This window comes from Kocuria sabuli, from assembly GCF_040981185.1.
Taxonomy (GTDB): domain Bacteria; phylum Actinomycetota; class Actinomycetes; order Actinomycetales; family Micrococcaceae; genus Kocuria; species Kocuria sabuli.
Genome location: NZ_JAVHZE010000001.1, coordinates 173,015 through 401,812, shown reverse-complemented (window position 1 = coordinate 401,812; position 228,798 = coordinate 173,015). Strand labels below are relative to the sequence as shown.

205 protein-coding genes, 6 tRNA genes, 1 other RNA gene and 2 pseudogenes (1 of these 214 running past the window's edge) are annotated in these 228,798 nt (G+C 72.6%); 147 read left to right on the top strand and 67 right to left on the bottom strand.

Annotated elements, in window-relative coordinates:
* The first annotated feature begins 119 nt into the window (after positions 1 to 119).
* Positions 120 to 1,562: a S1C family serine protease gene (locus RE027_RS01840; protein WP_368806524.1), complete on the top strand. Its 1,443-nt coding sequence runs from the start codon at positions 120 to 122 to the stop codon at positions 1,560 to 1,562.
* 51 nt (positions 1,563 to 1,613) lie between these two features.
* Here the strand turns inward: RE027_RS01840 and RE027_RS01835 are convergent, their stop codons facing one another.
* Positions 1,614 to 2,081 carry a tRNA (cytidine(34)-2'-O)-methyltransferase gene (locus RE027_RS01835; protein ID WP_368806523.1) on the bottom strand — a complete coding sequence of 156 codons (468 nt, stop codon included), beginning with the start codon at positions 2,079 to 2,081 and terminating at the stop codon, positions 1,614 to 1,616.
* A gap of 58 nt (positions 2,082 to 2,139) precedes the next feature.
* Between RE027_RS01835 and RE027_RS01830 the strand changes: the two genes are divergently transcribed.
* From RE027_RS01830 to secA, 10 genes and pseudogenes are all read left to right on the top strand, one after another.
* A complete protein-coding gene (locus RE027_RS01830; protein ID WP_368806522.1) occupies positions 2,140 to 3,345 on the top strand; it encodes a cysteine desulfurase family protein in 1,206 nt (401 codons plus the stop codon).
* A 100-nt stretch (positions 3,346 to 3,445) separates the two neighbouring features.
* Positions 3,446 to 4,651, top strand: a complete 1,206-nt coding sequence (gene mnmA / locus RE027_RS01825; protein WP_368806521.1) for a tRNA 2-thiouridine(34) synthase MnmA — start codon at positions 3,446 to 3,448, stop codon at positions 4,649 to 4,651.
* Between the two features lie 10 nt (positions 4,652 to 4,661).
* Positions 4,662 to 5,063 (top strand): chorismate mutase, encoded by a 402-nt coding sequence (locus RE027_RS01820; protein ID WP_368806520.1) that lies wholly within the window; start codon positions 4,662 to 4,664, stop codon positions 5,061 to 5,063.
* Positions 5,060 to 6,118, top strand: coding sequence for a uroporphyrinogen decarboxylase/cobalamine-independent methonine synthase family protein (locus RE027_RS01815; protein ID WP_368806519.1), 1,059 nt, complete (start codon positions 5,060 to 5,062; stop codon positions 6,116 to 6,118). Before RE027_RS01820 ends, RE027_RS01815 begins: the two co-directional genes overlap by 4 nt.
* Positions 6,119 to 6,278: 160 nt before the next feature.
* Positions 6,279 to 6,963: pseudogene (gene mtrA, locus RE027_RS01810) on the top strand (MtrAB system response regulator MtrA).
* Positions 6,960 to 8,729, top strand: a complete 1,770-nt coding sequence (gene mtrB / locus RE027_RS01805) for an MtrAB system histidine kinase MtrB (RefSeq protein WP_368806518.1) — start codon at positions 6,960 to 6,962, stop codon at positions 8,727 to 8,729. The pseudogene mtrA and the gene mtrB overlap by 4 nt, the downstream one beginning before the upstream one ends.
* A complete protein-coding gene (locus RE027_RS01800) occupies positions 8,726 to 10,423 on the top strand; it encodes an LpqB family beta-propeller domain-containing protein (RefSeq protein ID WP_368806517.1) in 1,698 nt (565 codons plus the stop codon). The genes mtrB and RE027_RS01800 overlap by 4 nt, the downstream gene beginning before the upstream one ends.
* 89 nt (positions 10,424 to 10,512) lie before the next feature.
* Positions 10,513 to 11,268, top strand: coding sequence for a ComF family protein (locus RE027_RS01795; RefSeq protein WP_368806516.1), 756 nt, complete (start codon positions 10,513 to 10,515; stop codon positions 11,266 to 11,268).
* Positions 11,269 to 11,400: 132 nt separating this feature from the next.
* On the top strand, positions 11,401 to 12,087 hold the full coding sequence (gene hpf / locus RE027_RS01790; protein ID WP_368806515.1) for a ribosome hibernation-promoting factor, HPF/YfiA family: 687 nt from the start codon (positions 11,401 to 11,403) through the stop codon (positions 12,085 to 12,087).
* A 190-nt stretch (positions 12,088 to 12,277) separates the two neighbouring features.
* The gene (secA, locus tag RE027_RS01785) at positions 12,278 to 14,998 is read left to right on the top strand and encodes a preprotein translocase subunit SecA (protein ID WP_368806514.1); all 2,721 of its coding nucleotides are present in this window, start codon (positions 12,278 to 12,280) and stop codon (positions 14,996 to 14,998) included.
* A 33-nt stretch (positions 14,999 to 15,031) separates the two neighbouring features.
* Here the strand turns inward: secA and RE027_RS01780 are convergent, their stop codons facing one another.
* Together RE027_RS01780 and RE027_RS01775 are read right to left on the bottom strand one after the other, a co-directional pair.
* Positions 15,032 to 15,553: an Rv3235 family protein gene (locus tag RE027_RS01780; protein WP_368806513.1), complete on the bottom strand. Its 522-nt coding sequence runs from the start codon at positions 15,551 to 15,553 to the stop codon at positions 15,032 to 15,034.
* Positions 15,554 to 15,602: 49 nt separating this feature from the next.
* Positions 15,603 to 16,430 carry a LysM peptidoglycan-binding domain-containing protein gene (locus RE027_RS01775; protein WP_368806512.1) on the bottom strand — a complete coding sequence of 276 codons (828 nt, stop codon included), beginning with the start codon at positions 16,428 to 16,430 and terminating at the stop codon, positions 15,603 to 15,605.
* 219 nt (positions 16,431 to 16,649) lie between these two features.
* On the opposite strand from RE027_RS01775, the gene RE027_RS01770 reads away from it, so the two are divergent.
* On the top strand, positions 16,650 to 17,213 hold the full coding sequence (locus RE027_RS01770) for a hypothetical protein (protein WP_368806511.1): 564 nt from the start codon (positions 16,650 to 16,652) through the stop codon (positions 17,211 to 17,213).
* Positions 17,214 to 17,241: 28 nt separating this feature from the next.
* Here the strand turns inward: RE027_RS01770 and RE027_RS01765 are convergent, their stop codons facing one another.
* The gene (locus RE027_RS01765; protein ID WP_368806510.1) at positions 17,242 to 17,457 is read right to left on the bottom strand and encodes a helix-turn-helix domain-containing protein; all 216 of its coding nucleotides are present in this window, start codon (positions 17,455 to 17,457) and stop codon (positions 17,242 to 17,244) included.
* A gap of 238 nt (positions 17,458 to 17,695) precedes the next feature.
* On the opposite strand from RE027_RS01765, the gene RE027_RS01760 reads away from it, so the two are divergent.
* Genes RE027_RS01760 through RE027_RS01750 form a run of 3 tightly spaced genes read left to right on the top strand, consistent with a single transcriptional unit; the run spans position 17,696 to position 21,311 of the window.
* Entirely contained in the window at positions 17,696 to 18,349 is a 654-nt protein-coding gene (locus tag RE027_RS01760) for an SAF domain-containing protein (RefSeq protein WP_368806509.1), read from the top strand.
* A 14-nt stretch (positions 18,350 to 18,363) separates the two neighbouring features.
* On the top strand, positions 18,364 to 19,695 hold the full coding sequence (locus tag RE027_RS01755; protein ID WP_368806508.1) for a CpaE/TadZ family protein: 1,332 nt from the start codon (positions 18,364 to 18,366) through the stop codon (positions 19,693 to 19,695).
* Between the two features lie 47 nt (positions 19,696 to 19,742).
* A complete protein-coding gene (locus RE027_RS01750; RefSeq protein WP_368806507.1) occupies positions 19,743 to 21,311 on the top strand; it encodes a sensor histidine kinase in 1,569 nt (522 codons plus the stop codon).
* A 73-nt stretch (positions 21,312 to 21,384) separates the two neighbouring features.
* Here RE027_RS01750 and RE027_RS01745 read toward each other — a convergent pair whose 3' ends face one another.
* Positions 21,385 to 21,633: a WhiB family transcriptional regulator gene (locus RE027_RS01745; protein ID WP_017833636.1), complete on the bottom strand. Its 249-nt coding sequence runs from the start codon at positions 21,631 to 21,633 to the stop codon at positions 21,385 to 21,387.
* 312 nt (positions 21,634 to 21,945) lie between these two features.
* Between RE027_RS01745 and RE027_RS01740 the strand changes: the two genes are divergently transcribed.
* The 6 genes from RE027_RS01740 to RE027_RS01715 all read left to right on the top strand — a co-directional run bounded on the left by RE027_RS01740 (position 21,946) and on the right by RE027_RS01715 (position 28,581).
* Positions 21,946 to 22,344 carry a hypothetical protein gene (locus tag RE027_RS01740; RefSeq protein WP_368806506.1) on the top strand — a complete coding sequence of 133 codons (399 nt, stop codon included), beginning with the start codon at positions 21,946 to 21,948 and terminating at the stop codon, positions 22,342 to 22,344.
* A 137-nt stretch (positions 22,345 to 22,481) separates the two neighbouring features.
* Positions 22,482 to 23,660, top strand: coding sequence for a glycosyltransferase family 4 protein (locus RE027_RS01735; protein ID WP_368806505.1), 1,179 nt, complete (start codon positions 22,482 to 22,484; stop codon positions 23,658 to 23,660).
* Positions 23,661 to 23,763: 103 nt separating this feature from the next.
* The gene (gene glf / locus RE027_RS01730; RefSeq protein WP_368806504.1) at positions 23,764 to 24,951 is read left to right on the top strand and encodes a UDP-galactopyranose mutase; all 1,188 of its coding nucleotides are present in this window, start codon (positions 23,764 to 23,766) and stop codon (positions 24,949 to 24,951) included.
* On the top strand, positions 24,948 to 26,951 hold the full coding sequence (locus RE027_RS01725) for a glycosyltransferase (protein ID WP_368806503.1): 2,004 nt from the start codon (positions 24,948 to 24,950) through the stop codon (positions 26,949 to 26,951). The genes glf and RE027_RS01725 overlap by 4 nt, the downstream gene beginning before the upstream one ends.
* Positions 26,951 to 27,811 carry an ABC transporter permease gene (locus RE027_RS01720; RefSeq protein ID WP_368806502.1) on the top strand — a complete coding sequence of 287 codons (861 nt, stop codon included), beginning with the start codon at positions 26,951 to 26,953 and terminating at the stop codon, positions 27,809 to 27,811. The genes RE027_RS01725 and RE027_RS01720 overlap by 1 nt, the downstream gene beginning before the upstream one ends.
* Before the next feature lie 2 nt (positions 27,812 to 27,813).
* The gene (locus RE027_RS01715) at positions 27,814 to 28,581 is read left to right on the top strand and encodes an ABC transporter ATP-binding protein (protein WP_368806501.1); all 768 of its coding nucleotides are present in this window, start codon (positions 27,814 to 27,816) and stop codon (positions 28,579 to 28,581) included.
* 76 nt (positions 28,582 to 28,657) lie between these two features.
* On the opposite strand, the gene RE027_RS01710 is transcribed toward RE027_RS01715, so the two are convergent.
* Positions 28,658 to 30,727, bottom strand: a complete 2,070-nt coding sequence (locus RE027_RS01710; protein ID WP_368806500.1) for a DUF6541 family protein — start codon at positions 30,725 to 30,727, stop codon at positions 28,658 to 28,660.
* A 141-nt stretch (positions 30,728 to 30,868) separates the two neighbouring features.
* On the opposite strand from RE027_RS01710, the gene RE027_RS01705 reads away from it, so the two are divergent.
* Both RE027_RS01705 and RE027_RS01700 read left to right on the top strand, forming a co-directional pair.
* Positions 30,869 to 31,534 (top strand): glycosyltransferase family 2 protein, encoded by a 666-nt coding sequence (locus tag RE027_RS01705; protein ID WP_368806499.1) that lies wholly within the window; start codon positions 30,869 to 30,871, stop codon positions 31,532 to 31,534.
* Positions 31,535 to 31,574: 40 nt separating this feature from the next.
* A complete protein-coding gene (locus RE027_RS01700; protein WP_368806498.1) occupies positions 31,575 to 31,991 on the top strand; it encodes a DUF2304 domain-containing protein in 417 nt (138 codons plus the stop codon).
* A 15-nt stretch (positions 31,992 to 32,006) separates the two neighbouring features.
* Here RE027_RS01700 and RE027_RS01695 read toward each other — a convergent pair whose 3' ends face one another.
* The 3 genes from RE027_RS01695 to RE027_RS01685 form a co-directional block, all read right to left on the bottom strand.
* A complete protein-coding gene (locus RE027_RS01695) occupies positions 32,007 to 32,954 on the bottom strand; it encodes a glycerophosphodiester phosphodiesterase family protein (protein WP_368806497.1) in 948 nt (315 codons plus the stop codon).
* A 453-nt stretch (positions 32,955 to 33,407) separates the two neighbouring features.
* Positions 33,408 to 35,684, bottom strand: coding sequence for a DUF3376 domain-containing protein (locus RE027_RS01690; protein ID WP_368806496.1), 2,277 nt, complete (start codon positions 35,682 to 35,684; stop codon positions 33,408 to 33,410).
* A 136-nt stretch (positions 35,685 to 35,820) separates the two neighbouring features.
* Positions 35,821 to 36,771, bottom strand: coding sequence for a glycerophosphodiester phosphodiesterase family protein (locus tag RE027_RS01685; RefSeq protein ID WP_368806495.1), 951 nt, complete (start codon positions 36,769 to 36,771; stop codon positions 35,821 to 35,823).
* Positions 36,772 to 37,135: 364 nt separating this feature from the next.
* On the opposite strand from RE027_RS01685, the gene RE027_RS01680 reads away from it, so the two are divergent.
* From RE027_RS01680 to RE027_RS01660, 5 genes are all read left to right on the top strand, one after another.
* Positions 37,136 to 38,398, top strand: a complete 1,263-nt coding sequence (locus RE027_RS01680) for a TadA family conjugal transfer-associated ATPase (protein WP_368806494.1) — start codon at positions 37,136 to 37,138, stop codon at positions 38,396 to 38,398.
* The gene (locus tag RE027_RS01675; protein ID WP_368806493.1) at positions 38,395 to 39,252 is read left to right on the top strand and encodes a type II secretion system F family protein; all 858 of its coding nucleotides are present in this window, start codon (positions 38,395 to 38,397) and stop codon (positions 39,250 to 39,252) included. The genes RE027_RS01680 and RE027_RS01675 overlap by 4 nt, the downstream gene beginning before the upstream one ends.
* Entirely contained in the window at positions 39,249 to 40,130 is an 882-nt protein-coding gene (locus tag RE027_RS01670; RefSeq protein ID WP_368806492.1) for a type II secretion system F family protein, read from the top strand. The genes RE027_RS01675 and RE027_RS01670 overlap by 4 nt, the downstream gene beginning before the upstream one ends.
* Positions 40,131 to 40,490: 360 nt before the next feature.
* Entirely contained in the window at positions 40,491 to 40,847 is a 357-nt protein-coding gene (locus RE027_RS01665; protein ID WP_368806491.1) for a trypco2 family protein, read from the top strand.
* Between the two features lie 51 nt (positions 40,848 to 40,898).
* A complete protein-coding gene (locus RE027_RS01660; RefSeq protein WP_368806490.1) occupies positions 40,899 to 45,170 on the top strand; it encodes a trypsin-like peptidase domain-containing protein in 4,272 nt (1,423 codons plus the stop codon).
* Positions 45,171 to 46,345: 1,175 nt separating this feature from the next.
* Here the strand turns inward: RE027_RS01660 and RE027_RS01655 are convergent.
* Positions 46,346 to 46,753, bottom strand: coding sequence for a hypothetical protein (locus RE027_RS01655; protein ID WP_368806489.1), 408 nt, complete (start codon positions 46,751 to 46,753; stop codon positions 46,346 to 46,348).
* A gap of 307 nt (positions 46,754 to 47,060) precedes the next feature.
* On the opposite strand from RE027_RS01655, the gene RE027_RS01650 reads away from it, so the two are divergent.
* Positions 47,061 to 47,501 (top strand): hypothetical protein, encoded by a 441-nt coding sequence (locus RE027_RS01650; protein ID WP_368806488.1) that lies wholly within the window; start codon positions 47,061 to 47,063, stop codon positions 47,499 to 47,501.
* Between the two features lie 229 nt (positions 47,502 to 47,730).
* Here the strand turns inward: RE027_RS01650 and RE027_RS01645 are convergent, their stop codons facing one another.
* Positions 47,731 to 48,270, bottom strand: coding sequence for a hypothetical protein (locus RE027_RS01645; RefSeq protein WP_368806487.1), 540 nt, complete (start codon positions 48,268 to 48,270; stop codon positions 47,731 to 47,733).
* Positions 48,271 to 48,480: 210 nt separating this feature from the next.
* Here RE027_RS01645 and RE027_RS01640 point away from each other — a divergent pair, with 210 nt between their 5' ends.
* Complete coding sequence (locus RE027_RS01640) at positions 48,481 to 48,777, top strand: hypothetical protein (protein ID WP_368806486.1); 297 nt, start codon at positions 48,481 to 48,483, stop codon at positions 48,775 to 48,777.
* A 368-nt stretch (positions 48,778 to 49,145) separates the two neighbouring features.
* Here RE027_RS01640 and RE027_RS01635 read toward each other — a convergent pair whose 3' ends face one another.
* The gene (locus RE027_RS01635) at positions 49,146 to 49,985 is read right to left on the bottom strand and encodes a GIY-YIG nuclease family protein (RefSeq protein ID WP_368806485.1); all 840 of its coding nucleotides are present in this window, start codon (positions 49,983 to 49,985) and stop codon (positions 49,146 to 49,148) included.
* A 212-nt stretch (positions 49,986 to 50,197) separates the two neighbouring features.
* Between RE027_RS01635 and RE027_RS01630 the strand changes: the two genes are divergently transcribed.
* Positions 50,198 to 50,809, top strand: a complete 612-nt coding sequence (locus tag RE027_RS01630; protein ID WP_368806484.1) for a hypothetical protein — start codon at positions 50,198 to 50,200, stop codon at positions 50,807 to 50,809.
* 261 nt (positions 50,810 to 51,070) lie between these two features.
* Here the strand turns inward: RE027_RS01630 and RE027_RS01625 are convergent, their stop codons facing one another.
* Together RE027_RS01625 and RE027_RS01620 are read right to left on the bottom strand one after the other, a co-directional pair.
* Positions 51,071 to 51,511, bottom strand: a complete 441-nt coding sequence (locus RE027_RS01625; RefSeq protein ID WP_368806483.1) for a hypothetical protein — start codon at positions 51,509 to 51,511, stop codon at positions 51,071 to 51,073.
* A gap of 116 nt (positions 51,512 to 51,627) precedes the next feature.
* The gene (locus tag RE027_RS01620) at positions 51,628 to 51,765 is read right to left on the bottom strand and encodes a hypothetical protein (protein WP_368806482.1); all 138 of its coding nucleotides are present in this window, start codon (positions 51,763 to 51,765) and stop codon (positions 51,628 to 51,630) included.
* A 249-nt stretch (positions 51,766 to 52,014) separates the two neighbouring features.
* Between RE027_RS01620 and RE027_RS01615 the strand changes: the two genes are divergently transcribed.
* From RE027_RS01615 to RE027_RS01605, 3 genes are read left to right on the top strand one after another with little or no spacing between them, the layout of a single operon-like run.
* A complete protein-coding gene (locus RE027_RS01615) occupies positions 52,015 to 54,021 on the top strand; it encodes a type I restriction-modification system subunit M (protein ID WP_368806481.1) in 2,007 nt (668 codons plus the stop codon).
* On the top strand, positions 54,018 to 55,208 hold the full coding sequence (locus tag RE027_RS01610) for a restriction endonuclease subunit S (RefSeq protein WP_368806480.1): 1,191 nt from the start codon (positions 54,018 to 54,020) through the stop codon (positions 55,206 to 55,208). The genes RE027_RS01615 and RE027_RS01610 overlap by 4 nt, the downstream gene beginning before the upstream one ends.
* A gap of 5 nt (positions 55,209 to 55,213) precedes the next feature.
* Complete coding sequence (locus tag RE027_RS01605; protein ID WP_368806479.1) at positions 55,214 to 58,444, top strand: type I restriction endonuclease subunit R; 3,231 nt, start codon at positions 55,214 to 55,216, stop codon at positions 58,442 to 58,444.
* Positions 58,445 to 58,688: 244 nt separating this feature from the next.
* Here the strand turns inward: RE027_RS01605 and RE027_RS01600 are convergent, their stop codons facing one another.
* The 5 genes from RE027_RS01600 to RE027_RS01580 form a co-directional block, all read right to left on the bottom strand.
* Positions 58,689 to 59,342: a recombinase family protein gene (locus RE027_RS01600; protein WP_368806478.1), complete on the bottom strand. Its 654-nt coding sequence runs from the start codon at positions 59,340 to 59,342 to the stop codon at positions 58,689 to 58,691.
* A 43-nt stretch (positions 59,343 to 59,385) separates the two neighbouring features.
* On the bottom strand, positions 59,386 to 59,529 hold the full coding sequence (locus RE027_RS01595) for a hypothetical protein (RefSeq protein ID WP_368806477.1): 144 nt from the start codon (positions 59,527 to 59,529) through the stop codon (positions 59,386 to 59,388).
* Positions 59,530 to 59,621: 92 nt separating this feature from the next.
* The gene (locus tag RE027_RS01590; protein ID WP_368806476.1) at positions 59,622 to 60,452 is read right to left on the bottom strand and encodes a helix-turn-helix domain-containing protein; all 831 of its coding nucleotides are present in this window, start codon (positions 60,450 to 60,452) and stop codon (positions 59,622 to 59,624) included.
* A 550-nt stretch (positions 60,453 to 61,002) separates the two neighbouring features.
* Positions 61,003 to 61,602 (bottom strand): hypothetical protein, encoded by a 600-nt coding sequence (locus RE027_RS01585; protein WP_368806475.1) that lies wholly within the window; start codon positions 61,600 to 61,602, stop codon positions 61,003 to 61,005.
* Positions 61,603 to 61,731: 129 nt separating this feature from the next.
* Positions 61,732 to 63,135 (bottom strand): recombinase family protein, encoded by a 1,404-nt coding sequence (locus RE027_RS01580; RefSeq protein ID WP_368806474.1) that lies wholly within the window; start codon positions 63,133 to 63,135, stop codon positions 61,732 to 61,734.
* A gap of 11 nt (positions 63,136 to 63,146) precedes the next feature.
* On the opposite strand from RE027_RS01580, the pseudogene RE027_RS18280 reads away from it, so the two are divergent.
* From RE027_RS18280 to RE027_RS01555, 6 genes and pseudogenes are all read left to right on the top strand, one after another.
* Positions 63,147 to 63,242, top strand: a pseudogene (locus RE027_RS18280) (type II secretion system F family protein); the annotation flags it as partial.
* Between the two features lie 53 nt (positions 63,243 to 63,295).
* Positions 63,296 to 63,532 carry a hypothetical protein gene (locus RE027_RS01575; RefSeq protein WP_387919163.1) on the top strand — a complete coding sequence of 79 codons (237 nt, stop codon included), beginning with the start codon at positions 63,296 to 63,298 and terminating at the stop codon, positions 63,530 to 63,532.
* A 2-nt stretch (positions 63,533 to 63,534) separates the two neighbouring features.
* Positions 63,535 to 63,972, top strand: a complete 438-nt coding sequence (locus tag RE027_RS01570) for a TadE family protein (protein ID WP_368806473.1) — start codon at positions 63,535 to 63,537, stop codon at positions 63,970 to 63,972.
* Positions 63,953 to 64,408, top strand: a complete 456-nt coding sequence (locus RE027_RS01565) for a hypothetical protein (RefSeq protein ID WP_368806472.1) — start codon at positions 63,953 to 63,955, stop codon at positions 64,406 to 64,408. Before RE027_RS01570 ends, RE027_RS01565 begins: the two co-directional genes overlap by 20 nt.
* Positions 64,405 to 64,890: a pilus assembly protein TadG-related protein gene (locus RE027_RS01560; RefSeq protein ID WP_368806471.1), complete on the top strand. Its 486-nt coding sequence runs from the start codon at positions 64,405 to 64,407 to the stop codon at positions 64,888 to 64,890. Before RE027_RS01565 ends, RE027_RS01560 begins: the two co-directional genes overlap by 4 nt.
* 223 nt (positions 64,891 to 65,113) lie before the next feature.
* Entirely contained in the window at positions 65,114 to 65,962 is an 849-nt protein-coding gene (locus tag RE027_RS01555) for a glycerol dehydrogenase (RefSeq protein WP_438612404.1), read from the top strand.
* A 28-nt stretch (positions 65,963 to 65,990) separates the two neighbouring features.
* Here RE027_RS01555 and RE027_RS01550 read toward each other — a convergent pair whose 3' ends face one another.
* A complete protein-coding gene (locus RE027_RS01550) occupies positions 65,991 to 67,151 on the bottom strand; it encodes a glucose-1-phosphate adenylyltransferase family protein (protein ID WP_368806470.1) in 1,161 nt (386 codons plus the stop codon).
* A gap of 88 nt (positions 67,152 to 67,239) precedes the next feature.
* On the opposite strand from RE027_RS01550, the gene prfB reads away from it, so the two are divergent.
* Entirely contained in the window at positions 67,240 to 68,361 is a 1,122-nt protein-coding gene (prfB, locus tag RE027_RS01545; RefSeq protein ID WP_368806469.1) for a peptide chain release factor 2, read from the top strand.
* Positions 68,362 to 68,381: 20 nt separating this feature from the next.
* Here the strand turns inward: prfB and RE027_RS01540 are convergent, their stop codons facing one another.
* Entirely contained in the window at positions 68,382 to 69,647 is a 1,266-nt protein-coding gene (locus RE027_RS01540; RefSeq protein WP_368806468.1) for a polysaccharide pyruvyl transferase family protein, read from the bottom strand.
* A 192-nt stretch (positions 69,648 to 69,839) separates the two neighbouring features.
* Here RE027_RS01540 and smpB point away from each other — a divergent pair, with 192 nt between their 5' ends.
* From smpB to RE027_RS01525, 3 genes are all read left to right on the top strand, one after another.
* Positions 69,840 to 70,316: an SsrA-binding protein SmpB gene (smpB, locus tag RE027_RS01535; protein WP_368806467.1), complete on the top strand. Its 477-nt coding sequence runs from the start codon at positions 69,840 to 69,842 to the stop codon at positions 70,314 to 70,316.
* Positions 70,317 to 70,396: 80 nt separating this feature from the next.
* Positions 70,397 to 70,791: a transfer-messenger RNA gene (ssrA, locus tag RE027_RS01530) on the top strand.
* Positions 70,792 to 70,962: 171 nt separating this feature from the next.
* Complete coding sequence (locus RE027_RS01525) at positions 70,963 to 71,727, top strand: DUF4190 domain-containing protein (RefSeq protein ID WP_368806466.1); 765 nt, start codon at positions 70,963 to 70,965, stop codon at positions 71,725 to 71,727.
* A gap of 102 nt (positions 71,728 to 71,829) precedes the next feature.
* Here RE027_RS01525 and hisN read toward each other — a convergent pair whose 3' ends face one another.
* From hisN to RE027_RS01505, 4 genes are all read right to left on the bottom strand, one after another.
* Positions 71,830 to 72,627 carry a histidinol-phosphatase gene (gene hisN, locus RE027_RS01520; RefSeq protein WP_368806465.1) on the bottom strand — a complete coding sequence of 266 codons (798 nt, stop codon included), beginning with the start codon at positions 72,625 to 72,627 and terminating at the stop codon, positions 71,830 to 71,832.
* Positions 72,628 to 72,698: 71 nt separating this feature from the next.
* Complete coding sequence (rsgA, locus tag RE027_RS01515; RefSeq protein WP_368806464.1) at positions 72,699 to 73,808, bottom strand: ribosome small subunit-dependent GTPase A; 1,110 nt, start codon at positions 73,806 to 73,808, stop codon at positions 72,699 to 72,701.
* The gene (aroA, locus tag RE027_RS01510) at positions 73,798 to 75,153 is read right to left on the bottom strand and encodes a 3-phosphoshikimate 1-carboxyvinyltransferase (RefSeq protein WP_368806463.1); all 1,356 of its coding nucleotides are present in this window, start codon (positions 75,151 to 75,153) and stop codon (positions 73,798 to 73,800) included. The genes rsgA and aroA overlap by 11 nt, the downstream gene beginning before the upstream one ends.
* A 38-nt stretch (positions 75,154 to 75,191) precedes the next feature.
* Positions 75,192 to 75,731: a DoxX family membrane protein gene (locus RE027_RS01505; protein WP_368806462.1), complete on the bottom strand. Its 540-nt coding sequence runs from the start codon at positions 75,729 to 75,731 to the stop codon at positions 75,192 to 75,194.
* 323 nt (positions 75,732 to 76,054) lie between these two features.
* On the opposite strand from RE027_RS01505, the gene RE027_RS01500 reads away from it, so the two are divergent.
* Together RE027_RS01500 and rsrA are read left to right on the top strand one after the other, a co-directional pair.
* Complete coding sequence (locus RE027_RS01500) at positions 76,055 to 76,723, top strand: sigma-70 family RNA polymerase sigma factor (protein ID WP_368806461.1); 669 nt, start codon at positions 76,055 to 76,057, stop codon at positions 76,721 to 76,723.
* A gap of 2 nt (positions 76,724 to 76,725) precedes the next feature.
* Positions 76,726 to 76,992 (top strand): mycothiol system anti-sigma-R factor, encoded by a 267-nt coding sequence (gene rsrA, locus RE027_RS01495; protein WP_368806460.1) that lies wholly within the window; start codon positions 76,726 to 76,728, stop codon positions 76,990 to 76,992.
* Between the two features lie 98 nt (positions 76,993 to 77,090).
* On the opposite strand, the gene RE027_RS18275 is transcribed toward rsrA, so the two are convergent.
* From RE027_RS18275 to RE027_RS01485, 3 genes are all read right to left on the bottom strand, one after another.
* Positions 77,091 to 77,165, bottom strand: a complete 75-nt coding sequence (locus RE027_RS18275) for a 50S ribosomal protein bL37 (RefSeq protein ID WP_095343185.1) — start codon at positions 77,163 to 77,165, stop codon at positions 77,091 to 77,093.
* 136 nt (positions 77,166 to 77,301) lie between these two features.
* Positions 77,302 to 77,901, bottom strand: coding sequence for a GDSL-type esterase/lipase family protein (locus RE027_RS01490; RefSeq protein WP_368806459.1), 600 nt, complete (start codon positions 77,899 to 77,901; stop codon positions 77,302 to 77,304).
* A 133-nt stretch (positions 77,902 to 78,034) separates the two neighbouring features.
* The gene (locus RE027_RS01485; protein WP_368806458.1) at positions 78,035 to 81,904 is read right to left on the bottom strand and encodes a multifunctional oxoglutarate decarboxylase/oxoglutarate dehydrogenase thiamine pyrophosphate-binding subunit/dihydrolipoyllysine-residue succinyltransferase subunit; all 3,870 of its coding nucleotides are present in this window, start codon (positions 81,902 to 81,904) and stop codon (positions 78,035 to 78,037) included.
* Positions 81,905 to 82,177: 273 nt separating this feature from the next.
* Between RE027_RS01485 and guaB1 the strand changes: the two genes are divergently transcribed.
* The 6 genes from guaB1 to RE027_RS01455 all read left to right on the top strand — a co-directional run bounded on the left by guaB1 (position 82,178) and on the right by RE027_RS01455 (position 89,098).
* Positions 82,178 to 83,635, top strand: a complete 1,458-nt coding sequence (gene guaB1 / locus RE027_RS01480) for a GMP reductase (protein WP_368806457.1) — start codon at positions 82,178 to 82,180, stop codon at positions 83,633 to 83,635.
* Between the two features lie 178 nt (positions 83,636 to 83,813).
* Positions 83,814 to 85,160, top strand: coding sequence for a hemolysin family protein (locus RE027_RS01475; RefSeq protein WP_368806456.1), 1,347 nt, complete (start codon positions 83,814 to 83,816; stop codon positions 85,158 to 85,160).
* Positions 85,157 to 86,239 (top strand): hemolysin family protein, encoded by a 1,083-nt coding sequence (locus RE027_RS01470; RefSeq protein WP_368806455.1) that lies wholly within the window; start codon positions 85,157 to 85,159, stop codon positions 86,237 to 86,239. Before RE027_RS01475 ends, RE027_RS01470 begins: the two co-directional genes overlap by 4 nt.
* Positions 86,240 to 86,412: 173 nt before the next feature.
* Complete coding sequence (locus RE027_RS01465) at positions 86,413 to 87,417, top strand: metal ABC transporter solute-binding protein, Zn/Mn family (protein ID WP_368806454.1); 1,005 nt, start codon at positions 86,413 to 86,415, stop codon at positions 87,415 to 87,417.
* Complete coding sequence (locus RE027_RS01460) at positions 87,414 to 88,229, top strand: metal ABC transporter ATP-binding protein (RefSeq protein WP_368806453.1); 816 nt, start codon at positions 87,414 to 87,416, stop codon at positions 88,227 to 88,229. Before RE027_RS01465 ends, RE027_RS01460 begins: the two co-directional genes overlap by 4 nt.
* Positions 88,226 to 89,098 carry a metal ABC transporter permease gene (locus RE027_RS01455; protein ID WP_368806452.1) on the top strand — a complete coding sequence of 291 codons (873 nt, stop codon included), beginning with the start codon at positions 88,226 to 88,228 and terminating at the stop codon, positions 89,096 to 89,098. The genes RE027_RS01460 and RE027_RS01455 overlap by 4 nt, the downstream gene beginning before the upstream one ends.
* A gap of 19 nt (positions 89,099 to 89,117) precedes the next feature.
* Here RE027_RS01455 and RE027_RS01450 read toward each other — a convergent pair whose 3' ends face one another.
* Positions 89,118 to 90,065: a diacylglycerol kinase family protein gene (locus tag RE027_RS01450; RefSeq protein WP_368806451.1), complete on the bottom strand. Its 948-nt coding sequence runs from the start codon at positions 90,063 to 90,065 to the stop codon at positions 89,118 to 89,120.
* Positions 90,058 to 90,489, bottom strand: coding sequence for a Fur family transcriptional regulator (locus tag RE027_RS01445; RefSeq protein WP_368806450.1), 432 nt, complete (start codon positions 90,487 to 90,489; stop codon positions 90,058 to 90,060). The genes RE027_RS01450 and RE027_RS01445 overlap by 8 nt, the downstream gene beginning before the upstream one ends.
* Positions 90,490 to 90,633: 144 nt before the next feature.
* On the opposite strand from RE027_RS01445, the gene RE027_RS01440 reads away from it, so the two are divergent.
* Both RE027_RS01440 and RE027_RS01435 read left to right on the top strand, forming a co-directional pair.
* Positions 90,634 to 91,296, top strand: coding sequence for an MBL fold metallo-hydrolase (locus RE027_RS01440; protein WP_368806449.1), 663 nt, complete (start codon positions 90,634 to 90,636; stop codon positions 91,294 to 91,296).
* A gap of 82 nt (positions 91,297 to 91,378) precedes the next feature.
* Complete coding sequence (locus RE027_RS01435; protein WP_368806448.1) at positions 91,379 to 91,807, top strand: HIT family protein; 429 nt, start codon at positions 91,379 to 91,381, stop codon at positions 91,805 to 91,807.
* 18 nt (positions 91,808 to 91,825) lie between these two features.
* On the opposite strand, the gene hrpA is transcribed toward RE027_RS01435, so the two are convergent.
* On the bottom strand, positions 91,826 to 95,905 hold the full coding sequence (gene hrpA, locus RE027_RS01430; protein WP_368806447.1) for an ATP-dependent RNA helicase HrpA: 4,080 nt from the start codon (positions 95,903 to 95,905) through the stop codon (positions 91,826 to 91,828).
* 174 nt (positions 95,906 to 96,079) lie between these two features.
* On the opposite strand from hrpA, the gene RE027_RS01425 reads away from it, so the two are divergent.
* From RE027_RS01425 to RE027_RS01410, 4 genes are all read left to right on the top strand, one after another.
* Positions 96,080 to 97,087 carry an ABC transporter substrate-binding protein gene (locus RE027_RS01425; protein WP_368806446.1) on the top strand — a complete coding sequence of 336 codons (1,008 nt, stop codon included), beginning with the start codon at positions 96,080 to 96,082 and terminating at the stop codon, positions 97,085 to 97,087.
* Between the two features lie 145 nt (positions 97,088 to 97,232).
* A complete protein-coding gene (locus RE027_RS01420) occupies positions 97,233 to 98,171 on the top strand; it encodes an ABC transporter permease (protein WP_368806445.1) in 939 nt (312 codons plus the stop codon).
* A gap of 3 nt (positions 98,172 to 98,174) precedes the next feature.
* Positions 98,175 to 99,002, top strand: a complete 828-nt coding sequence (locus tag RE027_RS01415; protein WP_368806444.1) for an ABC transporter ATP-binding protein — start codon at positions 98,175 to 98,177, stop codon at positions 99,000 to 99,002.
* Between the two features lie 86 nt (positions 99,003 to 99,088).
* The gene (locus RE027_RS01410; RefSeq protein ID WP_368806443.1) at positions 99,089 to 99,472 is read left to right on the top strand and encodes a hypothetical protein; all 384 of its coding nucleotides are present in this window, start codon (positions 99,089 to 99,091) and stop codon (positions 99,470 to 99,472) included.
* A gap of 77 nt (positions 99,473 to 99,549) precedes the next feature.
* On the opposite strand, the gene RE027_RS01405 is transcribed toward RE027_RS01410, so the two are convergent.
* Positions 99,550 to 99,622 (bottom strand) — tRNA-Arg (locus RE027_RS01405).
* Between the two features lie 105 nt (positions 99,623 to 99,727).
* Here RE027_RS01405 and argS point away from each other — a divergent pair.
* The 9 genes from argS to RE027_RS01360 all read left to right on the top strand — a co-directional run bounded on the left by argS (position 99,728) and on the right by RE027_RS01360 (position 112,078).
* Entirely contained in the window at positions 99,728 to 101,398 is a 1,671-nt protein-coding gene (gene argS / locus RE027_RS01400) for an arginine--tRNA ligase (RefSeq protein ID WP_368806442.1), read from the top strand.
* A 4-nt stretch (positions 101,399 to 101,402) separates the two neighbouring features.
* The gene (lysA, locus tag RE027_RS01395) at positions 101,403 to 102,851 is read left to right on the top strand and encodes a diaminopimelate decarboxylase (RefSeq protein ID WP_368806441.1); all 1,449 of its coding nucleotides are present in this window, start codon (positions 101,403 to 101,405) and stop codon (positions 102,849 to 102,851) included.
* A complete protein-coding gene (locus RE027_RS01390) occupies positions 102,852 to 104,174 on the top strand; it encodes a homoserine dehydrogenase (protein WP_368806440.1) in 1,323 nt (440 codons plus the stop codon).
* A 99-nt stretch (positions 104,175 to 104,273) separates the two neighbouring features.
* Positions 104,274 to 105,383 (top strand): threonine synthase, encoded by a 1,110-nt coding sequence (gene thrC, locus RE027_RS01385; protein ID WP_368806439.1) that lies wholly within the window; start codon positions 104,274 to 104,276, stop codon positions 105,381 to 105,383.
* Between the two features lie 6 nt (positions 105,384 to 105,389).
* Positions 105,390 to 106,346, top strand: a complete 957-nt coding sequence (gene thrB / locus RE027_RS01380) for a homoserine kinase (protein ID WP_368806438.1) — start codon at positions 105,390 to 105,392, stop codon at positions 106,344 to 106,346.
* 326 nt (positions 106,347 to 106,672) lie between these two features.
* Complete coding sequence (rho, locus tag RE027_RS01375; RefSeq protein ID WP_368806437.1) at positions 106,673 to 108,922, top strand: transcription termination factor Rho; 2,250 nt, start codon at positions 106,673 to 106,675, stop codon at positions 108,920 to 108,922.
* A 122-nt stretch (positions 108,923 to 109,044) separates the two neighbouring features.
* Positions 109,045 to 110,127 (top strand): peptide chain release factor 1, encoded by a 1,083-nt coding sequence (prfA, locus tag RE027_RS01370; RefSeq protein WP_368806436.1) that lies wholly within the window; start codon positions 109,045 to 109,047, stop codon positions 110,125 to 110,127.
* Between the two features lie 14 nt (positions 110,128 to 110,141).
* Positions 110,142 to 111,032, top strand: a complete 891-nt coding sequence (gene prmC, locus RE027_RS01365; RefSeq protein ID WP_368806435.1) for a peptide chain release factor N(5)-glutamine methyltransferase — start codon at positions 110,142 to 110,144, stop codon at positions 111,030 to 111,032.
* A gap of 5 nt (positions 111,033 to 111,037) precedes the next feature.
* A complete protein-coding gene (locus RE027_RS01360; protein WP_438612401.1) occupies positions 111,038 to 112,078 on the top strand; it encodes an L-threonylcarbamoyladenylate synthase in 1,041 nt (346 codons plus the stop codon).
* Between the two features lie 35 nt (positions 112,079 to 112,113).
* Here RE027_RS01360 and RE027_RS01355 read toward each other — a convergent pair whose 3' ends face one another.
* The gene (locus RE027_RS01355) at positions 112,114 to 113,085 is read right to left on the bottom strand and encodes an NAD-dependent epimerase/dehydratase family protein (protein ID WP_368806433.1); all 972 of its coding nucleotides are present in this window, start codon (positions 113,083 to 113,085) and stop codon (positions 112,114 to 112,116) included.
* A gap of 194 nt (positions 113,086 to 113,279) precedes the next feature.
* Between RE027_RS01355 and RE027_RS01350 the strand changes: the two genes are divergently transcribed.
* The 15 genes from RE027_RS01350 (at position 113,280) to murA (RE027_RS01280) (ending at position 127,403) form a co-directional block, all read left to right on the top strand.
* Entirely contained in the window at positions 113,280 to 114,191 is a 912-nt protein-coding gene (locus RE027_RS01350) for a glycosyltransferase (protein WP_368806432.1), read from the top strand.
* Positions 114,188 to 115,033 (top strand): glycosyltransferase, encoded by an 846-nt coding sequence (locus tag RE027_RS01345; RefSeq protein ID WP_368806431.1) that lies wholly within the window; start codon positions 114,188 to 114,190, stop codon positions 115,031 to 115,033. The genes RE027_RS01350 and RE027_RS01345 overlap by 4 nt, the downstream gene beginning before the upstream one ends.
* Positions 115,034 to 115,113: 80 nt before the next feature.
* Positions 115,114 to 117,018: a polysaccharide biosynthesis protein gene (locus RE027_RS01340; RefSeq protein ID WP_368806430.1), complete on the top strand. Its 1,905-nt coding sequence runs from the start codon at positions 115,114 to 115,116 to the stop codon at positions 117,016 to 117,018.
* Positions 117,015 to 118,136, top strand: coding sequence for an MraY family glycosyltransferase (locus tag RE027_RS01335; protein WP_368806429.1), 1,122 nt, complete (start codon positions 117,015 to 117,017; stop codon positions 118,134 to 118,136). Before RE027_RS01340 ends, RE027_RS01335 begins: the two co-directional genes overlap by 4 nt.
* Entirely contained in the window at positions 118,133 to 118,495 is a 363-nt protein-coding gene (locus RE027_RS01330; protein ID WP_368806428.1) for a hypothetical protein, read from the top strand. Before RE027_RS01335 ends, RE027_RS01330 begins: the two co-directional genes overlap by 4 nt.
* A complete protein-coding gene (locus RE027_RS01325; protein ID WP_368806427.1) occupies positions 118,482 to 118,895 on the top strand; it encodes a hypothetical protein in 414 nt (137 codons plus the stop codon). The genes RE027_RS01330 and RE027_RS01325 overlap by 14 nt, the downstream gene beginning before the upstream one ends.
* Positions 118,896 to 118,943: 48 nt before the next feature.
* On the top strand, positions 118,944 to 119,720 hold the full coding sequence (atpB, locus tag RE027_RS01320; RefSeq protein WP_497795569.1) for a F0F1 ATP synthase subunit A: 777 nt from the start codon (positions 118,944 to 118,946) through the stop codon (positions 119,718 to 119,720).
* Positions 119,721 to 119,837: 117 nt separating this feature from the next.
* On the top strand, positions 119,838 to 120,041 hold the full coding sequence (atpE, locus tag RE027_RS01315; RefSeq protein WP_062734762.1) for an ATP synthase F0 subunit C: 204 nt from the start codon (positions 119,838 to 119,840) through the stop codon (positions 120,039 to 120,041).
* Between the two features lie 47 nt (positions 120,042 to 120,088).
* Positions 120,089 to 120,640: a F0F1 ATP synthase subunit B gene (locus RE027_RS01310; protein WP_368806425.1), complete on the top strand. Its 552-nt coding sequence runs from the start codon at positions 120,089 to 120,091 to the stop codon at positions 120,638 to 120,640.
* Positions 120,640 to 121,452, top strand: coding sequence for a F0F1 ATP synthase subunit delta (locus RE027_RS01305; RefSeq protein WP_368806424.1), 813 nt, complete (start codon positions 120,640 to 120,642; stop codon positions 121,450 to 121,452). Before RE027_RS01310 ends, RE027_RS01305 begins: the two co-directional genes overlap by 1 nt.
* Before the next feature lie 148 nt (positions 121,453 to 121,600).
* Positions 121,601 to 123,226, top strand: a complete 1,626-nt coding sequence (gene atpA, locus RE027_RS01300) for a F0F1 ATP synthase subunit alpha (RefSeq protein WP_368806423.1) — start codon at positions 121,601 to 121,603, stop codon at positions 123,224 to 123,226.
* 60 nt (positions 123,227 to 123,286) lie between these two features.
* Positions 123,287 to 124,198, top strand: coding sequence for a F0F1 ATP synthase subunit gamma (locus tag RE027_RS01295; protein WP_368806422.1), 912 nt, complete (start codon positions 123,287 to 123,289; stop codon positions 124,196 to 124,198).
* Positions 124,199 to 124,253: 55 nt separating this feature from the next.
* Complete coding sequence (gene atpD, locus RE027_RS01290) at positions 124,254 to 125,720, top strand: F0F1 ATP synthase subunit beta (protein WP_368806421.1); 1,467 nt, start codon at positions 124,254 to 124,256, stop codon at positions 125,718 to 125,720.
* Between the two features lie 2 nt (positions 125,721 to 125,722).
* On the top strand, positions 125,723 to 125,995 hold the full coding sequence (locus tag RE027_RS01285) for a F0F1 ATP synthase subunit epsilon (RefSeq protein ID WP_368806420.1): 273 nt from the start codon (positions 125,723 to 125,725) through the stop codon (positions 125,993 to 125,995).
* Between the two features lie 130 nt (positions 125,996 to 126,125).
* Complete coding sequence (murA, locus tag RE027_RS01280) at positions 126,126 to 127,403, top strand: UDP-N-acetylglucosamine 1-carboxyvinyltransferase (protein ID WP_368806419.1); 1,278 nt, start codon at positions 126,126 to 126,128, stop codon at positions 127,401 to 127,403.
* Between the two features lie 80 nt (positions 127,404 to 127,483).
* Here murA (RE027_RS01280) and RE027_RS01275 read toward each other — a convergent pair whose 3' ends face one another.
* A complete protein-coding gene (locus RE027_RS01275) occupies positions 127,484 to 127,687 on the bottom strand; it encodes a cold-shock protein (protein ID WP_368806418.1) in 204 nt (67 codons plus the stop codon).
* 289 nt (positions 127,688 to 127,976) lie between these two features.
* Entirely contained in the window at positions 127,977 to 128,672 is a 696-nt protein-coding gene (nucS, locus tag RE027_RS01270) for an endonuclease NucS (RefSeq protein WP_368806417.1), read from the bottom strand.
* 63 nt (positions 128,673 to 128,735) lie between these two features.
* On the opposite strand from nucS, the gene RE027_RS01265 reads away from it, so the two are divergent.
* Positions 128,736 to 129,080 carry an Rv1322 family protein gene (locus tag RE027_RS01265; RefSeq protein WP_368806416.1) on the top strand — a complete coding sequence of 115 codons (345 nt, stop codon included), beginning with the start codon at positions 128,736 to 128,738 and terminating at the stop codon, positions 129,078 to 129,080.
* Positions 129,081 to 129,110: 30 nt separating this feature from the next.
* On the opposite strand, the gene RE027_RS01260 is transcribed toward RE027_RS01265, so the two are convergent.
* Positions 129,111 to 130,349, bottom strand: coding sequence for an AI-2E family transporter (locus tag RE027_RS01260; RefSeq protein ID WP_368806415.1), 1,239 nt, complete (start codon positions 130,347 to 130,349; stop codon positions 129,111 to 129,113).
* A gap of 229 nt (positions 130,350 to 130,578) precedes the next feature.
* Between RE027_RS01260 and RE027_RS01255 the strand changes: the two genes are divergently transcribed.
* The 5 genes from RE027_RS01255 (at position 130,579) to RE027_RS01235 (ending at position 136,448) form a co-directional block, all read left to right on the top strand.
* The gene (locus RE027_RS01255; RefSeq protein WP_368806414.1) at positions 130,579 to 131,526 is read left to right on the top strand and encodes a tetratricopeptide repeat protein; all 948 of its coding nucleotides are present in this window, start codon (positions 130,579 to 130,581) and stop codon (positions 131,524 to 131,526) included.
* A 133-nt stretch (positions 131,527 to 131,659) separates the two neighbouring features.
* Positions 131,660 to 132,508, top strand: coding sequence for an ABC transporter ATP-binding protein (locus RE027_RS01250; protein WP_368806413.1), 849 nt, complete (start codon positions 131,660 to 131,662; stop codon positions 132,506 to 132,508).
* Positions 132,490 to 134,142, top strand: coding sequence for a hypothetical protein (locus RE027_RS01245; protein ID WP_368806412.1), 1,653 nt, complete (start codon positions 132,490 to 132,492; stop codon positions 134,140 to 134,142). The genes RE027_RS01250 and RE027_RS01245 overlap by 19 nt, the downstream gene beginning before the upstream one ends.
* Positions 134,143 to 134,192: 50 nt before the next feature.
* Positions 134,193 to 134,531: a DUF3039 domain-containing protein gene (locus RE027_RS01240; protein ID WP_368806411.1), complete on the top strand. Its 339-nt coding sequence runs from the start codon at positions 134,193 to 134,195 to the stop codon at positions 134,529 to 134,531.
* 123 nt (positions 134,532 to 134,654) lie between these two features.
* Positions 134,655 to 136,448 carry a DEAD/DEAH box helicase gene (locus tag RE027_RS01235; RefSeq protein WP_368806410.1) on the top strand — a complete coding sequence of 598 codons (1,794 nt, stop codon included), beginning with the start codon at positions 134,655 to 134,657 and terminating at the stop codon, positions 136,446 to 136,448.
* Positions 136,449 to 136,510: 62 nt separating this feature from the next.
* Here the strand turns inward: RE027_RS01235 and RE027_RS01230 are convergent, their stop codons facing one another.
* Positions 136,511 to 137,122, bottom strand: coding sequence for an isochorismatase family protein (locus RE027_RS01230; RefSeq protein WP_368806409.1), 612 nt, complete (start codon positions 137,120 to 137,122; stop codon positions 136,511 to 136,513).
* A gap of 77 nt (positions 137,123 to 137,199) precedes the next feature.
* Positions 137,200 to 138,549, bottom strand: coding sequence for a nicotinate phosphoribosyltransferase (locus RE027_RS01225; protein ID WP_438612400.1), 1,350 nt, complete (start codon positions 138,547 to 138,549; stop codon positions 137,200 to 137,202).
* Positions 138,550 to 138,604: 55 nt separating this feature from the next.
* Between RE027_RS01225 and clpS the strand changes: the two genes are divergently transcribed.
* From clpS to RE027_RS01185, 8 genes are all read left to right on the top strand, one after another.
* Entirely contained in the window at positions 138,605 to 138,943 is a 339-nt protein-coding gene (gene clpS, locus RE027_RS01220) for an ATP-dependent Clp protease adapter ClpS (RefSeq protein ID WP_368806407.1), read from the top strand.
* Entirely contained in the window at positions 138,943 to 139,503 is a 561-nt protein-coding gene (locus RE027_RS01215) for a DUF2017 domain-containing protein (RefSeq protein WP_368806406.1), read from the top strand. Before clpS ends, RE027_RS01215 begins: the two co-directional genes overlap by 1 nt.
* Positions 139,504 to 139,618: 115 nt before the next feature.
* Complete coding sequence (gene murI, locus RE027_RS01210; RefSeq protein ID WP_368806405.1) at positions 139,619 to 140,554, top strand: glutamate racemase; 936 nt, start codon at positions 139,619 to 139,621, stop codon at positions 140,552 to 140,554.
* Between the two features lie 59 nt (positions 140,555 to 140,613).
* Positions 140,614 to 141,441, top strand: a complete 828-nt coding sequence (locus tag RE027_RS01205; RefSeq protein WP_368806404.1) for an MBL fold metallo-hydrolase — start codon at positions 140,614 to 140,616, stop codon at positions 141,439 to 141,441.
* 57 nt (positions 141,442 to 141,498) lie between these two features.
* Positions 141,499 to 142,284 carry a ribonuclease PH gene (rph, locus tag RE027_RS01200; protein WP_368806403.1) on the top strand — a complete coding sequence of 262 codons (786 nt, stop codon included), beginning with the start codon at positions 141,499 to 141,501 and terminating at the stop codon, positions 142,282 to 142,284.
* Positions 142,277 to 142,927 carry an RdgB/HAM1 family non-canonical purine NTP pyrophosphatase gene (gene rdgB / locus RE027_RS01195; protein ID WP_368806402.1) on the top strand — a complete coding sequence of 217 codons (651 nt, stop codon included), beginning with the start codon at positions 142,277 to 142,279 and terminating at the stop codon, positions 142,925 to 142,927. Before rph ends, rdgB begins: the two co-directional genes overlap by 8 nt.
* Before the next feature lie 25 nt (positions 142,928 to 142,952).
* Positions 142,953 to 143,819 carry a phosphotransferase family protein gene (locus RE027_RS01190; protein WP_368806401.1) on the top strand — a complete coding sequence of 289 codons (867 nt, stop codon included), beginning with the start codon at positions 142,953 to 142,955 and terminating at the stop codon, positions 143,817 to 143,819.
* Between the two features lie 22 nt (positions 143,820 to 143,841).
* Positions 143,842 to 144,498: an exonuclease domain-containing protein gene (locus RE027_RS01185; RefSeq protein WP_368806400.1), complete on the top strand. Its 657-nt coding sequence runs from the start codon at positions 143,842 to 143,844 to the stop codon at positions 144,496 to 144,498.
* Here the strand turns inward: RE027_RS01185 and RE027_RS01180 are convergent.
* Positions 144,470 to 145,606 carry an ADP-ribosylglycohydrolase family protein gene (locus tag RE027_RS01180; protein ID WP_368806399.1) on the bottom strand — a complete coding sequence of 379 codons (1,137 nt, stop codon included), beginning with the start codon at positions 145,604 to 145,606 and terminating at the stop codon, positions 144,470 to 144,472. The genes RE027_RS01185 and RE027_RS01180 overlap by 29 nt on opposite strands.
* Before the next feature lie 141 nt (positions 145,607 to 145,747).
* On the opposite strand from RE027_RS01180, the gene RE027_RS01175 reads away from it, so the two are divergent.
* From RE027_RS01175 to RE027_RS01160, 4 genes are read left to right on the top strand one after another with little or no spacing between them, the layout of a single operon-like run.
* Positions 145,748 to 146,716, top strand: coding sequence for an MIP/aquaporin family protein (locus tag RE027_RS01175; RefSeq protein ID WP_368806398.1), 969 nt, complete (start codon positions 145,748 to 145,750; stop codon positions 146,714 to 146,716).
* A gap of 43 nt (positions 146,717 to 146,759) precedes the next feature.
* On the top strand, positions 146,760 to 147,926 hold the full coding sequence (locus tag RE027_RS01170) for an exonuclease SbcCD subunit D (protein ID WP_368806397.1): 1,167 nt from the start codon (positions 146,760 to 146,762) through the stop codon (positions 147,924 to 147,926).
* Positions 147,923 to 151,066: an AAA family ATPase gene (locus tag RE027_RS01165; RefSeq protein ID WP_368806396.1), complete on the top strand. Its 3,144-nt coding sequence runs from the start codon at positions 147,923 to 147,925 to the stop codon at positions 151,064 to 151,066. The genes RE027_RS01170 and RE027_RS01165 overlap by 4 nt, the downstream gene beginning before the upstream one ends.
* 60 nt (positions 151,067 to 151,126) lie before the next feature.
* Positions 151,127 to 152,434 carry a hypothetical protein gene (locus RE027_RS01160; protein WP_368806395.1) on the top strand — a complete coding sequence of 436 codons (1,308 nt, stop codon included), beginning with the start codon at positions 151,127 to 151,129 and terminating at the stop codon, positions 152,432 to 152,434.
* A gap of 44 nt (positions 152,435 to 152,478) precedes the next feature.
* Here the strand turns inward: RE027_RS01160 and RE027_RS01155 are convergent, their stop codons facing one another.
* The 3 genes from RE027_RS01155 to RE027_RS01145 form a co-directional block, all read right to left on the bottom strand.
* Positions 152,479 to 153,264 carry an MBL fold metallo-hydrolase gene (locus tag RE027_RS01155; protein ID WP_368806394.1) on the bottom strand — a complete coding sequence of 262 codons (786 nt, stop codon included), beginning with the start codon at positions 153,262 to 153,264 and terminating at the stop codon, positions 152,479 to 152,481.
* Positions 153,261 to 154,376 carry an S-(hydroxymethyl)mycothiol dehydrogenase gene (locus tag RE027_RS01150; protein ID WP_368806393.1) on the bottom strand — a complete coding sequence of 372 codons (1,116 nt, stop codon included), beginning with the start codon at positions 154,374 to 154,376 and terminating at the stop codon, positions 153,261 to 153,263. The genes RE027_RS01155 and RE027_RS01150 overlap by 4 nt, the downstream gene beginning before the upstream one ends.
* A 311-nt stretch (positions 154,377 to 154,687) precedes the next feature.
* The gene (locus tag RE027_RS01145) at positions 154,688 to 155,827 is read right to left on the bottom strand and encodes a YihY/virulence factor BrkB family protein (RefSeq protein ID WP_368806392.1); all 1,140 of its coding nucleotides are present in this window, start codon (positions 155,825 to 155,827) and stop codon (positions 154,688 to 154,690) included.
* 172 nt (positions 155,828 to 155,999) lie between these two features.
* Between RE027_RS01145 and RE027_RS01140 the strand changes: the two genes are divergently transcribed.
* Positions 156,000 to 156,827: a transglutaminase-like domain-containing protein gene (locus tag RE027_RS01140; protein WP_368806391.1), complete on the top strand. Its 828-nt coding sequence runs from the start codon at positions 156,000 to 156,002 to the stop codon at positions 156,825 to 156,827.
* A 13-nt stretch (positions 156,828 to 156,840) separates the two neighbouring features.
* Here RE027_RS01140 and RE027_RS01135 read toward each other — a convergent pair whose 3' ends face one another.
* The 6 genes from RE027_RS01135 to bcp form a co-directional block, all read right to left on the bottom strand.
* Positions 156,841 to 157,299, bottom strand: a complete 459-nt coding sequence (locus tag RE027_RS01135; protein ID WP_368827984.1) for a MarR family winged helix-turn-helix transcriptional regulator — start codon at positions 157,297 to 157,299, stop codon at positions 156,841 to 156,843.
* A 356-nt stretch (positions 157,300 to 157,655) separates the two neighbouring features.
* Positions 157,656 to 160,814, bottom strand: a complete 3,159-nt coding sequence (locus RE027_RS01130) for an efflux RND transporter permease subunit (protein ID WP_368806390.1) — start codon at positions 160,812 to 160,814, stop codon at positions 157,656 to 157,658.
* A 193-nt stretch (positions 160,815 to 161,007) separates the two neighbouring features.
* Complete coding sequence (locus RE027_RS01125) at positions 161,008 to 162,492, bottom strand: malate:quinone oxidoreductase (protein WP_368806389.1); 1,485 nt, start codon at positions 162,490 to 162,492, stop codon at positions 161,008 to 161,010.
* A 118-nt stretch (positions 162,493 to 162,610) separates the two neighbouring features.
* Positions 162,611 to 164,209 carry an ABC transporter substrate-binding protein gene (locus tag RE027_RS01120; RefSeq protein WP_368806388.1) on the bottom strand — a complete coding sequence of 533 codons (1,599 nt, stop codon included), beginning with the start codon at positions 164,207 to 164,209 and terminating at the stop codon, positions 162,611 to 162,613.
* Between the two features lie 101 nt (positions 164,210 to 164,310).
* Positions 164,311 to 164,394 (bottom strand) — tRNA-Leu (locus RE027_RS01115).
* A 49-nt stretch (positions 164,395 to 164,443) separates the two neighbouring features.
* The gene (gene bcp / locus RE027_RS01110) at positions 164,444 to 164,917 is read right to left on the bottom strand and encodes a thioredoxin-dependent thiol peroxidase (protein ID WP_368806387.1); all 474 of its coding nucleotides are present in this window, start codon (positions 164,915 to 164,917) and stop codon (positions 164,444 to 164,446) included.
* 219 nt (positions 164,918 to 165,136) lie between these two features.
* Between bcp and RE027_RS01105 the strand changes: the two genes are divergently transcribed.
* Positions 165,137 to 165,685, top strand: a complete 549-nt coding sequence (locus RE027_RS01105) for a MarR family winged helix-turn-helix transcriptional regulator (protein ID WP_368806386.1) — start codon at positions 165,137 to 165,139, stop codon at positions 165,683 to 165,685.
* A gap of 308 nt (positions 165,686 to 165,993) precedes the next feature.
* Here RE027_RS01105 and RE027_RS01100 read toward each other — a convergent pair.
* Positions 165,994 to 166,069 (bottom strand) — tRNA-Lys (locus RE027_RS01100).
* Between the two features lie 538 nt (positions 166,070 to 166,607).
* Here RE027_RS01100 and RE027_RS01095 point away from each other — a divergent pair.
* The 3 genes from RE027_RS01095 (at position 166,608) to ilvC (ending at position 170,142) form a co-directional block, all read left to right on the top strand.
* Entirely contained in the window at positions 166,608 to 168,500 is a 1,893-nt protein-coding gene (locus RE027_RS01095) for an acetolactate synthase large subunit (protein WP_368806385.1), read from the top strand.
* Between the two features lie 3 nt (positions 168,501 to 168,503).
* Complete coding sequence (gene ilvN, locus RE027_RS01090; RefSeq protein ID WP_368806384.1) at positions 168,504 to 169,013, top strand: acetolactate synthase small subunit; 510 nt, start codon at positions 168,504 to 168,506, stop codon at positions 169,011 to 169,013.
* A 103-nt stretch (positions 169,014 to 169,116) separates the two neighbouring features.
* Positions 169,117 to 170,142 carry a ketol-acid reductoisomerase gene (gene ilvC, locus RE027_RS01085; protein WP_368806383.1) on the top strand — a complete coding sequence of 342 codons (1,026 nt, stop codon included), beginning with the start codon at positions 169,117 to 169,119 and terminating at the stop codon, positions 170,140 to 170,142.
* 80 nt (positions 170,143 to 170,222) lie between these two features.
* On the opposite strand, the gene RE027_RS01080 is transcribed toward ilvC, so the two are convergent.
* On the bottom strand, positions 170,223 to 170,891 hold the full coding sequence (locus tag RE027_RS01080) for an AIM24 family protein (protein WP_368806608.1): 669 nt from the start codon (positions 170,889 to 170,891) through the stop codon (positions 170,223 to 170,225).
* A 95-nt stretch (positions 170,892 to 170,986) separates the two neighbouring features.
* On the opposite strand from RE027_RS01080, the gene metG reads away from it, so the two are divergent.
* From metG to RE027_RS01025, 11 genes are all read left to right on the top strand, one after another.
* On the top strand, positions 170,987 to 172,549 hold the full coding sequence (gene metG / locus RE027_RS01075) for a methionine--tRNA ligase (RefSeq protein WP_368806382.1): 1,563 nt from the start codon (positions 170,987 to 170,989) through the stop codon (positions 172,547 to 172,549).
* Between the two features lie 76 nt (positions 172,550 to 172,625).
* The gene (locus RE027_RS01070; protein ID WP_368806381.1) at positions 172,626 to 173,702 is read left to right on the top strand and encodes a 3-isopropylmalate dehydrogenase; all 1,077 of its coding nucleotides are present in this window, start codon (positions 172,626 to 172,628) and stop codon (positions 173,700 to 173,702) included.
* Positions 173,703 to 173,798: 96 nt separating this feature from the next.
* Positions 173,799 to 174,908, top strand: coding sequence for a branched-chain amino acid aminotransferase (locus RE027_RS01065; protein WP_368806380.1), 1,110 nt, complete (start codon positions 173,799 to 173,801; stop codon positions 174,906 to 174,908).
* Between the two features lie 73 nt (positions 174,909 to 174,981).
* Positions 174,982 to 175,755, top strand: a complete 774-nt coding sequence (locus RE027_RS01060; protein ID WP_368806379.1) for a fumarylacetoacetate hydrolase family protein — start codon at positions 174,982 to 174,984, stop codon at positions 175,753 to 175,755.
* Positions 175,756 to 175,810: 55 nt separating this feature from the next.
* Positions 175,811 to 177,325, top strand: coding sequence for a glutamate--tRNA ligase (gene gltX / locus RE027_RS01055; RefSeq protein WP_368806378.1), 1,515 nt, complete (start codon positions 175,811 to 175,813; stop codon positions 177,323 to 177,325).
* 121 nt (positions 177,326 to 177,446) lie between these two features.
* The gene (locus RE027_RS01050) at positions 177,447 to 178,046 is read left to right on the top strand and encodes a cupin domain-containing protein (RefSeq protein WP_368806377.1); all 600 of its coding nucleotides are present in this window, start codon (positions 177,447 to 177,449) and stop codon (positions 178,044 to 178,046) included.
* A gap of 89 nt (positions 178,047 to 178,135) precedes the next feature.
* Positions 178,136 to 178,207 (top strand) — tRNA-Gln (locus RE027_RS01045).
* Between the two features lie 21 nt (positions 178,208 to 178,228).
* Positions 178,229 to 178,301: transfer RNA gene (locus RE027_RS01040), tRNA-Glu, on the top strand.
* 163 nt (positions 178,302 to 178,464) lie between these two features.
* Positions 178,465 to 178,540, top strand: a tRNA-Glu gene (locus RE027_RS01035).
* A 165-nt stretch (positions 178,541 to 178,705) separates the two neighbouring features.
* Positions 178,706 to 179,044 carry a DUF8129 domain-containing protein gene (locus RE027_RS01030; protein WP_368806376.1) on the top strand — a complete coding sequence of 113 codons (339 nt, stop codon included), beginning with the start codon at positions 178,706 to 178,708 and terminating at the stop codon, positions 179,042 to 179,044.
* A gap of 61 nt (positions 179,045 to 179,105) precedes the next feature.
* A complete protein-coding gene (locus RE027_RS01025) occupies positions 179,106 to 180,071 on the top strand; it encodes an NAD(P)/FAD-dependent oxidoreductase (RefSeq protein WP_368806375.1) in 966 nt (321 codons plus the stop codon).
* A gap of 46 nt (positions 180,072 to 180,117) precedes the next feature.
* Here the strand turns inward: RE027_RS01025 and RE027_RS01020 are convergent, their stop codons facing one another.
* The 3 genes from RE027_RS01020 to RE027_RS01010 all read right to left on the bottom strand — a co-directional run bounded on the left by RE027_RS01020 (position 180,118) and on the right by RE027_RS01010 (position 182,546).
* Positions 180,118 to 180,549 (bottom strand): OsmC family peroxiredoxin, encoded by a 432-nt coding sequence (locus RE027_RS01020; RefSeq protein WP_368806374.1) that lies wholly within the window; start codon positions 180,547 to 180,549, stop codon positions 180,118 to 180,120.
* Positions 180,550 to 180,739: 190 nt separating this feature from the next.
* Positions 180,740 to 181,996, bottom strand: a complete 1,257-nt coding sequence (locus RE027_RS01015) for a heparan-alpha-glucosaminide N-acetyltransferase domain-containing protein (protein ID WP_368806373.1) — start codon at positions 181,994 to 181,996, stop codon at positions 180,740 to 180,742.
* A 157-nt stretch (positions 181,997 to 182,153) separates the two neighbouring features.
* Positions 182,154 to 182,546, bottom strand: a complete 393-nt coding sequence (locus RE027_RS01010; protein WP_368806372.1) for a hypothetical protein — start codon at positions 182,544 to 182,546, stop codon at positions 182,154 to 182,156.
* A 243-nt stretch (positions 182,547 to 182,789) separates the two neighbouring features.
* Between RE027_RS01010 and RE027_RS01005 the strand changes: the two genes are divergently transcribed.
* From RE027_RS01005 to RE027_RS00960, 10 genes are all read left to right on the top strand, one after another.
* Entirely contained in the window at positions 182,790 to 183,512 is a 723-nt protein-coding gene (locus RE027_RS01005; RefSeq protein WP_368806371.1) for a response regulator, read from the top strand.
* Positions 183,509 to 184,663, top strand: coding sequence for a sensor histidine kinase (locus RE027_RS01000; protein ID WP_368806370.1), 1,155 nt, complete (start codon positions 183,509 to 183,511; stop codon positions 184,661 to 184,663). The genes RE027_RS01005 and RE027_RS01000 overlap by 4 nt, the downstream gene beginning before the upstream one ends.
* Before the next feature lie 276 nt (positions 184,664 to 184,939).
* Complete coding sequence (locus tag RE027_RS00995) at positions 184,940 to 186,958, top strand: copper-translocating P-type ATPase (RefSeq protein WP_368806607.1); 2,019 nt, start codon at positions 184,940 to 184,942, stop codon at positions 186,956 to 186,958.
* Between the two features lie 45 nt (positions 186,959 to 187,003).
* Positions 187,004 to 187,669: a DUF305 domain-containing protein gene (locus tag RE027_RS00990; RefSeq protein WP_368806369.1), complete on the top strand. Its 666-nt coding sequence runs from the start codon at positions 187,004 to 187,006 to the stop codon at positions 187,667 to 187,669.
* Between the two features lie 325 nt (positions 187,670 to 187,994).
* Complete coding sequence (locus RE027_RS00985) at positions 187,995 to 189,125, top strand: glutamate--cysteine ligase (protein WP_368806368.1); 1,131 nt, start codon at positions 187,995 to 187,997, stop codon at positions 189,123 to 189,125.
* Positions 189,122 to 189,997, top strand: a complete 876-nt coding sequence (locus tag RE027_RS00980; RefSeq protein WP_368806367.1) for an alpha/beta fold hydrolase — start codon at positions 189,122 to 189,124, stop codon at positions 189,995 to 189,997. Before RE027_RS00985 ends, RE027_RS00980 begins: the two co-directional genes overlap by 4 nt.
* Positions 189,994 to 190,719: an esterase/lipase family protein gene (locus RE027_RS00975; RefSeq protein WP_368806366.1), complete on the top strand. Its 726-nt coding sequence runs from the start codon at positions 189,994 to 189,996 to the stop codon at positions 190,717 to 190,719. Before RE027_RS00980 ends, RE027_RS00975 begins: the two co-directional genes overlap by 4 nt.
* A gap of 80 nt (positions 190,720 to 190,799) precedes the next feature.
* Positions 190,800 to 191,069 carry an SHOCT domain-containing protein gene (locus RE027_RS00970; RefSeq protein WP_368806365.1) on the top strand — a complete coding sequence of 90 codons (270 nt, stop codon included), beginning with the start codon at positions 190,800 to 190,802 and terminating at the stop codon, positions 191,067 to 191,069.
* A gap of 125 nt (positions 191,070 to 191,194) precedes the next feature.
* The gene (locus RE027_RS00965) at positions 191,195 to 191,389 is read left to right on the top strand and encodes a DUF2795 domain-containing protein (RefSeq protein WP_368806364.1); all 195 of its coding nucleotides are present in this window, start codon (positions 191,195 to 191,197) and stop codon (positions 191,387 to 191,389) included.
* 247 nt (positions 191,390 to 191,636) lie between these two features.
* Positions 191,637 to 192,044 carry a four-helix bundle copper-binding protein gene (locus RE027_RS00960; RefSeq protein WP_368806363.1) on the top strand — a complete coding sequence of 136 codons (408 nt, stop codon included), beginning with the start codon at positions 191,637 to 191,639 and terminating at the stop codon, positions 192,042 to 192,044.
* Between the two features lie 93 nt (positions 192,045 to 192,137).
* Here the strand turns inward: RE027_RS00960 and gnd are convergent, their stop codons facing one another.
* Positions 192,138 to 193,076 carry a phosphogluconate dehydrogenase (NAD(+)-dependent, decarboxylating) gene (gene gnd, locus RE027_RS00955; RefSeq protein WP_368806362.1) on the bottom strand — a complete coding sequence of 313 codons (939 nt, stop codon included), beginning with the start codon at positions 193,074 to 193,076 and terminating at the stop codon, positions 192,138 to 192,140.
* 242 nt (positions 193,077 to 193,318) lie between these two features.
* On the bottom strand, positions 193,319 to 194,719 hold the full coding sequence (locus tag RE027_RS00950; protein ID WP_368806361.1) for a glucose-6-phosphate dehydrogenase: 1,401 nt from the start codon (positions 194,717 to 194,719) through the stop codon (positions 193,319 to 193,321).
* 60 nt (positions 194,720 to 194,779) lie between these two features.
* Between RE027_RS00950 and RE027_RS00945 the strand changes: the two genes are divergently transcribed.
* Positions 194,780 to 196,681, top strand: a complete 1,902-nt coding sequence (locus RE027_RS00945; RefSeq protein WP_368806360.1) for a glycoside hydrolase family 15 protein — start codon at positions 194,780 to 194,782, stop codon at positions 196,679 to 196,681.
* A 51-nt stretch (positions 196,682 to 196,732) separates the two neighbouring features.
* Here the strand turns inward: RE027_RS00945 and RE027_RS00940 are convergent, their stop codons facing one another.
* Positions 196,733 to 197,278: a DUF421 domain-containing protein gene (locus RE027_RS00940; RefSeq protein ID WP_368806359.1), complete on the bottom strand. Its 546-nt coding sequence runs from the start codon at positions 197,276 to 197,278 to the stop codon at positions 196,733 to 196,735.
* Between the two features lie 45 nt (positions 197,279 to 197,323).
* Positions 197,324 to 198,571 carry a cation:proton antiporter domain-containing protein gene (locus RE027_RS00935; protein WP_368806358.1) on the bottom strand — a complete coding sequence of 416 codons (1,248 nt, stop codon included), beginning with the start codon at positions 198,569 to 198,571 and terminating at the stop codon, positions 197,324 to 197,326.
* Between the two features lie 162 nt (positions 198,572 to 198,733).
* Here RE027_RS00935 and RE027_RS00930 point away from each other — a divergent pair, with 162 nt between their 5' ends.
* The 3 genes from RE027_RS00930 to RE027_RS00920 all read left to right on the top strand — a co-directional run bounded on the left by RE027_RS00930 (position 198,734) and on the right by RE027_RS00920 (position 203,193).
* Positions 198,734 to 199,609, top strand: coding sequence for a potassium channel family protein (locus RE027_RS00930; protein ID WP_368806357.1), 876 nt, complete (start codon positions 198,734 to 198,736; stop codon positions 199,607 to 199,609).
* A gap of 135 nt (positions 199,610 to 199,744) precedes the next feature.
* On the top strand, positions 199,745 to 201,508 hold the full coding sequence (locus RE027_RS00925; RefSeq protein WP_368806356.1) for a dynamin family protein: 1,764 nt from the start codon (positions 199,745 to 199,747) through the stop codon (positions 201,506 to 201,508).
* Positions 201,505 to 203,193 (top strand): dynamin family protein, encoded by a 1,689-nt coding sequence (locus RE027_RS00920; protein ID WP_368806355.1) that lies wholly within the window; start codon positions 201,505 to 201,507, stop codon positions 203,191 to 203,193. Before RE027_RS00925 ends, RE027_RS00920 begins: the two co-directional genes overlap by 4 nt.
* A 23-nt stretch (positions 203,194 to 203,216) precedes the next feature.
* Here RE027_RS00920 and RE027_RS00915 read toward each other — a convergent pair whose 3' ends face one another.
* Positions 203,217 to 204,029: an IclR family transcriptional regulator gene (locus tag RE027_RS00915; protein ID WP_368806354.1), complete on the bottom strand. Its 813-nt coding sequence runs from the start codon at positions 204,027 to 204,029 to the stop codon at positions 203,217 to 203,219.
* A gap of 115 nt (positions 204,030 to 204,144) precedes the next feature.
* Between RE027_RS00915 and leuC the strand changes: the two genes are divergently transcribed.
* From leuC to RE027_RS00885, 6 genes are all read left to right on the top strand, one after another.
* Positions 204,145 to 205,647: a 3-isopropylmalate dehydratase large subunit gene (gene leuC, locus RE027_RS00910; protein ID WP_368806353.1), complete on the top strand. Its 1,503-nt coding sequence runs from the start codon at positions 204,145 to 204,147 to the stop codon at positions 205,645 to 205,647.
* 32 nt (positions 205,648 to 205,679) lie between these two features.
* Complete coding sequence (gene leuD / locus RE027_RS00905) at positions 205,680 to 206,279, top strand: 3-isopropylmalate dehydratase small subunit (RefSeq protein ID WP_368806352.1); 600 nt, start codon at positions 205,680 to 205,682, stop codon at positions 206,277 to 206,279.
* A gap of 169 nt (positions 206,280 to 206,448) precedes the next feature.
* On the top strand, positions 206,449 to 207,765 hold the full coding sequence (gene murA, locus RE027_RS00900; protein ID WP_368806351.1) for a UDP-N-acetylglucosamine 1-carboxyvinyltransferase: 1,317 nt from the start codon (positions 206,449 to 206,451) through the stop codon (positions 207,763 to 207,765).
* Positions 207,766 to 207,778: 13 nt separating this feature from the next.
* Positions 207,779 to 208,528 carry a lysophospholipid acyltransferase family protein gene (locus RE027_RS00895; RefSeq protein ID WP_368806350.1) on the top strand — a complete coding sequence of 250 codons (750 nt, stop codon included), beginning with the start codon at positions 207,779 to 207,781 and terminating at the stop codon, positions 208,526 to 208,528.
* Positions 208,525 to 209,643 (top strand): NAD(P)H-dependent glycerol-3-phosphate dehydrogenase, encoded by a 1,119-nt coding sequence (locus tag RE027_RS00890; protein ID WP_368806349.1) that lies wholly within the window; start codon positions 208,525 to 208,527, stop codon positions 209,641 to 209,643. Before RE027_RS00895 ends, RE027_RS00890 begins: the two co-directional genes overlap by 4 nt.
* A complete protein-coding gene (locus RE027_RS00885) occupies positions 209,640 to 210,758 on the top strand; it encodes a D-alanine--D-alanine ligase family protein (protein ID WP_368806348.1) in 1,119 nt (372 codons plus the stop codon). Before RE027_RS00890 ends, RE027_RS00885 begins: the two co-directional genes overlap by 4 nt.
* A gap of 31 nt (positions 210,759 to 210,789) precedes the next feature.
* Here the strand turns inward: RE027_RS00885 and RE027_RS00880 are convergent, their stop codons facing one another.
* The 4 genes from RE027_RS00880 to RE027_RS00865 all read right to left on the bottom strand — a co-directional run bounded on the left by RE027_RS00880 (position 210,790) and on the right by RE027_RS00865 (position 213,446).
* Entirely contained in the window at positions 210,790 to 211,398 is a 609-nt protein-coding gene (locus RE027_RS00880) for a class F sortase (RefSeq protein WP_368806347.1), read from the bottom strand.
* A gap of 136 nt (positions 211,399 to 211,534) precedes the next feature.
* Positions 211,535 to 212,230 (bottom strand): hypothetical protein, encoded by a 696-nt coding sequence (locus tag RE027_RS00875; protein WP_368806346.1) that lies wholly within the window; start codon positions 212,228 to 212,230, stop codon positions 211,535 to 211,537.
* Positions 212,231 to 212,530: 300 nt separating this feature from the next.
* The gene (locus tag RE027_RS00870) at positions 212,531 to 212,836 is read right to left on the bottom strand and encodes a DUF4193 domain-containing protein (protein WP_368806345.1); all 306 of its coding nucleotides are present in this window, start codon (positions 212,834 to 212,836) and stop codon (positions 212,531 to 212,533) included.
* Between the two features lie 193 nt (positions 212,837 to 213,029).
* Positions 213,030 to 213,446 carry a CBS domain-containing protein gene (locus RE027_RS00865; protein ID WP_368806344.1) on the bottom strand — a complete coding sequence of 139 codons (417 nt, stop codon included), beginning with the start codon at positions 213,444 to 213,446 and terminating at the stop codon, positions 213,030 to 213,032.
* Between the two features lie 207 nt (positions 213,447 to 213,653).
* On the opposite strand from RE027_RS00865, the gene RE027_RS00860 reads away from it, so the two are divergent.
* Positions 213,654 to 214,208 carry a dihydrofolate reductase family protein gene (locus RE027_RS00860; RefSeq protein ID WP_368806343.1) on the top strand — a complete coding sequence of 185 codons (555 nt, stop codon included), beginning with the start codon at positions 213,654 to 213,656 and terminating at the stop codon, positions 214,206 to 214,208.
* 21 nt (positions 214,209 to 214,229) lie between these two features.
* Here the strand turns inward: RE027_RS00860 and RE027_RS00855 are convergent, their stop codons facing one another.
* Positions 214,230 to 214,721 carry a DUF3515 family protein gene (locus tag RE027_RS00855; protein WP_368806342.1) on the bottom strand — a complete coding sequence of 164 codons (492 nt, stop codon included), beginning with the start codon at positions 214,719 to 214,721 and terminating at the stop codon, positions 214,230 to 214,232.
* A 64-nt stretch (positions 214,722 to 214,785) separates the two neighbouring features.
* On the opposite strand from RE027_RS00855, the gene thiL reads away from it, so the two are divergent.
* The 5 genes from thiL to RE027_RS00830 all read left to right on the top strand — a co-directional run bounded on the left by thiL (position 214,786) and on the right by RE027_RS00830 (position 221,173).
* Positions 214,786 to 215,871: a thiamine-phosphate kinase gene (gene thiL, locus RE027_RS00850; RefSeq protein WP_368806341.1), complete on the top strand. Its 1,086-nt coding sequence runs from the start codon at positions 214,786 to 214,788 to the stop codon at positions 215,869 to 215,871.
* Entirely contained in the window at positions 215,861 to 216,820 is a 960-nt protein-coding gene (locus RE027_RS00845) for a DAK2 domain-containing protein (protein ID WP_368806340.1), read from the top strand. The genes thiL and RE027_RS00845 overlap by 11 nt, the downstream gene beginning before the upstream one ends.
* 12 nt (positions 216,821 to 216,832) lie before the next feature.
* Positions 216,833 to 219,130, top strand: coding sequence for an ATP-dependent DNA helicase RecG (locus RE027_RS00840; protein WP_368806339.1), 2,298 nt, complete (start codon positions 216,833 to 216,835; stop codon positions 219,128 to 219,130).
* Between the two features lie 34 nt (positions 219,131 to 219,164).
* Positions 219,165 to 219,758: a 16S rRNA (guanine(966)-N(2))-methyltransferase RsmD gene (gene rsmD / locus RE027_RS00835; protein WP_368806338.1), complete on the top strand. Its 594-nt coding sequence runs from the start codon at positions 219,165 to 219,167 to the stop codon at positions 219,756 to 219,758.
* 92 nt (positions 219,759 to 219,850) lie between these two features.
* Positions 219,851 to 221,173: a UDP-glucose dehydrogenase family protein gene (locus RE027_RS00830; protein WP_368806337.1), complete on the top strand. Its 1,323-nt coding sequence runs from the start codon at positions 219,851 to 219,853 to the stop codon at positions 221,171 to 221,173.
* 79 nt (positions 221,174 to 221,252) lie between these two features.
* On the opposite strand, the gene RE027_RS00825 is transcribed toward RE027_RS00830, so the two are convergent.
* The gene (locus tag RE027_RS00825) at positions 221,253 to 221,498 is read right to left on the bottom strand and encodes a hypothetical protein (RefSeq protein ID WP_368806336.1); all 246 of its coding nucleotides are present in this window, start codon (positions 221,496 to 221,498) and stop codon (positions 221,253 to 221,255) included.
* Positions 221,499 to 221,708: 210 nt separating this feature from the next.
* Positions 221,709 to 222,932: an aminotransferase class I/II-fold pyridoxal phosphate-dependent enzyme gene (locus tag RE027_RS00820; protein WP_368806335.1), complete on the bottom strand. Its 1,224-nt coding sequence runs from the start codon at positions 222,930 to 222,932 to the stop codon at positions 221,709 to 221,711.
* Between the two features lie 46 nt (positions 222,933 to 222,978).
* On the opposite strand from RE027_RS00820, the gene coaD reads away from it, so the two are divergent.
* From coaD to mutM, 5 genes are all read left to right on the top strand, one after another.
* The gene (coaD, locus tag RE027_RS00815) at positions 222,979 to 223,446 is read left to right on the top strand and encodes a pantetheine-phosphate adenylyltransferase (RefSeq protein WP_368806334.1); all 468 of its coding nucleotides are present in this window, start codon (positions 222,979 to 222,981) and stop codon (positions 223,444 to 223,446) included.
* Positions 223,447 to 223,616: 170 nt separating this feature from the next.
* Positions 223,617 to 224,129, top strand: a complete 513-nt coding sequence (locus RE027_RS00810) for a YceD family protein (RefSeq protein WP_368806333.1) — start codon at positions 223,617 to 223,619, stop codon at positions 224,127 to 224,129.
* Between the two features lie 2 nt (positions 224,130 to 224,131).
* Positions 224,132 to 224,335 (top strand): 50S ribosomal protein L32, encoded by a 204-nt coding sequence (rpmF, locus tag RE027_RS00805; RefSeq protein WP_031282896.1) that lies wholly within the window; start codon positions 224,132 to 224,134, stop codon positions 224,333 to 224,335.
* 5 nt (positions 224,336 to 224,340) lie between these two features.
* Positions 224,341 to 225,039 (top strand): ribonuclease III, encoded by a 699-nt coding sequence (rnc, locus tag RE027_RS00800; protein WP_368806332.1) that lies wholly within the window; start codon positions 224,341 to 224,343, stop codon positions 225,037 to 225,039.
* Between the two features lie 56 nt (positions 225,040 to 225,095).
* A complete protein-coding gene (mutM, locus tag RE027_RS00795) occupies positions 225,096 to 226,037 on the top strand; it encodes a bifunctional DNA-formamidopyrimidine glycosylase/DNA-(apurinic or apyrimidinic site) lyase (RefSeq protein ID WP_368806331.1) in 942 nt (313 codons plus the stop codon).
* A gap of 25 nt (positions 226,038 to 226,062) precedes the next feature.
* On the opposite strand, the gene RE027_RS00790 is transcribed toward mutM, so the two are convergent.
* Together RE027_RS00790 and RE027_RS00785 are read right to left on the bottom strand one after the other, a co-directional pair.
* Positions 226,063 to 227,244, bottom strand: coding sequence for an NAD-dependent epimerase/dehydratase family protein (locus RE027_RS00790; RefSeq protein ID WP_368806330.1), 1,182 nt, complete (start codon positions 227,242 to 227,244; stop codon positions 226,063 to 226,065).
* Positions 227,241 to 228,798, bottom strand: the 3' portion of a protein-coding gene (locus tag RE027_RS00785) for an alpha/beta fold hydrolase (RefSeq protein ID WP_368806606.1). 1,136 nt of this gene lie beyond the right edge of the window; only the last 1,558 of its 2,694 coding nucleotides appear in the window; its start codon lies beyond the right edge, outside the window; it ends in the stop codon at positions 227,241 to 227,243. The genes RE027_RS00790 and RE027_RS00785 overlap by 4 nt, the downstream gene beginning before the upstream one ends.

The window sequence follows — 228,798 nt, the reverse complement described above, 5'->3', positions numbered from 1 at the left end:
GACGGTGAGGGCTCTCAGCGTAGATTCAGTGCGTCCCGGGATACTGGGAGCAGAACCGCCCGCACCGACCCGTCCGCACGGGCCGGCCCGGGCCCCTGCGTTCCCAGGAGGAGAGCCCCATGCCCGAGCCCCGCGACCCCCGCTTCGGCACCGACCCGCAGCACACCCAGCCGATCCCGTCGGTCGGGGACCGTCCGGTCCAGGACCCGTGGGCGGCCGCCGGCGGGCAGGACGGCGCGCCGGGTGCCCGCCCCGTCTACGGCTCGGGGCAGCCCCTCCGGCAGGGCGCCGGGGAGCCCGCCCCGCAGCCGGCGTGGGGCGGCGTCCCGGCCGGCGGGGACCGGACCGCGCGGCGGAAGGGCTTCTCGGGCGGCTCGCTCGTCACGGGCATGGTCCTCGCCGCGCTCGTCGGGGCGGGGGCCGCCGTGGGGACCGACGCCCTGCTGGACGGCGGGGGCACGAGCCCGGTCACGAGCGGGTCGACGTCGCGGTCGATCATCGTCAACGACCAGGACGAGGTGAACGCGGTCACCGCGGCGGCGGTCAAGGCCTCCCCGTCGGTCGTGACGATCTCCGCCGCCGGACGCGGCCAGTCCGGGTCCGGCTCCGGGGTGATCCTCGACGACGAGGGGCACATCCTGACCAACACGCACGTGGTGACCCTCGACGGCACGGCCAGCGACCCCGCCCTCGAGGTCCAGCTCGAGGACGGCAGCGTCCACCGGGCCACCGTGGTCGGCACGGACCCGCTCTCCGACCTCGCGGTGCTCAAGATCGACGTGCAGGGCCTGACCCCGGCGACCCTGGGCTCCCTGGACGACGTCAACGTCGGCGACACGGCGATCGCGATCGGCGCTCCGCTCGGCCTCGCCGGCACGGTCACCGACGGCATCGTCTCGACCCTGAACCGCACCATCGCCGTGGCGTCCTCCGCCGCCCCGTCCACGCCGTCCGAGGGCAGCCCCGAGCAGGGCGACGGCAACGACTTCTTCTTCAACCTCCCCGACGAGAACGGCCGGGGCGGGACCTCGCAGGGCGCCTCGCAGTCGGTCTTCCTCAACGTCATCCAGACCGACGCGGCGATCAACCCGGGCAACTCGGGCGGGCCGCTGATCGACACGGACGGCGAGGTGATCGGGATCAACGTGGCCATCGCCTCGGCCGGCTCCACGACCGAGGCCGGCAACATCGGGGTCGGCTTCGCGATCCCGGTCGACACCGCGCGGCGGGTGGCCGAGGAGATCATCGCCGACGGCAGCGCCAGCCACGGCTACCTCGGGACGAGTGTCAGCGCCGCGGCCGCCGCGGACGGGCAGAGCCAGGCGTTCTCCGACGGCGCCGTGGTCCGCGCGGTCGAGCCCGGCTCGCCCGCCGACGAGGCCGGCCTGGAGGTCGGCGACGTCGTCACGCAGTTCAACGGGCACCGGATCGAGGACGCGAACTCCCTCACCGCGGCCGTGCGCGAGCTGCCCGCGGGCGGCAGCGGGAGCATGACGGTGCTGCGGGACGGCGACGAGCGCACCGTCGAGGTGACGGTCGGGGACGCGGTCGAGCAGTCCTGAGCCGGCCGGCAGCCCCCGCGGCGGGCTAGCGGCCGGCGCCCCCGCGGCGGGCTAGCGGCCGGCGCCCGCGAAGCCCAGCTGGCGCCAGGCCTCGTAGACGGCGATCGACGCCGAGTTCGCGAGGTTCAGCGACCGGCGGGCCGGCAGCATCGGGATCCGGACCCGCGCGGTGACGTGCGGGTCCGCCTTGACCTCGGGCGGCAGCCCCACGGACTCTCGGCCGAAGAGCAGGACGTCCCCGGGGCGGTAGGCGACGTCCGTGTGCGCGAGCTCCCCGTCCGTGGTGAAGGCGAAGACGCGCTCCGGGGCGAGAGCGGCCCACGCCGTCTCCAGGTCCGGGTGGACGCTCAGCACGGCGAGGTCGTGGTAGTCGAGGCCGGCCCGGCGCAGGTGCGCGGAGCCGAAGTCGAAGCCCAGCGGCTCCACGAGGTGCAGCTCGGCCCCGGTGACCGCGGCGAGACGGATGGCGTTGCCGGTGTTGCCCGGGATCTCGGGGGTGTGGAAGAGGATGCGGAGCATGCCCGCCAGTCTACGGACGCCCGGCGGGCCCCCGGACCGGGGAACTAGACTGTCGGGCGTGCCGCACCGTCCCGTCTACCTCGACCACGCCGCCACCGCGCCCCTCCGGCCCTCCGCGCTCGCCGCGGTCACCGAGCAGCTGGCCCGCGGCGGCAACCCCTCCTCCCTGCACCGTCCCGGGCGGGCGGCGCGCACGGTCGTCGAGCAGGCCCGCGACGACGTCGCGGCGGCGCTCGGGGCGGACCCCGTCGAGGTCGTCTTCACCTCCGGGGGCACCGAGGCCGACAACCTGGCCGTGCAGGGGCTGTACCGGCACCGCCGCGCGGCCGACCCGCGGCGCCGGCGGATCCTCGCCTCCTCCGTCGAGCACGCCGCGGTCGCCGAGACCGTCGAGTGGCTGGCCGCCCACGAGGACGCCGAGCCCGTCTGGCTCCCCGTCGACGCCGCCGGCCGCGTGGACCCGGACGCGGTCCGGGCGGAGCTGGCCCGGGACCCCGGGGCCGTGGCGCTGCTCACCGTGCTGTGGGCCAACAACGAGGTCGGCACCGTCCAGCCCGTGGCGGAGCTGGCCGCGCTCGCCGAGGAGCACGGCGTCCCCTTCCACTGCGACGCGGTCCAGGCCTTCGGCTCCCTGCCCGTCGACGCGCACCTGCCCGGCCTGACCACCCTGGCCGTCTCGGCGCACAAGATCGGCGGCCCCGTGGGGGCGGGGGCCCTCGTGGCCGGGCGCACGGTCGGGCTCGCCCCCGTCCAGCACGGGGGCGGACAGGAGCGCCGGGTCCGCTCCGGCACCCTCGACGCCGCCGCGCTGGCCGGTTTCGGCACGGCCGCCCGGGAGGCCGCCGCCGAACGGGCGCTCGAGGCCGAGCGGCTCGCCGCCCTCCGGGACCGCCTCGTCGACGGCGTGCGCCGGATCGTGCCCGGCGCCGTCCTGCGCGGTCCGGAGGACCGGGAGCGCACGGGCGCCCGCCTGCCCGGCAACGCCCACTTCACGTTCCCGGGCTGCGAGGGGGACTCCCTGCTGTTCCTGCTCGACGGCGCCGGGATCGCCTCCTCGACCGGCTCGGCCTGCCACGCCGGCGTGCCCCGCGCCTCCTCCGTGCTGCTGGCCATGGGCCTGGACGAGGCCACGGCCCGCGGCGCCCAGCGCTTCAGCCTGGGCCGCACCAGCACGGAGGCCGACGTCGACGCCCTGCTCGCCGCGCTGCCCGAGGTCCACGAACGGGCCCTGCGCGCGGGGCTGTCCGGCGCCCCGGCGCACTGACGGGACGGGCCCGGCGCCGGGAATAGCTCCCCGGCGCGCCCTGTTGAGCACACGGGCGGACCGGCCCGACCCACCCGCGACCCCTGGAGGCGATCTCACCGTGCGAGTACTGGCAGCCATGAGCGGCGGCGTCGACTCGGCCGTGGCGGCGGCCCGCGCCGTCGACGCCGGCCACGACGTCACCGGCGTCCACCTCGCCCTCTCCCGGACCCCCGGCACCCTGCGCACCGGCTCCCGCGGCTGCTGCACGATCGAGGACTCCCGGGACGCGTGGCGCGCCGCGGACGTGCTCGGCATCCCCTACTACGTGTGGGACTTCTCCGAGCGCTTCCAGGCCGACGTCGTGGACGACTTCGTCGCCGAGTACGCCGCCGGGCGCACCCCCAACCCCTGCCTGCGCTGCAACGAGAAGATCAAGTTCGCCGCCCTGCTCGAGAAGGCCCTCGCCCTGGGCTTCGACGCCGTGTGCACCGGCCACTACGCGAAGGTGGCCGTCGACGCCGACGGGCGGCGGGAGCTGCACCGGGCCGCGGACTGGGCGAAGGACCAGTCCTACGTGCTGGGAGTGCTCACCGCCGAGCAGCTCCAGCACGTGCTGCTCCCGCTGGCGGAGACCCCCTCCAAGGCCGAGGTCCGGGCCGAGGCCGCCCGCCGGGGACTGTCCGTGGCGCAGAAGCCCGACTCCCACGACATCTGCTTCATCCCCGACGGCGACACCCGCGGCTGGCTCGCGGAGCGCATCGAGATGGCCGAGGGCGAGATCCGCGACGTCGAGGGCAACGTCGTGGGCACCCACCCCGGGGCCAACGCGTTCACCGTCGGCCAGCGCAAGGGCCTGCGGATCGGCACCCCCGCCCCCGACGGCAAGCCGCGCTTCGTGCTCGAGATCCGGCCGAAGACGAACGAGGTCGTCGTCGGCCCGGAGGCGATGCTCGCCGTCGACGAGCTGCGCGGGATCCGCCCCTCGTGGGCCGGGGCGCCGGTGCCCGAGGCGGCGCCGCTGCTGCGCCCCGGGGCCGCGGCCGGGGAGGCGTCGTCGCCGTTCCCGGTCCGGGCGCAGGTCCGCGCGCACGGGGACCCCGTCCCGGCCCGGGCGCACCTGGAGCTCGTCCGGGGGGCCGACGGCGCCCCGGAGCCCGAGCTCGTGGTCCGGCTCGAGGAGCCGATGCGCGGCGTCGCCCCCGGTCAGTCCGTCGTGCTCTACCAGGGCACCCGCGTCCTCGGGCAGGCCACCGTCGACCGCGCGCACTCGCTGGCCCGCCCCGACCTCGCGGGCGGCGCGGGCGGGCCCGGCACCGGCCGATAGACTGGCGGGCATGAGCGCACCGCACCCCCACGCCTCCGCCGACGTCCGGGCCCACCACGACTTCGACCCCGCGGCGTCCTCGCTGCGGAGCGACGCGGAGCCCGCGGTGCTCGCCGAGCTGCAGTCCATCCGCGGCACCATCGACAACATCGACGCGGCCCTGGTGCACCTGCTCGCGGAGCGGTTCAAGGCCACCCAGCGCGTCGGCGTCCTCAAGGCCACCCACGGCCTGCCCGCCGGGGACCCGGACCGCGAGTCGGCCCAGATCGGCCGGCTGCGCGCGCTCGCCACGTCCGCCCAGCTCGACCCCGAGTTCGCGGAGAAGTTCCTGAACTTCATCATCAGCGAGGTCATCCGCCACCACGTGGCCATCTCCGAGGACCGCCGGCGCCAGGACCCCGACGAGTCGTGACACCCTCCAGCCCCCCCGACCCCCGGCGCACCGACCCCGACGTCCCGCACGTCGTGGGCACGGCCCTCGGCGCGATGCCCGGCACGGACGTCGTCGAGACGGTCACCCTGCTGCGCGGCGAGCTCGGGGCCCCGCACATCTCCTTCCTGCCCTCCCTGCCCGCCCGCGGGGCGGCCGCCGACCCCGTGGCCCGCACCGCCGCGGTGCTCGACGAGCTCCACGCGGACCGCCAGCCCCACGGGCTGCGCGTCTCCGGGGTCCCCGGCAAGGACTCCCGGGCCGCCCGGGCGCTGCTGGCCGGTGACGTCAACGTGCTCGCCGACGTGATCGGCGCCGAGAGCGGGCCCGACGACGCCCCGGTCAAGACGCAGCTGCTCGGCCCGCTCACCCTCGCCGCCCGGCTGCACCTGCACGCCGGGGAGCGCGCCCTCAAGGACCACGGTGCCCGCCGCGACCTCCGGGACTCCCTGGCCTCCGGCATCACCGCGCACGTGCGGGCGGTGCGCGCCGCGGCTCCCGGCCGCGACGTCCTCGTCCAGCTCGACGAGACGGACCTGGAGCGCGTGCTCGCGGGCGCCCTGCCCACGATGAGCGGCTACCGGACCCTGCGGGCGGTGCCCGTGGCGGAGGCCCGGGCGTCCCTGCGCACCGTGGTCGAGGCCTGCCGGGAGGCCGGCGCCGCCGCCGTCGCCCTGCGGCTGCCGCCGGGGGTCGACCCCCGGCTGGCCGCGGAGGCCGGTGCCGACGCCGTGCAGCTGACGGCGCCCGAGGGCTCCGCCCGGGCCTGGGAGCCGCTCGCCGCGCTCGTGGAGGAGGGCGTCGAGCTCTGGCTCGGCCTCGTCCCCGTGCCCCCCGGCCGGACCGGTCCCCGTGCCCTCGCCGCGCAGACGTGGATGATCTGGCGGGACCTGGGGCTGCCCGCGGCGGCGCTCGACCGCGTGCGGATCACCCCCCGGGACGACCTCGACGCGCTGGGCCCCGACGGGGTGCGCGACGTCCTCGCCCGGGTCACGGGGACCGCCTCGGCGCTCGCCCGCACCGCGGCCGAGGCGTGAGGCCGCCCGTGGGAACCGACACACTCCGCGCCGAGGTGCGCGGTCCGGCCGACATCGGCCACAATGCAGGTGGACCCCGGTCCAGCACGGTGCCCCGGATCTGCCGGGGCCACGGCGGGACCCGCCCTCGGCGGGACCGTCCTACCCCAGCGGAGAGGCGATGAACGCGCGAATACTGGTCGTCGACGACGACGCTGCCCTGTCGGAGATGATCGGGATCGTCCTGACCGCGGAGGGCTTCGAGCCCGTGTTCTGCTACGACGGCGGCACGGCCGTGGACACGTTCCGCGCCGTGCGCCCGGACCTGCTGCTGCTCGACCTCATGCTCCCGGGCAAGGACGGCATCCAGGTCTGCCGCGAGATCCGCACGATCTCCGACGTCCCGGTCGTGATGCTCACCGCGAAGTCGGACACCGTCGACGTCGTGCGCGGGCTGGAGGCCGGCGCCGACGACTACGTCCCCAAGCCGTTCAAGCCGGCCGAGCTCGTGGCCCGCGTCAGGGCCCGCCTGCGCCCCGTCGAGCGCGCCCACTCGTCCGAGCTGCGGATCGGCGACCTCACCATCGACGTCAGCGGGCACAGCGTGCACCGCGACGACCACGAGATCAACCTCACCCCGCTCGAGTTCGACCTGCTCACGGCCCTCGCCCGCGCCCCCCCACCAGGTCTTCTCCCGCGAGATGCTGCTGCGCGACGTCTGGGGCTACCAGCACGCCGCCGACACCCGGCTGGTCAACGTCCACGTGCAGCGGCTGCGCTCCAAGATCGAGCGGGACCCCGAGAGCCCCGAGATCGTGGTCACCGTGCGCGGCGTCGGCTACAAGGCGGGCTCGTCCGCCCGATGACCCCGTCGGACGCCGTCGCCTCCCCCCGGCGCCGCGGGCCGGCCCGCACCTCGGGCCGCCGGCTGCGGCTGTTCCGGGTCCTGCTGGCCCGCCGCTGGCGGCAGTCCCTGCAGTTCCGCGCCATCGCCGTCTCCCTGTCCCTGACGGCACTGGCCTTCTTCGTCACCGGCAGCTTCCTCTCGCACCAGATCGCGGACCGGCTCTTCAAGGAGCGCCTCGACCAGGTCCTCGCCTCGGCCACCGCGGACTTCGAGCAGGTGCAGGCCAGCTTCGACGCCTCGGACGCCTCCGACCGCGACGAGCTGCAGGCCCTCGTCGCCTCGACCCTGGGGGCGCTGTCGGTCGACGGCGCCGAGACCGAGCGCTGGATCCTGCTGCCGATGGACTACACCAGCGGCCAGACCCTGATCCCGGCGCAGAGCCAGAGCCCCTGGATGACCTCGAGCACGGTCCCGCAGGAGCTGCAGGAGCGGCTCGCGGAGCAGGAGGGCGTGTTCTGGCAGCCCGCCTCGGTCCCGATGAGCGAGAACGGGGACGAGGCGCCGGTCATCGTCGTGGGCACGGTGGTGGACCTCTACCAGAACTCCCGCTACGGGCTCTACCTCGTCTACGACTTCTCCGAGCCCCAGCGCACCCTGGACGCGATGCACGCGGTGCTGCTGCTGTCGGTGCTCGTGCTGCTTCTGCTCGTGGGCGCGATCGTCTGGTACGTCACCCGCGAGGTCGTGCGCCCCGTCTCCGGCACCGCACGCGTGGCCGAGCAGCTCGCGGACGGGGACCTGGGCGTGCGCCTGCCCGTCAGCGGCTCGCACGAGGTCGCCCGGCTCGCCCGCTCGTTCAACCGGATGGCGGACAGCCTGCAGGACCAGATCACCCAGCTCGAGCAGCTGTCCTCGATGCAGCAGACCTTCGTCTCCGACGTCTCCCACGAGCTGCGCACCCCGCTGACCACGGTCCGGATGGCCGCGGAGGTGCTGTTCAACGCCCGCGAGGACTTCGACCCCGTGAACCGGCGTTCCGCCGAGCTGCTCTACCACCAGGTGGACCGCTTCGACTCCCTGCTGGCCGACCTGCTCGAGATCTCCCGCTTCGACGCGGGCGCCGCCCGGCTGGAGGTGGCCAGCGTCGAGCTGTTCTCGGTCGTGCACGACGTCGTGGAGGGCGCGGCCCCGCTGGCCGTCTCCTCGGGCTCGACCCTGCGCGTGCGCTCCGAGCTGTCCCGGTGCACCGTCCAGGGGGACCAGCGCCGGATCGAGCGGATCCTGCGCAACCTCGTGGTCAACGCCCTGGAGCACGGGGAGGGCCGGCCCATCGACATCGTCGTGGGAGCCTCGGAGGTCGCCGCGGCCGTGGCGGTGCGGGACCAGGGCATCGGGATGACCGAGGAGGAGGCGGACAAGGTGTTCAACCGCTTCTGGCGCGCGGATCCCGCCCGGGCCCGCACCACGGGCGGGACCGGGCTCGGGCTGGCCATCGCCACCGAGGACACCCGGCTGCACGGAGGCCGCCTCGACGTGTGGGGCGCCCCGGGGGAGGGGGCGTGCTTCCGGCTCACCCTGCCCCGGACCCGCGGCCGGCGCCTCGGCGCGGAGGACGCGAGCCCCCTCGGGCTGCCCCCGGACCCGCTCGCCCACCCGGAGACGGCGGAGGTGACGGCCACCGGGACCCTGGTCCTGACGCCGGCGCGGCAGCCCGAGCCGGCGCCCCCGGCGACGCCGGCCGCGGCGCCGGGGGCGCCGGCCGACGGGGAGGAGGACCGCGGATGAGCAGGACCCCTCGCCGGCGGACGGCGGCCGCCGCGCTGTGCCTGACCGCGGCCGTGGCGGTCGGCGGCTGCGGCGCGATCCCGCGCTCGGGCCCGGTGCACCGCCACGCGGAGCCCACGCGCACCGCGGCCGAGCCGACCTACGACGTCGACCCCGCGGGCCCCCAGGAGGGGGCGGAGCCCGAGCAGATCGTCCGCGGCTTCCTCGCGGCCGGGACGGGCGTGGGCGACGACTACTCGGTGGCCCGCGAGTACCTGACCCCGGAGCTCGCCGCGACCTGGCACCCGGACGCGCGCACCATCGTGCACCGCGGGGACCCCTCGCTCGTGCCCCGGCTCGAGGAGAACGAGTACCGGATGAGCCTCGAGGTGGAGTCCGTGGTGGACGGCACGGGCGTGATCGAGCGCAAGCCCGCGGGGGCCACCGAGGTCCTCGACTTCGACGTCGTCCAGGTGGACGGGCAGTGGCGGATCTCGGACGCCCCGGACGCCACCGTGCTCACCCGCACCGACTTCGAGGAGATCTTCGAGCCCCACCAGCTCTACTTCACCGACACCGACCTGACCAACGTCGTGACGGACCCCCGCTGGTTCCCGGACCGGGTGCCCGTGTCGACGTCGATCGTGCGCGCCCTGCTCGGCGGTCCCGCCCCCTACCTGCGGGGAGCCGTGAGCACCGCCTTCCCCGCCGGCACCACCCTGGCGGGCTCCGCGGTGCCCGTGCAGAACGGCACGGCCACCGTGGAGCTGAGCGTGCCCGACTTCGACCCGGCGAACATCGAGACCAACCGCCGGATGCACGACCAGCTCTCGCTGAGCCTGCGCTCGCTCACCGCCGTGAACGACGTGGAGCTGCTCGTCGGCGGCGCGCCCGTGGAGCTCGGGGCGGGGTGGACGGACACGGCGCCCGTGCAGGACGTCACGGTCCCGTCCCGGCAGATCGGGCTGCGCGACGGCGAGCTCGTGTTCTACCAGGGCGGCCAGACCGACGGCGTCGACGGGCTGCCCCCGCTGGACGACCACCGCCCCTCCAGCCCGGCGATGGACGCGGCCGCCGAGCACTTCGCGTTCGTGGACTCCGGCACCGGCGCCCTGGTGACCGTCTCCCGCGACGCGGAGCCCGTGGAGCGCTTCAGCGGGACCGGCCTGACGCGCCCCAGCTTCGACGAGCACGGGTGGGTGTGGACCGCGGACTCCGCCGGGGCGGTCCGCGCCGTGCGGCCGGAGACCCGGGACGGGGAGCCGGTGCGCGTCGAGGCCCCGTGGCTCGCGGCGCGGACCGCGACGTCCCTGCGGATCTCGCGCGGGGGCACGCGCGCGCTCGTGGTCACCCAGGACGACGGGGTCTCGCAGGTGTGGCTCTCCGGCGTGGTGCGCGGGCCCGACGGGACGCCGCGGCGGCTCAACGAGCCCTACCGGGTGGCCGCCGACGTCGAGGCCGACGTGGCGCTGTGGCTCAGCGACCGGGAGTTCGTGACCGCCCCCCTCGGCGGGCCCGAGTCGGTCCGGCCCCGGCTCTACGACGTGTCGGGGCGCCACCGGGAGCTGCCCGGCCTCGAGGGCCTCACCGCTCTCAGCGGCGGCAACGGCACGTCCTCCGTCTACGCCGTGGCCGGCGGGGCGCTGCACATGCTCACCGGCAACGCCTGGGCACCGCAGAGCGACGAGGTGCGGGACACCGCGTTCGCCGGCTGACGGGCGCGCCGCGCGCTCCACAGGCGCGGGAGTCCGGACCCGGAACATGGCCCGCCCCGGGCCGGGCCGCGCGGGCCGAGGATGGGCCCATGCCCACCACACCGCCCTGCGCCCGCCGCCTGGACCGCGCGGCCACCCGGGCCCTCGACCGTCTGGCCGAGGCCGCCGAGGTCCTCGTGCCCGTGGAGTGCGCCGTCTGCCGGGCGCCGGGGACCGCGCTGTGCCGGCCCTGCCGCCTCCTGCTGCGCCGCTCCTGCACACGGCCGTTCGAGGCGTCCTCGGCCGCGCCGCTGCTGGACCCGCCCCTGCCGGTCACCGCGGCGGGCCGCTACGCCCACGAGCTCGCGGGCTGCCTGCTCGCCTTCAAGAACGCCGGGCGCACCGACCTCACCCCCGTCCTCGCGGCCTGCCTGGCCACGGCCCTGCGCTCGGCCGCGCCGTCCTGGCCCCCGGGGCCCGTGCTGCTGGTCCCGGTCCCCACGGCACCGTCCGCCCTGCGCCGGCGCTGGTTCGACCCCGTGCGCGTCCTCCTGGAGGACTGCGCGCGCCGGGGGGTGCTGCCCGCGGGGACCACGGTGGCCAGGCACCTGCGGCACCGCGGGGCGACCGGCCTGCGCCCCGGGCCCGCGCAGAAGCGGCTCGGCCGGGCGGGCCGGCGCACCCGCCCGGCGGGGTCCCTGCGGGCCACGGCGCCGGCCGGGGCCCGCTGCGTCGTCGTCGACGACGTCCTGACCACGGGGGCGACGCTCGCGGAGGCTCCGGGCGCTGCGGGCCGGCGGCGCCGAGGTCGTGGGCGCCGTGGTGCTCGCGGCCGTGCGCCCGCCCGCGGTTCCGCTCACCGCTGATTCCCTCCCGGCACGTCCGGAGGCTGGTGAATATCCCCTGTGATTCCACTAACGTTGAGTCACGGGACGCAACAATCCTCCCGGGTGGGCGGCCCCATCCGCCCACGTCACCCCCGACAATTGGAGGGCATCATGGAACTGAACGTCATGGGGCGCAACGTCGCCGTACCGGAGCGGTTCAAGGAGTACGCCGCCGAGAAGGTCGTCAAGTTCGAGGAGCTGGGCGAGAAGGTCCAGCGCATTGATGTCAAGGTCACCAAGGACCACGCGCTGCCGGGCCACCAGGGCATGGGCGTGGAGATCACGGTGTCCGGACGCGGTCCCGTCCTGCGGGCCGAGGCGCGTGGCGACGACAAGTTCGCGGCCTTCGACGAGGCCTACAGCAAGCTGCTCGAGCGGCTGCGCCGGGCACGCGACCGCCGCAAGGTGCACCGCGGCGCCCACCGTCCCACCGCCGTTCACGAGGCCACCGGCGCGCTGCCCGTGGTCCCGAGTTCCGGGCCCATCTACACCACCGCTGAAGAGCTCGCGACCGCCGAGCAGGAGGCCTTCGACCAGAGCGTCAGCCTCACCGACGCGGTCACCCCCGTCGAGATCCGGCGCAAGCGGTTCCCCGCCGCCGAGCTGAGCGTCGACGAGGCCGTCGACCACATGGAACTGGTCGGCCACGACTTCTACCTCTTCCTCGACAAGGAGACGGGGGAGCCCTCCGCCGTCTACCGCCGCAAGGGCTGGAGCTACGGCGTGATCAGCCTCAGCGAGAACGGCGAGCAGCCCGAGGAGAGCGTCCGGGCGTACCAGGCCGAGGCCGTCCGCTGAGCCGGCACCCCTGAGGGGTGGGACCCGGACGGCTGGGAGCCGACCGGGTGCCGCCCCGGAGGAGCCCGGTGGTCGCGGCCACCGGGCTCCGTCGTGCCCGACGAGGCGGGCCCGCTCCCGTAGACTGGAACAGGTGCCGGATCCCCCCATCAGCCCAACACGGCAGTCGAACACCGAGGAGCGTGTGCACGTGGCGTCATTCCTGGAGAAAGTCCTCAGGACCGGAGACAAGAAGGTCCTGACGAGGCTGCGGTCGTACACGACCGCCATCAACAGCCTCGAGGACGGCTTCCGGGAGTTCAGCGACGCGGAGCTGCGCGCCGAGACGGACGCGTTCCGCGCCCGGGTCGCCGACGGCGAATCGCTCGACCGGCTGCTGCCCGAGGCGTTCGCGGTGGTCCGCGAGGCGGCCTCGCGCACCCTCGGCCAGCGCCACTACGACGTCCAGCTCATGGGCGGGGCCGCGCTGCACCTGGGCAACATCGCCGAGATGAAGACCGGTGAGGGCAAGACCCTGGTGGCCACCGCCCCGGCCTACCTCAACGCGCTCTCCGGCAAGGGCGTGCACGTCGTCACCGTGAACGACTACCTGGCCGAGTATCAGGCCAACCTCATGGGCCGGGTCTACCGCTTCCTCGGCATGGAGACCGGCGTGGTGCTGGCCAACCAGGACCCCGCCACCCGCCGGCAGCAGTACGTCGCCGACATCACGTACGGGACCAACAACGAGTTCGGCTTCGACTACCTGCGCGACAACATGGCGTGGAGCCCCGACGAGCTCGTCCAGCGCGGGCACAACTTCGCGGTCGTCGACGAGGTGGACTCCATCCTCATCGACGAGGCGCGCACCCCGCTCATCATCTCCGGGCCCGCCTCCGGGGAGGCCAACCGGTGGTACACCGAGTTCGGGCGCCTCGTGCAGCGGCTGCGCCCCGGCACGGACTACGAGGTCGACGAGAAGAAGCGCACCGTGGGCGTGCTCGAGTCCGGGATCGAGAAGGTCGAGGACTGGCTCGGCATCGACAACCTCTACGAGGCCCAGAACACCCCGCTCATCGGTTTCCTGAACAACGCCATCAAGGCCAAGGAGCTCTTCCGCGCCAACAAGGACTACGTGGTGCTCAAGGGCGAGGTCATGATCGTCGACGAGCACACCGGCCGCATCCTCGCCGGGCGCCGCTACAACGAGGGCATGCACCAGGCCATCGAGGCCAAGGAGGGCGTGGAGATCAAGGCGGAGAACCAGACCCTCGCCACGGTCACCCTGCAGAACTACTTCCGCCTCTACGAGAGGCTCTCCGGCATGACCGGCACGGCCGAGACCGAGGCCGCCGAGTTCATGAACACCTACGGGCTGGGGGTCGTGTCCATCGAGACCCACCGCCCGCTCGCCCGCATCGACCGCTCCGACCTCGTCTACAAGAACGAGGTCGCCAAGTTCGCCGCCGTGGTCAAGGACATCGAGGAGCGGCACGCGAAGGGCCAGCCCGTCCTCGTGGGCACCGTGTCGGTCGAGAAGAGCGAGTACCTCTCGAAGCTGCTCGCCCAGCGCGGGGTCCGCCACGAGGTGCTCAACGCGAAGAACCACGCCCGCGAGGCCTCGATCGTCGCCCAGGCCGGCCGCCGCGGCGCGGTCACCGTGGCCACGAACATGGCCGGCCGCGGCACCGACATCATGCTCGGCGGCAACGCCGAGTTCAACGCGGTGGACCGGATGCGCGAGCGGGGCCTGGACCCCCAGCGGGACGCCGAGGAGTACGAGCGCGTGTGGCCCGAGGTGCTGGCGGCGTGCGAGGCGGAGACCAGGGCGGAGCACCAGGAGGTCGTGGACGTCGGCGGTCTCTACGTCCTGGGCACCGAGCGCCACGAGTCACGGCGCATCGACAACCAGCTGCGCGGCCGCTCCGGGCGCCAGGGCGATCCGGGCGAGTCCCGCTTCTACCTGTCCCTGGCGGACGACCTCATGCGCCTGTTCAACGCCGGTGCCGCCCAGCGGCTCATGGCCGGGGCCCCGGACGACACCGCGCTGGAGCACAAGATCGTCTCCCGGGCCATCGCCTCCGCGCAGAGCCAGGTCGAGGGGCGCAACGCCGAGCAGCGCAAGAACGTGCTGAAGTACGACGACGTCCTCAACCGCCAGCGCGAGGCCGTCTACCGCGACCGCCGCCGCGTCCTGGAGGGCCACGACCTCAAGGGCCAGATCGCCCAGTTCGTCGACGAGGTCGTCACCTCGACCGCCGAGGACCGGACGGCGACCGGCCACCCCGAGGACTGGGACCTCGAGGGTCTGTGGGAGTCGCTGCGCACCATCTACCCCGTGACCCTCACGGTCGACGAGGTCGTCGAGGAGGCCGGCGGGCGCACCCGCCTGACCGCCGAGTTCCTGCGCGAGCAGGTCCTCTCCGACGCCCGCCTCCTCTACGCCCAGCGCGAGGAGGAGGTCGGCGCGGAGGCCATGCGCAACCTCGAGCGCCGCGTGCTGCTGTCGGTCATCGGGCGCAAGTGGCCCGAGCACCTGTACGAGATGGACTACCTCAAGGAGGGCATCGGCCTGCGCGCCATGGCTCAGCGCGACCCGCTCGTCGAGTACCAGCGCGAGGGCTACGCGATGTTCCAGGAGATGATGGGCGCGATCCGCGAGGAGACGGTCTCCACGCTGTTCCGGATGGAGATCCGCCGCCAGCGCGTGGGCGCCGACGGCGGTGCCGTGGACCTGCAGATCCCGCGCCAACCTAGCTTCCTGCAGTACACAGCCCCCGGGGAGACCGGTGGGACGCAGACGCGGGTCGAGCCGGCGCCCGCGGTGGCGCGCGCCGCGGACGGAGCGGCCCCCGCGGCGGAGGAGACCCCCAACCGGGCGGGGCGCCGGGCCCGGGCCCGGGCCGGCAGCGCCGAGGCCTCCGAGGGCTGACCCGGCGGGAGCCGAGCCGGCGGGGGCGCCGGCTCAGCCGACCTCGAGCTCGGTGACGCTCCAGCCCTGCCCCAGGCGCTCTACCCGCATGGCCACGGCCCGGCCGCGGCGGGGCTCGACCACCACGAGAGCGACCTCGTAGACACCGCGGTCCACCCGGCAGACCCGGCACCGGCGGACGTGCGGATTGCGGTGCAGCTCCTGCAGGGCGGGCTTGGCCTCGAACTGCTCCTGCAGCAGTCGCAGCATGTCCGCGCGCTGCTGGAAGCGCTGCACGATCTCCGGGGTGGTCCACCGGCCCAGCTGCGCCGCCGGCCGGCTGCCGCCGAGCACCTCCACGGCCGCCTGGCCGATGGACCGGGCGAGCGCGGTGACGCGGGCCAGTTCGTCCTCGGCGCTGTGGCCCAGCACGCGTGTGGCCCCCCAGGTGTATCCGCCCGGAGCCGTGGGCGGGCCCGGCCGTGCCCGGCGGACCGGCGGCGAGGCCGGCGGGCGCCCGGGAGCGTGAGCGAGCGGCCGGGCGACGGGATCGGAACCGGCGGCGGGTGCGTTCATGGCGGGCCTCCTGGGATCGGTGCGGCGGTGGGTCGGGACGAGGGCGGTGTCAGCGGTCGCCGGGGCCGGGGACCACGAGCCGTTGCCCGGGCCGCAGCAGGTGGGGACCGCAGGGGAGCACGTGCCGGTTCAGCTCGTACCAGGCCGGCCAGGCGCGGGCGATCTGCTCGTCCGAGGCCCCGGGGCCCAGCTGCGCCGCGGCCAGGGACCACAGGGTGTCGCCGCGCAGCACGGTGACGGCGCCGTCGACCGTGCGGCCCGCCGGTGCCGGGAGCGGAGCGGACGGGGCCTCCGGCGCCGGGGCCTCCGACACCGGAGGCTCCTTTCCCGGGGGGACGGTCTCCGGGGGAAGAGCCGCCGGGGAAGCCGTCGCGGAGGAACCGGTCGGTGCGGTCCCGGGGCCCGGAGCGGGCAGCGGTGCCGGTGCGCCGGGGAAGGACCCGGGGGCTCCGTGCACCGCCGCACTGCCGCTCCAGAAGGGGGAGGGGGCCTCGTCGGCGACCGCGCCCTGCGCAGCGACGAGCTGCAGGCCCAGAGCCGCGGCGGCGGCCCGGCGCAGCAGCGCCGGGGACCACCGCCCGCACAGCCTGCCCAGACGCTCCCAGCGGTGCCGCCGGGCGAGCACGGCCAGGACGGCGAGGGCAGCCGCCGCGCTCCAGACCACGACCACCGCACAGCCGAGGGCGGCGGCGGCCAGCCCGATCAGCAGCTCCGGATCCGGGTGGCCCCGCGACGGACCCGCAGGCGTCCGGCCGCTGAGCACAGGACGGCTGAGCGCCGCGCCGCTGGCGGCGAGCGCGAGCCCGAGGGCGGGGACCAGCAGAACCGGCCACCACGGAGGCGTGACCCTGTGGTCGGATCCAGCCGTGGCGTCCATGCTCGTCCCCCGTCGTCCACACCGCGCAATGCTGTTTGGAATCATTTGACGCTGTTTGATGCTGTTTGACATCCTGGGTGTTTTTTAGCACCGTAACGGGCCCCGTGTAAAGGGTGGTGTCCCCCGCGGTGGATGCGGTGTTCCTTGACCGCCGCACGGGGCGGCCCTACCTTGAGGGCCTGCGCGGCCGGACGTCCCGGGCGCCGGAGGGAGGCCCGGGTGCGCTGGGAGCAGCTGTTCGCGGACATGGAGGCCCAGCTGGCCGCCGCGGGCCAGCAGGCCCACGAGGCCGAGGCGGCGGAGCAGGCCCGGGCCGAGTACTCGCGCGTGCGTCTGGCCGATCGGCTGCGGCTGCGGCGCGGTGAGCCGGTGCGGGCGCTGCTGGTGGGGTCCGTTCCGGTCGAGGGCCGGGTGCGCACGCTGGGCGCCGGATGGGTCGCCTTGGAGGACCGGGGCACCGAGCACCTCGTGCCGCTGGGCGCCGTCCTGTGGTGGGAGTCCCTGGGGCGTGGCTGGGACCCGGACCAGGACACGGTGGCGCTGCGCCTCGGTCTTGCGCACGCGCTGCGGGCGCTCGCCCGGGGCAGGGCCCGGGTGCGGATCCGGCTCACCGGCGGCGGACCGCTCGGGGAGCTCGACGGGACCATCGACGGGGTGGGGGCGGACTTCGCCGACCTGGCCCTGCACCCGGACGACGACTACCGCCGGCGGGGCAGCGTGACCGCCTCGCGCGCCGTGCCCTTCTCCGCGCTGGTCTGCGTCTCCTCGCTCGCCGGCACGTGAGCGCCGCCCGCCGGAGACCGGGCGCCGATCAGTCCAGCGAGCCGGAGCGCACCGCCTCGGCAGTGCGCTCGTAGCCGCGGGCGATGTACTCCTCCAGCTTGGCCGTCTCGACCCGCCACTGCCCGCGCCCGCCCACCTGGATGGCCGGCAGGTCCCCGCTGCGCACCAGAGCTCTCGCCTGCGTCGCCGAGATGTTGAGGATCTCGGCCACGTCCGCCAAGGTCAGGAAGCGCTGCTGCGCCATGCTCCGCCTCCTCGTTCGTCGTTGCTCTCCGCTCCAGTCTGCCACCGAAGACCCCCGGGCGGTCTCCCGTCCACAAGGGCCGATGCCGTTCCGTGCACGGGGGCGGCCGCCGACGCGCCGGTGCGGGCCTGTCCCCAGTTGTGCACCGGCCTGTTCCCGCGGTCCTGCCGCGCAGGCAGAATGTGGGCGACGAGCGCGGCCCCCGGACCGTGCCCACGAACGAGGGAGGCGGTCGCCGATGAGCGGCACGGTCAGGGGCGCGGACGCCGCGTCGGCCCGGTTCAGGAAGCCGACCTGGAAGGACCCGCGGCTGCTCACCGGGCTGCTGCTCGTGCTGTTCTCCGTCGCCGGGGTGACCGCGGTGGTGGCCGCGGCCGACCGCACGGACCCCTACCTGGCCGCCGCCCGGGACATCGAGGTCGGGCAGGCCGTGACCGCGGAGGACGTCGTGGCCGTCGAGGTCCGCCTGCAGGACGCCGCCGCGCAGTACGTCCCGGCGGACGCCGCTCCCGGCCCCGACGCGGTGGCGACGCAGCGGATCCCGCAGGGCCAGCTCCTGCCCGGGGCGGCCCTCGGCACCGCCGACCGGCTGGACCGGAAGCCGGTCGCGGTGCCGATCGAGCACCCACTGCCCGAGGACGCCGCCGCCGGCTCGCGCGTCGACGTCTGGGTCGCCGCCCAGAAGCCCTCCGGCCGCGGCCACGAGTCCGCGCGCCTGCTGCTGCCCGCCGCGGAGATCGCCGCGGTCGCCGCGGAGGAGACCGCCCTCGGGGCGGGCCGCGGCACGGTGGTGCACGTGCTCGTCGAGGACGGCCCGATGGAGGACCTGGTGGACGCCCTCGGCAACAACGCCAGGGTCACCCTCGTGTGGAACCCGGCGGGCGCCCCGTGACGAGCCTTCCGCTCATGGCCCTCGGGACCTCCACGTGGCCCCTCGTCGACGGCATCGAACGGCTGCACGGGCCGGTCACGGTGGTCCGGCGCTGTCTGGACCTGACCGAGCTGCTGGCCGCGGCCCGGGCCGGGCTCGGCCGGGCCGCCCTGGTCGCGGAGGGCGCCGAGGACCTCACCGCGAGCCTGCTGGAGCAGATCCGGCTCGGCGGAGCGGTGCTGCTGGTGCTCGAGGGCCACGACCACCACCGGCTCGCCGGACTCGGTGCCGTGGTCGTCCCCGAGCGTGCGGACCCCGCCGACGCCGCGCGCCTCGTCGAGGAGGCGGTGGCCGCCGCGGCGGGGGCGCCGAGCGCCGTGGGCTACGCCGACGTCGTCGCGACGACCCCGGAGCAGCGGACCCCCCGCGGGGCGCTCCGCCCCGACGAGCAGACCCCGCCCGGCGCGGAGCCCGCGGGCCGGCCCGGGCGGATCGTGGCCGTGTGGGGCCCCACGGGGGCGCCGGGCCGGACCACGGTGGCGGTGAACCTCGCGGCGGAGCTCGCCCTGCTCGGCGAGGACACGGCACTGGTGGACGCCGACACCTACGGGCCCTCGGTGGCCGCCGCCCTCGGGATGCTGGACGAGGCTGCGGGGCTCGCCCAGGCGTGCCGTCTGGCCGACCAGGGGCGACTCGACGGCCCCGCCCTGCGCCGGACCGCCGCCGACGTGGCGGTGGCGGGGCGGACGGTGCGGGTGCTCACCGGCCTCACCCGCCAGGACCGGTGGCCGGAGCTGCGCTCGGGGGCCGTGGCCGCGGTGCTCGAGCGCTCCGCCCAGGAGTTCGGGACGACGGTCGTGGACTGCGGCTTCGCCCTCGAGGCCGACGAGGAGCTGACCCTCGACACGATGGCGCCCCGCCGGCACGCCGCGGCGCTGACGGTCCTGGAGCGCGCCGACGTGGTCGTGGCCGTGGGTGCCGCGGACACCGTCGGCGTCCCGAGACTGATCAAGGGGCTCCCCGACGTCGCGGCGGCCGCGCCCGGTGCCCGGCTCGTGGTCGCGGTCAACAAGCTGCGCCGCTCCGCGGCGGGACGCTCCCCGGAACTGGGGATCCGGGAGGCGTGGGCCCGCTTCGGCTCCGGGCCCGCGGTGGAGCACTTCGTGCCCTGGGACCCCGAGGCCTTCGACGAGGCGCTGCTGGCGGGCGCCGTGCTGGCGGAGACCGCCGCGGGCTCCTCCGCGCGGACCGCCCTCCGGCTCCTCGCGGGCCGGGTGCTCGCCGGCCCGGGAGACGCGGGAGCGGACGGTCCCCCGGTGCGCGGTACTAGGCTGGGCAGCAGGATCGGGGCCTGGCTGCGCCGCTGATCCCGGGGGGCCGCCCGGCTCCTCCGCCCGCGACGACCGGAGGCCACGTGGCGTTCACGGATGCCCTGAGGAACAGCCGGGACTTCGGTCCCGGCGACTACGAGTGGCTGCACCTGCTCGTGGGGGACTGGCAGCTCATCTCGGACCTCGCCTTCGGGGATCTCGTCCTGAGCTTCCCCGTGGACTACATCCCCTCCGCGGGCAGCGGCAACGGCCGCGGCATGCCCGCCCCCCACAGCGCCTTCCGGGTGCTCGCCCACGTCCGCCCGGCGACCGGGCCCACGGTCTTCCACCGGGACATGGTCGGGGAGCAGATGCCCGAGGAACTGGCCGGGCCCCTGCGCGCCGCCTGGGTCGGGCGGCGGGTGGAGCTCCTGCGCGCGGCCGGGGAGCAGCCCGCCACCGCCGCCCAGGTCAAGATCGTGCCGCTCGTGCGCAACGGCCGCACGATCGCCCTGCTGACCGTGCACACCGGGCGGAGGCCGGGGCAGGTCTCCTCGCTGCAGGAGGTCGTCTACCGCGAGACCGCCGACGTGCTGCTGCGGATGGCCAACGAGGGACTGTGGCCGGACTTCTCCGCGCCCACGGGCTCGCGCCGGGGCGCGCCGCGGGTCGGGGACGGGGCCATCCGGCTCGACACCGACGACCGTGTCTCCTACGTCTCGCCCAACGCCGAGTCCGCGCTGCGCCGGCTGGGGATCGACGGCGAGCTGGTGGGCAAGCGCCTCCTGGACGTGGTCCCGCCCGCGCTGGGTGCCGGGACCGACCCGGACGAGACGCTGGCCCCGGTGCTCAGCGGACGCACCGCCTGGCGCACCGAGGTCGAGGGGGCCCGCGTGAGCGTGAACTTCCGCTCGGTGCCCCTGCGCGACCGGTCCGGCCGCCGGGGCGCGGTGCTGCTGTGCCGCGACGTCACCGAGCTGCGCCGCCGGGACCTGGAGCTCGTCTCGAAGGACGCGACCGTCCGGGAGATCCACCACCGGGTCAAGAACAACCTGCAGACCGTCTCCGCCCTGCTGCGCCTGCAGGCCCGCCGGATGACCACCGACGAGGCCCGGCACGGGCTCGAGCAGGCGATGCGCCGCGTGGCCACGATCGCCATGGTGCATGAGACGCTCTCGCAGGGGTTCTCGCAGAACGTGGACTTCGACGAGCTCATCGAGCGGCAGTTCCGGCTCGCCGCGGAGGTGGCCACCCCGGAGCAGTCGGTGCGCACCCGCATGATCGGCGAGTTCGGGGAGCTGCCGACCCGCCTGGCCACCCCGCTGGCGCTCGTGATCAACGAGCTGGTCACCAACGCGGTCGAGCACGGTCTGGCCGAGGGGACCGGGACGGTGACCCTGGAGGCCTGCCGGGTGCCCGACGAGGAGGGGACCGGTGAGCTGCTCGAGGTCGTCGTGAGCGACGACGGCGCGGGGATGGGCCCCGTCGTGATCGAGGAGTCCGGCGTGGGCGCCTTCCGGCGGGCGGACACCGGTGAGGGTCTGGGGATGCAGATCGTCCGGACCCTGGTGGCCGGGGAGCTGGGCGGGTCGATCCGCTGGTCCCCGCGCCAGTGCGGCGGCACCGAGGTGACGGTGCGGGCCCGCCTCGACGACCGCTCCGCCGGCCCCTGACGGAGAAGGACCGGGACCCCACGGGGGTCCCGGTCCTCGAGCGCCGCGGACGTGGACGTCCTGGGCGGAAGCCTCAGGAGGCGCGGCGGGCGCGGGCGGCGCGGCGCTTGAGGGCGCGGCGCTCGTCCTCGCTCATCCCGCCCCAGACACCGGCGTCCTGACCCGACTCGAGGGCCCACTGCAGGCAGGTGTCCATCACGGGACAACTGCGGCACACGGCCTTGGCCTCCTCGATCTGGAGGAGAGCAGGTCCGGTGTTGCCCACGGGGAAGAACAGCTCGGGATCCTTCTCCAGGCATGCTGCGCGACTACGCCAATCCATGGTCAGCGATCGCTCCTTTCAAGGACGGGTCCCGGCGCACAGGGCAGAACGATCCTGCGGCAGGGGCGTCCGGGACAAGAGAAAAGGCCCATTCGCACGGGCCTTGTGAAGAACTGTCGTCAACCTTCCCATGCCGCAGGGGTGTGGACAAGGGGTTTGGGGCGCCGGTCACACCCGTGTCGGTGAGGTCTTGCTCACAGCGCGGCCGGCGCGGGAGCGCCCGACGGGCCCCCGGCGGCGGGCGGCGCACTAGGGTGACGGGAGGCGCTGCCGTCCGCGCCCCCGCCACCCGGTCGGAAGGAGACCGCCACCATGTCCACCGCCTCCCCGGGTGCCCGCCCGCGCGAGATCGCCGTCCTGGCCGGCGTGGTGCTCCTCGAGGCCCTCGCCCTCGCGGCGGCCGGGCTGCGCCTGGTCTGGACCCTGCTCTTCGAGCAGCCCCTGACGGTGGGCGGCACGGTCTTCCTCGTGCTGGTCCTCCTCGGCGGCGCCCTGTGGCTGCTGCACGTGGGCCGCGGCCTGTGGCGGGGGTTCCGGTGGCCGCGGGCCGCGGCGCTCGTGGTCCAGCTCTTCCTCCTCGTGCTCGCCCTCCCGCTGCTCCAGGCGGGGCAGTGGGGCCTCGGCCTGGTGCCGGCCGTGCCGGCCGTCGTCGTGCTCCTGCTGCTGTTCCGCCCGGCGGTGCTGGCCTGGACGAGCCGCACCGTCAAGTAGCCGCACCGTCAAGTAGCGGCGGGCCCGGGCCAGTACAGTGGGAGCGCCTGCGCCCGGCGTCGTCGTACCCCGGCCCCCAGGGTCTCCCGCCTCCCGTGTCCCTGCCCGTCGAGAAGCTTACGAACAGGTGGTCTCCCGTGACTCCCCGCCGCATCGTCATCGTCAGCCGCATCTTCGCCCCCGAACCGGCCGCCGCGTCCTTCCGGCTGCGCGCCCTGGCCCGGGGGCTCACCGGGTGCGGGGCGCAGGTGACCGTGCTCACCACGCGCCCGCCCGCGGGGGCCGAGATCGAGCCCGAGCCCTACCCGGTGCGGCGCTGGCCCGTCCTGCGCGACCGGTTCGACTACGTGCGCGGGATCGTGCAGTACCTCAGCTTCGACGTGCCCGTGTTCTTCCGCCTCCTGGCCACCCGCGCCGACCTCGTGGTCAGCGAGCCGCCCCCCACTACGGGGATGGCCGTGCTCGCCTCCTCGGCGCTGCGGGGCCGGCCCTACGTCTGGTACGCGCCGGACATCTGGACCACCGCCGCGGAGAAGATGGAGGTCTCGCCGCTGGTCAAGCGGGCCATGCGGGTGATGGAGAGCCTCGCGGCGCGCCGGGCCGCCGGGGTGCTGACCGTCTCCGAGGCCATGGGCCGGGAGCTGCAGTCCGTCACGGGCGTCGCCTGGGAGAAGGTGCTCGTGGCGGAGAACGGCATCGACACCGAGGTCTTCCGCCCCGACGGGCCCGTGGCCGACCCGGGCGCGCCCTACTTCGTCTACGCCGGGTCGATGTCCGAGTGGCAGGGGGCCGACGTCTTCGTCCGCGCCCTGCCCCGGGTCCTGCAGGCCCACCCCGACGCGCAGCTGCGCTTCTTCGGCCGCGGCTCCGACATCGACCGGGTCGAGGAGATCGCCGCCCGGGTGGCCCCGGGCCACGTCGTCTTCGAGGGGCTGCGCCCGGCCGCCGAGACCGCCGAGTGGACCCGCGGCGCCGTGGCCGCCCTCGGCGCCGTGCTCCCGGGCATCGGCTACGACTTCACCAAGCCCACCAAGATCTACGCGGCCGCCGCGTGCGGCACCCCGGTCGTCTACGCGGGGGCCGGGGTCGCCGCGGAGCTGGTGGAGGACAACGGCCTGGGGGCCGCCGTGGACCACGACGCCGACGCGGTGGCCGACGCCATGATCGCCGCCCTGGACCGGCGGCGGGACCCCGCGCTCGCCGAGGAGAACGACCGGCTGCGCCGCCGGCGCTCGGACTGGGCCGCAGAGAACGCCTCCCTGGCCGCCTCCGGCCGCCTCGCCGCCGAGTGGCTCCTTCAGGGCTTCCCGGACTGATCAGGTACTTTGGTACGCAGCGCACGCCCGGCGCGCCCGTGCCTCCCCCTACCGGTCGGACGTCGGCCGGGCCCACCAGGACACCAATGTCAGGAGTTTGCCCGTGAACGCAGATCTCGTCGTCGTCGGGTCGGGCCTCTTCGGCCTGACCGTGGCCGAGAGGGCCGCCAACGAGCTGGACCTCAACGTGGCCATCATCGACCGGCGGTCCCACATCGGCGGCAACGCCTACTCCGAGAAGGAGGAGCGGACCGGGATCGAGGTGCACCGCTACGGCGCCCACCTCTTCCACACCTCCAACGAGCGGGTGTGGGACTACGTCAACCGGTTCACCGGGTTCACGGACTACGTGCACCGGGTGTACACCCGGCACAACGGCGAGGTCTACCCGATGCCCATCAACCTGGGCACCGTCAACCAGTTCTTCCGCGCCGCGCTCTCCCCGGCCGAGGCCCGGGCGCTGATCCAGGAGCAGGCCGGGGAGCTCGCCGGGACGGACCCGCAGAACCTCAACGACAAGGGCATCCAGCTCATCGGCCGGCCCCTGTACGAGGCGTTCATCAAGCACTACACCGGCAAGCAGTGGCAGACGGACCCCAAGGACCTGCCGGCCTCGATCATCTCCCGGCTGCCCGTGCGGTACACCTACGACAACCGGTACTTCAACGACAAGTACGAGGGGCTGCCGGTCGACGGCTACACCGCGTGGCTGGAGCGCATGGCGGACCACCCGAAGATCGACGTCCGGCTGGACACCGACTTCTTCGACGACGGCCACGAGTACTCCCGCTCGGCCGTGCTCGGGCAGGTCCCGGTGGTCTACACCGGGCCCGTGGACCGGTACTTCGACTACGCCGAGGGCGACCTCTCCTGGCGGACCATCGACCTGGAGGAGGAGGTCCTGCCCATCGAGGACTTCCAGGGCACCCCGGTGATGAACTACCCGGACGCCGACGTCCCCTTCACCCGCATCCACGAGTTCCGCCACTTCCACCCGGAGCGCGACTACACCAAGGACGCCACGGTGATCATGCGCGAGTTCTCCCGCTTCGCGGAGAAGGGCGACGAGCCGTACTACCCCGTCAACACCTCCGTGGACCGGGAGAAGCTGCTGAAGTACCGCGACCTCGCCAACGGCGAGCAGGACGTCCTGTTCGGCGGCCGCCTCGGCACCTACAAGTACCTCGACATGCACATGGCCATCGGCGCCGCGCTGTCCATGGTCGACAACAAGATCAAGCCCCACTTCACCAGCGGGGCCACCATCGAGAGCGGGGGAGTGGACGCATGACCGCGACGACCCAGGACATCGACCGGACCGGCACCGAGGGCACCGCCCACCGGGTGCTGCAGGAGCTCGTCCTCCCGGCGAAGGACCGCTTCTCCACGCAGCCGCTCTACCTGGACACCCGGGCGGACACGGGCAGCGCCGTCCAGCAGGAGGACTCGGGGGAGCAGCGCCCCCAGATCGTGGTCAACGTGGCCTCCGAGCCCGCGGCCTCGAGCGGCGTGACGATCCTCGGCCGCACCTCCGCGCGCGTGCCGGCCCGCCGGACCGTCTCCTTCGCCACGTACTTCAACGCGTTCCCCGCCAGCTACTGGCGGCACAACACGCACCTGCGGGAGGTCGTGCTGCGCGTGCGCACCACCGGCCGCGGCACCGTGAACGTGCACAGCTCCAACGCCCGCGGCGAGTCCGTGCCGGTCTCCGTGCACGAGGTCTCGGGCCCGGAGCACGTGGTCGAGGCCGTGCTGCCTCTGAAGGCCTTCGCCGACGGCGGGTGGTACTGGTTCGACCTGGCCGCGGCCGACGAGGACCTCGAGCTGCTCGGCGCCCAGTGGCTGGGCGACGGCACGGGCACCCCGGAGGGCACCGTGACCCTCCAGATCACCACCATGAACAAGCCTTCCTACTGCCTCACCAACGCCCGGCTGCTGGTCGAGCAGCAGGAGAACCTGCCGCAGGTCGCGCAGGTCGTGATCGTGGACCAGGGCAACCAGAAGGTCGTCGACGAGCCCGGCTTCAGCGAGGTGCAGGAGCGCTTCGGGGACCGGCTGCGCGTCATCGACCAGGGTAACCTCGGCGGGGCCGGCGGCTTCGCGCGCGGGATGTACGAGGCCGTCCGCGGCGACAGCACGTACGTGCTGCTCATGGACGACGACGTCGAGATCGAGCCGGAGGCCGTGCGGCGGGTCAGCGTGTTCGCCGACTTCTGCAAGCGGCCCACGCTGGTCGGCGGGCACATGATCGACCTGCTCAACCCCACGAAGATCCACAACTTCGGCGAGGCCATGGACCCGTACAGCTTCCAGTACGGCCCCGCGGGGGAGGGCGTGGAGGTCGGCCACGACTTCCGGCACAGCAGCCTGCGCGGCACGTCCTGGATGCACCGCCGCGTCGAGGTGGACTACAACGCGTGGTGGATGTGCCTGATCCCCACGCAGGTGATCCGTGAGATCGGCCTGGCCCTGCCCGTGTTCATCAAGTGGGACGACGTGGAGTACGGCATCCGCGCCAAGGCGGCCGGCTACCGGACCGTGTCCATGCCCGGCGTGGCCGTGTGGCACCTGGCCTGGGCGGACAAGGACGACACGATCAGCTGGCAGGCGTACTTCCACAAGCGCAACCAGCTCGTGGCCGCGCTCCTGCACTCGCCCTTCGACCGCGGCGGGGAGGTGCTGGGCCGCAACGGGGCCAAGGACCTCCGGCACCTGCTGTCCATGCAGTACTTCGCGGAGGAGGCCCGGGTGCTCGCGCTGCGGGACGTCCTGGCCGGGCCCGAGACCCTGCACGAGCTGCTGCCCCAGCGCATCCGCGACGTGCGCCGGATGATGACCCAGCACTCCGACGCCGTCTACCAGCCCGATCTGGACGCGTACCCGGCGGTCGCGGCGGCCAGGCCGCTGCGCACCCGGCGGCTCTCGGCCCCCCACGGGCTGAAGATCCTCACCTCCACCGCGTCCGCCCTGGTGCGCCACCTCGCGGTGAGCCCCCGGGAGGAGGCCGACGAGCACCCGCAGGTGCACCTGCCGTACCAGGACGCCCGCTGGTGGCGGCTCACCCGCTACGACAGCGCCCTGGTCTCCGCCTCGGACGGCACCGGCTACACCTGGTACAAGCGCTCGCCCCGGGAGGCCCGCGCCCTGATGGCGGAGTCCCTGCGGCTGCACGCCCAGCTGGCCCTGCGCTGGCCGGAGCTGTCCCGGCGCTACCGGGAGGCCCTGCCGGACGTGACGTCCATGGAGGCGTGGGAGGCGACCTTCCGCCAGCACTCGGAGATCGGCGCCTGATGGCCGCACCCACGGTCGTCCGCAACCCGTCCCCCGGGACGGGGCTGCCGGCGGTGTTCCGCCAGCGCTACCTGCTGAAGCTGCTGGTCGACAAGGAGCTGCAGATCCGCTACCGGGGCACGGTCCTGGGACTGCTGTGGTCCTACGTCAAGCCCGGCATCCAGTTCGTGGTCTTCTACGTGGCGCTGGGGATCTTCCTCGGCCTGGAGCGCGGGATGGAGAACTACGCCGTCTACCTGTTCTCCGGGATCATCCTGATCAACTTCTTCTCGGAGTCCTTCGGCAACGCGGCCCGGTCGATCGTGGCCAACGCCAGCCTGATCAAGAAGATCTACCTGCCCCGCCAGATGTTCCCGGTGGCCTCCGTGTGGGTGGCCGGGGTGCACCTGCTCCCGCAGCTCGTGGTGATGCTCGTGGCGGCCCTGATCGTGGGCTGGTCGCCCACCTGGATCTCCCTGCTGGCCATTCCGACGGCCCTGCTGGTCGTCGGGCTGCTGGGCACGGGGCTGGGTCTGCTCTTCGGGGCCGCCAACGTGTTCTTCCGGGACGCCGAGAACTTCGTCGACCTGATCGTCATGGTCAGCACCTGGTCCGCGCCCGTGCTCTACGCCTGGACCATGGTCCGGGACGTGCTGGGACCGGTGTGGTTCGCGGGGTTCATGCTCAACCCCCTGACCGTGGCCGTGGAGCTATCCCACGCGGCGTTCTGGCTGCCCACCACCACCCCCGGTGCCCACGAGGTGCCGCCCCACCTGTTCTCCCTGTGGACGCCGGTGGCGCTGCTCGTGGTCACGCTGATCATGCTCCTGGGCGACCTGACGTTCCGTCGCCTCGAGGGCCGTTTCGCGCAGGAGCTGTGACGATGAGTGCTGACCGGACCGCTGCACCGGGGGAGCCCGCCGTGGTCGCCCACCACCTGGCCAAGGAGTTCTCCCTGCGCCACGCCCGCTCCCTCAAGGAGACGGCGATGTGGCTGGCCAAGGGCCGGCGCCAGGACATCTCCAACCGCTTCCGCGCCCTGGAGGACCTCAGCGTCACCATCCGTCCGGGGGAGAGCGTGGCGCTCGTGGGCCTCAACGGCTCCGGGAAGTCCACGTTCCTCAAGCTGGTCTCCGGCGTGATGAGCCCCGACGGCGGCTCGCTGCGGGTCAACGGGCGCGTGGCCGGGCTGATCGAGGTGGGCGCGGGCTTCCACCCGGACCTCACCGGCCGGGACAACGTGTACCTCAACGGCGCGATCCTCGGGATGACCAAGGAGGAGATCGACCGGAAGTTCGACCAGATCGTCGCCTTCTCCGAGATCGAGCAGTTCATCGACACCGAGGTGAAGTTCTACTCCTCGGGCATGTACCTGCGCCTGGCGTTCGCCGTCGCGGTCTTCACCGACCCGGACATCTTCATCATCGACGAGATCCTCTCGGTGGGCGACGAGCCCTTCCAGCGCAAGAGCCTGGGCCGGGTCAAGCAGCTCTCCGAGGAGGGCAAGACCCTCCTGGTGGTGAGCCACGACTTCGACGTGGTCCGCAAGGTCTGCGCGCGCGGGGTGTGGATCGAGCACGGCCGGGTCCGCGGCGACGGGCCCATCGACGAGGTGATCGAGCAGTTCCGCGCCGCGGAGAACGCCGGCTAGCGCTCCGCGACCCGCACGACGACGGGCCGCCCAGCTCCTCCGGGAGCCGGGCGGCCCGTCGTCGTGCGTCCGGAGGTCAGGGGGCGTCGCAGCCGACGACCTCGTAGAGCGCCGCCTCGCCCTCGCGCTCGACCAGCGCGAGACCGGGGGCGGCCTGCGGGTCGACGGCGTTGATGCCCGAGTAGTCCCGGGCCTGACGGGCGTCGGGGATGATGAACTGCGTGCCGAAGTCCAGGACCCACTGCACGTCCAGCTCCTCGGCGGCCGCGCAGGCCGGGCTGTCCGGGACGGCGCCGCCGATCCCCGTCGCGAGCGCGTGCAGCTCCGGGTCCAGCGCGCGCAGCTCGGTGGCGGGTGCCTCGACGTGGTACTGCGTCACCGCCCGGTCCGAGACCGCGTAGGCCAGGGAGCCGCCGTTCCACGGATTGACCGCGATGACGTCCCCCGGCTCGGTGAGCTCGTCGAGCTCCTGCAGCAGCTCGTACTCCTCCCGGCTGAGGATGCTCTCCGGGCCCTCCCACGCGTAGTACTGCTTGCCCCACCGGGTCGCCTGCGTCAGGGAGTCGACCTGGGAGTACGGCACCGCGAGGGCCAGCACCACCAGGGCCGCCACGGGATAGGCGGCGAGGCCGGCCCGGGGACGGCCGGCGAACGAGGCCAGGCGCGCGGCGCCGGCCGCGAGGCCGCCCGCCACGTGGGCGGCGCCGAGGGCGACGAGGGGCACCGCCGTCATGGGCAGGGTGGCCGCGAGCCGGTACGAGTCCGTGTACCAGCCGCCGACGAGCCACTGCCGGGCCGGGCTCTCCTCGCCCGCGGCGGCCACGGCGTAGAGGTAGGCGAGCACCAGGTGCGCGACCACGAGCCAGCGCAGGCTCCGCCGGGTCACGGCGGCGTAGATGCCCGCCCCGGTGAGCAGCACGAGGACCCAGGGGACGTCGTCCCGGCCGTTGGCGCCGTAGAGCAGGGCCTCGCCGACCGCCCGCGCGAGGGTGGTGGACGGCTCCCACACGAAGGACGTGGTCAGCACGTTCCACAGCAGCAGCCACACGGCGACCAGGACGGCCGCGAGCGCCACGAGCCCGAGCGACCGTCCCCGGCGCCGGGCACCGGCGGCGGCCCGCAGGCCGAGCCACCAGGCCGTGGCCGTCAGGGGCACGGCCACCACGAGCAGGGCCAGGAACGCGTTGGGCTGGGAGACGAAGAGCGCCCCGAGACTCACCAGGAGGCTCGCGGCCAGTCGGATCCGTCCGGCCGCGTCCGGGGTGCGGGCCGTCCGGTCCGCGCTCACCCCCGGGCCCAGCAGCCGCACGAGCAGGCCGAGGGACACCGGGGCGATCGCCAGGGCCAGGATGTTGGGGAACAGCGGACCCCACGCCATCAGGCCCAGCGGGAAGACGCTGAACCCGGCGGCGGCCGTGCCGGCGGCCACGGCGGCGACCGGGGAGGGACCGACGAGACAGCGCACGAGGAAGATGCACGACGCCGGCCACACGAGCCCCGCCACCGCGAGCAGGGTGAGGTTGTGGGCGACGAACACGCTGTCCCCGGTCAGGGGCACCACGAGGGACGCCAGCTGGTGCCACGCCGCCGGGTACAGGGCGACGGTGCTCTCCGGGTCCACCATCCGGTTGAGGGTCAGCGTCGAGCCGCTGCCCGTCTCCACGACGTAGCGGATCGCGTTGAGGTGGAAGATGTTGTCCCAGCGCTGGGCCATGGCCTCCGGTGCGCCGATCACGGACGCCATCCGGCGCACCAGGAGCACCGTCCCCACCGCGAGTCCGGCCGCGGCCCCTGCCGGGAACAGCCAGCGGCGGCCGTCGCCGAAGCGCGCCTCCGGATCCTCCGGGGAGGCCGCGGCGTGGGCGCCGGGCGCGTGCCCGCCGCGGGGGAGCGGCCGCCCCACCAACCACGCCAGCGCGGCCAGGGCCACGGCGGCGAGCACCTGGGAGAGCACGCCGTACGGGACGCCCACCAGGTCCAGCACCACGCCCGTGAGCCCGACGACGGCGACGCTGAACGCCGGCGCCGTCAGCAGCATCCGGCCCCCGCGCTGGCCGAAGGCCCACAGCAGGGCCAGGCCGGGCAACCACAGGAACGCCAGCAGGACCAGGAACGCCGGGAGGTACGGCCACCAGTCCGTCAGCACGTCGGTCCTGCGGATCTCGGCCTGGCAGCGGGCACGGTGTCGTCCTCACGGTGGGGGGAAGGGTCGGCACGATTATAGGGGCCGCCCCGCGCCGGACCGGGCCCGACCGGCGGGTCCGCCCCGCTGTGCGAGAATGGCCGGGTGAGTCGTTCGTGGATCGTCATGCCCGTGTACAACGAGGCGGCCGTCGTGGGAGAGGTGCTGAAGGAGCTCCGCAGGACCTTCCCGCACGTCGTCTGCGTCGACGACGGATCCTCCGACGACTCCGCCCGGATCTGTGCCGAGGCCGGCGCCGTGGTGGTCCAGCACCCCATCAACCTGGGCCAGGGCGCGGCTCTGCAGACCGGCTTCGAGTACGCCCTGCAGGACCCCGGGATGGACTGCGTGGTGACTTTCGACTCCGACGGCCAGCACCGCGTGGTCGACGCGTGGGACATGGTCCAGCGGATCCGCTCCGGCGAGGCCGAGGTCGTGCTGGGCTCCCGCTTCCTCGACCGGCGCACCCAGGTCTCCGCGCTCAAGCGCGTGGTGCTGCGCACCGCGGCGTTCTTCTCGAAGCTCTCCACGGGCATGGACCTCTCCGACGCCCACAACGGGCTGCGCGCCATCGACCGGGGGACACTGTCCCGGATCCGGCTGAGCCAGAACCGGATGGCCCACGCCTCCGAGATCGTCAACCAGCTCGCCGACATCCAGCCCCGCTGGGTCGAGCACCCGGTGCAGATCATCTACACGGACTACTCCAAGTCCAAGGGCCAGTCGCTGCTCAACGGCGTGAACATCCTCGCCGAGCTGTTCGTCAAGTAGCCCGCACCACCTCCGCACCACCGAAGGGAAGAGCCGTCCGATGATCTACGCCGTGCAGATCCTGCTGGTCCTGGCCGTGGGCTACGGCGCGCTCGCGCTGATCCGCGGCGGGGCCAACGCCAAGCACCAGGCGATCCGCCGGGTCGTCGGGCTGGCCTTCTTCGTCTTCGCGGCGCTGTCCATCTTCTTCCCCGACCTGCTCACGGGCGTCGCCCAGTTCTTCGGGATCGGCCGCGGCACGGACCTGGTCCTGTACGGCTTCGTGGTGATCTTCATGATCACCCAGGCCACCTCGGCCCTGCGCCACCGCCAGCAGGAGGTCAACGTGACCCGGCTGGCCCGGCACATCGCGGTGACGGAGGCGGAGCACCCGTGGGCGCCGGCCCCCGCCCACGCCGAGCGGGCCTCGGTGCGGGGTTTCGCCGCGTCCTCCCCGGCGGAGCGCCCCGCCGACTGACGGGCCCGGCGCCGGTCAGCCTCCCCGGACCACCCGGGAGAGCACGTCGGGGCGGTCGGTCATGACGCCGTCCACGCCCCACTCCAGCAGCCGGCGCATGTCGGCCTCCCGGTCGATGGTCCACGCGTCCACCCGGAGACCGGCCTGCTGGGCGCTCCGCACGAGCCCCGGCGTGAGGACGCGCAGCCCCAGGAGGGTGTCGGGCACCTGCAGACCCTGGAAGGGGAGGGCGTGCCGGCCGTGCAGGCCCAGGAGGCACAGCAGCCGGAAGGCGGCGAACTCCGTGATGGCGGCCGCCGTGGGGACCGTCCCACCCGAGGCCTGGCGGAAGCGCCGGATCGAGGCCGTGCGGTTCGTCGCGACGAGCGTGCGCTCCTCGGCGCCGGCCGCCCGGATGGTCCGCCAGACGATCTCCTCGGCGCCCGGGCGGTTGCCCTTGAGCTCGATCGCCACGCAGCGGTCGGGATACGCGTCGTAGACCTCCGCCAGCGTGGGCACGCGCACCCCGCGCCCCCGCCACGGGAACGTCCTGCCGTCGGGGGTGAACGCGTGCCCGGCGTCCAGGCGCTGCAGCTCCGCGGTGCTCATCAGGGCGACGGCTCCGGTCCCGTCCGTCGTGCGGTCCACCGTGAGGTCGTGCATCAGCACGGCCGTGCCGTCGGCCGAGGCCTGCACGTCGAGCTCCAGCACGACGTCGCCGAGGTCCGCGGCCGCCCGGAACGCCTCGAGGGTGTTCTCCGGGGCGATCTCGGCGCCGCCGCGGTGGGCGAAGTTGGCCGGCCAGCCCGTGGGCACCGGGGCCTTCGGGCCCGGTGCCGGGTCCTGCACGTGCCGGCCGAGCACCGCACCCGCCGCGCTTGTGAGCAGGTTCCCGGTGTAGGGGACGGCCGCGCGGAGCAGCGCCCGCCCGCGGGCGGCGACGTCGGGGCGCGTGCCGTTCCGCTCGATGGTCGCGTGAGTCACGGGGGTCCTTCCGATCGGGGACGGCCGCCGCGGCACGGGCGGTGCCGCGGGGCGGAGCCCGGTACGGGCCATGTCCGCATGCTCACAGTACGGCCGTGGCGGCGCGGTGCGCACGCCGACGACGGCGGCCCTGTGCGGGGCGGGGCGGAGCGGTGCCGGAGGAGCGTGGCCCCGCACCGGCCACAGTGCAGAGTGGTCGCATGGAGACACGGCCGTCCCAGGGCCTCCTGGGCTCGTCCAGGCCGAGGCGGGCGGGCTGCTCCGACGCCCCTCTCCGGGCATGGTGCGGGCCGCACCGACCGGCTGTCGGGACGGTCGGACCGGGGAGGCGATCCTGTCCGCTGTCGTGCACCCGCCGGCGGCCGAGCTGCTGGTGCCCGAGGGTATCGCGAGCACGGCCACCGGCGGGGCCCGGGCCCAGCGAGAACTAGGGACCCCTCTGGAAGGCCGTCCTCAGAGGTCGAGCAGCCGCTCGACGCGGCGACGGACCATGCCGCGAACCGGCCAACCGTAGATGCGAGCGCCGCGGGCCAGGGCCCGGGTCCTCAACGGCGCCCTCCGCAGGTCCTTCGCCCGCCAGGTCGGGTCGGCGAAGGCGCGGGCCACGTGCTGGGTCCGGGCCGCGCCGGGCGACGTGCCCGCCACGAGCGTGACGGCCTGCTGCCACAGCAGCTGCGCGGCACGGCGCCGCTCGGTCCGGCTCATGTGCCCCAGGAGGTCGGCTCCGGACGTACGGTCGGCCTTGGTCACCGCTCCGCGCAAAGCACGCTCGCTGCTGTCCTCCGCGGCCAGGATCGCGCGGGCCAGCTCCTCCTCGAGGCGCTGCGCCTCGTCCGCGTCCACCGATTCCAGCAGGTAGTCGCACAGGGCGCTCGCCCCGTCGAGGCGGCCCCACAACCAGTCGGCGCTGCGTCCCTCCTCGCTGGCGAAGGCGCCGAAGTGAGCCCACCGCTGCCCGTACAGTTTGCGCTCCAGCCAGTCGCGCTGCTCGGCGACCTTGCCGACGGGGAGGAGCGGACGTGCTGCCGGGGTGATCTGACGGTAGCGGAACGTGGGCTCGTCCCCCTCGGAGTTGGTGCTCCACGCGAGGACGCCGCTGACCACCTCGACGGCAAGGGTGAAGTCGATCAAGGCGGCCGCGTCGACGTCCTTCAGCATGGGCAGACGGGCGATGGCCCGCGCCGCGGCATCGACGGTCTCCCGGATCTCGGTGTCCATGGCCAGGGTGTAGAACTCGTTCAGCCGGTGCGCTCGGGCCGTGGAGGTCGACGGGAGCTCCGCGCGCAGGTGCGCCTCCAGCTGTTCCTCGAGCCGGGCGATGCGTCGCTGTGCCCGGTCGACCTCGGCGAAGGCGCGCTGCATCGCTGCGCCGGGCTCGCCGTGGGTTCGGGAGTAGGCGACCAGGGCCCGCCCCCACCAGCGCAGCACTCTCTCCGCGGTGGCCAGTCCCCATCGCCACCGGTCCTCCGAGTACGGGAGGCAGGTCGGCACCGGGTGCAGGTCGTCGGGGTGGAGCTCGGTGGGCACGGGCAGCGCGAAGCGGATGCCGGCGTCGAGCGATGCGAGCCAGTGCTCCACTGCCTCGGCGCGGGAGAAGCGGTACGTCCGGAACCACTGGTCCGCGGCCAGCACGGCCTGGGACGTCTCGATGTACGCCGCGGGATCAGGGGAGCGCAGCAGCCGGACGACGGCATCGTGCGGTGCCGACACCGTGTAGCCCATCCGTCGGAACGCGTCTCGCAGGCCCTCGAAGTCCAGGCGCTGGTCGGGTTCGCGGGCCGCGCTCACGACCCGGCCCAGGACCTGGGCGGCAGCAGGGTTGTCCCCCAACTCCTGAGTGGGGCCCGTGACCCCCGGTGAGGGCGTCACGTACAGCAGGACCCGATCGAAGGGTGCTCCGACCGGCCGTTTCCTCAGCACCTCCATGAGCGGGCCGAACGGAGCGTTGTCGAGGACCCCGCCGTCGATGAGCAGAGAAGTCCTCTCCGCTCCGGAGGGTGAGATCTGGCACCGGTGCAGCTCCTCCGACTCGCTCACGGGCTCGAAGGCCACCGGGAACGAGGCCGAGGCGCGGGAGGCCAGGGCGAGGCAGCCGCGCCGGTCGACGAAGTCGTCCTGGACACGGTGCCGGTCGTCCGTGCGGCGTTCGAACCGGAAGACGCGGCGGCTGTCCACCATGGAGCCGTGGGCCTCGCCCTCGAGGTGGATGGGCACCGCGGGAGCGTCGAGGGCTGTCGCCGTGACGAGGAGCGTGCAGTCCTGGGGCTCGGTCACGGTGGGGTCTTCGGCCAGCCCGCTGATCAGCTTCTCGACCTCGTCCTGAAAGAACTTCCCGTCGAGCATGGAGTTCAGGGGCTCGGCGCGCCTGGCGGTGCGTCTCGGCGGTCGGCGCAGGAGCTGCCCCGGTCGCAGGGCCGCGACGTCGGACCAGGTGCGCTCCATGTCGGGGAGGTCCTTGCCCCCGGCGATGGCCGTGGCGATCAGCGTTCCGTTGATCCCGCCCGCGCTGGTGCCTGCGACGGTGTCGACGACCGCTGTCCGCGAGGCCTTCTCGAGGATCTTGCCCCACGCGCTGTGCACCGCGGCCTCGGCCCGGTCAGTCGGGGGTGCCGCGCCGGACGAGGCCAGCCGGAGCCGGTTGAGCTCGTGCGTCACCCCGCCCATCCAGACGGCGAGGCTCACTCCGCCGTTGAGGACCAGCGCGAACCGCGTCTCTCGCTGTGCGTCCATCTGCGTGCCTCTTCTCTCGTGCTGCTCTTACCCTGTGGCCCTGTGGCCCTGTGGCCCTGTGGCCCTGTGGCCCTGTGGCCCTGTGGCCCTGTGGCCCTGTGTTCCGGTGGCAGGTGCCGGGACCGGGGCGGCCCGGTCAGCTCCGGCCGAGGACCCCGGCCAGGACGTCCGGCCGGTCCGTCATGATGCCGTCGACGCCCCAGTCCAGCAGGCGGCGCATGTCGGCCTCGTCGTCGACCGTCCACACGTCGACCCGGAGCCCCGCCTCGTGGGCGCGGCGGACGAGGCGCGGGGTGACCACCCGGATGCCCTTGTAGACCTCCGGCGGCTGGAGCGCCTGGAAGGGCGGGTCGTAGACGCGGTGCAGGTGCAGGAAGCTCAGCAGCCAGAACACGGCGAACTCGCCCACGGAGGCCGCCGTGGGGACGGCCCCGCCGGAGGCCCGGCGGAAACGCCGGATCGGGGCCGCGGTGTTGGTGGCGACCAGTGTGCGGTCCTGGGCGTCGGCGGCCGCGACGGCGCGCCACAGGGCCTCCGCGGCGCCGGGCCGCTCGTCCTTGAGCTCGATGACGACGGGACGGTCCGGGTGCTGCCGATAGACCGCCTCGAGCGTGGGGACCCGCACACCGCGCCCTCGCCAGGGGTGGTCCGGCACGTCGTCGGAGGGGAACCGGTACCCGGCGTCCAACCGCTCCAGGTCGGCGCGGCCCTTGTGGGACACCGCCCCGGTGCCGTCCGTCGTGCGGTCCACGGTGGGATCGTGGATCACGACGACCTCGCCGTCCGCGCACGTCCGCACGTCGAGCTCGAGGGTGATCTCCCCGAGGCCGACGGCTTCACGGAAGCCCTCGAGAGTGTTCTCGGGCATCAGCGCGGCCCCGCCCCGGTGGGCGATGTTGACCGGCCAGCCGGTCGGCGTGGGAGCCTGGGGCTGCTCGGCCCGGTGGAGCCGGCGCAGCGCCAGGACCGTTCCGGCCACGCCCGCGCACAGGCCCACCGCGAAGGGGACGGCACCCAGCCGGATCTCCCAGAGGTTGTCGGCCACGACGGCGCCGGGGCCGTCCTGTCTGATGATCGCGTTGCTCACGATGACACCCTCCGCTCGTGGACAGTCACCGCGGAGGGGCTGCTGACCCACCGCGGGCATCCGTCACCAGCAGGATCCGCGGAGCGCGTTACTGCGGCGTTATGGCCCCCGGTCCAGCAGCCACGATGACGCGTCCGCCGTGTCGAGCAGGGCGGAACGCACGGAATGTTTCATGACTGAGCATGCTGTGACGGCATGTGTGGTTCGCCGACGGGAACAACGCCGCAGGTCAGCTCCGGCTGTCCACAGGACCCGTCAACCTGGTTGTCGGCGCGGGGGCGGACTGGCCTATGTTCCTGTGCATGCGCTCCGGGGGGAGCGCCGCCGGTGCGGTTCCCGTGCCGGGCACCGCGCAGGGGGTCACATGGCGGCACTGCTCTCCGAGGACGCGCTCGGGCTCGTCGAGGCAGAGGTGCGCGAGCTGATCCGGCGCCGCGGGCTGGACCCGGTGCTGGAGCTGGAGCGGACCCGGGCGCTGGTCGACGACGCGGTGCGCGACTACGACCAGCGCTCGGCGCGCGGGGTCCTGCCGGCCCTGACCGACCTGGAGGCCGCCCGCCGGGTGCTCCTGGACCTCGTGGCGGGGTTCGGGCCGCTGCAGCCGCTGCTGGACGACCCGCGGGTCGAGGAGATCTGGATCAACGGGCCGGCGGAGGTCTACGCCGCCCGCGGCGGGGAGTCGGAGCTGACCAGCCTGGTGCTGACCGAGGCGCAGATCCGCAACCTGGTGGAGCGGATGCTGAAGTCCTCCGGGCGCCGGCTGGACCTGTCCTCCCCGTTCGTGGACGCCGCTCTGCCGGACGGCTCCCGGCTGCACGTGGTGATCCCGGACGTGACGCGCAAGCACTGGGCGGTGAACATCCGCAAGTTCGTGGCCCGTGCGCGGCGGCTGGACGACCTCGTGGAACTGGGCTCGCTGCCGGCACGGGCCGCGCGCTTCCTGGACGCGGCGGTGGGCAGCGGCTTGAACATCCTCGTCTCCGGCGCCACCCAGGCCGGGAAGACGACGCTGCTGAACTGCTTGTGCGCCTCGATCGGTCCGCGGGAGCGGGTCGTGACGGTCGAGGAGATCTTCGAGCTGCAGGTCCCCCTGCGCGACGTCGTGGGCCTGCAGTGCCGCCAGCCCAACCTCGAGGGCACCGGCGAGATCCCCCTGCGGCGCCTGGTCAAGGAGGCCCTGCGGATGCGCCCGGACCGTCTCGTGGTGGGGGAGGTGCGGGAGGCCGAGAGCCTCGACATGCTCATCGCCCTGAACAGCGGGCTGCCCGGGATGTGCAGCCTGCACGCCAACTCGGCCCGGGACGCCGTGACCAAGATCTGCACCCTGCCGCTGCTGGCGGGGGAGAACATCAGCACGGGCTTCGTGGTGCCCACGGTCGCCTCGTGCTTCGACCTCGTGGTGCACTGCCACCGGGACGCGGGCGGCCACCGCCGCGTGAGCGAGATCCTCGCCATCGGCAACCGGGTCGAGAACGGCGTGATCGAGACGTATCCGGTCTTCGCCGAGGACGACGGAGGGCTGCGGGCGGTGGCCGCCGAGGCGCCGGCCGCGTGGAAGTTCGAGCGGGCCGGGCACCGCGTGCGCGAGCTGCTCGCCGAGGACGGCCCCCGCGGGAGTGCCCGATGAGCGCCGTGCTGGGCGTGCTGCTGGGCGCGGGCGTGTTCCTGCTCTGGTGGTCCTGCTGGGCGGAGGAGGCACCACGGGCGGCCGGTCGACGCCGGCCCGGGCGCCTGCGCGAGCTGCTCCTGCGGGCGGACCTGGCCCGGATCAGCCCGGCCGGCCTGCTGGCCGCCTGCGCCGCGGCGGGGGCGCTGGGCGGGCTGCTCGCCGTCGCCGTCACCGGTGCGCTCGTCCTGGGCCTGTGCGCGGCCCTCCTCGGCGCCTGGGTCCCGGCGGCGGTCGTCCGGCACCGGGCACGCAGCCGGGCGGTGGTGATGCGGGAGGTGTGGCCCGACGTCGTCGACCACCTGCGCTCGGCGATCCGGGCCGGCATGTCGCTGCCCGAGGCGCTGATCCAGCTGCAGTACCGCGGCCCCGAACCGGTGCGACCCGCCTTCGCCCGGTTCGCCGCCGACTACCGGGCGTCGGGCCAGCTGCAGGGGGCGCTCACCCTGCTCAAGGACCGGCTGGCCGACCCGGTCGCGGACAACATCGTCGAGGCCCTGCGGGTGACCCGTGAGGTCGGCGGGACCGACCTCGGCCGGCTGCTCGGCACGCTCTCGGAGTTCCTGCGCGAGAACGCCCGCACCCGCGGCGAGCTGGAGGCCCGCCAGTCCTGGACGGTCAACGCGGCCCGCCTGGCCGTGGCCGCCCCGTGGATCGTGCTGCTGCTGATGGCGACCCAGCCCGCCGCGGTGCGTGCCTACGACACCCCGGCCGGAGCGCTCGTGCTGCTCGGCGGCCTGGCCGTCTCCGTGGTCGCCTACCGGCTGATGCTGCGGATCGGCGCGCTGCCCGAACCCCAGCGGGTGCTGCGATGAGCGCATCTCCCGCCCTGCTGGTGCTCCTCGGCCTGATGCTCGCCGCAGGGCTGTGGCTCGTGCTCACCGGGACCCGGACGACCGGCGGCCCGTCCTTCGCAACGCGGATCGCCCCGCAGCTGCGCTCCGTCGAGGTCGAGTCCGCCCTGCTGGCCCGACCGGGGCACCGCCCGGCCGGGACCCACGAGCGCCCGAGCGCCGTACTGGGCTCCGTCCTGCGCGACCTGGCCCGGCGGCTGCTCCGGCACGCCGGCCCCGCAGCGGGGCTGGAGCGGCGGATCGCCCGCGCCGGGTCCGTCACCACGGTGGCCGACTTCCGCGCCGAGCAGCTGCTGTTCGCGACGGGAGGCCTGCTGCTCGGCGTCCTGCTGGGCCTGGCCGCCGCGGCCCGATGGGGCACGGGCGCCGGCGGTGTGGTGCTGGCCGCGGCCGCCACCGCGGCCGCCGGTCACCTGCTCCGCGACCACCTGCTGAGCCGGCGGATCCGGGCACGGGAGACCCGGATGCTGGCCGAGTTCCCGGCCGTGGCCGAGCTGATGGCGCTGTCCGTGGGTGCGGGCGAGAGCGCAGTGGGCTCGCTGGAACGGGTGTGCCGGGTCGCGGACGGCGAGCTCACGGCCGAGTTCCGAGAGGTGCTGGCCCAGACGCGGTCCGGAGCCGGGCTCTCCCACGCCCTGCAGGACTTCGCGGCGCGCACACCGGTCGCCCCGATCGGACGGTTCGTCGACGGCATGGTCGTCGCGATCGAGCGCGGCACGCCCCTGGCCGACGTCCTGCGGGCACAGGCCCAGGACGTGCGCGACAACGACAAGCGCGAGCTGATGGAGGCCGCCGGCCGCAAGGAGATCGCCATGATGGTCCCTGTCAAAATCGACTAGAGGTCTTACCTGTCCAGCCAGTCCAGGACACACGGTTGCAGGCGATCTCCACTTAAGGCGAGCCACCAAGACGTGTTGTGCGCCCTGCCGCGCATTTGGTCTCCAAACTCGGCCCCCACCCAAGAGAACTGTGATCCCGGGCGTTGTCCTCACTCTGATCGAAGAGAGAACTTGTCCCCAGCAATCGTGTGGGCGAAACACTGTGCCCAATATGTTGAACCCCTAGTCTGCCCACATTGGGGCTCGTACGGTGACTTTCACGTGCAAGATTGTGTAAAGCCCAGCTTTAACCTGTGTTTGATGCCAGGTACGTGTGAGCGGATTGGAGTGCTGGCCGTGGAGTCGAGGAATGACCAGTCTGTGGAGGCCAAGGGGTTGGCAAGCAAGGTGGGGTTGGCGCAGGCGATCGAGGCACTGCGGGCTGAGCTGACCGAGGCGATGAATCTGGCACCGGAGGAAGGAGTGCGCTTCGAGGTGGGGCCGGTGGAGCTGACGGTGGAGGCGGCGGTAACTACGGCCGGTGGGGCCAATGCGGGGATTAAGTGGTGGTTGATCGAGGCGGGAGCGGAGGTGTCGCGAGAGTCGGTGAGCACTCAGACCCTGCATTTGACGCTGCAACCTGTGCGGATGGAAAAGGACGAGCACGGCATCTTCCGGAAGGTTGACTTGCAGATCGCCGGGAAGATGCGCCGACGGCAGGCCTCGCCTGCCGGCTAATTCCATATCGAGCTTCAGATTGATTGGGCGGTGGGGATGGAATCGCACCGGGTGGCATACGTCTGGGCCCAGAACGAGACTGAAGAGGACGTCGTCTCGGTGGGCTCGGGGCTGTTGGTGGGCGATGGGGTGGTGCTGACCGCCGCTCACGTGGTGCCTGGTCGTAGGTGCAAAGTGGCTGTGCTGGATGGAGAGTTCGATGCCGAAGTGCTGGTGCGCTCGGAGGACCCGGCGGTGGATCTGGCGGTGCTGCAACTGATTGATGCCCCCTCAGTGCATGGGTTGTCCTATGCGGGGATGAATCGAGAGGTCATCGGAGAGATCACGGGGTGCCGGGCGGTGGGTTTCCCTCACCTGAAGGGCGACCCGCAGGGTCGGCGACGCAGGGTACAGGTGGGCGGGTTCGTGCCTACAGCCGAGGGCGATGTAGCCGTGGAGGGCCAGGGGGTAGTGCCAGGGTTGTTCGCCCTGAAGATCACCGACTCCACTGCTAGGGACGCCCCGGAGGTTTCGGACGAAGAGTTCCCAGACGAGGTGACCAGTCCATGGAGCGGGATGTCGGGGGCGGTGGTGTTCACCGCCGACGACAGGGTGCTGGGCGTAATTAGGCATCACAGCGCACCGGAGGGCACCGGGGTGCTGGCACTGACACCGGTAACCGCCATCGACGGCCTGCCAGCCGAGGTTGCCAGACAATTTCGGGAAGCATTGGGCATCGTTACTACTCCCGAGTTGCCCCTATTGCCGTCCATACCAGTTGGTGAGACTAATCTTCGTCACGTGTTCGCGGCCCTACTGCTCAGTGATGATTATCGTATTTTTAGAGGCCGTCGGGATGCGACTGCACAAATTGAGCAATTTTTGGCGGGCCCTGGGGGAACCCTGGCGATCACTGCCCCAGCTGGTCTAGGTAAGACCGCACTTTTGGCCCATCTTGTTCGCTCCAACCCAGAACGGTATGGCTACCACTTTTTCACGGGTCGCTTTGATCAAGGCCAATGGTTAGACGAGGCGTTCTTTTTGCGGTCCCTCATGGAGCAGGTGGAGTTCGGTCAACCAGTTGCACTTGGCAATGAGCACGACCTGCCGAGCCTACGAGCCCGCTTTCGACGCTTCCTGAGCACCCCTCGACTAGGAGCAGCGGTGTGTGTGCTCGTGGACGGGCTTGACGAGGTGCAAAGCTGGAAACCCTCCGACTACTTCGGCTTCCGAATGCCTGAAGGAGTGCACGTGATCATCTCCTTCCGCGACACCGGCCAGGATTGGCGAGCCGAATACAGGTTGGCGGACGCAGACCACTTGCCGCTGGATGGGTTGGATGAATTAGCTGTGAAGGGGATCTTCGCCGCCACGGGACGGCATGCTAGCAAACTCATCGAACAGCCGGGTGCGCTGCGAATGGTCATGGATAAGGCCGCATACACCTCAATCGGTGAGGACTCGAAGGTTGCGCCCACGGTGCATGGGGCCGATCCTCTTTACGTGCGCTTCCTGGCCGAAGACGCCAACACCTACGCCTACACCAAGTCCGAGCTGGCAACCACGCCACGAGGCCTGCCTGGGTATTTGGACAAGTGGTGGGACGAGCTGGAGGACACCGCCGAGGGCATGTCGATCGGCGACTTGCTTGACATGTTGACTGTGGCTAAAGGCCCTTTAGATCGCGACGATCTCACTGCGGTGATCCCTAACCTTTTTTTCCGGCCGGACGACCGACGAGGGGACCACTTTGAGCGAAAGGTGCTACCCCGGATCCGTCGCTGGGTCAGCGGCAACGGCAGGGTCGGCTACTGGCTCTCCCATCCCCGGCTCGGTCAGCACGCGGTCAATCGAGCTACCCAAAATAAATCTGCAGGCTTAGAGCCAGCCAGAAAAAAACTCCTTGACCACTGCCTGGCTTGGGAAACAAACGGTAGCCGTTACGCGCTGGCCTACCTTCCGCTCCACTTGGCGGATTCCGACCCAAGGGGGTTGCTGAATCTTTACACCACCATGCCTTACATAGAGCATGCGGTCCGTATCCTAGGTGTGTATCGTTTTGTTTCAACTTTGCAGTCAATTTGCCAAACTAATCTCATGCCAGATGGCATGGCGGAAAAGTTACGTGAGCTATTGTGGCTGTTCGAGCTTGAGTCCCATCGTATGCGCCGCCCTCCATACCCCGTTCAGATACCGGGTTATGTGGCACGTCAAACGGCTCTTAGGGCGATTATTCTTGATAATTCTTTACTGCTGAATCATGCGCAAAAATATCTGACTTCGTTGTCACCAGGGCAATTCATTCCACAGTGGTCTACCGACCACGCAGATCCCGCATTGCTTCGAGTCCTCGCAGACCGCACTGCCGCGGTCCTGGCTGTGGCAGTGTCTCCGGAGGGTTCACGAATTGTGGCAGGAAGTCGAGACGGAGCGGTCTGTGTGTGGGACGTGCATACGGGGAAGCAGCTACATGTGCTACAAGGGCACATTGGCGCGGTGGTGGCAGTAGCAGTTTCAAAGGACGGATCCCGGGTTGTGACCGGCGGCCGGGACGGCACGGTTTATGTGTGGGACTTGAATACTGGGAAGCAGATGCACGCACTGCGCGGGCACGCCAGCCCGGTGGCGGCGGTGGCAGTGACGCCGGATGGGTCTCAAGTGGTAACCGGTACCGGGAATGGGGTTGTGCGGGTGTGGAAGCTGATCGATGCGCAGCAACTACATGTGTTGCATGGTCACACCGGTGAAGTCCATGAACTCGTGGTGACGACGGACGGGTCGCGACTGATAACAGGAAGCTTGGACGGGACGGCGAGGGTGTGGGATCTGGATACCGGAAAGCTCGTGCATGTCCTGTATGGCCACGCTGATCGAGTAGCGGTGGCGGTGACGCCGGATGGGTCCCGGGTGGTGACCGGCGGTGGGGATGGGACAGCTCGGCTATGGGACATAAATAGCGGTCAGCAGGTATATGCGTTGCGGTGGCACGCCGGCGAGGTGCATGTAGTGGCGGTGACGCCGGATGGGTCCCGGATGGTGACCGGCAGCCGGGACGGTACGGCGCGAGTGTGGGAACTGAGTAGCGGCAAGCAAGTGCACGTACTGCGTGGACACACCAATCGAGTGTCCTTAGTGGCAGTGACGCCGGATGGGTCCCGGATGGTGACCGGCAGCCGGGACGGTACGGCGCGAGTGTGGGAACTGAGCAGCGGCAAGCAGTTGCGCGTACTGCGCGGACACGCCGATCGACTGACCGTCGTGGCGGTGACGCCGGATGGGTCCCGGGTGGTGACCGGGAGTCAGGACGGCACGACACGCGTATGGGAGCTAGCCGCTCCTCAACTTCCCTCTCTGACCATCGGTCACGCCGAGCGCGTGACTACGTTGGCAATAAGTCCAGACAGGTCCAGGGTGGTGAGTGGAAGCTGGGACAGGACGGCACGAGTTTGGGACCTGGATACCGGGAAGTTGGTGCAGACTCTGCATGGACATGCTGGCCCGATAATGGCGTTAGCTGTGACTCCGGACGGATCCCAAGTGGTCACCGGCAGTCGAGACTGGACGGCACGAGTTTGGGACCTGGATACCGGGAAGTTGGCGCAGACTCTGCATGGACATGCTGGCCCGATAATGGCGTTAGCTGTGACTCCGGACGGATCCCAAGTGGTCACCGGCAGTCAGGACAGTACGGCACGAGTCTGGGACCTGAGAAGCGGGAAGCAGATCCACAAACTAGAAGGGCATGTCGATTGGGTCGTTGCGCTGGCTGTGACTCCGGACGGATCCCTGGCAGTGACCGGCAGCCGGGACAGTACGGCACGAGTCTGGGACCTGGGTACCGGGAAGCAGATCCACAAACTAGAAGGGCATGTCGATTGGGTCGTTGCGCTGGCTGTGACTCCGGACGGTTCCCAAGTGGTGACCGGCAGTGGGGATATGACGGGGCGGGTGTGGCGGTTAGACACCGGAAGGCAGTTGCATCTGTTGCAGGGACATGCTGGTCCGGTGGTGACCGTGGCTGTGACACCGGACGGTTCCCGGGTAGTGACCGGCAGCCGGGACGGGACGGGACGAGTGTGGCAGGTAGGCACCGGAAGGCAATTGCATCTGCTGCAGGGACATGCCAGTGAAGTACATGTGGTGGCCGTGACGCCGGACGGATCACAGTCGATAACCGGGAGTTGGGACGGGACAGTGCGCGTATGGGACCTCGCTCTGGGTACACAGCAACAAGTTGCAACCATCGAACACGCGGTCATGTGTTTGGGATTGTGTCAACAAGGTAGGGGCCATGGGGTAACCCTGGGCGATCAATCGGGAAACCTTACACATTTCAGGTTTTAAAATAGCGTGCTACCTGAGTCACTACACTGAAATTGTCGCTCACCTTTAATTTGATACTGAGATGGAATTCCAAGGACGCAGAATTTTTCAATCCGGGCTCTGTTGACACACAGACCTCGTAGCCCCGAAAGTACTGCTGCCTCGGGCGGCCCGGGACAAGGCAGCGCATCCACCCGGGAGTTTTTCCTCGACCCCTTTTGATCGTCCGTGTGTGCTCGTCGTGGTTTCCTTCCCGCTCCCAGTTTCGTTCCTGATCGTCCGCGGTAGTGCTCGAGCCTGTGCGAGGCGCTGGGGGCGGGCGTCCGTGGTGGTCGCCCGCCCGTCCCTCGGTCGGTCAGTAATACTCACCACGGTTCTCGGCGATGGTTTGCGCAACACGGGTGTCCTGCGAGCCTCCGGGCGTGGCATTGACGTGCGGCAGAGGTGCGGGCGGTGAGCTCCGCCCCGGTCGTGACGAGGTGAGAGATCATGCCGCGTATTAGCGCGTAGCTGTGCATCCTGGCATCGCGGCCGTGCTCGCCGTACATAACGGGGATTTCTAGGAAGTGCGCAGGCTCCCACGCGTCAAGCCAGGTCCAGTACCAGTGGGGGACGTCATTGGATTCCCACAAACGGTGCTCTTCGGTGGCCATCGTGACGAGCGGGAGGTGCAGTGCTCCGACGTTCTTCCAGGTGCTGACGTTCTCGGCGCAGTCTTCGGGCAGTTCCCCGGCCCCGCCGTAGAACCGGCGGTCGTCGGCGCGCCCGTCTGCGTCCTTGCGGATGGCGATTATGGTTCGTGTCCAACTCGCCGTAAACGGTGGCGGTCCTATGGCAAGTGAGATCGGCTAGGAGACTCCGGACAAAATCGACTAGAGATCTTCCACGGTCGCAGACGTACGCTTCAAGGTACTGACGTGTAGCCCTGACCTACCATCGATCTGGCTCCACGGGTTGCTACGAGGTTTACTCTTGCACGGACCGGGACGGCTGATTCCACGTGCTAGTTCGCATACTGCACGTTGCCACGGTGGGGGGTAGGAGTGGGTTGCCCGGTCTGACGTTCTGGTTCGCTGCTGATCCATCCAGCGCCCGATCGCCAAGGATTGTGCAACTAGCTCTAGGAGGGTAACGACATCGATGGACTCGCCAGGCGTAGCGAGGAGGAGTCCTGTCCGAAAAGGACAGCGCAAGCTCTAGCGGAAGGTGGTACGCCGAGCGTAGTACTCGTGCACCTCCTCGGTGAGACGGGCCAAAGCGACGAGCTTCTGATCCGACGTTGGGTTCGGAGATATCCGTCCAAGCTTGATCGCCAGTTTATAGAAGCCACCCCCTAAGTCGGCTGCATCCTTGTGCATGACTAGGGCTGACAGCAGGATGCCGTGCTGGGCATGAGACCGTTCAGAAATCTCGGCCAGGAGCTGACCAATGGCATCACGGCCGCGTTGCTTGGAGAAATCAAACGGCGGAAGTTCCGTCTCGTCTGAGATCTTGCTATTGAGGGTGCTGTAGTCAGTCTTCCCCCGTGTTCGAGCTATGGTCACGAGGTGGTACTCAGCCGATTCACGGAGTTGCTCCCACTCGTCCTCAGTGCGTCCGTACATGGTCCATGTCCCTCGCTCTACGGCAACCGTTCGCTTTCACAAAGGTATCCGATGCCAGTGGGAGACAGGTAGAACATGACGCTTTCACACAGTGAGCGCGACGGCCTGGGTGTAAGCGTGATCCACCGGCGAATCCACAGTTCGACGTTGCCAGCCTTCCCAGCTCCTCCCGCTCAGCATCAGTTAGATGTCCCTTGGGCCGGGACCTGGCGACCTGTAAAGTGTCAGAAATCTTCCGCTCGCCGGCTTGCAGTACATGCAGTGCGGTTAGATGGAGTGTGACCCGCAAGATAAGGAGGAGTAATTTATGCAAGAACGGTTTGTCTTCGAGGCGATGATTCAAGAAGCGACAATGGGATTGGAAGCCGCGAGCGCTGACTTCGTTGCAGCCATGCATGCAGGGGATACGCAAGTGGCTCGCGATGCTTCGGCGCGCGGGGAAGCAGCACTAAAAACGTTGGTGCAGCTTAGACAATTGCAGGATTCCGCGACTCCGTGGATTGATAAGTCTTTCTGGCAGGAGAAGGTGGGGCGTCTGACCAAAGATGGCGTTACCAGTGATCTGCAAACTAGGCAGGCAATCAACAAAATTGTGCATGCTGACCCGTCACGGCGCACATTGCCCGGATATGAATTCCATCCTAGGCATATCGTGCACCTCAATGGTGAGGAACACGGCAAAGACTGGGTAGCCGAGCTGGATGTAATGTCGCTGGTGGAGGCAAGCAAGAGGATCATTTGGATCTAATTTGAATCGAGCGTGTTGTTGCGTTACTTCGACACCCAGCCGCTCTAGCGACCCTTGCCTGACAAGAACCGTCTGAGCCGAGTTTTGCCCCTCCCAGTCTCTCAAGACCGCCACTGAGCACACGTTGCCACCCACGCTCCAGACATGTCGTGGGCCCGAATGCCTACGCCAGGCGAGGCGGGGATGCGGAGCGGGAAGGGGGATCCCGCTGGGCTACTTGACAAGATCATTAATTCAATTCGACCTGGGTAATAGGGTTAGTTCTCAGGTATGTAGATAGCGCTTTTTCGAGTTGTCTCAGTGACTTCGAACTGGCCAGGACCCTTTCATTTATTGCATCCTTGTCTTGTCCGAGCGAATCAAAATCTCGAATCGCCTTCAGGAACTCGGTTTTTTTGTCGTGGTGCTCGTCAAAAGCTTCTAATACATTTGGGTCGTACGGGAGCACCATTTGGAGTGCTGCGATTGTTTCAGTCGCCTTGGCTTGGTTTTCTATAAGAGATTCGGCCGCTTCATAGACATTTTCCTTCGTTGCATGCAAGAAATGGGACACCACTCCTTTGTCTGCAAAGTCAATACTGGACAAGATTCGAATGTATTTGACTGTCTCCATCCTCAGCCACTTCTCGTTTTCGACGGCCGCTTGGGCAGTAAATATCCGCACTTCTCGACGCCAAGCCAATCTACTGTTCAGAATGGTGAACAGCGCGCTGATAACTGCTCCAGCAGCTGATCCGCCCAATAGGCCTATGAGCAGGGGGGTTTCCATGTGCTAACGGTAAGGCTGGGGCGGCGGCTTGCCCCGCATTGCGCCTTGGACATGCGGCGATCCCCCGTCGCCGGTAGCTGATGACGCCCATCGGAGAGACCTCCCCGAGCCCAAGTGCGAAGGGTGGCCCCGTGGGCATGTCGGGAAGGGCCCCGGCGTTTGATGTGACTCGGGCCTGACGAAGGACCCGCGTCGCCGGACGGCTGATTCATGAGCGGTGGCGACGACGCGGGCCTTATCTGGGGGGGGCGGAACGCGAAAGACGTTTCATCGATCCATTACCAGTTTCTTTACCGGGCTCCCGGCTATTTCCGCGGGACTACGGAATCGTTGGACGGCGACTCCCTGGCCGATCCGCACGACGACTGCCGGGTAAGAGAACGCGAATGCGGCCCGCAGCGTGGCTTGGATGGCCACCCGGTCGGTCTTGAAGAACGCGAAGCTGTCGGAGCGCACCTCGGCGTCCTGCTCGATGGCGATTATGGCTCGCCTTTAGAAATGCCGTAGACAAAGCAAGAACGTCGGCGGGGTAGATCGACGACGGGATGCCGCTCAGTAACGGTAAGAGATCTTTTTAGCACTGGGCTGCGTCGGTCCGTCGCTCCACATCACTCGTTCGTTAAGGATTGTAGGACGGCCCAATACTGACTGTCCGTCTCGGTCGCCGGTGCCGTCTCCGATCATGGGTCCGACGACCTGTTCCAAGTCAGTTTCGATGTCGTGGCCCATGACGGTGTCCGGGATGTAGACCGGCTTGGGCTTGTGGGCGATACCGATCAGGCAGGCGGGGGAGAAGTGCAGCTCCTGGAAGTCGACGGATTTTGTGTGTGGACTTCAATTGAAAGCGCCTCCCGTCACGATGTCGCCCGCCCCGCTCAGTTTCGGTTGAGTCCGTGCTCGCGAGTGAGGAGCGCCCGCTTGAAGTGCGCCTCTGCTGCGTCGACCTCGGCGGTGGGGACGCTGGGGCCGAAGACCCGCAAGATACTGAACTGGAAGTGTCGAGCATGACTGGGGTTGGGGCCGATGAGGTCCCGCAGAGCGACGTTGCCGCCGTGCCCGTCCCTGGCGTAGGCCGACCATCGCCCGAGGATGTTGTCGCCCCCGTCGGCCTTGCCCACGTAGAGCTGGCCGGTGCTGGTGTCTGCGAGGAGGTAGATGCCCTGCACGGCTCCGAGCGCGGTACGCCACGAGGAGTAGCGGGAATCCTCGACCATCGCCTGCAGCTCGGCGTGCGTGAGGAGCACATTGTCGAATCCGGGGAACGCGACGGCCTGCGGGTCGGCGATCTCTAAGACCCGGAACGCCGAAGCAACGGGTCCCGGCTTGGCCCAGTTGACCGGGTCACCGGACCACTGGATGACCAGCCGTCTGGAGAGGGTGTCCAACGTGGAAGAGGGTCGGAGGTCGAAGCAGCGGCGGGTGTCGGTGCGTTCGGCAAGGACCTCGCCGTGATTTTCGTAGGCGGTGAGCAACCGGGAACGGCGGCCGCCGTCGGCCATGAAGACCACCCAGATGCCCGGTGGAATCTTCCCGAGCTTGTTGCCGATGCCCTGCCGGCGCGTGTAGTCGAGGATCTTCTCCGCCGTGAGGTCGGCCTCGGTCTTCAGTCCGTCGGGGGTGTACGTGTGCCGCAGCACGACCATGTCACTGATGTCGACACCCGCTGCGTCGAAGATGTGTCCGAGGTTGAGCTCGCCGGCGCTTGAGGATGTCACCTGGCCAGCCTATTCGGCGGTGGGACGAGTCAAGGCAGATCGTTCGTTTGGCTGCGTTGCATACTATCCCGGCGATTACGGCAGCGGCGGGAACTTTGTTTGGGGACGCAGGTGGACGTCCGCCACGACCGAAGACTGGTTGACGCCCGGGCGCGTGAAGACCGGGGATCATGCGCGATGATCGGGTTGAGATCACCCGATAGGAGAATCCCGTGTCAGAGCCGGTCCGCATTAGCATCCCTGCCCATATCGCTGAACCCAGTCCCGAGCTCCGCCAAGTCATTGATGCGCTCACAGGGCGCGCCGAGGAGCATGCAGCTCCCGTGCTACGGCAGGCTCTCGACGCGGCCCTGCCGAATCTCCCCGGCATACTCCATATGCTCGACAAGGCCACCGCGATACGCGCTGCTGAGTTCACTCGGAGGATCAAGGACAGCATGGCTGTCCAGCAGGTCGTCGTCGAGCTCACCCGCCGGGCCGAAACCGAGCCGGAGGCTGCTGAGGCTATCGATGAAGGCGTTAGGATCCTCGACGCCAACCCAGAAGCTGCCTTTGTTATGGCCGGACCCGCCGCTGAGACAGCCGAGCGGATAGGTGTGGGCCGCAGCATCGCCGCCGGGGCACTGATCGCCGGTTCGTTGTACTTATCGGGGGCCGGGGCGTACGCAGACGACCAGCGCCTGGATCAGGCGGAGCAGATTTCCATCACTCAGGACGTGTTCGATATCGCCGCCGGATATGTCCTCGGATCCAGCTCGTCGTCAACCAGTCAGGCACCACAGAAGACGCCTCCGCAGGGAAAGCGGAGCCGTCGGGAGGAATAAGTCGGGGTACACATAGAAAGTCTGGGCGGAACGCTGACTGTCCCGAGTGAGGATAGGCCATAATTACGGTTCTCACTTCTCCGACGTGGCAGTAACTCTTCGACACTTTGCAGTGTAGGTCGGGCTGCGACCCGCACTATGTGAACGTGGCTGCCCTTTTCAGTTACGTCCGTATGCCCGGTGGGCAGTCACAATTGCGTGCGCCACTATGGGAGTCCCAGACGTACGGAAATCGAACGGGCCGACCTCGGGCAGCTGTAGTCAGTACCCGCGCCCGATTAGCGTTTCGCCCGCGTCGTGCGCTCGGGCGAAGGAAATACTCTGGGAAGCGGGCTGCTTTTTGACCAGCCAGGCCACTATTTGTGGGGTAGGCCACACGATGCGCAGCTCCTCAAAGTCGATCAAGTGCTCCTCGGGGCCACCGATCCGCTTCATCCAGCCGGGCACGATCAACCGGTCGCCACGATCGTGCAACTGCATCAGCCATGGCTGGAGACGCTCAGAGTAGGGGCGGTATATATAGCCTATGGGCCGCCGCTGGTAGTGGAAAAGCACCGCTAGATCGTCGGACTCATTGTCCGGCTCAGGCATCGGCTCGAACTCCAGCCGACCCTTCGGCAAGGAGCTGCGGTTGCGTTGGTGGCGTTCGAAAGTCGCCACACCTTTGCCCTTGTCGCGGGAAGCACTCAACATGTAGTCCATGCCCCAAAGTTAGCGGATGCGAACCGAGTCGGCGATTGCAACTCGTGGCGACATACGGAGCGAGTGTGACTTTACTGGGACTCCACACACGGGACTGCCCGGACTTTCCTTGACTCTCAGGTGAACCGGGGGCAGTCCCGGATGACGAGCGGGAGGTGCAGTGCTGTGATGTCGTTCCAGGTGCTGACGTTCTTGGCGAAGTCTTCGGGTAGTTCCCCGGTCACGCCGTAGAACTGGCGGTCGTCGGCGCGCACGGCTGCGTCCTTGCGGATGGCGATTAGGGCTCAGCTTCAGGTCCACCGCAGACGGTGCCGGTCCTATGGTGAGTGGGATCAGCAAGGATGCGTCAACGAGATGCTAGGTCTCGCCGTCTGCGCAGCTGTCGCTGTCCTGTCAGTTCTCCTTCAAGGCCAGGCTCGACGAGTGGCCCCGAATAGTTGGACTGTGTCGATAGGATCCGAAGACATACCCAGCCCCCTCATGGATTCGGAGAACTACCAGTCGTGTCTGTCCTGTCCAGTTTCGTGTGGAGTGTCGCCGACACCCTCCGCGGTCCTTACGCCGAGGCCGAGTATGGGTCGGTCATCCTGCCTTTTACGGTGCTGCGCCGCCTCGAATGCGTCATGGCCCCCCATAGAGAGGTGATGGCCGAGATCGTCTCGCAGTACCAGGGCGAGCAGCAGCGGCGCACTCACCTGAAGATTCAGACCCGTACCGAAGACAGTGCAGGTCTGTCGTTCTGGACGACGAGCGACTACACGCTCGAGAAGGCGCTGCAGGACCCGGACAACCTTGCCGAGAATTTGATCGACTACGTCGGCGGGTTCTCGGCGAACCTGGACGTGTTTAAGTCCTTCGACTTCGAGAACGTGATTCGCACCCTCGACGCGCGTGAGCGGCTTGCCCAGGTGGCCCGCCACTTCGAGAAGATCGACCTGTCTCCCGACGCGGTCTCGAATGCCGACATGGGGGATTTGTTCGAAAACCTCATTTACCGGTTCGCCGAGTCCGCCAACGACGGGGCCGGTCAGTTCTACACCCCCCGCGATGTCGTACGGTTGCTCGTCGATCTCGTCTATGCGGACGACACCAAAGCCCTGCGCGAGCGCGGCACCGTCCGCTCCATCTACGACCCCACGGTCGGCACCGGGGGCATGTTGACTGTCGCCGACGAGCACCTGCATGGGCTCAACCCCGACGCCTCCACGGCGCTGTTCGGGCAGGAAATTAACCCGCGCACGTACGCGATCTGTAAGGCGGATCTACTCATCAGAGGCCAGGATCCCTCGAACGTCCGCCAGGGCAACACCCTTGTGGTCGACCGGTTCGAGGACCGTCGCTTCGACTACGTGCTGTCCAATCCGCCGTTCGGTACCGACTGGAAGGCCGTCGAGTCCGATGTGAAGGGCGAGCACGCCCGCGGCGGTCAGGGCCGCTTCGCGCCGGGGCTTCCAAGTGTGGGGGATGCGGCCATGCTGTTCCTGCTGCACGTCGCCTCCAAGATGCGCGACGTCGACGCCACCGGCCGCGGCGGCAAGGCCGGCATCGTCCTGAACGGTTCGCCTCTGTTCAACGGCGGTGCGGGCTCCGGGCCCTCGGAGATCCGGGGGCATCTACTGGAGAGGGATCTCGTCGAGGCCATCGTCGCCTTGCCAAACGACATGTTTTACAACACAGGGATCGCCACGTACCTGTGGATCCTGTCCAATGCGAAGCCCGAGGACCATCAGGGCACGGTGCGGCTGATCGACGCGACGGGGCTCGGGTCGAAGTTGCGCAAGTCGATCGGCTCCAAGCGCGTCGAGATTTCCGAGGAGCACCGCAAGGCGATCGTGCGCTCCTTCGCCGGCACCCAGGGCGAAGACGAGACCATCCAAGTGCCGGTGAAGGAGTTCGCCAACCGTGACTTCGCCTACTGGACAGTCACCGTCGAGCGTCCGCTCCAACTGCGTTTCGCGTGCACCGCCGAGGTGATCAGCGCTGTGGCTGAGCACAAGACGCTGGGCAAGATCAGCGGCCTGACCGAGGCGCTGGAGGCCTTCGGTGACGAGCCGTACCTGAACCGGGAGAAGTTCAACCGGGAGCTCACCAGCCACCTGGGCAACCACAGGGTCAGCCTGACCACCGCCCAGCGCAAGGCCCTTTGGCAGGCCATCGGCGTCCACGACAAGGATGCCGACATCTGCCGGCACGCCTCCGGTGCGCGCAAAGGCAAGCCGGAGCCCGACCCTGCGTTGCGCGACACCGAGAATGTGCCCTTCGGCTGGGGCGGCCACCCCAAGACGCACGAGGCCCTGATGGAGACCGTGAAGGCCTACTTCGAGGCGGAGGTGCAGCCCAACGTCGAGAACGCCTGGATCGACTGGGACAAGACCAAGACCGGCTACGAGATCCCGTTCACCCGGCACTTCTACACCTACGAGCCGCCCAGGGCGCTCGAGGAGATCGACGCCGACCTCAACCGGGTCGTGGGCGAGATCTTGGAAATGCTCCGCGAGGTGGAGGCGTGAACACCCCTCTTACCGAACTCCCCACCGGTTGGTCGATGGTGGCTCTAGGGAGGCTGGTCCACTTCGGCAACGGCTCGGATTACAAGGACGTCGAGGTCGCCGAGAGCGGTTACCCGGTATACGGTTCTGGCGGTGTCTTCCGACGCGCCAGCCGATATCTCTACGACGGCGAGAGCGTGTTGTTTGGTCGCAAGGGGACCATCGACCGGCCCCTCTACGTGACTGGGCGATTCTGGACCGTTGACACCATGTACTACACCATCCCGGGGGCGCGCGTTTTCCCCAAGTTCTTGTACTACGCAGCAACCACCATTCCCTTCTCGTACTATGCGACCAACACAGCAGTACCGAGCATGACTCGAGGTGATCTAGCCAGCCACCTGATTCCCCTCCCACCGCTGGGCGTACAGCGTGCCATCGCCGACTACCTAGACCACGAGACGGCCCAGATAGACGCGCTCGTGGCCAAGCAGGATGAGTTCATCGGGCTGCTACAGGAACGACGCTATGCGGCAATTGAATCTGCAATGGCCCAAGTTGAGCCCGCCGGTCAGCGGTTGAAGCACGTAACGCGGTCAATTCGCCAAGGATGGAGTCCGCAGTGCTATTCGTGGCCGGCCGATGGCGTGGAAAAATGGGCAGTCCTCAAGGCTGGTGCTGCCAATGGTGGGGTATTCCGGTCGATGGAAAACAAGGAGCTACCCGCTATTGAAACGCCTAGGCCACGAACCGTGGTGCGTGCTGGGGACCTTTTGATTTCACGAGCCAATACGAGGGACCTCGTTGGCAGCGCAGCCGTCGTTGACGGTGAACATCCACGGCTGATGTTGTCTGACAAGCTGTACGCGTTCGACTTAGACCGAAGCCAGGCTAATCCGCGATTCGTCGCGCTGGTCCTGGGAAGCCGGCGTTGGCGTGCGCTCATCGAGATCGAAGCGACGGGTGCCAGTTCATCGATGCTCAACATCAGCCAGGATGACATTGCCAATCTGCCCCTGAGCCTTCCATCGGTGGAGGAACAGGAGTCCATCCTCCACGAGGTCGACGACCAGACCTCTCGCATCGACGCCCTAATCGCCAAGGCCAAGGAGCTCATCGCCCTGGCCCAGGAGCGTCGCTCGGCGCTCATCACGGCGGCAGTCACCGGACAGATCGACGTGCGCACGGCAGCACGGAAGGAAGGCTGAGGACCATGGCAGCACCTGATGGCACCCGCGAGGCAGCGTTCGAAGCGGAGATTGCGGAGTACCTCGCGGAGCGCGGCTGGGAGTACAGCGAGACCGACGACGCCTACGACGCCAAGCGCGCGATCTGGCCTGAGGACGTGCACTGGTGGCTGTCCGAGACCCAGCCCGACGAGTATGCCAAGGTGGTCAGGGTCGGCACCGCTGCTGAGGCTTCAGACCGTGAGGCGCTACTGGACTCGCTCGTGTCCCGGTTGGACACGCCAATGAGCTCGGGCGGTGGCACGCTGAACGTGCTTCGGCGGAAGTTTTCCCACACCCGAGGCGCGACAGCCCACCTGAAGATGTGTCAGTTCAGGCCGGCGACAACGCTGAACCGAGAGGTCACCGAGCACTATCGGAAGGTGCGGCTGCGGGTGGTACGGCAGGTGCACTTCTCCCCGAAGCGTGGGGATACCCGCTCGATCGACCTGGTGTTCTTCGTCAATGGCCTCCCGGTGGCCACTTGTGAGCTGAAGTCCTTCTTCAAACAGCAGTGGCGCAGCGCGGTCAACCAGTACCGCACTGACCGGAACCCGGCGGGGCAACCGTTGCTCGGGTTCGGCACGCGTGCCCTGGTGCATTTCGCTCTCGACGACGACCAGGTTCACATGACCACGAAGCTGGCCGGGGAGAAGACCTACTTCCTACCCTTTAACCGGGGCCACGAGTACACCGGCGCGGCAGGGAACCCGCCGAACCCCGACGGTTCCGCCACGTCCTACCTGTGGGAGCAGGTGCTGCAGCGGGACAACTGGCTGGCCATCCTCGGTTCGCAGATGTTCCTGAAAACCGAGGCCGACGAGGACCCGGTTACCGGGAAGATCAAGCGCTCCACGACGCTGGTGTTCCCGCGCTACCACCAGTGGCGTGCGGTGAAGAGTCTCGTGGACGTGATCACTGTGGAAGGCCCGGGTTGCCGGTACCTGATCGAGCATTCCGCCGGGTCGGGCAAGACGAATACGATCGCGTGGACCGCGCACCGACTCGCCCGGCTCCACGAGCCGGCGAACCAGAAGGTGTTTGACAAGGTCCTGATCGTCTCCGACCGTCGTGTCCTGGACGCGCAGCTGCAGCAGGCCGTTGAGCAGGTGGACGATACCGTCGGCACCGTCGCCGTCATCGACTCCGCCGCGGTGCGTCGTTCCGGCGGCTCGAAGTCCCGGGCCCTGCTCGATGCGTTGACGGGGTCGGCGCTGATCATCGTGGTGACCATCCAAACGTTCCCGTACGTCAAGGGCCTGTTGGAGACCACGTTGGGAAACCGGAACTTCGCGGTGATCGTGGACGAGGCGCACACCTCCCAGTCCGGGAAGACCGCCGCGGACCTGAAGAAGGTCCTCACCGACGGTGGGCAGGTCACGACCGAGGAGGAGGTCGACACCCAGGACATCGTCAACGAGCTGGTGGAGGCCGACCTCGCGCGGGAGACGCGGATCGCAGCCCAGACCGCTGCCCGTGCCGGCGCGGCGAACGTCTCGCTGCTGGCGTTCACCGCGACGCCCAAGTCCAAGACGAAAATGCTTTTCGGCAGCCAGGACGATGACGGGAAGGCTGTGTCGTTCGACGTGTATCCGATGCGACAAGCGATCGAGGAAGGATTCATCCTCGATGTGCTGCGCGGCTACCAGACCTACAAGACCGCGTTCGAAATCGAGCAGCGCGGTGAGAAGGGCGTTGTCACCTCCATCACCGGAGGCTCTGCGACGATTGGCGGTGAGGATCGTCTGGTGGACCCGAAGGTCGCGACCCGGAAAATCATGCGGTTCGCGAACCTGCACCCGACCAATGTGGGCCAGAAGGTCGAGATCATCGTCGAGCACTTCCGCACCAACGTCGCCCACCTCCTCGACGGGCATGCCAAAGCCATGGTCGTGACCGACTCCCGGCAGGCCGCGCTCCGCTACAAGATCGAGACCGACAGGTACCTGCAGGATAAGCGCTACGGCTACCAGACGATCGTGGCGTTCTCGGAGAAGATCAGCGACGAGGAGTACGGGGTTGTCGACGCCACCGAGGCGTCGTTGAATCCCGGCCTCGGCTCAGATCTGGCCCGGGAGTTCCGCCGACCCGAGTACCGATTGATGCTGGTCGCCGACAAGTTCCAGACCGGCTTCGACCAGCCGCTGCTCTGCGCCATGTACGTGGACAAGAAACTCCCGGACGTGCACGCGGTCCAGACGCTGTCCCGGCTCAACCGCACCTACCGGGCACCCTCCGGCGAGGTGAAGGACCGCACGTTCGTCCTCGACTTCGTCAACGACCCGGCAAACATCCGAGAAGCGTTCCTCACCTACTACCTCGAGGCCCACGTCGAGACCGAGACGGACCCAAACCTGGTCCACCGGCTCGCGACCAAACTAGCCCAGGCCAGGATCTACACGCCGGTGGACGTAGAGCGCTACGCCGAGGCGTGGTGGGCCCCCGTCCAGTCGCATGCCGCGCTGGTCGCGGCGGTGGCCCCTGCGCGCGAGGAGTTCCTGTGCCGATGGGAGGAGGCTGGAGACCGGCTCGACGAACAGGCGCTCGATGAACTGCGGACCTTCCGCAAGGACTGCGGTTCGTATGTTCGCCTCTACGACTTCATGTCCCAGGTCGTCGACTACGGCACCAGCGACCTTGAGAAGCACGCGGAGTTCCTGCGCCAGCTGACTCGCGTGCTCCCCACCGACGAGTCGGGCGCGGACCTCGACGTGTCTGGGCTGGAGCTGCGCCGGGTGCGGCAGATCGACCAGGGCAAGGCCGAGATCGGTCTGTCGGGTGACCAGTCGACCCCTGCGCTGCGGGGGATCACTGGGGTCGGATCGCGGGCATCACATCAGGACCCGCAACGAGAGCTCTTGTCCGAGGTGGTCGCCCGTATCAATGCCCTGTTCGGCTCCGAGTTTGCCGACCCGCAGATCGAAGGGTTCGTGGTCGCCGCGGCAGGCATGGCCGAGGAAGACCCGCGCATCGCCGAGCAGATCGACCACAACGCGCAGGACCAGTTCCTTGCTTCGCCCGATCTTCGCGAGACGCTAACCGACGCCGCCGTGCTAAACGAGGGCGCGTTCGGGAAGCTCACGGGCGCACTGACAGGCGAGAACGAGCGCGCCGACGGGCTCATCCGCATCATCGGCGAGTACCTCTATCAATCACGTCGACTTCGAGTGTCCGACGAAACCACTCCAGAGTCACCGGACACTCCCAAGCAGCCCTGACGAGACCTACGATCCCGCGATCCGCTGGAAAGCGCCGACACTGAGCCGATTTCGTTCCCTGATTTCGACCGCCGGGTGCTTGGCTACGCGCACCTTCAGGCCGTCATGCGCGACCACCGCCACGGCTTGTGGCACGCTGCGCTGCCGTCGGTCGCCAGTGTGGTCCTGCCGCGTTGGTCTCTGCGGGGTTCGGGACACCATTGGGCAACTCCATGTTTCACCTCTGTGAACGGGCTTCGGAGGTTCAGTTTGAGGTCAGCACGCGGTTGACCGTGGAGGCGTACCACCGCTTGCCGCCTCGGGCGGTCGGTACCCCTTCGGCGTTGAGTCGGTCGGCGATGTGCTGCATCGACAATCCAGACGCCCGGAGGTCTCGAATGTACTGGCGCTTGCCCTCGTCCATCACCCGAGGGCGGCCCATGCGGACCCCCTCGGCTTTGCGCTGAGCCATACCTTCCCGGGTGCGGACTCCGATCAACTCGCGTTCGTACTGGGCGGCAGATGCCAGCACGTTGGAGGTGAACCGACCAGCAGGATCTGATGTGTCGATGTTGGGGGAGAGCATTACCAATCCCCAACCCTTGCGGTTGGCTCGGTCCAGCATTCCTGCGAAGTCAGCCACGGATCGCGAGACGCGGTCGAGCCGAACAGCCATGAGGTGGTCGGCGCGGCCCTCGTCCAGGTCGGCGAGCGCGGACTGCAAGCCGGGTCGGTTGAGGTCCTTGGCCGATTTCTCGTCGGTGACGACTCGCACCTCCCAGTCCCGCCGGTCTGCTTCCTCGATGAGCGTGGAACGTTGTGCGTCGAGAGATGCCCCGCGCTCGGCCTGGTCCTCGGTCGAGACGCGGCAGTACGCGATGCAGACGGAGCGGGTATGGGAGGGGCGAAATCTGGCCATGACCCTACTATATACACAAATGGACCCCTTTGTGTATGTACTGTCAGTTGGCTTCGTCATCCAATTGCCGAAGGGTGTAGAGAGAGCCTGCAATGTAAGCACGCTCCGCCGCCGTCGCTCCTAGCAAGCCCGTATCAATCTGAGCAAGCACATCCGCAAGTGCCTCCTCTGCCATCTTCCCCTTCATAAACGCCATCCTTTCCAACGGCATTGGCCGCCGTCCTATCTTCTTCGGTATAGCCGCCGGCATGTCGCGTTAAGCCTCGCGGCGCGGAACAGTCACGCGCGTGCTTGCCAGCTTGCTGGGAGACGTTTGCCGATGTAGTGCTTAGGTCGATCACCGACTAAGACGTCGGCGCGGCAACTGGAGCAGTTGGAGGCCGAACTGTCCTCATGGTCCTCACAGCGAGGGGAGGCGTCGAGGGAAGCGGAGCGGTCGGCCTTTACTTGGGAGAAGCACCTCCTAGCGAAGTCGGGGGACGAACGTAGTCGACCTTCGGGGAACTCAGTTTCAGGATCAACTCGTGCCTTCGCCAAGACTGCTTCGTGCATCTCTGGCGGGATGCCGTAATGACTGAGCCGAGCGACCAGTTGTTCAGGCACAGTCGCTGTGTTGGCCGGTTCATTCTTCGATCCCCTTCGTCCGGCACTTCGAGGGGTGGGGGAGAAGGGAACTTGGCGGACCGAGGGGGATGAACTCACCTCATCTCTACTCATGGCGGGATATCCCGCCACTTGGCCCGCCACTTGGCCCGCCACTTGGCCCGCCACTTGGCCCGCCACTTGGCCCGCCGAGTTGAAGTTCTCCGAAGCGGTGGCATGTTCACTCGTGCCGTTAGGGCATAACCGCCAACGGATTGAGCGGTTCTTGCGTCCGACGTCGAGAATCAGCTGCGCTTCTGCCAGCAGGTCCAGGGCATTCCGTACATCCCTACGCGTCAATCCGGAGATGGCGTCCGCCATGGTTTGCGCGGAAGGCCATGCAGTTCCATCCCTATTTGCGTAGGAGGCCAAGCAGATGAGTACTCGTCCCACGGCATGCTGGCCAATTGACTTGCTGCTAGGAAGATCCGCGGACAACGCCCATCTGATCCACTCGTCGGCCTCCATGGGGGCACCGGTACTTGTGCGCTCGCCGCTCATAGGACTGCCCCGGTTGCGCGCTCAACTTTGTGCTGAGTTTCGTAGCAGCAAAGAGCCAAGTCGGTAGAATGGTAACGAGCGATCCCCGCCGGAGAGCTTTCTGAAGCCCCCACGTTGTCCGCGTGGGGGTTTCGTCTCGAAGACGTCACGAAGCATCCACCTCCTGTTGCGGGGAGGTGAGCAGCATGGAGATGCGGTTTAGTTGATCCGGAGTGAGGTCCGGCCAGTTGGCTACCGTCTCCGCTACATGTGCTGCTAGACGAGATGCGGCGGCGCTTCGGCGTTCATCCTGTACTCGTGGTGAGTTTTCCCCGTAAATCTGAGCGAGCCGTGAAGCTCGTCCAGAGTGAGAGCGGGTTTCCCTATGCAGCGACTGGGCGCTGGGAGAGGTGTACTTGGGCAAGAGAAAGAGCCTGCGTGAGGGAGGGCACGGCTAATGAAGCCGTGGGCCTCCGATCGCAGGCTCCAGACGGACGAGGGATCACTCCCTCTAGCCACAGTCTACGACATGCGTTCGCTATTCGTCAGCTGACTGAAAGTGCCGGGTGGCAACCTGCTCCAGTACCTGCACGCTCAAGGACAGGACTTCGCCATCGCGTCGGGGCTGGGCAAACCACACCAAGTCCAGCACTTCCGAGAACTTCGGAGCTTGCATGCCGAAATTTCGTCCTCGTCGGCGGCCGCGAGCGGGTTGAGGATGGCAGTAGGGGCACGCGATATCGATGGTGAAGTGCTCGTGCTCTCGGTCCCAGTAATCAACGCTGTCGTCTCGATTCTCACTCGCGGGACCTCTCTGCATGACAGGATGAACGTCCCAGGATTCCCAGGTGTGCCCGGCATGGCCCGTCATAAGTTCAACGGGATCACTGTTGCTGCGAACGAGAACTCCCGGTCGTCGAACGAACTCTGTGATGAAACCGTGCCCTGGAATGGCACACGTTAGCCGCACGCGAGGGCCAGAGAGCATGTCATGCACGTCTTTTTTCAGCCGCACGACGCCGCCCCGAGGATCGTGTCTATCGAGGACCTTCCCCGTGCCCTCCTCTACTAGCTCATGCTGCTCGGGGAAGTTATTCGCATTCTCCAGATCGCTATCGCTCCAGCTACGCGTGTTCATCGTTAGATCCTTCGTCGGAGTGGCGGTCATCATGGGCGAGGGAGGTGAGGACCCACGCGGCATGAGTCGCATGAAAAGCGACTCTGTAGTGGGCGTCATGCGTCATGCGCATTTGTTGCGGGCATAGCTCTATACGGTCTTCGGAACGGCTCGAATCAGGCGGGGGTCGGCACCTCGCCCCGGCCCGGCAGGGAGAATGGTGACGGTCATGAGGGCGTCGATGAGTTCACGTTTCATGGGCAAAGAAGCTGCTGCCCACCTACTTGCCGCGTCCGGACCTGCCATCTGCGCCACCGAGGTCACTGGTGCGAAGCATGCAAGTGACTCGCGAGCTTCATCTAGTTGAGGCCGCAACTTCGCGGAGATTCGCGCCATTTGTTCAGCGCTGATTACCCCTTCCGCGAACTGGTCCGCAGCATTGAGCAACCGTGCATTGATTGCCTCGGCTCGAGTCTGAGCTTCCCGTGCGCGGTCGGGATTGCCCACCGCGAGCGCTGCAAGTGCGTCGGGACGAGTTAGCAACGCAATCACGACGCCTTCCACATACGCATCGACGAGAGCCATGCTTCGGCGGATCTTGAAGCAATCGCGGCACCCATAGGCCTCAGGACCCTTCTTCCCAGCCCTCTCCACGCCTTTAAGGCGGCGCATCTTCCCACCGCACAGACCGCACTCGGCGATTCCCGTAAGGAGGTGTCGAGGAGTGGTACCAAGCTGCGCTCGACGAGTGGGATCCTTTAGCACCGAGACGAGCCTGTAATAGTCATCCTCGCTAAGAATCGGCTCTGTAGTCGATTTGCCCACCACTTCGCCACGATGAGTCCGAAGACCGGCATTTGTACCTCGGAGAAGTACTTGCCTCAAAGTGGCGGAGGACCACCGGCCACCTCGGGGCGACGGGTTTCCCCTCTCGTTGAGAAGCTGAACGGTAGATCGTAGCGACTGTCCAGCCAGGATTCGGCGAGTGATTTCCCTGATGATGTCCGCCTCTGCCGGCTTGGGGATGTCTCTGCCATGTCGACGCGACCCAGATTCATCCTGTTGGTAAGTCCTTTGAAAGCCGTAGGGCACCATGCCATGCGGCTCGCCCTTCTCAGCTTTCTCTTGGATCTTTCGCTTAATGCGGCGGGATTGTTGGTCAGTCTCATGGCGAGCAACGCTTCCTTTGACGCGGGCAGTGAGCTTCCCCTGAGGTGTGGCCAAATCTATATCTCCGCCGATGGAAAGAAGCTCCAACCCGTAAGCGTTGGCAAGGTCGATTATGTCTTCCAGCTCCCGTGGGGTACGAGTGAGTCGATCCACGTCCCAAACGATCAGTGCGTCGATTGCCCGAGCTTCAATGCTCGCGAGCATCCGGGTGTATTGAGGGCGACTTTTTCTGCGTGTAGCCGACACATCGTTGTCCACGTACTCATGAACTACTTCCCACCCGTGCTGGCGTGCTGCTGCTCGGCAGTCGGTGAGCTGGCGATCCACGCCGAGGTGGTCGGCATTGGCGTCTTGGCTGATTCGAGCATAGATGGCGGCCTTCATAAGGAGATTCTATCTCGTTATTGTCCCCCCTGGTGTTCTTCGTGCTGCCGCTGACCGTCGTGTTCGCGGTCTACCCCGGGCTCGCCGTGCTGGAGCTCGGCTTCTGAGACCCCACCCGCGCCCGGCACCCGGGCCGCGCCACCACGAAAGGACACCTCCCGTGAAATCCACCACGAAACCCCTCCCTCGGCTCACCGCGCTGCTCGGCCTGCTGGCCCTGGCCCTCTCCGGCCTCCGCGGCCGGCTGTCCGCGGACGACCCCGACCGCGGCGACGTGCCCGGCTGGGTGATGCTGACGCTGATGTCCGCGGTGCTCGTGGCCGGTCTGCTGCTCGTGGCACAGCCCGCCCTGGAGGGGCTCTTCCAGGACGCCATGGCCCGGGTGAGCCAGAACTGAGCATGCGCGTCCCGCGCGGGCTCCGGCGGTTCCGGACCCGCCGCCTGCACCGGGGAGCCCGCGCCTGCCCGGCCGCGGACCGGGGCCACGCCGTGGTGGAGTACGTGATGGTGGCCGGCCTGGTGGCGATGATCTTCGCCGGCACCCTGCAGCTGGCGCTCGCCCTGCACGTGCGCAACACCCTCGTCGACGCCGCGGCGGCCGGGGCTCGGTACGGCACCCTGGCCGACCGCTCGGCCGAGGACGGGGTGGAGCGCACCCGCCAGATCGTCACCGACGCCCTCGGGCCCCGCTACGCCGGGGACGTCGCCGCGTCGCCCGTGACCGTCGGACAGGTGCGGACCCTGGAGGTCCGGGTCGTCTCCCCGCTGCCGGTGGTGGCGCTGTTCGGCCCGCCCGGGTCCCTGGAGGTGCGCGGCCATGCCGTCCTGGGCGACTGAGCCGCCGGCCGGGCCCGGGCAGGACCCGGCCGGGGACCAGGGCAGCGCGGTGGTGGAGTTCGTGGCCCTCGGGACGCTGCTGCTGGTCCCGGTCGTCTACTTCGTGCTCACGGTGGCGCAGGTCCAGGCCGGGGCGTTCGCGGTCGTGGCCGCCGTGCAGCAGGCGTCGCAGGTGCTGGCCCGGGCCGAGCCCGGCGAGCTCTCCGAGCACGACCTGTCCGCGGCGGCGGAGCTGGCGGCCGCGGACCAGGGCTTCGCCCCAGGGCAGCTGGCCGTCCGGCTGGAGTGCTCGGACGGGGGCTGCGCCACCCCCGGTGCGGTGGCCACGGTGCACGGCACGCTGGAGGTCCCGCTGCCGCTGGTGCCGGGCTTCACGGACCTGGAGGTCGCGGTGCTCACCTCCTCGGCCACGGTCGTGCTGGGGCGGTACGGATGAGCCGGCGGAGCAAGGGCCCGGCGGAGGGCACCGACGTGAGCCGGGACGGCAGCCCGGACGACGGGCAGGTCACGATCCTGGTGATCGGCTTCGCCGTGGTGTCCCTGCTGCTGACGGTGGTCGTCATGGGCGTCACGGCCGTCTACGTGGGGGAGCGGAAGCTGCAGGTGCTGGCCGACAACGCCGCGCTCGCCGCGGCGGACACGTTCGTGGAGCTGCGCCCCGGAGCGCCGGGCGCCCCGCCCAGCACCGTCCTGGACGACGACGCCGTGGCCGGCGCCGCGGCGAGCTACCTCGACACCGTCAGCGCCTGGGCCGGCACCCCGGGGCTGTCGCTGGCCGCACCGACCGGCAGCCCGGACGGGCGGACGGCGGAGGTGACGCTGACCGCCGTCGTGCACCCGCCGGTGGTCAACCTGCTGGTGCCCGACGGCGTTCCGATCACGGTCACCAGCGAGGCCCGGGCGCAGCTCGGGCGGTGACCACTGCTGTCGCCGCCGTCGGGCGGACGCCCCTCGTCGTCGCCGACGACGTCGTCTGGGGGTTCGTGGGTCACGACGTGGAGGCGTCCCTGGCGCGGGCCGGCATGACGACCACGCGCGAGACGTTCCACGGCATCCCCTCGGCCGGGGAGATCGACCGGCTCACCGCGGTGATCCGCGAGGCGGGGGCCGACGTGGCCGTGGCCGTGGGGGCGGCAGCACCATCGACGCGGTCAAGGCCTCGGGGTTCCTCGCCGGGATCCGGTGGGTCAGCGTCCCCACCGTCGCCTCCACCGACGCGCCGACCTCGGCGCTGGCGGTCGTCTACACCGACGAGTGCGTCTTCGAGGAGTACCGGTTCTTCCCGCGCAACCCCGACCTCGTCCTCGTCGACTCCCAGCTGGTGGCCAATGCGCCGGCGACGTTCCTGGCGGCCGGCGTCGGCGACGCCCTGGCCACCTGGCTGGAGGCCCGGGCCACCTCGGCGTCGGGGTCCCTGACCATGGCCGGGGGGACGCCCACCCTCACGGGCACCGCACTGGCCCGGCTGAGCTGGGACGTGCTGTGGGAGAACGCCCTCGTCGCGATGGACGCGGCCCGGGACCACATCGTGACCCCGGCGCTGGAGAAGGTCATCGAGGCCAACACGCTGCTGTCCGGCCTCGGCTTCGAGTCGGGTGGACTGGCGGCGGCCCACGCCGTCCACAACGGGCTGACCGCGGCACCGCAGACCCACGGCCTGGCCCACGGGCAGAAGGTCAACATCGGCTCGATCACCCAGCTGGTGCTGGAGGGCGCTCCCACCTCGGAGATCGCGGACTTCGTCGAGTTCACCACCCGGGTCGGGCTGCCGACCACCCTCACGGAGATCGGGCTGCGCCCGGAGGACACCGAGGAGATCCAGGCGGTGGCACGGGCCGCGACCCTGGAGAGCGAGACCATCCACAGCATGCCCTTCACCGTGCGGGCCGACGACGTCGCCGCGGCGCTGACCTCCATCGAGCGACTGGGCCGTCGGGTGCGCGCCCGCGCCGGCCTGCCCGAACCGCAGCCCTACCGCCCGGCCCACTAGCGGCCCGGCCCGGGCTCGCCGGGCGGGTTCAGAACCCGCCCGGCAGTCTCGCGGACCGGTCGAACTCCTCCGTGGCGGACACGGCGCCGGTCTCGTCGATCAGGGTGACCGCCCCGGGCCCGCCGTACTGGCCGGCGGGGATCTCGGCCCCCATGTCGGCCACGACGTTCTCCAGGGTCGCCCCGGCGGCCACCCGCACGCCGTCCAGCAGCACCGAGTGGCGCACCACGGCGCCCTCCTCGACCACCACCCGCGGACCGAGCACGGAGTGCTCCACGGTGCCGCGCACCGTCGAGCCCGCCGCGACCATGGACCGGTGCACCGCGGCGCTGCCGTCGATCCGGGCGGGCACCAGCTGCGGCTGCGCCGAGAGGATCGGCCAGCCGGGGTCGTCGAGGGTCACGCCGTCGCCGTCGAGCACCTGCAGGTGCGCCGTCCAGTAGGACTGCACGGTGCCCAGGTCCATCCAGTACCCGTCCAGGCGGTGCTCCACGACGGTGCGGTGGGCCACGAACCACGGCACGAGGTCGTTGCCGTAGTCCTCGAGCTGTCCCTCCTGCTCGTGCAGCACGTCCAGGGCCTCCAGCAGCTGCTGCGCGTCGTAGAGGAACATCTCGCCGGTGACCAGGTGCCCCCGCGGCTGCTCGGGCTTGTAGTCGAAGCCGGTCACGCGCCCGTCGTCGTCGGCCTGCACCACCCCGTAGCGGGAGGCGTCCTCGTCGACGACCGTGGTGACCATGGTCAGGTCGGCGCCCTTCTCCAGGTGGGTCCCGATCACGTCGAGGAAGTTCAGGGTGTAGAGGTGGTCGGCGCTGAGCACCAGGACGAGGTCCGGGGCGAAGTCCCGGATCAGGTCCTTCTGCCGGTAGATCGAGTCGGCGTTGCCGTCGGCGAAGCCCTCGTCCTCGGTGCCCTCGTACGGGGGCAGCACCTGCAGGCCGCCGTGGGTGCGGTCGAGGTCCCAGGGCCGCCCGTTGGCCAGGTGCTGGTTCAGGCTGAAGGGCAGGTACTGCTGGACCACCCACACGTCGGAGATGTGGGAGTGCACGAGGTTGGACAGGGCGATGTCGACGAGCCGGTAGGTGCCGGCCACGGGCAGCGCCGGCTTCACCTTCTTCTCGGTCAGGGCGCCGAGACGTGAGCCCTTCCCGCCGGCCAGGATCAGGGCGAGGGTGCGGGGGATGCGCATCGTGCTTCCTCTCTCTCGGCCCCATCCTGCCAGAGGAGCGTGCTCACGGCCCGGGGGAATTTGCCCCCATGCGATAATCTTGGCTTCCATGGCCTCCCTTGACTTCCCGGCAGAGATCTCCGCCCTCCGATCCACGTTCGCGTCCATCGAGGCCGTGAGCGACGTCGACGCGATCCGGCGCGACATCGCCGAGCTCTCGCAGCAGGCGACCGCCCCGGACCTCTGGGACGATCCCGCCGCGGCGCAGAAGATCACCTCCAAGCTCTCCCACAAGCAGTCCGACCTCGAACGGCTCGAGAAGCTGGGTGGGCGGATCGACGACATCGAGGTCATGGTGCAGTTGGCCGCCGAGGAGGACGACGCGGAGACCCTCGAGCTGGCCGTCGAGGAGCTCGCGGCGGTGAAGAAGGCGCTCTCCCGGCTCGAGGTGCAGACCCTGCTCTCCGGCGAGTACGACGAGCGCGAGGCCGTGGTCACGATCCGCTCCGGCGCCGGCGGCGTGGACGCCGCCGACTTCGCCGAGATGCTCATGCGCATGTACCTGCGCTGGGCCGAGCGCCACGGCTACCCGACCACCGTCCTGGACACCTCCTACGCGGAGGAGGCCGGCCTGAAGTCCGCCACGTTCGAGGTCAAGGCGCCCTACGCGTTCGGCACCCTGTCCGTGGAGGCCGGCACGCACCGGCTCGTGCGGATCTCCCCGTTCGACAACCAGGGCCGGCGCCAGACCTCGTTCGCGGCCGTGGAGGTCATCCCGCTGATCGAGCAGGACGACTCGATCGAGATCCCCGAGGCCGAGATCAAGGTCGACGTCTTCCGCTCCTCGGGCCCGGGCGGCCAGTCCGTGAACACCACCGACTCCGCGGTGCGCATGACCCACATCCCCACGGGCATCGTCGTGTCCATGCAGAACGAGAAGTCCCAGCTCCAGAACCGCGCGGCCGCGCTGCGCGTGCTCCAGTCCCGCCTGCTGCTGCAGCGGCAGGAGGAGGAGAGCGCCAAGAAGAAGGAGCTGGCCGGCGACGTCAAGGCGTCCTGGGGCGACCAGATGCGCTCCTACGTCCTCAACCCGTACCAGATGGTCAAGGACCTGCGGACCAACCACGAGGAGGGCAACCCCTCCGCGATCTTCGACGGCGCGATCGACGGCTTCGTCGACGCCGGGATCCGCTGGCGCGCCGACCAGCGACACGCCCCCGCGGACGCCTGAGCGGCGGGCCCGCCCGCGGGTCAGCGCAGCTTCCGCAGCCTCCCGATCGTCCGCCCCGGCAGGCCCCGGCCCGTGGGCGAGGAGCGATCGCGCCCGGCGGGCCGGTTCGTCGGCGCGGGTGACGGCGCGTCGGCCACCGGGTACAGCTCCTGCGCCTCCCGCAGCTTCGTGCGGTGCAGCTGGGCGGCGGTGTCCGCGAACGACGACGAACGGGCGGGCGCCTGCGCCGTGCGGCTGCCGGTGGGCGTGACGGACCAGCCGGTGCCGGCGTCGAGCAGGGACTGGTGCTTGACCCGGTAGTAGTCCGTGCTCACCTCCAGCGCGGTGCCCTCGGCCCCGCACGCGGCGGCCAGCAGGTGGAAGTGGAAGCGCGAGGTCAGCCACGTCTGACCGGGCCGGGCGGGGAACCCCTCCTGCCACACCCGGGTGAAGGGCACGAAGTTCTGCTCGGGGATCAGGTCCGCCAGCCGCTCGTAGGCCGCCCGGTCCGCGCCGGGGATCGCCTCGAGGTAGTGCACGGCCCGGCCGGCCAGCGCCGGGCCCGTGAGGGCGGAGCGCACGGCGGCCACGGCGTCGTCGAGGACGCCCGGCTCCGCCATGTCGCTCTGCAGGCACACCCACACCTCCCCGTCCGCCGCAGGAGCGGACGCCTCGCCGGGAAAACCCGCCACGGCGGGCAGCCCGAGGAAGGCGTCGTCGGGCGCCCGCCCGGCCCGCGCCAGTTGTGCGCTGGGCGCGTCCCGCACGGTGACGTGGTCGAAGGCCGCCAGCTCCTCGCGCAGCGCGCCGGCGTCCGCGACGGGGGACAGGCCCAGGCCGGTGGCCGCCAGCCGCGCGCCGGAGAGCTCGCCCAGGCGCCGCGCCGCGCGCAGCAGACGGGCGTGGTGCGGCCAGATGGAGTTCAGGTAACCGCCCCCGATCAGGTGCACCGAGCTCGCGCGCCGGGCGCCGAGCAGGCCGAGGTCGTAGCGGGGCGAGCCCAGGGAGGTGACGACCCGGTCCACGTGGGCGTCCGCGGCGGCCGGGTCCATCTGCGTCGTCTCGAGGACGAGCCGCCACAGGGTGTCGGTGGTCCGCAGCCGGGGGTGCAGCCCGTCGAACAGGTGGGACGCCAGCCCGGGGTGGGGGCAGTCGAGCCAGACCTCGGCATCGGGCCGGGCGCGGGCGAGGAAGCGCAGCCACGACGCGGCGATGAACTCGTCGCCGAAGTTCGGGTGGCCGCTCGTCCCGACGAGGTAGAGGACGTCCGCGGCGGGCAGTCGCGCGGCAGGGACGGAATCGTGCATTGGCCCAGCCTACCGGGTGCCTGCCCGGCGACCTGGGGCGACGTCCCCGCGGCGGCCCGGGGCGGGCAGCCCCGCCGCGGACCGCGCGGCAGCACCGCGCAGGTGGATCGCGGTGGCGTAGGATGGAGGACCTGCCGTGCGCCCCGGTGCGCGGCCGCGTTCCGTCCGCACCGTTCCCGAGGGAGGAGGCCCATGGCCAAGAAGGACACCGGCCGCCAGGTCGTCGCGAACAACAAGAAGGCCCGGCACGACTACCATGTCCTCGACACCTACGAGGCCGGTCTCGCCCTCATGGGCACCGAGGTGAAGTCCCTGCGGATGGGGCGGGCCTCGCTCGTGGACGGGTTCTGCCAGTTCACCGACGGCGAGCTGTGGCTCGAGGGCGTCCACATCCCCGAGTACCTCCAGGGGTCGTGGACGAACCACTCCGCCCGCCGGCGCCGCAAGCTGCTGCTGCACCGCGCCGAGATGGACAAGATCGAGCAGAAGACCCGGGAGTCCGGCTTCACGATCGTGCCGCTGTCGCTGTACTTCGTGGAGGGCAAGCGGGTCAAGGTGGAGATCGCCGTGGCCAAGGGCAAGCGGGAGTACGACAAGCGCCAGACCCTGCGGGAGAAGCAGGACAACCGGGAGGCCCAGCGGGCCATGCGCTACAAGAACATGGGCTGACACCCGAGCTCTTGCGACCGGCCGTACCGCGCGGTAGAGTGGAATATCCCGCTGCGGCGGGGCGCTTGAAAAACGAATACGGGGATGATCGGTTTCGACGATGTGAGTTGAGACAGGGGAAGCGGGTCGAGAACGCAGAGTTATCTCGTAAACGCCCTCTGTAAAACAATAGTTGCCAATTCTAACGGTAACGTCGCCCAGTCTCCGGCTCAGGCCGAGCTCACGCTCGCTGCCTGACCAGACTACTTAGGTGACTGTCAGCCCGGGTTCGCCTTCGACCCGGGGCCTGGCATCAGCTAGAAGGCCACTGCTCCAGCCGTACGTCGCGGACGTCTGGAGAACACTTACGCGACTGAGTCCGTCGGCCACGTGTCTGCACGAGGGCCGGGACTGAGAAAACGCAACGCAGACTGCACCCGGAGAAGCCCTGACAATGCTGCATCGGACGGGGGTTCAATTCCCCCCATCTCCACGAGAACCCCGACCGGGGAGCGCCGCGAGGCGCTCCCCGGTTTTTTCGTGCCCCGAGGCGTTCTGCGGGGGGCCACCGGAGCGCCCGCCCGTCCACCGCCCGGGAAATGGAGAGCCGCGGCGGACCGGTGTGACAAGCTGGTGGCGTACCGCCGACGACTGAAAGGGCAACGCCATGAGCCAGAACGACAACACGCCAGACCAGGGCGGCACGGGTGCCGGCGGGTCGTCGAGCTACGGCGGCCAGGGCGTGCCGGAGTACGGTCAGCGGATCGAGGGAGCGCCCTCCGGGCCGTCCTACGATGCGCCGCGCTACGGCCAGGGCACGGGCGGGGACCAGTACTCGTCACCGCAGTACGGCCAGGGGCAGCAGGGCTATCCGGACCAGTACGGCCAGGGCCAGGGCTACCAGAACCAGCAGGGCTATCCGGACCAGTACGGCCAGGGCCAGCAGGGTCAGGGGTACCCGGGGCAGTACGGGCAGGGCCAGCAGGGCTACCCGGGCCAGCAGGGGCAGTACGACATGGGCCAGCAGGGCTACCCGGGCCAGCAGGGGCAGTACGACATGGGCCAGTACGGCGGCGGCTCGAAGCCGCCGGGCACGGGCCTGGGCATCGCGGCCCTGATCCTGGGCATCGTGGCGCTGCTGACCTGCTGGTTCGTCCTGGGCATCGTGCCCGGGATCGTGGGCCTGGTGCTCGGCATCGTGGCGCTGCGCAAGCTCCGCCGCACCCCGGGGGCGTCCAGGGCGCTGCCCATCATCGGCATCGTACTCAGTGTCCTCGCCATCCTGGCGAGCATCTTCTTCCTCGTGATCTTCGGTGCCCTGATCGGGGAGATCGGTCCCGCGATGGAGGCCTGCTCCCAGTTCTCCTCGGACCAGGCCGCGCTCCAGGAGTGCCTCGAGCGCGAGACCGGACTCGGCTCCCAGAACCTCTGACGTCCACGGAGCACGGAGAGGGGCCCGCACCGACCGGTGCGGGCCCCTTCGTCGTCGGGCACGGCCCGGCGGGCAACCGGCACGGCCCGCGCAGTGCCGGGGTCAGGGGGCGGGGGTCAGGATCTCCAGGACCTCGTCGTGGAGCAGGCCGTTGCTGGCCAGCGCGTTGCCGCCGAAGGGACCGGGCTCGCCCTCGAGCGAGGTGAAGCGGCCGCCGGCCTCCTCGACCACGGGCACGAGCGCGGCCATGTCGTGCAGGCTGAGCTCCGGCTCGCACGCGAGGTCCACCGCGCCCTCGGCCAGGAGGCAGTAGGACCAGAAGTCGCCGTAGGCCCGGGTCCGCCAGACCTCGTCGGTGAGCTCGAGGAAGCGGTCCCGGACGCCGCGGTCCCGCCACCCGGTCAGCGAGGAGTAGGACAGGGAGGCATCGGAGAGCCGCCCCACCTGGGAGACGTGGATGCGCTGGGCGTTGGCCAGGGACTTGCCGGTGAACGCCCCCGTCCCGGACGCGGCCCACCAGCGGCGCCCGAGGGCCGGCGCGGAGACCACCCCGACCACGGGCTTGCCCTCGTCGACGAGGGCGATCAGCGTGGCCCACACCGGCACGCCGCGGACGAAGTTCTTGGTGCCGTCGATCGGGTCGACGACCCACTGCCGGGCGCCGCTGCCGGTGGCGCCGTACTCCTCGCCGATCACGGCGTCCCGGTTGCGCGTGCGCCCCAGCTGGGTGCGGATGAGTTGCTCGGCCTCACGGTCGGCGTCCGTCACCGGGGTCAGGTCAGGCTTGGTCTCCACCGTGAGGTCCTGGGCCTTGAACCGGCGCATGGTCAGGCGGTCCACGGCGTCGGCCAGGATGTGGGCGAGGCGGAGATCGTCGGTGTAGTTGCTGGGGCTGCGCATTGCACCAACCTACCCCGAACCGGTCCCGCGCCCGGCCGGACCTGGGCCGACGGCGCGGGCGGACGCCGGGCTCACTGGACCCCGAGCTCCTTGTCCTCCCGGGCCTCGCCGGGGCGCTCCCCGGCGCCGAGCAGCCGGCGCAGCGACGCCAGCCGGGACGCGCCCGCCTCCCCGCCCCGCCCCTGCGCCACCCAGTCGTCCAGCGCGCAGCCGGGGGAGTCCGCCGTGTGGCGGCAGCCCTTGGGGCACTCCGCGATCGCCTCGGCGAGCTCGTCGAAGGACTCCACGATCCGGTCGTGGTCCACGTGGGCGAGACCGAAGGAGCGGATGCCGGGGGTGTCGATGATCCAGGACCCGGAGGAGGCGTCCTCGATCTTCAGCGCCAGGGCCGACGACGACGTGTGCCGGCCCCGTCCCGTCACCGCGTTCACCCCGCCGGTGGCCCGGTGCGCGCCGGTGAGGGCGTTGACGAGGGTGGACTTGCCGACCCCCGAGTGGCCGAGCAGCACCGAGACGTGCCCGTCCAGCCGTTCGCGCAGGGCCTCGACGAGCGCGCCGTCCAGGGGCAGCGTGGTCCCGTCGTCCTCGGCCGGGACGTCGCGGGCCGGGCCGGAGACGAGCACGGGCAGCTCGAGGGCGGTGTAGTGGGAGATCAGCTCCGCGGGGTCGCGCAGGTCGGTCTTGGTGATGCACAGGACCGGCTCGATCCCGGCGTCGTAGGCCGCCACGAGGGAGCGGTCGATGAAGCCGGTGCGCGGCTCCGGATTCGCGGCGGCGACCACGATCACGAGCTGGTCGGCGTTGGCGACCACCACGCGCTCGACCGGGTCGGTGTCGTCCGCGCTGCGCCGCAGCACCGTGGCGCGCTCCTCGATCCGCACGAGGCGAGCCAGGGTGTCCGGGGCGCCGGTGACGTCCCCGACGAGACCCACGAGGTCCCCGGCGACCACGGGCCGGCGGCGCAGCTCCTTGGCGCGCACCGCCACGACCAGCCGTTCCTGGGGAGTGTCCTCGTCGATTATCGCAGTGTAGCGGCCCCGGTCCACCGTGACGATGCGGCCGGTGACCGCGTCCTCGTGCGCGGGCCGCTCCTTCGTGCGGGGCCGGGAGCCGGACTTGCTGGGGCGGACCCGGACGTCCGACTCGTCCCAGTCGCGCCGGGCGGAGTCCCTACGCGCCACGGCCCGTCCCCAGGAGCTCGGACCACAGCTGCGGGAACTCGGGCAGGGTCTTGGCGGTCGTCCCGATGTTCTCCACGCGGACGCCGGGGACCACGAGGCCGATGACGGCGCCGGCGGTGGCCATGCGGTGGTCCTCGTAGCTGTGGAACGTGCCCCCGTGCAGGGGGGCCGGGCGGATCACGAGGCCGTCCGGCGTCTCCTCGGCGTCCCCGCCGAGCCGGTTGATCTCGGCCACGAGCGCCGCGAGCCGGTCCGTCTCGTGGCCGCGCAGGTGGGCGATGCCGCGCAGCCGGGACGGTGTGCTCGCCACGGCGCACACGGCGGCGACGGTGGGGGCCAGCTCCCCGGCCTCGGAGAGGTCCAGGTCCACGCCCGTGACCACCCGGGGGCCGGTGACGGAGAAGGTCCCGTCCGCGAGCCGCACCTCTGCCCCGAAGGCGGGCAGGATGTGCTTCCAGTGGTCCCCGCCCTGGGTGGTGCGTCCCGGCCAGCGCGGCACGGACACCCGCCCGCCGGTGACGACGGCGGCCGCCAGGAAGGGGCCGGCGTTGGAGAGGTCCTGCTCGATGCCCACGTCGAAGGCCCGCACGGGGCCGGGGGCCACCCGCCACCGGTCCGGCACCGAGTCGTCGACCGCGACCCCGAGTCCGCGCAGCACCTCCACGGTCATCTCGACGTGCGGCATGGAGGGCACGCCGCGGCCGTCCGCGCCGCGGTGGCGCAGCAGCAGGCCCTCGTCGAAACGGGCCCCGGCGAGCAGCAGGGCGGAGACGAACTGGCTCGAGCCCGTGGCGTCGATCTCCAGCTCCCCGCCGCGCACGCCGCCCGTGCCGTGCACGGTGAAGGGCAGCCGTCCCCGGCCGTCGTCCTCGACGCGCAGCCCCAGTCCCCGCAGGGCCTCGACCACCGGGCCCATCGGGCGGACCCGCGCCCCCGGGTCGCCGTCGAAGGTGACCGGGCGGCGGCCGAGGGCCGCGACGGGCGGGACGAAGCGCATCACGGTCCCGGCGAGCCCGCAGTCGACGGTCACCGGCTCCGTGGACTCCCACGCGGCGGGCCGCACGAGCAGGTCGGGGCCGAAGTCGCCGTCCCCGGCCGCCTCCTCGACGTCGGCCCCCAGCGCGCGCAGGGCCTCGACCATGAGCCGGGAGTCGCGCGAGTGCAGGGGGGAGCGCAGCCGGCACGGGCCGTCCGCGAGGGCGGCCAGGAGCAGGTACCGGTTGGTGAGGGACTTGGACCCCGGCACCGTCAGCTCGGCGACGACGGGGCTCCCGTCCACGAACGGAGCCGGCCACAGCTCGTGCTGCCGGGCCGGCTCCGGCGCGTCGGGACGGGGTGCGGGCACGGGGGCCTCCGACGGGTTCACGACGGCGGGACCGCGGCTCAGCTGCGCTTGCTGGAGTGCTGGATCGCCTTCTCGGCCTTGGCGACCTGCTTCTGGGTGTCCTTGCCGAGCTTGGAGGCGCCCTTGCGGACGTCACCGGCGAGGTGCTCGGCGCGCCACAGCAGGGAGGGGTTGCCCTCGGTGTCCACGGCGGCGAGCATGACGGCGCCGACCAGGGAGGCGTTCTTGAACGCGGTGGTGCGGCGGTCGGCCTTCTGCTCGGCGGTGTCCGCCTCGGCGGCGCGGTAGTCGGCGTAGGCGTTGAGCGCGCTGGTGGTCAGCAGCACCCCGGCCGAGAGGCGGGGCAGCCGGCCGAGGCCGAAGAGCACGGCGGCGCCGACCTGGGCGGCGGCGAGCCCCTGGGCGACCACCGCGGGGTTCTGCAGCGCGGGGGCGGCCTGCGGGAAGGCCTTGGCCGCCGCGGACGCGGCGGGGGCGAGGTGCTGCGCGGCGCGGGACGAGTTGCGGAAGCTCTCGACCCCGTTGGCGACGTAACCGGTGGCCAGCAGCGGGCGGGCGATGCGACGGACGATGCTCATGGATTCCTCCTCGGCGGCAGGCGTGACCGCGGGGCTGTGTCGGACGGTGACTGGTGCGGCGGACGGCGCCGCTCGTCCCATCCTAGCCACGGGGACGGGGCCGCGGTCGAGGAGGGACGCGCCGCGGCGGGGAATAGGTGCGCCGGTGTCCTTCGTTGTGCAGGAGGACGGCGACCGGCCCCCACGGGGCGGTCCCGCCGACGGCCGACCGGTCGTCGGCGAGCACACCGGCGCACCCGGGGAGAGGAGCAGCCATCAGCACCGCCACCAGCACCCTCGTCCCGGCCGCGGCCGCCCGGCGGGGGACCGTAGACTGGGCCGTGATGAACGAGCAGAACCAGCAGGGGTCCCTCCCCTCGCGCACCGAGCCGCCCGTCGACGTCGACACCGAGACCCCCGAGGCCCGGAAGGCGCGCTTCGAGCAGGACGCCATGGAGTACGTGGACCAGCTCTACGCCGCCGCCCTGCGCATGGCCCGCAATCCCGCCGACGCGGAGGACCTCGTCCAGGAGGCCTACACCAAGGCGTTCTCGGCGTTCCACCAGTACCGCCCGGGCACCAACCTCAAGGCGTGGCTGTACCGGATCCTCACGAACACGTACATCAACCTCTACCGCAAGCGCCAGCGCGAGCCGCAGCAGGCGAACACCGACACCGTGGAGGACTGGCAGCTGCACCGCGCCGAGTCCCACACGTCCTCGGGCCTGCGCTCGGCGGAGGTGGAGGCGCTCGACCACCTGCCGGACAGCGACGTCAAGCGCGCTCTCCAGGAGCTGCCCGAGGAGTTCCGCCTGGCGGTGTACTTCTCCGACGTGGAGGGCTTCGCCTACAAGGAGATCTCCGAGATCATGGACACGCCGATCGGGACGGTGATGTCCCGCCTGCACCGCGGGCGCAAGCTGCTGCGCGAGAAGCTGGCCGACTACGCCGCCGAGCGGGGCTTCGACACGTCCAAGGTGACCGGCGACAAGAAGAAGGAAAAGGACAAGTAGACATGGCCGACTGCGAGAGCCTCGGAGGCTGCACGGACGAGAGGATCCGCCGGATCTACGAGTACCTCGACGGGGTGCTCCCCGTACAGGACCTCGACGAGATCCACGGCCACCTCCTCGAGTGCCGGGAGTGCGCCCGCGAGTACGACCTGGAGTGCGTGATCCGCTCCGTGGTCCGCCGCTCCTGCGCGGAGACCGCCCCCGCCGACCTGCGGATCTCGATCCTCGCCCGCCTGCACGCCCAGCGCCAGGAGCCCCCGGCCGCCTGAGCGCGACGCCCGGGAGCTCCGGGCACACGGAAGGGCCCCGGACCGCACTGCGGTCCGGGGCCCTTCCGTCACGGCGTTGCCGGGTCCGTGGAAGGACCTCAGGCGTTGGGGCGCTTGCCGTGGTTGGCGCCGCCCTTGCGGCGGTCCTTGCGCTTGCGTCCGCGCTTGCTCATGCGAGCCTCCTGTCTGTCCGCGGTCGTCCGCGGCGGATCGTGGGTGTCGGCGTCCGTTCCCGCGTCGTCGGGTGATGTCAGCGGCGGCCGGACGAGGCACTGCCTGCCATTGTCTCACACGCGCAGCGGCACGGGCTCACTGGGGCTCGGGCAGGTCCAGCCAGTTGTACCAGCCGCGGTGCAGCACGAGCCACGCCATCAGCCCGTAGCCGGCCTGGCCCGGGTGACCGTGGTTCGCGGCCAGGTCCTTGCGCCACTGCTCGTGGTGCTGCAACGGGTTGAAGGTGTCCACGTAGACGTGGTTGCGCCGGGTCGTGACGTCCGCGTAGGCGGCGGAGAGGTCCGCGATGCGCCGGTTCCGCTCGGCGTCCAGCGTGGGCGGGGGCCCGACGACGAGCACCCGCACGTTGTGCTGGGACGCGGTGTCGATGACGTTGGCCATGTTCAGCCGGGAGCGGGCGCTCGTGATGGACAGGTCGATGTCCAGCGTGGAGGGCGCGATGACCAGCCGGTTGTCGTGGCCGGGCGAGAAGCGGCGGGCCGCCTCCTCGAACCAGCGCTCGTTGAGCGACTCGCTGCCCTCGCCGGGTGAGGCCAGGTTGTAGGCCGCCACGGGGGCCACATGGTGCGGGGTGCGGGCCATGACCCGACCGAACCAGCCGAGGGCCCGCGGGTCGCCCTCGCCGGCCAGCAGCTCGTCACCGACTGCGACAATTCTGATCCTTCGTTGCTCCACGTCGTACTTTCTGGTCGGGGGTGAGGATGCTCTGGGGGGAACGAGCGGCGCCGGCCCGTGGGCACGGGCCGGCGCCGCTCGCCGGGGACGTGCGGGACGGCGGGGGCGCGGGCCCCCGCCGTCCCGCACGGGCTCAGTCCTGCTCGAAGGCGGTCTGCACCAGGGTCTCGAGCTCGGCGGCGTGGCGCTTGGCCGAGCCGTTGGCCGGGGACGCCGAGGCCGGGCGGGACGCCAGGCGCACCTTGCGGTCGAGCTGCGGGACCAGGTTGACGGCCATGAACGGCCAGGCCCCCTGGTTGGCGGGCTCGTCCTGGGCCCAGGTGAGACGTGCCTCCGGGTACTTGCCGAGCTCCTCCCGGATCTCCGCGAGCGGCAGCGGGTAGAGCTGCTCGACGCGGACGATCGCGGTGCTCCGGTCCTTGCGCTCGTCGCGCGCCGACACGAGGTCGTAGTAGAGCCGGCCCGAGACCAGGACGACGTCGGTGACCTCGGAGGCGTTGAGCCCGCCCTGGTCGCCGATCACCGGGCGGAACGTGCCGGACGTGAACTCCTCGATCGGGGAGGCCGCCGCCTTGAGCCGCAGCAGCTGCTTCGGCGTGGCCACGATCAGCGGCTTGCGGGGGCGGCTGTAGGCCTGCCGGCGCAGCAGGTGGAAGTGGCTGGCCGGGGTCGACGGGTTGGCCACGACCATGTTCTTCTCGGCGCACAGCTGGAGGAACCGCTCGATCCGGGCCGAGGAGTGGTCCGGGCCCTGTCCCTCGAAGCCGTGGGGGAGCAGCAGGACCAGCGAGGAGCGCTGTCCCCACTTCTGCTCCGCCGAGGAGATGAACTCGTCCACGACGATCTGGGCGCCGTTGATGAAGTCGCCGAACTGGGCCTCCCAGACGGTCAGGGCGTCGGGCCGCTCCACGGAGTAGCCGTACTCGAAGCCCAGCACGCCGTACTCGGACAGCAGCGAGTTGTAGATCGCCAGCTGGGCCTGGTCGCCGGAGAGGTGGTTGAGCGGGGTCCACTCCGCGCCGGTGCCGGCGTCGAAGAAGACCGCGTGGCGCTGGGTGAAGGTCCCGCGCCGCACGTCCTGACCGGACATGCGGACCGGGATGCCCTCCATCATGAGGGACCCGAAGGCCATCAGCTCGCCCATGCCCCAGTCCACGCCGCCCTCGCGGGTCATCGCGTCGCGGCGCTCGAGCAGCTTCTGCAGCTTCTTGTGCACGGTGAAGTCCTCGGGGACCTCCACGTGCACCGCGCCGATCCGCTCGGCGGCCTCGGTGGAGATCGCCGTGCTCCGCGGGACCGAGACCCCGGAGTCCGCCTGCTGGGCGGAGGGGCGCTCGATGTTCGAGATCGCCGCGGAGTCGCCGGTGACCAGGGGGATGGAGGAGGTCTGCGCCTCGTGGGACTCTGCGAAGACCCGCTCCAGGCGCTCCTGGTAGTCCTTCAGCGCCCGGTCCGCCTCCTCCTGGGTGATGTCGCCGCGGCCCACGAGGTTCTCGGTGTAGATCTTGCGGGTGGAGCGCTTCTCCTCGATGAGGTTGTACATCAGCGGCTGGGTCATCGAGGGGTCGTCGCCCTCGTTGTGGCCGCGGCGCCGGTAGCAGACCAGGTCGATGATGACGTCCTTGTGGAAGGCCTGGCGGTAGGCGAACGCCATCTGCCCCACGTGCGTGACGGCCTCGGGGTCGTCGGCGTTGACGTGGAAGATCGGCGCCTGCAGACCCTTGGCGATGTCCGTCGCGTAGGTCGTGGAGCGCGCCGCGGCCGGGGAGGTGGTGAAGCCCACCTGGTTGTTCACGACGACGTGGATGGTGCCGCCCACGGTGTAGCCGGGCAGCAGGGCCATCTGCAGGACCTCGGCCACCACGCCCTGGCCCGCGAAGGCCGCGTCGCCGTGCACCTGGATCGGCAGCACCGGGAACGTGCCGTCGCCCTCGGGCCCGGCGCCCAGGACATCGGTCTTGGCCCGGGCGATGCCCTCGATCACCGGGTCGGCCGCCTCGAGGTGGGACGGGTTCGCGGCCAGGTAGACCTGGGTCTCGTTGCCGTTGTCGGAGGTGAAGGAGCCCTCCGTGCCGAGGTGGTACTTCACGTCGCCGGAGCCCTCGGTGGTGCGCGGGTCCTGGCTGCCCTCGAACTCCCGGAAGACCTGGGCGTAGGACTTGCCGGCGATGTTGGTGAGCACGTTGAGCCGGCCGCGGTGGGCCATGGCGATGCCGACGCCGGCGAGCCCGGCGTCGGCGGCGTCGGAGATGACCTGGTCCAGCAGCGGGATCAGGGACTCGCCGCCCTCGAGGGAGAAGCGCTTCTGGCCCACGTACTTGGTCTGCAGGAACGTCTCGAAGGCCTCGGCGGCGTTGAGCCGGCCGAGGATGCGGAACTGCTCCTCACGGCTGGGCTTCTGGTAGCCGTGCTCGAGCTGTTCCTGGAACCACTCCCGCTCCTCCGGCTCCTGCAGGTGCATGTACTCCACGCCGAGGGTGCGGCAGTAGGCGTCGCGCAGCCGGCCCAGGATGGTGCGCAGGCTCAGGACGTCCGCGCCGCCGAAGCCCCCGGTGGGCCACTCGCGCTCGAGGTCCCACAGCGACAGCCCGTACGTGCGGATGTCCAGGTCGGGGTGCTTGCGCATCACGTACTCGAGCGGGTTGGTGTCCGCCATGAGGTGCCCGCGGACGCGGTACGCGTGGATGAGCTGCTGGATCCGGGCGACCTTGTTGACCTGGATCTCGGGGTTGACCTGGTTGTCCACGGCCCAGCGCACGGGCTCGTAGGGGATCCGCAGGGCCTCGAAGATCTCGTCGTAGAAGTTCTCCCCGCCCAGCAGGTAGCTCTCGATCAGGCGCAGGAACTCGCCGGAGCCCGCGCCCTGGATCACGCGGTGGTCGTAGGTCGAGGTCAGCGTGATGATCTTCGAGACCGCGTGCCGGGCGATGGTCTTCGGGGAGGAGCCCCGGTACTCGGCGGGGTGGTCCAGGGCGCCCACGCCGACGATGCAGGCCTGTCCCTTGGACAGCCGGGGCACGGAGTGCACGGTGCCGATGCCGCCGGGGTTGGTCAGGGACACGGTGGTGCCCTTGTAGTCCTCCATGGTGAGCTCGTTCTTGCGCCCCCGGCGCACGATGTCCTCGTAGGAGTTCCAGAACTGCAGGAAGGACATCGCCTCCGCGCCCTTGATGTTCGGCACCACGAGGTTGCGGGAGCCGTCCTTGTTCGGGATGTCGATGGCGATGCCGAAGTTCACGTGCGCGGGGTGCACGGCCACCGGCTTGCCGTCCTCCTCGTCGTAGACGACGTTCTGGGACGGGTAGTTGGCCAGCGCCTTCACCACGGCGTAGCCGATCAGGTGCGTGAAGGAGACCTTGCCGCCGCGGTTGCGGGCGAGGTGGCTGTTGATCACGATCCGGTTGTCGATCAGCAGCTTCGCGGGGACCGCGCGCACCGTCGTGGCGGTCGGCACCGTGAGCGAGGCGTCCATGTTGGCGGCCACGGCCTTGGCGGGTCCGCGGAGCTTGACGACCTTGTCCTCCGCGGGGGCCTCCTGGCTGGGCGCGCTGGCGCGGGCCCGGGCGGGCTGCGCCGGGATGGGCTTGCGCGCCTCGGTCTCGCCCTGGCCGCCCTCGGGGCGGCCCTCGGCCTTGGCGCCGGACTTCGTGGCGGGCGGGGCCGCGGCGGGCTTCGTCGTCGAAGCGGAGGGTGCCGGGGCGTCGCTCTTCGGGGGGGCGCTCTTCTGGCCGGCGGGCGGCTGGGGGGCGGCCGCGGCCTTGGGCTGCGCGGGGGCGGGGCGGGGGGCAGGAGCCTTCGGGGCCGCGCTCGGCGCGGCCGGGGCCTCGGCGGCGCCCGACTGCTCCGTCGCGCCGCCGTTGTCAGCGTTCATCGCCTCGAAGATGGGCCACCACTTCTCGTCCACGGAGTTCTTGTCCGACCGGTACTTCTCGAACAGTTCGTCGACGAGCCACTCGTTACCTGCGAATTCTTCAGGGATGGGGTGCTGTGGCTGATGTGGCACGGGGAATACGCCTCTTCCATAGGTTGATCGCGCGGGGACCGTTCAGACCGGTCTCCGCGATGTCGGTCCCAGCAGCATCCGGTCCCGCCGCCGGTGTTCGTCGCCGGCCGTCTCCCGCGACAGCCGCCGGCGTCCTCCTCCGGACCTGCCGGACGGTCGTGAACCGGGCGCGGCCGTACCTCCGGCGAGTCTAGTGATCTGCGCGGTGGCATGGCTAGTCCGCGTCCCCCGCACGAGGGTGCGTGTCGCGGGTCCCCGGCTAGACTGGTGGGCGTGCGATTCCTCAACCCCCCCACGTCGGACCTGACCTACAGCGACGTCTTCCTCGTCCCCGCCAGCTCCCGGGTGACCTCCCGGTTCGACGTCGACCTGACGCCGCGCGACGGCACGGGGGCCACGGTCCCCCTGGTCGCGGCGAACATGACGGCGGTCACCGGCCGGCGCATGGTCGAGACGCTGGCCCGGCGCGGCGGCCTGGGCATCCTCCCGCAGGACATCCCGCTCGACGTCATCGCGGAGGTGACGTCCTGGGTCAAGGACCGCTCGCCGCGCTTCGAGACGCCCGTGGTGCTGGGAGCGGAGGACACGGTCCACGACGCCCTCGGCGTCATGCACAAGCGCCCCCACGGCGCCGTCGTGGTGTGCGGTCCGGACCGCTCCTACCGCGGGGTGGTGCTCGCCGCGGACTGCGCCGAGGTGGACCGCTTCACCCAGCTCGGCTCGATCATGCGCACCGACGCCCCGGTGTTCCCGCTCGCGGACGTGCGCGCCGGGTCCGGCGACGAGGTCCTGGCCGCCGCCTACGACCGCCTGACCCAGACCCGGGCGCACGTGGCCCCGGTGCTCGACGGCGAGACGGTCGTGGGCGTGCTGACGCGCAAGGGCGCCGTCCGCTCGACGATCTACACCCCCGCGCTCGACGCCGGCGGCCGGCTGCGGGTGGGCGCCGCGGTGGGCATCAACGGCGACGTCCGCGGCAAGGCCCGGGCGCTGCTGGACGCCGGGGTGGACGTGCTCGTGGTGGACACCGCCCACGGCCACCAGCGCAAGATGATCGAGGCCCTCGAGCAGGTCCGCGCGGCGGCCCCGGACGTGCCGGTCGTGGCGGGCAACGTGGTCACCGCCGACGGCGTGCAGGACCTCGTGGACGCCGGGGCCGACATCGTCAAGGTCGGCGTCGGCCCCGGGGCGATGTGCACCACCCGGATGATGACGGCCGTGGGCCGGCCCCAGTTCTCCGCCGTGCTCGAGTGCGCCGAGGCGGCCGCCGGGCTGGGCCGGCACGTCTGGGCCGACGGCGGGGTGAAGCACCCCCGCGACGTCGCCCTCGCGCTCGCGGCCGGCGCCAGCCAGGTGATGATCGGCTCGTGGTTCGCCGGCACGCACGAGGGCCCCGGCGAGCTGAACGTGGACGCCGACGGCCGGATGTACAAGGAGAGCTTCGGGATGGCCTCGACCCGCGCGGTGCGCGAGCGCACCCGGGCCGAGGGCGCCTTCGCCCGGGCGCGCAAGGGCCTGTTCGAGGAGGGCATCTCCAGCTCCAAGATGTACCTGGACCCCGAGCGCCCGGGCGTGGAGGACCTCGTGGACCAGATCACGGCCGGCGTGCGCAGCTCCATGACCTACGCGGGGGCCACGAGCCTCGAGCAGTTCGCGGCGCGCGCGGTGGTCGGCATCCAGTCCGCTTCCGGCTACGAGGAGGGCAGGGCGCGCCCGGTCAGCTGGTCGTGACCACACGCTGAGGGCCCCCGCTCCGGTACTCTGGAGCTCTCATGGACACGTTCAGTAGTTGCCGGCCCGGCCGCGGCGCCCCCCGCCGCGGCCCCAGCGCCGGCTCACCCACCGACCCCCCACCAGCCTCCGACCGCCCGGCCCCCGGCCGGCGGTCCCCCCGGGGAGGCAGCGCCTGATGGAGTGGTTGCTGCTGGCCACGGGTCTGCTCCTGATCCTGGGCACGGGCTTCTTCGTGGCCGTGGAGTTCTCCCTCGTGGCCCTGGACCAGACCACGGTCCGCCGCGCGGTCGCCCAGGGCGACCGCGCGGCCGAGCCCCTGCTGAAGTGCCTCAAGTCCCTGTCCACGCAGCTCTCGAGCTGCCAGCTGGGCATCACCCTCACGACCCTGCTCACCGGCTACACGCTGGACCTGGCGCTCCAGTCCTTCCTGCGGGAGCCGATCGCCGAGCTCACCGGACTCTCCGTGCCGGCCGCCGGCGGGGCCACCCTGGCCCTGTCCATGCTGATCTCCACGCTGCTGTCGATGCTGCTGGGCGAACTGGTCCCCAAGAACTGGGCCATCGCGGAGGCCTTCCGGGTCGGGCGCCTCGTCGCCCGCCCGCAGCTGGTGTTCACCGCGATGTTCAAGCCCTTCGTGCTCGGGCTCAACGGCGTGGCCAACCGTGTGCTGCACCTGTTCGGCATGGAGGCGAAGGAGGAGCTCTCCGGCGCGCGCTCGCCCGAGGAGCTGTCCTCGATGGTGCGCCGCTCCGCGAAGATGGGCACCCTCGACGCCGGCACCGCCACGTTCGTGGCCAAGACGCTGACGTTCGCCGAGCGCACGGCCGCGGACGTCATGACGCCGCGGATCCGCGTGCAGATGCTCGACTCCCACGACTCCGTGGCCGACGTCGTGGGGCTCGCCTCCCGCACCGGGCACTCCCGCTTCCCCGTGATGGACGACTCCCCGGACGACGTCCGCGGCGTGGTGCACATGAAGAAGGCCGTGGCCGTCCCGGGCGAGCGGCGCCCCGCCCTGGAGTGCGGGGCGATCATGGAGGACGTCCTGCGCGTGCCCGAGACCGTGCACCTGGACTCGTTGCTCGTGCAGCTGCGCTCCGGGGGTCTGCAGATGGCCGTGGTCGTCGACGAGTGGGGCGGCACCGCCGGTGTCGTCACGCTCGAGGACCTCGTGGAGGAGGTCGTCGGGGAGGTCTCCGACGAGCACGACCGGCTCAGCCTCGGGGCCCTGCAGTCCGCCACGGGGGAGTGGTACTTCCCCGGTCTGATGCGCCCCGACGAGGTCTCCGAGCAGATCACCGAGCTCGACATCGAGGACGGGCCCGCCTACGAGACCATGGGCGGGTTCATGATGGACCGGCTGGGGAAGATCCCGGAGCCCGGGGACGCGGTGCCCGTCCAGGGCGGGACGCTCGAGGTCGCCCGGATGGACGTCCGGCGCGTGGACCGCATCCGCTTCGTCCCGTCCGCGGGCGAGGAGCAGGACGCCGGGTCCGCGGTGACCGGGGAGGAGGCACGATGAGCGACTGGGCAGGGCTGGCGTGGCTGGTGGTGCTCCTGGCCGGCAACGCGTTCTTCGTGGGCGGCGAGTTCGCCGTCATGTCCGCGCGGCGCAGCCAGATCGAGCCGCTCGCCGAGGCCGGCAACAAGCGCGCGCGCACCGCGCTGTACGCGATGGAGCACGTCTCGCTCATGCTGGCCTGCTGCCAGCTGGGCATCACGGTGTGCTCGCTGCTGATCCTCAACATCTCCGAGCCCGCGCTGCACCACATCGTCTCCGGTCCGCTGGAGCACCTGGGCGTGCCGGTGGAGGTGGCCGACGTCAGCGGCTTCCTCACGGCGCTGGTGGTGGTGACCTTCCTGCACGTGGTCTTCGGCGAGATGGTGCCGAAGAACATGTCCGTCTCGGCCGCGGACCGGGCGGTGCTGCTGCTCGCGCCGCCGCTCGTGTTCGTCTCCCGGGTGGTCAAGCCGGTCATCGCGTCCCTGAACTGGTCGGCCAACCACCTGCTGAAGCTCATGGGCATCGAGCCGAAGGACGAGGTCTCCTCCACCTTCACCCTCGACGAGCTGCAGTCCATCGTCGCGGAGTCCACGAAGGAGGGCACCGTGGCCGACGACACCGGCCTGCTCTCCGGGGCCCTCGAGTTCTCCTCCAAGCGCACCGCCGACGTCATGGTGCCGCTGCACCAGCTCGTGACCCTCCCGGAGGAGGTGTCCCCGGCGGAGGTCGAGAAGGCCGTGGCCCGCACGGGCTTCTCGCGCTTCGCGCTGACCGAGGGCGACGGCGTGCTCAACGGCTACCTGCACATCAAGGACGTGCTCTCCATCCCGGAGAGCCGCTACAACGAGCCGGTGCCGGTGACCCGCGTCCGCTCGCTGGCGAACCTGCGCCCCGAGATCGAGATCGACGACGCGCTCGCGGCGATGCAGCGCACCGGCTCGCACCTGGCCCGCGTGGTCGACGCGGGCGGGCGGACCCTGGGCGTGCTGTTCCTCGAGGACGTCATCGAGGAGCTCGTGGGGGAGATCCGCGACACCACGCAGGACCGGCGCCAGCGCCGCGGGGACCGGGTGGACTTCTCCGAGCCTCCGCGCTGAGCCACCCCGCCGGCCCGCCGTGACGTCCCCACGGCGGGCCGGCGGCGTTGTCGCCGCCCCGGCGCCTTGGTAGCATGGGTGGGCTAATGAAAACCATTCTCATACCGGGGCAGTGTCCCCGACACCACGCGGCCGTCCCGGACCGGGCCCGGCCGCGCAGAAACGGATCCGCCATGACCGCACTGCCGCTGACCGCGCGCCCGCACCGTCCGCTCCGCACCTCCGCCCTGGCGGGGGCCGTGCTCCTGGGCGTGACCGCGTGCGCCGGCGGGTCCGCCGAGGACACCGCGGCCGCCGACGGGCTGACCGTCGTGACGACCACGTCCGTCTACGCCGACATCGTGCGCGAGGTCGGCGGGGACGCCGTCGTCGTGGACCCGGTCATCGACTCCACGGCCCAGGACCCGCACTCCTACGAGGCGACCGCCCAGGACCGGCTCGCGGTGGAGAACGCCGACCTCGTGGTCCTCAACGGCGGGGGCTACGACGCGTTCATGGAGGACCTGGCCGGTGCCGGGCAGACCCCGGTCGTGGAGGCCTACGAGGTCTCCGGGCACGCCGGGCAGGCCGAGGAGGAGGCGGCGGAGCCGCACGAGGGCCACGAGCACGAGGAGCACGAGCACGGCGGGGCCAACGAGCACGTCTGGTACGACCTGGACGCGATGGACGAGGTCGCCACGGCGGTCGCCGACCGGCTCGCCGAGCTCGACGCGGACGGTGCCTCCGAGTACCGGTCCAACGCGGACGCCTTCTCCGACCGGCTCGACGCCCTGAAGCAGCGGATCTCCGAGACGCCGGCCGACAACGCGGCCTTCGTGGCCACCGAGCCCGTGGCCGTCTACCTGCTCGAGGACGCCGGGCTCCACGACGACACCCCGGCGGAGTTCACGGCGGCCGTCGAGAACGGCACTGACGTGCCCCCGCTCGTGCTGCGCCGGGTGCGCGAGGAGCTGCAGGACGGCCACGTCCAGCTGCTGGCGTTCAACGCGCAGACGTCCTCGGGCCAGACCGAGCAGCTGCGCGACGACGCCCGGGCCGCCGGCGCCGCCGTCGTCGAGTTCACCGAGACCCTGCCCGAGGGCACGAGCTACCTCGAGTGGATGGACCAGAACGTCACCGCCGTCACGGAGGCCCTCACGAGCCTGCGCCCGACCACCAGCGGCACGGCCGCCGGATGAGCCACGGGGCACGCCCGGTCGTCTCCCTGCGCGGAGCCGGCCTGGCGTTCGGCGACCGCGTCCTGTGGGAGGGCCTGGACCTCGACATCCACGAGGGCGAGTACTTCGCCGTCCTCGGCGGCAACGGCACCGGCAAGACCAGCTTCCTGAAGGTCCTGCTCGGCCTCCTGCCCCTCCGGGAGGGCACGGTGCAGATCGCCGGCGGCCCGGCCCGGCGCGGCTCCGGGCGGATCGGCTACGTCCCCCAGCAGCGGGCGTTCGGGGCCGGCACCCCGCTGCGCGGGCGCGACCTCGTGGGCCTGGGCGTCGACGGGCACCGCTGGGGGATCCGGCTGCGCTCCCGCGCCCGCCGGCGGCGCGTCGACGAGCTGCTCGGGCTCGTGGGCGCCGGCTCCTACGCCGACGCCCCCGTGGGCACGCTCTCCGGCGGCGAGCAGCAGCGGCTGCGGATCGCCCAGGCGATCGCCTCGGACCCGGAGCTGCTGCTGTGCGATGAGGCCCTGCTCTCCCTCGACCTGCACCACCAGCACGCGGTGAGCGAGCTGGTGGACGCCCAGCGGCGGCGCACGGGCGCGGCCGTGGTCTTCGTGACCCACGAGATCAACCCGATCATCGAGCACGTCGACCGGATCCTCTACCTGGCCGGCGGCCGGTTCCGGGTGGGGACCCCCGACGAGGTGCTGCGCGGGGACGTCCTCTCGGAGCTCTACGGCACCCGCATCGACGTGGTGCGCACCGGCGGCCGCGTCGTCGTCGTCGGCCACCCCGACAGCTCCCACCACACGCACGACGCCCAGGAGCTGGCCCTGTGAGCCCTGCCGTGCCGGCGGCCGCGCTCGACTGGGACCGGGTGCTCTCCTCGGTCTTCGTCTTCGAGAACTACGGCGAGCTCGTCGCCCTGCTCAGCAGCTCCATCTGGGCCGGCGCCCTGCTCGGGCTCGTGGGCGGGGTGGTCGGCACGTTCGTGATGATGCGCGACCTCGCGTTCTCGGTGCACGGGATCGCCGAGCTCTCCTTCGCGGGGGCGGCCGCCGCTCTCCTGGTGGGCGCGGACGTGGTCACCGGCTCGCTGCTGGGCTCGGTGCTGGCGGCCCTCATCATGGCCGTCATGGGGCTGCGGGCGCGCGAGACGAACTCGGTCGTGGGCGTGCTCATGCCCTTCGGCCTGGGACTGGGCATCCTGTTCCTGTCGCTGTACCAGGGCCGCTCGGCCAACAAGTTCTCGCTGCTCACGGGTCAGATCGTCTCCGTGGACACCGTCCAGCTGACCGAGATGGCCGTGCTCTCCGCCGTGGTGCTGATCGGGCTCGTGGCGATGTGGCGGCCGCTGACGTTCGCGAGCGCGGACCCGGTCGTGGCCCGCGCGAAGGGCCTGCCTGTGCGGGGGCTGTCGGTCGCCTTCATGGTGCTGCTGGGCATCGCGGTCGCGCTGTCCGTGCAGATCGTCGGGGCGCTGCTCGTGCTCGCGCTGCTGATCACGCCCGCCGCGGCGGCCATGAACCTCACGGCCTCCCCGGCGCGGATCGTGGTGCTGTCCGTGGTGTTCGCGGAGCTCGCGATGGTCGGCGGGATCCTGCTCGCCCTCGGCGGGTCGCTGCCGATCAGCCCCTACGTCACCACGATCTCCTTCGTGGTCTGGATCCTCTCGCGCGCGGCCTCGGCGGTGCGCGGCCGCCGCTGAACCGGCGCCGCCGCGGGGCTCAGGCCAGGATTCGCACCGCCGCGGGCAGCACGTCCACGCGCAGGGGCAGAGGCCCGAGGCGCTCCCCGTCCGCGTAGGCCGTGACCCCCGGTGACTCCACCCCCACCGAGCGCACCCGCTCGATCCGCACGCAGTCCAGCTCCACGTGGCGGCCCGAGACCAGCCGCGGCAGCAGGGACAGCAGCCGGGCCCGGCCCAGGGGCGCCACGGTGAACAGCTCCAGCAGCCCGTCGTCCGCCCGGGCGCCGGGCACGATCGGCAGCCCGCCGCCGACCGAGGAGGTGTTGGCCACGTTCAGGAGCACGCCCTCCCGGTGCTCCGTGCGGCGCCGCCCGCCGGCGTCCTCGATGTCCAGCCGGTAGTGGACGGTGCGCAGCCGCACGAGCTCCACGAGGACCGCCAGCAGGTACTTGGCGGACCCGGTGGGGCGCAGCCACCGGTTGGCGCGCTCGTTGACCACGGCGTCGAAGCCGGCGCACAGGGCGGTCCCGAAGAAGACGGTGCGCCCGTCCGGGAAGCGCACGCGGCCGACGTCGAGGCGCCGCGGGACCGGGTCGGCGAGCCGGCGCAGGATCCGCCCCGCCGCGGCCACCGGGTCCTCCAGCGGGACCGCGAAGTGACGGGCGAGGTCGTTGCCGGTGCCGCAGGCCACCACGCCCAGGGGGATCTCCACGCCCTGCCCGGCGAGCTCCGCGAGCACTCCGAGGCCGGCCTGCACCATGCCGTCCCCGCCCACGACCACGAGGGCGCGGGCCGTGAGGGCGCGGGCCCGCAGCTCGTCGCGGACCAGCCGCAGCAGGGCCCCGAGGTCCGCGGCGCAGAGCACCACGGCCTCGTCCCCGTCGGTGCGCAGCAGCTCCGCCGCCCGGTGGGCGTCCGCCAGGGCCCGGCCGCGGCCGGCGTGGGGGTTGACCGCCAGGACGAAGGCGCCCCGGGGCTCAGCCACCGGCGCGCCGCGCGCTGCAGGCGGCGCACAGGCCGGTGATCTCGATCGTGTGGTCCACCTCGGTGAAGCCGTGGGCGGCGGCGGTGCGCCCGGCCCACTCCTCGACCGTGGGCGCCTCGAGCTCCACGGCGGCGCCGCAGCTGCGGCACACCAGGTGGTGGTGGTGGTGCTCTGCGGCGCAGCGGCGGTAGATGGCCTCGCCGTCGTCGCTGCGCAGGACGTCCAGCTCCCCGAGCTCGGACATCGACTGCAGGACCCGGTAGGTCGTGGCCAGGGAGACGGACTCGCCGCGCTCCCGCAGCAGCGCGTGCAGGTCCTGCGTGGAGATGAAGTCCTCCAGGGACGCGAGGGCCTGGGCGACGGCACGGCGCTGCCGGGTGCTGCGGACCTCCCCGGCGCCGCCTCCGCTGGTTCTCGCGCTCACGCCTCGTCCTCTCCTCGATCCGTTCCGCCGGTGCTCCGCACCGGCGGCCGCCGTCCGGTCCCGTCCGCGGCAGGCCACCAGCTTAACAAGGCGGCGGCCGACACGCCCCCGGAACCGGCCGGGGCGCCGGGCTAGGCTGGGCCCATGGAGCTGATCAAGTACACCCACTCGTGCGTCCGGCTTGAGAACGAGGGCCGGGTCCTGGTCATCGACCCGGGGAACTTCTCCGGGCCCGAGGAGCTCGCGCAGGCCCTGGACGGGGCCGACGTCCTGCTGGTCACCCACGTGCACCCGGACCACCTGGACGCGGAGCCCGTCCAGGAGCACCTGCGGGCTCACCCGGAGCTCCAGGTGCACGCCCCGGCGCCGGTGGCCGCCGGGCTGCGGCAGGCCCTGGGCGAGGGCTGCGCCGTCCACGACGCCGAGCCCGAGACGGTGCTCGAGCTGGAGGGCTTCACGGTGCGGACCTTCGGCGGCCAGCACGCGCTGATCCACCCGCTCATCCGCACGGTCGACAACGTGGGCTACCTGGTCAACGACACCGTGTACCACCCCGGCGACTCGTTCGTGGTCCCGCACGGGCGCATGGTCCCGGTGCTGCTGGCCCCGATCCACGCGCCGTGGAACAAGCTCTCGGAGGTGATCGACTTCGTCGTGGCCGTCCGCCCGCAGCGGGTCTTCCAGATCCACGACGGCCTGCTCTCGGCCAACGGCTTCGGCATCATCGAGGGTCAGCTGACGGCGTTCGCCGCGAAGTACGGGGCCGAGTACCGCCACCTCGACACCGGCGAGCGCGTGCGCCTGTAGCCCCGCCCCGCGGCGGAGGGCACCCGGGCAGCACCACCACCGACACCACCAGCACGGACACCACCACGGACGAGGAGCAGCTGTGAGCACCGTCTTCACCAAGATCATCGAGGGAGAGATCCCCGGCCGTTTCGTGTGGCAGGACGAGCGCTGCGTCGCGTTCCTGTCCATCGAGCCGCTGGGGCCGGGGCACACCCTGGTGGTCCCCCGCGAGGAGTACGACCACTGGATCGACCTGCCCGAGGACCTGGCCGCGCACCTGATGGTGGTCTCCTGGAGGATCGGCCGGGCCCTCGACGCCGTGTGGCGCCCCCGGCGGGTGGGCCAGATGATCCAGGGCTTCGAGGTCCCGCACACCCACGTGCACGTCTGGCCCGCGAACACGGTCGAGCAGTTCCAGTTCGCCAACGCGGACCGGCACCCGGACCCGGCGGCGATGGACGAGGCCGCCCAGCGGATCCGGGCGGCCCTGGTCGAGGCCGGGCACGGGAGCTCAGTCCCCCGGTCCTGAGCGGGGCCGGCGGCCGGATCAGGTGCGGGCGGCCTCCAGGGCGTCCTTGAGGGCCTTGCGGATCCGCTTCTCCGAGACGGTGTGGGCGGTGCCCAGCTCCTGGGCGAACAGGGAGACCCGCAGCTCCTCGAGCATCCACGCCACCCGGCGCAGATCCTCCGGCACCGGCGCCGAGGGCGGCAGGGAGTCCAGTGCGGCGTCGTAGTCGTCCTCGAGCTTCTGCACGGCCAGCATGTTCACGGTGTCCCGCTGCAGGTGCCCCGCGAGCTTCTCCAGCCGCACCTCCATGGCCCGCACGTAGCGGGGCAGGTGCTGGAGCTGGTCGTAGCCGGTGGCCGCCACGAACCCGGGGTGCACGAGGTGCTCCAGCTGGGCCTTGACGTCGTTGAGCGAGTTCACCGCGGCGAGGGACGGCGCCCGCTTGAGCTGCTTGCGGATCCGGGAGGCGCCGGAGAGGACCTGCTCCACCAGCGCCGTGACCTGGAAGACCGTGTCGATGAGCTCGGCGCGCACGTTCTCGTGCAGGGCGTCGTACTCGGGGCGCGTGAACGGCGGCTCGGGCGGGGTCAGCTTGTCGATCGCGGCGACCGTGCAGTCGGCGATGAGCTCGGTCACGGACCCGTGCGGGTTCTGCGTGAAGACGAGCTTCTCCTTGTTGTTGAGGTGCTCGAGGACGTAGCGCTCGGGGGAGGGGACGCGCAGCAGCAGCAGGGTGATCACCCCGCGGCGCTGGGCGGCCCGCTGCTCCTCGGCGGAGGGCAGGATGCGCACCGCCACGGTGGCGTCCCGGCCCGCGGTCCGCCGGCCCGGCTGCTGGTCCTTGCGCTCCCGCGGCCGCTCGGGGACGAGGGCCGGCCAGCCGGTGATCCGCTGGCCCGCCACGGTGGTCTCCGCGCTGCGGGGCAGGTCCGGCTCCGGCCACGCGGTCAGCCCGGTGCGCTCCAGCGACGGCGCCGCCGGGCCGGCCGCCGGCCGCGGGGCGGGGGAGGGCCGGCCCGCGCGCCCGGAGGCCCCGGACGGTGCGGCACCGGGGCCGTCGGCCGACGGGACCGCGCCCAGGGACTCGGCCAGGGCCGCCCGGATCTCGTCGTGCAGCTCGGTCTTGAGCAGCTCGAGGTCCTGGCCCTCGCCGAGCACCCGGTTGCGGCGGTCCCGCACCTCGAAGCGCATGCGCAGGTGCGCCGGGACCGCGTCCCAGTTCCAGGACCCGGGGGGCACCACGTGCCCCTTCAGCCGGCGCAGCACCAGCTCCAGGGAGGGCTCGAGGGCGTCGACGGCGGGGTCGAAGTCCTCCTGCAGCCGCTGCACGGCCTGGCGGGCGACGTCCGGGGCGGGCACGAAGTGGCGCCGCACGGCCTTCGGCAGGGACCGGATGAGGGCGGTCACCAGCTCCGTGCGGAAGCCGGGGATCTGCCACCGGAACTGCGCCGGGTCCAGCTGGTTGAGGAAGAGCACGGGCACGCGCACGGTCACGCCGTCGGCCTGCTCCGAGCCCGGGGCGAACTCGTAGGCGAGGTCCAGCACGAGCTCCCCGTCGCGGGTCCGGCGCACCCACTGGCGCGGGTACAGGGACTCGTCGTAGTCGGGGGCGTCCTCGGCGATGAGGTCCTCGGGGTCGAGGTCGAGCAGGTGCTCGTCCTGGTGCCGGGCCTTCTTCCACCACGCGTCGAAGTGCCGCGCCGAGACCACCGACGCCGGGATCCGGGCGTCGTAGAACTCGAACAGGGCCTCGTCGTCGACCCGCAGGTCCTTGCGGCGCAGCCGGTTCTCGAGCTCCTCGACCTCGGCCAGGCGCTTGCGGTTGCGCGCCCAGAACCGGTGGCGGGTCTGCCAGTCGCCCTCGACGAGGGCGTGGCGGAGGAACAGCTCCCGCGCCAGGGCCGGGTCCACCCGCCAGAAGTTGATCCGGCGCTGCGCGACCACGGGCACGCCGTAGAGGGTGACCTTCTCGTAGGCCATCACGGAGCCCTGGGCGCGGGACCAGTGCGGCTCCGAGACGCTGCGCTTGACCAGGTGCGGAGCGAGCTCCTCGGCCCACAGGGGGTCGATCGCGGCGTTGGCGCGCGCCCACAGCCGGGAGGTCTCCACGAGCTCCGCGGACATGATCCAGTCCGGGGACCTCTTGAACAGGTTGGAGCCGGGGAAGACGGCGAACCGGGAGCCGCGCGCGCCCTGGTACTCGCGCTTGCGCTCGTCCTTGAGCCCGATGTGGCTGAGCAGCCCCGCCAGCAGCGAGACGTGGATCTCCCGCTCCTTCCCGGCGGGGTCCACCTCGCGCCCCTTCCCGACCCGGATGCCGACCTGCTGGCCCATCTGGCGCAGCTGGGCGTAGAGGTCCTGCCACTCGCGGATCCGCAGGAAGTTCAGGAACTCCCGCTGGCACAGCTTCCGGAACCGCGTCGAGGACAGCTCCTCCTGCTGCTCCTGGACGTAGCGCCACAGCAGCAGCCAGCTGGTGAAGTCGGAGTTCTCGTCGAAGAACCGCTTGTGCAGCTCGTCGGCCTGCTGGCGCTTCTCGAGGGGCCGCTCCCGGGGGTCCTGGACGGTCAGCGCCGCCGCGAGGACCATGACCTCCCGCGCGCAGCCCCGCTTGTCGGCCTCCACGATCATCCGGCCCAGCCGCGGGTCCACCGGCAGCTGCGCCAGCTGGCGCCCGACCGGGGTCAGCGGCCCGCCGGCGTCCTCGTCCCGGTGCCCCCGCGGGGTGGCGCCCCGGGCCTCCTTCAGGGCGCCGAGCTCCCGCAGCAGGGCCACGCCGTCCTTGACGGCCCGGGACTCCGGCGGCTCCACGAACGGGAAGCGCTCGATGTCCCCGGGCTCCTTGACGACCCCCACCGAGGTCATCTGGAGGATCACGGACGCGAGGCTGGTGCGCAGGATCTCGGGGTCGGTGAACTCCGGGCGGGAGAGGTAGTCCTCCTCCGAGTAGAGCCGGATGCAGATGCCGTCGGAGACGCGCCCGCAGCGGCCCGCGCGCTGGTTCGCCGAGGCCTGCGAGATGCGCTCGATCGGCAGGCGCTGCACCTTGGTGCGCGACGAGTACCGGGAGATGCGGGCGGTGCCGGGGTCGATCACGTACTTGATGCCCGGGACGGTCAGGGACGTCTCGGCCACGTTGGTGGCCAGCACGATCCGCCGCCGGCCCGACGGTGCGAACACCCGGTGCTGCTCCGCCATCGACAGCCGGCCGAACAGGGGGAGCACCTCGGTGCCGGTCATCCCCCGGATCCGCTTGAGGGCGGCCTCCAGCGCCTCCTGGGCGTCACGGATCTCCCGCTCGCCGGCGAAGAAGATCAGGATGTCCCCGGGCGCCTCGGAGGCGAGCTCCTCGACGGCGTCGCAGACCGCGTCGATCGGGTCCCGGTCCTCGTCCTCCAGGCCGTCCCCGACGTCGTCGGCGTCCTGCCCGCCGTCCCCGGAGCGGGGCTCCGACAGCGGGCGCCAGCGGACCTCCACGGGGTAGGTGCGGCCGGAGACCTCGATGACCGGCGCCGGCTCGGGCGCGGCGCCCCCGTCCGTCCCGTCCGCCCCGAGGTGCTCCGGGGCCCCCGGCGCGAAGTGCCGGGCGAAGCGCTCGGGGTCGATCGTGGCCGAGGTGATGATCACCTTGAGGTCCGGGCGCCGGGGCAGGATCCGCCGCAGGTAGCCCAGCAGGAAGTCGATGTTCAGGGAGCGCTCGTGCGCCTCGTCGATGATGATCGTCGAGTACCGGCGCAGCAGCCGGTCGTGCTGGATCTCGGCGAGCAGGATGCCGTCGGTCATCAGCTTGATCCGGGAGTCGGGGCCCACCTCGGAGGTGAAGCGGACCTGGTAGCCGACCGTCCCGCCGATCTTCTCGCCCAGCTCGGAGGCGATGCGCTCGGCGACGGAGCGCGCCGCGATCCGCCGCGGCTGGGTGTGGCCGATGAGCCCCTGCTCGCCCAGGCCGAGCTCGAGGCACATCTTCGGGATCTGCGTCGTCTTGCCGGAGCCGGTCTCGCCGGCGATCACGACCACCTGGTGCTCGGCGATCGCGCGCATGATGTCCTCCCGGCGCGCGGAGACCGGGAGGTTCTCGGGGTAGACGATGGCGCGGGGGCTGCTGAGGGATGCTGGCATGACCACTCGATCCTACCGGGGACGAGGACCCCGCACGGCGCGGCGGCGGTGGACGATCGGGCCCGGACGGCCCGCGGCCGGAGCCGTTTCGTCACCAGTTGTGAGCCGGGTCTCATTTGCCGAACGAACGGCAGGTAACATCCCTGGCATCACCCGTTCCAGAAAGGACACACCATGAAGCGTCTGTTCCCGTTGACGGCGGCCCTCGCCTCCTCCGCCCTCCTGCTCACGGGGTGCGGCGGGTCCGACACCCCGGGCGCCGCCGGCTCCGGGGAGTCCGGGGCGGCCGTCGAGGAGGCCACCGTCGGGATCAGCCAGTTCGTGGAGCACCCCTCGCTCGACGCCGCGCGCGAGGGCTTCGTCGCCGCGCTCGAGGAGGGCGGCTACACGGAGGGGGAGAACCTCACCCTCGACCTGCAGAACGCCTCCGGCGACCAGGGGACCTCCACCACCATCGCGTCGAACCTCGCGTCCTCGGACGCCGACCTCGTCCTGGCCATCGCCACGCCCTCGGCGCAGGGCGTCGCCCAGGCCGTCACCGACCGGCCCGTGCTGTTCACCGCCGTCACCGACCCGGTGGAGGCGGGGCTCGTCGAGTCCCTGGAGAACCCCGGCGGCAACATCACGGGCACCACGGACATGAACCCGGTCGCCGAGCAGATCGCGCTGATCAAGCAGCTGGACCCGGAGGCGGAGTCCGTCGGGATCATCTACAGCTCGGGCGAGACGAACTCGCAGGTCCAGGTGGACATGGCCAAGGAGGCCGCCGCGGAGGAGGGCCTCGAGGTCGTCGAGAAGACCGTGACCAACACCTCCGAGGTGGCCCAGGCGGCCGAGTCCTTCGACACGGACGCGATCTACGTCCCCACCGACAACAAGGTGGTCTCCGGTCTCGAGGCGGTCATCTCCGCCGCCGAGTCCAAGCAGATCCCCCTGATCGCCGGCGAGGGCGACTCCGTGGAGCGCGGAGCCCTCATCACGCAGGGCATCGACTACGAGCAGCTCGGGCGCCAGACCGGGGAGATGGCCGTGCGCATCCTCGCCGAGGGGGCGGACCCCGCCTCCATGCCCGTGGAGTCCCAGGAGGAGACCGAGCTGGTCATCAACCTCCGGGCCGCCGAGCGGATGGGCGTCGAGGTCCCCCAGGAGCTGCAGGACTCCGCCGACCAGGTCATCGAGTAGGCTCCGGGCCGCACCCGCGGCGCGGCCCGGTGCCCGGTGACCCCGGGCGCCGGCCCGTCCGGCCCCACCCCACCCCAGCCGGGGCGCGCCCGCCCGATCGGCGGACGCACCCGGTGCCCCACCAAGCAGAACGGATCCACCAGAAGTGATAGCCGGTATCGAACTCGGACTGCTCTACGCGGTCATGGCGCTGGGCGTCTACCTCACGTTCCGGGTGCTCGACTTCCCCGACCTGACGGTCGACCAGTCCTTCACCACGGGCGCCGCCACCACGGCGATGATCATCCTCGGCGGCGGCAGCCCCTGGCTCGCCACCGCCGCCGGCTTCGTGACCGGCGCGCTCGCCGGGCTCATCACGGGCCTGCTGCACACCAAGGCCCACATCAACGGGCTGCTCGCGGGCATCCTCACCATGACCGCCCTCTACTCCGTCAACCTGCGCGTGATGGACGGGCGGGCCAACCTCTCCCTCCTGCGCGAGGACACGATCTTCACCCCGCTCGCCGAGCTGGGCGTGCAGGGGACGTGGACCGGCATCGCGCTGTTCCTGCTGGGCGTGGCCGTGGTCAAGGTGCTGCTCGACTGGTTCCTCTACACGGACGCCGGGCTCGCCATGCAGGCCACCGGCGACAACCCGGACATGATCCGTTCCTTCGGCGTGAACACGGACCACCAGAAGATCCTGGGCCTGTGCCTGTCCAACGGCCTCGTGGGCCTGGCCGGGTCCCTCGTGGCCCAGTACCAGGGCTTCGCCGACATCGGCATGGGCATCGGCCTGATCGTCGTCGGGCTCGCCTCCGTGATCCTCGGCCAGGGCCTGTTCGGCTCGCGCACCGTGGTCGTCGCGACCCTCGCCGTGGTCCTCGGCTCGGTCGTCTACCGCCTGGTGATCACCGTGGCGCTGCAGGCCGGGCTCAACCCGTCCGACATGAAGCTGATCTCCGCGGTCCTCGTGGTGCTCGCGCTCGTGGTCCCGCAGCTGCAGTTCTTCCGGCGCCGCCGGGAGCGGCACATGGCCAGCCAGGCGGCCCGCCTGGTCGACGACCTGACCGACACCCCCGCGACCACGAAGGCAGGTGCCTGAGCCGTGCTCACCATCGACAACGTCCACAAGACGTTCTTCGCCGGGACCGTCAACGAGCGCCGCGCCCTCGCCGGGGTGTCCCTCACCCTGCAGGAGGGGGACTTCCTGACCGTCATCGGCTCCAACGGCGCCGGGAAGTCCACGATCCTCAACACGATCTCGGGCAGCCTCATCCCGGACACCGGCACCGTGCGCGTCGACGACGCCGACGTCACCCGTCTGCCCGAGCACAAGCGCGCCCGGTACCTCTCCCGGGTCTTCCAGGACCCCATGAAGGGCTCCTCGCCGACCATGACGGTCGAGCAGAACATGGCCATCGCCCTGCAGCGCGGGAAGTCCCGGGGGCTGGTGCCCGGACTGACCGGCAGCCGCCGGGAGCTGTTCCGGGAGAAGCTCGCGAGCCTCGAGCTCGGTCTGGAGAACCGGCTGGGCGCGAAGGTCGGGCTGCTCTCGGGCGGCCAGCGCCAGGCGCTGTCCCTGCTCATGGCCACGTTCTCCGAACCGCGCATCCTGCTCCTCGACGAGCACACCGCGGCCCTCGACCCGCAGCGCGCGGACCTGGTGTCGCGGCTGACGGCGGACATCGTGGCCGAGCAGCACCTGACCACGGTGATGGTCACGCACAACATGGAGCAGGCGCTGCGCCTGGGCAACCGGCTGATCATGATGCACGAGGGGCGGGTGCTCTTCGAGCTCGACGCCGCGCAGAAGGGGTCCATGACGGTGCCCGGCCTGCTGGAGCAGTTCCGCCGGCTGCAGCCGGGGGCCGAGCAGGGCGCCTTCGACGACGCTACGCTGTTCGAGAGCGTCAAGACCGAGGACGGTCGCTGACCGGCGGTCCACGACCGGCGCGGGCGGGCCGGATCCGGCCCGCCCCGTCCGCCCGCGAGAACCCACCAGCCCAGGAGGCCACGACCGTGCCCGAGCCCACTCAGGAGCAGCGCGCCCGCCGCCGACGCACCGGGGGGTGGATGGTGGCCCTGGGCGTGGTGGCGCTGTTCCTCTCCACGTTCACTGTGCCCGAGGCGATCCACCACCTCGCGCGGGCCTCCGCGGTGGAGGGCGCCGGGCTGGGCACGCGCGGGGTCGTGGTCGCCGTCGTGGGCGCCGTGACCCTGCTCGGCGGAGGGGCCCTGGCGGTCACCGGGTTCAACTGGCGCCGGTCGCTGGGGGAGGGCCCCCACCCGGAGGACCTGCTGCTCGACGAGCAGTTCGGGGACGGTCCCGTGCTCCCCTACGACCCCGACGGGTTCCGCCACGGGCCGGGGCGGCCCGGGGAGGACCCCCGCGAGCGCGACTGACGCGGCGGCGGTGCGCCCGCCCGCGGGCACGAGAAAGGCCCCGGACCGATGCGGTCCGGGGCCTTCGTCCTGCTGGGTGCCCGCGGTAGGATTCGAACCTACGGCCTTCTGCTCCGGAGGCAGACGCTCTATCCCCTGAGCTACGCGGGCCTTTCACCGCCTCGGCGATGAACCTCGACGATACTAGCAGGTTTTCCGGGGCTGTCGTCGACCGCCCGGCACGGGCCCTGCACGACGCCCGGTTACACTGGTCCGGTGACTCCAGAACAACTTTCTCTCGCCGTATCCGCATGCCTGCAGGACGCCGTGGCCCAGGGCGAGCTCGCCCTCGGCGACGGCGCCGAGCTGCCGGAGGTGCGGATCGAGCGGCCGAAGAACCGGGAGCACGGGGACTGGGCGACCAACATCGCCATGCAGCTCGCCAAGAAGGTGGGCCGTGCGCCCCGCGACGTCGCCGCCGTCGTCCAGGACCGGCTGCAGGGCACCGCCGGCGTGGCCGCCGTCGACGTGGCCGGCCCGGGCTTCCTCAACATCACCCTGGACGCCGCCGCCGCCGGCGGGATCGCCCGCACGATCGTGGAGCAGGGCGAGGCCTTCGGCACGGCGGACTCGCTGGCCGGGACGTCCATCAACCTCGAGTTCGTCTCCGCGAATCCCACCGGCCCGGTCCACCTGGGCGGCACCCGCTGGGCCGCGGTGGGCGACTCCCTCGCGCGGGTGCTCGAGGCGCAGGGCGCGCAGGTGCTGCGGGAGTACTACTTCAACGACCACGGCGCACAGATCGACCGCTTCGCCCGCTCCCTGCTGGCCCGCGCCCAGGGCGAGCCCGCCCCGGAGGACGGCTACGGCGGGGACTACATCACCGAGATCGCCGAGCGGATCGTCGCCCAGCACCCCGGCGTGCTGGACTCCGCCGACCCCCAGGAGGGCTTCCGGGCCGCGGGCGTGGAGCTGATGTTCGCGGAGATCAAGTCCTCGCTGCACGAGTTCGGCGTCGACTTCGACGTGTACTTCCACGAGCAGTCCCTGTTCGGGAACGGCGCCGTCGAGGGCCTGCTCGAGCAGCTCAAGACCTCGGGCGCCCTGTACTTCGCGGACGGCGCGTGGTGGCTGCGCTCGAGCGCCTACGGCGACGACAAGGACCGGGTGGTGATCAAGTCGGACGGCCAGGCGGCCTACATCGCCGGGGACATCGCCTACTTCAAGGACAAGCGCGACCGCGGCGCCGACCTGTGCATCTACATGCTCGGCGCCGACCACCACGGCTACGTGGCGCGGCTCAAGGCCGCCGCGGCCGCGCTGGGGGACTCCCCGGACCGCGTCGAGGTGCTCATCGGCCAGATGGTCAACCTCGTGAAGGACGGGGTGCCCGTGCGGATGTCCAAGCGCGCCGGCAACGTCGTGACCATGGAGGACCTCGTCGAGGCCGTCGGCGTGGACGCCGCCCGGTACTCGCTGACCCGCTTCTCCGTGGACTCCAACATCGACATCGACCTGGACCTGCTGACCCGCCGGTCCAACGAGAACCCGGTCTTCTACGTGCAGTACGCCCACGCCCGCACCTGCGCCGTCGGGCGCAACGCCGAGGCCGCCGGGGTCGCCCGCACGGACGCCGACGGCGAGGCCGTGTTCGACGCCGCCCTGCTCGAGCACCCGATGGAGGGGGAGCTGCTCGCGGCCCTGGGGCAGTACCCCTCCGTGCTCGCGCAGGCCGCCGAGTTCCGGGAACCGCACCGGGTGGCGCGCCACCTCGAGGTGATCGCCGGGACCTACCACCGCTGGTACGACGTCTGCCGCGTGGCCCCCCAGGGCGACGACGACGTCACCGACCTGCACCGCACCCGCCTGTGGCTCAACGACGCCGCACGCCAGGTCCTGGCCAACGGCCTCGGAGTCCTCGGCGTGTCGGCCCCCGAGAGGATGTGACCGCATGACCGTCGACCGGACGACCCGCACCGAGGACTCGCCCCTGGCACCCGAGTGGCTGAGCGTGCCCGAGGACCTCGACGCCCTCGACCCCGCCATCTGGCCCGGGGCGTTCCACCGCGACGCCGACGGCGTGCTGACCGTCTCGGGGATCCCCGTCACGGAGCTCGCCGAGCGCTACGGCACCCCCTCCTACGTCTACTCCGAGGACACCTTCCGGGCCCGCGCCCGGGAGTTCCGCGAGGCCTTCACCGAGGCGTTCGCACGGATCGGCGCGGAGGTCTCCGTCTACTACGCCGGGAAGTCCTTCCTGACCACCGAGGTCGTGCGCTGGATCCGCGACGAGGGACTCAACGTCGACACGTCCTCGGGCGGGGAGCTGGCCGTCGCCCTGCGCGGCGGCATGGAGCCCGCCCGGATCGCGCTGCACGGCAACAACAAGTCGGCCGCCGAGATCACCCGCGCCCTCGACAACGGGCTCGGGCGGATCGTCGTGGACTCCCTCGGCGAGATCGAGCTCGTGGCCCACCTGGCGCGCACCCTGGGGGTCGTGGCGCCGGTGATGATCCGGGTGACCCCGGGGGTGCACGCGTCCACGCACGAGTTCATCGCCACCGCCCACGAGGACCAGAAGTTCGGCCTCTCCCTGGCCGCCCCCGAGGACGGCGGGGACAGCCCCGCGATGCAGGCCGTCGCGGCGTGCGTGGTGGACCCCGCCCTCGACCTGCGCGGCATCCACTGCCACATCGGCTCCCAGATCTTCGACGCCGACGGCTTCGGGAAGGCCGCCGAGCGGGTGCTCGCCTTCATGGCCCGGGCCGACGAGCGCTTCGGGCTGACCCTGCCCGAGCTCGACCTCGGCGGCGGCTACGGCATCGCCTACACCGAGGCGGACACCCCGCGGCCGGCGCGCGAGATCGCCGAGTCCCTCGCGGACCAGGTGGCGTCCACGGCGCGGTCCCTGCGGATGGCGGTCCCGCACCTGTCCATCGAGCCCGGACGGGCGATCTCCGGGCCGTCCGCCTGCACCCTCTACACCGTGGGCACGCTGAAGACCGTGACCGTCGAGGACGGCGCCCGGCGGCGCTACGTCTCGGTGGACGGCGGGATGAGCGACAACGCCCGTCCCGTGCTCTACGGCGCGGACTACACGGCCGTGCTCGCCAACCGCCGCGCGGAGGGCGCGCCCGTCCTGTCCCGGGTGGTCGGCAAGCACTGCGAGTCCGGCGACATCGTGGTCCGCGACGTCTACCTGCCCGCGGACCTCGCGCCGGGCGACGTCCTGGCCGTGCCGGCCACGGGCGCCTACTGCTGGGCGCTGGCCAGCAACTACAACTGGATCGCCCGCCCCCCGGTGGTCGCCGTGCGCACCGACGCGGACCGGCCCGGGGCACGGCTCATCGTGCGGGGCGAGACCGAAGAAGACCTGTTCGCCCGCGACCTGGGAGCCTGATTGAGCGACTCGACACCTGAGACCACCCGTCCGTCCACGACCGTGAAGGTGGCCCTGCTCGGGGCCGGCAACGTCGGTGCCGAGGTGGCCCGGACCCTCCTCGAGCACGGCGACGAGTTCGCCGCCCGCGTGGGCGCCCCCATCGAGCTGACCGGCATCGCCGTCCGGGACCTCGCCGCCCGGCGGACCGTGCAGCTGCCCGAGGGCCTGTTCACCACCGACGCCGAGGCCCTCATCGACGCCGCGGACGTGGTCATCGAGCTCACGGGGGGCATCGAGCCGACCCGCAGCCGCATCCTGCGGGCCCTGCACGGCGGCAAGCCGGTGATCTCGGGCAACAAGGCGCTCATCGCCCGGCACGGCCGGCAGTTGCAGGACGCGGCCGACGCCGCCGGGGTGCCCCTGTCCTACGAGGCCGCCGTGGCCGGGGCGATCCCCATCGTGCGCCCCATGCAGGACTCCCTCGCGGGGGACCGGGTGGACCGCGTGCTGGGGATCATGAACGGCACCACCAACTACATCCTCGACCAGATGGACACCACGGGCGCGCAGTTCGACGACGCCCTCGCCGAGGCCCAGCGGCTGGGCTACGCCGAGGCGGACCCGACCGCCGACGTCGAGGGCCACGACGCCGCCGCGAAGGCCGCGATCCTCGCGTCCCTGGCCTTCCACTCGACCTTCACCATCGACGACGTCTACTGCCGCGGCATCACCGGTGTCACCGCCGCGGACGTCGCGGCCGCCCGCGAGGCCGGCTACGTCATCAAGCTGCTGGCGGTGTGCGAGCGCTGCCCGGGCGGCGTGAACCTGCGCGTCACCCCGACCATGATCCCGCGGGAGCACCCGCTGGCCGGTGTGCACGGGGCCTACAACGCGGTGTTCGTCGAGGCCGCGAACGCCGGGTCCCTCATGTTCTACGGCGCGGGCGCGGGCGGGGCGCCCACCGCCTCGGCCGTGCTGGGCGACTTCGTCTCGGCCGCGCGCCGGCTCGTGCTCGGCGGCCCGGCCCAGGGAGCGGACCCGCACGCCCAGCTGGCCGCCGCGCCGATGGACGACGTCCGCACGAGCTTCTCGATCACCCTGACGGTCCAGGACCGGCTCGGCGTCCTGGCGCGGATCGCCCAGGTCTTCGCAGACCACGGCGTGTCGATCTTCACGATGCAGCAGACGGACCACCCGCACGGCGATCCGCAGCTGTCCGAGATCCGGCTCGTGACCCACCGGGGCGCGAACAAGGACCTCGTGGCCACGGTGGACGCCCTGCGCGAGCTGCCCTTCGTCGAGGACGTCGCCGGCGTCATCCGCGTGGAGCACGCCGACTGAGCCCGCCGGGGGCGTCCCCGCGGGCGGCGCCCCCACGTGCCCCGAGGCACGAGCACCCCCCACCGCACCTCTCGCACTCCACAGGAAGAGATCCAGCACATGGCACACGTCTGGCAGGGCGTCATCAACGAGTACCGGGACCGGCTGCCGGTCACCGGCTCCACCGAGGTCATCACGATGGGGGAGGGCGGCACGCCGCTCGTCCGGGCCCGCGCCCTGTCGGAGCTCACCGGCAACACGGTGTGGCTGAAGTTCGAGGGCATGAACCCGACCGGCTCGTTCAAGGACCGGGGCATGACCATGGCCATCACCAAGGCCAAGGAGGAGGGCGCGGAGGCCGTCGTGTGCGCCTCGACCGGCAACACCTCGGCGTCCGCCGCGGCGTACGCGAAGCAGGCCGGGCTCACCTGCGCGGTGCTCGTGCCCGAGGGCCGGATCGCCATGGGCAAGCTCTCCCAGGCCGTGGCGCACGGGGCGGACATCATCCAGGTGGACGGCAACTTCGACAACTGCCTGGAGGTCGCGCGCAAGCTCTCCGAGTCCTACCCGGTCTTCCTGGTGAACTCCGTGAACCCCTACCGGATCGAGGGTCAGAAGACCGGTGCCTTCGAGGTCGTCGACACCCTCGGCGACGCCCCCGACTACCACCTGCTGCCCGTGGGCAACGCGGGCAACATCACCGCCTACTGGAAGGGCTACCAGGAGTACGCCCGGTCCTACGACTCCCCGACGGCGGGGGAGCTGCCCGCCGTGTCGACGAAGCTGCCCGTGATGTGGGGCTTCCAGGCCGAGGGCGCCGCCCCGCTGGTGCTCGGCCACCCCGTGACCGAGCCCGAGACCATCGCCACCGCCATCCGGATCGGCAACCCCGCCTCCTGGGACTCCGCGATCGCCGCCCGGGACGAGTCCGGCGGGCTGATCGGCTCCGTCTCCGACGACGAGATCGTCGCCGCCCACCGCTGGCTCTCCGCCCGGGAGGGCGTGTTCGTGGAGCCGGGCTCCGCCGCGGGCGTGGCCGGGCTGCTGCAGAAGCACGCCGCGGGCGAGGCCCCCACGGGGAGCACGATCGTCATCACCGTGACCGGTCACGGGCTGAAGGACCCGCAGTGGGCGATCAAGGCCGCCGAGACGGAGGACCCCTCGCTCGTGGAGCCCAAGCACGTGCCCTTCGACGTGGTGGCCGTGGCCGCCGCCCTGGGCCTGGAGTAGGCGCCGGTGTTCGAGATCGGGCAGCGGGTCGAACTGAGCGTGCCCGGGTCCACGGGCAACGTGGGTCCGGGCTACGACAGCCTGGGTCTGGCACTCGGCCACTACGACGACCTCGCCGTGACGGTGACCGAGGGCGGACTGGAGTTCGAGCTGCACGGCGAGGGCTCGGCGTCCGTGCCCCGCACCGCGGATCACCTGGTCGTGCGCGCCATGCGCGCAGCCTTCCGCGCCGCGGGGGTCGAGCAGCTGCCGGGGCTGCGGCTCGAGGCCACCAACCGCATCCCGCACGGGCGCGGCATGGGCTCGAGCGCCACTGCCGTGGTGGCGGGCGTGCTGGCGGCGAACGCGCTGCTGCCCGCCGGGCGGGCCCTCGGTGACACGCAGCTGCTGCAGGTCGCCGCCGCGATGGAGGGTCACCCGGACAACGTGGCCCCGTCGCTCTACGGCGGGCTCGTCATCTCCTGGTCCGGGGCCGACGGCTACTGCAGCGCCCCCGTGGCGGTCCACGAGGACATCGTCCCCGTGGTCGCCGTCCCCGACTTCGAGGTGCCCACCCGCCTCGCCCGGTCCCTGCTGCCCGCGACCGTCCCCCACCACGACGCCTCGGTCAACGCCGGGCGGACGGCCCTGCTCGTGGAGGCCATGACCCGGCGCCCCGAGCTGCTGCTGCCGGCCACCGAGGACCGGCTGCACCAGCCGTACCGGGCCGCGGCCATGCCCCCGAGCGCCCGGCTCATGACGGCCCTGCGCGAGCGCGGGCTGCCGGCCATGATCTCCGGGGCCGGCCCGACCGTCCTGGTCCTGGCCGCGGGACAGGAGCAGGCGGAGCAGGCCGAGCGGGCCCTCGCGGAGCTCGTCCGGGACGGCGCCGGGGCCGACCCGGTCTCCTGGCGTGTCCTCCGTCTGCGGGTCGACGGGCAGGGTGCTAAGCTGGTGAGGCACCCGCAGAAGATCCAGGGGTAGGAGACCGCGTCCGGCGCGGTGAGGACAGCGGGCATCATGAGGGGCGTCGCCCCGGGCGGATGCCCTCGGTGCCTCGCCTCCACCGCCCACGATCCTCCGGTGATCCCCCGCCGGCACCGGATTCCACGATGCCGACGGCGCACCGGCCCGCACAGACACGGGCCGGGGCGCACCACGATCTGACGGATGACACCATGTTCGCCCAGGCTGCCGCGCCCTGAAGTGCGCCCCGCCGCCGGCGGCCCGCGTTCGCGGCCCGCCGGGAACCCATCACGGTCCTGGACTCTGAGATCCACGGACCCCCCACCGAGGGAGAAGGACACTTCGTGACCGAGACCACCGACCTTTCCACGGGTACGGAAGAGACCACCACCGACGCCAGGAGCGCGGGCCTGTCCGCGCTCAAGCTCGCCCAGCTCCAGGCGCTCGCGTCCCAGCTGGGCATCACCGGCGCCCGCCGGATGCGCAAGAGCCTGCTGGTCGACGCGATCGCCGCCCACCAGCGCGGCGGCGCCGTGGCCGACCGCGACCGCGCGGTCGAGGAGAAGATCGCCCGGACGGTGGAGAAGACCACCGACCAGGGCGCCGAGCAGAGCGCCGGGGACGCCGCTGCGGGGACCACGGAGCGCGCCCCGGAGGCGACCGCCCCGGACGCCGCCGCACAGCCCGCCGCCGAGCAGGGCGGCCAGCCGCAGCGGCGCACCCGCTCCCGCCGGGCCACCAGCACCGGAGTGGTGGCCCCCGCGGAGCAGGACGGCGCCGAGCGTCCCGCCGAGGCCGCCGAGCCGGCCGCCCAGTCGGCTCCGGCCGAGTCCGCACCCGCCGGCGACGCCTCCGACCAGGAGGGCGAGGGCGGCCGCGGCCGCAACCGCAACCGGCGCAACCGCAACCGCGAGGACAACGGCGGCAACGGCCAGGACGACGGCGGCAACGGGCAGCGCCCCGACGACGCCCGCCCCGCGGCCGAGGACCGGGACGACGACCCGTCGAAGCAGGACCGCGGCGGCCGCAACCAGAACCGCGGCCAGGACGGCAGGAACCAGGACAACCGCCAGGACAAGGGCGGCCAGGACAACCGCCAGGACCGGAACGGCCAGGACAAGGGCGAGGGCCGCACCAAGGGCGGCAAGTCCCAGCAGGAGTCCAAGGGCCAGGACAACGGCGGCCAGGACAAGCGCGGCCAGGACAACCGGCAGGACAACCGCGGCCAGGACAACGGCGAGGGCGGCAGCCGCCGCAGCCGCCGCAACCGCAACCGGAACGACCGCAACGACCGCGGGGACCGGAACGACCGCGGGGACCGGAACGACCGCAGCGACCGGGCCGAGCGCAGCGACCGGGCCGAGCGCAACGAGCGCCGCAACCGGCGCGGGCGCACCAGCGGCCCCGAGGTGGACGACACGGAGTTCACCGAGGACGACGTCCTGCTGCCCGTCGCGGGCATCCTCGACGTGCTGGACAACTACGCGTTCGTGCGCACCTCCGGCTACCTGCCCGGCCCCAACGACGTCTACGTCAGCCTGGCCCAGGTCAAGAAGCACAACCTGCGCAAGGGCGACGCCGTCGTCGGCGCCATCCGCGCCCCCCGGGACGGCGAGCAGCAGAACAGCGCGCGGCAGAAGTTCAACGCGCTGGTCCAGCTGAGCACGGTCAACGGCAAGAAGCCCGACGAGAACAAGGACCGGGTCGACTTCGGCAAGCTGATCCCGCTCTACCCGCAGGAGCGGCTGCGCCTCGAGACGGAGTCCAAGAAGATCGGCCCCCGCGTCGTCGACCTCGTCGCGCCCATCGGCAAGGGCCAGCGCGGACTGATCGTCTCCCCGCCCAAGGCCGGCAAGACGCTGATGCTGCAGGCGATCGCCAACGCGATCACCACGAACAACCCCGAGGTCCACCTCATGATGGTGCTCGTCGACGAGCGCCCCGAGGAGGTCACGGACATGCAGCGCACCGTGAAGGGCGAGGTCATCGCCTCGACCTTCGACCGCCCGGCCGACGACCACACCACGGTGGCCGAGCTCGCGATCGAGCGGGCCAAGCGCCTCGTGGAGATGGGCATGGACGTGGTGGTCCTCCTGGACTCCATGACCCGCCTGGGCCGCGCCTACAACCTCTCGGCCCCCGCCTCCGGGCGCATCCTCTCCGGCGGTGTGGACTCCGCGGCCCTGTACCCGCCGAAGAAGTTCTTCGGCGCGGCCCGCAACATCGAGAACGGCGGCTCGCTCACCATCCTCGCGACCGCCCTCGTGGAGACCGGGTCCAAGATGGACGAGGTGATCTTCGAGGAGTTCAAGGGCACCGGCAACATGGAGCTGCGCCTGTCCCGCTCGCTCGCGGACAAGCGGATCTACCCCGCCGTGGACGTCAACTCCTCGGGCACCCGCCGGGAGGAGAACCTCCTCTCCCCGGACGAGATCAAGATCATGTGGAAGCTGCGCCGGGTCCTGTCCGGCCTCGACCAGCAGCAGGCGCTGGAGCTGCTCACGAACAAGCTGCGGGACACCCAGTCCAACACCGAGTTCCTGCTCCAGGTGCAGAAGACCACGCTGTCGGCCCGCGCCGAGAGCGACCGCTAGCACGCCCGCGCCGCCGCGGCCCGCACCGGAGACCCGGTCGGGGCCGCGGCGGCGTCGTCGTGTCCGGGCACCCGCCCGCGACCCGGCGCCGTCGTCCCCGCCGCCCGAAGAAGGAGCGCCCCATGCCGGACCCGATCCAGTCCCTGCTCGACGAGCACGCCGAGCTGCAGCGCCAGCTCGCCGATCCGGCGGTGCACGCCGAGCCGGGCAAGGCCCGCAAGCTGGGGCGCCGCTATGCCGAGCTCAACGGGATCGCCGAGGCCCACGCCCTCGTGCAGCGCCTCGAGGAGGACCTCGGGGCGGCCCGTGAGCTCGCCGCCGAGGAGCCGGAGTTCGCCGAGGAGATCCCGGCGCTCGAGGCGCAGCTCGCCGAGGCCCGGGAGCGGCTGCGCCGGCTGCTCGTGCCCCGCGACCCGGACGACGGGCGCAACGTCATCCTGGAGGTCAAGGCCGGGGAGGGCGGGGACGAGTCCGCGCTGTTCGCCGGGGACCTGCTGCGGATGTACCTCAAGTACGCCGAGACCCGCGGCTGGAAGACCGAGTTCATCTCCACGAACGAGTCCGACCTGGGCGGCTACAAGGACGTCCAGGTGGCCATCAAGTCCAGCGCCACGGACCCCGCCGAGGGCGTGTGGGCGCGGCTGAAGTACGAGGGCGGGGTGCACCGCGTCCAGCGCGTGCCCGTCACCGAGTCCCAGGGCCGGATCCACACCTCGGCGGCCGGGGTGCTCGTCTTCCCGGAGGTCGACGAGCCGGAGGAGGTCGAGATCAGCCAGAACGACCTGAAGATCGACGTCTACCGGTCCTCGGGCCCCGGCGGGCAGTCCGTGAACACCACCGACTCCGCGGTGCGCATCACCCACCTGCCCACGGGCATCGTCGTGGCCATGCAGAACGAGAAGTCGCAGCTGCAGAACCGCGAGGCCGCCATGCGGGTGCTGCGCGCGCGCATCCTGGCCCACCAGCAGGAGCAGATCGACGCGGAGAACGCCGCGCAGCGCCGCTCCCAGGTGCGCACCATGGACCGCTCCGAGCGGATCCGCACCTACAACTTCCCGGAGAACCGGATCAACGACCACCGCACCGGGTACAAGGCCTACAACCTCGACCACGTGATGGCCGGGGACCTCGAGCCCGTCGTGCGGTCCGCGATCGAGATGGACGAGAAGGCCCAGCTCGAGGCCATCGGCCAGCAGGACAGCTGAGCGGGGGAGCGGTCGTGCACAGGTCACTGGGCCAGGCGGTGCGCCGGGCGGAGCAGGTCCTCGCCGAGGCGGGGATCGAGTCCGCGCGCACCGACGCGCTGCTGCTCGCGGGACACCTCCTCGGGCTGTCCCTCGGGGAGGTCGAGGCGCGCGCGATCATCGGCGGGGACGAGCCGGAGGGCTACGCGGAGCTGGTGGCCGAGCGCGCCCGCCGGGTCCCGCTGCAGCACCTCACCGGCGTCGCGCACTTCCGCTACCTGACCCTCGCGGTGGGGCCCGGCGTGTTCGTGCCCCGCCCCGAGACGGAGACCGTGGTGCAGACCGTGGTCGACGAGCTGCGCGAGCAGCTGGCGGCGGGGGTGCACCGTCCCCGGGTCGTGGACCTGGGCACCGGGTCCGGGGCGATCGCCGCCTCGGTGGCCCACGAGGTGCCGCAGGCCCGCGTGCACGCCGTGGAGCTGTCCGAGAGCGCCCACGCGTGGGCCGCGCGGAACCTGCGGGGCACGCGCGTCGAGCTCGTCCGCGGTGACCTGCGCACCGCCTTCCCGGAGCTCGAGGGCCGCTGCGACGTGGTGGTCTCGAACCCGCCGTACATCCCCGCGGACGCGCTCCCGCGGGAGCCGGAGGCCCGCGAGCACGACCCGGACCTCGCCCTGTACGGCGGCGGGGAGGACGGGCTCGAGGTGCCGCGCGCCGCCCTGGCCTCGGCCGTGCGGCTGCTGCGCCCCGGGGGCTCCTTCGTCATGGAGCACGCCGAGGTCCAGGCGGAGGCCGCGGCCCGCGCCTTCCGGGAGGCGGGGCTCGTGGACGTCGTGGGCCACCAGGACCTGACCGGCCGGGACCGGGCCACGGCGGGACGGGTCCCGGGACCGGCCGGGCACGCCCGGGACGAGATGGGAGAATGAACGCCGTGAGCCACACCGTCTACGACTGCAGCAGCATCGCCCAGCGCACCGCCGGGCTCAAGCACGCCGCCCGGGCCCTCGCGGCGGACGCCTGCGTGGTGCTGCCGACCGACACCGTCTACGGCATCGGCGCCAACGCGTTCTCCGCCCGCGGCGTCGCCACCCTGCTCGCGGCCAAGGGCCGCTCCCGCGCGATGCCCCCGCCCGTGCTCATCGCCCACGCCGGGGTGCTGGACGGCCTGGCGGACGAGGTCTCCGACGACGCCCGCGCGCTCGCCGCCGCCTTCTGGCCCGGCGGGCTGACCCTGATCTTCCACTCCCACCCGTCCCTGGGCTGGGACCTCGGCGAGACCCACGGCACCGTGGCCCTGCGCGTGCCCGACGACGAGCTGGCGCAGGCGCTGCTCATCGAGAGCGGCCCGCTGGCCGTCTCGTCGGCCAACCGCACCGGTCACCCCGCCGCGCCGAGCGCGGCGGCCGCCGTCGGGATGCTGGGCGATGCCGTGGAGGTGTACCTGGACGACGGCCCGCGGCCCGCGGGGCGGACCGGGGCCCCGGAGACCGATCCCGTCTCCTCCACGATCGTCGACTGCACGGGCGGGACCCCGGTGCTCGTGCGCCACGGCGCGGTGAGCCTCGCGCGGCTGCGCGAGGTGGTGCCCTCCGTGACGCCGGCGGACGGGGACGAGGAGCTCGGCGACGGGCCCGCCGCGGACGGTCCCGTCGCGCAGCCGGAGCCCTCGGGCTCGCACGCCGTGAGCGAGATCGACCCGGAGGCCGCGCCGCCCGCCGCGCAGGACCCGGTGACCGTCCCGGCCGGAGCGGCGGACGGACCGCAGCCGCCCGCTCCCTCTCCCGCGCAGGCGGCCGCCGCGCAGGGCCTGGCGGCGGCGCTCGTGGCCCGTTCCGTGCCCGGGTCCGCCGCCCGGCCGGCCGTGGACCAGGACCGCGCCCGGGTCCGGCCCCCGGTAGCCCCGGGCGAGGCGCGGCCCCTGTCCGTCGACGAGGCCGCGCGGATCGTGGCCCGCGGCCTGGACGGCGCCTGAGGCAGGTCCCCGTCCGCCCGGACGGTCGGGCGGAGTCAGCTCCGGCCGGCGGCCAGGTGCGCCTGGCGCAGCACCTCGGTGATCCGCGGCTCCGGCACCTCGCCGTGCTCCTCGGCCCAGCCGCGCACCTGCCGCTGGCCGAACCAGGTGACCTCGAGCCGGCGCACGGTCCCGTGCCAGCGGTTGCCGGCCAGGCCGGAGAGCCCGAAACCGGCGTCCACCGCCAGCCGGCACAGCACCGCGGGGAGGTGGCGGGGCTCCCGGCGCCCCGCGTCGCGCAGGATGGACGCGGCGGTGGCGCCCTCCCACGGCTGCAGCACGACCGGCGGCAGCTGCCCGGGGTGGCGGCCCACCCGGGAGACGAACTCGGCCAGGGCGTGCACGGACGTGACCGGCGTGTGCGCGGAGCCGTCGCCCGCCACCGAGCTCAGCCACGAGGACGCGAAGCGGGCCAGGCGCGCGGTGGTGCGCCGGCCCGAGCCCTGCACCGAGGTCGCCCGCAGCACCGTGATCGCCGGGGAGCCCGGCTCGGCGGCCCAGTCCCGGCGCAGCTTCAGCAGCGCGCTCTCCCCGAGCGCCTTGGCGAAGGAGTAGGGGGAGAAGGGCCGGACCGCGGGCGTCTCGTCGAGGACGTCGACGTTGCCCTGGACGGCGGCGGAGCTGAGGTGCACGATCCGCCGCACGCTCGTGCGCCGGGCGGCCAGGGCCACGAGGACCGGCAGCAGGGCGTTGGCGCCCAGCAGCGACTCCTCGTGGGTCTGGTCCGGAGCGGCGAGGCCGGCGGCGTTGACCACCACGTGGGCGCCCGCGAAGGACTCGGCGAGGTAGTCGATCACCGACTCCAGGCGCCCGGCGTGCTCGAGCAGGTGGTGGACGGTGTGCGCGCCGGACGCCAGGCGGGGAGCGGAGACCGGGACCACCGTCTGGCCGTCCGCCTGCAGCCGGGCCACGGTCGCGGAGCCCACGAACCCCGTCGCCCCCAGGACTGCCCACGTCGTCGATGTCACGGTGCTTCCTCTCTGCCGATCTGCGCCGGTCGCCGTCGTCCGCGCCGGAGCCCTCTGCGCTCATCGTACAGATCGGCCCCGGGCGGCCCGGGGCGACGCGGCCCGGCCGCACCCCCTTGCTAGACTCGGCACGATCCGGCGCCCACCCCGGCACCGCGCCGCGCCGGAGCCCGCTATCGCACTGGAGGATCCGCATGCCGTCCGACCCCACGCCCACGGTGGCGGTGGCCTGCGTGACCCAGGACCGGCACGAGGACGTGCTCACGCTGGTGGCCGCGCTGCGGGAGCAGACGGTGCCGGTCGCGTCGCTGTGCCTCGTCGACGCGGGCCGCGAGGCGGTGCCCCGGGACGCGCTCGAGGAGGCGGTCGGCGGCCGCTTCGAGCTGCACCACGTCCGGTCCCTCGCCAACCTCGGCGGGGCCGGCGGCTTCTCGCTCGCCATCCTCACCGCGCTGGCCACCGGCGCGGACCGGGTGTGGCTCATGGACGACGACGCCCACCCCGAGCAGCCCGACTGCCTCGAGATCCTCCTGGAGGAGGCCGCGCGGCGGGAGCTGTCGGTGGTCTCCCCGCTGATCGTCGCGCCCCAGGACCACGGCGCCCTGGCCTTCTCCTACCGGCTGGAGGGACGGATCACCCACTCCCGGGCCGAGCTCGAGCCGCTGGGCTTCCTGCCCGGCTACGCCACCTTCTTCAACGGCGCCCTGGTGGCCGAGGACGTGTTCTTCACGGTCGGGCTGCCGGACCTCAAGCTGTTCCTGCGCGGGGACGAGGTCGACTTCCTCGTGCGGCTGCGCCGCTCCGGGCTGCCGTTCGGCACCACCACCCGGGCCGCCGTGGCCCACCCGCCGGGCTGGGCCGAGGAGCACGTCGTGATCCCCGGCAGGCTCAAGGTCGTGGTGCCCGGGACCGAGTTCAAGCGCGCGCACTTCTTCCGCAACCGCGGCTGGACCACCTGGCGCTACAAGCGGGTGGTCCAGCTCGGGGCGGACCTCGTCGGCTACCCCCTGTACTACCTGCGCCGGGGGGACGTGCGCGGCCTCGCGTCCTGGGCGGGCCGCTACGTCGGCGGAATGCGCGGCCAGGGGTTCGGCGGGCCGCGGTGACGCCGCTCCCCGCGCCGGTGCCCGGGTTCTCCGTCCTGATGCCCGTCTACCGCGGCGACACCCCGGCGCGGCTGCGCCGGGCGGCGGAGTCGAGCACCGTGGAGCAGCAGCGCCGGCCGGCCGAGCTCGTGGTCGTGCGCGACGGCCCGGTCCCCGCGCCCCTCGAGGCCGAGCTGGAGCGTCTCGCCCGGGAGCTGCCCGTGCCCGTGGTGCGGGTCGACCTCGAGCGCAACGAGGGGCTCACCGCTGCGCTGACCGCGGGCCTGGCACGGTGCCGGCACGACGTCGTGGCCCGGATCGACGCCGACGACGTCTCCTACCCCCGCCGCTTCTCCGTGCAGCTGCCGGTGATCGAGGCGGGCGCCGACGTGGTGGGGTCCTCGATGCACGAGATCGGCGACGACGAGACCCACCCGCTCGCCCTGCGGCGGGCGCCCGTGGGGCGGCGGCAGATCCTGGCGGTGTCCCGGCGGCGCAACCCGCTCAGCCACCCGTCCGTGGTGCTCCGCCGATCCGCCGTGACGGCGGTGGGCGGCTACGAGGACGTCCCGCTGGCCGAGGACTACTGGCTGTGGGTGCGGCTGCTGCGGGCGGGGGCCGACGTCCGCAACGTGCCCGATCCGCTGGTGGGCTACCGGGTCTCCGCGGGGGCCTACGAGCGCCGCGGCGGGGTGCGGATGTTCCGGGCCGACCTGGCCCTGCAGGCCCGCCTGCTGCGGGCCGGTCACATCGGCTTCCTACAATGGGCGGTGAACGTCGGGGTGCGCGCGGGCTACCGCTTCGTCCCCACCCGGCTCCGGGAGCTCGCCTACCGGGCCATGGCCGGTGCCGGCCGCGGCTGACCGCGGACCCGCCCCACCGTCACTGCCGCCCGGCGGCGGCACCGGCCGAGAGCCGCCCCGACCACGAAAGGAACGACTCGATGAGTGGTGAGCCCGAGCGCACCCCCCGCGCCGTGGCGCCCGCGCCCCTGCCGGGGGCCCCGGAGAAGCCGGTGGCGTGGCTGTGGATCCAGATGCTGCTGGACTCCGCCGCCTGGATCGTGGCCCTCGTGCTGGCTCTCGTGCTGCGCTACGAGATGGCCCTGCAGTTCATCACGGTCCCCGGGCTGCTCGTCGTGTCCGCGGTGGCCGTGGCCGCCCAGCTGGTCGTCGGCTTCTCCTTCGCCCTGTACAAGGGGCGGTACTCCTTCGGCAGCTTCGACGAGGCCAAGCTGCTGGTGGTCGTCACGCTCATCGTCACGGCCGTGCTGCAGGTGCTGCTCCTGGTCGTGGGCACGAGCATCGGCATCCCGCGCTCCACCGCCCTCATCGCCTTCCCGTTCGCGTGCCTGTTCATGGCCGCCTTCCGGTACCTGAAGCGGATGTACCAGGAGGCCTCGGCCCGTCCCGGCGCCGCCGCCCAGCGCGTGGTGATCTACGGCGCCGGCTACCTCGGCACGTTCCTGGTCCACCGCATGATGCAGGACCCCAACTCCGAGTTCCTGCCCGTGGCCCTGCTCGACGACGACCCCGCCAAGAAGCACCTGCGGATCTCCTCGGTGCCCGTGCTGGGCACCCTGCACGACGTCCGCGACGTCATGGCCCGCACCCGCGCCTCCGTGCTGATCGTGGCGATGTCCAGCCCCGAGCCCCGGATCATGCACCGCGTCGCCGACGCCGTGGCCGGCACCGGGATCCGCGTCATGACGATGCCCCCGCTCGGGGAGGTGCTCACCGCCAAGCACAAGGCCGTGGACTTCCGCGACATCAGCATGGAGGACCTCATCGGCCGCCGCCCGGTGGACATCGACGTCGAGGAGATCGCCGGCTACGTCAAGGGCCGGCGCGTGCTCGTGACGGGCGCCGGCGGGTCGATCGGCTCGGAGCTGTGCCGCCAGCTCGTGGGCTTCGAGCCCGCGGAGCTGATCATGGTCGACCGCGACGAGTCCGCCCTGCAGGGCACCCAGATCTCCATCACCGGGCGCGGCCTGCTCGACGGGCGCGACACCGTGCTCGCCGACATCCGCGACCCCGAGTCGGTCGGCACGATCTTCCGCGACCGGCGCCCCCAGGTGGTCTTCCACGCGGCCGCCCTCAAGCACGTGTCGCTGCTCGAGCAGTACCCGGACGAGGCGTGGAAGACCAACGTCATCGGCACCCTCAACGTCCTGCAGGCCGCGGAGGAGGCGGAGGTCGAGGTCTTCGTGAACATCTCCACGGACAAGGCCGCCAACCCCACCACGGCGCTGGGCCACTCCAAGCGCGTGGCGGAGAAGCTCACCGCCTGGATGGCGGACCGCACCGGGCGCCGGTACGGGTCCGTGCGCTTCGGCAACGTCTTCGGCTCCCGCGGCTCGATGCTGCCCCTGTTCACCGAGCAGATCCGGCAGGGCGGTCCCATCACGGTGACCGACCCGGAGGCCACCCGGTACTTCATGACCATCCCCGAGGCCTGCCAGCTCGTGATCCAGGCCGGGGCGATCGCCCGGGGCGGGGAGGTGCTCATCCTCGACATGGGCGAGCCGGTGCGGATCATGGACATCGCCGAGCGGCTGCGCGTGATGAGCGGGCGCGAGGACATCGAGATCGAGATCACGGGCCTGCGCCCGGGGGAGAAGCTGCACGAGGACCTCATCGGCCTGGGCGAGAAGGACGAGCGGCCGTTCCACCCCAAGATCTCCCACGCGCGCGCCGACCGCCTCGACCCCGCCCAGCTGGACCGGCACACGTGGAAGGTGCGCGGCGGCATGGTCTACACCGGCACGATCCCCGTGGTCAGGCCCTCCACCCAGCCGCCGCCCACGTCCGTCCAGCGCCCGCGCAGCCCCTCGGGGAGGGCGTCGTGATCGCCGCACCGCTGCCCGCGCTGCCGGGCCGGCTCCCGGCCGGGCTGGAGCTGACCGACCCCGGGGCCGCCCCCGCCCCGGAGGAGCTGCGCCGGCTCGGGGAGCTGGCCCTCACGGTCGGCGCCCCCGCCCTCGTCCTGAGCCTGCTGCTGCCCCTGGTGGTCAAGCCGCTGCTGGCGCGCTGGGGCGTGCTGGACGTGCCCAACGAGCGCTCCTCCCACCACCGCACGGTGGTCCGCGGCATGGGCCTGGCCGTGGCCGTGGCCGTGCTGCTCGCCTACGGTTTCGCCCTGCTGCGCGGCGCGGTCGAGGTCGACCGGTCGGTGGCGCTCGTCGTGCTGGCCGTGGCCGGGCTGTGCGCGGCCCTGGGCTGGGCCGAGGACTACCGGGGCGTGTCCGTGCGGGCGCGCCTGGCCGCCCAGCTCGGCATCGGGCTGACCGCCACGGCCGTCCTCGTGAGCGTCCTCGGCACCTCGGCGTGGTGGCTGCCCGTGGGCACCCTCGCGATCGCCGCCTACGTCAACATGGCCAACTTCATGGACGGGATCAACGGGATCTCGGGCCTGCACGGGCTGGCGGCCGGCCTGCTCTACGCGTGGGCCGGCGCCTCCAACGACCTGACCTGGATGGTCGCCGCCGGCCTGGCCGTGGCCGGCGGCTTCGCGGGGTTCCTGCCGTGGAACCTGGGCCGCGGCACCGTCTTCCTCGGCGACGTCGGCTCCTACCTGCTGGGCGGCTCGCTGGCCGGCATCGCGGTGGCCGCGTTCCTCTCCGGCGTCTACGTCGAGTACCTCCTGCCCCCGCTGGCCGTCTACGTCGCCGACACCGCCGTGACCCTGCTCCGCCGGGTCCGGGCGGGGGAGGACTGGTCCCGGCCGCACCGCTCCCACGTCTACCAGCGGCTGACCGACGCCGGGCTCTCCCACGTGGGCTCCGCGCTCGTGGTCACGGCCGTGACCGTCCTCGTGAGCGTGGTCTCGGTCCTGGGCCTGCGCACCGGACCCACGGCCACGGTCCTCGCGGGCGCGTTCGTCCTGGCCGTGCTCGTGCTCTACCTCGTGCTGCCGCAACTGCTGCTTCACCGGGGCGCACGCCGCCGGACGGGATCCGCGCGGTGAGCGGGGCAGCGCTCAGCGCCCTGCTCGGCGCCGGGCTGATCGCCGCCAGCCACCTGGTCACCCTGCTCGTGGCCCGGGTGACCGCGGGGGCCGCCGGCCCGGTCGCCGCCCCCGCGCTGGCCCTGAGCTACGTGCTGAAGGTGTTCGTGCTCGGCTGGGTGCTGCTCACGGTCCCCGCCCCGTCCTGGCTGTCCCCGGGCTGGCTCGCGGGGGGCGTGCTCGTGGCCCTCACCGGCTCCCTGGCCCTGGCCGCGCGCTCGGGCGCGCGCCGCACCCGGACGGCCCTGGAGCCGGTGCTGCGCGCCCGGCGCGAGGCCGGGCACGACGACAGGAGGCACGAGCAGCATGAGCGCGGATGACCGGGACCGGACCGGCGGCGACGACCCGGAGGAACCACCCGGGACCGGCCCCGCGGGCGACCGGGGGAGCGGTGCCGCGAGCGGTGCCGGGGGGGCCGCGCACCGCCGCGGACTGCGGACCGCGGGCGAGCTCGTGGAGGCCGGCGGGCTGTCCGGAGGGGTCACGACACTCCTCTACGTGGTGATCGGGATGGGGTTCTGGAGTTTGGTAGGGTGGGGTGCGGATCGCGTGCTGGGAACCCGGTGGATCGTGGTCCTGGGTGCGTGCATCGGTGCCGCGTCCGGGATCTACGTCGTGTACCTCCACATGCAGGAGGGGCTCCGTCGCAGCCAGGCCTCCGACGAAGCAGATCCTGACAACCCGCACCAGTCCGGCCCGGACTCGGCGCCCCGACCGTGACCACCGGCCAGAGCACTGCAGAAAGGACCCGCATTGAACGCCGCCCTCATGCTCCCCGCCACCGGAGGGTTCACCGCCCCGACGGTGGACGAGATGCACCTCCCTCCGTTCTTCGAGCTGGGAACCTTCGAGTTCGGCAAGCAGATGCTGCTGGTCCTCCTCTCGGTCGTCCTGATCGCAGGCTTCTTCATGTGGGCGATCCGTCGCCACGCGCTCGTCCCCTCGAAGGCCCAGTACCTCGGGGAGAGCGGCTACGGCTTCGTGCGCAACCACCTCGGCCGGGACATCATCGGTGAGAAGGAGTTCCGCCCCTACGTCCCGCTGCTGTTCACGTTCTTCTTCTTCATCCTGGTGAACAACCTCTTCGGCTCCATCCCGGTGCTGCAGCTGCCGACCCTCTCCCACGCGGGCTCCGCCTACGTGCTGGCCGGCATCGCCTACGTCACCTGGGTGTTCATGGGGATCAAGCGTCACGGCTTCGGTGGGTTCATGGGCAAGATGACCATGCCGCCGGACGTCCCGAAGGCCCTGTACATCTTCCTCATCCCGATCGAGTTCCTCTCGAACCTGATCATCCGCCCGGTCACCCACGCGCTGCGTGTGTTCGCGACGATGTTCGCGGGCCACCTCGCCCTGATGGTGGCGGCCTCCATGACCGCCTACCTGCTCACCAACGGCGGCATCCTCAGCATCGTCTCCGTGGGCTCCACCGTGCTGGGCGTCTTCATCTACTTCCTGGAGATCCTGATCCAGGTCCTCCAGGCCTACATCTTCACCCTCCTCTTCGCCGTCTACGTCCAGGGCGCCCTGCAAGAGGGCCACTGACCCGAGCGAAGACCCCGCCCGGCTCCGCCGGGCACCCCTGGTCCATCCTCCAAATAGTTCAGAGCCGACACGGCTACGACGCCCGGCCCCCGGGCACTTAGAAAGGAAACACCCCTCATGACTGGTTCGCTCAGTGCTATCGGTTACGGTCTGGCTGCCATCGGCGGTGGTATCGGCGTGGGTCTGATCTTCGCCGCGTACATGCAGTCCGTCGCCCGCCAGCCGGAGTCGCAGCGCGTGCTGCAGCCGATGCTGTTCTTCGGCTTCGCCGTGGTCGAGGCACTCGCGATTCTGGGCTTCGTGCTCGCCTTCATCAGCTGAGTGGCTTCCCAAGTACAAGTCCTTCCTAGAGAACAGGAATCGCGAACATGACACTGTTGCTGGCAGCCGAGGAAGGGGCGAACCCCCTTTTCCCCAACGTGTGGGAGATGGCGATCACCCTCATCGGGTTCCTCATCCTGCTCTTCCTCGTCGTCAAGTTCGTCGTGCCGGCCTTCGAGCGGGTCTACCAGGAGCGCACGGAGGCCATCGAGGGTGGTCTCGCGAAGGCGAAGGCCGCGCAGGCCGAGGCCGCCGCCGCCCGTGACGAGTACAACCAGCAGCTCGAGAGCGCGCGCCTGGAGGCTCAGAAGATCCGCGAGGAGGCCCGCCTGGAGGGCGAGAAGATCCTGGCGGACTTCAAGGACCGGGCGAACGCCGAGTCCGCGCGCATCACCGAGAACGCCCACCGGACCATCGAGGCGGAGCGCTCGGCCGCCGTGGTGTCGCTGCGCAACGAGGTGGGCACCCTGGCCACGACGCTCGCGGCGAAGATCGTGGGCGAGACCCTCGACGACGACGCCCGGGCGGGCCGCGTGGTCGACCGCTTCCTCGCCGACCTCGAGTCGGAGCAGCAGCGGAACGCGGGTGCGGCTCGGTAATGGCAGACGCAGCGAACGAATACCGTCAGCAGGCCACGGCCGAGGTCGAGCGCTGGGCCGGCTCCGCCAGCCCCGCGCTCGTCCGCGAGCTGTTCGCCGTGCTGGCCGTCCTCGACGAGAACGGGGCGGTGCGCCGGGCGCTCGTCGACCCCTCCTACGAGGGGGAGCACCGGGCGCAGGTGGCCCGCCGGCTCTTCACCGGCAAGGTCTCCCCGGACGCCGTGGAGATCGTCGCCACGATGACCGGGCGGCGCTGGAGCGACGACCTCGAGTTCGCTGACGGGCTCGAGCACGCCGGGGTGGTCCTCACCGCGGCGTCCGCCGAGAACCGCGGCGGGCTCGAGGGCCTCGAGCAGGTCGTGGACCAGCTCATCGCGTTCAAGACGGTGCTGGACGGCTCCCACGGGCTGCAGCGGGCGCTCAGCGACCCGCGCGCGGACGTGGAGGCCAAGACCCAGCTCACGCGACGGCTCAGCCCGGGCGCCTCGGAGGAGACGCAGCTGCTCCTGGAGCAGGCCGTGCTCTCGCCGCGGGGGGCCCTGGTGGGCCGCCTCGTCGAGCGCTTCGCCGAGGCGGTCGCGGCCCGCCGCCAGCGGTGGATCGCCCACGTGAGCACCTCCCGGCCGCTGACCGAGGAGCAGCGGGCCCGCCTGCAGCAGCAGCTGAACACGCTGTACGGCAAGGACCTCAAGCTCACGGTCGACGTCGATCCGGCGCTGATCGGGGGCCTCAAGGTGCAGGTGGGCGAGGAGGTCATCGACGGTTCCGTCGCGGCCCGCCTCGACGCGCTGCGCCAGCGGATCGGCGCCTGAGCCGAGGCGCGCACGCCGCCGTGGCGGGGCCAGCGCCCCTCCGGCCGGACGGCACCGGCCGGTGGACCGGCCCAGTCTTCCGCCACGACAATGGACTCACGGTCACCGCCGACGCAGTGATCACGAACTAGGAGAGCAGGGACAGGACATGTCCGAAGTCACCATCAATGCCGACGACGTCCGTAGCGCGCTGAGCGAATTCGCCGCGTCCTACGAGCCCGGCACCGCAGAACGAACCGAGGTCGGCCGCGTCAGCAGCGCCTCCGACGGCATCGCGCGCGTCGAGGGCCTGCCCTCGGTCATGGCCAACGAGCTGCTGCGCTTCCAGGACGGCACGCTCGGTCTCGCCCAGAACCTCGACACCCGCGACATCGGCGTCGTGATCCTCGGCGACTTCCGCGGCATCGAGGAGGGCCAGGAGGTCCAGCGCACCGGAGAGGTCCTCTCCGTGCCCGTGGGCGACGCCTTCCTGGGCCGCGTGGTCGACCCGCTGGGCATGCCGCTCGACGACCTCGGCCCCATCGAGTCCGAGGGCCGCCGCGCCCTGGAGCTCCAGGCCCCCGGCGTGACCATGCGCAAGTCGGTGCACGAGCCGCTGCAGACCGGCATCAAGGCCATCGACGCCATGATCCCGATCGGCCGTGGCCAGCGCCAGCTGCTCATCGGCGACCGCCAGACCGGCAAGACGGCGATCGCCGTCGACGCCATCCTCAACCAGCGCGCGAACTGGGAGTCCGGGGACGTCAACAAGCAGGTGCGCTGCATCTACGTGGCGGTCGGGCAGAAGGCCTCGACCATCGCGGGCGTGCGCCAGACCCTCGAGGACAACGGCGCGCTGGAGTACACCACCATCGTCGCCGCCCCCGCATCCGACGCCGCGGGCATCAAGTACCTCGCCCCCTACGCCGGCTCGGCCATCGGCCAGCACTGGATGTACGGCGGCAAGCACGTCCTCATCGTCTTCGACGACCTGTCCAAGCAGGCCGAGGCGTACCGCGCGGTCTCGCTGCTGCTGCGCCGCCCGCCGGGGCGTGAGGCCTACCCGGGCGACGTCTTCTACCTGCACTCCCGCCTCCTCGAGCGCTGCGCCAAGCTCTCGGACGAGCTGGGCGCCGGGTCGATGACCGGTCTGCCGATGATCGAGACGAAGGCCAACGACGTTTCGGCGTTCATCCCGACCAACGTCATCTCGATCACCGACGGCCAGATCTTCCTGCAGTCGGACCTGTTCAACGCCAACCAGCGTCCCGCCGTGGACGTGGGCATCTCGGTGTCCCGCGTGGGCGGTGCCGCGCAGGTCAAGGCCATGAAGAAGGTCTCCGGCACGCTGAAGCTCGAGCTCGCCTCCTACCGCTCGATGCAGGCCTTCGCGATGTTCGCCTCGGACCTCGACCCGGCGTCGCGCCAGCAGCTGACCCGCGGCGCGCGCCTGATGGAGCTGCTGAAGCAGAAGCAGTACACCCCGTACCCCGTGGAGGACCAGGTCGTGTCGATCTGGGCCGGCACCAACGGCCACCTGGACGAGGTCGAGGTCGCCGACGTGCTCGACTTCGAGCAGGCGCTGCTGGACCACGTCCGCCGGACCACCAACGTGATGGACTCCATCGTGGGCACCGGAAAGCTCGAGGACGACGCGGTCGCCGCCCTCGAGACCGCCGTGGCCGAGGTCAAGCGGGACTTCCGGGGCACCAAGCACGGCATCGAGCCGGGGCACGAGGAGCACGAAGCCATCGACGCCTCCGCGGTCGACCAGGAACGGATCGTCAGGAAGTAACCGGTCGGTCCGGTGCGCCGCCGCGGCGGCGCACCGGACACGGTGACGAAAGGAAGTCACATGGGAGCGCAGATTCGGGTCTACCGGAACAAGATCGCGTCGACCAAGTCCATGAAGAAGATCTTCAAGGCCATGGAGATGATCGCGACCTCGCGCATCAACAAGTCCCGACAGGGTCTGCTGGCGGCGCGTCCGTACGCGAACGCGCTGACCCGGGCGGTCTCACAGGTCGCCACCCAGCACAACGTCTCCCATGTCCTCACCACGCGGGCCGACGAGGTGCGCCGGGCGGCCGTGGTGATCATGACCTCGGACCGCGGTCTGGCCGGGTCCTACTCGTCCAACGTGCTCAAGGAGGCCGAGGGCCTCCTCGAGCTGCTGCACGGGCAGGGCACGGAGACCAAGGTCTACCTGATCGGCCGCAAGGGCCAGGCGTACTTCGACTTCCGCAGCCGCCCGTACGAGCGCAACTGGACGGGCGACACGGACAGCGCCCGCCCGGAACGGGCGCGGGAGCTGCGGGAGGTGCTGGTCGGGGACCTGGAGACCCCGTACGAGGACGGCGGCGTGGACGAGATCCACCTGGTCTACACGTCCTTCCAGTCGATGGTCGTCCAGGAGCCCCGCGTGCTGCGCCTGCTGCCGCTGGAGGTCGTGGACGCCAACGCGCTGACCGACGAGGTGGCCCAGGAGTTCGAGGAGCTGGAGGAGCCGGACAGCACCTTCGAGTTCGAGCCGGGCCCGGAGGAGTTCCTCGACGCGGTACTGCCGCGCTACATCGACGCCCGCCTGTACGCCAGCCTCTCGCACGCTGCCACGAGCGAGCTCGCGGCGCGGCAGAAGGCCATGAAGGCGGCCGGCGACAACGCCGACGAGCTGATCAAGAAGTACACGCGCCTGATGAACAACGCCCGCCAGGCGGAGATCACCACCGAGCTCACCGAGATCGTGAGCGGCGCCGAGGCCCTGTGACGGGCCGGCCCGGCGATCCAGCAACTGACCACCACGAAAAAGTGAAGTGAGAGAAATGACTGCCACCATCAGCGAACAGTCCGGTCAGCCGGTCTCGGGCGGCGCCACGGGCCGCATCGCCCGGGTCATCGGGCCGGTCGTCGACGTCGAGTTCCCGGAGCACGCCGTTCCCGGCATCTACAACGCCCTGACGGCCCAGTACGAGCTCAACGGCGAGCCGCGGACGATCACGTTCGAGACCGCCCAGCACCTGGGCGACAACATGGTCCGCGCGATCGCGCTGCAGCAGACCGACGGCCTGGTCCGCGGCACCGAGGTCAAGGACTCCGGCGGACCGATCTCCGTGCCGGTGGGCGACGTCGTCAAGGGGCACATCTTCAACGTGCTCGGCGACGCCCTCGACGTCGAGACCTCCTCCCTGGAGATCACCGAGCGCTGGCCGATCCACCGCAAGGCCCCGTCCTTCGCGGAGCTCGAGGGCTCCACGGAGATGATGGAGACCGGCATCAAGTCGATCGACCTGCTCACCCCCTACATCAAGGGCGGCAAGATCGGCCTGTTCGGCGGCGCCGGCGTGGGCAAGACCGTGCTCATCCAGGAGATGATCACGCGTGTGGCCCGCAACTTCGGCGGCACCTCGGTCTTCGCCGGCGTGGGCGAGCGCACCCGTGAGGGCAACGACCTCTGGGTCGAGATGGAGGAGGCGGGCGTCCTCAAGGACACCGCCCTCGTGTTCGGCCAGATGGACGAGCCGCCGGGAACGCGTCTGCGGGTGGCCCTGACCGGTCTGACCATGGCGGAGTACTTCCGCGACGTGCAGAACCAGGACGTCCTGCTGTTCGTGGACAACATCTTCCGCTTCACCCAGGCGGGCTCCGAGGTGTCGACCCTGCTGGGCCGCATCCCCTCGGCCGTGGGCTACCAGCCCACGCTGGCGGACGAGATGGGCGTGCTCCAGGAGCGCATCACGTCGACCCGCGGCCACTCGATCACCTCGATGCAGGCGATCTACGTGCCCGCCGACGACTACACCGACCCGGCCCCGGCCACGACGTTCGCCCACCTGGACGCGACCACGGAGCTCTCCCGCGACATCGCGTCCCGTGGCCTCTACCCGGCGATCGACCCGCTGACCTCGACCTCCCGCATCCTCGACCCGCAGATCGTGGGCCAGGAGCACTACGACGTCGCGATCCGCGTCCGGTCGATCCTGCAGGAGAACAAGGAGCTGCAGGACATCATCGCGATCCTCGGCGTCGAGGAGCTCTCCGAGGAGCAGAAGGTCGTCGTCTCGCGCGCCCGCCGGATCGAGCAGTTCCTCTCCCAGAACACCTACACCGCCAAGCAGTTCACCGGTGTCGAGGGCTCCACGGTCCCGCTGGCCGAGACCATCGAGGCGTTCGGGAAGATCACCGAGGGCGAGTTCGACCACGTCCCGGAGCAGGCGTTCTACAACGTCGGCGGCCTGGACGACGTCATGCAGAAGTGGGACGAGATCAAGACCCGGACCGGCGGCAAGTAGCCATGGCCGAGATGATCGTCGAAATCGTCTCCCTCGAGCAGGCCGTGTGGACCGGTACGGCCCGGATGGTGCGGGTCCGCACCTCCGAGGGCGACATCGGTATCCTGCCCGGGCACGAGGCCGTGGCCGGCCTGCTCCGGCCGGGCGGCTTCGCACTGGACCCGCTGGACGGCTCGCGGCTCGAGGGCACGATCGACTCCGGGTTCGTGTTCGTCGACAACGACCGGGTCACGATCGTGGCGGACAACGTGGAGCTCGCGAGCGCCGCCGCCTGACCCGGACCGACCGCGCGGGGCCCGTCCCCGCGCACCACGCACAGCCGCGGCCTCCGCACCACCGGTGCGGAGGCCGCGGCCGTACCCGGGGCCCGACGCGGTGCCCGGCCGAGACCGCTCAGGAGAGTGGATGGAAGAGAAGATCGTCGTGCACGGGCCCACCGCGGTCGAGGGCACGCTGCGCGTCTCCGGGGCGAAGAACAGCGTGCTCAAGCTGATGGCCGCGGCGCTGCTGGCCGAGGGCGAGTCCACGATCACGAACGTGCCGGAGATCCAGGACGTGACCATCATGGCGGAGCTGCTGCGCCGCCTGGGCTGCGCGGTGGCCTACGACCGGGTGGAGCAGACCGTGCGGATCGACGTCCCCGCGGTGCTGCACCACCAGGCGGACTACGACCTGGTCCGGGCCATGCGCGCGTCGATCTCCGTGCTGGGCCCGCTGGTCGCCCGCTGCCACGTCGCCGAGGTGGCCCTGCCCGGCGGGGACGCCATCGGCTCCCGCGGCCTGGACATGCACCGTGCGGGCCTCGAGGCGATGGGGGCGGTGCTGCAGATCGAGCGCGGCTACCTGGTGGCCTCCGTGCCGCAGGCCCTGCGCGGGACGCACTTCCGCCTGGACTACCCGTCCGTGGGGGCCACGGAGAACCTCATGATGGCCGCGACCCTGGCCGAGGGCACCACCGTGGTCGAGAACGCGGCGCGCGAGCCGGAGATCGTGGACATCGGCCGGATGCTGCAGGGGATGGGCGCCCGGATCGAGGGGCTGGGCACGAGCACCGTCACGGTGGTCGGCGTGGCGTCCCTGCACCCGGTGGAGCACCGGACGGTGCCGGACCGGATCGTGGCCGGCACGTGGGCCTTCGCCGCCGCCGTGACCGGGGGGACCGTGCGGATCGAGGGCGCGGAACCGGCCCACCTGGCGGTGGTGCTCGACAAGCTGCGCGCGGCCGGGTGCCGCGTGGACACCGACGACGGCCGCTTCGTGGTGGCCGGACCGGCGCGCCCCCGTGCCATTAACGTCTCCACCCTGCCCTACCCGGGCTTCCCGACCGACCTGCAGCCGTTCGTGGTGGCGCTCAACGCCGTCGCCGAGGGCTCGGGCATGGTCACCGAGAACGTCTTCGAAGCCCGCTGGGGCTTCACGGCGGAGCTCGAGCGGCTGGGGGCCAGCGTGCGGCTCGACGGCCACCACGCCCTCGTCGCCGGGACGCCCGTGCTCTCCGGGGCGCCGGTGGAGGCGAGGGACATCCGGGCGGGCGCGGCCCTGGTGATCGCGGGGATGGCGGCGGCGGGCACCACCGACGTGCACGGCGTGGAGCACGTCGACCGCGGCTACGAGCACTTCGTGGAGCAGCTGGCGGCGGCCGGCGCCGCCGTCGAGCGCCACCTCGTGGGCTCCCCGTACTGAGGGCGGGTACCCGAGCACGGAGGAGCCCCGCACCCGGGACGGGTGCGGGGCTCTCGCTCAACCGATGCGCCGGAGGCGGATCAGATGGGCGTGACGCCGGTGGCCTGCGGACCCTTCTGGCCCTGGCCGATCTCGAACTCGACGCGCTGGTTCTCCTCGAGGGTGCGGAAGCCGCCCGACTGGATCTCCGAGTAGTGGACGAACACGTCCGAGTCGGAGTCGTCGGGGGTGATGAAGCCGAAGCCCTTTTCGGCGTTGAACCACTTGACGGTGCCCTGGGCCATGAAATCTCTCCTTGCGAGATGGTGCGAAACGTGTGCACAGGTCGTGCACGGGAGGGCGGTAGGACGAGATGAGCCGCGGGCCGCAACCCCTCCCCACACGGGGCGGAGGTCGTGGTCCAGGTCGAACATCACGCTCGCTTACCCGTTCTGCGAGCATGCAAAACATGGAACGAAGAACATGTTCAGCTTCACACATCCCCCGGGGCCGGTCAACGTTGTTCGCCTGCTGATCATCGGGCCGCACGAAGTGTTCGCTCAGCGCGTGACCCCGCGGCGGGGGCCGCCGGGCTCAGAACAGCCGGGCGTCGATGTCGTCGACCCCGCGCATCCCGTCGTAGTCGAGGGTCAGGCAGGCGATGCCGCGGTCCTCGGCGAGCACCCGGGCCTGCGGCCTGATCTGCTGCGCGGCGTACACCCCGCGCACGGGCGCCAGCAGCGGGTCGCGGTTGAGCAGCTCCAGGTAGCGGGTGAGCTGCTCGACGCCGTCGATGTCCCCGCGGCGCTTGAGCTCCACGGCCACGGTCGCGCCCCCGGCGTCGCGGGCGAGGATGTCCACCGGACCGATCGCCGTGGGGTACTCCCGCCGCACGAGGGTGTGCCCGGCGCCCAGCAGGTGGATCTGCTCGGCGAGCAGGCGCTGCAGATCCGCCTCGACCCCGTCCTTCACCAGGCCGGGGTCCACCCCGAGCTCGTGGGAGACGTCCTCGTGGATCTCGAAGACCTGGATGACCAGCCGGTCGTCGCTCTTGGCGGCCTGCACCGTCCACGTCTGCACCACCCCCTCGGCGGCGAGCTCGGCGTCCGGCTCACCCACGTGCAGGCGTGCCGGCGGGCTCATCCAGTTCAGGGGCTTGTAGCTGCCCCCGTCCGAGTGCACGAGCACGGAGCCGTCGGCCTTCACGAGCAGCAGACGGCAGGCCGCGGGCAGGTGGGCGCGCAGACGCCCTTCGTAGTCGACGGAGCAATCGGCAATGACGAGACGCACGGGGTCCAGCCTAACGAACGCCCCGGCCCTCCGGCGCCGGGGCCCGTGTGAGAGGATGTCGCCGTGCCACGCTCCAACCACTCCTCGCGCGGCCGCCGGTCCGGCGGCCCGGCCGCCGGTGCGCGCGCCAGCAAGTGGCAGCGCGGGGCGGGGCGGGAGGCGTGGTCCGTGGAGCGGGTCCTGGAGCCGGCGCCCACGGTGGAGCGCGCCCCCGACGGGGACTGGATGGTCCGGCACGTGCGCCCGGCCAACGCCGTCAAGACATACTCCTGCCCCGGCTGCGGACGCGCGATCCCGCCGGGGACCCCCCACCTCGTCGTGTGGCAGCAGGACTCCCTGCTGGGCTCGCGCAGCGCCTTCGAGGACCGCCGGCACTGGCACGAGCGCTGCTGGCGCACCCGCCGCTGAGCGCCGCCCCGTCGTGGCCGCACCGGCGGCTCAGCGCCGGTCCTGCCGGGGGACGAACACCTCGCGCACCAGGATCAGTCCCGCCGCGGCCGTGGGGATCGCGATCAGCGCCCCCAGCACCCCCCACAGCGCCCCGCCGGCGGCCACGGAGATCACGGCGATGGCGCCGGGCACGGCCACCGCCCGGCGCATGATCCGCGGGGAGACGAAGTAGGCCTCGACCTGCAGATAGGCGAAGTAGCCGATCGCGTAGGGCACGGCCGTCCCCCAGCCCGCGGTCAGCGCCACGAGCGAGACCAGGATCCCCGCCAGCACCCCGCCCACGAGGGGGACGAACGCGAGCAGCGCCACGACCAGGGACAGCAGCGCCGCGAACGGCACCCCGGTGAGCAGCATCAGCGTCAGCGCCACCGCGGCGTTGAGCAGGGCCACGCACGCCTGGCCCACCACGTAGTTGCCGACCCCGCGGACCATCCGGTCGCCCAGCTCCTGGACCCGGGCGCGGCGGGAGGCCGGGGCCAGCCGGTAGGCCCACTGCGTCATCACCGGCAGCGAGAACAGGAAGTAGAGGGTGAGGGCGAGCACGATCAGGGTCCCCGCCACCGCGTGGATCACCACCGTGCCCAGGCCCAGCACCCCGCCGAAGACCCCGCCCAGGAGGTCGCCGTCGGCGCCGACCCTCCCGCCCAGGACCTGGAGCCACTGCTCGGTGGAGCCGCGCACCCCGAAGCGCTCGTCCAGCTCGGCGAAGGTCCGCGAGCCGAGGACGTCGTCGACGAGCCCGGGCATCCGCGCCGCCAGCTGGGCGGCCTCGGCCACGATCCGGGGGACCACGAAGCCGATCAGCGCGGCCAGCGCACCGGCCAGGCCCAGCACCACGAGCGCCACGGCCCCCGGGCGTGGGAGCGAGCGGGCCTCGAGCCACCGCACGAGGGGCTCGAGGCCGAGGGCGAGGAACGTGGCCGTGACGACCCAGCCGACCAGGGGCCCGACGTTCGCGAGCACCCACCAGCCGAGCAGCGCCAGACCCACTCCCACGGCGAGCAGGAAGCCGGTCTGCACGGGCCGGGCGAGCCCCGGCGGCGGACCCGGCGGCCGGACCGGGCGCTCGCCGCGCTCGGGCGGCACCTCGAAGCGGCGGCGCGGGCGCGCCCCGGGCAGCGGCCGCAGGAACCGGTCGACGGCCTCGACGCGGCGCGCGCGTGCCGGGGAGCGCCTCCGCCGGGGCGGTTCGGCCCCCGGCGCGGGCCCGGGCTCGGATGGCGTCATGGCTGCTCCAGGTGCGGTCTGCGGGCGCGCCGCGGGCCCGCCTCCGCCGTCGCGTCCGGCCGGGCCGCAGTCACGCCGGAAGCGTACACCGGCCCGCGCCGGTGGCCGAGCCGCGGCCCGCCGTCGATAATCGGGGGTAGACCCGCGGCGTCCGCCGCACCGCCACCGACCCGGATCCCCGGCCCCTCGCGGCCGGCCGGGTCCACCGCCGAGTCACCAGGAGACGCTTGTGAACGAGTTCCAGCACCAGCAGCCGCGCAGCACCACGGAGCCCGCCCCGCAGCCCGAGCCCGCGCTGCCGGCCTCCGTGCGGGGAGCCGTGGACCTGGGCGCGGGCGCCCCGGCCACCGCGCCCGCCGACGCGCCCGGCACGGGCGGGTACCGCCGCGAGGTGGGCACCGCGGACTTCCAGGACGTCGCCCAGCTCTCCACCCAGGTCCCGGTCGTCTTCGCGCTGTGGGCCCGCTTCAGCGAGCAGTCGGTCGCGTTCGCGGACACCCTGGAGCAGGTCGTCGACCGCTACCGCGGGCGGATCCTGCTGGCCTCCGTGGACGCCGAGGCCTCCCCGGAGATCGCGCAGATGTTCCAGGCGCAGTCCGTGCCGACGGTCGTGGCGCTGCTGGGCGGGCGGCCCGTGCCGCTGTTCAACTCCACCGTCCCGGCCGAGCAGGTGGCCCAGTTCCTGGACGAGCTGCTGGGCCTCGCCGAGCAGAACGGGATCTCCGGGACCGTGGACCCGGTGCGCGCCGACGAGCCCGAGCCGCTGCCCCCGCTGCACCAGGAGGCGGCGGACGCCCTCGAGGCCGGGGACCTGGACGCCGCCGAGGCCGCGTACCGCCGGGCGATCGCCGAGAACCCCGGGGACCGGGAGGCCAAGCTCGCCCTCGCCCAGGTCCACCTCCTGCAGCGCGTGCTGCCGCTGGACGCGGCCACGGTCCGCGCCGAGGCCGCCGCCGCCCCGGACGACGTCGCGGCGCAGCTGACGGTCGCGGACCTCGACGTCTCGGGCGGCCACGTCGAGGACGCCTTCCGGCGGCTGCTGGACCTCGTGCGCCGCACGGCGGGGGAGGACCGCGACACCGTGCGCCGGCGCCTGCTCGAGCTCTTCGACGTCGTGGGCGCCGAGGACCCCCGGGTGGTCACCGCGCGGGGCGCCCTGATGCGCGCCCTCTTCTGAGCCCGCGTCCCGGCCCGGCCTCGCGGGCCCGCGCCCCGGCTCCGCCGTCCGGCGGAGCCCGTCCCGGGCCGGGGGCACCGGGGTCCGCCGCGCGCCGGAGGCGTCCCGTGAGCCGCCTGCCTACGCTGGAGGCATGAGCCACCAGCCGCCCCTGCACGACGCCCCGGCCCCGTCCCCGGCGCCGGACCGCTCCGCCCCGCCCGGCGGGCACCCCGCGCTGAGCGTGCGCGGGCTCGTCCGGGTCTTCGGCCGGCCCGGCACCCCGGAGGCCAAGGTCGCCGTCGACCGTGTCGACCTGGACGTCCCCCGCGGGTCCTTCTTCGGCCTCGTGGGCCGCAACGGCGCCGGCAAGACGACCATGCTCTCCATGGCCACCGGCCTGCTGCGCCCGACGGCCGGGGCCGTCCGGGTGACCGGCGTGGACGTGTGGGCCGAACCCCGCCGGGCGAAGCAGCTCATGGGCGTGCTGCCCGACGGCGTGCACCTGTTCGACCGGCTCACGGGCCGACAGCTCGTCACCTACTCCGGCCTGCTGCGCGGGATGGACCGCGAGGTCGTCGCCGCGCGCACCGAGGACCTCCTGCAGGCCATGGACCTGCTCGGCGACGCCGGGACCCAGGTCCAGGACTACTCCGCCGGCATGACGAAGAAGATCGCCCTCGCCGGCGCCCTCGTCCACGCCCCCAGCCTGCTCGTGCTCGACGAGCCGTTCGAGTCGGTGGACCCCGTCTCGGCCGCCAACATCCGCCAGATCCTGCACGGCTTCGTGGCCGCCGGGGGGACCGTCGTCGTCTCCAGCCACGTCATGGACCTGGTGCAGCGGATGTGCGACCACGTGGCGGTCATGGACCGGGGCCGCGTGCTCGCCGCCGGCACGGTCGACGAGGTGCGGGCCGGGGCCCCGCTCGAGGACCGCTTCGTGGAGCTGGTCGGCGGGCGCCGGGAGACGGGGGAGGGGCTCTCGTGGCTGCGCCCGGAGTGAGCCCGGGGCTCGCGCCCGACCCGCAGGGCGCGCCCCCCGGCCGGGCGGGCACGGCGGCCCTGGCCCGCCGCCTCGTGACCCTCAAGGCGAGGATCCTGCTCAACACCCTCACCCGCAGCACCTGGGTGCTCGTGGGCACCGTCCTGGGCGCCGCGTACTTCTTCTTCCTCCTGGTCTCGTCGCTCGTGGGGCTGTTCCTGCTCGGGGAGCAGGACCTCAGCCTCGTGCGGACCGTGCTGGTCCTCGCCGGCTCGGCGGCCACCCTGGCCTGGTGGCTGGTGCCCGTGCTCGCCTCCCGCGCCGACGCGACCCTGGACCCGGCCCGGCTGGCCCTCTTCCCGCTGACGGTCGGCCAGGTCCAGTGGGGGCAGCTCCTCGGCGCGCTCGTCGGCGTCCCCGGGGCCCTGACGGCGCTCGCGCTGGCCGGGTCGGTGCTCTCGTGGCGGTCCTCGGGGGCGGCCGTCCTCGCGGCCCTCGTCTGCCTGCCCCTCGCGCTCGCGCTGCTGTTCACCGGCTCCCGCTGCGTCACGGCGCTCGCGATCGGGCTCAGCCGCCGGCGCCGGCTCACGGAGCTGCTGTCGGTGCTCGCGATCGTGGGCCTGGTGCTCCTCGGCCCCCTGTTCGCGGGGCTCGTGAGCGGGCTGGAGCTCGTGTGGGAACGGCTCCCGGACTACGCCGGGGTGCTGGCCTGGACACCGCTGGGCGCCGTCTGGGCCGTCCCCGCGGACGTCGCGGCCGGGCAGTGGGCCCAGGCCGCCGCCCGGCTCGCCGGAACGGCGCTGACCGTGCTCGCCCTCGTGCTCGCCTGGCGCGTCGCCCAGCAGCGGGCCCTCACCAGCACCGCCGGCGAGCGCGGCGCGGCCTCCAGCGAGAGCTCCGACGCCGGGCTGTTCGACCGGCTGCCGCCGCGCCCCTGGGCCGCCGTCGCGGCCCGGTGCCTGATCTACTGGTTCAGGGACCCGCGCTACTCGGCGGGGCTGCTCGTCATCCCCGCGCTCGCCGTGCTGCTGTGGCTGGTCCGCGACCCCGGCGGGCCCAACGTGCTGTTCCACGCCCTGGGCCCCATGGTCGCGGCGCTGCTCGCCTACACGATCTCCGCGGACGTGTCCTCGGACAACACCGCCGTCCACCTGCACCTGCTCACGGGCGTGCGGGGCGTGCACGACCGCGCGGGGCGGGTGCTCGCGCTGCTCGTGGTCGCGGTGCCGCTGTCGGCCGCCGGGCTGCTGCTGCCGCTGGCGATGGAGGGCCACTGGCGCCTGCTGCCGGGCCTGCTCGGGACCACGGTGCTCGCGCTCCTGGGCGGCTGCGGCCTGGCCTCGGTGATGTCCGCGCGCTACACCTACCCGGTGGCACCGCCGGGGGCCTCCCCGCTCAAGACCCCGGAGGGCTTCACGGTGCTCAACGTGCTCGTGCAGTTCGTGGCCCTCGGCCTCATGCTCGTCCTCACGCTGCCCGCGGCGGTGCCCCTGGTCGTGCACGCGGCCGGGGGGAGCGCCCTGTGGGGGTGGGGGGCGCTGGTCGCCGGGGTGCTGCTGGGCCCGCTCCTGTGCTGGCTCGGGGTCGTCGTGGGCGGGCGCTGGTACGACCGGCGGGCGCCCGAGCTGCTCCAGGAGGTCGCCCGGTTCCGCTGAGCCGGCCCCGGACGCGCGCCCGGCGACGGCGACGGGGTAAAGTGGCGCCCATGCACTCCTTCCCAGCCTCGACCACCGGCACCCCGAGCAACGGGCTGGACGACAGCCCCTACGGCACCGATCCGGCGCAGCCGGCGGGCGGCACCACCACCATCGAGCGCGAGGAGACCCGGGAGCTCCACGAGCCCGGCGACCACGAGCGCTTCGCGCACTACGTGCGCAAGGAGAAGATCATGGAGTCCGCCCTCTCCGGCGAGCCCGTGATCGCGCTGTGCGGCAAGGTCTGGGTGCCGGGGCGGGACCCGCAGCGGTTCCCCGTGTGCCCCACCTGCAAGGAGATCTACGAGGGCCTGCGCCCGAGCAACGACCGCGGCGACGACCAGGGCTGAGCACGGACCCTCCGCCGAAGCGCCCGCCGCCGGCGGGCGCTTTTGCGTGGCCCGCCGCCGCGCCCCCCGTCATCCGCCGCGGCCGCCAGGCAGCGGCACCACGAGCGAAAGGACGTCGTCACCGTGTCCCAGGACGACCAGCTGTCCTTGTTCGGCGCCGCCGCCGACCTCCCCCCGGCCTATCCCGACCGCGCCGCGTGGGGCACCGCCCCCAAGCTGCGCGCGTGGCAGGCGGAGGCGCTGCGGCGCTACTTCGAGACCCAGCCCCAGGACTTCATGGCCGTGGCGACTCCCGGCGCGGGCAAGACGACCTTCGCGCTGCGGGTGGCCAAGGAGCTCTTCGACCGCGGCACCGTCAACCGCATCACGGTGGTGACCCCCACCGACCACCTCAAGCGGCAGTGGGCGGACGCCGCCGCCCGCGTGGGACTCGCGATCGACCCCAACTTCAAGAACGCGGACGGCTCCCACGGCCGCGACTACCTGGGCGCGGCCGTGACCTACTCGCAGGTGGCCATGAAGCCGCTGCTGCACCGGGCCCGGACCGAGGCGGGCCGCACGCTGGTGATCATGGACGAGATCCACCACGCCGGCGACTCCCTCACCTGGGGCGACGGACTGCAGGAGGCCTTCGACCCGGCCGTCCGCCGGGTCGCGCTGACCGGCACGCCGTTCCGCTCGGACACCGCACCGATCCCGTTCGTGCGCTACGCGGAGGACGGGGACGGCATCCGCCGCTCGACCTCCGACTACACCTACGGCTACGGCGACGCCCTGAAGGACCACGTGGTCCGGCCCGTAATCTTCCTCGCCTACTCGGGGCAGATGCGCTGGCGCACGAGCGCGGGCGAGGAGATGGCCGCCGAGCTCGGCGAGGGCTTCACCAAGGACATCACCGCCCAGGCCTGGCGCACCGCGCTGGACCCGAACGGGCAGTGGATCCCCTCGGTCCTGCAGGCCGCCGACCAGCGGCTCACGGAGGTCCGGCGCACCGTGCCGGACGCCGGGGCGCTGGTCATCGCCACGGACCACCAGGACGCCAAGGCCTACGCCGCGCAGCTGCGCCGGATCACGGGCGAGAACCCGACCGTGGTGCTCTCCGACGACAAGGGCGCCTCCGACCGGATCGACGAGTTCTCCGCGGGCGAGAGCCGCTGGATGGTCGCCGTGCGCATGGTCTCCGAGGGCGTGGACGTCCCGCGCCTCGCCGTGGGCGTCTACGCGACGTCCACGTCCACCCCGCTGTTCTTCGCCCAGGCCGTCGGCCGCTTCGTGCGCGCCCGCAAGCGCGGGGAGACCGCGTCCGTGTTCCTGCCGTCCGTGCCCGCGCTGATGCAGCTGGCCAACGAGATGGAGGCCGAGCGGGACCACGCCCTCGACAGGCCCGCCGCGGAGGAGACCGGGCTGCCCGCCGACCCGATGGAGGAGGGCTGGGACGACGACCTGCTCGAGGAGGCCAACCGGGAGGAGAAGGCGTCCGCGGCGCTCGCGCAGGGCCGCTTCGAGGCCATCGGCTCCGACGCGTCCTTCCACGGCGTGCTCTTCGACGGCGGCGCGTTCGGCGGCGGCGTGGCGGTGGGCTCCGAGGAGGAGGCCGACTTCCTGGGCATCCCGGGCCTGCTCGAGGCGGACCAGGTCTCGGCGCTGCTGCGGGAGCGGCAGTCCCAGCACGCCCGCCGGCGATCGGTGCCGGCCCCGGAGCCGGCGGCGGTGCCCGACCACCGGCGGCTCAAGGAGCTGCGCGCGACCCTGTCCAAGAACGTCTCCGCCTGGGCCTCGCGCACGGGCACCCCGCACGGCATGGTGCACAACGAGCTGCGCCGCGTGTGCGGCGGCCCCCCGGTGGCGCAGGCCAACGAGGCGCAGCTGCAGGCCCGCGTGAAGAAGCTGCAGGACTGGTTCGTCGGCCGCAAGTGACGGCCGGGCGGCCCGCACCCGGTGGGATGCGGGCCGCCGCCGTGTCCGGCGGGGGAGGCCGGTCAGGACCGGACGATCTCGACCCCGGCGTCGGCCATCTCCTGCAGGGCGCGCGCCGTGCTCTCCCCGGCGACGCCTGCGGTGAGGTCCACGAGGACCCGGGTGTCGTAGCCGGCCTCGACGGCGTCCAGGGCGGTGGCCCGCACGCAGTGGTCGGTGGCCAGGCCCACGATCTCCACGGCCTCGACCTCGTGCTCGCGCAGCCAGTCGTCGAGGCTGACGTCGGGCTCGTCGTCCACGTCCTCGTCGTCGCCCATCGGCACGTCCGCGTCCGGGGCGAGCAGGCCCTCGAAGCCGGAGTAGGCGGCATCGTGCTCGCCCTTGCGGAACCACGCCTGGATCCAGTCGGTGTCCAGGTCCGGGTGCGTGTGGGCGCCGGCGGAGTCGGCCACGCAGTGCACCGGCCAGGAGTGCACGTAGTCGGGCTCGTCGGAGAAGTGCGCCCCCGGGTCGATGTGCCAGTCCTGGGTGGCGGCCACGGCGGCGTACTCCCCGTGGTGGTTCTCGAGGTGCTCGGACACGGCGGCGGCCACCTCGGCGCCCCCGCTCACGGCGAGGGCCCCGCCCTCGCAGAAGTCGTTCTGCACGTCGACGACGATCAGTGCGGTTCTCATGGTGTTCCTCCTCGGCTCGGGTCCGGTCGGGTTGGTCGGGGCCGGACGGGGTCCGGCCGGGTCGGTGCGCCGCCGGCTCAGGCCGGGGCCTCCGGCCCGACCACGGTGGGGATGACGGGGTCGCCCTCGCTCAGCCGCCGGGCCGAGCGGGGCAGCTCGGCCACGGAGGCGGTGTGCCGCGCCCGGGCCCGGTCCACGCCAGCGGGCCCGGTCCACCCGTCGAGCAGCTCGCCGCGGTGGACGAACTCCTGGAGCAGGGGGCGGTCGTCGCCGTCATCGAGGGGGGCCCGGCCGATCCCGACCATCTCGTGGGTGGCGGTGCCGTGCTCGTCGCGGCGGCGCAGGGCGTGCTTGCGCCCGCCGACCGACACCTTGCCCGTGGCGGCCTTGGCCACGGGCTGCAGCTCGCCGGAGGAGTCCTCCCGCGCCACGAGCTTGTAGACCATCGAGGACGTGGGGGCGCCGGAGCCGGTGACCACCCGGGTGCCCACGCCGAACGCGTCGACCGGCGCGGCGTTGAGGGAGGCGATCGCGTACTCGTCCAGGTCCGAGGTGACGGTGATGCGGGTGTCCGGGTTGCCGAGCTCGTCGAGCAGGCCCCGCACCCACGCGGCCTGGGTGACGAGGTCGCCGGAGTCCAGGCGCACGCCGCCCAGCTCGGGCCCGGCGAGCTCGACGGCCTTCCGGACGGCGGTCTCGACGTCGTAGGTGTCCACGAGCAGGGTCGTGCCGCGACCCATCGACTGCAGCTGGGCGCGGAAGGCGTCCTCCTCGCTGTCGTGCAGCAGGGTGAAGGAGTGGGCGGCCGTGCCCACGGTCCGGATCCCGTAGCGGTAGCCGGCCTCGAGGTTCGACGTGGAGTCGAAGCCGCCGATCACCGCCGCGCGCGCCGCCGCGACCGCGGCCTCCTCGTGGGCCCGGCGCGAGCCCATCTCGATGCACGGACGGCCCGCCGCCGCGCCGACCATGCGCGACGCGGCCGAGGCCACCGCGCTGTCGTAGTTGAGCACGGACAGGATGTAGGTCTCGAGGACGCACGCCTCCGCGAACGACGCCTCGACCACGAGCACCGGCGAGGAGGGGAAGTAGGCCTCGCCCTCGGCGTAGCCGGAGATCGAGCCCGTGAACCGGAAGTCGGCCAGGTAGTCCAGGGTGGAGCGGTTGACCACCCCCGTCCCGGCGAGGAAGCGCAGCTGCTCGTCGTCGAAGCAGAAGTTCCCGAGGCCCTCGAGGAGGCGCCCGGTGCCCGCGACCACGCCGTAGCGGCGCCCGGCCGGCAGCCGCCGGGCGAAGACCTCGAACACGCTGCGCCGGTGCGCGGTGCCCGAGTGCAGGGCCGCCTGCAGCATGGTGAGCTCGTAGTGGTCGGTCATGAGGGAGGTGGGCGGCGGGGCCCACCGGTGGCTGCGCTGGTTCACGGGCACCACTCTAGCGACGCCGCCGGTGCGCCCGGCCCGCCGGACTCGCTACGATGGACGGACCATGCACTCCACCCTCTCCGCCGCCGTCCGCGCCGCGGCCACCGTTCACCCGGAGACCGGCACCCGGACCGCCGGGGAGACGTCGGCGTCCGCGGCGACCGAACGCCCCTGGAACGTGGTGGTCTGGGACGACCCGGTCAACCTCATGAGCTACGTGACCTACGTGTTCCGCTCCTACTTCGGCTACCCGGAGGACAAGGCCCGGGCGCTGATGCTGCAGGTCCACCAGCAGGGGCGCTCCGTCGTGGCCAGCGGCTCCCTCGAGGAGGCCGAGACCCACACGGCGGCCATGCACGGGTTCGGGCTGTGGGCCACCTTCGAGCAGGCGGGGGGCCGCTGATGGCGCAGGGGTTCCGGTCGACCCGGAAGGGCATCACCGCCCGGTTCGAGGACGCGGAGAAGGAGCTGCTGCAGAAGCTCTTCGCGGACGTGGCGCAGACCCTGGCGCCGGAGGAGCCGGTCTCGGAGGACCCGCTCGAGCGGATGCTCGGCGTGTCCGCGGACGCCTCCGCCCCGGAGGACTCCGCCCTGCGGAGGCTGCTGCCCGACGCCAGCCCCGACCCCGAGCGGGCGGCGGAGTTCCGCCGCTACACCGAGCGGGGGCTGCGGGAGGCCAAGATGGGCGCGCTCCGGCAGGCGGCCCTGGCGCTGGAGGCCCAGCCCGTGCGGCTGGACCCCGAGCAGGCGCAGGCCTTCGGCCGGGCGCTCAACGACGTCCGGCTGGTCCTGGCCGACCGGCTGGAGATCCGCAGCGAGGAGGACGCCGAGCGCGTGGGCCGCTACGACGACTGGTCCGCGATCGAGGACGTCGAGGCCTACATGTCATTGCTGTACAACTTCGTCTCGTGGCTGCAGGAGACCCTCATGGAGGCGCTGCTGCACGACCTGCCCCGGGGCTGACCGGGGACGACGCACCCGGGGGCCCGGGTGCATCGGCACCGTGACGCTGATCACGGCGCCACGGCAGCGGCGGGGTTTGGGGCGGCGGCACGCCCGGCACTAGGCTCTTGACGATATGCAGGATGACGACGTCTTCGGGTCCGGCGGCCGCGCCGCGCGCGGCCCCAACCCCGGTTCACCCATCGGCGTGTTCGACTCCGGGGTGGGCGGGCTCACCGTGGCCCGCGCCATCATCGACCAGCTGCCCCACGAGGAGATCGTCTACGTGGGCGACACCGCGCACGGACCCTACGGGCCGCTGCCGATCGCCGAGGTGCGGGCGAACGCCCTGCGGATCATGGACGAGCTCGTGGACTCCGGCGTGAAGCTGCTGGTGATCGCCTGCAACACGGCCTCGGCCGCGGTCCTGCGCGACGCCCGCGAGCGCTACACCCGGGTCTACGGCATCCCGGTGGTCGAGGTGATCCAGCCGGCGGTGCGCCGCGCGGTGGCCTCGACCCGCAACGGCCGGATCGGGGTGATCGGCACCGAGGCCACGGTCGGCTCCCGCGCCTACGACGACACCTTCGCCGCCGCCCCCCACCTGAGCATCGACTCGGTGGCCTGTCCCGCGTTCGTGGACTACGTGGAGGCGGGCGTCACCACGGGGCCCGGGCTGCTCGCCACGGCCCAGGGCTACCTGGACCCGCTCAAGGACGCGGGCGTGGACACCCTCGTCCTCGGCTGCACCCACTACCCCCTGCTCACCGGCGTCATCTCCTACGTCATGGGCGACTCCGTGACCCTCGTCTCCAGCGCGGAGGAGACGGCCAAGGACGTCTACCGGGCGCTCGTCGGGCACGGGCTCGAGCGGGAGCCGGGCCGGCCCGCCCGGCACGAGTTCCTCGCCACCGGCGACGCCGCGACCTTCGAGGTCCTCGCCCGGCGGTTCCTGGGCCCGGAGGTGGCGCGCGTGCGGCACACCAGCTCCGTGGCGGAGCAGTTCCCCACGGGCTCGCTCGCGCGGATCACCCCGGAGATGATCGGGGGCTCCGGCACCCCCGCTCCCTGAGCAGCCCCCGCGGCCGGAGCGGCCGCTGTCCCACCGGATCCCCTGGAAGGCCTTGGCCCATGAAACTCACCATCATCGGATGCACCGGATCCTTCGCGGGTCCGGACTCCCCGGCGTCCTGCTACCTGGTCAGCGGCGAGGACGCCGAGGGTCGGACCTGGCGGGTCCTGCTGGACATGGGCAACGGCGCCCTGGGCGTCCTGCAGCGCCACCTGGACCTGCACGACATCGACGCCGTGCTCGTCAGCCACCTGCACCCGGACCACTGCATCGACCTCGCCGGGCTGCACGTCGCGGTCAAGTGGGACCCGCGGGGCTGGGGCGGGGCGCGGATCCCGCTGTGGGCGCCCTCCGGGATCCACGAGTACCTCAGCAACACCCACGGGCTGCCCCTCGAGCCGGGCATGCACGGGGAGTTCGAGTTCCACGCCTGGGCGCCGGAGGAGCCCGTGCGGATCGGGCCGTTCACGGTCACGCCCTACCTGGTCCAGCACCCCACCCCCGAGCCCTACGCCCTGCGCATCGACTACGACGGGGTGCTGGGCCCCAGCACCCTGACCTACTCCGGGGACACCGACGCGTGCGACGCCCTGGTGCGCGCCGCCCGCGACGCCGACGTCTTCCTCTGCGAGGCCGCCTACCACGAGGGGCGCGACGACGCCCTGCGCGGCATCCACCTCACCGGCCGGTGCGCCGCCGAGGCGGCCCGCGACGCCGGCGCCGGCAAGCTGCTGCTCACCCACCTGCCCGTCTGGAACTCCCCGGCGCTGGCCCTCGAGGAGGCCGGGGAGGTCTTCGAGGGGCCCATCGGCCTGGCCGAGCCCGCCCACACCTACCGCATCGTCCGGCACAGCAGCGGCCGTCCCGCGGCCGCCGTCGGACCGTGAGCCCCACCGCTGCGGGACAGGGGTCCCCGCCCGGGACCGAGGGGTAAGGTGGAGCCCATGGATTCCCCCGTCGACACGACCGCGCAGGCCCCTTCGACCCCGGGGGCGATCCGGGCGGACGGCCGTTCGCCCGACGAGCTGCGACCCATCACCATCACCCGCGGCTGGTCCCAGCAGGCGGAGGGCTCCGCGCTCATCGAGTTCGGCAGCACCCGGGTGCTGTGCACCGCCTCCGTGACGGAGGGCGTCCCGCGCTGGCTCAAGGGGGAGGGCCGCGGCTGGGTGACCGCCGAGTACGCGATGCTCCCGCGCGCGACCTCCACCCGCTCCGCCCGCGAGTCCGTGAAGGGCAAGATCGGCGGGCGCACCCACGAGATCTCCCGGCTCATCGGCCGGTCCCTGCGCTCGGTCATCGACCTCTCCGCCCTGGGCGAGAACACCGTGGTCCTCGACTGCGACGTCCTCCAGGCCGACGGCGGCACCCGCACCGCAGCCATCACCGGCGCCTACGTGGCGCTCGCGGAGGCCGTCAGCTGGGCGCGGGCCGAGGGCCTGATCGCCCGGCGCGCCCAGCCGCTCACCGACACCGTCGCCGCCGTGTCCGTCGGGATCATCGACGGCGTGCCGATGCTCGACCTCCCCTACGTCGAGGACGTGCGGGCCGAGACCGACATGAACGTGGTCGTCACCGGCTCCGGTGACTTCGTGGAGGTCCAGGGCACCGCGGAGGGCGCCCCGTTCGACCGCGACGAGCTGGACGCCCTGCTCGACCTCGCGCTCGCGGGCTGCGCCCAGCTGACCCAGATCCAGGTGGAGACCCTGCGGGAGGGGGACGGTGCCTGAGCACGACGGCGCCCGCGTGGTCCTGGCCACCCACAACGCCGGCAAGCTGGCCGAGCTGCGGGAGATGATCGCCGCCGCGCTGCCCGGCGCGGACGTCGAGCGGCTCGTGGTGGACGCCGCCGCGGCGGGCGCCCCCGACGTCATCGAGGACGGCACCAGCTTCGAGGCCAACGCCCTGCTCAAGGCCCGCTCCGCGGCCGCCGCGACCGGGCTGCTCGCCGTGGCCGACGACTCCGGCCTGGCCGTCGACGTGCTGCACGGGGCCCCCGGGATCTTCTCCGCCCGGTGGTCCGGGCGGCACGGCGACGACGCCGCCAACCTGCGGCTGCTGCTCGAGCAGCTCTCCGACATCCCCAACGCCCACCGCGGCGCGCAGTTCGTGTGCGCCGCCGCGCTCGCGACCCCGGACGGGCGGGAGCACGTGGAGACCGGGGTGCTGCGCGGCACGCTGTTGCGCGCACCGGTGGGGGACGGCGGCTTCGGCTACGACCCCGTCCTGCTCCCCGAGGGCTCCGACCGCTCCGTCGCCCAGCTCACGCGCGCGGAGAAGAACGCCGTCAGCCACCGGGGCCGCGCCATGCGAGCCCTGCTCCCGCACCTCGTGGCCGCGCTCCGCGCGGACGCCGCCGCCGTCCCCGACTGACCCGCCCGGACCGAGGAAGTTGCCCATGCCCTGGTCGTCGCTCCACCACCTGCCGTTCGCCGGCGCCGTCGAGGCCGTCCTGGCCGAGGCCGGGATGCGCTCCGACCGCGGCGAGTGGGAGGTCCACGCGGGCGGGTCCGCCCACGTGGTGGTGAACGTGGGGCACGTGATCTCCGTGCGGATCGCCAAGAACGCGACCGTCTGCGAGCACGTCGAGCGGCGCACGGAGGTCCTGCGGCGGCTGCCCCGCTTCTCGTTCGCGACCCCCCGGCCGCTCACGGGGGTGGTGTTCTCGCACGGCTACACGGGGGTGGGGCTCACCTGGCTGCCCGGGTTCCCGCACCCGCCCGGGCAGGGGGACCCGGCCGCGCTGCACCGGGTGCTGACCGAGCTGGCGGAGGTCGACGCCTCCGGCTTCGCCCGGTACCTGGACCGGCCCGGCCAGCACTGGGGCGGGCACCGCCGCCGGCACGTGCTCATCGACGAGGTCATCCCGCGGCTGCTGCCCCGCAACCAGGACGCCGCGCTGCAGGCCGTGACGGAGCTCGCCGCGCTGCCGACGGTGGCCCCCAGCCTGGTGCACGGGGACCTCATGGGCCACAACATGCTCTGGAACGGGGAGGAGCTGACCGGCGTCATCGACTGGGACCACGCCTGCCTCTCCGACCCCGCGCACGACGCCGCGTCCCTCGGGCTGTGGTACGGGTGGGACGTCCTGCGGGCCGCCGTGTCCGAGGCGGTCTACGAGCGGGCGCTGCTGCACGCGCGGACCTTCCCGCTGCAGGCCGTCGCGTACGCGCTGCACCACGACCTCGACACCGCCCAGGTCAACCAGTCCATCGCCCGGGCGGACGACTGGATCGAGACCAACCTGCGCGGCGTCTCCGCCTGAGCCGGGGCAGTAGGCTGTTCCGGTGCCGTTCTCCGCTTCCCCCGACACGACCGCTGACACGACCGCCGCCGCGTCCCCGTCCGCCGCGTCCTCCCTCGACTTCACCGCGATCGACTTCGAGACCGCCAACCGCTTCATCGGCTCGCCCTGCGCGGTCGGACTGGTCCGGGTCCGAGGCGGGGTGGTGGTGGAGGAGCGCTCCGCGTACATGCGGCCCCCGCGCACCTGCGCCGACTTCGACCCCGGCAACGTCCGGATCCACGGGATCACCGAGCGCACGGTCGCGGACCACCCGGTCTTCGACGAGCTGTGGCCGCGGATCGAGGACTGGATCCTCGAGGAGGACGCCGACGAGCTGGTCGTGGCGCACAACGCGGCCTTCGACATGGGCGTGATCCGCGCCGCCTGCGCGGAGACGGGCACCCGCCACGCCCCGCTGGCCTACGCGTGCAGCCTGGCACTGGCCCGGCGCGGCTACGACCTGCCGTCCTACGCGCTGCCGCGGGCGGCCGAGGCCGCCGGGGTCCCGCTGGACCGCCACCACGACGCCCTCGAGGACGCCCGGGCGTGCGCGGGGATCGTGGTGGACCTCGTACGCCGCTCGGGGGCGGGCACGGTCGGCGCGCTGCTCGCCGGCTCCGGCCTGAGCGTCAGGCGCCTGGCGCCCCGACTTCCCTGAGCCAGCGCTCGGCGGCCTCGGCCACCGCGTCCCGGGCGTCCAGCGCGGCGAGCCACCCCGGGGGCAGCGCGGCCGTCCCGAGCGCGGCGCCCGTGACGGCCCCGGCGATCGCGGCCGTCGAGTCCGAGTCGCCGCCGTGGGCCGCGCCCAGGCTCACGGCGCGCCGGAACACCGACTGCGGATCCGCGGCCGCCGCGTCCTCGACCTCGGCGCGCAGGGCCGCGTAGAGCCCGACGGCCAGCGCCTCCGGCGCCGTCCAGCCCTCGCCGAGCAGGCCGGTGAGCGCGTCGGGGGCCAGGGCCTCCCGCTCGGCGGCGCGCACGGCGTCGTCGAGCCGGGCGAGGGTCTCGGCGACCGGGCGCGTGAGGTTCCCGGCGGTCTCGCGGGCCGCCGCGACCGCGGCGGCGACCGGCCGCTCCGTGCCCTCCCTGCGGGCCCGGACGGCGGCGTGGACCGTGAACCCGTAGACGGCCGCGGCGGTCTGCGCCTCGGGGTGCCCGTGCGTCACCGCGGCCCCGTTGATCGCCAGCGGCGCGAGGGTGCGCCACCCCACGTGCGGGAGCAGGCCGAACGGGGCGGAGCGCATCACCGTTCCGCAGCCCTTGGCGTCCGGCAGCAGCGGCCGCTCGACCTCGCCCATCCGCCCGCTCCGCAGCGCCTCCAGCACCGCGCCGCCCGGTCCGCGGACGGCGTGCAGGACCTCGTAGTCGTCGAGGCGGCGCGGCAGGGGCCGCGGCGCCTCCGCCGGGTAGGGGACGTCCTGCGTGCGCAGCCAGCGCAGGTAGGCCAGCCACAGGCAGGCCGTCTCGTCGGCGGGCTGGCCGTCGTTCGCCCACTCGACGACCTCCTGGAGGGCGTCCAGGGTGTAGAGGGTCAGCTGGGTGTCGTCGGAGATCTGCAGCCGCGCCGCGGGGCCGTCCGTCCCGTCGAGGCCCGCGAGACCGTCCGGTCCGTGGCGCTCGGCGAGGCGGGGGTACGGGTCGGTCCCGACCCGGTAGCCGATCGCGTCCCCGAGGGCCCCGCCCAGCAGGGCGGCGCGCACGGAGTCGGCGTACTCGGGCCAGGCGGGGTCCAGGCCGGCGTCGGGGCGGAGGAGGGGTGCGGGCATGCGGTCAGTGTAGTCGGCGGCCGGTCCGCACCGGAGCGTCCTGCCGGGCCCCCCGGGCGTCTGTGGTTGCATGGCACGGGTGGCGCCCCCTGACCGCCACGGCGCCCGCCCGTGCCGGCACGACCCTCCGAGGAGAACCCGATGACCGAGAACGTCCACGGCCCCGCCGCGCGCCCCGGCGCCGACGGACCGGCGCACGGCAGCACCCCCGCCGGGAGCCCCTCCGGCACCCCCGGCGGCCACCGGGCCCCGGCGCCGGCCGGCATCGCGGCCCCCGTGCCCGCCGCCGCCCGCAAGGACCCGGCCCCGGAGGCCGGGCCGGGCCCCTCCGCACCGGCGCGGTGGGCCGCGGAGTTCGGGGGCACGGCGCTGCTCGTCTTCGCCGGGCTGGGCACGGGCATGTTCGCCACCGAGGTCGTGGACTCCGCGCTGGGCTTCGGCCTCGGCCTGCTCGCCGCGGTCGTCGCGTTCGGCCACGTCTCCGGCGGGCACTTCAACCCGGCGGTGACGCTGGCCGCGGTCGTCGCGGGGCGCACCTCCCCGGTGCCCGCGATCGGCTACGTGGTGGCCCAGGTGCTGGGCGCGCTGAGCGCCGCCGGCGTCCTGTGGGCGGTGCTGATGACGCTGCTGGACGCCGCCACCACCGCCCAGGTGCTCGGGGCCGTCTCCAACGGCTTCGGCGCGAACTCCAGCTCGCAGGCGGGGTGGACCACCGTGCTGCTGGTCGAGTTCGTCGCCACCGCGCTCCTCGCCCTCGTGGTGCTCGGCTCGACCGCGCCCCGCGCCAACGCCGTCCTCGCCCCGGTGGCCATGGCCGCGGCGCTGGCCTTCCTGCTCACGATCACCGCGCCGTTCGACGGCGGATCGCTGAACCCGGCCCGCTCCTCCGGGGCCGCCGTGGTCGCCGGGGCGTCCCACCTCCCGCAGCTGTGGCTCTTCTGGGCGGCGCCGCTGCTCGGCGGCCTCGTCGCCGGGCTCGCCCACCGCGCGGCGGGCCTCACCCGCCCGCGCCCCGGCGCCCGGGCGGACGCCGCCCGGGCGGAGGCCGGCACGGCGGACGCCGCGGTCCCGGGCGACCCGCGCCCGGAGGACCCCACCCACCAGCCGTGAGCCGCGGTCCTGCCGTGTCCGGCGGGGCCGCTAGATTGACCGCATGCGATTCCTCCACACCTCCGACTGGCACCTCGGCCGCTCGTTCCACGGCCAGGGCACCCTGGAGGTGCAGCGGGCCGTGCTCGACGAGCTGACGGGCTGGGTCCGTGAGCACCGCGTCGACGTCGTGCTGGTCGCCGGGGACGTCTACGACCAGGCCCAGCCCCGCGCGGAGGTCGTGGAACTGCTGGGCCGGGCGCTGGCCGACCTGCGGGCCGCCGGCGCCCGGCTCGTGCTCACGAGCGGCAACCACGACTCCGCGGCGCGCCTGGGCTTCGGCGGGCCGCTGCTGGAGCCGGGCGGCGTGCACCTGCGGACCCGGGTGGAGGACGTCGACCGGCCCGTGGTGCTGCCCGACCCCGCCGGGGGCACCGTGCTCGTCTACGGGGTCCCGTACCTCGAGCCGCGCGCCGTCGCCGGCGCCCTGGACGCCGAGCCCGACCACCCCTCCGTGACGGCCGCCGCCCTGGACCGCGTCCGGGCGGACGCCGCCCGGCGCCGCACGGAGCTGCCGGGGCCCGTGGCCGTGGTCGTGCTCGCCCACACCTTCGCGTCCGGGGCGGCCGAGTCCGACTCGGAGCGCGACCTCAACGTGGGCGGGCTCGGCACCGTCCCGCCGTCCGTCTTCGCCGGGGCCGACTACACGGCCCTGGGCCACCTGCACCGCCGCCAGGCCGTGACGGACACGGTGCGCTACAGCGGCTCCCCGGTGGCGTACTCCTTCTCCGAGGCCGGGCACGCCAAGGGCGCCTGGCTCGTGGACCTGGAGCCCGGGGCCGCCCCCGAGGCCCGCGCCCTCGACCACCGGCACGGCCACCGGCTCGCCCGCCTGCGCGGCACCCTCGCGGAACTGCTCGCGGACCCCGCTCTCGCCGTGCACGAGGACGCCCTCTGCCAGGTGGTGCTGACCGACGAGCACCGCCCGCCGCACCCGATGGACACGGTCCGCTCCCGCTTCCCGCGCACCCTCGAGCTGCGCTTCGAGCCCGCCGGCGCCCCGCCGGAGCGGGACCGCAGCTACGCGGCCCGGGTGGCGCGCGCCGAGAGCCCGCTCGAGGTGTGCTCGGCCTTCTACGAGCACGTCCGCCGCCGCCCCGTGGCCGACGACGAGGCGCGCGTGCTGGGCTCCGCGGTGGAGAGCGTCCGCGCCGGGGAGGCGCCGGCATGAGACTGCACCGCCTGGAGATCACGGCGTTCGGGCCCTTCGCGGGGCACGAGAGCATCGACTTCGAACCCCTCAACGCGTCCGGGCTGTTCCTGCTCAACGGTGTCACCGGCGCCGGCAAGACCAGCGTGCTGGACGCCCTGTGCTTCGCCCTCTACGGCTCCGTGCCCGGCGGACGGGCCCGCAACGCCCTGCGCAGCCACCACGCGGGGCCCACCGCCGCGCCCGAGGTCGAGCTCGAGTTCACGGCGGCCGGCCGCCGCTTCCGGCTCACGCGCACCCCGTACTGGGAGGTGCCGTCGGCGCGGGCCGCCTCCGGCACGGCCGTCCGCCAGCCCAAGGCCCTGCTGATGGAGCGCGGCGACGACGGCGCGTGGGTGTCCCGGGCCACGCGGCTCGACGACGTCGGGGAGCAGGTCCGCGAGGTCGTGGGCCTGTCCGTGGAGCAGTTCACCCAGGTGATCCTGCTGCCCCAGGGGGAGTTCGCGGAGTTCCTGCGCGCGAGCTCGGGCGACCGCGAGGCGGTGCTCAAGAGACTCTTCGGGACGGCCTTCTACGAGCGCGTCCAGGAGGAGTTGGCCGCCCGGTCCCGGGCCGCCCGGGCGGCTGCGGAGGCCGCGGCGGCTGACGTGGCCCGGCTGGTCCGGGACGCGGAGCGGGAGCTGGTGCAGCTGCGCGGGCTCGACCCCGCCGGGCCGCCGGACCCGGACCCCGGCCAGGACGGCGACCCCGGCCAGTTCGATCCCGGCCAGTTCGACCCCGGTCGGGGCGGCACACCGGATGCCGCCGGTCCGGACGCCGCCGGTTCGGCCGTCGCCGCGGCACGAGCCCGCGTGCTCGCGGCGCAGTCCCGGGCCCTGGCGGCCCACGGCGAGCTCGACGCCCGGCTCGCGGACGCCGAGCGGCACGCGGCGGGGCTGCGGGAGGAGCAGCGGCTGCGGCAGCGCCTCGACGGACTGCGGGCCGAGGAGGCCGAGCTCGAGCAGCTGCGGCCCGGGACCGAGCAGGACCGCGCCGCCCTGCAGCGGCACCGGGCCGCGGTGCCGCTGCGCGTGGTCCTGGACGCCCGGCGCCGGGCCCACGACGGGCTCGCGGCCGCCGGGGAGGACCTGGCCACGGTCGTGGGGGAGCTCGGTGCCGACGAGATCCTGCGCACAGCCGCGGCCGCGCTGCCGGCGGAGCACGGGACGTCCCTCCGCGAGACCCTCGCCGGGCACGGGGCCCCCTCGCCGGGCCTGCGCTCGGCCGCCGACCAGGCGCTCGCCGCGGTGCGGCAGGCCCGGCGGCGCGAGCCCGAGCTCGCCCGGCTCGTGGAGGAGACCGCCGCCCTGCGGACCGCGGTGGCCGAGACCGAGCGCGCCCGCGCGGAGCACGAGGAGCGCGCCGCGCTCCTGGCGGTCGAGCGCGAGGCCCTGCTCCGGCGGACCGCCGAGCTCGCCCCCCGCGCCGAGCGCGCCGCCGAGCTCGCCCGGACGGCCGCGGACGCCGCCGCGGTCCTGACGGCCTCGCGGGAGCTCCGGGCCGCCGGCGCGCGGGAGACCCGGCACCGGGAGGACTACCGCGAGGCCGAGCACGCGCGGCGCACGACGGCCCGGGAGTCCGAGCTGCTCCAGCAGCGACGGTTCGAGCAGGCGGCAGGGCTGCTCGCCGCCGGCCTCGAGGCGGGCGCGCCGTGCCCGGTGTGCGGCAGCGCCGAGCACCCTGCCCCCGCGGAGACCGGGGACGCGGCCGCCGTCACCGACGAGGCCCTGCGGGCGGCACTGGCCCGCCGGGACGCCGCCGCGGAACGGGCCGAAGCGGCGCGCCGGGAGCACGAGGCGAGCCACGACGCCGTCGTCCGCCTCCGGGCCGGCGGCGCCACGGACGACCTCCCCGGCGCGGAGTCGGCCGCCCGGGACGCCGCCGCGGCGGCGGACGCCGCGGCCGCGGCCGAGCGCGAGCTCACCGGGGCCCGGACCGGGCTGGACCGGGTCCAGGCGGCGCGGGAGCGAGCGGAGCAGGACCGGCACGGGAGCGAGGTGGCGCTGTCCACGGCGCGGGCCCGGCTTGAGCGGACCGTGGCGCAGCACGGCGCCCTGGCGGCCGAGCTGAGCGCCGCCGCCGGGGGCTTCGGGGACCTCTCGGGCAAGGAGGCGGCCGTGCACCGGCTCGTCGCCGCGCTGTCCCGACTCGCCGATGCGCACGACCGGCACGAGCGCGCCCGGCACGCGGCCGAGGACGCCGGCGCGCAGCTGGCCACGGCCCTGGCGGAGTCGTCCTTCGCAGGGGAGGACGAGCTCTCCGCGGCCCTTCTCACCCCCGCCGAGGCCGGGCAGCGGCAGCAGCGGGTCGACGACGCCGACGCCCGCGTCCTGCGGGTGGCCGCCGGGCTGGGGGCCCCCGAGCTCGCCGCGGTGCTCGGGCAGGAGAGCTCCGGCGCGCCCGCGCCCACCCCGGACGAACTGGCGGCGGCGCAGACCCGACTCGACGACCTGCGGGCGCAGCGGGACAGGAGCACCGGCCGGCTCGCGGGGCTCGCGGGCCTGCTCGACCGGCTGGCCGCCCTGGCCGCGGAGGCTGCGACGGCCGACGCCGCGGCCGTCGCGACCGCCGCCGGAGCGGCCGTGCTGCGGGGCCTCGCCGACACCGCCAACGCGACCTCCTCGGACAACGCGCTGCGGATGACCCTCAACTCGTTCGTGCTGGCCGCCCAGCTCGAGGAGGTCGCGGCCGCGGCCTCCGTCCGGCTGGAGCGCATGACGGGCGGCCGCTACCGGATCGTGCACACGGACGCCAAGGACGGCGGGCGCAAGTCCGGGCTGGGCCTGCAGATCGAGGACGCGTGGACGAACGCCCGCCGGGGGACCGAGTCCCTGTCCGGGGGGGAGACGTTCATGGCCTCCCTGGCCCTGGCCCTCGGCTTGGCGGACGTGGTGCAGGCGCAGGCGGGCGGCGTGGAGATCGACACGCTGTTCGTGGACGAGGGCTTCGGCAGCCTCGACGAGGAGACGCTCGAGGAGGTCATGGACACCATCGACGGACTGCGCGAGCGCGGGCGGGTGATCGGGCTCGTCTCCCACGTCCAGGAGATGAAGTCGCGGATCCCCCAGCAGATCCGGGTGCACCGTTCGCCGCGGGGGTCGACGCTTTCCGTCATCGGCTGAGCCCCGGGACTAGGCTGGTGCCCTGCCCCGGCCCCCACCGGAAGGAACCGGAAGCCCCTCGTGAGCAGCACGCGCGCCCCCGAACCGCTCGGCGGGATCAGCATGGCCACCCGCTCGCCGCTGGCCGACTCCCGCGAGCTCGCGGCCGTCAGCGGCGCCCTCTACCCGGTGCTGACCCTGCTCGTGCGCCTGCCCCAGACCATGGTGCCCCTGGGGGTGCTCACCACGGTGGCCCTGATCTCCGGGTCACCGGCGCTCGGCACCCTGTGCGCCGGGGCGGTGACGCTCGGCTCGGCCCTGTGCGGCCTCGCCATGGGCGCGGCCGCCTCGTGGCGGGGGCGCCAGGTCGGGCTCGCCCTGCTCACCCTCGCCAACCCGGTGGCGGTCTGGTGGCTCGTCCGGCTGCTCCCCGGGGCCTCCGCCGCGCCCGACGCCGACGCCGCCCGGCTCGCGCTCCCGTGCCTGCTGGCCGGCCTGGTCCTGCCGCAGATGGGCGTGGTCTGCCGGCTGCGCTGGTGGTCGCTGCTCGAGCGGGACTCCCGGCCCGACCTCTTCGACACGGCGCTGCGCCACGAGAGCGTGATGGACTCCCTCGCCACGGTCCTGGCCGCCGCGATCACCGGCCTCGTGGTCGTGACGCTCGGGCCGGCCGCCGTGCTGGCGCTCGCGGCGGCCCTCACGCTCGCGGGCACCACGGTGTTCCTGCTGCACTGCTCCGCCCGGCTGCCGCGCAGGGCCCTGCACTTCCGCGACCCCGTCCCGCCCGGGCTCACCCGGGCGGCCCGCCGCCGCCGCCGCCGGATCACGCAGCTCCGGCTGCTCCCCGTGGTGGGCATGGGCGCCCTGGGCGCGCTGCTCGGCTCGATCCTGGGCGCCGTCGTCGTCTTCGCGACCTCCGTGGACGCGGTGGTGTCGGTCAGCTGGCTCTACGCCGTCACGGGACTGACCTCGGCGGGCGCAGCGGTGCTGGCCTCCGCCCGCACGGAGGAGCTGCGGCTCTGGAACCGCTGGGTGGGAGCGTCCGCCGCAGCGGTGCTCGCCTCAATGCTCCTGACCCTCCCGGACGACTCCGTGGGCATGGTGCTGGTCCTGGCGATGGTCGGGCTGACCACCGGTCCCAGCCTCGTGGCGGTCTACGAGATCGCGCGGCTGGTGGCGCCCAGCTCCCGGGTCACGGCCCTCACCACGGTGATGACCGCCGCGATGAGCGTGGGGCTCACGGTGGGCCTCGTCCTCTCCGGATGGTTCGGGGAGTCGTGGGGCTACCGGAGCGCGGCCCTCTTACCCGTCGGCTCCGCGGCCCTCCTGCTGGCCAGCGCCCTGGGCTTCGTCCACCGCTGGCGGCGCACCGCCCTCGACGACGCCTGAGTCCCGCCGGGCCCGGTGCCGGGCCCGGCGGGACGGCGGGCGGCTCAGTGGCCGCGGTCGATCCACTCCTGCAGGTGCGGGGCCTCGGCCCCGATCGTGGTGGTGTCCCCGTGGCCGGTGAGCACCTCCGTGGCCGGCGGCAGGGTGAGCAGCCGGTCCCGGATGGAGCCGACGATCGTGGGGAAGTCCGAGTACGAGCGTCCCGTGGCCCCGGGTCCGCCGGCGAAGAGGGTGTCCCCGGAGAACAGGATCCCGGACTCGCCCAGGTCCGGGGCGGAGAAGCACACCGAGCCCGGGGAGTGCCCGGGGGTGTGCAGCACGGTCAGGGTGACCGCGCCCACGGTGAACTCGTCCCCGTCGGCCAGCTCGGCGTGGAAGGCGGTGTGCGGGTAGACCTGCTCCCACAGCATCGTGTCGGCCGGGTGCAGGTGGATGTTCCCGCCGACCTGGCCGGCGACCTCCTTCACGGAGCGGATGTGGTCGTCGTGGGCGTGGGTGAGCAGGATCGCCACGACGTCTCGTCCCGCCACGGCCTCGACGACCTTCTGCGGGTCGTGGGCGGGGTCGAGGACCACGCACTGCTCGTCGTCGCCGACGATCCAGACGTTGTTCTCCACCTCCCACGTGCCTCCGTCCAGGGAGAACGTCCCCGCGGTGACCAGCCGCTCCACCCGCACCGGGCCGGTGGCCCGCCGGGTCGGCACGGCCCCGTGGTCGTCCGGGTACGTCCGCTGCCGGGCGGGAAGGGCGTCCCCGTCGTGGGCCGCCGCGGCCGGGTCGGGCACGGGTCCCTCGCCGGTGGAGCCGGGAGTGGGGCCGGGGGCGCTCATCGGGTGGCCCCGGCGGCGGGGGCGATCTCGACGACGGAGCGCAGGACCTTGCCGGCGGTCATCCTCTCGAACGCCGGTTCCACCTCCTCGATGCCGATCCGCTCGCTCACGAACCCGTCCAGGTCCAGCCGGCCCAGACGGTACTGGTCGACCAGCATCGGGAAGTCCCGCGACGGCAGGGTGTCGCCGTACCAGGCGGACTTGATCGCCCCGCCGCGGCCGAACACCTGGTCCAGCGGGATCTCCCAGGTGGTGCCCGGGGCCGGGACGCCGACCAGCACCATCCGCCCGGCCAGGTCCCGGGCCTCGAACGCCTGCCGGAAGGTGGGAGCGATGCCGACCGCGTCGATCACCACGTCGGCGCCGAACCCGTCGGTGAGCTCCCGGATCGCGGCCACCGGCTCCTGCTGCCTGCTGTTGACCGTGTGGGTGGCCCCGAACCGCCGGGCGGTCTCGAGCTTCTCGTCGTCGATGTCCACCGCGACGATCGTGGTCGCGCCCGCCAGGGCGGCCCCGGCGATCGCGGCGGTGCCGACGCCGCCGCAGCCGATCACGGCCAGCGACTCCCCGCGCTGGACGCCGGCGGTGTTGAGCACGGCCCCGATCCCGGCCATCACCCCGCAGCCGAGCAGGCCCACGGCGGCGTACTGGTGCTCCTGCAGCTCGCCCTCGATCTTCGTGCACTGGCCGGCGGCCACCAGGGTCTTCTCGGCGAAGGCACCGATGCCCAGGGCGGGGGAGAGCTCGGTGCCGTCGGCCAGGGTCATCTTCCGGGTGGCGTTGTGGGTGGCGAAGCAGTACCAGGGCCGGCCCTTCCGGCAGGCCCGGCACTCGCCGCACACGGCGCGCCAGTTGAGGATCACCTTGTCCCCGACGGCCACCTCGGTCACCCCCTCACCGATCGCGGACACGATCCCGGAGGCCTCGTGGCCGAGGAGGTAGGGGAAGTCCTCGCCCACCGCCCCGACCTTGTAGTGCAGGTCCGTCTGGCACACCCCGCAGGTGAGCACGTCCACCAGCGCCTCCCCGGGCCCGGGGTCCGGCACCAGGATGGTCTCCAGGGTGGCCGGTTCGTTCTTCGCCTTGACGACGACTGCTCTGACCTCGTGCATGGGGCACGGTCCTTTCTGCGGACGACATGACGGTTCCGGTCCGGAACCCCGCTCCCAGTCTAGGGAAGCACGGCAGGGGGGCATCGGGGCCCCGGTGCTGCTCCGGAGAGCCACGGCGACCCGCCGCGCGGGCCGTGCCCGGGCAGGCCCACGCCGCCGGGGGAGAGCCCGCGGCCTCGAGGTCGTGGGCCGCGTCCGTGCGCACCCGCCCCGGGAACGCCGCAGCGGCGGACCCGTGGCTCAGCACCACGGGTCCGCCGCTGCGGTTCCCACGGAGCTCCTCGAGCTCCAGGGGGCCGGGCGGTCCCGGATCAGGAGGCGGAGGAGGAGCCGCCCTTGCCGGAGGTCCCGGCGCCGTCGGAGTCGCCGGAGTCCTCCCCGGAGGAGTAGTCGATGTGCTCGTGCTCGAGGCGCAGCTTGCGCCCCTGGTCGACGAGCTTCTCCTCCTTCTTCTCCTGCTTGTCGATCTGGCGGGTGTCCCGCGGCGGCAGCTGGATGGTCTCCTCGGCCTTGATCCCGCCCTGCAGCTCGCGGCCGCGCTCGACCTCGGCGTCGATCTCCGCGCCCAGCAGCAGCACGTTGTTGATGATCCACAGCCCCAGCAGCAGGATGATGACCGAGCCGATGATGCCGTAGGTGGCGTTGTAGGAGGCGAAGTTGATCACGTACCAGGTGAACGCGGCCGCGGCCAGCGCGGCCACGATCAGGGCGACGATCGAGCCCATGCTGATCCAGCGGAACTTCGGCTGCTCCACGTTCGGGGTGAAGTAGTACAGGATCGCGATGAGCACGATCGCCAGCGCGACGACGACCGGCCACTTGGCGATGTTCCAGACGGTCACGGCGGTCGTGCCGAGCCCGATGAGGTCGCCCACCCACTGGGCGATGCCACCGGAGAGCAGGAGCATGAGCATGATCAGCACCACGACGAGCACCAGGACCAGGGTCACGAGGATGTTCATCGGCCGCAGCTTCCAGACCGGCCGGCCCTCCTCGACCTCGTAGATCCGGTTCATGGCCCGGCCGAACGCCCCGGTGTAGCCGGAGGCGGTCCACAGGGCGCCGAGCAGACCGGTGAACAGGGCGATCCCGGCGCCGGTGCTGGTGGTCAGGTTGTTGATGGGTTCCCGGAGCAGGTCGACGAGCGCCGCCGGCGCGTAGTCACTGAGGAAGTTCGTGATGGCCTGGGTCGTGGCCTCGCCCTGGCCGAACACGCCGAGCAGGGAGACGATGGCCAGCAGGGCCGGGAAGAGGGAGAGCACCGCGAAGTACGTCAGCGACGCGGCGAGGTCGGTGCAGTCGTCCTTGGAGAACTCGGAGAGCGAGCGCTTGAGGATGTAGCCCCACGCGGGCTTGCTCAGCTCGGTCGGGCTGTCCGGCTTGCGGCTGTCCTCGGGGTCCGGGGCGGTGCGCTCCTTGGACCGGCTGTCCTGGGTGGTGTCCTGGGCCATGCTGCGCGTCCTTCGGGGTCGGCCGCCGGGTGGGGGCGTGAGCTCCGGCCGGCGGCGGGGGCATATGGGGGATGTCTCGTGGATCAGTGTACTGACGATCGCGTCCGTGGGCGACAATGGTCCGGGCGGACCGCGGGTCCGGCCGACATCCCACCTGATCAGGAGGCCCCTCGTGCCCACCACCCGGCGCACCGTCTCCGCGGAGGTCGACTTCGCGTCCGAGACCGATCACCTGGCGGTCTTCTCGCTCGCCGCCGCCCGGGCCGGCGGGCGTCCCCATCCCGGGGAGCGCCTGAGCCTGCGCGCCGACGGCCGGGAGGTTCCGCTCGAAACCGCCCAGGACCTGCACGGCACCCGGCTGCACCTGGCCCGCGTGCCGGGCGGCACACGGTGCACCGTCTCCTACGAGCTCACCCTCGACGGCGCGGGAGCCCCGCCGCCGGCGGAGCCCGTCGACGTGGTCCGCTACACCCGCCCGAGCCGCTTCTGCCCGTTCGACGAGATGGCCGGCACCGCCGACGCCCTCTTCCCGGGGGCCCGCGGCGGTGGGTACGGGACCCTCCAGCGGGTCCGGGACTGGGTGCACGAGAACCTGGACTACGTGGCGGGCTCGTCGACGGCCACGGACACGGCCGTGCAGACCTTCCTCACCCGCCAGGGGGTCTGCCGGGACTACGCCCACCTGCTGATCACCCTGCTGCGGGCGCTCGGGGTCCCGGCGCGGCTGGTGTCGGTCTACGCGCCCGGGCTGTCCCCCATGGACTTCCACGCGGTGGTCGAGGCGTGGCACGACGGCGCGTGGTACGTCCTGGACGCCACCGGGCTCGCTCCCCGGTCGGAGTTCGTGCGGATCGCCACCGGCGCCGACGCCTCCGAGACGGCGTTCCTGACCACCCTCCAGGGGCAGATCACGCTGGGGGAGATGCGGGTCGCCGCGGAGTCCTCCGCGGACGTGCCCGAGGACCCGGAGGTCAGGGTGGTCCTCCCGCTGCCCGCCTGACGGCCCGGGCGGGTCAGAGGGAGTTGACGGCCTCCCGGAGGCGGTCGGCGAGCCGGGTGAGGATGCGCAGCTCCTCGGGGTCCAGGCCGGCGGACATCAGCTCGTGCACGTGCAGCCGGAACTGCTCGGCGATCTGCGCCTGCATGGTCCGTCCGGCGTCGGTCAGCCGGATCCGCAGGCCCCGCAGGTCCTGCGGGTCCTGCCACCGGTGCACCAGCCCCTTCAGCTCCAGGCGCTCCAGCATCCGGCTGAGGCTCGACTGGGTGAGCAGCACGTACTCGTTGAGCTCGTTGAGCCTCATCCCGGCCTCGTCGGCACGGGAGAGGTTGAACAGGACGTCGTACTCGCGGGCCGAGAGCTCCGCGAACTCGGGTTGGCGCTGGAGACGCCGCATGACCGTCACCTGGGCCCTGAAGAGGGCCTCCCAGGCGTCGGCGCTGTTCTGCACTCGATCTGTTTCTCTGCGGGTCACGGCTTAATGCTACGACCGAGTTACATGGGCGGCTCGGGCGAGGGTGTCCCCCTTTCGGGGGTTTCCCCCCGGTGTCCGGCCGGGCTCCGGCCGATCCCGGCGCCGGTTGTGCCGCATGACCAGCCACGACGCGCTTGTCGTGCGTGCGGGGGACAGGGTTCCTTCCGTGCGCCCATCCCTGTTTTCGAGTGCGAACGTCCACGAAAGTGCGCACGGGTGACGCCGAGGGGACCTGCCGCAGCTGGATGCGGGAGCTGCGCCCCCGTCGACCACGTCCTCGGCCCGGGGTCGGCGCGGCAGGTGGTGGCCCGTGAGGGCGGGGCGGCGGTCCCGTCCCGGGAGCGTGGGCGTGCCGATCAGGATCCCGCCGGGCCGGACAGCGCCGCGATCCGCTCCTCCCGGCGGCGGTGCCGCTCCTCCTTGCGGGCCTCCACCAGCCGGTACAGCACCGGGACCAGCACGAGGGTGAGCAGCGTCGAGGAGATCAGTCCGCCGATCACCACCACGGCCAGCGGCCGGGAGATGAAGCTGCCCTGGCCCGTGACGCCGAGCGCCATGGGGGTCATCGCGAGGATGGTGGCCAGGGCGGTCATCACGATGGGCCGCAGCCGGCGGGTCGCGCCCCGCTCGATGGCGTCCTCCAGGGCCATGGCGTGCTCCCGTCCCCGGTACTGGTTGATGAGGTCGATCAGCACCACCGCGTTGGTCACCACGATCCCCACGAGCATCAGCACGCCCACGAGCGACGCCAGGCCCAGCGGCACCCCCGAGGCGAGCAGCGCGAGCACCGCGCCCGTGGCCGCGAAGGGGATCGAGACGAGCAGGATCAGGGGCTGGACCAGTGACTTGAACGTCGCCACGAGGACCACGTAGACGATCGCGATGGCCGCGAGCACGGCGAGGCCCAGCTGGCGGAAGGTGCTCTGCTGCTCGGTGGCGGCCCCGCCCAGCTCGGCCGCCGCGCCCTGCGGCAGGTCCAGGGCCCCCAGGGCCTCCTGGACGGCGGTGCTCGTGGCGCCGAGGTCGTCTCCCGCCGGGGTGACGGCCACGGTCGCGGTGCGCTGGTCCCGGCTCGAGGTGATGGCCTCGACCGTGAGGGTCTCCTCGACCTCGGCCAGGTCCTCGAGGGGGACGGGCCCGCCGGCCGTGGGCACCGGCAGGCCCCGCAGGGCGTCGACGTCCTCGACGGCGCGGCCCTCGCCGATGGTGACGGCCACCGAGTTCGCGTCGAGGTCGATGGACCCGGCCGGGAGGGGGTTGACCGTGCCGGCGAGCGAGCCCGTGACCTGCTCCTCGGTCAGCCCCCGCTCGGCGGCGGCCGCCCGGTCGACCGTGACGACGACGGTGGGCTGGGTCGCCGCGAGGTTGCTCGTGACCTGGCCCGCGGAGTCGAGCTCCCGCATCGCCTCGACGACGGCCGCGTCGGCGGCGGCCAGCGTGTCCTGGTCCGGGGCGCTGACCGAGATCTCCACGTCGCTGCTGGTGAACCCCTGGGCACCCTGAACCGAGAACTCGCCGGCGCCGTCCAGCCCGTCCAGCTGCTCGCCGACGTCGCGGCGCAGCTGCTCCTGGTCGACCTCGGCGTCCGTCGTCACGGAGAAGGTGGCGCTGTTGGTGCCGCTGCCGGGCAGGAACGCGGAGAAGCCGCCCCCGGTGCCCATGGTGACCTGGACGTCCTCGATGCCCCCGGTGGAGGCGAGCACCTCCTCGGTGCGGGACGCCTGCTCGGAGGTCACCTGCAGCGCGGTCCCGGCCGGGAGCTCCTGCTCGATCGTCATCGTGTTCTGCCCGGTGTCCCCGAGCAGGTTCGTGGGCAGCACCGGCAGCAGGGCGGCCGTGCCGCCGAGCACGAGCACGCTCGCCCCGAGGGTGGCCCACGGGTGGCGCTGGGTGCCGCGCAGCACGGGGAGGTAGCCCCGGGCCATCCGGGTCGGTGCCTCGGCCGCGCCGGGGCCCCAGGGCGCCGACCGGGCGCCGGTCTCCCGGCGGCGGCGCCGGGCGAGGCGGGGGTCGCGCAGGAACCAGTACGCCAGGACCGGCACGATGGTGAGGGACACGACCAGGGAGGAGAGCAGGGCGATGGTGGTGGTCAGGGCGAACGGCCGGAACAGCTCGCCGGTCACGTCGCCCACGAACGCGATGGGTACGAACACCGCCACGGTGATCAGCGTCGAGGCGGTGATCGCCCCGGCGACCTCGCGCACGGCGCCGAGGATGGCCCGGCGCTTCGCGCCGGCGGGGTCGGTGCGCAGGTCCACGGTCCCGTAGTGGCGCTTGATGTTCTCGATCACGACGATCGAGTCGTCCACCACGCGCCCCACGGACAGGGTGATCGCCGCGAGGGTCAGGAGGTTCAGCGAGTAGCCCAGGGCGCTGATGCCGACGAACGTGGCGAGCAGGGACAGCGGGATGGAGATCGCGGTGACCAGGGTCGAGCGCAGGGACGCCAGGAACACCAGGATGACCAGCACGGCGAAGGCCAGGCCCAGGAGGCCCTCGACGGTGAGGTCCTCGATGGACTGCTCGATGTAGGGCGCCTGGTCGAAGACGGTGGTGATCCGGGCGCCGTTGCCGAGGTCCTCCTCGAGGGCGGGGACCATCTCCCCGACGGCGTGGGAGATCCCCACGGTGTCCCCGTCCGGGGTCTTCGTGACGGACAGCGCGAGGGTCGGCTCCCCGTTGGTGCGGGTGATCGAGGTCTGGTCCTGGTCGGCGAGCCGCACGGCCGCGACGTCGCCGATCGTGGTCGTCCCGCCCGTCCCGGGCGCGTCCTCGGAGCGCGGGAGGGGGACGTTCTCCACGGCCCCGAGGGAGTCCAGCGGGGAGCCTGCCTGGACGGGGACGGTCGTGGCGCCGTCGTCCACCGCGCCCACGGGCACGAGCCCCCCGCTCTCCTCCAGGGCGGTGCGGATGTCGGCGGGGGTGGCCCCGGCGCGGGCGAGCTCGGCCCGGTCGGGCACGATGGAGACGACCTGCTCCGGTCCGCCGCTGACCTCGGCCGAGCGCACCCCCTCGATCTTCTGCAGGTCCGGGACCGTGAGACGCTCCAGGTCCGCCGCCAGGGAGCTGAGCTCCTCGTCGGAGGACACGGCGAGGAAGACGATGGGGAAGTCCGCGACGGAGCCGGCGAAGGCGGCGGGCTCGACGTCGTCCGGCAGCTGCGTCCCGACGTTGGAGATGGCCCGCTCCACCTGGTTGCGGGCCCGGTCGAGGTCGGTGCCGTACTCGAAGCCGAGCTGGATGTTGGACAGCCCGCTGCGCGAGGTGGAGGTGGAGGTCTCCAGGCCCTCCACGATGTTGAGGGCGCGCTCCAGCGGCCGGCCCACCTGCTCGTCGACGACCTCGGCGGAGGCGCCCGGCATCACCGAGACCACGCTGATCGCGGGGATCTCGAGCGACGGGATGAGCTCCTGCTTCATGGAGCGCATGCTCAGCACGCCGAAGACGGCCACGAAGACCGTGATGAGCACGATCAGGGCGCGGTTGGCCATTGAGGCGCGGGCGAGGAGAAACACGCGTGCTCCTAGGGGAGGGACGGGCGACGGCGCTCCGGAGGGGACGGGAGCGGACGCTCCTCAGCGTACCGTCGCCGACCGACAGGTCACCGGGACCCCCGGTGCCGGGTACCGGAGGCGGTGCGGACGCGGCAGGGCCCCGGACCGTCCGGTCCGGGGCCCTGCCGCGCGTGCCGAGCCGGTCGGTGCGGGCTCAGTCGATGCCGAGCACCTGGGCGGTGCGGCCCATGACCTCGTCCGCGAGCTGCGGGTGGTCGTTGAGCGTCACGCCGTAGGAGGGGATGAGCTCCTTGAGCCGGCTCTCCCACCCGGAGATCCGTGCCGGGAAGGACTTGGCGAGCAGGTTCAGCATGATGGGCACGGCCGTCGAGGCCCCCGGGGAGGCGCCCAGCAGGCCGGCGATGGAGCCGTCCGCGGCGGTGATGAGCTCGGTGCCGAACTGCAGCACGCCGCCCTTCTCCTTGTCCCGCTTCATCACCTGCACGCGCTGGCCGGCCTCCACCAGCTCCCACTGCGAGCCGTCCGCCGTCGGGTAGAACTGCTGCAGGGCCTCGACGCGCTGGCCCTTGGTCTTGGCCAGCTCGCTCAGCAGGTACTTCACGAGGTCCAGGTTGGCCAGGCCGGCGCGGGTCATGGGGTAGAGGTTGTGCGGGCGCACGGACAGGGGCAGGTCGAGGAACGAGCCCTGCTTGAGGAAGTTCGGCTTGAACCCGCCGTAGGGGCCGAAGAGCAGGGCGCGCCGGCCGTGCTCGTACCGGGTGTCCAGGTGGGGCACGGACATGGGCGGGGCCCCCACGGAGGCCTGGCCGTAGACCTTGGCGTTGTGCTGGGAGGCCACGTCCTGGTCGGTGTTGCGCAGCCACAGGCCCGAGACCGGGAAGCCGCCGTAGCCCTTGGCCTCACGGATGCCGGACTTCTGCAGCAGCGGCAGGGCGCCGCCGCCGGCCCCCACGAACACGAACTTCGCCCGGATGAGCCGGTGGCCCTCGGCGTTGATCCGGTTCTTGACCTGGGCCACCCACGTGCCGTCGCTCTGCCGGTCGAGGTCCACGACCTGCTGGCCGTAGCGCACCTCGCCGCCCCGGGCCTGCAGGTGGGCGACCTGCTGCCGGGTCAGCTCGCCGAAGTCGACGTCGGTGCCCTCGGGGGACCAGGAGGCGGCCACGCGTCCCGCGCCCCGCCCGTGCATGGTCAGCGGCGCCCACCCGGCGATCCGGTCGCGGTCCTCGGTGTACTCCATGCGCTCGAAGAGCTTGTTGGGCTGGAGCGCCTCGTAGCGGCGGCGCAGGTAGTCGCCGTGGGCGTCGCCGAAGACGAGGGACATGTGCGGCACCGGGTTGATGAAGGTGCGCGGGTCCTGCAGCTTGCCCTCGGACACGAGCGAGGCCCAGAACTGCCGGGAGAGCTGGAACTGCTCGTTGATGCTCAGCGACTTGGCCGGGTTCACGGAGCCGTCGGCGGCCTGCGGGGCGTAGTTGAGCTCGCACAGCGCGGAGTGCCCGGTGCCGGCGTTGTTCCAGACGTTGGAGCTCTCCGCGCCGACCTGGTCCAGGCGCTCCAGCAGGGTGATGTCCCACTGCGGCTCGAGCTCCTTGAGGAACACGCCGAGGGTGGCGCTCATGATGCCTCCCCCGATCAGGAGGACGTCGGTCGATTCCGTTGCCTGAGGTGATGTCACAGTCGATGCTCCCGTTGAAGGCCCGGCGCTGACGCCGCGCCGGTGAGTGGTCGGGTCTCAGACTAGCGCCACGCCCGGACGTTCCCCGAATGTCACCGGGTGCGCCCGCCGACCCCGCTCAGGGCGCCGGGGCGAGCCGGACCTGGTTGAAGTCCTCGTAGCCGGTGGAGGTCAGCGGGAAGGAGGTGACGGAGCCGCCGACGGCCACGGCGGAGATGGGGTGGGCCAGGGGGACGGCCGGCAGCACCCGGGAGAGGCGGTCGTTGATCGACGCGTACGCCCGCGAGCGCTCCTCGCCGTCCGGCAGCGCGGCGGCGCGGTCGACCGCGCCGAACAGGGAGGGGTCGTCGATCGCGAACTCGCCGTCGGGGGCGCCGAAGAGCGCGCCCATGAAGTAGTCGGGATCCCGGTAGCCGCCGTTCCAGCCCAGCAGGTGCAGGGCGTGGTCGCCGTCGGGGTCCTGGACCTGCTGCACGTACCCGTCCGACCAGTCCACCGGGACGGGCTCGATCACGAAGCCCGCCCGCACCAGCTGGGCCGCGATGTCGGCGTAGATCTTCTCGGGCTCCTGCATGTAGGTGCGGGAGGTGTTGCGCGGGTAGTAGAAGCGCAGCGGCTCGCCGTCGTAGGACGAGGCCTCGAGCAGCTCCTTCGCCCGCTGCGGGTTGTAGGCGGGCACCTGCAGGTCGGTCCCGTCCATCGCGAAGCGGGCCGGGAGGAACTGGTCGGCCACCCGGGTGCCGTCGGGGTAGTGCTCGCGCACGATGGCCCCCCGGTCCACCGCGGAGGCGATCGCCGCCCGCACGTCCGGGTCGTCGAGCGGGGCCACGTTCTGGTTGATGCCCAGGTAGGACACCGAGTAGGGGTCCCGCTGGAAGACCTGCACGCCCTCCCGGGCCAGCGGGGCGAAGGAGTCCAGGCCCACCTGGTCGTAGCCGTCCACCTGCCCCAAACGCAGCGCGACGTAGCGCAGCTCCGGCTCGGCGACGGTGCGGAACTCGAGGGTGCCGATGTCCCCGAGCTCGCCCCAGTAGTCCGGGTTGGCGCTGAGCACCAGGCGGGTCCCGTCCCCCGACTCGAAGCGGAAGGGCCCGGTCCCCACGGGGTGGGAGCCCTGGGTGCCGGACGCCAGGGCGGCCGGGGAGGCGATGCCGAAGGCCGGCTGCGTCAGGGCCCGGAGCACGGGCGTGCGCGCGGAGGTCAGGGACAGCTCCACGGAGGAGTCCGACTCCACGGTGCAGGCCCCGTACAGGGACCCGCCGGTGGCGGTGCGGAAGACCGTCGCGAAGGAGGTCCGGGCCCCGTCGGCGGCGTGGGACTCCCAGCGCTCGAAGTTCGCGCACACCGCGGCCGCGTCCAGGGCCGTGCCGTCGTGGAAGCGCACGCCGTCGCGCAGCTCGAAGGTGTAGGAGCGCCCGTCCGCCGAGCGCTCCCAGGACGTCGCCAGCGCCGGCACCGGCTCGCCCGTGGACGGGTCGGCCCGCACCAGGCCCTCGAGCATCTGGGCGGCGATCCGCGAGGTCTCCACGGTGCTGGTCGTGGCCGGGTCCAGGGTGGGCGCCGCCGCTGCGTTGGCGAACACGAACGTGGCCTCCGGCATCGACCGGGAGGCCTCGGGTCCGGGGGCCCGGCCGTCGGCGGAGCACGCGCTCAGGGCGAGCAGCCCCGCGGCGAGCGCGAGGGCGGCCGCGGGTCGGGGGGTTCGCCTGGGCGCCATGGGTCCTTCGTGCTCCGCCGCGTCGCGCGGCAGGTGGTCGTGGGTGTGGTCGTGGGCGTCGTCGGGCTCCGGCCCCGGGAAGGGGCGGGAGGGCCGTCCGGTGCGCGAGGCGGGACTCGAACCCGCACGCCCGTCAGGGCACAGGAACCTAAATCCTGCGTGTCTGCCAGTTCCACCACTCGCGCCGAGGGGCCCGCTCGGGCCCCCGTCCATCCTATCCTCAGGGCCCCGGTCTCAGGCCTCCAGGCCGAGGTCGCGGCGCAGCTTGGCCACGTGGCCCGTCGCCCGGACGTTGTACTGCGCGAGCTCCACGGTGCCGTCGGCGTCGACCACCACGGTCGAGCGCACGAGTCCCTCGTAGGTCCTGCCGTAGTTCTTCTTCTCGCCCCAGGCCCCGTACGCCTCGGCCACCCGGTGGTCGGCGTCGGAGAGCAGGGGGAAGGTCAGGGACTCGTCGGCGGCGAACCGCGCCAGGGCCTCCGGGGGGTCGGGAGAGATGCCGACGACGGCGAAGCCGTCCGCGGCGAAGCGCTCCAGGCTGTCCCGGAAGTCGCACGCCTGCGTGGTGCAGCCGGGGGTGGCGGCCTTCGGGTAGAAGTAGACGACCACGCGGCGCCCGCGGTGGTCCGCGAGGGAGACGGGCCGGCCCTCGGCGTCGGGCAGGGTGAAGTCGGGGGCCGGTCGGCCCGGTTCGAGTCGTGCTGCCATGAGCGGTTCCTCCGTGCTGTCGGTGCGGTGGTCGGTGCGTGTCCGTGTGCCGTCGGAGCGGTGCCCGGACGACGAAAGACTACCGGCGGTTCCCGGGGGCCGCCCGGGGCCCTCCGGCAGCGGTCTGTCGGCCACCGCCTGTTCACGTGCAGAGAAATGCTCATAAGTTTGCTTAGCATGATGCTGTATTCCGTGTTCGGGATCGGTAGACTGCTTTTCATGCCTTTCACCACTCAATGGCCGACCAACAGACTGCTCTCCACGGCGGCTCGCCTCGTGGAGCACGCCTGGAACGAGCGCCTGGCCACGCTCGGTGTGACCCACGCGGGGGTCATGGCCCTCGACGTCCTGCAGACGGCGGGGAGCATGACGCAGGCCCAACTGGCGCACCGCGTCCGGGTGCAGGCGCAGACCATGGGCAAGACGCTGCACCGGCTCGAGCTGCACGGGCACGTCACCCGCTCCAAGAACGTCCGGGACCGGCGCAGCCACCTCGTGTCCATCACGCCCGAGGGACAGCACATCCTCGAGGCCGCCACCAAGCTGGAGGACGACCTGGTCGGCGACGGGCTGCTCACCGACGAGAGCCTGCGCCGCACCCTGGCCGACATCATCACCACGCTCGGCGGCGCCCGCTGGAAGCTGCGGGTCCAGCCCGACGGCACCGTCACCGACGCCGGCTCCGCCGACGCGGTCCCGGTGGAGGTCGTGGAGGAGCCCGCTGAGGGAGAGCGCGAGGCCGTGGCCCAGGGCGACACGACGACCTGAGCCGGCCGCGCCCGCCCGCACCTCCGGGCATCGGACGGGCGCGGGGAGGGGCGGAGCACCACGGGGCGGGGCCGGCACGGCTCCGCCGACCCAGCACCACCGTGCGGGTGAGGAGCCTGCTCGTGAGGAGCCACAGGGCCGTGGCTCCTCCGGGGCACCCGGGGTACCTCAGGGACCCCGGGTTTTGTCGTGCCCGGGGCCGGGTCCCCGGCACGGGCTTCCCCGCGTCGACCTCACGGCGTCCGGTGCGGCCGGTTCCGGGGACGACGAAAGGCCCCGCCGCGGCTTTCCGCGACAGGGCCTTTCCGTGGTGCGCCCCCTCGGACTCGAACCGAGAACCCATTGATTAAGAGTCAATTGCTCTGCCAATTGAGCTAGGGGCGCAGGTGGTGCGGCAAGAACACTAGCACGACCGGGCCCGGGGGCCGAATCGGGCCGACCGGCTTCCGCCGGGCTCCGCCTCGCAACGAGAAAGTACTCTACCACTTCGCGACGGCATGTCCATTTCGCCCGGCGGCCCCCCTGCACTCGCCCGTCGGGGGCTGCCCGTCGGGGGCCGGGCGCCGTCCGTCCGCGCCGGGGCGGCGGCCCCTGCGCCGTCAGCAGGGGAGGCGGCCCGGCGTGCCGGCGGAGCGGGCGGCGGAGACCGTGGTCCTGCCCTGTCTCACATCGTGGGACGGGGCGTCCGTAGATTGACACTGCCGGGCGCGGGGCAGAGCATGGAGCCATGCAACTCAGCCACGGTGTCGTCAAGCTCACGGTACGCGTCCTCGTCGGACGCGGGGCCTGAGCCGACGACCGGTCGAGCGCACGGGCCCTGTCGCACCTCCCGGTGCAGCGAGGGCCTTTTTTCTTGCCCGGCGCCACCGGGGGGTGCGCCCCGGGGCCGGAACAGAACCACCGACACCAGAAGGACAGTGACATGAGCAAGGGACAGCCGATCAGCCCGGCGCTGATGGCCACCAAGCGGGTCGACACCGCCGCCGATCACCGGCCTCCGGGGGCGCGCGAGCACGTCGTCCCGGCTGCCCCGGCCGTGCACGGCCCCGGCAACACCGTGCCGCCCATGCAGATGACCGGCTCCCAGGCCGTCATCCGGTCCCTGGAGGAGCTCGGGGTGACCGACGTGTTCGGTCTGCCCGGCGGTGCGATCCTGCCGACCTACGACCCGCTGATGGACACCGACAAGATCAACCACATCCTGGTCCGCCACGAGCAGGGCGCCGGCCACGCCGCCGAGGGCTACGCCCTGGCCTCCGGGCGGGTGGGCGTGTGCATCGCGACCTCCGGCCCCGGGGCGACGAACCTCGTCACGGCCCTCGCGGACGCGCACATGGACTCCATCCCGATGGTCGCGATCACCGGCCAGGTCTCGTCCAAGGTCATCGGCTCGGACGCCTTCCAGGAGGCCGACATCGTCGGGATGACGATGCCGGTCACCAAGCACTCCTACCTGGTGACGCAGGCCCGGGACATCCCGCGCGTGCTCGCCGAGGCCTTCCACCTCGCCTCGACCGGCCGGCACGGCCCCGTGCTGGTGGACATCGCCAAGGACGCCCAGCAGGACACCATGACGTTCTCCTGGCCGCCCCAGATGGACCTGCCCGGCTACCGGCCCGTGACCCGCGGGCACGCCAAGCAGATCCGGGAGGCCGCCCGGCTCATCGCGGCGGCCCAGCGGCCCGTGCTCTACGTGGGCGGCGGGACGATGCGCGCCGACGCGGCGGCCGAGCTCATGGAGCTGGCCGAACTGACCGGCGCCCCCGTGGTCACCACCCTCACCGCCCGCGGCGTGTTCCCCGACTCCCACGAGCAGAACCTCGGGATGCCGGGGATGCACGGCACCGTGCCGGCCGTCTACTCGATGCAGCAGGCGGACCTGCTCGTGACCCTGGGCGCGCGCTTCGACGACCGCGTCACCGGCCACCTGGAGACCTTCGCCCCCACGGCCCGGATCATCCACGCCGACATCGACCCCGCGGAGATCTCCAAGAACCGCACCGCCGACGTCCCGATCGTGGGCGACGTGAAGGAGATCATCCCGGACCTCGTCGCCGCGGTGCGCCAGGAGTTCGAGCGCGGCGGAACCCCGGACATCTCCTCGTGGTGGACCACCCTGAGCAGCCTCCGGTCGACCTACCCGCTGGGCTACCCCAAGCCCGCCGACGGGCTGGGCTCCCCGCAGCACGTCATCGAGCGGATCTCCGCGCTGACCGGCCCCGAGGCCGTCTACGTCTCGGGCGTGGGCCAGCACCAGATGTGGAGCTCGCACTTCGTGCGGTACGAGCGGCCCCGCCAGTGGCTCAACTCGGCCGGCCTGGGCACCATGGGCTTCGCGGTGCCCGCCGCGATGGGGGCGAAGGTCTCCCAGCCCGAGCGCACGGTCTGGGCGATCGACGGCGACGGCTGCTTCCAGATGACCAACCAGGAGCTCGCCACCTGCACGATCAACAAGATCCCGATCAAGGTGGCGGTGATCAACAACTCCTCGCTGGGCATGGTGCGCCAGTGGCAGACCCTGTTCTACGACGGCCGGTACTCCAACACCGACCTGAACACCGGCCACGACAGCATCATGGTGCCGGACTTCGTCAAGCTCGCCGAGGCCTACGGGTGCGCCGCGCTGCGCTGCACCCGGGACGAGGACGTGGACGACGTCATCCGCCAGGCCCTCGAGATCAACGACCGCCCCGTGGTGATCGACTTCGTGGTCTCCGCGGACGCGATGGTGTGGCCGATGGTGCCCGCCGGCGTGTCCAACGACCAGATCCAGATCGCCCGCAACATGACCCCCGAGTGGGACGAGGAGGACTGACCCATGAGCCGACACACCCTCTCCGTGCTCGTCGAGGACAAGCCGGGCGTGCTGACCCGGGTGGCCGGGCTGTTCGCGCGCCGTGCCTTCAACATCGACTCGCTCGCCGTGGGACCCACGGAGCTCGACGGCGTCTCCCGCATCACCGTGGTGGTGGACGCCGAGGGCGAGCTGCTCGAACAGGTCACCAAGCAGCTGAACAAGCTGATCAACGTGATCAAGATCGTCGAGCTCGTCCCCGACTCGTCGGTGCAGCGTGACCACATCATGGTCAAGGTCCGCGCCGACGCCGCGACCCGTCTGCAGGTCACCCAAGCCGCAGACCTGTTCCGTGCCACCGTTGTCGACGTCTCCACCGAGTCGCTCGTCATCGAGGCCACCGGCGCCCCGGACAAGCTCCGGGCGCTGCTGGACATCCTGGAGCCGTTCGGCGTCCGGGAGATCGTCCGGGCCGGTACGCTGGCCCTCGGACGTGGTCCCAAGTCGATGAGCGACCGCGCCCTGCGCCACTGACGCCCCCGGGCGGCGGTGCCCGCGGGCGCCGGCCCACAGACACCCCAACCACCTCGCGGCGGTGCCGCCGCCGCGCCCACCCATGCTTCAAGGAGACAACCCCATGGCAGAGATCTTCTACGACGACGACGCCGACCTGTCGATCATCCAGGACCGCTCCGTCGCCGTCATCGGCTACGGCTCCCAGGGCCACGCCCACGCGCTGAACCTGCGCGACTCCGGCGTGGACGTCCGGATCGGCCTCGCGGAGGGCTCGAAGTCCCGCGCGAAGGCCGAGGCGGAGGGCCTGCGCGTCCTCACGGTCGCGGACGCCGTCGAGGAAGCCGACGTCATCATGATCCTGACCCCGGACCAGGTCCAGCGCCATGTCTACGCCGAGTCCATCGCCCCGAACCTCCAGCAGGGCGACGCGCTGTTCTTCGCCCACGGCTTCAACATCCGGTTCGGCTACATCGAGGCCCCCGAGGGCGTCGACGTCGTCATGGTCGCCCCCAAGGGCCCGGGCCACACCGTGCGCCGCGAGTTCGAGGCCGGCCGCGCCGTGCCCGCCCTCGTGGCCGTGGAGAAGGACGCCTCCGGCAAGGCCCTCGAGCTGGGCCTGTCCTACGCCAAGGCCATCGGCGGCACCCGCGCCGGCGTGATCAGGACCACCTTCACCGAGGAGACCGAGTCGGACCTCTTCGGCGAGCAGGCCGTGCTGTGCGGCGGCGTGTCCCACCTGGTCCAGTACGGCTTCGAGACCCTGACCGAGGCCGGCTACCAGCCGGAGATCGCCTACTTCGAGGTGCTGCACGAGCTCAAGCTCATCGTCGACCTCATGGTCGAGGGCGGCATCGCCAAGCAGCGCTGGTCGATCTCGGACACCGCCGAGTACGGCGACTACGTCTCCGGCCCCCGCGTGATCGGCCCCGCGGTCAAGGAGAACATGCAGGCCGTGCTCGCCGACATCCAGGACGGCACCTTCGCCAAGCGCTTCATCGAGGACCAGGACCAGGGCGGTCCCGAGTTCAAGAAGCTGCGCGAGAAGGAGGAGTCCCACCAGATCGAGGTCACCGGCCGCGAGCTGCGCAAGCTCTTCGCCTGGACCTCCCCGGACGCCGACTACGTCGAGGGCACCGCGGCCCGCTGATCCGCGACCGCTCCGCACGACCACGCCGGGCCGTCTCCCCACCGGGAGGCGGCCCGGCGCCGTCGTCGTGCGGCAGGACCTCAGCCCTGCCGCACCACGGGGACGCCCTCGGAGGGCTGGACCACGACGAAGCCGGGACCCGAGAAGGCCAGCTGGAACGACTCGCCGGAGCCGCCGCGCAGCAGCGAGCCCATCGACACGTCGTTCTGGATCCCCGGCACGAGGTTGGACGACCACGCGACGGCCGCCTGCGGGTCGACATACGTGGGCTGGCTCGCGCAGTCGAGGATCATCGGCGCCCCGTCCGAGCACAGGGCGAGCATGCCGTGCCCGGAGAGCTCGAGGTTGAACAGCCCGCCCGCCATCAGCCCGGCCCCGCCCACGCGGCGGATGTCCCAGGACAGGGAGTCCTCGAAGGCCAGCAGGGACGAGCTGTTGACCGTCATCCCCTCGCCCTCCAGCAGCACGGTGAACACGCTGCGCGCCTGCCGGGCGAAGAAGACCTCGCCCTCGCCCGAGACGCGCATCATGGGGGCGTCCTCGTTGCTGAGCACCTTCTTCATGAGCTTGCCGATGGAGCCGGCGCCCTCGTGCCGGAAGCCCATCCGTCCCTGGTAGGCGACCATCGACCCCTTCGTGGCGATCACGTCCGGGCCCAGGCCCACCCGCAGCATCCGGGGGGACTGGAGGGTCCAGCGCTCCTGGCTCTGGCGTTCGAAGTTGTCCTGGGCGAAGAGCTCGCTGCGCACGGTGTCCTCCTGGGGCTGGGTGCCGGCTGTCCTGCCCATCGTGGCACCCACGGGCCGGGAGCCGCAGCCTCCCGGCGGTCGGTAGAGTGGAAACCGTGACTTCCTCCGACCGCACCCCGTACTACATCACCACGGCCATCGCGTACCCCAACGGCACCCCGCACATCGGCCACGCCTACGAGGTCATCGCCACCGACGTCATGGCCCGGTTCAAGCGGCTGGACGGCTACGACGTCCGCTTCCTGACCGGCACCGACGAGCACGGGCAGAAGATGCAGCAGACCGCCGAGAAGGAGGGCCTGACGGCCCGGGAGCTCGCGGACCGCAACTCGGCGCGCTTCCGCGAGATGGACGACGCCCTGAACATCTCCTACGACCGCTTCATCCGCACCACGGACGCCGACCACTACGCGGCGTCGGCGGCCATCTGGCGGCGCATGGAGGAGGCCGGGGACATCTACCTCGGCAAGTACGCCGGCTGGTACTCGGTGCGCGACGAGGCCTTCTACGCCGAGGACGAGACCGAGCTGCGCGAGGACGGCCTGCGCTACTCGGCCGGCACCGGCACGGAGGTCACGTGGACGGAGGAGGAGTCCTACTTCTTCCGCCTCTCCGCCTACCAGGACCGGCTCCTGGCCCTCTACGAGCAGCAGGGCTTCGTGCACCCCGAGACCCGGCGCAACGAGGTCGCCTCCTTCGTGCGCTCGGGCCTGGAGGACCTGTCCGTCTCCCGCACCACCTTCGACTGGGGCGTGCCCGTGCCCGGCGACCCGGACCACGTGATGTACGTGTGGGTGGACGCGCTGACCAACTACCTCACCGGCGCCGGCTTCCCGGACACCGACTCCGAGCTGTTCCGGCGGTACTGGCCGGCCGCGGCCCACGTGATCGGCAAGGACATCGCCCGTTTCCACGCGGTGTACTGGCCGGCCTTCCTGATGTCCGCCGGGCTGCCCCTGCCCGAGCGCGTCTTCGCCCACGGGTTCCTGTTCAACCAGGGCGAGAAGATGTCCAAGTCCGTGGGCAACGTCATCGACCCGCACGCCCTGGTCGCCGAGTACGGGCTGGACCAGCTGCGCTTCTTCCTCCTGCGCGAGGTGCCCTTCGGCCAGGACGGCAGCTACTCCCACGACGGGATCAGGAACCGGATCAACTCCGACCTCGCCAACGACCTCGGCAACCTGGCCCAGCGCTCGCTGTCGATGGTCGCGAAGAACTGCGAGGGCCGGGTACCGGTGCCGGGGGAGCTCACCCCCGAGGACCGGGCGATGCTCGACGCCGCGGCCGGTCTCTACGAGCCGGTGCGCGCGGAGTTCGACGAGCAGCAGTTCCACCGGGCGCTCGAGCTGATCTGGCGGGTGGTGGCCGAGACCAACCGGTACTTCACGGCCCGGGAGCCGTGGAAGCTGCGCAGGACTGACCCGGAGCGGATGGCCACGGTGCTCTGGGTGACGCTCGAGGTCGTGCGCACGGTCGGGGTGCTGGTGCAGCCGGTGATGCCGGACGCGGCGGCGCGCCTGCTCGACGTGCTCGGCCAGCCCGAGGGCGAGGCCCGGCTGTTCGCCGCCCTGGGCGCGCCGCTGGCCGCCGGGACCCCGCTGCCCCCGCCGGCGCCGGTGTTCCCGCGCTACGAGGAGCCGGCGGCGCTGCAGGCCTGAGCCGTCCGGCTGTCCGCCATGTGAGACGACGGTCCGGTCCGTGGATGGATGCGCAAGCGCCTCCTATCCTGGGCCCATGAGCGAGTCGACGTCCGCAGCAGCCCCCGCCCACCTCAGGATCGCCGTCGTCCCCGGCGACGGCATCGGCCCGGAGGTGGTGGCCGAGGCGGAGCGGGTCCTCGACGCCGTGACCGCGGCCGCCGGCGTCACCGTGGAGAAGCGGCGCTTCGGCCTCGGCGCCCAGCACTGGCTGGAGACGGGGGAGACCCTCACCGAGCAGACGCTGGAGGAGCTGCGGGCCCACGACGCCATCCTCTTCGGTGCGGTGGGGGCGGCTCCCGGGGACCGGCGGGTGCCCTCCGGCATCATCGAGCGGGACGTGCTGCTGAAGATGCGCTTCAGCCTCGACCACTACGTCAACCTGCGCCCGTCCAAGCTCTACCCCGGCACCACGAGCCCGCTCGCCCGGCCCGGCGACATCGACTTCGTGGTGGTCCGCGAGGGCACCGAGGGCCCGTACGCCGGCAACGGCGGACGGCTGCGCGCCGGCACCGACGCCGAGATCGCCACCGAGGTCTCGCTCAACACCGCCCACGGCGTCCGCCGGCTCGTGCGCTACGCCTTCGAGCTGGCCGCCGGGCGCGAGCGCCGGAAGCTCACCCTGGTGCACAAGCACAACGTCCTCGTCAACGCCGGGCGGCTCTACTCCCGGCTGGTCGAGGAGATCGGCGCGCAGTTCCCGGAGGTCACGGTCGACTACCTGCACGTGGACGCCGCGACCATCTTCCTCACCACCGACCCGGCGCGCTTCGACGTGATCGTCACTGACAACCTCTTCGGCGACATCCTCACCGACCTCGCGGGCGCGGTGACCGGCGGCATCGGCCTGGCCCCGGCGGGGAACATCAACGCTGACCGCACCGCGCCGTCGATGTTCGAGCCCGTCCACGGCTCCGCGCCCGACATCGCGGGGCAGCAGCTGGCGAACCCGGTCGCGGCGATCCTGGCGACCGCCATGATGCTCGAGCACCTCGGCCACCCGGAGCTGGCCGCCCGGATCGAGGCCGCCGTGGAGCAGGACCTCGCCGCGCACGGCGACGAGTCCCGCAGCACGGCGCAGGTGGGCGACGGCGTGCTCGCCGCCCTCGCCTGAGCCGTCCGCCCGCGCCCCGGGGATAGGCTGGGGCACGGAACCATCCGCCCGCCCCGCGTGCCGGTCGCCACGGGGTCGACCTCGCAGGGAGACGCAGTGACCACTCAGCCCACCACCTTCGCCCGCCACCTCAACCCGGACCCGGTCCCGGAGGAGGCGCGAGCGGCGATCCTCGCCGCCCCGGGCTTCGGCACCAGCTTCTCGGACCACATGGTCCGGATCGACTGGTCCGGGGACGTCGAGAAGGGGACGGGGCGCTGGAGCGACCCCCGGATCGAGCCCTACGGACCCCTGGTCCTGGACCCGGCCGCCGCGGTGCTCCACTACGGCCAGGAGATCTTCGAGGGCCTCAAGGCCTACCGGCACGCGGACGGCTCCGTGTGGACGTTCCGGGCCGAGGCCAACGCGGCCCGGCTCAACCGCTCCGCCCGCCGCCTGGCCCTGCCGGAGCTGCCCGAGCAGCTGTTCCTGGACTCCCTGCGCGAGCTCGTGGCCGTGGACGAGCACTGGGTGCCGGACGGGGACGGCGAGTCCCTGTACCTGCGCCCGTTCATGGTCGCGACCGAGGCCTTCCTCGGCGTGCGCCCGTCCCGGCGGGTGCTGTACTCGGTGATCGCCTCCCCGGCCGGCAACTACTTCGGCGGCGCCGTGAAGCCCGTGGACATCTGGCTCTCCCGCGACTACGCCCGCGCCGGGCGCGGCGGCACGGGCGCGGCCAAGTGCGGCGGCAACTACGCGGCCTCGCTGGTCGCCCAGATGGAGGGCGACGCCCACGGCTGCCAGCAGGTCATGTTCCTGGACCGGGACCGGGGGGACGCCGTCGAGGAGCTCGGCGGCATGAACGTGTTCTTCGTCCGCGGGGGCGACACGCTGGTGACCCCCGAGCTCACCGGCACGATCCTGGAGGGCGTCACCCGCAAGTCGATCATCCAGCTCGCCGAGGACCGTGGGATGACCGTCGAGGAGCGCCGCTTCACGCTCGACGAGTGGCGCGAGGGCTGGCGGACGGGCACGATCACCGAGGCCTTCGCGTGCGGGACCGCCGCCGTGATCACCCCGATCGGCCGGCTCGTCTCGGCCGAGGAGACCATCGGGGACGAGGACGCCCGGCCGGGCGAGGTCACCATGGACCTGCGCCGGCAGCTCCTGGAGATCCAGACCGGCCGCGCCGAGGACCCGCACGGCTGGCTCACCCGCCTGGTCTGAGGCACCGCGCGGTCCCCGGCGGCCCCGCCGGGGGCCGCGCGTCGTCGTGCGGGCCGTGGGATAGCCTGGGGCCATGCGAATTGCCAGGTTCACCGTCGACAACGAGATCCACTTCGGCGCGGTCGAGGGCGCGCCCGGCGCCGAGACGGTCACCGTCCTCGCGGGCGATCCCTTCTACACCGGGGTGCATCCGACCGGGCAGCGCCACGGGATCGCCGACGTCCGGCTCCTGGCCCCGGTGATCCCGCGCTCCAAGATCGTGTGCGTCGGGCGCAACTACGCCGACCACGCCGCGGAGCTGGGCAACGAGCTGCCCACCTCGCCGATGCTGTTCTTCAAGCCCAACACCTCCGTGGCCGGCCCGGGCGACCCGGTGACCCTGCCGTCGTGGACCGAGGAGGTCTCCTACGAGGCGGAGCTCGCCGTGGTGATCGGGCGCATGTGCAAGGACGTGCCCGTGGAGCGCGTGCCCGAGGTGGTCTTCGGCTACACTGCCGCCAACGACCTCACCGGCCGCGACGTGCAGCGCACCGACAACCAGTGGGCCCGCGCCAAGGGCTTCGACGGCGCCTGCCCGATCGGTCCCTGGATCGAGACCGACCTCGACACCTCCGCGCTCGCCGTGCGCAGCCGCGTCAACGGCGAGACCAAACAGGACGGCAGCACCCGGGACATGGTCTTCGACGTCCCGTTCCTCGTCTCCTACGTCTCCCAGGCGTTCACCCTGCTGCCCGGGGACGTGATCCTCACCGGCACGCCCGCCGGCGTCGGCATCGTCGACGACGGCGACCGGATCGAGGTGGAGGTCGAGGGCATCGGCGTCCTGCCCACCGTCCTGCGCCGCTGACACCCCGGCCGCCGCCCCGCCCCGCCCACGCACCGACCGACTCCCCGAAAGAGCCATGACCGAAAAGCCCGTTCCCCCGGCCACCGCCACCGCCACGTCCTCGCCCGTGCGGGTCCGCTTCTGCCCGTCCCCGACCGGCACCCCGCACGTGGGGCTGATCCGCACCGCGCTGTTCAACTGGGCCCACGCCCGGCACACGGGCGGGACGATGGTGTTCCGCGTCGAGGACACCGACACCCAGCGCGACTCGGAGGAGAGCTACCAGCAGCTCCTCGAGGCCCTGGCCTGGCTCGGCATCGACTGGGACGAGGGCGTGGAGACCGGCGGCCCGCACGCCCCGTACCGGCAGTCCCAGCGCCTGGACGTCTACCGGGACGTCGCCGCCCGGCTGCTGGAGCACGGGGCGGTCTACGAGGCCTACTCCACCCCGGAGGAGGTCGAGGCCCGCCACCGCGCCGCTGGCCGCGACCCCAAGCTGGGCTACGACAACTACGACCGCGACCTCACCGAGGAGCAGGTCGCGGCCCACCGGGCCGAGGGCCGCGAGCCGGTGCTGCGGCTGCGGATGCCGGACGAGGACATCGTGGTCCGCGACATGATCCGCGGCGAGATCGTCTTCAAGGCCGGGTCCATCCCGGACTACGTCGTGGTGCGCGCCAACGGCCAGCCGCTCTACACGCTCACCAACCCCGTGGACGACGCCCTGATGGAGATCAGCCACGTCCTGCGCGGCGAGGACCTGCTCTCCTCCACGCCGCGCCAGATCGCCCTGTTCCAGGTCCTCGTCGAACTCGGCGTCGCGCAGCGCGTGCCCGAGTACGGTCACCTGCCCTACGTCATGGGGGAGGGCAACAAGAAGCTCTCCAAGCGGGACCCGGAGTCCAGCCTGTTCCACCTCCGGGACAGCGGGTTCGTCCCCGAGGGCCTGCTCAACTACCTGGCCCTGCTGGGCTGGTCCCTGTCCGCGGACGAGGACGTCTTCTCCGTGGAGCAGCTCGTGGCGCACTTCGACGTCCACGACGTCCTGGCGAACCCGGCCCGCTTCGACCTCAAGAAGGCCACGGCGATCAACGGCACCCACGTGCGGATGCTCGAGCCCGCGGACTTCCGCGACCGGCTGGTGCCGTACCTGCAGGCGGCGGGCGTGCTGGGGGAGACCCTCACCGAGCGCGAGGCCGCGATCCTCGACGAGGCCGCGCCGCTGGTGCAGGAGCGGATGAACCTGCTCGGCGAGGCCCCCGAGCTGCTCTCGTTCCTGTTCACCGCCGACGACGCGATCGAGGTCGCCGACGACGCCCGCAAGCAGCTCAAGGACTCCGCCGGCGACGTCCTGCGAGCCGCCCTCGGCGCACTGGATCCCCTCGAGGACTGGAGCGCCGCGAGCCTGGAGGCCGCCCTGCGCGAGGCGATCGTCGACGGCCTCGGGATCAAGCCCCGCCTGGCCTTCGGCCCCGTCCGCACGGCCGTGTCCGGGCGGCGGATCTCCCCGCCGCTGTTCGAGTCCCTGGAGATCCTCGGCAAGGACTCCTCCCTGACCCGGATCCGCTCGCTCGCCGCCCAGCTGGGCTGAGCTCCCGCACCGACGACGCCGGCCCGGCCCACCGCACGAGGTGGGCCGGGCCGGCGTCGTCACCGGGGAAGGGGATCCGAGCGCGGCCGGGCGCGGCGGCGTAGCCTGGACGCAGGGGGCGATGACCATGGACCGGACCGGCGAGCGGATCACCGACGAACAGATCACGGCGCTGCGGGCCGGCCGCCCGCAGCACCGCAACCCCGTGCAGCGGGACACGATCACCTGGTTGCGCACCGGCGCCGAGACGGGCGGCGAGCACGCCCTGCTCCACGTCGAGGTCGACCCCGGCGGCGAGGTGCTCGCCCACTACCACCACCGGATCGCGATGCACCTGCGGGTCCTCGAGGGGACCCTGCGGGTCCAGGTGGGGCACGTGGTGCGGGACCTCGGGCCCGGGGGCGAGGTCGAGGTCCCGGAGGAGCACCTGTTCCGGTGGACGAACCCGGCCGCCGCGCCGGCCCGGTTCGTCGTCGAGCTGCGCCCGGCGCCCGCCTGCTACGAGAAGGGCCTGACCGCCCTGTACGGGCTCGCCCGCGACGGGCGCACGCGCCGCGACGGCAGGCCCCGGAGTCTGCTCCGCACGGCCCTGCTCATGCAGTGGACCGACATCCACCTGCCGGGCCTCTACCGGTGGCTCGGGCCGCTGCTCCGGGTGCTCGCGGCGGTGGCCGCCCGCCGGGGGATGGGCCGCGAGCTGGAGCGGCGCTACTGCGACTGACCTCGATTTGCCGCCCCGCCCGAAGGCCGGTATAGTTTTCTTGCGTTGCGCCGATCGGTGCGGGAAACCGCAGGAACCGGCGACGACAGTGGGATATGGTGTAATTGGCAACACTACGGTTTCTGGTACCGTCATTCTAGGTTCGAGTCCTGGTATCCCAGCGCTGATCGCTCGATCAGTAGGGCCCCATCGTATAGCGGCCTAGTACGCCGCCCTCTCACGGCGGTAACGCGGGTTCGAATCCCGCTGGGGTCACACCGCGGAGAACCCCCGGACCACACGGTCCGGGGGTTCTTCCACGTCCGGGCCCGGAGCGCCCGCCGCCCGCCCGGAGCAGGGCGCCCCGTTCGGGGAAACCGCACGGACCTGGTACAGTGTACGAGTCCGGTCGCGGGTCACCGCGGGCCGGACGTGCTACGGCCCCATCGTATAGCGGCCTAGTACGCCGCCCTCTCACGGCGGTAACGCGGGTTCGAATCCCGCTGGGGTCACCAGCAGAAGCCCCCCGGACCGGACGGTCCGGGGGGCTTCTCCCGTTCCCGGGGTCCCCGCCGGCAAAGATGGAAGCACCCTTACTCTCTTCTTCCGGGCCTGTTACCGTGACAGGACACTGCAGGACCGGCGCCGGGGTTCCGGCGCCCACCGCCGAAGGAGCAGACGTGAACGACATCCCTCAGCACGACGACCTCCCGCTGCCCGACTACGACCACCTGCCCGTGGGCGTGCTCGGCTCGAAGATCACCGGCCTCGACGAGTCCGGCCTGCAGCAGCTCCTCGCCTACGAGCGCGCGCACGGCAACCGGCTGCCCGTCGTCCAGGTCCTCGAGCACCGTCTCGAGGCCGTCCGCCAGGGCGCGGACACCAGCGGAGCGGTGCCCACCGAGGCCCCCGAGGTCTCCCGGTCCAGCCAGGGCTCTCCGGTCTCCCCGGAGACGTCCGGCCCGCCGATCAACCCGCCGTCCCAGGGCACGCCCTTCAACCCGGCCCAGCCCCGCTGAGCACCCCGCACCACCCGGACCGGGGACGGCGGCGCCGTCCGGCCGGACGAAGGAGGACGTGATGGACAACCGCTACGACGTGGTGGTCGTCGGCGGGGGACCCGCCGGCCTCGGTGCGGCCCTCTGCCTGGCCCGCGCGCGCCGCACCGTCCTGGTGGTGGACGCCGGGGCGCCGCGCAACGATCCCGCCGAGCACATGCACAACTACCTCGGCCGGGACGGTGACGCCCCCGGCGCCCTGTTGGCCGACGGGCGCGCGGAGGTCTCCGGCTACGGGGCCGACGTCGTGGAAGGCACCGTGGTCTCCGCGCACGCCGAGGAGGAGTCCGGGGACGGCGACCGCTTCACGGTGTCCCTCGACGACGGCCGGTCGGTGCGGGCGCGACGGCTGCTGATCACCACCGGACTCGTCGACGAGCTGCCGGACGTTCCCGGCGTGGCGCAGCGGTGGGGGCACGACGTCCTGCACTGCCCCTACTGCCACGGCTGGGAGTGGCGCGACCAGCCGCTGGCCGTGCTCGGCACCGGCCCCACCGCTGTGCAGCAGGCGCAGCTGTTCCGGCAGTGGACCGACGACATCACGTTCGTCCAGCACCGGGCGCCCGACCCGGACGACGAGGAGCGCGAGCAGCTGGCGGCCCTCGGCATCGGGCACACGACCGGAGAGGTGTCCTCGATCGAGTTCGCGGAGGACCGGATCTGCGGGCTGCGGCTCGCCTCCGGCGAGCTGGTGCCGTGCCGCGCGGTGGTCGTGGTGCCCCGGTTCACGGTGCGCTCGGACCTCATCGACTCCCTCGGGCTGGAGACGGCCGAGGAGGAGGAGAAGGGCCACGTCGCGGGCACCTGCGTGCCCTCGGCCCCCACCGGCGGCACGAACGTCGAGGGCGTGTACGTAGCCGGCAACGTGACGGACCTGCACGCCCAGGTCCTCGCGGCGGCCGCCGCCGGGCTCAAGACCGGCACGGCCATCAACACCGACCTGCTGGACGAGGACCTCGGCCGCGCCCTGGCACGCCGCCGGGCGTGAGACCCCCGCCGGGCCGGGTCGCGCCCGGCCCGGCGGGGACGGCCGGTCAGGCCAGCGAGGCGTCCAGGGTGATGTCCACCGACAGGGCCTGGGAGACGGGGCAGTTCGCCTTGGCGTCCTCGGCCAGGCGGGCGAAGTCCTCGGCCGAGAGACCCTCGACCTCCGCACGGACGGTGAGCGCGATGCCCGTGATGCCCTCGCCCGCCACGAAGGTCACCTCCGCGCTGCTGTCCACCCGGGTGGGCGGGGTGTCGTTCTGCGCCAGGCCGTTGGAGAGCGCCATGGCGAAGCAGGTGGCGTGGGCGGAGGCGATGAGCTCCTCGGGGCTCGTCCGCGGGCCGGGACCCTCCTCCGCGCGGGCCTTCCAGTCCACGTCGAAGGGGCCCAGCCCCGAGCCGGCCAGGCTGGTGCTGCCCGAGCCGCTGAAGAGATCGCCGTTCCAGACGGTGCTGGCCTTGCTGACGACGGATTTCGGCATAGTTCCTCCTGAGGTCCACGGCACGCGGAGGCTCCGCCTGCCGGCGCCGGGCGGCGCTGCTGTCACGGTAACGGATCAGGGGCGGGGTGTGACCGCCCAGCGGTCCGTTTCAGCGTCCAGCGTGAACGGCCGCGGCGTGGGAGGGTCTCGCGTGCACGGGGCGTCCCGGCCGGGAGGGAACGCGGCCGGCTCAGCCGAGGGGCTTGCGCGGCGGGCCGGGGTCGCGGGGCTTCGCACGGTCGGCGACGGCGCGCGTGGCGGCGTGCGCGGCCGCGGCCACGACCCGTTCCAGCGGCCCCCGGCCGAAGGCGTGGCGCCAGGCCAGGGCCACGAGCGCGGAGACGACCAGGCAGGCGACGAACCACAGCAGGGGGCTGCTGTAGTGGACCTCGGTGGAGAGCAGGGCCAGCTGCGCCGTGTACAGGGTGAGGGTCATCGCGCCCATGGCGGCCAGGGGGAGCAGCCACGTGCCGGACTGCCGCCCGAGGAGCAGGAGGGCGCCGAGGGCCGCCAGGCTCACCCCCAGGCTCCATGCCACGGAGAACGGCGTGTTGACGTGCGGGGCGGTGAGCACCTGCCACCACAGGGTGTTCGTCGGCAGGGCTCCGTCCGGGCCGAAGACGACGATGTGGTCGAGATCGGCCCGGGTCAGGGACGCGATGCTGTACAGGAGGACGTTGTAGCCGTCCACCCCGTAGAGGAGCACCCAGGAGAGCAGCTTCGCGAGCGCCGCGAGACCGAGGCCGGCCGCCAGGAGCCGGGCCTGGACGTGCAGGTTCTTGAGGTTGAGCCGGCCGACGGCCAGACCCGCCAGCAGGTAGGCCAGGTACGTCACGGCCGGGTACGCGCCGGTGAGCAGCAGCTGCCAGAAGACCGCGGCGGGTTCCGTGAACAGGTTCGCGAAGGTGGGGTTCGCGTCCGTGTGCTCCGGCACCAGATCGCCCAGCCAGTGGATCAGCAGAGGTCCCAGCAGCAGGAAGGCCGCGGAGCACACGAGCAGTGTCCGGACGCGCAGGCCGAGGAAGGGCAGGGCCAGCAGGAAGAAGGCGCCGTAGTGGACCAGGATGCCGGTCGCCGGAGGCTCGGCGGGCATCAGGTAGCCGATCGTCAGGCCGATCGCCATGATCAGCAGGGCGCGCACGGCGATCCCCGCTCGGACGGCGGTCAGGTCCTGCCCCCGGCGGGGCCTGCGCCCACCGGAGACGAAGGCGAGGCCCACCCCGGCGAGCAGGGCGAACAGCGCCGCGGAGTCCCCGGCGAAGAGCAGCCACGACAGCGTCGGCCGGTTGTTCTCCTGGTAGGCGCTGGGCAGGAAGTGGACGGCGGTCAGTCCCACGAGCGCCAGACCGCGGGCGGCGTCGACGGCGACCACCCGCCCGGCCGAGCGGCGGGGATCGAGCCCGCCGGTGGTCTCGGCGGCCCGGTCTCTCGTGGGGTGGTCGTTCATGCGTTCCGCCGTTCTGCCCCTCATCCCCGGCCCCCCGGTGCGACCGCGCTCAGGATGATGCCTGCACTGCCGTCAATCTTCGCACCCGCCGGTGCAAGTCACGGCAACGTTGCGCCCGGCGACAGCCCGCCGCTGCGGCGCGGAGCCGGCAGACCCGTCAGGAGGCCGCGCTCAGTGCCGGCCCGGGCAGCGGAACGGGCAGCCTCTCCGAGCGGCGCTGCAGGACCTCGTTCCGCAGCCGGCGGCGGGCGGCCAGTGCGGTGGCCGCCGCTCCGGCGGGCGCCTCCTGGGGCACACGGATCTGCACGGCGCCGTCGAGGCCGGGCTCGTGCTCGACCGTCCGGCGGAGCAGCTCCAGGGCCCGGGGGTCGAGCTCGCGCACGCAGGTGAGGTCCAGGCTGACCGTCGCCGCGGGGAGCATCGTTCGGGCCCGCCGCAGCACGGGGTGCAGCCCCTGCTGGTTGACCGCGGTCAGGGCGCCGGTGACGTGGACGTGGACGTACCGGCCGTCGAGGTCCACCTCGACGAGGACGGAGATCTTGCGCTGCACGTGGTGCGCTCCTTCGGGGGACGGCCGGCTGCCGCGCCCTCCGCCATCCGGCCGACCAAGTAGTCAGCCTGCTGTCCGTCGGGCGCCCTGAAATACTAAGTGGCCTGTCGGTGCCGTCGCAAACCGGGACGGCTCCGGTGCTTCCGCGAGCGGACCGGCGCGGATGCTCAAGAATTGACGAAGATCCGCCCGCTGCGGAGCGATCCGGGCCGCCGGCAGGCCGGTCCGGGGGAGACTGGGGCCATGGGAACGCGTGTCGAGGACGCCGGTGTGGCGGCCGGACGGGTGCTGGTGGTGGACGACGAGAAGGCGCTCGCCGGGATGGTCGCGTCCTACCTGGTGCGCGCCGGGTACGACGTCGCCCAGGCGCACACCGGCCCGGCCGCCCTGGAGGCGGCGCGGGCGGGGGCCCCCGACGTCGTGGTCCTCGACCTGGGCCTGCCCGGACTCGACGGGATCGAGGTCTGCCGGCGGATCCGGACCTTCTCGGAGTGCTACGTGCTGATGCTGACGGCCCGGGGGGACGAGGAGGATCGGCTCGCCGGGCTGGCCACCGGCGCCGACGACTACATCACCAAGCCGTTCAGCGTCCGCGAGCTCGTGGCGCGGGTGCAGGCGGTCATGCGGCGCCCGCGCACGGTGACCCGCCGGGGCGACGCCGGTGCGCCGCACGTGCACGGTGACCTGGAGGTGGACCTCGCGGGCCGGCAGGTGCGGGTGGCGGGGGTGCGGGTGGCCCTCACCCGCACCGAGTTCGACCTGCTGGCGGCCCTGGCCCTGCGTCCCCGCGAGGCGATGTCCCGCCGCCGGCTCATCGACGTGGTGTGGGACCCGGCCTGGGTGGGCGACGAGCACCTCGTGGACGTCCACATCGCCCACGTGCGCCGCAAGCTCGGGGACGATCCGGCCTCGCCCCGCTACGTGGAGACCGTCCGCGGCGTCGGCTACCGGATGGCGGTGCGGTGACGGCCCGGCGCGAGCCCGGGCTGACCGCCCGCTTCCTGCTCGCCCAGCTGCTCGTGGTGCTGGCGAGCGTGCTCGCCGCGGCGGCGGCCGCCTCCCTCGCCGGCCCCCCGCTGTTCCACGAGCACCTCCTGCGCGCCGGGGCCGAGCCCGACCCGGGCCAGCTGATGCACCTCGAGCGGGCCTACCGGGACGCCGGGCTGTGGACGGTCGGCGTCGCCCTGCTCACCGCGCTGGCCTGCGCGCTGGCCGTGAGCGCGTCCCTGGCACGGCGGCTGCGCGGCCCGCTGGACGCGCTCACCCGGGCCGCGCAGGCCCTGGCCCGGGGCCGCTGGGGCGCCCGGGTCCCGGCCATGGGCGCCGGGGCCGAGGTCGACGCGCTCGCGTCCGCGTTCAACACGATGGCCGCCGAACTGGAGCGGACCGAGGACGTCCGGCGGCGCATGCTCTCCGACCTCGCGCACGAGATGCGCACGCCCCTGTCCGTGCTCGGCGTCTACCTGGAGGGCCTCGAGGACGGCGTCACCGAGTTCGACGCGAGCACGGGTGCGGTGCTGGCCGAGCAGCTGGCCCGGCTCACCCGGCTGGTCGAGGACATCGACGACGTCTCGCGTGCCGAGGAGGGGCGCATGGTCCTGGACCGCTCACCCGTGCCCGTGGCCCAGCTGCTGCGCTCGGCGGCCGACGCGGCCGGGGAGGCCTACGCCGCCAAGGGGGTGGGCCTGCGGGTCGACGACGGCACGGACGCCGCGGTGCTGCCCGTGGACCGCCAGCGGATGGGTCAGGTGCTGGGCAACCTGCTCTCCAACGCCCTGCGCCACACCCCGCCCGGTGGCGACGTGGTGCTCGGCGCGGCACCGCACGCCCCCGGGGGCGTGGTGCTCCGGGTCGCCGACACCGGTGAGGGCATGGCCGCCGAGCAGCTGACGCACGTCTTCGAGCGCTTCTACCGCGGGGACACCGCCCGGGACCGGGAGCACGGCGGTTCCGGCATCGGGCTCACCATCTCCCGCGCCCTCGTGGAGGCCCACGGCGGCACGCTCGACGCCGCCTCGGCCGGTCCGGGGCGGGGCGCGGAGTTCCGCGTGGTGCTGCCCGTCCGGCACACCGCGCCGCCGGGGACGGCGGCGCCGAGCACCGTCCCACACCCTTGATAAATACCCCTAGGGGGTATATTTTCGAGATCGGGAACGAGCCCGACCGGCGAGCGGGAGCACTGCCGGCCGCGGCGCCGGTCCCGGCCCGCACGACCCACCTGCGGAAGGAGCATCATGAGCGCCCCGCACGCCCACCACCCGGCCCCCCACGGCGGCCACCACGCCGACGCGGACACGCACGGACAGGCCGTGCCGCACGACCGCGCCCACTCGGCGGTCGACGAGGAGCACACCGTCCACACCCACGGCGAGCACGCCGGGCACTCCACGGCGATGTTCAGGACCAGGTTCTGGATCTCGCTGGGGCTGTCGGTCCCGGTGGTGATCTTCTCCCCGATGGTCGCCCACCTGCTGGGCTACCACGTCCCCGGGTTCCCGGGCTCGGCCTGGATCTCCCCGGTGCTGGGCACCGTCATCTACCTCTGGGGCGGGGCCCCGTTCCTGCGCGGCGGACTCACCGAGCTGCGCTCGAAGCAGCCCGGGATGATGCTGCTCATCAGCACGGCCATCACGGTCGCCTTCGTCGCGTCCTGGGCGACGTCCCTGGGCATCGGCGGGTTCGACCTGGACTTCTGGTGGGAGCTGGCCCTGCTCGTCGTGATCATGCTGCTGGGCCACTGGATGGAGATGCGAGCCCTCGGGGCGGCCTCCGGCGCCCTGGACGCCCTGGCCGCCCTGCTGCCGGACGAGGCCGAGAAGGTCCTCGAGGGCGGCACCGCGACCGTCCCCGTTGGTGACCTGGCCGTGGGCGACGTCGTCCTCGTCCGCCCGGGGGCGCGGGTGCCGGCCGACGGGCAGATCGTGGCCGGGACCGCCGAGCTCGACGAGTCGATGATCACGGGCGAGTCCACGGCGGTGTCCCGCACGGTGGGGGACACCGTGGTCGCCGGCACCGTGGCCACCGACAACACCGTGCGCGTGCGGGTCGACGCCGTCGGGGAGAACACCGCCCTGGCCGGCATCCGGCGGATGGTCGCCGCCGCCCAGGAGTCCTCCTCCCGGGCCCAGGCCCTGGCCGACCGCGCCGCCGCCTGGCTGTTCTGGTTCGCCCTGACCGCCGGGGTCCTCACGGCCGTCGCGTGGACCCTGCTCGGCAGCCCCGGGGACGCGGTGGTGCGCACCGTCACCGTCCTGGTCATCGCCTGCCCCCACGCCCTGGGACTGGCCATCCCCCTGGTCATCGCCATCTCCACGGAGCGCGCCGCCCGCTCCGGGGTGCTGATCAAGGACCGCCTGGCCCTCGAGCGGATGCGGACCATCGACGTGGTCCTGTTCGACAAGACCGGCACCCTCACCGAGGGCGCCCACGCCGTGACCGGCGCCGCCCCGGCCCCCGGGACGACGGAGGGCGAGCTGCTGGCCCTGGCCGCCGCCGCCGAGTCCGACAGCGAGCACCCGGTGGCCCGTGCGATCGTCGCGGCCGCCGCCGCCCACCCCGAGGCCTCCCGGAGGCCCCTGCGCGGCACCGGGTTCACCGCCGCCACCGGCCGCGGCGTGGCGGCCACGGTCGACGGGGCGGAGATCACCGTGGGCGGGCCCAACCTGCTCCGGGAGCGGGGCGTGTCCACTCCCGCCGCGCTCGCCGGGGCGACCCGCGGGTGGAGCGACCGCGGCGCCGGTGTGCTCCACGTGCTGCGCGACGGGCGGGTCATCGGCGCCCTGGCCCTGGAGGACACGGTCCGCCCGGAGTCCCGTGCCGCCGTGGCCGCCCTGCAGGAGCTGGGCGTGAAGGTCGCCATGATCACCGGCGACGCCCGGCCGGTCGCCGACGCGGTCGGGGCCGACCTCGGCATCGACGAGGTCTTCGCCGAGGTGCTCCCGCAGGACAAGGACACCAAGGTCGCCGAGCTGCAGTCCCGGGGGATGACCGTCGCGATGGTCGGCGACGGCGTCAACGACGCCCCGGCCCTGGCCCGCGCCGAGGTCGGGATCGCGATCGGGGCCGGCACCGACGTGGCCATGGAGTCCGCCGGGGTGGTCCTGGCCGGCAACGACCCGCGGGCGGTGCTCTCGATGATCGACCTCTCCCGGGCCAGCTACCGCAAGATGCTGCAGAACCTGGTCTGGGCCACGGGCTACAACGTGGTCGCCGTCCCCCTCGCCGCAGGCGTCCTGGCGCCCGCCGGGGTGGTCCTGTCCCCGGCGGTCGGGGCGGTGCTGATGTCGCTCTCCACCATCGTCGTGGCCCTCAACGCCCAGCTGCTGCGCCGGCTCGACCTCGACCCGGCCCACCCGGCCGCCGCGGAGGCCCCGCGTGCCGGGGCCCGGCCCCCTGCCGTCCCCGCCCACTGAGCGGACCCTTTCCCCACCACCGAGAGAACAACAGAAGGACACACCGTGCGACGAACCACCACCCTCTCCGCCCTGGCCCTCGCGGCCGCCCTCGCGCTCGCCGGCTGCGGCGACGGCCAGGAGGCGGCGACGCCGGCCTCCGGGAGCGCGAGCCCCTCGGCCGAGACGACACCGACCGGGACCGCGCCGGCCTCCGGGACCGCGCCGGCCTCCGGGGCCGCCGCGGAGATCTCCGCCGAGCACAACGACGCGGACGTCATGTTCGCGCAGATGATGATCCCCCACCACGAGCAGGCGGTGCAGATGAGCGAGGTGCTGCTCGGCAAGGACGGCGTCCCGCAGGACGTCCGGGACCTCGCCGAGCGGGTCGCGCGGACCCAGGAGCCCGAGATCGAGCGGATGCGTGCGATGCTCACCGCCTGGGACGCCCCGGCCGGCGCCGGCCACGGCGGCCACGGCGGTCACGGCTCCGGCATGGTCGAGGAGGAAGGGATGGACCGGCTCCGGGAGGCCGGGGAGGGGCCGGAGGCCGCCGTGCTGTACCTGGAGCAGATGACCCAGCACCACGAGGGTGCCGTGGACATGGCCCGCGACCAGGTGGAGCAGGGGGCCAACCCGGAGGCGGTCGAGCTCGCGCGCGAGGTCGTCGAGGCCCAGGAGGCCGAGATCCGGGAGATGGCGACGATGCTCGGGGAGCTGAGGCGGTCGTGACGGGCGGCGTCGAGGTCCACTGACACCGCAGCGCACCGCAGCGGGGAAGGACGGGGACAGCCTGGACCACGGCGACCCGCACGAGCACCGGCCGCCGCAGCACGGTCCGCGTCGCCCCCGTGCACCGTTCCCACGGGACGGTCCGGGAGCACTCCCCGCACCGACCCGGACGGGGGCGGCCGGTGCCTCCGCGGCGGGGGCGGCCCGCGCCCTCCGGCCGCCGGGAGCCGGGTGCTACGCTCCGAAGTGCTCGACGACACCGTGTGACAGACCCCGGCGCGCGCACCCGCGCCGGGGCCCCCGACCTCGGATGGAGGTGCTCAGCATGCCCCCGCACCCAGCCCCGGCCGGGACCGACGGACCCGGCCGCACCTTCGGCGTGGAGGAGGAGCTGCTCCTCGTGGACGCCGGGACCCTCGAGCCCGTGGCGCTGAGCCGCGGCGTGGTGGGGGACCAGGACCGGCCTCCCGAGCCGTCCGGGCACCGGATCAGCACCGAGCTGCAGCAGGAGCAGATCGAGGTCGCGGGGCCGCCGGTGACCGGGGTCGCGGACCAGCTCGCGGTCATCCGCCAGGGCCGGACCCTGGTCGACGCCGCCGCGCGCCGCGCCGGCGCCCGGGCCGTGGCCCTGGCGTCACCGGTCTTCCCGGACCGCCCGCACCTCGTGCCCCGTCCCCGCTACCGCTGGCTCCGCGAGCGCTACGGCGCGGTCGCCGACGAGCAGCTGACCTGCGGGCTGCACGTCCACGTGGGGATCTCCGGTCCCGACGAGGGCGTCGCCGTGCTGGACCGGATCCGGGGCTGGCTGCCGGTGCTGCTGGGGCTCAGCGCGAACTCGCCGTTCTGGTACGGACTGGACACCGGCTACGGCAGCTACCGGTACCAGACGTGGACGCGCTGGCCCACGGCCGGCCCCGACGAGCTGCTGGGCACCCCCGGGGAGTACGAGCGCCGGTGCGAGGCACTGCTCCGCGCCGGGGCGGCCCTGGACCGCGGCATGCTCTACTTCGACGCCCGGCTCTCCGCCCGGTACCCCACCGTGGAGATCCGGATCGCGGACGTCTGCCTCGAGGCCGAGCACACCGCGGCGCTGGCGGCCCTGGCCCGTGCCCTGGTCGAGACGGCGGCCGGGCAGTGGCGTGCCGGGGTCCCGGCCCCGCGGACCGGCGTGGGACAGCTGCGCGCGTGGTCGTGGCAGGCCAGCGCCGCAGGGCTCGACGGAGCGCTGGTCAGCCCGGCCTCCGGAGCACCCGCGCCCGCGGCGGACGTCGTGGCCGAGCTCCTCGAGCACGTGCGCCCGGCCCTCGAGGAGCTCGGCGAGCAGGACTTCGTGACCGGCGTGGCGGCGGACGTGCTCCGGGAGGGCACCGGGGCCCGGCGCCAGCGCGAGGCCTGGGCCGCCCGGCAGGACCCGCACGACGTCGTGCGGTCGGCCGTCGAGGCGACCCACCGGTGAGCGCCGGCGCCGCCCCCGGGGGGAGCGCGGAGAGCCCGGGCCCCGGCCGGGCCGCCGCAGGACGGCGCGCGGCGCGGCCCGGGCGGGTCCGGCGGCACCCCGCGCTCCAGCGGCGACGCGTCGTCGTCGGGCCCCACGCGGTGGACGTGCGCGGGACCTTCGACCCTGCGCTGCCGCCGGTGGTCCTCGTGCACGGCATCGGGATGTCGGGGGCCTACCTGCTGCGCCTCGCGGACGAGCTGGCCGCCACCCGGGACGTGTACGCGCTCGACCTCCCGGGCTACGGGACGGCCCCGAAGCCGCGGCGTCCCCTCTCGGTGCCCGAGCTGGGGGAGGCCGCCGCGGGGGCGATCGCGGCGCTGGGGCTGTCGGGGCCCGTCGCGGTCGGCCACTCCATGGGCTGCCAGATCGTCGTGGACGCGGTCAAGGACCATCCGGGGCTGTGCTCCGGCTACGTCCTGATCGGGCCGACCGTGGACCCGCGGGCCCGCAGCCTGCCGGGCCAGGCGTGGCGGCTGCTGCGGGACACGCTGCGCGAGCCGCTGCCGACCAACGCCGTGATCCTGCGCGACTACCTGCGGATGGGCCCGCTCCGCTACCTCCGCACGACCCGGCACATGCTCGCCGACCGGGTCGAGGAGGACATCCGGGGCTGCGCGGCCCCGGGGCTGGTCGTCCGGGGGGAGCGTGACCCCATCGCACCCCGCGACTGGGCGCTGCGCCTGGCCCGGGAGGCCCCCGACGCCGGCTTCCTCGAGCTCCCCGGCGCCCCGCACAACGCCCAGCACACCGACCCGAAGGAGCTCGCCGCAGCATGCGCCCCTTTCCTCGACGCCTGCCGACCCGCTCACCGTCCGGACGTCCCGGCGTGATCCCGCACCGGGTGACCGAGGCGGGGGCGAACCTCGCCGCCTGGGCGCAGGACTACGCCTACGCGCTCCGGTGGCAGGCGGCCGGGCTCCTCGGCCGGTGGGACCCCGCCCACTACCGGGCCCCGGCGGACCCGGCCCGGACACCGGTCGTGCTCATCCCCGGCATCTACGAGTCGTGGACCTTCCTGCTGCCCGTGGCGGGTCTGCTGCGGGAGCACGGGCACGACGTCCACGTGGTCGAGGACCTGAAGTTCAACACCGGCACCATCGAGGAGATGGCCGGGCTGGTCGACGCGCACCTGCGCGCGGCGGGCCTCGAGCGGTGCGTGCTGGTGGCGCACAGCAAGGGCGGGCTGATCGGCAAGCAGCTCCTGGCCCACCACAACGGCAGCGCCGTGATCCACGGCCTCGTGGCGGTCAACACCCCGTTCTCCGGGTCCGAGCTGGCCCGGCTGCTGCCCCTGTCCACGATCCGGGTGTTCCTGCCGCACTCCCCGGAGCTGACCGCGCTGACCACGCACCAGGCGGTGAACCGGGACATCGTCTCCATCTACGGCCGCTTCGACCCGCACATCCCCGGCGGCAGCCGGCTGGAGGGAGCGCGCAACGTCCAGCTCGGGACCCGCGGGCACTTCCTGCCCCTGAGCGATCCCCGGGTGCACGGGGCCATCCTCGACGGGATCCGTGCTCTCACCCGCGACGACGTCGGGGGCAGCTGGTAGCCTCACGCCATCGTCCGCCCCGCGGCGGAGCACACCGAGGCGCGGGGGACGACGTCGGAGGGATCGGTGGGACCGTGGTCGTGCTGGGACTGACGCCCTTCCAGGGCTGGGAAGCGGTGTCCTGGGTGCTCCTGCTCCTCACCGCCGGGTGGGCGGTGATCCGGCTCGTGCGCTGGTTCGTGCTGCGCTACGGGGGCAACACCCGGTGGGGCCGCCGGGCGCGCACCCGGCTGGGACTGCGCCGGGCCCGCGACGGGCTGCTGGAACGCCACGCCCGGGGCGAGCTCACCGAGGCGGAGTACCGGGAACGGCTGCGCATCCTGGACCAGGAGGGCCGCCCCGGTCCGTGAGGGCGCCGCGGCCCGTGCCCGGCACCCGCGGCGGGGCTGACGGACGGGAAGCAGGCTGACAGACTGGAACTGTCCGTGTCCTGCCGCACCGGCAGGACGAGACCTCGCGACGACAAGGAGCCCCCATGTCCGACAAGCCCGACCCCATCGAGCTGCAGAAGCACCTCAGCGGCCTGGACTACCCGGTCAGCAAGGACGAGGTCGTGCAGAAGGCCCAGGACTCCGGTGCGGACGACTCGATCCTCGAGGCCCTGCGCAGCCTCCCGGAGCGGCAGTACGAGAAGCCCACCCACGTGACCGAGGCCGTCTTCGGCGAGTAGGTCCGCACGGCCCCGTTGCGCCCGGGGCGACGAGGACCACGGCCCCGTGGCGCGCCCCGCGCCACGGGGCCGACGCCGTCCGCCGGGCCGCCCGCGGGCTTCATCGAATCTTCAGGCCGGCGGGGTTCATCCGGCGAAAAGAACAGGTTACCGTCGGTCCTGTGAGGCGCGGCACCCCACGCGCCCGGACCAGCACCGCAGGACGGGTGGCCGCGACCGGCCGCCGATCGGACGAAGGAGCGAGACCATGACCCATGTGACATCGATGCTCGAGACCTACCCGAAGGACCTCGGCGGGGTGGACCAGCAGAAGCTGGCCGAGTGCATCGCCGCGTGCTTCGAGTGCGCCCAGACCTGCACGGCCTGCGCGGACGCGTGCCTGTCCGAGGACATGGTCGCGGAGCTGACCAAGTGCATCCGCACCAACCTGGACTGCGCGGACATCTGCGCCACCACCGGCAACGTGCTCTCCCGGCACACGGGCTACGACGCCGATCTCACCCGCACGGTGCTCCAGGCCTGCCAGGCGGCCTGCAAGGCCTGCGGCGACGAGTGCGCCCAGCACGCCGAGATGCACGAGCACTGCCGGGTCTGCGCGGAGGCGTGCCGCCGTTGCGAACAGGCCTGCGCCGACCTGATCAGCTCCCTGGGCTGAACCCGGCGACACGGAGGGGCCCGTCCGGAGGACGGGCCCCTCCGGCCCCGTCCGGGCCGTGGCACGGACCGACCCCGCCGGGGACGACCGCGCCTACTGCTCCGCGGGGTGGGCCGGTTCCTCGCCGGGGGCGGACTCGACGTGCTCGGGGGCGGCGTCCACGTCCCGGACCGTGTGCCCGCCGAACTGGTTGCGCATCGCCGCGATCATCTTCATCGCCGGGGCCTCGTCCTGCCGGGAGGTGAACCGGGCGAACAGGGCGTTGGAGATGTTGGGCACCGGCACGGCGAGGTCCAGGGCGGCCTCGACCGTCCACCGGCCCTCGCCGGAGTCCTCGGCGTAGCCCCTGAGCCCGTCCAGGTGCTCGTCCTCGTTCAGCGCGTTCACCGCGAGGTCCAGCAGCCAGGACTTGATCACCGATCCCTCGCGCCAGGAGTTGAAGGTCTCCCGCACCGAGCGGACGTGACCGGCGGCCTCGAGCAGCTCCCAGCCCTCGGCGTAGGCCTGCATGATGGCGTACTCGATGCCGTTGTGGACCATCTTGGCGAAGTGGCCCGCACCGTGCTCGCCGGCGTGGACGAAGCCGAACTCGCCCGCCGGTTTGAGCGATTCGAAGATGGGCTGCACCTTGGCCACGGTGCCGTCGTCCCCGCCCACCATGAGGGCATAGCCCTGCGTGATCCCCCACACGCCGCCGGAGACCCCGCAGTCCAGGTACTCGATGCCCCGGCCCGCCAGTTTCTCCGCGCGGGGACCGTCGTGGGTCCACCGGGAGTTGCCACCGTCGATGAGCACGTCGCCCTCGCCCAGCACACCGGCCAGCTCGTCGATCACGGTGTCCACCACCGTGTCCGGCACCATGATCCACACGACCCGGGGCGTGCTGTCGATCTGCTCCACCATGCCGGTGAGGCTGGCCGCGTCGGAGAGCTCGGGGTCGGTGTCGAAGCCGATCACCGTGTGCCCGGCCTGGCGCAGCCGTTCGCGCATGTTGCCGCCCATCTTGCCCAGTCCTACGAGTCCCATCTGCATGGTGCGCTCCCTCGTCCGTCGTCCGAACGGGCATCGGCTGGGCCGGCCCCGCCGCGGAGGGTGCCGCGCCGGGGCGCTCCTCCTCCACCGGGTGCCGCCGTCGCGGGCCTGCCCGCCCCGGGTGCTCCACACGGTCTCACGGTCCGACGCCTCCTGCCACCCCCCCCGGGGCGCAGGCAACGCGCGGAGCGTGGGCCGGGGCCGTGCGGTCGGTCCCGACCGGTGGCACGGGCGCCGGGGACTCAGTCCCGGGGATGGGTGGAGCGCCACGTCGGGGGGCCCGCCGAGCCCGCGGGGTACTCCTCCAGCGGGACCCGGCCGGTGCGCCAGGCGGCGCGGATCCCGTCGACCACCCGCCAGGCGTGCTCGGCCCCCTCGGCGCGGATGGACAGGGTGGGGTCGCGCCCGAGGATGCCGTGGAGGACCTCCCCGTACGGGTTGAGCCGGCCGGCGCCGAACCGGGTCTCCAACCGGGCACGGTCGGCCACGAACGGGTCGCCGGGGCCGTTGACGTTGAGCTCCAGGACCATGCCGTCGGGCCCCAGGCACAGGCGCAGCACGGTGGGCTCGATCCGTCCGTCCAGGCCGGCGGGCACGCGGGGCACGTCGCGGAAGGTGATGGCGACCTCCCGCCGTGCCCGGTCGAGGGCCTTTCCGGAGCGCAGGACGAAGGGGACCCCGGCCCACCGCCAGGTCGCCGCCTCCAGGGTCACCTCGGCCAGGGTCTCGGTCCCGCGCGCCGGGTCCACCCCGTCCTCGTCGGCGTAGGAGGGCAGACGGCGTCCGTCGACGGTGCCGGCGGTGTAGCGGGCGCGCCGGCCGGCGCGGACGGGGTCGCCGGCCCAGGGGCGCACGGCCCGCAGGGCCTCCGCCTTGACGGCCCGCAGGTCGGCGGCCTCGATCGAGACCGGGGCGTCCATGGTGACCAGCGCCATGACCTGCAGCAGGTGGGACTGGATCATGTCCACCAGCGCCCCCGCGCGGTCGTAGTAGCCGGCGCGGTTCTCCAGACCCAGCTCCTCGTCGTAGACGATCTCCACGGACTCGATGTGGTCGCGGTTCCACAGCGGCTCGAACAAGCGGTTGGTGAAGCGCAGTCCCAGCACGTTGAGCACGGTGGACTTGCCGAGGAAGTGGTCGACCCGGAAGATCTGGTCCTCCGGCACCAGGGCGGTGATCCGCCGGTTGAGCTGCGCCGCACTCTCACGGTCCACACCGAAGGGCTTCTCCAGGGCCAGCATGGTGCCCTCGGGCAGCGGCACCTGGTGCAGGGCGTGCACGGCCCGCGCGGTCACGGCCGGGGGCAGGGCGAAGTACAGGGCGGGGATCCCGTCGGCCGCCCCGAGCAGCCGCCGCAGATCCTCGGGGGAGCTCGCGTCGGTGACGAGGTAGCCGGTGTGCGCGAGGGCGTGCTCCACGGCCGCGCCGGTGGCCTCGACGGTGTCGAAGGCCTCCCGGACGGTGCGGGTCCACCGGTCGTCGTCCAGGGCGGGCAGGTCCGCCCCGATGAGCGTGATGCGGCGGTCGGGCTGCTCGGTGAGCAGCCGGCCCAGTCCCGGCAGCAGCAGCCGGGAGGTGAGGTCGCCGGTGGCGCCGAGGACGACGAGTGTTCCGATGTTCTCCTGGCCGCTGTCCGTCTCCATGCCTGCACGCTACGCCGCCCGGCTCTGGGTGTCGCGGGGCACGACTGGTTGAATGGGGCCATGGGAGACCGGGCCGCCGAGCACGCATCCACACCGCTGGAGGACTACGCCCTGCTGTCGGACCTGCACACCGGCCCGCTGGTGTCGCGGGACGGCAGCGTCGACTGGCTGTGCTTCCCGCGCTTCGACTCCCCGTCGGTGTTCGCCGCCCTGCTCGGCACCCCGGAGGACGGCCGGTGGAGGATCTCCGCCGTGGACGGCGAGGTCGCGCACCGCCGGTACCTGCCGCGCACGTTCGTGCTCGAGACGACCTGGCGCACCCCCACCGGCACGCTCGTGGTGACCGACTTCCTGCCTCCGGGCAGCGACCAGGCCGATCTGATCCGGCGGGTCGAGTGCACCCAGGGGCAGGTGGAGGTCGAGCACGACCTGCGGATCCGCTTCGACTACAACCGGGCCAAGCCCTGGACCCGGCGCGTCGAGCCGGAGGGGACCGCCCGCCACGGCCTGCTGTCGGTGGCGGGCCCGGACGGGCTGCTGCTGGCCGGCCCGCTGCTGCACCCCCACGACGCGCAGCAGCACAAGCCGCAGGCCGGGATGGAGGAGCGCCACGAGGCCTCCCCGAAGGGGCACCCCGACGACTACCAGGGGGCGGTCGCCGACCGGCTCAGCGGGGTGTTCCCGCTGTCCGCGGGCGAATCGCTGGACTGGGTGCTGACGTGGCACCTGTCCCACCAGTACCCGCCCACCCCGGAGGACCCGCAGGAAGCCCTCGACCGCACCCTGGAGTACTGGAGGCAGTGGTCCGCCCGCGTGGACGCGGAGCAGGAGCACGGCCGGACCGTGCTGCGCTCGCTGCTGGTGCTGCGGGCGCTGACCAACAGCGACACCGGAGGCATCGTGGCCGCGCCCACGACCTCCCTGCCCGAGGAGTTCGGCGGGATGCGCAACTGGGACTACCGGTACACGTGGCTGCGGGACGCCGCCCTGACCATCGAGACGCTCGTCGCCCACGACTTCACCGACGGGGCCCTGCTGTGGCGCGACTGGCTGCTGCGGGCCGTGGCCGGGCACCCCGACGACCTGCAGATCATGTACGGAGTGGCCGGGGAGCGCCAGCTCGACGAGTCCGAGCTCGGCCACCTCGCCGGCTACGAGGGCTCCACCCCGGTGCGGGTCGGCAACGGGGCCGTGGGCCAGTACCAGGCCGACGTGGTGGGGGAGGTCATGCTCGCCCTGGCCGCCCTGCGTGACGCCGGGATCGAGGAGGACGAGTTCTCCTGGGGGCTGCAGAAGAACCTGCTGCGCTTCTGCGAGGACAACTACGACCGGCGCGGGCACGGGATCTGGGAGATGCGCGGTGAGCCGGCGTTCTTCGTGCACGGGCGGGCCATGATGTGGGCGGCCTTCGACCAGGGCATCCGCGCGGTCGAGGAGCACGGGTTCGACGGACCCGTGGCGCAGTGGCGGACGCTGCGGGCGCGGCTCCACGAGGAGATCATGGCGCGTGGGTTCGACGAGGAGCTCGACTCCTTCACCCAGACCTACGAGAGCACCGAGGTGGACGCCTCCCTGCTGCAGCTGCCGCACACGGGGCTCGTGGCCTACGACGACCCGCGGATGCTGGGGACCGTGGCCCGGATCGAGAACGATCTGCAGGACGAGCACGGGCTGCTGCACCGGTACCGGACCGGGGCCGGGCTGGACGGTCTGGAGGGGGACGAGTACCCCTTCCTGATCTGCACGTTCTGGCTCGTGGAGCAGTACGCCTGCAGCGGCCGCACCGAGGACGCCGGCGCCCTGCTGGACCAGCTCACGGGCTACGCCAACGACCTGGGCCTGTTCGGCGAGGAGTACGACCCCGTCAGCGGACGGCTGGCGGGGAACTTCCCCCAGGCCTTCAGCCACCTGGGCTTCATCCGCGCCGTCGACGCCCTCGCCCGGGTCCGCGCGGCTTCCTGACCTCCCGGCCCGGGGCCCACCGCGCGCTCGGCCCGATGCCCGGACCCTCGGTCACGCGGGCTCCCGCCGCTCGTCCTCGCCCAGGGCCTCGATCCCGCGGATGTCCTCGAGCGCGGACCCGTCGCCGTACTTGCTCGACGTGATGACGCTGAGCTTGCCGTTGGTCTCGAGCACGACCGCCCGGACCTGGGAGAGGTCACCGGTGCCCTGCATCCGCACCGCCTGGCGCAGCTCCGACTCGGTGAGCCGGTTCCGGTGCAGGGCCTCGTGGCGGATCTCGCCGTCCGCGAGCAGCAGCGCGGGCTGCGAGGTGAAGATCCCCCGCGCCCGGGGCCACCGGGTCGAGATCCAGGCCACCAGCATCTGCAGCCCGGCCAGCAGGGCGAACGCGGTGAAGCCCTCCGCCCAGGAGACGTCGGTGCTCAGGAAGACGGTCGCGAGGGTGGAGCCGAGGGCCACCGTCACGATGAAGTCGAAGACGTTGAGCTGCGCGAGCGTGCGCTTGCCGGAGACCCGGAGGCACACGACGAGCGCGGCGTAGGCCGCCGCGCCGACCAGGATGATGCGCACGATCTGGGGCCAGCCGTCAAACCACACGGCGACCACCTCCCGGGCGGGCGACGGGGACGGTGCGGGACTCGCTCATGGGATGGTCTCCTCCTGTTGTTTCCGTTCCGGCTCCCGGTGCTGGAGCCAGGCGCTCAGCGGGGCCGTGGACAGTCCGTGGACCAGCACCGACAGGGTGACGGCCAGGGTGGTGTGGACGAAGATCTCGTGGTTGCCGGTGTGCCGCTCCGCGAGGGTCGCGTAGAACAGGGCGGAGACGCCGATGGGCCCGAACCAGCTCAGGAAGAACGTCTCGGACCGGTCGTGCACGCCCCGCAGCAGCGGCCGCAGCGCCCACAGGGCGACCAGCCGGCGGAGCAGCAGCGCGGCGGCGACGACCACGGGGGCCACCCAGCCCAGCCGCGCCCACTCCGCGACCGGCAGGGCCGTGCCGAGCAGCACGAAGACCGGCAACAGGAACAGCCGGGCGACGGCGTCCTGGACCTTGTCCTCCTGCGCCTCGTCGCGCTGGGGGATCACCTGGCCGAAGACGGCGACGCCGACGAAGACGGCCAGCAGGGCGTCGGTGCCCAGCAGCTTGCCGGTCCCGAGCACCCCGAGGGCCAGCGGCACGACGAACGCCAGGTAGGAGCTCTCCTCCATGAGCCCGTGCCGGCGGACGAGGACGAAGAGCTTGCCCAGCAGGAAGCCGGTCAGCGACCCGAAGACGGCGGCGCCGAGCACCTCCCACAGCAGGACCCTGGTCAGCAGCTCGTGCCAGGCCCGGTCCGGTGCCGTCAGCAGCAGCACCGGCAGGAGGACGAAGAGATAGGCCAGTCCGTCGTTGAGCCCGCTCTCGGCCGAGAGGTTGTGCCGGACCCGCTCGGGGACCTTCTCCTCGGCCAGGGACCCCGTGACGATGGGGGTCGTGACCACCGGATCGGTGGGGGTGAGGACCGCCCCGAGCAGCAGCGCCAGCAGGAACGGCACCCCGAGCGCCGCCCACAGGACGCCGGCGGCCACGGCGAGCATCAGCGCCATGCCGAGGCCGATGATGACGGTGATCCAGCGGACGTCGCGCCGCCAGTAGCCGTGCGGCAGCCGCAGGGCGACCCCGGCCAGCCCGACCGCCAGGGTGATCCGCGCGGCCTGCTCGAGCAGCGTGCCCGGTGGCAGGCCGAAGTCCTCGATCCGGACGAGGTCCAGCGCGAGCGGGCCGATCAGCGCGCCGAACGCCAGGGCGAGCAGGGGGCCGGGGAGGCTGATCCGCTGCAGCAGGGACGAGAAGGCCGAGATCAGCAGGACGGCACCGGCGAAGAGGGCCAGCACCAGGTCGATGTCCATGGGCGTCCTTCCGCGGGCGTCGGGGGAGGCGCGGCGCCGCTCCGGGCCGTGCGTGCCTACCGTAACCCTGCTGATGGTCCTCGGGGCAAGAACGGGCGCCCACCGGTGCCACCGGGTAGGGTCACGGAGGAAGCGGAGCGCGAGCGGGAACGGAGCCACGACGTGGACGTGCTGACGACGCTGCTGGGGATCGCGATCGTCCTGGTGGGCCTCTGGGACATGTACCACAGCCTGTTGCACCCCAGCGGCACGGGCGCCCTCGGGGGCCGGGTGCAGGCGGGCATCTGGTGGATCTCCCGGCGCACCGGGCACCGCTTCGGCTCCGCCGTGGGCCCGGGGTCGATGATCACGGTGGTCGTCCTGTGGGTGCTCCTGCAGGGGGTGGGCTGGGCGCTGGTCTACCTGCCGCACGTCCCCGGCGGCTTCACGTACTCGCCCGGGGTGGACCCGGCCGACTACCCCGACGTCGTCGGCGCCCTCTACATCTCGCTGGTGACGCTCGCGACGCTGGGCTTCGGGGACGTCGTGGCCACCAACCCCTGGATCCGGCTGGCCACCCCGCTCGAGGCGCTGACCGGGTTCGCCCTGCTCACGGCGGCCCTGACCTGGTTCACCCAGATCTATCCGCCCCTGTCCCGCCGCCGCTCCCTGGCGCTCGAACTGAAGTTCCTCGCCGAGGTCGACTACGCGGACGGGATCGTGGAGGAGCACCCCGTCACGGCGGCCCGGGTGCTGGACGGGCTGGCCGCCGAGGTGGCCAAGGCCCGGATCGACTTCACCCAGCACGGCGAGACCTACTACTTCCAGGAGGAGGACCCGGACCTCTCCCTGGCCCACCACCTGCCCTACGCGCTCGAGCTGCGCGACCGCGCCGTGGCGTCGCCCCACCCGCAGGTGCGCCGGAGCGCCCGCCGCCTGGGCCTGGCCCTGGAGCAGCTCGGGCTGAAGCTGCGGGAGGACTTCGTCTCCGCGGAGGAGACCCCCGAGGAGACCTTCGCCGCCTACGCGGCGGACCACCTGCGGGAGTCGAGCCGCTGACCGGTCCCGGGGACCAGGCCCCGGGGCACCCCGGTCGCGCGGAGCACGAAGGCCTTGACGTGCGCCCGGAGTGGGGGCCCGCGGACCGGCGGGGCGCCCGTAGATGCACAGCACACTGACTGGCACAATGAGCGGGTGACCGATCAGACAGAGATCCTCAGGGCCCTCGAGGACGCGCGGGGGCTGCTCTCGGAGTCGAGCCTCCCGCTGTCCACGACCAACGTGCTGCACGAGCGGGAGGACATCGACCGGGCGGTCGCCCAGCTGGACGACTACGTCCTGCCCCGGGTGCGCTCCCTCGACGCCCCGCTGCTCGCGGTGGTCGGCGGATCGACGGGCGCCGGCAAGTCCACCCTGGTCAACGCGCTCGTGGGCCACCCCGTGACCCGCGCCGGGGCGATCCGCCCGACCACCCGCCAGCCCATCCTGGTGCACCACCCGCGCGACGCGGAGGCGTTCTCGACGCAGCGGGTGCTCCCGCACCTGAGCCGCATCCACGCGCGGAAGGTCACCCCGCCGGGCTCGACCGCCGCGGACACCGCGTCCCCGTCCGCGCTGCCGGGCACCGCGGACGGCCAGGCCCTCGTGCTCCTGGCCGAGCCGCGCATCCCCGAGGGCGTCGCCCTGCTCGACGCCCCGGACGTCGACTCGATCTCCGACGAGAACCGCCGGCTCGCCGGTCAGCTGCTCGCCGCCGCCGACCTCTGGCTGTTCGTCACGACCGCCAACCGCTACGCGGACGCCGTCCCGTGGCGGCTGCTCGTGGAGGCCGCCGCGCGGGACATCACCGTGGCCGTGGTCCTCGACCGAGTCCCGCCGGGGCTCGAGGCCGAGATCGAGGAGGACCTCCGCCGGATGCTCGACGGCCAGGGACTCGGCGAGGCCCCGGTGTTCGTGGTCCCGGAGTCGCCGCTCAACGAGACCGGCATGCTCCCGCCCTCCGTCGTCGACCCGGTCACGGACTTCCTCGCCGAGCTCGGGCGCGACGCGGCCTCGCGCTCGGAGATCGCCCGGCGGACCCTCGGTGGCGCGGTGCGCTCCATCGCCGAGCGCACCGACGCCGCCGGCGACGCCGTGCTCTCCCAGCAGCGGGTCGAGGCGCAGCTGCGCCACGACGTGGACCGGGCCTTCGAGGAGGCGCTGGCCGCCGTCATCGACTCGACCCGGGACGGCACCCTGCTGCGCGGCGAGGTCCTCGCCCGCTGGCAGGACTTCGTGGGCACCGGCGAGTTCTTCCGCAGCCTCGAGGCCGGCATCGGACGGGCGCGGGACCGTCTCACCGCCTTCTTCAGCGGCAAGCCGGCCCCCGAGGTCCAGGTCGAGGAGGCCATCGAGACCGGCCTGCAGACCGTCATCGTCGAGGAGGCCGCCCGCGCGTCCGAGACCGCGGAGCGCCGCTGGCAGGACGAGACGGCCGGCCGGGTGCTGCTGGGCGGCTCCGACCTGGGCTCCCTGCCCCCGGACTTCCGGGAGCGCGCGGCCGCGCAGGTCCGGGCCTGGCAGGGCGACCTCATGGAGCTGATCCAGCGCGAGGGCGCGGACAAGCGCACGAAGGCGCGGGCCATGTCGCTCGGCGTCAACGCGCTGACCGTCGTGCTGATGATCGGCGTGTTCTCCATGACGGGCGGGCTGACCGGCCTGGAGGTCGGCATCGCCGGCGGCTCCGGCGTGGTGGGCACCAAGCTGCTCGAGGCCGTGTTCGGCGAGGACGCCGTGCGGCGGATGGCCGAGGAGGCCCGCCGGAACCTCGAGTCCCGCATCCACACCCTGCTGGACGAGCAGGCGGGCGTGTTCCTGCGGCGCCTCGACGTCCTGGACGGGCACCCGGAGGCGAACGAGCTGAAGGCCGTGGCCGAGCGCATCCGCGCCGCCGGCCGGGCCCTGGGAGAGGACCGGTGAGCCCCTCCCGCCGACCGTCCCCGACCCTGTCCGAGCGGCTGTCCGCGCTCGCCCGCGCCACGGACCTCGCCGAGGGGCGGCTGGACGACGAGGCCGTGACGGTGTCCCGCACCGTGCTCGACCGCGCCGCCGAGCGCCGTTCGCTGTCCGCCGACCACACCGTGGTGGGCTTCTTCGGGGCCACCGGCTCCGGGAAGTCCACGCTGTTCAACGCCGTGGTGGGCCGCGACATCGCCCGCGCCGCCGCCCGCCGGCCCACCACCTCCGAGCCGCTGGCCGCGGTCTGGGGGGAGCCCGGCAGCGAGGCCCTGCTGGACTGGCTGGACGTCTCCCAGCGCCACCGGGTCGACACGCCCCTGCCCACCGGGCAGGAGGACACCGGGCGGTGGAGCCGCGTCAGGGAGCGGATCGCGGGCGGGCCGGCCCCCGAGGCACCGGGCGGTCTCATCCTGCTGGACCTGCCGGACTTCGACTCGGTCAGCCTGCACCACCGCACGGTCGTGCAGCGGCTGGTCGGGATGGTCGACGTGGTGGTGTGGGTCGTGGACCCGCAGAAGTACGCGGACGCGATCATCCACCAGGAGTTCATCGCCCCGCTCGCCCGGCACGGCGCGGTCACCATGGTCGTGATGAACCAGGTGGACCGGCTGCCCGCCGCCGAGGTTCCCGCCGTGATGGCGTCCCTCGCCGAGCTCGTGGCCCAGGACGGGCTGCCCACCACCGGGCTGTCGAAGCCCGTGGCCGTCTCCGCGGTGACGGGGGAGGGCGTCGAGGCGCTGCGCTCCCGGATCCGCCAGGTGGCGGACTCGAAGGCGGCGGCCGGGGCGCGCCTCGACGCCGACGTCACCGACGCCGCCGAACGGCTCGCGCGGGCCTCCGGCGAGGGCGAGCCCGCCGGGATCACGGAGCAGGCGCAGGAGAGGCTCACCGACGGCCTGGCCCAGGCCGCCAACGTGCCCGGCATCGCCCGCGCCGCCGGGAGGTCCTACGCCCTGCACGCCACCGGGCACACCGGGTGGATCGCCACCCGGTGGCTGCTGAAGTTCCGCAAGGACCCGATGCGGCGGCTCAACCTGGACCGCGGGGACTCCGTGAACCCGGAGGTGAACCGGACGTCGCTGCCGCCGATGGGCGCGGCCCAGCGCGCGGCCGCCGACTCCGCGGTGCGCACCTTCGCCCACGACGCCGCGGCGGGCGCCGCCGAGCCGTGGACCCGGTCGGTGCGCCAGGCCGCCCGCGCCCACGAGACCCGGCTGCCGGACGCGATCGACCAGGCCATCGCCGGCACCGACTTCCGGGCGCGGAGGAGCTCCTGGTGGTGGTTCGTCTTCGACGTGCTGCAGTGGATCGCGATGCTCGCCGTGGTGGGCGGCCTCGTCTGGCTGCTGGTGCTGTTCCTGCTCGAGTGGTTCCAGGTCCCGGTGCCCCCGCCGCCCTACGTCGAGGGGTTCCCGCTGCCCGTGCCCACGCTGCTCGTGCTCGCCGGGGTGGTGGCGGGGCTCTTCCTCGCCCTGACCGGCCGGATCCTCGCCGGCTTCGGCGCCCGGCTGCGCGAGCGCACCGTGCGGCGGAAGCTGCGGGCGTCGGTGGGCGAGGCCGGGCGGCGCACCGTCGTCGAGCCCGTGCGGGCGGAGCTCGGGACCTTCGCCGCCTTCCGGGAGGCGCTCGCCGTGCTGCGCGGCTGAGCCCCGCCGGCCGGCGCACGGTGCTACTGGACGGTGGCCCGCACCGCCTCGGTGAGCTGGCGGGCGGCCTGCACCACGACCTCCGCGTGCAGGCGCCCGGGCTGGCGGGTGAGCCGCTCGATCGGCCCGGAGATCGACACCGCCGCGATCACGCGCCCCGACGGGCCCCGCACGGGGGCGGAGACCGAGGCGATGCCCGGTTCCCGCTCGCCCAGCGACTGGGCCCAGCCCCGGCGCCGCACCCCGGCCAGCACCGTGGCGGAGAACCGCGCGTGGCGCAGGCCCTCGAGCAGCCGGTCGTGGTCCTCCCACGCGACCAGCACCTGCGCGGCCGAGCCGGCCTTCATCGACAGCTGCGTGCCCACGGGGATCGTGTCCCGCAGCCCGATCGGCCGCTCGGCGGAGGCCACGCACACGCGCCAGTCGCCCTGCCGGCGGAAGATCTGCGCCGACTCCCCGGTGGCGTCCCGCAGGTTCACGAGCACGGGGCCCGCGGCGGCGATCAGCCGGTCCTCGCCGGCCGCGGAGGCCAGCTCCACGAGCCGGGACCCCAGGACGAAGCGGCCCTGGATGTCCCGGCCCACGAACCTGTGGTGGGCGAGCGCCACGGCCAGCCGGTGCACGGTGGGCCGGGCGAGACCGGTGGCGCTCACGAGCTGCGCCAGGGACGCCGGGCCGGCCTCGAGGGCGTCGAGGATCATCGAGGCCTTGTCCACGACCCCCACCCCGCTGGGGGACGCGGAGGAGCTCAGCAGCAGGGCCTCGCCGGTGCCCTGCCCCCCGAGCGGCGTGCCCAGGGGGGCGCCCGACGGGTCCATGTGTCCTGATGTGTCCATGCTCTGATATTGGCGTCTCAGAATGTGAGAAGCAAGCCGCAGAGCTGGCCACCTCCGAATCCCGCCCGCGACCATGGTGGAACGACCTCGCACAGGCAGCACGGAAGGATCCGCCATGCCGGACTACCAGTCCTCCACCCCCTCCACGACTCCCGCCCCGGCCTCCGGGCGCGCGGGCGGGCGCACCCTGGCCGAGAAGGTCTGGGCGGACCACCTCGTGCGCCAGGGCGAGGACGGCCGGCCGGACCTGCTCTACATCGACCTGCACCTGCTGCACGAGGTGACCTCGCCGCAGGCCTTCGAGGGGCTGCGGCTGGCGGACCGGCCCCTGCGCCGGCCGGACCTCACCATCGCCACCGAGGACCACAACACCCCCACGCAGGACATCTTCTCCCGCATCGCCGACGACACCTCCCGCAAGCAGATCGAGACGCTGCGGGCCAACTGCGCCGAGTTCGGCGTGCGCCTGCACCCGCTCGGCGACGCCGAGCAGGGCATCGTGCACGTGGTGGGCCCCCAGCTGGGACTCACCCAGCCGGGGATGACCGTGGTCTGCGGCGACTCCCACACCTCGACCCACGGCGCGTTCGGCGCCCTGGCCTTCGGCATCGGCACCTCCGAGGTCGAGCACGTCATGGCGACCCAGACGCTGCCGCTGGCGCCGTTCCGGACCATGGCGATCACCGTCGAGGGCACGCTGCGCCCGGGCGTCTCCGCGAAGGACATCATCCTGGCCGTCATCGCCAAGATCGGCACCGGCGGCGGGCAGGGCTACGTCCTGGAGTACCGGGGCTCGGCCATCCGGTCGCTGTCCATGGAGGCCCGGATGACCATCTGCAACATGTCCATCGAGGCCGGAGCGCGCGCGGGCATGATCGCCCCGGACGAGACGACCTTCGAGTACGTCCAGGGCCGCCCCCACGCCCCCGAGGGCGCCGACTGGGACGCCGCCGTGGAGTACTGGCGCACGCTGCGCACCGACGAGGACGCCGTCTTCGACGCCGAGGTGTTCCTCGACGCCGACGAGCTCGAGCCGTTCGTCACCTGGGGAACCAACCCCGGCCAGGGCGTCCCGCTGTCCCAGGCCGTCCCCGACCCCGAGGACGTCGGGGACGAGAACGACAAGGCCAACGCCCTCCGGGCCCTGGAGTACATGGGTCTCACCGCCGGCACCCCCATGAAGGAGATCCCGGTGGACACCGTGTTCCTGGGCTCCTGCACCAACTCCCGGATCGAGGACCTGCGGGCCGCGGCCGACATCGTCAAGGGCCGCAGCAAGGCCGCCGGCGTGCGGATGATGGTGGTGCCCGGCTCCGCGAAGGTGCGGCTGCAGGCCGAGGCCGAGGGCCTGGACCAGGTGTTCAAGCAGTTCGGCGCCGACTGGCGCTTCGCGGGCTGCTCGATGTGCCTGGGCATGAACCCGGACCAGCTGGCCCCGGGGGAGCGGTGCGCCTCGACGTCGAACCGCAACTTCGAGGGCCGGCAGGGCAAGGGCGGGCGCACCCACCTGGTCTCGCCCGTCGTGGCCGCCGCCACCGCGGTGCGCGGCACCCTGTCCTCCCCGTCCGACCTCGAGCCCGCCACCGCCCCGACCGGCCTCGCGCCGGCCGGCGCGTGAGCCCCCGTCCCGCAGCCCAGGAAGGCCCTCCCATGGAGAAGATCAGCACGCACCGGGGCGTCGGCGTCCCGCTGAAGCAGTCCAACGTGGACACCGACCAGATCATCCCCGCCGTCTACCTCAAGCGGATCACCAAGACCGGTTTCGACGACGCCCTGTTCGCCGGCTGGCGCAAGAACGAGGACTTCGTGCTCAACCAGGAGCCCTACCGGCACGGCTCCGTGCTCGTGGCCGGGCCCGACTTCGGCACCGGCTCCTCGCGCGAGCACGCCGTGTGGGCGCTGCGCGACTACGGGTTCGCCGTGGTCATCTCCTCGCGCTTCGCGGACATCTTCCGCGGCAACTCCGGCAAGCAGGGCCTGGTGGCCGCGCAGGTGGAGCAGTCCGACGTCGAGCTGCTGTGGAAGCTGCTCGAGGAGCGGCCCGGGACCGAGATCGAGGTCGACCTCGAGGCCCGCACCGTGACGTGCGACACGGTGACCGTGCCCTTCCGGATCGACGACTACACCCGCTGGCGGCTCATGGAGGGCCTGGACGACATCGGGCTGACCCTCCAGCGCGAGGAGGACATCACCGCCTACGAGGCCCGCCGCCCCGCGTTCAAGCCCACGACGCTGCCCGCCCGCACCTGACGTCCCGGCATCCCTCTTCCGGCCCGGCGGAGCCCCCACGGCCCGCCGGGCCGGACGCTGTCCCGGACACGCACGACACCGCCTGTGCGGTGCGCCTCGCCGGGGAACCTACACTGTACGGGTGCCGCTCCCGCTCGGGAGTGGTCCGGCAACAGCAGATCGGAAGTTCATGAGCAGCGCACTGCACATCACGGGCGGAGTTCCCCTGTCCGGCCAGGTCACCGTGCGAGGTGCCAAGAACCTCGTCCCCAAGGCCATGGTGGCGGCCCTCCTGGGGTCCACGCCGTCCGTCCTGGCGAACGTGCCCGAGATCAAGGACGTCCAGGTCGTCACCAACCTGCTGTCCCTGCACGGGGTCGAGGTGGGGCGTGAGGACGGCCGGCTCTCCCTGGACCCGTCCAACGTCACCACGGCGCGGCACGCCGACATCGACGCCCACGCGGGGGACTCCCGGATCCCGATCCTGCTGTGCGGACCCCTCCTGCACGCCATCGGCGAGGCGTTCATCCCCGACCTCGGTGGCTGCAAGATCGGCGACCGGCCCATCAACTACCACCTGGACGTGCTGCGCCACTTCGGGGCCCGGGTCGAGAAGCTCGAGTCCGGCATCCGGATGAGCGCCCCGCACGGGCTGCACGGCGCCAAGGTCGAGCTGCCCTACCCCTCGGTCGGCGCCACCGAGCAGGTGCTGCTCACCGCCACCCGGGCCGACGGCCACACCGAGCTGCGGGGCGCGGCCACCGAGCCCGAGATCATGGACCTGATCGCGATCCTGCAGAAGATGGGCGCGATCATCACGGTCCAGACCGACCGCGTGATCCGCATCGAGGGCGTCCCCGAGCTCACCGGCTACCGGCACCGGGCCATGCCCGACCGGATCGAGACGGCCTCCTGGGGCTCGGCCGCGCTCGCCACCGGCGGCGACATCTTCGTGGCCGGGGCCCGGCAGGCCGACATGATGACCTTCCTCAACACCTTCCGGAAGATCGGCGGGGGCCTGGACATCACCGAGGACGGCATCCGCTTCTACCACCCCGGCGGTGACCTCAACCCGCTGATCGTCGAGACGGACGTCCACCCCGGCTTCATGACCGACTGGCAGCAGCCGCTCGTGGTCGCCCTGACCCAGGCCAAGGGCGTGTCCATCGTCCACGAGACGGTGTACGAGAACCGCTTCGGCTTCACCGGGGCCCTCAACCGGATGGGCGCCACGATCCAGCTGCACCGCGAGTGCCTGGGCTCCGTGCCGTGCCGGTTCGGCCAGCGCAACTTCGTCCACTCGGCCGTGATCTCCGGGCCGACCCCGCTGCGGGCCGCCGAGATCAACATCCCCGACCTGCGCGGCGGCTTCTCCCACCTGATCGCCGCCCTCGCGGCCGACGGGGTCTCCCACGTGACCGGGGTCGAGCTGATCAAGCGCGGCTACGAGCACTTCACCGACAAGCTGACGGGGCTCGGGGCGTCGTTCGAGCTCGACGGCGAGTGAGCCGGGCCCGCCGGTGAGCCGCATCTCGAACCGCGGCCTGTTCCGCGTACTGGCGGGGCTCGTCAAGCCGGCCTACCGGCTCGTGGCCCGGCTGCGCTGGACCGGGGCGGAGCACCTCCCCGCCGAGGGCGGGTTCATCGTGGTGCCCAACCACCTCACCGAACTCGACCCGCTGACCGTCGCCATCACGCTCTACGACAACGGGATCATGCCCCGGTTCCTGGCCAAGGAACCGCTGTTCCGCGCGCCCGTGGTCGGTCCGGTGCTCCGGGCCACCGGCCAGGTGCCCGTGCTGCGCGGCTCGGCCGACGCCGGGGCGGCGCTCACGGCCGCCCGGGCGGAGCTGGCCTCCGGCGGCGCGGTGGTGATCTACCCCGAGGGAACGCTCACCCACGACCCCGACCGGTGGCCGATGACCGGGCACACGGGCGCCGCCCGGCTGGCCCTGGCCACCGGAGCCCCGGTCGTCCCCCTGGCGCACTGGGGGGACCAGGAGGTCCTGGACCGCGCGCCGTCCTCCGGGCGGCTCGCCGTCAGCCTCTTCCCGCGCAAGGACGTGCGCGTGCGGATCGGCCGGCCCGTGGACCTCACGCCGTGGCGCGACGACGCCCCGGGCCTCGCCCACCCCGCGGGGCGCCACGCCGCCCGGCTCGAGGACGCCACCGACGCGATCATGCACGCCCTGACCCGCGAGCTCGCGGCGCTGCGCGGCGCCGAGGCCCCGCCCGCCCTGTGGGACCGCCGCCGAGGAGGCCGCCTGTGACGCCGTCCGCCGACCCCGAGCCCGCCGGGACCCGTCCGGCCGAGGGCCCCCGGAAGATCGCCGTGCTCGGCGCCGGGTCGTGGGGCACCACCTTCGCCAAGGTCCTGGCCGACAGCGCCCGGGCCGACGCGCACGCCCGGCACGAGCCGTCCGCGCGCACCGTCGTCCTCTGGGGGCGCGACGCGGCCGCGATGGGCCACGTGGCCCGCACCCACGTCAACGACCGCTACGTGCCCGGCATCCGGCTGCCCGAGCGCCTGGAGGTCACCGGGGACCTCGCCGCCGCCGTGCGCGGGGCCGGGCTCGTGGTGCTCGCCGTGCCCGCCCAGTTCCTGCGCTCCCAGCTGGCCGCCGTCGCCGAGCACCTCGGGGCGGACACCGTGGTGCTCTCCCTCGCCAAGGGCCTCGAGCGGGACAGCGGGCTGCGGATGAGCGAGGTGGTCGCCGAGGAGCTCGGCCGGGCCACGGGCCGCGGACCCGAGCACTGGCGGGAGCGCACCTGTGTGCTCTCCGGGCCGAACCTGGCCATGGAGATCGCCGAGGAGCAGCCCACCGCCTCCGTCGTCGCGGCCCCCACCACGGAGCTCGCCAGCTGGGTGGCGCACTCCTGCCGGACCCGCTACTTCCGCCCCTACACCAACACCGACGTGGTGGGCACCGAGATCGGCGGCGTGGTCAAGAACGTCATCGCCCTGTCCGTGGGCATCGCCGACGGCCGCCACTTCGGGGAGAACTCCAAGGCCTCCATCATCACCCGCGGGCTCGCCGAGACCACCCGCCTCGCCCTGGCCCTGGGCGGCCGGCTCGAGACGCTCTCCGGCCTCGCCGGCATGGGCGACCTCGTGGCCACCTGCTCCTCGCCGCTGTCCCGCAACCGCACGGCGGGCCGGCTCCTGGGGCTGGGCAAGACCCTCGCCGAGGTGCAGGAGGAGATGACCCAGACCGCCGAGGGCATCAGGTCCGCCCCGGCCGTGCTCGCCCTGGCCCGCCGCCACGGCGTCGACATGCCCATCACCGAGGCCGTCTCGGCCATCCTGCGCGAGGACATCACCGTCGACGACCTGGCCCCGCTGCTGCTGGGCCGCGAGATCAAATCCGAAGGGACCGCCCCATGACCCCCCGCCCCTGCGTCGCCGTGCTCTTCGGCGGGCGCTCCAGCGAGCACTCGATCTCCCTCATCACGGCGCGCGGGGTCCTGCGCGCCATCGACCGGGAGAAGTGGGACGTCGTGACCGTCGGGATCTCCACCACCGGCGAGTGGTTCCTCTGCCCGCAGGAGGAGCTGGAGCGGCTGCTCGACGAGAACCCCATCGCCGAGCTGCCCGTGGGGGAGGAGCTCGTGAGCCTGCCGCTGAAGGTCGGGGAGAGCGAGCTCATCGTGCGCCAGGCCGGTCCCCGCGGCGAGACCGTGACCCGCGACCGGCACATCGACGTCGTCCTGCCCCTGCTGCACGGTCCCTTCGGCGAGGACGGCACCCTCCAGGGCCTGCTCGAGCTCGCGGACCTGCGCTACGTCGGCTGCGGGGTGACCGCCTCCGCGGTGGGCATGGACAAGCACTTCATGAAGCTCGCCTTCGAGGCCGCCGGCATGGAGGTGGGGCCCTACACCGTGGTGACCGACCGCCAGTGGGCGGTCGACCCCGCGGGCGTGCGCGAGCGGATCGCCGCCCTCGGCTTCCCCGTGTTCGTGAAGCCGGCCCGGGCCGGGTCCTCGTTCGGGATCACCAAGGTGGACGGGCCCGAGGGGCTCGACGCCGCGATCGCGGCCGCCCGCGAGCACGACCGCAAGCTCGTGGTCGAGGCCGGGATCGTGGGCCGGGAGATCGAGTGCGCCGTGCTCCAGGGCCGCGGCGCCGACCCCGCCCGCACCTCGATGCCGGGGGAGATCGAGATCGTCGACGAGCACGCGTTCTACGACTTCGAGGCGAAGTACGTCTCCCAGGCCTCCGCGAGGCTCAGCTGCCCCGCCGACCTGCCCCAGGAGGCGGCCGACGCGATCCGCGCCGGGGCCGTGACCGCCTTCGAGGCGCTCGACGGCGAGGGGCTGTGCCGCGCCGACTTCTTCTACACCCCCGAGGGCCGCGTCCTCATCAACGAGGTCAACACGATGCCCGGCTTCACCCCGATCTCCATGTACCCGCGGATGTGGGCGGAGTCCGGGCTCGACTACCCCCGGCTGATCGACGAGCTGCTCTGCCTGGCGATGGACCGACCGGTGGGCCTGCGCTGAGCCCGGCCCGCCGGCCGGCGCCGGCGGCGCCCTAGGGTGCCCGGGCCGGCGAGGCGGTGACCACGACGTTCCTGCCGACCGCGTCCTGCGTGTAGCAGCTGATCAGCACGATGCGGTGGGGCACGATCTGCCAGATCTCGCTGTCCTTGAGCGTGTCCTTCTCGTAGGTCGTGACCGAGTCGACCACGTAGTCGAGGGTCCCGTCGACCGTCTCCACCTCGAGCCGCTCCCCGGCCAGCCCCGGCTCGCTCAGCCTGTTGAACGGCAGCTCGATCCGGTCGTAGCTGTGCCCGGCGATGTAGGTGGTGTTCGCCGAGCCCGCGCCGGGCATCCCGTACGGAGTGAGCCAGTAGCCGTTGTAGGTCTGCGGAGGCACCAGGGACGCCTCCGAGAGCTGGTCGTCCGTCGGGTGGTACGGCAGGACGTCCGCCTCGAACCCCACGGCGTCGATGCTCAGGTGCAGCGGTGACGCCGCCCGCGGACTGTGCCCGAAGAGCTCCTGGGCGAGGAACCACTGGTTCATGAGCGCCACCCAGGCCACGGCGGCGCAGATCGTCACCACGGCCGCGCGGCGGGCGAGCGGGTCCCCGGGTCCGCCCGGTCCCCGGCGCGACCGCGCCGGCAGGGTCTTCGTGGCCATGCTGTCCTGTCCTCCGGTGTCCCGGTCCCCGGTGCGCCGCTCGTCGGGTGCTGCTGCGCGCCGCCCCGTTGCCGGCGCCCGTGCGGTGGTCGCCGTGCCGGTGCCGCCCGCGGGCGGCACCGGCACGGGCCGCGGCTCAGCCGCGGGTGCGCCCGAGCCGACGGGCCCGGAGCGCGAGCGCACCGGGAAGGGCCACCGCCGCCGCGAGCAGCGCGGTGAGCACCCCGGCCCCGGCCGGCTGCTCCAGCGGTGCCGCGGTGAGGAAGGTGTCCACGTTCAGGCCCGAGTTGGCGCCCCCCGCGGGCACGAGCTCCGGCACCGCAGGCGGTGCCACCGGGGCGGCGGCCGGGACCGGCGCGGGACCGGCGGCGGGGAGGCCCGCGGCTGCGGGCGCCGGGGCCCCGAGCGGTGCGGCCTCCTGCACGACGGGTGCGGGCGGGGCCACCGGGGCGGTGACCGCTGCGGGCTCGTCAGCGGGCAGACCCGCGGCTGCGGGCTCCGGCACGGGGACCTCGAGCGGTGCGGGCTCCGGCGCGGCGGGTGTGGGCGGGGCCACCTGGCGGGTGGCCGCTGCGGGCTCGGCGGCAGGAAGGTCCGTGGGTGCGGGCTCCGGTGCTTCGACCGGGGCGGGCGGCACCGCCACGGCAGGAGCGGCGGCGTCCTGCGGGGCCTCGACCGGCACGGCGGCGTCCTGCGGAGTCTCGACCGGTGCGGCCTCCACCGGCAGGGCGTCGGCCGGTGCGGCGACGGCGGTCGGGGCGCCCAGCAACAGGCTTCCCACCAGCACGGTCGTCGAGGAACCGGCGACCACCAGCTTTCTCGTAGCAGTCATGTCGATGCGTCTCCTGTCGTCCGTCGTCGGTCCGGGCCCACCCCAGGACCGCCAGCGCGCCGCACGGGCCCCTCGGTGTCGCCTCCGCACCCCCGCGCGGACACGACGGACACGCCGTGCTGCTCGTCGTTCGGCCCGGACGGGACGTGGACCCGTTCGACGGAGCCGGGACCCCCGACCGAAGACCTGCTGTGCTCTTAACTATGGCCCGGATCACACTGTTAGCAAGGGCGAACAGCTACGTGACGACATGAGGCGCAGGCACCGGGCGGCGGCGCAGCGCGCTGTGCCGCGGGGAGATCAGCTCTCGCACTCCAGGCAGTACTTCGCGCCGCCCTTCTCACGGGCGAGCTGGCTGCGGTGGCGGACCAGGAAGCAGGACATGCAGGTGAACTCGTCCTCCTGCTCGGGCACCACCTGGATCAGCAGCTCCTCCTGGGACAGGTCCGCGCCGGGCAGGTCGATGCCCTCGGCGGTGTCCGCGTCGTCGACGTCGATCGCGGGGCTCTGCGTGGTGGCGCTGCGCTGGGCCTGGATCACCTCGAGCGACTCGTTGGTGGGCTCGTCCTCCGGCTTGACGCGGGGCTCGTCGTAATCGGTTGCCACGGGTGGTCTCCTCCTGCGGATGGTGCGGTGGGTGCGGTGTCCACGCCACAACCCGGCGGCGGACGGGGCTATTCCCGCTCCGCCGCGGCCCGTGCCGGGGAAGGCCCCGATGGTAGCCCGACCGGCGGGCCCGGGCACAACCGTCCGTCCCGACGAGGCCGCGGGACGCCACGGAGGGCGTCCCGGGCGGCCTTCAGCCGAAGGAGATGAGCTCCACGAGCTCCCCGACGCGGTCCTCGGGCAGGTGGCGTGCGATGTCGGCCTGGCTGATCATCCCGACGAGGTCGTGGCCGTCGATCACCGGCAGACGGCGCACCTGGTGCGCCTGCATGGTGTCGACGGCCGCCTCGACGCTGTCGTCGGCACCGATCGTCACCGGCTTCCCCTGGGCCAGCTGCCCGGCCTTCACGGCGCGCGGGTCGGTGCCGATGGCCAGGCACCGGACCACGATGTCGCGGTCGGTGAGCACGCCCTGGAGCCGGTTGTTCTCCCCGCAGATGGGCAGGGCCCCGACGTCGAGGTCCCGCATCTTCCGTGCGGCCTCCTCGAGGCTCTGGTTCTCCCCGATGCACTCCGCGCCGGGGGTCATGATCTCTCGTGCGGTCGTCACGACTCGTCCTCCTGTGCTCGACGGGTGCCTGCGGGGCACCGCTGTGGTCCGTGCGGACGTTCCCCGGCCGGGCCGGGGCTCCCACGATAGTGACCGTGAGCACGCGGGGGAACCGGTGCGCCGGCCGGCCCGTCACAGTGCGCCGGTGCTTGCGGCGGGCGGGAGCGGGGGCAGACAGTCGGAGCGGAACCATCCCGGAGGTGACACGTGGCCGGACTGCTCCACTCCATGATCGCGTCGCTCGACGGGCGGGTCGCCGACGCCGACGGCCGCTTCGACCGGGCCAGGCCCGACGAGGAGCTGCACCGGTTCATCGACGACCAGGAGCGCTCCGTGGGCACCTACCTGTACGGACGCCGGATGCACGAGGTCATGCGCTACTGGGAGGACGTGGGCGAGGGCCCGCCCGGCCCGGAGCGGGAGTACGCGGGCATCTGGCAGGCGGCCGAGAAGGTGGTGTACTCCACGACGCTCGACCCGCCCACGGCTCCGCGGACCCGGCTGGAGCGCAGCTTCGACTCCGCCGCCGTCCGGGAGCTCGTGGCCTCCGCGGACCGCGACGTGAGCGTGGCAGGGCCGAGGCCGGCGGCCCGCGCCTTCGGGGCGGGGCTCGTGGACGAGTGCTGGACCTACGTCGTCCCGGTGCTGGTGGGCAGCGGCCCGCGGCTGTTCCCCGAGGGCGTCCGCCGGGAGCTCGAGCTGCTGGAGGAGCGCCGCTTCACCGGCGGCGCCGTCCTCCTGCGCCACCGCGTCGTGCGGTGAGGACGACCGTCCGGCCCGCGCTCACAGCCCCGTGGCGGCGTCCTCGAGGTCGAGGCACCGGCGGTCGGCGGGGATCTGCTCCACCGCGGGGCCCAGCTCCACGAGCAGCGTGGAGGACGCCACGGCGGTGCTGTCGAAGACCACCTCGACCGCGGGGTCGCGGCCGTACGTGGTGGCCGTCCACGTGGTCCCCTCGTCGTCCTGGCGGACCAGCCAGTCGACCTCGTTGACGGAGGAGCAGGGATCCGTGGTCGGCCCGGGGGGCGTCACGCCGCAGCGCACGACCACCGCCGTGGGGTCGCCGTAGGCCGTGGTGGCCTGGCTCGTGGTCTCGCGCCGCTCGTGCTCGCCGACGACCTCCGGCACGGCGAGCATCGCCGGGGCGCACCCGGGGTCGGTGGCGTTCTCGGCGGGGTCCACGGTGACGGCGGGGGTGCACCCCGTCAGGACCGCGGCCAGGGCGCCCGCCGCCAGCACGGCGCGGGCAGGGCGGGGCGGGGGGAGCAGGGGCATGCCCCCAGCGTAATCCGTGGCCGGCGCCGTTCCCGCGTCCGGGCCCGTCGTTAGGATGAGCGCCATGAGCCGACCCCCAGCGGACCCGCCCCTGCCCCGCGCCCCGTCCGCGGCGGTGCCGACGGTCGGGGAGCTCTCGGAGGCGGAGCTGCTCGCGCGCGTGCTGCCGCTGCTCGCCCGGCCCGCCGAGCACGTGCTGCTGGGCCCCGGTGACGACTGCGCCGTGCTCGCGGCCCCGGACGGCCGGTACGTGATCAGCACCGACACCCAGGTCCAGGACCAGGACTTCCGCCTGTCCTGGCCCAGCGGCGTGGTGACCACGGGCTACGACACCGGGGTCAAGTGCGCGGCGCAGAACCTCGCCGACGTCGCCGCGATGGGCGCCGTGCCCTCGGCCCTCGTCGTCTCGCTGACCCTGCCCCCGCAGACTCCCGTGTCCTGGCCCCAGGACTTCGCCCGCGGCCTCGCGGCCGGCTGCGAGGCCATGGGGGCCCAGGACTGCGCCGTGGTCGGCGGGGACCTGGGCGCCGGCCGGGAGCTGTCGGTCACGGCGACCGTGACCGGTGACCTCGAGGGCCGGGAACCGGTGCGCCGCGCCGGCGCGGGCGCGGGCGGCGTGGTGGCCCTGGCCGGGAGCACCGGCCGCGCGGCCGCCGGCGTCGCCCTGCTCGAGGACCCCCGCTACCGCCCCGGGCAGGACGAGCTCCTCGACGCGCTGGCGCAGGCGCAGCTGCGCCCGTGCGCCCCCGTGCCCGCCGGCCCCGCGGCCGCCCGCGCCGGCGCCACGGCCATGATCGACCTCTCCGACGGGCTGCTGCGCGACGCCGGCCGGATCGCGGCCGCCAGCGACGTCGTGGTGGACCTCGACGCCGCGGCCCTGGCCGCGCTGGCCGAGCCGCTGGAACCGGCCGCCCGGCTGCTCGGGACGGACCCCCGTGACTGGGCGCTCGCCGGCGGCGAGGACCACGGTCTGCTCGCGGTGTTTCCCCCGGGCGTCCCCCTGCCCGGGCCCTTCCGTGCGATAGGCTCGTGTGCGCCCGCGCCCCCGGGGCACGGGCGCACCCGCCCCCGGGTGCTGCTCGACGGACGAGCGCCGCACCTCGGCCTCGGGCACCCGGTCGGTGAAGGATGGGATCACTTTGAACCATAGGATCGGATCGAACGCGGCCGTCATGCGGCGGTGGCTCGACCTGGCCCACCGCGATCTCGTGCGCCACAGCCCCGTGCTCAACGCCCTCAACGTCTTCCCGGTCGCGGACTCCGACACCGGGACGAACCTGGCGGCCACCGTGCGCGCCGCGACCGAGGCCGCCGGAGTGCTGGAGACCGGCGACGTGGGCGAGCTGCTCTCCCTCGCCGGGCAGGCCGCCCTGGAGGAGGCCCGCGGCAACTCCGGGACCCTCTTCTCGGTGTTCCTCACCGCCGTGGGCCAGTCCCTCGAGGGCCAGACGCGGATGACCGCCGAGTCCGTGCGCCTGGCCCTGCACAACGGCCACGTGCGGGCCTGGAGCGTGCTCTCGGACCCGGTGGCCGGCACCATGCTTTCCGTGCTGGAGGCGGTCGCGGCCGTCCCGGTCCCGCAGGACGTGGAGGACGGGTCCAACCAGCAGCTGAAGGACTTCCTGGCCGGGGTCAGCGCCGCCGCCCGCGCCGCCGTCCTCGCCACCCCCGAGCAGCTCGAGGTCCTGCGCGAGACCGGCACGGTCGACGCCGGGGCGCTCGGCATGCTCGTCGTCTTCGACGCGCTCGCCCGCACGGTGGGCGGGGACGACGCCGGCGACGAGGTGGCCCTGGACCGGCTGATCGACTCCGCCGCCGCACGGGCGGAGGGAGGCCTCGACGCCCCCCACGCCGTGCACGGCGGCGTGGAGGTGATGTGCACCGTGGAGCTGTCCCCCCTCGACGCCGCGGAACTGCGCCACGAGCTCAGCGAGGTGGGCACCAGCGTGATCATGAGCGCGGTGACGGAGACGGGGGACGGCTACCGGTGGCGCGTGCACGTGCACGTGGAGCGCCCCGAGGACGCGCTCGCGGTGATCGGCGCCCGCGGCAGGGCCGTGAACCTCACGGTGACCTCCCTCTCGGAGGCGGACGGATGAGGCGCGCCTGAGATGGCACGGTCCCACGGCGGCGGGGCGTTCCCCGGCCCGGTGTCCGAGCTCGACCAGCCGCTGGCCCGGCTGCTGGGCCGCTCCACGGCCGACCAGCTGGCCCGGCAGCTGTCCGTGGGCACGATCGGGCAGCTGCTCGACCACTTCCCGCGCAGGTACATGCCCCGCGGCGAGCTCACCCCCTTCTCGGAGCTGCGCATCGACCAGCAGGTGACCATCGTGGCCGAGGTCGTCTCCACGTCGACCCGCCAGATGCGCTCCCGGCGGGGCTCGATCACGGACGTGGTGATCACCGACCGCGTCTCCTCGGACCCGCGGCGCCTGTTCGAGGACGGGGACCCCGCCCCGGGCCGCACGATGCGGCTGAGCTTCTTCAACGCCTGGACCGCGGCCAAGGACCTGCCCCCCGGCACGCACGCCCTGTTCTCCGGGAAGGTGGGGCTCTACAACGGCGCCGTGACCATGACGAACCCGCACTACGCGATCCTGGACCCGGACGCCCCGGAGGCCGGGGAGAGCGCGCAGGAGCGGGCGGGCCGCCCCATCCCGATCTACCCGGCCACCGCCAAGCTGACCACGGACAAGATCGCCCGCGCCGTGCACTCCCTGCTGCCGGTGGTCGACTTCGCGGCGGTCCCGGACCCGCTGCCGGAGGAGGTCCGGGAGCGGGAGGGGCTCATGGGCCTCGAGGAGGCCTACTGGCAGGTGCACCGGCCCCGGGACACGCGCGCCCACGGCGAGGCCCGCCGCCGCTTCCGCTACCAGGAGGCGTTCCTGCTCCAGTGCGCGCTGGCCCGCCGCCGGGCCGAGCTCGCCGCCCACCCGACCACCGCGCGCCCGGGGGTCCCGGACGGGCTGCTGGCGAGGTTCGACGCGGCCCTGCCGTTCGAGCTCACCGCCGGCCAGCGCGCCGTGGGGCAGGAGCTCGCGGCGGAGCTGGCCGGCACCCGTCCCATGAACCGGCTGCTGCAGGGCGACGTCGGCGCCGGCAAGACGCTGGTGGCGCTGCGGGCCATGCTCCAGGTCGTCGACTCGGGTGCGCAGGCGGCGCTGCTCGCGCCCACCGAGGTGCTCGCCGGCCAGCACCACGGCTCCGTGCTGCGCTCCCTCGGCCCGCTGGCCCACGGCGGGCAGCTCGGCGGGGACCCCGACGGCACGCAGGTCGTGCTGCTCACCGGGTCGATGGGCGCCGCGGCGCGCAAGCGGGCGCTGCTGCAGATCGCCTCCGGGGAGGCCGGGATCGTCATCGGCACCCACGCGCTGCTCTCGGAGGTCGTCCAGTTCGCCGACCTCGGGCTCGTCGTCGTGGACGAGCAGCACCGCTTCGGCGTGGAGCAGCGCGACCGGCTGCGGGACAAGGCCGGCCGCCCCCCGCACCTGCTCGTGATGACCGCGACCCCCATCCCGCGGACCGTGGCGATGACCGTCTTCGGCGACCTCGACGTCTCCGTGCTCGACCAGCTCCCGGCCGGGCGGCAGCCGATCGCCACCCACACCGTGGGACTCGTGGAGCACCCGGGCTGGGAGCAGCGCCTGTGGCGCCGCGCCCGCGAGGAGATCGACGCGGGCCGGCAGGTCTACGTGGTCGCGCCCAAGATCGGCGACGACGACGAGCCCCCGCCCCCCGGGTCCCTGGCCGAGTCCGCCCGCGCGGCGGCCGCCGCGGACGAGGAGGACGAGGCGCCGATGGCCTCCGTGACGTGGCTGGCCGAGCTGGTCGCGCGCCAGCCCGTGCTGGAGGGCGTGCGCGCCGAGGTGCTGCACGGCCGGCTCGACGCCGTGCGCAAGACCCGCCTCATGGAGGACTTCGCGGCGGGCGACGTGCAGCTGCTGGTCTGCACCACCGTGGTCGAGGTGGGCGTGGACGTGCCCAACGCCACGCTGATGGTGATCGTGGACGCCGACCGATTCGGCATCTCCCAGCTGCACCAGCTGCGCGGCCGGATCGGGCGCGGCGGGCACGCCGGGACCTGTCTGCTGGTGACCCGGCGCCCCGCCGAGCACCCCTCGCGGGAGCGGATCGAGGTGGTCGCCGGCTCCACCGACGGCTTCGCGCTCGCCCGGGCCGACCTCGAGCTGCGCCGCGAGGGGGACATCCTCGGCGCGGCGCAGTCGGGAGGCCGTTCCACCCTGCGGCTGCTGCGGGCCCTCGACGACGCCGAGCTGATCGAGCGCGCCCGCCGGGACGCCGTCGCCGTCCTCGGCGCCGACCCCGGTCTCGACGAGCACCCCGAGCTCGCCGAGGCCATCGAACGCTACCTCGACCCGGACGCCGAGGCGTTCCTGGACCGGGGCTGAGCCCGGTGCGGCCGAGGACGGGAGGAGCACGAGGATGAGCAGGATCATCGCCGGGGCCGCCGGGGGACTGCGCCTGCAGTCCGTGCCGGGCCAGGGCACCCGCCCCACCACCGACCGGGTGAAGGAGTCCCTCTTCGCCCGTCTCGAGGCCTGGGGCATGCTCCACGACGCCCGGGTCCTGGACCTGTTCGCAGGCTCCGGGGCGCTGGGCTGCGAGGCCGCCAGCCGCGGCGCGGCGGCGGTGACCCTGGTGGAGCGCCACGCGCCCGCCGCCCGGGTCTGCCGGGCCAACGCGGCCGTGGTGCACCGGGCCCTGGGCCGCGGCGACGTCGTGGCGGTGCACCAGGGCACGGTCGCCGGCTACCTGGCCGAGCCCGGCGAGGGGCCGTGGGACCTGGTGCTGGCCGACCCGCCCTATCCGCTGGGCGAGGCGGAGCTCACCGCCACCCTGGCGCCGCTGGCGGGCCGGCTGCGGCCGGGCGGGGTGGTCGTGGTCGAGCGTTCGTCGCGCTCGCCGGAGCCGGCCTGGCCGGAGGGCCTGCGCCGCTTCGAGCACAAGCGGCACGGGGAGACCGCCACGTGGTTCGCCGAGACGGACGCCACGCCGTCGCCCGGCGCGCCGCGCTGAGCGCCTGCGCCGCTGCGCGGTCCCGCCCTGACAAGATGCGACAGGCAACATCGAGCACGGGCCCGGCGGCCCGGGAAAGACGGAGGACGTCCATGAAGATCACGGTTCTGGGAACGGGCTACCTGGGGGCCACGCACGCCGCGTCGATGGCGGAGATGGGTTTCGAGGTCCTGGGCGTGGACGTGGACCCGCAGAAGGTCGACGCCCTGTCCCGCGGTGAGCTCCCCTTCCACGAGCCGGGCCTGGGCGAGCTGCTGCGCACGCACGTGGAGTCCGGGCGCCTGCGCTTCACGACCAGCTACGAGGAGGCCGGGGCCTTCGGCGACGTGCACTTCGTGGGGGTCGGCACGCCGCAGCGCTCCGGCAGCTTCGCGGCGGACATGCGCTACGTGGACGCCGCCGTCGGCTCGATCGCCGCGGCCGCCACGAAGGACTGCGTCATCGCCGGCAAGTCCACGGTCCCGGTCGGCTCCGCCCGCCGGCTGGCCGACCTCGCGAAGGCCTCCGCCCGCGACGGGGTGGACGTGTCCCTGGTGTGGAACCCCGAGTTCCTCCGCGAGGGCTACGCGGTGGAGGACACCTTGACCCCGGACCGGATGGTGCTGGGCGCCGAGGACGCGGCCGCGGAGGCCGTGATGCGCCGGGTCTACGCCCGGCAGCTGGACGCGGGCGTCCCGCTGATCGTCACCGACTTCGAGACCGCCGAGCTCGTGAAGGTCGCCGCCAACGCGTTCCTGGCCACGAAGATCTCCTTCATCAACGCCCTCTCCGAGCTGACCGAGGCGGTCGGCGGGGACATCCGCACGCTCGCCGACGCGATCGGGCTCGACGAGCGGATCGGGCGCAAGTTCCTCAACGCCGGCGTGGGCTTCGGCGGCGGCTGCCTGCCCAAGGACATCCGGGCCCTGCGGGCGCGGGCCGCGGAGCTGGGCGTGGAGCAGTCGGTGCGCTTCCTCGCCGAGGTCGACGACATCAACGTCCGCCGCCGCGGCCACACCGTGGAGACGGTCACCCAGATGCTCGGCGGCTCCGTGGTGGGCAAGCACGTGGCCGTGCTCGGGGCGGCCTTCAAGCCGGACTCCGACGACGTCCGCGACTCCCCGGCCCTGGACATCGCCGCCCGGCTGCACTCGATCGGCGCGGAGGTCGCCGTCTACGACCCCAAGGCCAACGCCAACGCCGCCAAGCGCTACCCGCGCCTGGACTACGTGGACTCCCTCGAGGCCGCCGTGACCGGGGCCGAGGTCGTCCTGCTGCTGACCGAGTGGGGCGAGTTCAGGACGATGACCCCCGAGCAGCTGGAGCCGCTCGTGGCCGTTCCGCAGATCCTCGACGGCCGCAACGTGCTCGACCCCGAGCGGTGGACCGCCGCCGGCTTCGACTACCGGGCCCTGGGGCGCCGGGCGGCCGTCTGAGCGACCCGGCCGCGTCCACCACGACGACGACCGCCGCTGCCGGAGCAGCGGCGGTCGTCGTCGTGGTGCGGGGACCGGCTCAGTCCGCGTACTTCTCGAAGATCAGGTCGTCCGTGTTCTTGTCCAGCTGGATCGAGCTGCTGTGCTGGATCAGCCGGGCGACGGTGCTGGCCTCGCTCTCCGGGACGACGAGCAGGTATTCCTCCACGCCGTCGTCGAGCGTCAGCTCGAACGTGTAGGACCCGGCATCACCCTCGCCCTGTCTGCTGCGGATCACGTCGACGCTGGTGACGCGCCGGATGTTCTTGCCCTGGCCTGCTGGCATGGTTCCCCCTTCGGAAACACTCCTGAGGACGGGCCGGCCGCCGGTCTGCGCGAGTCCGGCGGTAATCCGACCCTGCTGACAACGGCGGTCGTCTCCGACCGCCGACCCGCCGTGCTCGGCAGCGTCCGTCGGGACCGCGGGTGCGCACCACGCCAGCCACCCGGCACACCGGTGCCAAGGCTGCCGAGGTGTGTGACGCAGGCCCCGCGCTCAGCGGGCCAGGCGCCGCCCCGCCTCCTCCAGGAGGTCCAGCCGCTTGCCGAAGGAGAAGCGCATCCAGGTCGTGTACAGGTCCCGGTGCGCGGCCGAGGCGAGGGCCGGCACGGGCACGCCCACCACGCCGGCGCCCTCGGCCAGCACGGGGGCGAGGGCCGTGGCGTCCCCGACCCCGTGGCGCTCGCACAGTGCGCGGACGTCCGCCACGACGAAGAACGTGCCCTGCGGCTCGAACGGCTCGGCGCCCGCCCGCGCCAGCCCCTGCACGAGCACGTCGCGGCGCCGCCGGAAGTCCTCGGTGAGCCGGTCGTAGAAGGCGTCGGGCAGGCCCAGCGCCGCGGCCGCCCCGAGCTGCAGGGGAGTGGCGGCGCTGTGCGTGAGGTAGGCCTTGGTGGCGCGCACCGGGCCGACCAGGTGCGCCGGTCCGCTGACCCATCCCACGCGCCAGCCCGTGGCCGAGAAGGTCTTGCCCACCGAGGAGACGGTGAGGGTCCGCTCGAAGGCCCCCGGCCGGGCGGCCAGGGGGCGGTGGCCGCCGGCGAAGCGCAGGTGCTCGTAGACCTCGTCGGTCACCACCACGCAGTCGTGCTCCGCGGCCAGCTCGGCCACCCGGGACAGGGCCGCGTCGTCGAACACGGTGCCGGTGGGGTTGTGCGGGTCGTTGAGGACCACCATCCGGGTGCGGGGCCCGAAGGCCCCCGCGAGGCGGTCGAGGTCGGGGGAGAAGTGCGGGGGCTCGAGCGGGACCGTGACCAGCCGCGCGCCGGCGAACTCCACCACCGCGCCGTAGAGGTCGTAGTGCGGCTCGAAGGTGACGACCTCGTCGCCGGGGCGCAGGAACGCGAGCAGACTCGCGGCCAGGCCCTCGGAGGCGCCCACGGTCACCAGGACGCCGGTGGCCGGGTCCGGCTCGATCCCGTAGAAGCGGCGCTGGTGCTCGGCGACGGCCTCCTGCAGCTGCGGCATCCCGGCCACCGGGGAGTACTGGTTGCCGCCGCCGCGCAGGGCGGCCGCGGCGGCGTCGAGCATCTCGGGCGGGCCGTCGACGTCGGGAAAGCCCTGGCCGAGATTGATCGCCCCCGTCCGGGCGGCCAGCCGGGACATCTCCTCGAAGACGGTCCCGGACAGCTCCCCGGTGCTCGTCAGCAGGCCGCCCCCGCGGGCCATGCGCTTCCAGGGGGAGCCGGGCGGGGCGGTGGCGGCGGCATTGGCGTCCATGGCCGCCAGTCTAGGGTCCCGCGGCGGCGTGCCTAGGATGGGGCCCATGCACCGAGCGATCTGCCCCGGCTCCTTCGACCCGATCCACAACGGCCACGTGGCGGTCGTCGCGCGTGCCGCGGCCCTCTTCGACGAGGTGGTGGTCGCGGTCTCCACGAACCCGCACAAGCGCTACCGCTTCGACTCCGGCCGGCGGCTGGCCCTGGTGCGGGAGAGCCTCGCGGGCATCGCGGGCGTCGTCGTCGAGCCCATGGGCGAGGGACTGCTCGCGGAGTACGCCGCGCAGCGCGGCGCGGTGGCCCTGGTCAAGGGGCTGCGCTCGGGGGAGGACTACGCCTACGAGGTGCCCATGGCCACGATGAACCGCCACCTGGCACCGGTCGAGACGGTGTTCCTGCCGGGGGACCCGCGGTTCCTGCACCTGTCCTCGACCCTCGTCAAGGAGGTCCAGGGCCTCGGCGGGGACGTCTCCGGGTTCGTGCCGCAGCCCGTGCTGCGCGCCCTCCGGGGCTGAGCCGGACGGTGCCGCGGCCGCGGGCCGGGGCGCGCCCCGTTTGAGAACGGGCGGCAGGGCGCGCTAACATGGTCTGTCGGTCAGAATTTCACCAGGAGTCAGTCATCAGCCGCGAGAACAGTGCCCCCCTCACCATCGGTATCAGGGACCTCGAGCACCGCCCGGGGACGATGCGACGCCTGCAGGAAGTTGTGCCCGCGCCGAAGGACTTCGGCAACGCACTCATCGGCGCCCCGGAGGGCTCGGACATCGACCTCGACCTCCGGCTGGAATCCGTCCACGACGGGATCCTGGTCTCCGGCACGACCGGCGTGGTCATCCACGGCGAGTGCAGCCGGTGCCTCGACCCGATCGACTATGATCTGGACGTCGATGTGCAGGAGCTCTACGTCTTCGACGCCACCACCGACGGTGGGGAGGAGTCCGAGGACGACCAGATGTATGAAGTTCAGGACGAGACCATCGACCTCGAACCCATGCTTCGGGACGCAGTGATCACGCAGCTGCCGTTCCAACCGGTGTGCCGGGAGGACTGCCAGGGGTTGTGCGCCCAGTGCGGCGCGCGCCTGGAGGACGACCCGGGACACCACCACGAGGTGCTCGATCCGCGCTGGAGCGCCCTGTCCGGGCTGCTCGAGCAGGACACCTCGACCGAGACGACCGAACCGAGAGAAGAGAGATAGCCGTGGCTGTTCCCAAGCGGAAAATGTCCCGTGCGAATACCCGTGCACGCCGTTCCCAGTGGAAGGCGACCGCGCCGAAGCTGGTCAAGACCGTCGAGAACGGCAAGGTCACCTACAGCCTGCCGCACCAGGCCAAGGTCGTGACCGACTCCGCGGGCACCGCGCTGTTCCTGGAGTACAAGGGCCGCAAGGTGGCCGACGCCTGACCACGGTGAACTCCACCGCGAACCCTCAGGACCTGCTGGAGCGTCTCGGCGTCGACATCGACGCCGGGACGCTTCGTCTTGCGCTGACCCACCGCTCCTACGCGTACGAGCACGAGGGGCAGGGCCACAACGAGCGGCTCGAGTTCCTGGGCGACTCCGTGCTGGGCCTGGCGGTCACCGACGAGATCTTCCACCGCTACCCGGACGACTCCGAGGGCAACCTCGCGAAGATCCGCTCCGCCGTGGTGAGCACGCGCACCCTCGCCGACCTCGCCCGCTCCCTCGACGTCGGCCCGCACATCCGCCTGGGCAAGGGCGAGGTGCGGACCAACGGGCACGAGAAGGCCTCGATCCTCGCCGACACCATGGAGGCGCTGATCGGTGCCGTCTACGTGTGCTCCGGGCTCGAGGCGGCGCGCGTGTTCGTGCTGCGCCTGATCGTGCCGCTGCTCGAGGACGGCTTCGTGATGAGCGAGGGCCGGGACTGGAAGACCGAGATCCAGGAGCTCGCCGCGGCCCGCAGCCTGGGTCCCGTCCGCTACGCCGTGGAGGGCACGGGCCCGGACCACGACCGCCGCTACGAGGCGCACCTGCTCGTCGGCGGCAAGGACCACGGCACCGGCACGGGCACCACTAAGAAGGAGGCCGAGCGCTCCGCCGCGGCGCAGGCCTACGCGGCCCTGGTCGCCCGGGGCGGTGCCTGAGCCCGTGACGGTGCCCGGACCCATCGTGGTGCCCGGACCCGGGACGGGAGCCGGCCGTGCCTGAGCTGCCCGAGGTCGAGGTCGTGCGACGTGGCGTCGAGCGCTGGGTCGTGGGCCGCCGGGTCGAGGCCGTGCAGGTCCTCGACCCCCGTTCGGTGCGCCGGCACGAGGCCGGGCCCGTCTCCTTCGCCCACGAGCTCGACGGCGCCGTGGTCACCGACGCCGTGCGCCGCGGCAAGTTCCTGTGGCTGCTCCTGACCGGACCGGACGCGGCCGAGCCGCAGGAGGCCCTGCTCGTCCACCTCGGGATGAGCGGGCAGCTGCTCGTCAAGGACGCCGAGCTCCCCGCGGAGAAGCACCTCAAGGTGCGGCTGGGTCTCTCCGAGCGCCCGGGCACCCCGGCGGAGCTGCGCTTCGTGGACCAGCGGATCTTCGGCGGGATGCTCCTCGACCGGCTCGTGCCCACCGACGACGGGGCCCCCGGCGGACGCTCCGCCACCGGGCTGCCCGCCGTGCCCGCCCGCGCGGCCCACATCGCCCGCGACCCGCTGGACCCGGCCTTCGACGCCGACCGCCTGCACGACCGGCTGCGCCGGCGCCGCACCGGGCTCAAGCGCGCCCTGCTGGACCAGGCCCTCGTCTCGGGGATCGGCAACATCTACGCCGACGAGGCGCTGTGGCAGGCGCGCCTGCACTGGGCCCGCCCCACGGACACGCTCCGCCGCCCCGAGACCTACCGCGTGCTCGAGGCGGTCCGGGCGGTCATGGAGCGGGCCCTCGCGGCCGGGGGGACGAGCTTCGACTCCCTCTACGTCAACGTCAACGGCGAGTCGGGCTACTTCTTCCGCTCCCTCAACGCCTACGGGCGGTCCGGGAAGACCTGCCCCCGGTGCGCGGCGGAGGGGCGGACGGCGCTGATCGTGCGCGAGCAGTTCATGAACCGCTCCTCCTACCGCTGCCCGGTCTGCCAGCGCGCCCCCCGCAACGCCCGCTTCTGAGCAGGCGCGTGGCGGGGCGGGCGGGTCACCCCCGGTCGGCCGCCGTGGAGCCGGTGGCGGGCACCGGGGCGTCGTGGGCGCCCAGCGGGTGCGTGCGGTAGTACTCGGCCAGCCGCCGCATCCCCTCCTCGACGGTCACGGTCGGCGTCCAGTCGAGCACCTCGCGGGTGGTCTGCTGCTCGAACCAGTGCGCCGTGGACATCTGCTCGGCCAGGAACGCCGTCATCGGCGGCTCGTCGGTCCCCGGCCGCACGGCCCAGACCTTCTCGATCAGCGTGCCGGCGAGGCGGGCCACCGCTCCCGGGACCCGGCGGGTCGGCGGCTGCACCCCCACCGCACGGCAGAAGCCCGAGATCAGCTCGCCCACGGTGCGCGGTTGGCCGTTCGTGACCACGAGCGCCTGCCCGTGCGCCCACTCGATCCGCTCCAGGGCCCGCACGATCGCCTCGGCGGCGTTGTCGATGTAGGTGGTGTCGATCAGGGCGGCACCGTGGTCCAGCAGCGGCATCCGGCCCCGGGCGGCGCGCGCCGCGACGCGCTCGACCAGCTGGGTGTCCCCGGGGCCCCAGACGATGTGGGGGCGCACGGCCGTGACCCGCAGCTGCCGGCCGTCCGCCTCGAGCGCGAGCAGCTCCGCCGCGGCCTTCGAGCGGGCGTAGTTGCCGCGCGCGTGCACGGGGTCGGCCGGGCGGGCGGGCTCGCCCACGATGGAGACGCCCGTGTGCGCGACCGAGGGGGAGGAGACGAACACGACGTTGTCCACGCCCGCGCGCTTCGCCGTCTCCAGGAGCACCCGGGTGCCCGTGACGTTGGTCATCACGAACTCGTCCCAGTCCCCGGCGAAGGAGACCTTCGCGGCGAGGTGGACGACGTCGTCGACGCCCTCCAGCGCGCGGGCGACCGCGTCGGGGTCCGTGACGGAGCCGAGGACCTCCTCCACGTTCGGCTGGTCGGCCAGGGAGGCGTGCCGGCGCTGCAGCAGCCGCACCGTCCAGTTCCGGGCGGCCAGGAGCCGGGCCACGTGCTCGCCGAGCATCCCGGAGGCGCCGGTGACGAGCACGGTGCGGCCCTGCCCGCTCAGCTCCCGGGGGCCGCGCTCGACCTCGTGGCTGCCGGTGCCGGCCGCCGGGGCGCCCTCCGCCACGGAGGCGTCGTAGGAGGGGACCTCGTCGTCGTGCGGACCGTCCTTGCGGTGCTTGCCGTTCACGGGTTCCTGATCCTTCCTCCGGCCAGGGCGGCGTCGGCCCACCCGGCCAGCAGGGCTCGGTCGATCTTGGAGTTGTGCCGGATGTCGGTGGGGTGCTCCGGGAGCACGAGCACGGCCGCGAGGTCCATGCCGGTGGCCTCCCGCACGGCCTCCCGCACGGCGCCCGTCAGCAGGGGGTCCGCAGGGCCCGGCCTCGCAGCGGGCGGGACGGTCTCCGCGACGGCCACGGGCACCTGCCGGCCCACCGGGCCGACGCCGACCACGGCGACCCGGCCGACCCCGGGCACGGCCTGCGCGGCGTGCTCGGCGGCGACGGGCGTCAGCACGCCCCCGGCGGCCACGATCACGTGGGCGAGGCGGCCCTCCACCCACAGCCGCCCGGCGGCGTCGAAGTGGCCGACGTCCCCGGTGCGGTGCCAGCCGGGCAGCTGGGTGCTGAGGTGCTCCGTGGCCCACAGCCGGTCGTAGCGGTCCTTGACGTGCGGGGCGCGGGCGACGATCTCGCCGGTGACCCCCGCCCCGGTGGTGACCTCGTCGCCCGGGACGCCGTCCGCGCCCAGGGCGGTGACCCCGAGCTCGGCCCCGTGCACCGCGGTGCCCACGCACACGCCGTTGCCCGCCCCGGCCACGGCGGCACCCGCCGCGCCGCCGTCCCGGCTCGCCTGCCGGATCGTGCCGAGGGTGACGTCCGTCAGGGGAAGGCCCTCCGTCATGCCGTAGGGGGTGTGCAGCGTCGCGGCGGGCACCAGCTCCTGGAGGCGCTCCAGCAGCGGCTCCGGCAGCGGGGCCCCGGCGGAGAGCACCAGCTCCACACGGGCCAGGGCCTGCCGCTGGCCCGTGTCCAGCTCGTCCTGGGTGGCGAGGACGTTCGTGATCGCGGCCGGGGACAGGAACACGGCCGTCGCCCGGATCGCCGACGCGGCGTCGGCCAGGGCACGGGCGGTCAGGGTCTTCGGCGCGGTGACGTCCATGTCGGGGGTCACCGAGGTGGTCCCCATCGCGGGCCCGAGCAGGGCGAACGGCGCGAAGCCCGCGACGAGGCCTGTGCCGGCGGTCAGGTCGTAGGTCCCGCGCACGGCGTCCCGCATCGCGGAGAGCTGCCGGTGGGTGTAGACCACGCCCTTGGCGGGCCCGGTGGACCCGGAGGTGAACAGCACCACGGCGTCCGCGTCGGCGTCCGGGGCGGGCAGGTCCGCGCGGGGCGCGGACTCCAGCAGACCGGGGACGTCGTGGGCCACGCCGAGGGCGCGGCGGGAGACGGGGTCGAGGCGCTCCAGGGAGATCCGGGTGCCCGGCCAGCCCAGCGCCCGCCCGGCGACCAGGGCCTTGCGGATGCCCACCAGCCAGTCCGGTCCGGCGCCCTTGAGCGCCCGGGTGAGGCCCTTGGGGCCCAGCCCGGTGTCCGCCACGACGACGACGGCGCCGACGCGCAGGCAGGCGTAGAGCAGCGCGGTGAGCTCGGAGCCGGGCGGGACCATGAGGTTCACCCGGTCCCCGGGGCGCACGCCGATGCCGAGCAGCCCGGCAGCGAGGCGGTCCACCCGGTCGGCCAGC

Bases quoted from the DNA above. Each gene is read 5' to 3' on its own strand.
- RE027_RS01840 (WP_368806524.1), top strand. From the start codon at position 120: ATGCCCGAGCCCCGCGACCCCCGCTTCGGCACCGACCCGCAGCACACC.
- RE027_RS01835 (WP_368806523.1), bottom strand. From the start codon at position 2,081: ATGCTCCGCATCCTCTTCCACACCCCCGAGATCCCGGGCAACACCGGC.
- RE027_RS01820 (WP_368806520.1), top strand. From the start codon at position 4,662: ATGAGCGCACCGCACCCCCACGCCTCCGCCGACGTCCGGGCCCACCAC.
- mtrB (WP_368806518.1), top strand. From the start codon at position 6,960: ATGACCCCGTCGGACGCCGTCGCCTCCCCCCGGCGCCGCGGGCCGGCC.
- RE027_RS01800 (WP_368806517.1), top strand. From the start codon at position 8,726: ATGAGCAGGACCCCTCGCCGGCGGACGGCGGCCGCCGCGCTGTGCCTG.
- RE027_RS01795 (WP_368806516.1), top strand. From the start codon at position 10,513: ATGCCCACCACACCGCCCTGCGCCCGCCGCCTGGACCGCGCGGCCACC.
- hpf (WP_368806515.1), top strand. From the start codon at position 11,401: ATGGAACTGAACGTCATGGGGCGCAACGTCGCCGTACCGGAGCGGTTC.
- RE027_RS01780 (WP_368806513.1), bottom strand. From the start codon at position 15,553: ATGAACGCACCCGCCGCCGGTTCCGATCCCGTCGCCCGGCCGCTCGCT.
- RE027_RS01775 (WP_368806512.1), bottom strand. From the start codon at position 16,430: ATGGACGCCACGGCTGGATCCGACCACAGGGTCACGCCTCCGTGGTGG.
- RE027_RS01765 (WP_368806510.1), bottom strand. From the start codon at position 17,457: ATGGCGCAGCAGCGCTTCCTGACCTTGGCGGACGTGGCCGAGATCCTC.
- RE027_RS01760 (WP_368806509.1), top strand. From the start codon at position 17,696: ATGAGCGGCACGGTCAGGGGCGCGGACGCCGCGTCGGCCCGGTTCAGG.
- RE027_RS01755 (WP_368806508.1), top strand. From the start codon at position 18,364: ATGGCCCTCGGGACCTCCACGTGGCCCCTCGTCGACGGCATCGAACGG.
- RE027_RS01745 (WP_017833636.1), bottom strand. From the start codon at position 21,633: ATGGATTGGCGTAGTCGCGCAGCATGCCTGGAGAAGGATCCCGAGCTG.
- RE027_RS01740 (WP_368806506.1), top strand. From the start codon at position 21,946: ATGTCCACCGCCTCCCCGGGTGCCCGCCCGCGCGAGATCGCCGTCCTG.
- RE027_RS01725 (WP_368806503.1), top strand. From the start codon at position 24,948: ATGACCGCGACGACCCAGGACATCGACCGGACCGGCACCGAGGGCACC.
- RE027_RS01720 (WP_368806502.1), top strand. From the start codon at position 26,951: ATGGCCGCACCCACGGTCGTCCGCAACCCGTCCCCCGGGACGGGGCTG.
- RE027_RS01715 (WP_368806501.1), top strand. From the start codon at position 27,814: ATGAGTGCTGACCGGACCGCTGCACCGGGGGAGCCCGCCGTGGTCGCC.
- RE027_RS01700 (WP_368806498.1), top strand. From the start codon at position 31,575: ATGATCTACGCCGTGCAGATCCTGCTGGTCCTGGCCGTGGGCTACGGC.
- RE027_RS01690 (WP_368806496.1), bottom strand. From the start codon at position 35,684: ATGGACGCACAGCGAGAGACGCGGTTCGCGCTGGTCCTCAACGGCGGA.
- RE027_RS01680 (WP_368806494.1), top strand. From the start codon at position 37,136: ATGGCGGCACTGCTCTCCGAGGACGCGCTCGGGCTCGTCGAGGCAGAG.
- RE027_RS01675 (WP_368806493.1), top strand. From the start codon at position 38,395: ATGAGCGCCGTGCTGGGCGTGCTGCTGGGCGCGGGCGTGTTCCTGCTC.
- RE027_RS01670 (WP_368806492.1), top strand. From the start codon at position 39,249: ATGAGCGCATCTCCCGCCCTGCTGGTGCTCCTCGGCCTGATGCTCGCC.
- RE027_RS01655 (WP_368806489.1), bottom strand. From the start codon at position 46,753: ATGTACGGACGCACTGAGGACGAGTGGGAGCAACTCCGTGAATCGGCT.
- RE027_RS01650 (WP_368806488.1), top strand. From the start codon at position 47,061: ATGCAAGAACGGTTTGTCTTCGAGGCGATGATTCAAGAAGCGACAATG.
- RE027_RS01645 (WP_368806487.1), bottom strand. From the start codon at position 48,270: ATGGAAACCCCCCTGCTCATAGGCCTATTGGGCGGATCAGCTGCTGGA.
- RE027_RS01640 (WP_368806486.1), top strand. From the start codon at position 48,481: ATGAGCGGTGGCGACGACGCGGGCCTTATCTGGGGGGGGCGGAACGCG.
- RE027_RS01625 (WP_368806483.1), bottom strand. From the start codon at position 51,511: ATGGACTACATGTTGAGTGCTTCCCGCGACAAGGGCAAAGGTGTGGCG.
- RE027_RS01605 (WP_368806479.1), top strand. From the start codon at position 55,214: ATGGCAGCACCTGATGGCACCCGCGAGGCAGCGTTCGAAGCGGAGATT.
- RE027_RS01600 (WP_368806478.1), bottom strand. From the start codon at position 59,342: ATGGCCAGATTTCGCCCCTCCCATACCCGCTCCGTCTGCATCGCGTAC.
- RE027_RS01595 (WP_368806477.1), bottom strand. From the start codon at position 59,529: ATGAAGGGGAAGATGGCAGAGGAGGCACTTGCGGATGTGCTTGCTCAG.
- RE027_RS01590 (WP_368806476.1), bottom strand. From the start codon at position 60,452: ATGGAGGCCGACGAGTGGATCAGATGGGCGTTGTCCGCGGATCTTCCT.
- RE027_RS01585 (WP_368806475.1), bottom strand. From the start codon at position 61,602: ATGAACACGCGTAGCTGGAGCGATAGCGATCTGGAGAATGCGAATAAC.
- RE027_RS01580 (WP_368806474.1), bottom strand. From the start codon at position 63,135: ATGAAGGCCGCCATCTATGCTCGAATCAGCCAAGACGCCAATGCCGAC.
- RE027_RS01570 (WP_368806473.1), top strand. From the start codon at position 63,535: ATGCGCGTCCCGCGCGGGCTCCGGCGGTTCCGGACCCGCCGCCTGCAC.
- RE027_RS01565 (WP_368806472.1), top strand. From the start codon at position 63,953: ATGCCGTCCTGGGCGACTGAGCCGCCGGCCGGGCCCGGGCAGGACCCG.
- RE027_RS01560 (WP_368806471.1), top strand. From the start codon at position 64,405: ATGAGCCGGCGGAGCAAGGGCCCGGCGGAGGGCACCGACGTGAGCCGG.
- RE027_RS01550 (WP_368806470.1), bottom strand. From the start codon at position 67,151: ATGCGCATCCCCCGCACCCTCGCCCTGATCCTGGCCGGCGGGAAGGGC.
- prfB (WP_368806469.1), top strand. From the start codon at position 67,240: ATGGCCTCCCTTGACTTCCCGGCAGAGATCTCCGCCCTCCGATCCACG.
- RE027_RS01540 (WP_368806468.1), bottom strand. From the start codon at position 69,647: ATGCACGATTCCGTCCCTGCCGCGCGACTGCCCGCCGCGGACGTCCTC.
- smpB (WP_368806467.1), top strand. From the start codon at position 69,840: ATGGCCAAGAAGGACACCGGCCGCCAGGTCGTCGCGAACAACAAGAAG.
- RE027_RS01525 (WP_368806466.1), top strand. From the start codon at position 70,963: ATGAGCCAGAACGACAACACGCCAGACCAGGGCGGCACGGGTGCCGGC.
- hisN (WP_368806465.1), bottom strand. From the start codon at position 72,627: ATGCGCAGCCCCAGCAACTACACCGACGATCTCCGCCTCGCCCACATC.
- RE027_RS01505 (WP_368806462.1), bottom strand. From the start codon at position 75,731: ATGAGCATCGTCCGTCGCATCGCCCGCCCGCTGCTGGCCACCGGTTAC.
- RE027_RS01500 (WP_368806461.1), top strand. From the start codon at position 76,055: ATGAACGAGCAGAACCAGCAGGGGTCCCTCCCCTCGCGCACCGAGCCG.
- rsrA (WP_368806460.1), top strand. From the start codon at position 76,726: ATGGCCGACTGCGAGAGCCTCGGAGGCTGCACGGACGAGAGGATCCGC.
- RE027_RS01475 (WP_368806456.1), top strand. From the start codon at position 83,814: ATGGAGTGGTTGCTGCTGGCCACGGGTCTGCTCCTGATCCTGGGCACG.
- RE027_RS01470 (WP_368806455.1), top strand. From the start codon at position 85,157: ATGAGCGACTGGGCAGGGCTGGCGTGGCTGGTGGTGCTCCTGGCCGGC.
- RE027_RS01465 (WP_368806454.1), top strand. From the start codon at position 86,413: ATGACCGCACTGCCGCTGACCGCGCGCCCGCACCGTCCGCTCCGCACC.
- RE027_RS01460 (WP_368806453.1), top strand. From the start codon at position 87,414: ATGAGCCACGGGGCACGCCCGGTCGTCTCCCTGCGCGGAGCCGGCCTG.
- RE027_RS01440 (WP_368806449.1), top strand. From the start codon at position 90,634: ATGGAGCTGATCAAGTACACCCACTCGTGCGTCCGGCTTGAGAACGAG.
- hrpA (WP_368806447.1), bottom strand. From the start codon at position 95,905: ATGCCAGCATCCCTCAGCAGCCCCCGCGCCATCGTCTACCCCGAGAAC.
- RE027_RS01425 (WP_368806446.1), top strand. From the start codon at position 96,080: ATGAAGCGTCTGTTCCCGTTGACGGCGGCCCTCGCCTCCTCCGCCCTC.
- lysA (WP_368806441.1), top strand. From the start codon at position 101,403: ATGACCGTCGACCGGACGACCCGCACCGAGGACTCGCCCCTGGCACCC.
- thrC (WP_368806439.1), top strand. From the start codon at position 104,274: ATGGCACACGTCTGGCAGGGCGTCATCAACGAGTACCGGGACCGGCTG.
- prfA (WP_368806436.1), top strand. From the start codon at position 109,045: ATGCCGGACCCGATCCAGTCCCTGCTCGACGAGCACGCCGAGCTGCAG.
- RE027_RS01350 (WP_368806432.1), top strand. From the start codon at position 113,280: ATGCCGTCCGACCCCACGCCCACGGTGGCGGTGGCCTGCGTGACCCAG.
- RE027_RS01340 (WP_368806430.1), top strand. From the start codon at position 115,114: ATGAGTGGTGAGCCCGAGCGCACCCCCCGCGCCGTGGCGCCCGCGCCC.
- RE027_RS01325 (WP_368806427.1), top strand. From the start codon at position 118,482: ATGAGCGCGGATGACCGGGACCGGACCGGCGGCGACGACCCGGAGGAA.
- atpB (WP_497795569.1), top strand. From the start codon at position 118,944: ATGCTCCCCGCCACCGGAGGGTTCACCGCCCCGACGGTGGACGAGATG.
- atpE (WP_062734762.1), top strand. From the start codon at position 119,838: ATGACTGGTTCGCTCAGTGCTATCGGTTACGGTCTGGCTGCCATCGGC.
- RE027_RS01310 (WP_368806425.1), top strand. From the start codon at position 120,089: ATGACACTGTTGCTGGCAGCCGAGGAAGGGGCGAACCCCCTTTTCCCC.
- RE027_RS01305 (WP_368806424.1), top strand. From the start codon at position 120,640: ATGGCAGACGCAGCGAACGAATACCGTCAGCAGGCCACGGCCGAGGTC.
- atpA (WP_368806423.1), top strand. From the start codon at position 121,601: ATGTCCGAAGTCACCATCAATGCCGACGACGTCCGTAGCGCGCTGAGC.
- RE027_RS01295 (WP_368806422.1), top strand. From the start codon at position 123,287: ATGGGAGCGCAGATTCGGGTCTACCGGAACAAGATCGCGTCGACCAAG.
- atpD (WP_368806421.1), top strand. From the start codon at position 124,254: ATGACTGCCACCATCAGCGAACAGTCCGGTCAGCCGGTCTCGGGCGGC.
- RE027_RS01285 (WP_368806420.1), top strand. From the start codon at position 125,723: ATGGCCGAGATGATCGTCGAAATCGTCTCCCTCGAGCAGGCCGTGTGG.
- murA (WP_368806419.1), top strand. From the start codon at position 126,126: ATGGAAGAGAAGATCGTCGTGCACGGGCCCACCGCGGTCGAGGGCACG.
- RE027_RS01275 (WP_368806418.1), bottom strand. From the start codon at position 127,687: ATGGCCCAGGGCACCGTCAAGTGGTTCAACGCCGAAAAGGGCTTCGGC.
- RE027_RS01260 (WP_368806415.1), bottom strand. From the start codon at position 130,349: ATGACGCCATCCGAGCCCGGGCCCGCGCCGGGGGCCGAACCGCCCCGG.
- RE027_RS01250 (WP_368806413.1), top strand. From the start codon at position 131,660: ATGAGCCACCAGCCGCCCCTGCACGACGCCCCGGCCCCGTCCCCGGCG.
- RE027_RS01240 (WP_368806411.1), top strand. From the start codon at position 134,193: ATGCACTCCTTCCCAGCCTCGACCACCGGCACCCCGAGCAACGGGCTG.
- RE027_RS01230 (WP_368806409.1), bottom strand. From the start codon at position 137,122: ATGAGAACCGCACTGATCGTCGTCGACGTGCAGAACGACTTCTGCGAG.
- clpS (WP_368806407.1), top strand. From the start codon at position 138,605: ATGCACTCCACCCTCTCCGCCGCCGTCCGCGCCGCGGCCACCGTTCAC.
- RE027_RS01215 (WP_368806406.1), top strand. From the start codon at position 138,943: ATGGCGCAGGGGTTCCGGTCGACCCGGAAGGGCATCACCGCCCGGTTC.
- murI (WP_368806405.1), top strand. From the start codon at position 139,619: ATGCAGGATGACGACGTCTTCGGGTCCGGCGGCCGCGCCGCGCGCGGC.
- RE027_RS01205 (WP_368806404.1), top strand. From the start codon at position 140,614: ATGAAACTCACCATCATCGGATGCACCGGATCCTTCGCGGGTCCGGAC.
- rph (WP_368806403.1), top strand. From the start codon at position 141,499: ATGGATTCCCCCGTCGACACGACCGCGCAGGCCCCTTCGACCCCGGGG.
- RE027_RS01190 (WP_368806401.1), top strand. From the start codon at position 142,953: ATGCCCTGGTCGTCGCTCCACCACCTGCCGTTCGCCGGCGCCGTCGAG.
- RE027_RS01180 (WP_368806399.1), bottom strand. From the start codon at position 145,606: ATGCCCGCACCCCTCCTCCGCCCCGACGCCGGCCTGGACCCCGCCTGG.
- RE027_RS01175 (WP_368806398.1), top strand. From the start codon at position 145,748: ATGACCGAGAACGTCCACGGCCCCGCCGCGCGCCCCGGCGCCGACGGA.
- RE027_RS01170 (WP_368806397.1), top strand. From the start codon at position 146,760: ATGCGATTCCTCCACACCTCCGACTGGCACCTCGGCCGCTCGTTCCAC.
- RE027_RS01165 (WP_368806396.1), top strand. From the start codon at position 147,923: ATGAGACTGCACCGCCTGGAGATCACGGCGTTCGGGCCCTTCGCGGGG.
- RE027_RS01155 (WP_368806394.1), bottom strand. From the start codon at position 153,264: ATGAGCGCCCCCGGCCCCACTCCCGGCTCCACCGGCGAGGGACCCGTG.
- RE027_RS01150 (WP_368806393.1), bottom strand. From the start codon at position 154,376: ATGCACGAGGTCAGAGCAGTCGTCGTCAAGGCGAAGAACGAACCGGCC.
- RE027_RS01145 (WP_368806392.1), bottom strand. From the start codon at position 155,827: ATGGCCCAGGACACCACCCAGGACAGCCGGTCCAAGGAGCGCACCGCC.
- RE027_RS01120 (WP_368806388.1), bottom strand. From the start codon at position 164,209: ATGGCGCCCAGGCGAACCCCCCGACCCGCGGCCGCCCTCGCGCTCGCC.
- bcp (WP_368806387.1), bottom strand. From the start codon at position 164,917: ATGGCAGCACGACTCGAACCGGGCCGACCGGCCCCCGACTTCACCCTG.
- RE027_RS01105 (WP_368806386.1), top strand. From the start codon at position 165,137: ATGCCTTTCACCACTCAATGGCCGACCAACAGACTGCTCTCCACGGCG.
- RE027_RS01095 (WP_368806385.1), top strand. From the start codon at position 166,608: ATGAGCAAGGGACAGCCGATCAGCCCGGCGCTGATGGCCACCAAGCGG.
- ilvN (WP_368806384.1), top strand. From the start codon at position 168,504: ATGAGCCGACACACCCTCTCCGTGCTCGTCGAGGACAAGCCGGGCGTG.
- ilvC (WP_368806383.1), top strand. From the start codon at position 169,117: ATGGCAGAGATCTTCTACGACGACGACGCCGACCTGTCGATCATCCAG.
- RE027_RS01070 (WP_368806381.1), top strand. From the start codon at position 172,626: ATGAGCGAGTCGACGTCCGCAGCAGCCCCCGCCCACCTCAGGATCGCC.
- RE027_RS01060 (WP_368806379.1), top strand. From the start codon at position 174,982: ATGCGAATTGCCAGGTTCACCGTCGACAACGAGATCCACTTCGGCGCG.
- gltX (WP_368806378.1), top strand. From the start codon at position 175,811: ATGACCGAAAAGCCCGTTCCCCCGGCCACCGCCACCGCCACGTCCTCG.
- RE027_RS01050 (WP_368806377.1), top strand. From the start codon at position 177,447: ATGACCATGGACCGGACCGGCGAGCGGATCACCGACGAACAGATCACG.
- RE027_RS01025 (WP_368806375.1), top strand. From the start codon at position 179,106: ATGGACAACCGCTACGACGTGGTGGTCGTCGGCGGGGGACCCGCCGGC.
- RE027_RS01020 (WP_368806374.1), bottom strand. From the start codon at position 180,549: ATGCCGAAATCCGTCGTCAGCAAGGCCAGCACCGTCTGGAACGGCGAT.
- RE027_RS01015 (WP_368806373.1), bottom strand. From the start codon at position 181,996: ATGAACGACCACCCCACGAGAGACCGGGCCGCCGAGACCACCGGCGGG.
- RE027_RS01005 (WP_368806371.1), top strand. From the start codon at position 182,790: ATGGGAACGCGTGTCGAGGACGCCGGTGTGGCGGCCGGACGGGTGCTG.
- RE027_RS00995 (WP_368806607.1), top strand. From the start codon at position 184,940: ATGTTCAGGACCAGGTTCTGGATCTCGCTGGGGCTGTCGGTCCCGGTG.
- RE027_RS00985 (WP_368806368.1), top strand. From the start codon at position 187,995: ATGCCCCCGCACCCAGCCCCGGCCGGGACCGACGGACCCGGCCGCACC.
- RE027_RS00965 (WP_368806364.1), top strand. From the start codon at position 191,195: ATGTCCGACAAGCCCGACCCCATCGAGCTGCAGAAGCACCTCAGCGGC.
- RE027_RS00960 (WP_368806363.1), top strand. From the start codon at position 191,637: ATGACCCATGTGACATCGATGCTCGAGACCTACCCGAAGGACCTCGGC.
- gnd (WP_368806362.1), bottom strand. From the start codon at position 193,076: ATGCAGATGGGACTCGTAGGACTGGGCAAGATGGGCGGCAACATGCGC.
- RE027_RS00950 (WP_368806361.1), bottom strand. From the start codon at position 194,719: ATGGAGACGGACAGCGGCCAGGAGAACATCGGAACACTCGTCGTCCTC.
- RE027_RS00945 (WP_368806360.1), top strand. From the start codon at position 194,780: ATGGGAGACCGGGCCGCCGAGCACGCATCCACACCGCTGGAGGACTAC.
- RE027_RS00935 (WP_368806358.1), bottom strand. From the start codon at position 198,571: ATGGACATCGACCTGGTGCTGGCCCTCTTCGCCGGTGCCGTCCTGCTG.
- RE027_RS00915 (WP_368806354.1), bottom strand. From the start codon at position 204,029: ATGGACACATCAGGACACATGGACCCGTCGGGCGCCCCCCTGGGCACG.
- leuC (WP_368806353.1), top strand. From the start codon at position 204,145: ATGCCGGACTACCAGTCCTCCACCCCCTCCACGACTCCCGCCCCGGCC.
- leuD (WP_368806352.1), top strand. From the start codon at position 205,680: ATGGAGAAGATCAGCACGCACCGGGGCGTCGGCGTCCCGCTGAAGCAG.
- murA (WP_368806351.1), top strand. From the start codon at position 206,449: ATGAGCAGCGCACTGCACATCACGGGCGGAGTTCCCCTGTCCGGCCAG.
- RE027_RS00885 (WP_368806348.1), top strand. From the start codon at position 209,640: ATGACCCCCCGCCCCTGCGTCGCCGTGCTCTTCGGCGGGCGCTCCAGC.
- RE027_RS00880 (WP_368806347.1), bottom strand. From the start codon at position 211,398: ATGGCCACGAAGACCCTGCCGGCGCGGTCGCGCCGGGGACCGGGCGGA.
- RE027_RS00875 (WP_368806346.1), bottom strand. From the start codon at position 212,230: ATGACTGCTACGAGAAAGCTGGTGGTCGCCGGTTCCTCGACGACCGTG.
- RE027_RS00855 (WP_368806342.1), bottom strand. From the start codon at position 214,721: ATGCCCCTGCTCCCCCCGCCCCGCCCTGCCCGCGCCGTGCTGGCGGCG.
- thiL (WP_368806341.1), top strand. From the start codon at position 214,786: ATGAGCCGACCCCCAGCGGACCCGCCCCTGCCCCGCGCCCCGTCCGCG.
- RE027_RS00840 (WP_368806339.1), top strand. From the start codon at position 216,833: ATGGCACGGTCCCACGGCGGCGGGGCGTTCCCCGGCCCGGTGTCCGAG.
- rsmD (WP_368806338.1), top strand. From the start codon at position 219,165: ATGAGCAGGATCATCGCCGGGGCCGCCGGGGGACTGCGCCTGCAGTCC.
- RE027_RS00830 (WP_368806337.1), top strand. From the start codon at position 219,851: ATGAAGATCACGGTTCTGGGAACGGGCTACCTGGGGGCCACGCACGCC.
- RE027_RS00825 (WP_368806336.1), bottom strand. From the start codon at position 221,498: ATGCCAGCAGGCCAGGGCAAGAACATCCGGCGCGTCACCAGCGTCGAC.
- RE027_RS00820 (WP_368806335.1), bottom strand. From the start codon at position 222,932: ATGGACGCCAATGCCGCCGCCACCGCCCCGCCCGGCTCCCCCTGGAAG.
- coaD (WP_368806334.1), top strand. From the start codon at position 222,979: ATGCACCGAGCGATCTGCCCCGGCTCCTTCGACCCGATCCACAACGGC.
- RE027_RS00810 (WP_368806333.1), top strand. From the start codon at position 223,617: ATGCGACGCCTGCAGGAAGTTGTGCCCGCGCCGAAGGACTTCGGCAAC.